The 230,686-nt window shown below is 37.5% G+C and carries 241 protein-coding genes, 1 tRNA gene, 3 pseudogenes and 1 other annotated feature; of the genes and pseudogenes, 57 read left to right on the top strand and 188 right to left on the bottom strand.

The features are described 5' to 3' along the window. Positions 1-170: 170 nt before the first annotated feature. Positions 171-359, top strand: a complete 189-nt coding sequence (rpmB, locus tag AC4E8C_RS08050; RefSeq protein WP_007087786.1) for a 50S ribosomal protein L28 — start codon at positions 171-173, stop codon at positions 357-359. A gap of 198 nt (positions 360-557) precedes the next feature. On the opposite strand, the gene spoVM is transcribed toward rpmB, so the two are convergent. The 17 genes from spoVM to AC4E8C_RS07965 form a co-directional block, all read right to left on the bottom strand. Then, positions 558-641 (bottom strand): stage V sporulation protein SpoVM, encoded by an 84-nt coding sequence (spoVM, locus tag AC4E8C_RS08045; protein WP_098528769.1) that lies wholly within the window; start codon positions 639-641, stop codon positions 558-560. Between the two features lie 105 nt (positions 642-746). Next, positions 747-1,394, bottom strand: a complete 648-nt coding sequence (locus AC4E8C_RS08040) for a thiamine diphosphokinase (RefSeq protein WP_490211593.1) — start codon at positions 1,392-1,394, stop codon at positions 747-749. Positions 1,395-1,440: 46 nt separating this feature from the next. After that, positions 1,441-2,085: a ribulose-phosphate 3-epimerase gene (gene rpe / locus AC4E8C_RS08035; RefSeq protein ID WP_490211592.1), complete on the bottom strand. Its 645-nt coding sequence runs from the start codon at positions 2,083-2,085 to the stop codon at positions 1,441-1,443. 1 nt (position 2,086) lies between these two features. Next, positions 2,087-2,968: a ribosome small subunit-dependent GTPase A gene (rsgA, locus tag AC4E8C_RS08030; RefSeq protein ID WP_490211591.1), complete on the bottom strand. Its 882-nt coding sequence runs from the start codon at positions 2,966-2,968 to the stop codon at positions 2,087-2,089. Between the two features lie 32 nt (positions 2,969-3,000). Continuing rightward, complete coding sequence (gene pknB / locus AC4E8C_RS08025) at positions 3,001-4,971, bottom strand: Stk1 family PASTA domain-containing Ser/Thr kinase (RefSeq protein ID WP_490211590.1); 1,971 nt, start codon at positions 4,969-4,971, stop codon at positions 3,001-3,003. Beyond that, entirely contained in the window at positions 4,971-5,726 is a 756-nt protein-coding gene (locus AC4E8C_RS08020) for a Stp1/IreP family PP2C-type Ser/Thr phosphatase (protein ID WP_490211589.1), read from the bottom strand. Before AC4E8C_RS08020 ends, pknB begins: the two co-directional genes overlap by 1 nt. A gap of 4 nt (positions 5,727-5,730) precedes the next feature. Beyond that, positions 5,731-6,822 carry a dual-specificity RNA methyltransferase RlmN gene (gene rlmN / locus AC4E8C_RS08015; RefSeq protein WP_490211588.1) on the bottom strand — a complete coding sequence of 364 codons (1,092 nt, stop codon included), beginning with the start codon at positions 6,820-6,822 and terminating at the stop codon, positions 5,731-5,733. 44 nt (positions 6,823-6,866) lie between these two features. After that, the gene (gene rsmB, locus AC4E8C_RS08010) at positions 6,867-8,213 is read right to left on the bottom strand and encodes a 16S rRNA (cytosine(967)-C(5))-methyltransferase RsmB (RefSeq protein WP_490211587.1); all 1,347 of its coding nucleotides are present in this window, start codon (positions 8,211-8,213) and stop codon (positions 6,867-6,869) included. Between the two features lies 1 nt (position 8,214). Next, entirely contained in the window at positions 8,215-9,159 is a 945-nt protein-coding gene (gene fmt, locus AC4E8C_RS08005) for a methionyl-tRNA formyltransferase (RefSeq protein WP_490211586.1), read from the bottom strand. Next, positions 9,156-9,641, bottom strand: coding sequence for a peptide deformylase (gene def, locus AC4E8C_RS08000; RefSeq protein ID WP_490211585.1), 486 nt, complete (start codon positions 9,639-9,641; stop codon positions 9,156-9,158). Before def (AC4E8C_RS08000) ends, fmt begins: the two co-directional genes overlap by 4 nt. A 168-nt stretch (positions 9,642-9,809) precedes the next feature. Next, on the bottom strand, positions 9,810-12,221 hold the full coding sequence (gene priA, locus AC4E8C_RS07995; protein WP_490211584.1) for a primosomal protein N': 2,412 nt from the start codon (positions 12,219-12,221) through the stop codon (positions 9,810-9,812). Next, entirely contained in the window at positions 12,208-13,431 is a 1,224-nt protein-coding gene (gene coaBC, locus AC4E8C_RS07990) for a bifunctional phosphopantothenoylcysteine decarboxylase/phosphopantothenate--cysteine ligase CoaBC (protein ID WP_490211583.1), read from the bottom strand. The genes priA and coaBC overlap by 14 nt, the downstream gene beginning before the upstream one ends. Before the next feature lie 183 nt (positions 13,432-13,614). Beyond that, the gene (gene rpoZ, locus AC4E8C_RS07985) at positions 13,615-13,824 is read right to left on the bottom strand and encodes a DNA-directed RNA polymerase subunit omega (protein WP_490211582.1); all 210 of its coding nucleotides are present in this window, start codon (positions 13,822-13,824) and stop codon (positions 13,615-13,617) included. Next, complete coding sequence (gene gmk, locus AC4E8C_RS07980) at positions 13,824-14,438, bottom strand: guanylate kinase (protein ID WP_490211581.1); 615 nt, start codon at positions 14,436-14,438, stop codon at positions 13,824-13,826. The genes rpoZ and gmk overlap by 1 nt, the downstream gene beginning before the upstream one ends. Positions 14,439-14,449: 11 nt before the next feature. Continuing rightward, positions 14,450-14,713, bottom strand: a complete 264-nt coding sequence (gene remA, locus AC4E8C_RS07975; RefSeq protein WP_490211580.1) for an extracellular matrix/biofilm regulator RemA — start codon at positions 14,711-14,713, stop codon at positions 14,450-14,452. A 62-nt stretch (positions 14,714-14,775) separates the two neighbouring features. Further along, entirely contained in the window at positions 14,776-15,651 is an 876-nt protein-coding gene (locus AC4E8C_RS07970; RefSeq protein ID WP_490211579.1) for a YicC/YloC family endoribonuclease, read from the bottom strand. Positions 15,652-15,798: 147 nt separating this feature from the next. Then, on the bottom strand, positions 15,799-18,477 hold the full coding sequence (locus tag AC4E8C_RS07965; protein ID WP_490211578.1) for a calcium-translocating P-type ATPase, SERCA-type: 2,679 nt from the start codon (positions 18,475-18,477) through the stop codon (positions 15,799-15,801). A 162-nt stretch (positions 18,478-18,639) separates the two neighbouring features. On the opposite strand from AC4E8C_RS07965, the gene AC4E8C_RS07960 reads away from it, so the two are divergent. Then, entirely contained in the window at positions 18,640-20,349 is a 1,710-nt protein-coding gene (locus AC4E8C_RS07960) for an Rqc2 family fibronectin-binding protein (protein WP_490211577.1), read from the top strand. Between the two features lie 90 nt (positions 20,350-20,439). Here the strand turns inward: AC4E8C_RS07960 and pyrE are convergent, their stop codons facing one another. The 48 genes from pyrE to AC4E8C_RS07720 form a co-directional block, all read right to left on the bottom strand. Beyond that, positions 20,440-21,105: an orotate phosphoribosyltransferase gene (pyrE, locus tag AC4E8C_RS07955; protein ID WP_490211576.1), complete on the bottom strand. Its 666-nt coding sequence runs from the start codon at positions 21,103-21,105 to the stop codon at positions 20,440-20,442. Then, a complete protein-coding gene (gene pyrF, locus AC4E8C_RS07950; RefSeq protein ID WP_490211575.1) occupies positions 21,102-21,818 on the bottom strand; it encodes an orotidine-5'-phosphate decarboxylase in 717 nt (238 codons plus the stop codon). The genes pyrE and pyrF overlap by 4 nt, the downstream gene beginning before the upstream one ends. Then, the gene (locus AC4E8C_RS07945) at positions 21,790-22,731 is read right to left on the bottom strand and encodes a dihydroorotate dehydrogenase (RefSeq protein WP_490211574.1); all 942 of its coding nucleotides are present in this window, start codon (positions 22,729-22,731) and stop codon (positions 21,790-21,792) included. The genes pyrF and AC4E8C_RS07945 overlap by 29 nt, the downstream gene beginning before the upstream one ends. Continuing rightward, the gene (locus AC4E8C_RS07940) at positions 22,728-23,492 is read right to left on the bottom strand and encodes a dihydroorotate dehydrogenase electron transfer subunit (protein ID WP_490211573.1); all 765 of its coding nucleotides are present in this window, start codon (positions 23,490-23,492) and stop codon (positions 22,728-22,730) included. The genes AC4E8C_RS07945 and AC4E8C_RS07940 overlap by 4 nt, the downstream gene beginning before the upstream one ends. Beyond that, entirely contained in the window at positions 23,489-26,695 is a 3,207-nt protein-coding gene (carB, locus tag AC4E8C_RS07935) for a carbamoyl-phosphate synthase large subunit (RefSeq protein WP_490211572.1), read from the bottom strand. The genes AC4E8C_RS07940 and carB overlap by 4 nt, the downstream gene beginning before the upstream one ends. Next, positions 26,688-27,779 carry a carbamoyl phosphate synthase small subunit gene (locus AC4E8C_RS07930; RefSeq protein WP_490212499.1) on the bottom strand — a complete coding sequence of 364 codons (1,092 nt, stop codon included), beginning with the start codon at positions 27,777-27,779 and terminating at the stop codon, positions 26,688-26,690. The genes carB and AC4E8C_RS07930 overlap by 8 nt, the downstream gene beginning before the upstream one ends. Beyond that, positions 27,776-29,062, bottom strand: coding sequence for a dihydroorotase (gene pyrC / locus AC4E8C_RS07925; RefSeq protein ID WP_490211571.1), 1,287 nt, complete (start codon positions 29,060-29,062; stop codon positions 27,776-27,778). The genes AC4E8C_RS07930 and pyrC overlap by 4 nt, the downstream gene beginning before the upstream one ends. Beyond that, the gene (locus tag AC4E8C_RS07920) at positions 29,022-29,966 is read right to left on the bottom strand and encodes an aspartate carbamoyltransferase catalytic subunit (RefSeq protein WP_490211570.1); all 945 of its coding nucleotides are present in this window, start codon (positions 29,964-29,966) and stop codon (positions 29,022-29,024) included. The genes pyrC and AC4E8C_RS07920 overlap by 41 nt, the downstream gene beginning before the upstream one ends. 202 nt (positions 29,967-30,168) lie before the next feature. After that, complete coding sequence (locus AC4E8C_RS07915; protein WP_490211569.1) at positions 30,169-31,476, bottom strand: solute carrier family 23 protein; 1,308 nt, start codon at positions 31,474-31,476, stop codon at positions 30,169-30,171. 174 nt (positions 31,477-31,650) lie between these two features. Next, complete coding sequence (gene pyrR, locus AC4E8C_RS07910) at positions 31,651-32,193, bottom strand: bifunctional pyr operon transcriptional regulator/uracil phosphoribosyltransferase PyrR (RefSeq protein WP_490211568.1); 543 nt, start codon at positions 32,191-32,193, stop codon at positions 31,651-31,653. Positions 32,194-32,379: 186 nt separating this feature from the next. Next, complete coding sequence (locus AC4E8C_RS07905) at positions 32,380-33,291, bottom strand: RluA family pseudouridine synthase (protein ID WP_490211567.1); 912 nt, start codon at positions 33,289-33,291, stop codon at positions 32,380-32,382. After that, the gene (lspA, locus tag AC4E8C_RS07900; RefSeq protein WP_490211566.1) at positions 33,263-33,754 is read right to left on the bottom strand and encodes a signal peptidase II; all 492 of its coding nucleotides are present in this window, start codon (positions 33,752-33,754) and stop codon (positions 33,263-33,265) included. The genes AC4E8C_RS07905 and lspA overlap by 29 nt, the downstream gene beginning before the upstream one ends. A gap of 109 nt (positions 33,755-33,863) precedes the next feature. Next, complete coding sequence (locus tag AC4E8C_RS07895; RefSeq protein WP_490211565.1) at positions 33,864-34,160, bottom strand: hypothetical protein; 297 nt, start codon at positions 34,158-34,160, stop codon at positions 33,864-33,866. 148 nt (positions 34,161-34,308) lie between these two features. Then, positions 34,309-37,080 carry an isoleucine--tRNA ligase gene (gene ileS, locus AC4E8C_RS07890; RefSeq protein WP_490211564.1) on the bottom strand — a complete coding sequence of 924 codons (2,772 nt, stop codon included), beginning with the start codon at positions 37,078-37,080 and terminating at the stop codon, positions 34,309-34,311. A gap of 73 nt (positions 37,081-37,153) precedes the next feature. After that, positions 37,154-37,394, bottom strand: a binding site (T-box leader). 49 nt (positions 37,395-37,443) lie between these two features. Then, on the bottom strand, positions 37,444-37,959 hold the full coding sequence (locus AC4E8C_RS07885; RefSeq protein WP_490211563.1) for a DivIVA domain-containing protein: 516 nt from the start codon (positions 37,957-37,959) through the stop codon (positions 37,444-37,446). Between the two features lie 84 nt (positions 37,960-38,043). Next, positions 38,044-38,817 (bottom strand): YlmH family RNA-binding protein, encoded by a 774-nt coding sequence (locus tag AC4E8C_RS07880; protein ID WP_490211562.1) that lies wholly within the window; start codon positions 38,815-38,817, stop codon positions 38,044-38,046. A 30-nt stretch (positions 38,818-38,847) separates the two neighbouring features. Further along, a complete protein-coding gene (locus AC4E8C_RS07875; RefSeq protein WP_490211561.1) occupies positions 38,848-39,111 on the bottom strand; it encodes a YggT family protein in 264 nt (87 codons plus the stop codon). 5 nt (positions 39,112-39,116) lie between these two features. Continuing rightward, positions 39,117-39,578 carry a cell division protein SepF gene (locus AC4E8C_RS07870; RefSeq protein ID WP_490212498.1) on the bottom strand — a complete coding sequence of 154 codons (462 nt, stop codon included), beginning with the start codon at positions 39,576-39,578 and terminating at the stop codon, positions 39,117-39,119. 11 nt (positions 39,579-39,589) lie between these two features. Continuing rightward, on the bottom strand, positions 39,590-40,267 hold the full coding sequence (locus tag AC4E8C_RS07865) for a YggS family pyridoxal phosphate-dependent enzyme (protein WP_490211560.1): 678 nt from the start codon (positions 40,265-40,267) through the stop codon (positions 39,590-39,592). Further along, positions 40,264-41,094: a peptidoglycan editing factor PgeF gene (pgeF, locus tag AC4E8C_RS07860; RefSeq protein WP_490211559.1), complete on the bottom strand. Its 831-nt coding sequence runs from the start codon at positions 41,092-41,094 to the stop codon at positions 40,264-40,266. Before pgeF ends, AC4E8C_RS07865 begins: the two co-directional genes overlap by 4 nt. 69 nt (positions 41,095-41,163) lie before the next feature. Next, positions 41,164-41,433 (bottom strand): YlmC/YmxH family sporulation protein, encoded by a 270-nt coding sequence (locus AC4E8C_RS07855; RefSeq protein ID WP_490211558.1) that lies wholly within the window; start codon positions 41,431-41,433, stop codon positions 41,164-41,166. A gap of 93 nt (positions 41,434-41,526) precedes the next feature. Further along, positions 41,527-42,306, bottom strand: coding sequence for an RNA polymerase sporulation sigma factor SigG (gene sigG / locus AC4E8C_RS07850; RefSeq protein WP_040204876.1), 780 nt, complete (start codon positions 42,304-42,306; stop codon positions 41,527-41,529). A 165-nt stretch (positions 42,307-42,471) separates the two neighbouring features. Continuing rightward, positions 42,472-43,191, bottom strand: coding sequence for an RNA polymerase sporulation sigma factor SigE (gene sigE, locus AC4E8C_RS07845; RefSeq protein WP_490211557.1), 720 nt, complete (start codon positions 43,189-43,191; stop codon positions 42,472-42,474). A 45-nt stretch (positions 43,192-43,236) separates the two neighbouring features. Beyond that, positions 43,237-44,178: a sigma-E processing peptidase SpoIIGA gene (gene spoIIGA, locus AC4E8C_RS07840; RefSeq protein WP_490211556.1), complete on the bottom strand. Its 942-nt coding sequence runs from the start codon at positions 44,176-44,178 to the stop codon at positions 43,237-43,239. Between the two features lie 222 nt (positions 44,179-44,400). Further along, positions 44,401-45,534: a cell division protein FtsZ gene (gene ftsZ, locus AC4E8C_RS07835; protein ID WP_490211555.1), complete on the bottom strand. Its 1,134-nt coding sequence runs from the start codon at positions 45,532-45,534 to the stop codon at positions 44,401-44,403. Positions 45,535-45,569: 35 nt separating this feature from the next. Further along, positions 45,570-46,865 carry a cell division protein FtsA gene (ftsA, locus tag AC4E8C_RS07830; protein WP_490211554.1) on the bottom strand — a complete coding sequence of 432 codons (1,296 nt, stop codon included), beginning with the start codon at positions 46,863-46,865 and terminating at the stop codon, positions 45,570-45,572. 118 nt (positions 46,866-46,983) lie between these two features. After that, on the bottom strand, positions 46,984-47,346 hold the full coding sequence (locus AC4E8C_RS07825; protein WP_488328736.1) for a small basic family protein: 363 nt from the start codon (positions 47,344-47,346) through the stop codon (positions 46,984-46,986). Continuing rightward, a complete protein-coding gene (locus AC4E8C_RS07820; protein WP_490211553.1) occupies positions 47,346-48,077 on the bottom strand; it encodes a DUF881 domain-containing protein in 732 nt (243 codons plus the stop codon). The genes AC4E8C_RS07825 and AC4E8C_RS07820 overlap by 1 nt, the downstream gene beginning before the upstream one ends. A 44-nt stretch (positions 48,078-48,121) precedes the next feature. Beyond that, the gene (locus tag AC4E8C_RS07815; RefSeq protein WP_490211552.1) at positions 48,122-48,832 is read right to left on the bottom strand and encodes a DUF881 domain-containing protein; all 711 of its coding nucleotides are present in this window, start codon (positions 48,830-48,832) and stop codon (positions 48,122-48,124) included. After that, positions 48,807-49,598: a cell division protein FtsQ/DivIB gene (locus AC4E8C_RS07810; protein ID WP_490211551.1), complete on the bottom strand. Its 792-nt coding sequence runs from the start codon at positions 49,596-49,598 to the stop codon at positions 48,807-48,809. The genes AC4E8C_RS07815 and AC4E8C_RS07810 overlap by 26 nt, the downstream gene beginning before the upstream one ends. Positions 49,599-49,892: 294 nt before the next feature. After that, positions 49,893-50,801 (bottom strand): UDP-N-acetylmuramate dehydrogenase, encoded by a 909-nt coding sequence (gene murB, locus AC4E8C_RS07805; protein ID WP_490211550.1) that lies wholly within the window; start codon positions 50,799-50,801, stop codon positions 49,893-49,895. A gap of 62 nt (positions 50,802-50,863) precedes the next feature. Further along, complete coding sequence (gene murG, locus AC4E8C_RS07800) at positions 50,864-51,967, bottom strand: undecaprenyldiphospho-muramoylpentapeptide beta-N-acetylglucosaminyltransferase (protein WP_490211549.1); 1,104 nt, start codon at positions 51,965-51,967, stop codon at positions 50,864-50,866. Positions 51,968-52,141: 174 nt separating this feature from the next. Further along, positions 52,142-53,206 carry a stage V sporulation protein E gene (gene spoVE, locus AC4E8C_RS07795; RefSeq protein ID WP_490212497.1) on the bottom strand — a complete coding sequence of 355 codons (1,065 nt, stop codon included), beginning with the start codon at positions 53,204-53,206 and terminating at the stop codon, positions 52,142-52,144. A 149-nt stretch (positions 53,207-53,355) separates the two neighbouring features. Then, complete coding sequence (murD, locus tag AC4E8C_RS07790; protein WP_490211548.1) at positions 53,356-54,708, bottom strand: UDP-N-acetylmuramoyl-L-alanine--D-glutamate ligase; 1,353 nt, start codon at positions 54,706-54,708, stop codon at positions 53,356-53,358. Next, a complete protein-coding gene (gene mraY / locus AC4E8C_RS07785) occupies positions 54,709-55,686 on the bottom strand; it encodes a phospho-N-acetylmuramoyl-pentapeptide-transferase (protein WP_490211547.1) in 978 nt (325 codons plus the stop codon). A gap of 1 nt (position 55,687) precedes the next feature. Beyond that, the gene (locus AC4E8C_RS07780; RefSeq protein ID WP_490211546.1) at positions 55,688-56,125 is read right to left on the bottom strand and encodes a hypothetical protein; all 438 of its coding nucleotides are present in this window, start codon (positions 56,123-56,125) and stop codon (positions 55,688-55,690) included. A 2-nt stretch (positions 56,126-56,127) separates the two neighbouring features. After that, a complete protein-coding gene (locus AC4E8C_RS07775) occupies positions 56,128-57,591 on the bottom strand; it encodes a UDP-N-acetylmuramoyl-L-alanyl-D-glutamate--2,6-diaminopimelate ligase (RefSeq protein ID WP_490211545.1) in 1,464 nt (487 codons plus the stop codon). Positions 57,592-57,772: 181 nt separating this feature from the next. Further along, entirely contained in the window at positions 57,773-59,692 is a 1,920-nt protein-coding gene (locus AC4E8C_RS07770; protein ID WP_490211544.1) for a stage V sporulation protein D, read from the bottom strand. Positions 59,693-59,817: 125 nt separating this feature from the next. Further along, positions 59,818-62,064 carry a penicillin-binding protein gene (locus AC4E8C_RS07765; RefSeq protein ID WP_490211543.1) on the bottom strand — a complete coding sequence of 749 codons (2,247 nt, stop codon included), beginning with the start codon at positions 62,062-62,064 and terminating at the stop codon, positions 59,818-59,820. Next, the gene (gene ftsL / locus AC4E8C_RS07760) at positions 62,061-62,420 is read right to left on the bottom strand and encodes a cell division protein FtsL (protein WP_490211542.1); all 360 of its coding nucleotides are present in this window, start codon (positions 62,418-62,420) and stop codon (positions 62,061-62,063) included. The genes AC4E8C_RS07765 and ftsL overlap by 4 nt, the downstream gene beginning before the upstream one ends. A gap of 79 nt (positions 62,421-62,499) precedes the next feature. Next, positions 62,500-63,432 (bottom strand): 16S rRNA (cytosine(1402)-N(4))-methyltransferase RsmH, encoded by a 933-nt coding sequence (gene rsmH, locus AC4E8C_RS07755; RefSeq protein ID WP_490211541.1) that lies wholly within the window; start codon positions 63,430-63,432, stop codon positions 62,500-62,502. Between the two features lie 63 nt (positions 63,433-63,495). Beyond that, positions 63,496-63,927, bottom strand: coding sequence for a division/cell wall cluster transcriptional repressor MraZ (gene mraZ, locus AC4E8C_RS07750; RefSeq protein WP_490211540.1), 432 nt, complete (start codon positions 63,925-63,927; stop codon positions 63,496-63,498). A 155-nt stretch (positions 63,928-64,082) separates the two neighbouring features. Then, positions 64,083-65,717 carry a bacillithiol biosynthesis cysteine-adding enzyme BshC gene (bshC, locus tag AC4E8C_RS07745; RefSeq protein ID WP_490211539.1) on the bottom strand — a complete coding sequence of 545 codons (1,635 nt, stop codon included), beginning with the start codon at positions 65,715-65,717 and terminating at the stop codon, positions 64,083-64,085. 87 nt (positions 65,718-65,804) lie between these two features. After that, positions 65,805-66,200 carry a DUF3397 domain-containing protein gene (locus tag AC4E8C_RS07740; protein ID WP_490211538.1) on the bottom strand — a complete coding sequence of 132 codons (396 nt, stop codon included), beginning with the start codon at positions 66,198-66,200 and terminating at the stop codon, positions 65,805-65,807. Continuing rightward, positions 66,197-67,093 (bottom strand): 2-dehydropantoate 2-reductase, encoded by an 897-nt coding sequence (locus AC4E8C_RS07735; protein WP_490211537.1) that lies wholly within the window; start codon positions 67,091-67,093, stop codon positions 66,197-66,199. The genes AC4E8C_RS07740 and AC4E8C_RS07735 overlap by 4 nt, the downstream gene beginning before the upstream one ends. A 173-nt stretch (positions 67,094-67,266) precedes the next feature. Further along, positions 67,267-68,808, bottom strand: a complete 1,542-nt coding sequence (locus AC4E8C_RS07730) for an acyl-CoA carboxylase subunit beta (protein WP_490211536.1) — start codon at positions 68,806-68,808, stop codon at positions 67,267-67,269. Between the two features lie 22 nt (positions 68,809-68,830). Beyond that, positions 68,831-69,043, bottom strand: a complete 213-nt coding sequence (locus tag AC4E8C_RS07725) for a biotin/lipoyl-containing protein (protein WP_490211535.1) — start codon at positions 69,041-69,043, stop codon at positions 68,831-68,833. 22 nt (positions 69,044-69,065) lie between these two features. Beyond that, complete coding sequence (locus AC4E8C_RS07720) at positions 69,066-70,406, bottom strand: acetyl-CoA carboxylase biotin carboxylase subunit (RefSeq protein WP_490211534.1); 1,341 nt, start codon at positions 70,404-70,406, stop codon at positions 69,066-69,068. Positions 70,407-70,633: 227 nt separating this feature from the next. Between AC4E8C_RS07720 and AC4E8C_RS07715 the strand changes: the two genes are divergently transcribed. Further along, a complete protein-coding gene (locus tag AC4E8C_RS07715) occupies positions 70,634-71,107 on the top strand; it encodes an N-acetyltransferase (RefSeq protein ID WP_490211533.1) in 474 nt (157 codons plus the stop codon). A 219-nt stretch (positions 71,108-71,326) separates the two neighbouring features. On the opposite strand, the gene AC4E8C_RS07710 is transcribed toward AC4E8C_RS07715, so the two are convergent. The 4 genes from AC4E8C_RS07710 to AC4E8C_RS07695 all read right to left on the bottom strand — a co-directional run bounded on the left by AC4E8C_RS07710 (position 71,327) and on the right by AC4E8C_RS07695 (position 73,745). Then, positions 71,327-71,956, bottom strand: coding sequence for an RsfA family transcriptional regulator (locus AC4E8C_RS07710; RefSeq protein WP_490211532.1), 630 nt, complete (start codon positions 71,954-71,956; stop codon positions 71,327-71,329). An 86-nt stretch (positions 71,957-72,042) separates the two neighbouring features. Beyond that, entirely contained in the window at positions 72,043-72,801 is a 759-nt protein-coding gene (locus AC4E8C_RS07705) for an enoyl-CoA hydratase/isomerase family protein (protein WP_490211531.1), read from the bottom strand. A gap of 155 nt (positions 72,802-72,956) precedes the next feature. Next, on the bottom strand, positions 72,957-73,130 hold the full coding sequence (rpmF, locus tag AC4E8C_RS07700) for a 50S ribosomal protein L32 (RefSeq protein WP_024029176.1): 174 nt from the start codon (positions 73,128-73,130) through the stop codon (positions 72,957-72,959). Between the two features lie 84 nt (positions 73,131-73,214). After that, positions 73,215-73,745 (bottom strand): YceD family protein, encoded by a 531-nt coding sequence (locus tag AC4E8C_RS07695; protein ID WP_490211530.1) that lies wholly within the window; start codon positions 73,743-73,745, stop codon positions 73,215-73,217. A 239-nt stretch (positions 73,746-73,984) separates the two neighbouring features. Here AC4E8C_RS07695 and AC4E8C_RS07690 point away from each other — a divergent pair, with 239 nt between their 5' ends. Next, positions 73,985-75,199, top strand: coding sequence for a nucleotidyltransferase (locus AC4E8C_RS07690; RefSeq protein ID WP_490211529.1), 1,215 nt, complete (start codon positions 73,985-73,987; stop codon positions 75,197-75,199). A 27-nt stretch (positions 75,200-75,226) separates the two neighbouring features. Here the strand turns inward: AC4E8C_RS07690 and AC4E8C_RS07685 are convergent, their stop codons facing one another. Together AC4E8C_RS07685 and AC4E8C_RS07680 are read right to left on the bottom strand one after the other, a co-directional pair. Continuing rightward, on the bottom strand, positions 75,227-76,246 hold the full coding sequence (locus AC4E8C_RS07685; RefSeq protein ID WP_490211528.1) for a SepM family pheromone-processing serine protease: 1,020 nt from the start codon (positions 76,244-76,246) through the stop codon (positions 75,227-75,229). A 7-nt stretch (positions 76,247-76,253) separates the two neighbouring features. Beyond that, positions 76,254-77,033, bottom strand: a complete 780-nt coding sequence (locus tag AC4E8C_RS07680) for a patatin-like phospholipase family protein (RefSeq protein WP_490211527.1) — start codon at positions 77,031-77,033, stop codon at positions 76,254-76,256. Positions 77,034-77,223: 190 nt separating this feature from the next. Here AC4E8C_RS07680 and ylbJ point away from each other — a divergent pair, with 190 nt between their 5' ends. After that, a complete protein-coding gene (ylbJ, locus tag AC4E8C_RS07675) occupies positions 77,224-78,438 on the top strand; it encodes a sporulation integral membrane protein YlbJ (protein ID WP_490211526.1) in 1,215 nt (404 codons plus the stop codon). A 28-nt stretch (positions 78,439-78,466) separates the two neighbouring features. Here ylbJ and coaD read toward each other — a convergent pair whose 3' ends face one another. After that, positions 78,467-78,952: a pantetheine-phosphate adenylyltransferase gene (gene coaD / locus AC4E8C_RS07670; RefSeq protein WP_490211525.1), complete on the bottom strand. Its 486-nt coding sequence runs from the start codon at positions 78,950-78,952 to the stop codon at positions 78,467-78,469. Next, positions 78,949-79,524, bottom strand: coding sequence for a 16S rRNA (guanine(966)-N(2))-methyltransferase RsmD (gene rsmD / locus AC4E8C_RS07665; RefSeq protein WP_490211524.1), 576 nt, complete (start codon positions 79,522-79,524; stop codon positions 78,949-78,951). The genes coaD and rsmD overlap by 4 nt, the downstream gene beginning before the upstream one ends. Before the next feature lie 400 nt (positions 79,525-79,924). Between rsmD and AC4E8C_RS07660 the strand changes: the two genes are divergently transcribed. Next, positions 79,925-80,314 (top strand): DUF7147 family protein, encoded by a 390-nt coding sequence (locus AC4E8C_RS07660; protein WP_490211523.1) that lies wholly within the window; start codon positions 79,925-79,927, stop codon positions 80,312-80,314. Between the two features lie 30 nt (positions 80,315-80,344). On the opposite strand, the gene AC4E8C_RS07655 is transcribed toward AC4E8C_RS07660, so the two are convergent. The 5 genes from AC4E8C_RS07655 to AC4E8C_RS07635 form a co-directional block, all read right to left on the bottom strand. Continuing rightward, on the bottom strand, positions 80,345-80,620 hold the full coding sequence (locus AC4E8C_RS07655) for a YlbG family protein (protein WP_490211522.1): 276 nt from the start codon (positions 80,618-80,620) through the stop codon (positions 80,345-80,347). Between the two features lie 148 nt (positions 80,621-80,768). Continuing rightward, complete coding sequence (locus tag AC4E8C_RS07650; RefSeq protein ID WP_490211521.1) at positions 80,769-81,206, bottom strand: YlbF/YmcA family competence regulator; 438 nt, start codon at positions 81,204-81,206, stop codon at positions 80,769-80,771. Positions 81,207-81,265: 59 nt separating this feature from the next. Then, positions 81,266-81,718 (bottom strand): hypothetical protein, encoded by a 453-nt coding sequence (locus tag AC4E8C_RS07645; protein WP_490211520.1) that lies wholly within the window; start codon positions 81,716-81,718, stop codon positions 81,266-81,268. A 103-nt stretch (positions 81,719-81,821) separates the two neighbouring features. Further along, positions 81,822-82,061 (bottom strand): YlbE-like family protein, encoded by a 240-nt coding sequence (locus AC4E8C_RS07640; protein WP_490211519.1) that lies wholly within the window; start codon positions 82,059-82,061, stop codon positions 81,822-81,824. A 21-nt stretch (positions 82,062-82,082) separates the two neighbouring features. Next, a complete protein-coding gene (locus AC4E8C_RS07635) occupies positions 82,083-82,493 on the bottom strand; it encodes a YlbD family protein (RefSeq protein WP_490211518.1) in 411 nt (136 codons plus the stop codon). Between the two features lie 156 nt (positions 82,494-82,649). Between AC4E8C_RS07635 and AC4E8C_RS07630 the strand changes: the two genes are divergently transcribed. After that, complete coding sequence (locus AC4E8C_RS07630) at positions 82,650-83,132, top strand: PaaI family thioesterase (RefSeq protein ID WP_490211517.1); 483 nt, start codon at positions 82,650-82,652, stop codon at positions 83,130-83,132. A gap of 20 nt (positions 83,133-83,152) precedes the next feature. Beyond that, positions 83,153-83,512 (top strand): hypothetical protein, encoded by a 360-nt coding sequence (locus tag AC4E8C_RS07625; protein ID WP_490211516.1) that lies wholly within the window; start codon positions 83,153-83,155, stop codon positions 83,510-83,512. Between the two features lie 46 nt (positions 83,513-83,558). On the opposite strand, the gene AC4E8C_RS07620 is transcribed toward AC4E8C_RS07625, so the two are convergent. Further along, the gene (locus AC4E8C_RS07620; protein WP_490211515.1) at positions 83,559-84,506 is read right to left on the bottom strand and encodes a CAP domain-containing protein; all 948 of its coding nucleotides are present in this window, start codon (positions 84,504-84,506) and stop codon (positions 83,559-83,561) included. Between the two features lie 303 nt (positions 84,507-84,809). Beyond that, on the bottom strand, positions 84,810-85,244 hold the full coding sequence (locus AC4E8C_RS07615) for a CBS domain-containing protein (protein WP_490211514.1): 435 nt from the start codon (positions 85,242-85,244) through the stop codon (positions 84,810-84,812). A gap of 194 nt (positions 85,245-85,438) precedes the next feature. Between AC4E8C_RS07615 and AC4E8C_RS07610 the strand changes: the two genes are divergently transcribed. Next, positions 85,439-85,801, top strand: a complete 363-nt coding sequence (locus tag AC4E8C_RS07610; protein WP_490211513.1) for a YugN family protein — start codon at positions 85,439-85,441, stop codon at positions 85,799-85,801. 312 nt (positions 85,802-86,113) lie between these two features. On the opposite strand, the gene AC4E8C_RS07605 is transcribed toward AC4E8C_RS07610, so the two are convergent. From AC4E8C_RS07605 to cyoE, 7 genes are all read right to left on the bottom strand, one after another. Further along, a complete protein-coding gene (locus AC4E8C_RS07605; protein WP_490211512.1) occupies positions 86,114-86,578 on the bottom strand; it encodes a DUF420 domain-containing protein in 465 nt (154 codons plus the stop codon). 106 nt (positions 86,579-86,684) lie between these two features. Then, positions 86,685-87,593 (bottom strand): cytochrome c oxidase assembly factor CtaG, encoded by a 909-nt coding sequence (gene ctaG / locus AC4E8C_RS07600; protein WP_490211511.1) that lies wholly within the window; start codon positions 87,591-87,593, stop codon positions 86,685-86,687. A 132-nt stretch (positions 87,594-87,725) separates the two neighbouring features. After that, complete coding sequence (gene ctaF / locus AC4E8C_RS07595; protein ID WP_490211510.1) at positions 87,726-88,061, bottom strand: cytochrome c oxidase subunit IVB; 336 nt, start codon at positions 88,059-88,061, stop codon at positions 87,726-87,728. A gap of 1 nt (position 88,062) precedes the next feature. Then, positions 88,063-88,689 (bottom strand): cytochrome (ubi)quinol oxidase subunit III, encoded by a 627-nt coding sequence (locus tag AC4E8C_RS07590; protein ID WP_490211509.1) that lies wholly within the window; start codon positions 88,687-88,689, stop codon positions 88,063-88,065. After that, a complete protein-coding gene (gene ctaD, locus AC4E8C_RS07585; protein ID WP_490211508.1) occupies positions 88,689-90,554 on the bottom strand; it encodes a cytochrome c oxidase subunit I in 1,866 nt (621 codons plus the stop codon). Before ctaD ends, AC4E8C_RS07590 begins: the two co-directional genes overlap by 1 nt. Before the next feature lie 31 nt (positions 90,555-90,585). Beyond that, on the bottom strand, positions 90,586-91,641 hold the full coding sequence (gene coxB / locus AC4E8C_RS07580) for a cytochrome c oxidase subunit II (RefSeq protein ID WP_490211507.1): 1,056 nt from the start codon (positions 91,639-91,641) through the stop codon (positions 90,586-90,588). Positions 91,642-91,831: 190 nt separating this feature from the next. Beyond that, positions 91,832-92,767: a heme o synthase gene (gene cyoE / locus AC4E8C_RS07575; protein ID WP_490211506.1), complete on the bottom strand. Its 936-nt coding sequence runs from the start codon at positions 92,765-92,767 to the stop codon at positions 91,832-91,834. 675 nt (positions 92,768-93,442) lie between these two features. On the opposite strand from cyoE, the gene AC4E8C_RS07570 reads away from it, so the two are divergent. Beyond that, complete coding sequence (locus AC4E8C_RS07570) at positions 93,443-94,351, top strand: COX15/CtaA family protein (protein WP_490211505.1); 909 nt, start codon at positions 93,443-93,445, stop codon at positions 94,349-94,351. Positions 94,352-94,384: 33 nt separating this feature from the next. On the opposite strand, the pseudogene AC4E8C_RS07565 reads toward AC4E8C_RS07570, so the two are convergent. After that, positions 94,385-94,915: pseudogene (locus tag AC4E8C_RS07565) on the bottom strand (biotin/lipoyl-containing protein); the annotation flags it as partial. Positions 94,916-94,928: 13 nt separating this feature from the next. Here AC4E8C_RS07565 and AC4E8C_RS07560 point away from each other — a divergent pair. Further along, the gene (locus AC4E8C_RS07560) at positions 94,929-95,192 is read left to right on the top strand and encodes a hypothetical protein (protein ID WP_490211504.1); all 264 of its coding nucleotides are present in this window, start codon (positions 94,929-94,931) and stop codon (positions 95,190-95,192) included. Here AC4E8C_RS07560 and pyc read toward each other — a convergent pair. The 3 genes and pseudogenes from pyc to AC4E8C_RS07545 form a co-directional block, all read right to left on the bottom strand. Next, positions 95,139-97,775 (bottom strand): annotated as a pseudogene (pyc, locus tag AC4E8C_RS07555) (pyruvate carboxylase); the annotation flags it as partial. The gene AC4E8C_RS07560 and the pseudogene pyc sit on opposite strands and share 54 nt — an antisense overlap. A gap of 61 nt (positions 97,776-97,836) precedes the next feature. After that, entirely contained in the window at positions 97,837-99,042 is a 1,206-nt protein-coding gene (locus tag AC4E8C_RS07550) for an FtsW/RodA/SpoVE family cell cycle protein (RefSeq protein WP_490211503.1), read from the bottom strand. A gap of 185 nt (positions 99,043-99,227) precedes the next feature. After that, entirely contained in the window at positions 99,228-99,509 is a 282-nt protein-coding gene (locus AC4E8C_RS07545) for an Fpa/YlaN family protein (RefSeq protein ID WP_490212496.1), read from the bottom strand. Between the two features lie 169 nt (positions 99,510-99,678). On the opposite strand from AC4E8C_RS07545, the gene AC4E8C_RS07540 reads away from it, so the two are divergent. Beyond that, positions 99,679-100,176: a peptidyl-prolyl cis-trans isomerase gene (locus AC4E8C_RS07540; RefSeq protein ID WP_490212495.1), complete on the top strand. Its 498-nt coding sequence runs from the start codon at positions 99,679-99,681 to the stop codon at positions 100,174-100,176. A 60-nt stretch (positions 100,177-100,236) separates the two neighbouring features. Here the strand turns inward: AC4E8C_RS07540 and AC4E8C_RS07535 are convergent, their stop codons facing one another. Then, positions 100,237-101,565 (bottom strand): PhoH family protein, encoded by a 1,329-nt coding sequence (locus AC4E8C_RS07535; RefSeq protein ID WP_490211502.1) that lies wholly within the window; start codon positions 101,563-101,565, stop codon positions 100,237-100,239. Between the two features lie 205 nt (positions 101,566-101,770). Here AC4E8C_RS07535 and AC4E8C_RS07530 point away from each other — a divergent pair, with 205 nt between their 5' ends. Then, positions 101,771-102,361: a YhcN/YlaJ family sporulation lipoprotein gene (locus AC4E8C_RS07530; protein WP_490211501.1), complete on the top strand. Its 591-nt coding sequence runs from the start codon at positions 101,771-101,773 to the stop codon at positions 102,359-102,361. Between the two features lie 28 nt (positions 102,362-102,389). Here the strand turns inward: AC4E8C_RS07530 and AC4E8C_RS07525 are convergent, their stop codons facing one another. Continuing rightward, the gene (locus tag AC4E8C_RS07525; protein WP_490212494.1) at positions 102,390-102,845 is read right to left on the bottom strand and encodes a pyridoxamine 5'-phosphate oxidase family protein; all 456 of its coding nucleotides are present in this window, start codon (positions 102,843-102,845) and stop codon (positions 102,390-102,392) included. Between the two features lie 176 nt (positions 102,846-103,021). On the opposite strand from AC4E8C_RS07525, the gene AC4E8C_RS07520 reads away from it, so the two are divergent. Then, the gene (locus tag AC4E8C_RS07520) at positions 103,022-103,222 is read left to right on the top strand and encodes a YlaI family protein (RefSeq protein WP_490211500.1); all 201 of its coding nucleotides are present in this window, start codon (positions 103,022-103,024) and stop codon (positions 103,220-103,222) included. A gap of 116 nt (positions 103,223-103,338) precedes the next feature. Here AC4E8C_RS07520 and AC4E8C_RS07515 read toward each other — a convergent pair whose 3' ends face one another. The 3 genes from AC4E8C_RS07515 to typA are packed head-to-tail and all read right to left on the bottom strand — an operon-like array spanning position 103,339 to position 105,819. After that, positions 103,339-103,635: a hypothetical protein gene (locus AC4E8C_RS07515; RefSeq protein WP_490211499.1), complete on the bottom strand. Its 297-nt coding sequence runs from the start codon at positions 103,633-103,635 to the stop codon at positions 103,339-103,341. A gap of 13 nt (positions 103,636-103,648) precedes the next feature. Further along, positions 103,649-103,963, bottom strand: a complete 315-nt coding sequence (locus AC4E8C_RS07510; RefSeq protein ID WP_490211498.1) for a YlaH-like family protein — start codon at positions 103,961-103,963, stop codon at positions 103,649-103,651. Positions 103,964-103,980: 17 nt separating this feature from the next. Beyond that, positions 103,981-105,819 carry a translational GTPase TypA gene (gene typA, locus AC4E8C_RS07505; RefSeq protein ID WP_490211497.1) on the bottom strand — a complete coding sequence of 613 codons (1,839 nt, stop codon included), beginning with the start codon at positions 105,817-105,819 and terminating at the stop codon, positions 103,981-103,983. A gap of 175 nt (positions 105,820-105,994) precedes the next feature. Between typA and AC4E8C_RS07500 the strand changes: the two genes are divergently transcribed. Beyond that, positions 105,995-106,180, top strand: a complete 186-nt coding sequence (locus AC4E8C_RS07500) for a YlaF family protein (protein ID WP_490211496.1) — start codon at positions 105,995-105,997, stop codon at positions 106,178-106,180. 53 nt (positions 106,181-106,233) lie between these two features. On the opposite strand, the gene AC4E8C_RS07495 is transcribed toward AC4E8C_RS07500, so the two are convergent. Continuing rightward, positions 106,234-107,031 carry an inositol monophosphatase family protein gene (locus tag AC4E8C_RS07495; RefSeq protein WP_490211495.1) on the bottom strand — a complete coding sequence of 266 codons (798 nt, stop codon included), beginning with the start codon at positions 107,029-107,031 and terminating at the stop codon, positions 106,234-106,236. A gap of 267 nt (positions 107,032-107,298) precedes the next feature. Next, positions 107,299-107,493, bottom strand: a complete 195-nt coding sequence (locus AC4E8C_RS07490; protein WP_490212493.1) for a hypothetical protein — start codon at positions 107,491-107,493, stop codon at positions 107,299-107,301. 249 nt (positions 107,494-107,742) lie between these two features. Between AC4E8C_RS07490 and AC4E8C_RS07485 the strand changes: the two genes are divergently transcribed. Then, complete coding sequence (locus AC4E8C_RS07485) at positions 107,743-108,360, top strand: YktB family protein (protein ID WP_490211494.1); 618 nt, start codon at positions 107,743-107,745, stop codon at positions 108,358-108,360. 241 nt (positions 108,361-108,601) lie between these two features. Here AC4E8C_RS07485 and AC4E8C_RS07480 read toward each other — a convergent pair whose 3' ends face one another. The 3 genes from AC4E8C_RS07480 to AC4E8C_RS07470 form a co-directional block, all read right to left on the bottom strand. Then, on the bottom strand, positions 108,602-108,802 hold the full coding sequence (locus AC4E8C_RS07480) for a cold-shock protein (RefSeq protein WP_098532719.1): 201 nt from the start codon (positions 108,800-108,802) through the stop codon (positions 108,602-108,604). Positions 108,803-108,980: 178 nt separating this feature from the next. Continuing rightward, positions 108,981-109,253, bottom strand: coding sequence for a UPF0223 family protein (locus AC4E8C_RS07475; RefSeq protein ID WP_490211493.1), 273 nt, complete (start codon positions 109,251-109,253; stop codon positions 108,981-108,983). A 40-nt stretch (positions 109,254-109,293) separates the two neighbouring features. Then, entirely contained in the window at positions 109,294-110,253 is a 960-nt protein-coding gene (locus AC4E8C_RS07470; RefSeq protein ID WP_490211492.1) for an NAD(P)H-dependent flavin oxidoreductase, read from the bottom strand. A gap of 214 nt (positions 110,254-110,467) precedes the next feature. On the opposite strand from AC4E8C_RS07470, the gene AC4E8C_RS07465 reads away from it, so the two are divergent. Next, on the top strand, positions 110,468-111,946 hold the full coding sequence (locus tag AC4E8C_RS07465) for an aminotransferase class I/II-fold pyridoxal phosphate-dependent enzyme (protein ID WP_490211491.1): 1,479 nt from the start codon (positions 110,468-110,470) through the stop codon (positions 111,944-111,946). A gap of 50 nt (positions 111,947-111,996) precedes the next feature. On the opposite strand, the gene AC4E8C_RS07460 is transcribed toward AC4E8C_RS07465, so the two are convergent. Continuing rightward, the gene (locus AC4E8C_RS07460; protein ID WP_490211490.1) at positions 111,997-112,119 is read right to left on the bottom strand and encodes a GapA-binding peptide SR1P; all 123 of its coding nucleotides are present in this window, start codon (positions 112,117-112,119) and stop codon (positions 111,997-111,999) included. Between the two features lie 161 nt (positions 112,120-112,280). Continuing rightward, the gene (locus AC4E8C_RS07455; protein WP_490211489.1) at positions 112,281-112,580 is read right to left on the bottom strand and encodes a DUF3055 domain-containing protein; all 300 of its coding nucleotides are present in this window, start codon (positions 112,578-112,580) and stop codon (positions 112,281-112,283) included. Positions 112,581-112,738: 158 nt separating this feature from the next. Here AC4E8C_RS07455 and AC4E8C_RS07450 point away from each other — a divergent pair, with 158 nt between their 5' ends. Further along, on the top strand, positions 112,739-113,173 hold the full coding sequence (locus tag AC4E8C_RS07450) for a DUF1885 family protein (protein ID WP_490211488.1): 435 nt from the start codon (positions 112,739-112,741) through the stop codon (positions 113,171-113,173). Between the two features lie 52 nt (positions 113,174-113,225). Here the strand turns inward: AC4E8C_RS07450 and AC4E8C_RS07445 are convergent, their stop codons facing one another. The 6 genes from AC4E8C_RS07445 to AC4E8C_RS07420 all read right to left on the bottom strand — a co-directional run bounded on the left by AC4E8C_RS07445 (position 113,226) and on the right by AC4E8C_RS07420 (position 119,770). Further along, complete coding sequence (locus tag AC4E8C_RS07445) at positions 113,226-113,468, bottom strand: hypothetical protein (protein ID WP_490211487.1); 243 nt, start codon at positions 113,466-113,468, stop codon at positions 113,226-113,228. Positions 113,469-113,670: 202 nt separating this feature from the next. After that, on the bottom strand, positions 113,671-115,086 hold the full coding sequence (gene lpdA / locus AC4E8C_RS07440; protein ID WP_490211486.1) for a dihydrolipoyl dehydrogenase: 1,416 nt from the start codon (positions 115,084-115,086) through the stop codon (positions 113,671-113,673). 4 nt (positions 115,087-115,090) lie between these two features. Beyond that, positions 115,091-116,389: a dihydrolipoamide acetyltransferase family protein gene (locus tag AC4E8C_RS07435; protein WP_490211485.1), complete on the bottom strand. Its 1,299-nt coding sequence runs from the start codon at positions 116,387-116,389 to the stop codon at positions 115,091-115,093. 123 nt (positions 116,390-116,512) lie between these two features. Beyond that, the gene (locus tag AC4E8C_RS07430) at positions 116,513-117,490 is read right to left on the bottom strand and encodes an alpha-ketoacid dehydrogenase subunit beta (protein WP_490211484.1); all 978 of its coding nucleotides are present in this window, start codon (positions 117,488-117,490) and stop codon (positions 116,513-116,515) included. Between the two features lies 1 nt (position 117,491). Continuing rightward, a complete protein-coding gene (gene pdhA, locus AC4E8C_RS07425; protein WP_490211483.1) occupies positions 117,492-118,607 on the bottom strand; it encodes a pyruvate dehydrogenase (acetyl-transferring) E1 component subunit alpha in 1,116 nt (371 codons plus the stop codon). Positions 118,608-119,107: 500 nt separating this feature from the next. Further along, positions 119,108-119,770, bottom strand: coding sequence for a YkyA family protein (locus tag AC4E8C_RS07420; RefSeq protein ID WP_490211482.1), 663 nt, complete (start codon positions 119,768-119,770; stop codon positions 119,108-119,110). 174 nt (positions 119,771-119,944) lie between these two features. Between AC4E8C_RS07420 and def (AC4E8C_RS07415) the strand changes: the two genes are divergently transcribed. From def (AC4E8C_RS07415) to rnjA, 3 genes are all read left to right on the top strand, one after another. Next, the gene (gene def, locus AC4E8C_RS07415) at positions 119,945-120,499 is read left to right on the top strand and encodes a peptide deformylase (protein WP_490211481.1); all 555 of its coding nucleotides are present in this window, start codon (positions 119,945-119,947) and stop codon (positions 120,497-120,499) included. Between the two features lie 454 nt (positions 120,500-120,953). Next, the gene (locus AC4E8C_RS07410) at positions 120,954-121,163 is read left to right on the top strand and encodes a DNA-dependent RNA polymerase subunit epsilon (RefSeq protein ID WP_490211480.1); all 210 of its coding nucleotides are present in this window, start codon (positions 120,954-120,956) and stop codon (positions 121,161-121,163) included. 6 nt (positions 121,164-121,169) lie between these two features. Beyond that, positions 121,170-122,837 carry a ribonuclease J1 gene (gene rnjA, locus AC4E8C_RS07405; RefSeq protein ID WP_490211479.1) on the top strand — a complete coding sequence of 556 codons (1,668 nt, stop codon included), beginning with the start codon at positions 121,170-121,172 and terminating at the stop codon, positions 122,835-122,837. 39 nt (positions 122,838-122,876) lie between these two features. On the opposite strand, the gene AC4E8C_RS07400 is transcribed toward rnjA, so the two are convergent. The 10 genes from AC4E8C_RS07400 to AC4E8C_RS07355 all read right to left on the bottom strand — a co-directional run bounded on the left by AC4E8C_RS07400 (position 122,877) and on the right by AC4E8C_RS07355 (position 131,994). Continuing rightward, positions 122,877-123,536, bottom strand: coding sequence for a potassium channel family protein (locus tag AC4E8C_RS07400; protein WP_490211477.1), 660 nt, complete (start codon positions 123,534-123,536; stop codon positions 122,877-122,879). Between the two features lie 90 nt (positions 123,537-123,626). Next, positions 123,627-124,541 (bottom strand): DUF4349 domain-containing protein, encoded by a 915-nt coding sequence (locus AC4E8C_RS07395; RefSeq protein WP_490211475.1) that lies wholly within the window; start codon positions 124,539-124,541, stop codon positions 123,627-123,629. 271 nt (positions 124,542-124,812) lie between these two features. Then, positions 124,813-125,943, bottom strand: coding sequence for an N-acetyldiaminopimelate deacetylase (locus tag AC4E8C_RS07390; protein WP_490211473.1), 1,131 nt, complete (start codon positions 125,941-125,943; stop codon positions 124,813-124,815). A 58-nt stretch (positions 125,944-126,001) separates the two neighbouring features. After that, entirely contained in the window at positions 126,002-126,706 is a 705-nt protein-coding gene (gene dapD, locus AC4E8C_RS07385; RefSeq protein ID WP_490211472.1) for a 2,3,4,5-tetrahydropyridine-2,6-dicarboxylate N-acetyltransferase, read from the bottom strand. A 129-nt stretch (positions 126,707-126,835) separates the two neighbouring features. Then, positions 126,836-127,723, bottom strand: coding sequence for a transcriptional regulator CcpC (gene ccpC / locus AC4E8C_RS07380; RefSeq protein WP_490211470.1), 888 nt, complete (start codon positions 127,721-127,723; stop codon positions 126,836-126,838). Positions 127,724-127,807: 84 nt separating this feature from the next. Then, on the bottom strand, positions 127,808-129,319 hold the full coding sequence (locus tag AC4E8C_RS07375; RefSeq protein ID WP_490211468.1) for an MDR family MFS transporter: 1,512 nt from the start codon (positions 129,317-129,319) through the stop codon (positions 127,808-127,810). A gap of 51 nt (positions 129,320-129,370) precedes the next feature. Further along, positions 129,371-129,814: a cyclic-di-AMP-binding protein CbpB gene (gene cbpB, locus AC4E8C_RS07370; protein WP_490211466.1), complete on the bottom strand. Its 444-nt coding sequence runs from the start codon at positions 129,812-129,814 to the stop codon at positions 129,371-129,373. Between the two features lie 203 nt (positions 129,815-130,017). Then, on the bottom strand, positions 130,018-130,254 hold the full coding sequence (locus AC4E8C_RS07365; protein WP_490211465.1) for a YkuJ family protein: 237 nt from the start codon (positions 130,252-130,254) through the stop codon (positions 130,018-130,020). A gap of 217 nt (positions 130,255-130,471) precedes the next feature. Beyond that, positions 130,472-130,708 carry a hypothetical protein gene (locus AC4E8C_RS07360; protein WP_490211464.1) on the bottom strand — a complete coding sequence of 79 codons (237 nt, stop codon included), beginning with the start codon at positions 130,706-130,708 and terminating at the stop codon, positions 130,472-130,474. Between the two features lie 74 nt (positions 130,709-130,782). Next, positions 130,783-131,994 carry an EAL-associated domain-containing protein gene (locus tag AC4E8C_RS07355; protein ID WP_490211462.1) on the bottom strand — a complete coding sequence of 404 codons (1,212 nt, stop codon included), beginning with the start codon at positions 131,992-131,994 and terminating at the stop codon, positions 130,783-130,785. 140 nt (positions 131,995-132,134) lie between these two features. Here AC4E8C_RS07355 and AC4E8C_RS07350 point away from each other — a divergent pair, with 140 nt between their 5' ends. Both AC4E8C_RS07350 and AC4E8C_RS07345 read left to right on the top strand, forming a co-directional pair. Beyond that, complete coding sequence (locus AC4E8C_RS07350) at positions 132,135-132,977, top strand: C39 family peptidase (RefSeq protein WP_490211461.1); 843 nt, start codon at positions 132,135-132,137, stop codon at positions 132,975-132,977. 151 nt (positions 132,978-133,128) lie between these two features. After that, on the top strand, positions 133,129-134,001 hold the full coding sequence (locus AC4E8C_RS07345; RefSeq protein WP_490211459.1) for a metallophosphoesterase: 873 nt from the start codon (positions 133,129-133,131) through the stop codon (positions 133,999-134,001). 7 nt (positions 134,002-134,008) lie between these two features. Here the strand turns inward: AC4E8C_RS07345 and AC4E8C_RS07340 are convergent, their stop codons facing one another. Continuing rightward, on the bottom strand, positions 134,009-135,760 hold the full coding sequence (locus tag AC4E8C_RS07340; RefSeq protein WP_490211458.1) for a putative bifunctional diguanylate cyclase/phosphodiesterase: 1,752 nt from the start codon (positions 135,758-135,760) through the stop codon (positions 134,009-134,011). A gap of 255 nt (positions 135,761-136,015) precedes the next feature. Here AC4E8C_RS07340 and AC4E8C_RS07335 point away from each other — a divergent pair, with 255 nt between their 5' ends. The 3 genes from AC4E8C_RS07335 (at position 136,016) to AC4E8C_RS07325 (ending at position 138,236) form a co-directional block, all read left to right on the top strand. Beyond that, a complete protein-coding gene (locus tag AC4E8C_RS07335) occupies positions 136,016-136,513 on the top strand; it encodes a YkyB family protein (RefSeq protein ID WP_490211456.1) in 498 nt (165 codons plus the stop codon). Positions 136,514-136,725: 212 nt separating this feature from the next. Then, complete coding sequence (locus AC4E8C_RS07330; protein ID WP_490211455.1) at positions 136,726-136,926, top strand: hypothetical protein; 201 nt, start codon at positions 136,726-136,728, stop codon at positions 136,924-136,926. Positions 136,927-137,081: 155 nt separating this feature from the next. Next, the gene (locus AC4E8C_RS07325) at positions 137,082-138,236 is read left to right on the top strand and encodes an aminotransferase A (protein WP_490211454.1); all 1,155 of its coding nucleotides are present in this window, start codon (positions 137,082-137,084) and stop codon (positions 138,234-138,236) included. Positions 138,237-138,285: 49 nt separating this feature from the next. Here AC4E8C_RS07325 and AC4E8C_RS07320 read toward each other — a convergent pair whose 3' ends face one another. The 14 genes from AC4E8C_RS07320 to AC4E8C_RS07255 form a co-directional block, all read right to left on the bottom strand. Then, positions 138,286-138,465, bottom strand: coding sequence for a hypothetical protein (locus AC4E8C_RS07320; RefSeq protein ID WP_215040604.1), 180 nt, complete (start codon positions 138,463-138,465; stop codon positions 138,286-138,288). A gap of 85 nt (positions 138,466-138,550) precedes the next feature. Next, positions 138,551-139,429 (bottom strand): NAD(P)-dependent oxidoreductase, encoded by an 879-nt coding sequence (locus AC4E8C_RS07315; RefSeq protein WP_490212492.1) that lies wholly within the window; start codon positions 139,427-139,429, stop codon positions 138,551-138,553. Between the two features lie 155 nt (positions 139,430-139,584). Then, a complete protein-coding gene (locus AC4E8C_RS07310) occupies positions 139,585-140,058 on the bottom strand; it encodes a hypothetical protein (RefSeq protein ID WP_490211452.1) in 474 nt (157 codons plus the stop codon). A gap of 85 nt (positions 140,059-140,143) precedes the next feature. Beyond that, a complete protein-coding gene (locus AC4E8C_RS07305; RefSeq protein WP_490211450.1) occupies positions 140,144-140,929 on the bottom strand; it encodes an SDR family oxidoreductase in 786 nt (261 codons plus the stop codon). Between the two features lie 112 nt (positions 140,930-141,041). Beyond that, complete coding sequence (locus tag AC4E8C_RS07300) at positions 141,042-141,677, bottom strand: FMN-dependent NADH-azoreductase (protein WP_490211449.1); 636 nt, start codon at positions 141,675-141,677, stop codon at positions 141,042-141,044. A gap of 111 nt (positions 141,678-141,788) precedes the next feature. Beyond that, positions 141,789-141,938, bottom strand: coding sequence for a hypothetical protein (locus tag AC4E8C_RS07295; RefSeq protein ID WP_490211447.1), 150 nt, complete (start codon positions 141,936-141,938; stop codon positions 141,789-141,791). 209 nt (positions 141,939-142,147) lie between these two features. Beyond that, a complete protein-coding gene (gene ptsP / locus AC4E8C_RS07290) occupies positions 142,148-143,860 on the bottom strand; it encodes a phosphoenolpyruvate--protein phosphotransferase (protein WP_490211446.1) in 1,713 nt (570 codons plus the stop codon). Continuing rightward, on the bottom strand, positions 143,860-144,126 hold the full coding sequence (locus tag AC4E8C_RS07285; RefSeq protein ID WP_490211444.1) for a phosphocarrier protein HPr: 267 nt from the start codon (positions 144,124-144,126) through the stop codon (positions 143,860-143,862). Before AC4E8C_RS07285 ends, ptsP begins: the two co-directional genes overlap by 1 nt. 414 nt (positions 144,127-144,540) lie before the next feature. After that, positions 144,541-146,028: a glycerol kinase GlpK gene (gene glpK / locus AC4E8C_RS07280; protein ID WP_490211442.1), complete on the bottom strand. Its 1,488-nt coding sequence runs from the start codon at positions 146,026-146,028 to the stop codon at positions 144,541-144,543. A gap of 62 nt (positions 146,029-146,090) precedes the next feature. Continuing rightward, on the bottom strand, positions 146,091-147,299 hold the full coding sequence (locus AC4E8C_RS07275) for a hypothetical protein (RefSeq protein ID WP_490211441.1): 1,209 nt from the start codon (positions 147,297-147,299) through the stop codon (positions 146,091-146,093). Next, positions 147,296-147,688: a hypothetical protein gene (locus AC4E8C_RS07270; RefSeq protein ID WP_490211439.1), complete on the bottom strand. Its 393-nt coding sequence runs from the start codon at positions 147,686-147,688 to the stop codon at positions 147,296-147,298. The genes AC4E8C_RS07275 and AC4E8C_RS07270 overlap by 4 nt, the downstream gene beginning before the upstream one ends. 41 nt (positions 147,689-147,729) lie before the next feature. After that, positions 147,730-148,491, bottom strand: a complete 762-nt coding sequence (locus AC4E8C_RS07265; protein WP_490211437.1) for a DUF58 domain-containing protein — start codon at positions 148,489-148,491, stop codon at positions 147,730-147,732. Next, positions 148,488-149,438: an AAA family ATPase gene (locus AC4E8C_RS07260; RefSeq protein WP_490211435.1), complete on the bottom strand. Its 951-nt coding sequence runs from the start codon at positions 149,436-149,438 to the stop codon at positions 148,488-148,490. Before AC4E8C_RS07260 ends, AC4E8C_RS07265 begins: the two co-directional genes overlap by 4 nt. A gap of 123 nt (positions 149,439-149,561) precedes the next feature. Next, entirely contained in the window at positions 149,562-149,756 is a 195-nt protein-coding gene (locus AC4E8C_RS07255) for a hypothetical protein (RefSeq protein ID WP_490212491.1), read from the bottom strand. A gap of 246 nt (positions 149,757-150,002) precedes the next feature. Here AC4E8C_RS07255 and AC4E8C_RS07250 point away from each other — a divergent pair, with 246 nt between their 5' ends. Then, on the top strand, positions 150,003-150,191 hold the full coding sequence (locus AC4E8C_RS07250) for a YkvS family protein (protein ID WP_490211433.1): 189 nt from the start codon (positions 150,003-150,005) through the stop codon (positions 150,189-150,191). Between the two features lie 57 nt (positions 150,192-150,248). Here AC4E8C_RS07250 and AC4E8C_RS07245 read toward each other — a convergent pair whose 3' ends face one another. Beyond that, the gene (locus tag AC4E8C_RS07245; protein ID WP_490211431.1) at positions 150,249-150,368 is read right to left on the bottom strand and encodes a DUF6254 family protein; all 120 of its coding nucleotides are present in this window, start codon (positions 150,366-150,368) and stop codon (positions 150,249-150,251) included. A gap of 147 nt (positions 150,369-150,515) precedes the next feature. On the opposite strand from AC4E8C_RS07245, the gene AC4E8C_RS07240 reads away from it, so the two are divergent. Beyond that, positions 150,516-151,127 (top strand): CPBP family intramembrane glutamic endopeptidase, encoded by a 612-nt coding sequence (locus AC4E8C_RS07240; RefSeq protein ID WP_490211430.1) that lies wholly within the window; start codon positions 150,516-150,518, stop codon positions 151,125-151,127. 34 nt (positions 151,128-151,161) lie between these two features. On the opposite strand, the gene AC4E8C_RS07235 is transcribed toward AC4E8C_RS07240, so the two are convergent. Next, positions 151,162-152,211: a YkvI family membrane protein gene (locus tag AC4E8C_RS07235; protein WP_490211428.1), complete on the bottom strand. Its 1,050-nt coding sequence runs from the start codon at positions 152,209-152,211 to the stop codon at positions 151,162-151,164. Positions 152,212-152,411: 200 nt separating this feature from the next. On the opposite strand from AC4E8C_RS07235, the gene AC4E8C_RS07230 reads away from it, so the two are divergent. Beyond that, a complete protein-coding gene (locus AC4E8C_RS07230; protein WP_490211426.1) occupies positions 152,412-154,568 on the top strand; it encodes an ATP-dependent Clp protease ATP-binding subunit in 2,157 nt (718 codons plus the stop codon). Between the two features lie 40 nt (positions 154,569-154,608). Here AC4E8C_RS07230 and AC4E8C_RS07225 read toward each other — a convergent pair whose 3' ends face one another. Both AC4E8C_RS07225 and AC4E8C_RS07220 read right to left on the bottom strand, forming a co-directional pair. Then, a complete protein-coding gene (locus tag AC4E8C_RS07225) occupies positions 154,609-156,303 on the bottom strand; it encodes a M3 family oligoendopeptidase (protein WP_490211425.1) in 1,695 nt (564 codons plus the stop codon). Positions 156,304-156,401: 98 nt separating this feature from the next. Continuing rightward, a complete protein-coding gene (locus tag AC4E8C_RS07220; RefSeq protein ID WP_490211423.1) occupies positions 156,402-156,842 on the bottom strand; it encodes a MarR family winged helix-turn-helix transcriptional regulator in 441 nt (146 codons plus the stop codon). A gap of 294 nt (positions 156,843-157,136) precedes the next feature. On the opposite strand from AC4E8C_RS07220, the gene AC4E8C_RS07215 reads away from it, so the two are divergent. Next, complete coding sequence (locus tag AC4E8C_RS07215) at positions 157,137-157,481, top strand: hypothetical protein (RefSeq protein ID WP_490211421.1); 345 nt, start codon at positions 157,137-157,139, stop codon at positions 157,479-157,481. A gap of 206 nt (positions 157,482-157,687) precedes the next feature. On the opposite strand, the gene AC4E8C_RS07210 is transcribed toward AC4E8C_RS07215, so the two are convergent. From AC4E8C_RS07210 to AC4E8C_RS07175, 8 genes are all read right to left on the bottom strand, one after another. Beyond that, positions 157,688-157,972, bottom strand: a complete 285-nt coding sequence (locus AC4E8C_RS07210) for a ferredoxin family protein (protein ID WP_040204690.1) — start codon at positions 157,970-157,972, stop codon at positions 157,688-157,690. Continuing rightward, positions 157,972-159,267: an FAD-dependent oxidoreductase gene (locus AC4E8C_RS07205; protein WP_490211420.1), complete on the bottom strand. Its 1,296-nt coding sequence runs from the start codon at positions 159,265-159,267 to the stop codon at positions 157,972-157,974. The genes AC4E8C_RS07210 and AC4E8C_RS07205 overlap by 1 nt, the downstream gene beginning before the upstream one ends. Further along, complete coding sequence (locus AC4E8C_RS07200) at positions 159,260-160,291, bottom strand: electron transfer flavoprotein subunit alpha/FixB family protein (protein WP_490211419.1); 1,032 nt, start codon at positions 160,289-160,291, stop codon at positions 159,260-159,262. Before AC4E8C_RS07200 ends, AC4E8C_RS07205 begins: the two co-directional genes overlap by 8 nt. A gap of 24 nt (positions 160,292-160,315) precedes the next feature. Beyond that, a complete protein-coding gene (locus AC4E8C_RS07195; protein ID WP_490211418.1) occupies positions 160,316-161,140 on the bottom strand; it encodes an electron transfer flavoprotein subunit beta/FixA family protein in 825 nt (274 codons plus the stop codon). 625 nt (positions 161,141-161,765) lie between these two features. Continuing rightward, positions 161,766-162,008: a Spo0E family sporulation regulatory protein-aspartic acid phosphatase gene (locus tag AC4E8C_RS07190; protein WP_490211416.1), complete on the bottom strand. Its 243-nt coding sequence runs from the start codon at positions 162,006-162,008 to the stop codon at positions 161,766-161,768. Between the two features lie 186 nt (positions 162,009-162,194). Beyond that, positions 162,195-162,782 carry a DUF2087 domain-containing protein gene (locus AC4E8C_RS07185; protein ID WP_490211415.1) on the bottom strand — a complete coding sequence of 196 codons (588 nt, stop codon included), beginning with the start codon at positions 162,780-162,782 and terminating at the stop codon, positions 162,195-162,197. A gap of 151 nt (positions 162,783-162,933) precedes the next feature. Beyond that, a complete protein-coding gene (locus tag AC4E8C_RS07180; RefSeq protein WP_490211413.1) occupies positions 162,934-165,228 on the bottom strand; it encodes a thiamine pyrophosphate-dependent enzyme in 2,295 nt (764 codons plus the stop codon). Beyond that, positions 165,228-166,241, bottom strand: a complete 1,014-nt coding sequence (locus AC4E8C_RS07175) for a 2-oxoacid:acceptor oxidoreductase family protein (RefSeq protein ID WP_490211412.1) — start codon at positions 166,239-166,241, stop codon at positions 165,228-165,230. Before AC4E8C_RS07175 ends, AC4E8C_RS07180 begins: the two co-directional genes overlap by 1 nt. A 350-nt stretch (positions 166,242-166,591) precedes the next feature. On the opposite strand from AC4E8C_RS07175, the gene AC4E8C_RS07170 reads away from it, so the two are divergent. After that, positions 166,592-168,331, top strand: a complete 1,740-nt coding sequence (locus tag AC4E8C_RS07170; RefSeq protein WP_490211410.1) for a B12-binding domain-containing radical SAM protein — start codon at positions 166,592-166,594, stop codon at positions 168,329-168,331. 157 nt (positions 168,332-168,488) lie between these two features. Here AC4E8C_RS07170 and AC4E8C_RS07165 read toward each other — a convergent pair whose 3' ends face one another. Further along, positions 168,489-168,650: a hypothetical protein gene (locus AC4E8C_RS07165; protein ID WP_490211408.1), complete on the bottom strand. Its 162-nt coding sequence runs from the start codon at positions 168,648-168,650 to the stop codon at positions 168,489-168,491. Positions 168,651-168,782: 132 nt separating this feature from the next. On the opposite strand from AC4E8C_RS07165, the gene AC4E8C_RS07160 reads away from it, so the two are divergent. From AC4E8C_RS07160 to AC4E8C_RS07145, 4 genes are all read left to right on the top strand, one after another. Continuing rightward, positions 168,783-169,136, top strand: coding sequence for a DUF3905 domain-containing protein (locus AC4E8C_RS07160; RefSeq protein ID WP_490211406.1), 354 nt, complete (start codon positions 168,783-168,785; stop codon positions 169,134-169,136). A gap of 105 nt (positions 169,137-169,241) precedes the next feature. Further along, a complete protein-coding gene (locus tag AC4E8C_RS07155) occupies positions 169,242-169,445 on the top strand; it encodes an alpha/beta-type small acid-soluble spore protein (RefSeq protein ID WP_490211405.1) in 204 nt (67 codons plus the stop codon). A gap of 114 nt (positions 169,446-169,559) precedes the next feature. Next, the gene (locus tag AC4E8C_RS07150; RefSeq protein WP_490207782.1) at positions 169,560-169,898 is read left to right on the top strand and encodes a transposase; all 339 of its coding nucleotides are present in this window, start codon (positions 169,560-169,562) and stop codon (positions 169,896-169,898) included. Further along, entirely contained in the window at positions 169,841-170,746 is a 906-nt protein-coding gene (locus tag AC4E8C_RS07145) for an IS3 family transposase (protein ID WP_490212454.1), read from the top strand. Before AC4E8C_RS07150 ends, AC4E8C_RS07145 begins: the two co-directional genes overlap by 58 nt. 52 nt (positions 170,747-170,798) lie before the next feature. Here AC4E8C_RS07145 and AC4E8C_RS07140 read toward each other — a convergent pair whose 3' ends face one another. The 4 genes from AC4E8C_RS07140 to AC4E8C_RS07125 form a co-directional block, all read right to left on the bottom strand. Next, positions 170,799-171,956, bottom strand: a complete 1,158-nt coding sequence (locus tag AC4E8C_RS07140) for an anti-sigma factor domain-containing protein (RefSeq protein ID WP_490211403.1) — start codon at positions 171,954-171,956, stop codon at positions 170,799-170,801. Beyond that, positions 171,953-172,699, bottom strand: a complete 747-nt coding sequence (gene sigI, locus AC4E8C_RS07135) for an RNA polymerase sigma factor SigI (RefSeq protein WP_490211402.1) — start codon at positions 172,697-172,699, stop codon at positions 171,953-171,955. The genes AC4E8C_RS07140 and sigI overlap by 4 nt, the downstream gene beginning before the upstream one ends. Positions 172,700-172,986: 287 nt before the next feature. Further along, positions 172,987-173,445: a hypothetical protein gene (locus AC4E8C_RS07130; RefSeq protein ID WP_490211400.1), complete on the bottom strand. Its 459-nt coding sequence runs from the start codon at positions 173,443-173,445 to the stop codon at positions 172,987-172,989. A gap of 214 nt (positions 173,446-173,659) precedes the next feature. Beyond that, the gene (locus tag AC4E8C_RS07125) at positions 173,660-175,240 is read right to left on the bottom strand and encodes a peptide chain release factor 3 (RefSeq protein WP_490211399.1); all 1,581 of its coding nucleotides are present in this window, start codon (positions 175,238-175,240) and stop codon (positions 173,660-173,662) included. A gap of 379 nt (positions 175,241-175,619) precedes the next feature. On the opposite strand from AC4E8C_RS07125, the gene AC4E8C_RS07120 reads away from it, so the two are divergent. Both AC4E8C_RS07120 and AC4E8C_RS07115 read left to right on the top strand, forming a co-directional pair. Next, a complete protein-coding gene (locus AC4E8C_RS07120; RefSeq protein ID WP_490211397.1) occupies positions 175,620-177,356 on the top strand; it encodes an AAA family ATPase in 1,737 nt (578 codons plus the stop codon). Between the two features lie 100 nt (positions 177,357-177,456). Beyond that, positions 177,457-177,861 carry a YkvA family protein gene (locus AC4E8C_RS07115; protein WP_490211395.1) on the top strand — a complete coding sequence of 135 codons (405 nt, stop codon included), beginning with the start codon at positions 177,457-177,459 and terminating at the stop codon, positions 177,859-177,861. 46 nt (positions 177,862-177,907) lie between these two features. Here the strand turns inward: AC4E8C_RS07115 and AC4E8C_RS07110 are convergent. Both AC4E8C_RS07110 and AC4E8C_RS07105 read right to left on the bottom strand, forming a co-directional pair. Further along, positions 177,908-177,991, bottom strand: a pseudogene (locus AC4E8C_RS07110) (YjcZ family sporulation protein); the annotation flags it as partial. Positions 177,992-178,072: 81 nt separating this feature from the next. Next, entirely contained in the window at positions 178,073-178,177 is a 105-nt protein-coding gene (locus AC4E8C_RS07105; protein ID WP_490211394.1) for a YjcZ family sporulation protein, read from the bottom strand. Between the two features lie 246 nt (positions 178,178-178,423). Here AC4E8C_RS07105 and AC4E8C_RS07100 point away from each other — a divergent pair, with 246 nt between their 5' ends. Then, the gene (locus AC4E8C_RS07100; protein ID WP_490211392.1) at positions 178,424-179,218 is read left to right on the top strand and encodes a glycerophosphodiester phosphodiesterase; all 795 of its coding nucleotides are present in this window, start codon (positions 178,424-178,426) and stop codon (positions 179,216-179,218) included. 124 nt (positions 179,219-179,342) lie between these two features. Here the strand turns inward: AC4E8C_RS07100 and AC4E8C_RS07095 are convergent, their stop codons facing one another. Beyond that, positions 179,343-180,524, bottom strand: coding sequence for a response regulator transcription factor (locus AC4E8C_RS07095; RefSeq protein ID WP_490211390.1), 1,182 nt, complete (start codon positions 180,522-180,524; stop codon positions 179,343-179,345). Between the two features lie 282 nt (positions 180,525-180,806). Here AC4E8C_RS07095 and AC4E8C_RS07090 point away from each other — a divergent pair, with 282 nt between their 5' ends. Genes AC4E8C_RS07090 through AC4E8C_RS07080 form a run of 3 tightly spaced genes read left to right on the top strand, consistent with a single transcriptional unit; the run spans position 180,807 to position 182,503 of the window. Next, positions 180,807-181,427 (top strand): DUF6230 family protein, encoded by a 621-nt coding sequence (locus AC4E8C_RS07090; RefSeq protein ID WP_490211388.1) that lies wholly within the window; start codon positions 180,807-180,809, stop codon positions 181,425-181,427. Positions 181,428-181,465: 38 nt separating this feature from the next. After that, positions 181,466-181,906, top strand: a complete 441-nt coding sequence (locus tag AC4E8C_RS07085; protein ID WP_490211387.1) for a DUF6114 domain-containing protein — start codon at positions 181,466-181,468, stop codon at positions 181,904-181,906. A 39-nt stretch (positions 181,907-181,945) separates the two neighbouring features. Continuing rightward, entirely contained in the window at positions 181,946-182,503 is a 558-nt protein-coding gene (locus AC4E8C_RS07080; protein ID WP_490211386.1) for a hypothetical protein, read from the top strand. A 59-nt stretch (positions 182,504-182,562) separates the two neighbouring features. On the opposite strand, the gene AC4E8C_RS07075 is transcribed toward AC4E8C_RS07080, so the two are convergent. From AC4E8C_RS07075 to AC4E8C_RS07065, 3 genes are all read right to left on the bottom strand, one after another. Next, positions 182,563-183,756, bottom strand: coding sequence for a coiled-coil domain-containing protein (locus AC4E8C_RS07075; protein ID WP_490211385.1), 1,194 nt, complete (start codon positions 183,754-183,756; stop codon positions 182,563-182,565). A 371-nt stretch (positions 183,757-184,127) separates the two neighbouring features. Beyond that, positions 184,128-184,703, bottom strand: a complete 576-nt coding sequence (locus AC4E8C_RS07070; protein WP_490211383.1) for a hypothetical protein — start codon at positions 184,701-184,703, stop codon at positions 184,128-184,130. Beyond that, positions 184,684-185,121: a helix-turn-helix transcriptional regulator gene (locus tag AC4E8C_RS07065; RefSeq protein ID WP_490211382.1), complete on the bottom strand. Its 438-nt coding sequence runs from the start codon at positions 185,119-185,121 to the stop codon at positions 184,684-184,686. Before AC4E8C_RS07065 ends, AC4E8C_RS07070 begins: the two co-directional genes overlap by 20 nt. Positions 185,122-185,269: 148 nt before the next feature. Here AC4E8C_RS07065 and AC4E8C_RS07060 point away from each other — a divergent pair, with 148 nt between their 5' ends. Beyond that, positions 185,270-186,052, top strand: coding sequence for an alpha/beta fold hydrolase (locus AC4E8C_RS07060; RefSeq protein ID WP_490211380.1), 783 nt, complete (start codon positions 185,270-185,272; stop codon positions 186,050-186,052). Positions 186,053-186,129: 77 nt separating this feature from the next. On the opposite strand, the gene AC4E8C_RS07055 is transcribed toward AC4E8C_RS07060, so the two are convergent. The 9 genes from AC4E8C_RS07055 to AC4E8C_RS07015 all read right to left on the bottom strand — a co-directional run bounded on the left by AC4E8C_RS07055 (position 186,130) and on the right by AC4E8C_RS07015 (position 198,799). Next, positions 186,130-187,194 (bottom strand): alpha/beta fold hydrolase, encoded by a 1,065-nt coding sequence (locus AC4E8C_RS07055; RefSeq protein WP_490211378.1) that lies wholly within the window; start codon positions 187,192-187,194, stop codon positions 186,130-186,132. 21 nt (positions 187,195-187,215) lie between these two features. Continuing rightward, entirely contained in the window at positions 187,216-187,947 is a 732-nt protein-coding gene (locus AC4E8C_RS07050) for a hypothetical protein (protein WP_490211377.1), read from the bottom strand. 18 nt (positions 187,948-187,965) lie between these two features. Further along, positions 187,966-188,688 carry a hypothetical protein gene (locus tag AC4E8C_RS07045; protein WP_490211376.1) on the bottom strand — a complete coding sequence of 241 codons (723 nt, stop codon included), beginning with the start codon at positions 188,686-188,688 and terminating at the stop codon, positions 187,966-187,968. A gap of 46 nt (positions 188,689-188,734) precedes the next feature. After that, a complete protein-coding gene (locus tag AC4E8C_RS07040; RefSeq protein ID WP_490211375.1) occupies positions 188,735-189,109 on the bottom strand; it encodes a hypothetical protein in 375 nt (124 codons plus the stop codon). Between the two features lie 165 nt (positions 189,110-189,274). After that, a complete protein-coding gene (locus tag AC4E8C_RS07035; RefSeq protein ID WP_490211373.1) occupies positions 189,275-190,906 on the bottom strand; it encodes a long-chain-fatty-acid--CoA ligase in 1,632 nt (543 codons plus the stop codon). A gap of 369 nt (positions 190,907-191,275) precedes the next feature. Continuing rightward, entirely contained in the window at positions 191,276-193,879 is a 2,604-nt protein-coding gene (adhE, locus tag AC4E8C_RS07030) for a bifunctional acetaldehyde-CoA/alcohol dehydrogenase (RefSeq protein ID WP_490211372.1), read from the bottom strand. A 264-nt stretch (positions 193,880-194,143) separates the two neighbouring features. Continuing rightward, positions 194,144-196,906: a phosphoenolpyruvate carboxylase gene (gene ppc / locus AC4E8C_RS07025; protein WP_490211370.1), complete on the bottom strand. Its 2,763-nt coding sequence runs from the start codon at positions 196,904-196,906 to the stop codon at positions 194,144-194,146. A 186-nt stretch (positions 196,907-197,092) separates the two neighbouring features. After that, positions 197,093-198,193: a cadherin-like beta sandwich domain-containing protein gene (locus AC4E8C_RS07020; protein ID WP_490211369.1), complete on the bottom strand. Its 1,101-nt coding sequence runs from the start codon at positions 198,191-198,193 to the stop codon at positions 197,093-197,095. Positions 198,194-198,349: 156 nt separating this feature from the next. Beyond that, a complete protein-coding gene (locus AC4E8C_RS07015; RefSeq protein ID WP_490211367.1) occupies positions 198,350-198,799 on the bottom strand; it encodes an SRPBCC family protein in 450 nt (149 codons plus the stop codon). 203 nt (positions 198,800-199,002) lie between these two features. On the opposite strand from AC4E8C_RS07015, the gene AC4E8C_RS07010 reads away from it, so the two are divergent. After that, complete coding sequence (locus AC4E8C_RS07010; protein ID WP_490211365.1) at positions 199,003-199,647, top strand: YczE/YyaS/YitT family protein; 645 nt, start codon at positions 199,003-199,005, stop codon at positions 199,645-199,647. Here AC4E8C_RS07010 and AC4E8C_RS07005 read toward each other — a convergent pair. Beyond that, entirely contained in the window at positions 199,644-200,210 is a 567-nt protein-coding gene (locus AC4E8C_RS07005; protein ID WP_490211364.1) for a hypothetical protein, read from the bottom strand. The genes AC4E8C_RS07010 and AC4E8C_RS07005 overlap by 4 nt on opposite strands. A 498-nt stretch (positions 200,211-200,708) precedes the next feature. Between AC4E8C_RS07005 and AC4E8C_RS07000 the strand changes: the two genes are divergently transcribed. The 4 genes from AC4E8C_RS07000 to AC4E8C_RS06985 all read left to right on the top strand — a co-directional run bounded on the left by AC4E8C_RS07000 (position 200,709) and on the right by AC4E8C_RS06985 (position 204,078). Then, on the top strand, positions 200,709-201,404 hold the full coding sequence (locus AC4E8C_RS07000) for a response regulator transcription factor (protein ID WP_490211362.1): 696 nt from the start codon (positions 200,709-200,711) through the stop codon (positions 201,402-201,404). Continuing rightward, the gene (locus tag AC4E8C_RS06995) at positions 201,401-202,747 is read left to right on the top strand and encodes a sensor histidine kinase (protein ID WP_490211361.1); all 1,347 of its coding nucleotides are present in this window, start codon (positions 201,401-201,403) and stop codon (positions 202,745-202,747) included. The genes AC4E8C_RS07000 and AC4E8C_RS06995 overlap by 4 nt, the downstream gene beginning before the upstream one ends. A gap of 67 nt (positions 202,748-202,814) precedes the next feature. After that, the gene (locus tag AC4E8C_RS06990) at positions 202,815-203,420 is read left to right on the top strand and encodes a PepSY domain-containing protein (protein WP_490211359.1); all 606 of its coding nucleotides are present in this window, start codon (positions 202,815-202,817) and stop codon (positions 203,418-203,420) included. Between the two features lie 124 nt (positions 203,421-203,544). Next, entirely contained in the window at positions 203,545-204,078 is a 534-nt protein-coding gene (locus AC4E8C_RS06985; RefSeq protein WP_490211357.1) for a PepSY domain-containing protein, read from the top strand. A gap of 118 nt (positions 204,079-204,196) precedes the next feature. Here the strand turns inward: AC4E8C_RS06985 and AC4E8C_RS06980 are convergent, their stop codons facing one another. Next, the gene (locus AC4E8C_RS06980; RefSeq protein ID WP_490211355.1) at positions 204,197-204,391 is read right to left on the bottom strand and encodes an IDEAL domain-containing protein; all 195 of its coding nucleotides are present in this window, start codon (positions 204,389-204,391) and stop codon (positions 204,197-204,199) included. Positions 204,392-204,617: 226 nt separating this feature from the next. Between AC4E8C_RS06980 and AC4E8C_RS06975 the strand changes: the two genes are divergently transcribed. Next, positions 204,618-205,466 carry an alpha/beta fold hydrolase gene (locus AC4E8C_RS06975; RefSeq protein WP_490211354.1) on the top strand — a complete coding sequence of 283 codons (849 nt, stop codon included), beginning with the start codon at positions 204,618-204,620 and terminating at the stop codon, positions 205,464-205,466. An 87-nt stretch (positions 205,467-205,553) separates the two neighbouring features. On the opposite strand, the gene AC4E8C_RS06970 is transcribed toward AC4E8C_RS06975, so the two are convergent. Both AC4E8C_RS06970 and AC4E8C_RS06965 read right to left on the bottom strand, forming a co-directional pair. After that, positions 205,554-206,153, bottom strand: a complete 600-nt coding sequence (locus AC4E8C_RS06970) for a response regulator (protein ID WP_490211352.1) — start codon at positions 206,151-206,153, stop codon at positions 205,554-205,556. Further along, on the bottom strand, positions 206,150-207,286 hold the full coding sequence (locus AC4E8C_RS06965) for a sensor histidine kinase (RefSeq protein WP_490211350.1): 1,137 nt from the start codon (positions 207,284-207,286) through the stop codon (positions 206,150-206,152). The genes AC4E8C_RS06970 and AC4E8C_RS06965 overlap by 4 nt, the downstream gene beginning before the upstream one ends. A 319-nt stretch (positions 207,287-207,605) precedes the next feature. On the opposite strand from AC4E8C_RS06965, the gene AC4E8C_RS06960 reads away from it, so the two are divergent. Continuing rightward, the gene (locus AC4E8C_RS06960; RefSeq protein WP_490211348.1) at positions 207,606-208,385 is read left to right on the top strand and encodes an alpha/beta fold hydrolase; all 780 of its coding nucleotides are present in this window, start codon (positions 207,606-207,608) and stop codon (positions 208,383-208,385) included. 84 nt (positions 208,386-208,469) lie between these two features. Here the strand turns inward: AC4E8C_RS06960 and AC4E8C_RS06955 are convergent, their stop codons facing one another. The 6 genes from AC4E8C_RS06955 to AC4E8C_RS06930 form a co-directional block, all read right to left on the bottom strand. Further along, complete coding sequence (locus AC4E8C_RS06955; RefSeq protein ID WP_490211346.1) at positions 208,470-209,537, bottom strand: alpha/beta fold hydrolase; 1,068 nt, start codon at positions 209,535-209,537, stop codon at positions 208,470-208,472. 18 nt (positions 209,538-209,555) lie between these two features. Then, positions 209,556-210,125: a polyhydroxyalkanoate biosynthesis repressor PhaR gene (locus AC4E8C_RS06950; protein ID WP_490211344.1), complete on the bottom strand. Its 570-nt coding sequence runs from the start codon at positions 210,123-210,125 to the stop codon at positions 209,556-209,558. A gap of 14 nt (positions 210,126-210,139) precedes the next feature. Continuing rightward, the gene (locus AC4E8C_RS06945; protein ID WP_490211343.1) at positions 210,140-210,751 is read right to left on the bottom strand and encodes a hypothetical protein; all 612 of its coding nucleotides are present in this window, start codon (positions 210,749-210,751) and stop codon (positions 210,140-210,142) included. Continuing rightward, positions 210,738-211,217, bottom strand: a complete 480-nt coding sequence (locus tag AC4E8C_RS06940; RefSeq protein WP_490211341.1) for a hypothetical protein — start codon at positions 211,215-211,217, stop codon at positions 210,738-210,740. The genes AC4E8C_RS06945 and AC4E8C_RS06940 overlap by 14 nt, the downstream gene beginning before the upstream one ends. A gap of 72 nt (positions 211,218-211,289) precedes the next feature. Beyond that, positions 211,290-212,069, bottom strand: a complete 780-nt coding sequence (locus AC4E8C_RS06935) for an SDR family oxidoreductase (RefSeq protein WP_490211340.1) — start codon at positions 212,067-212,069, stop codon at positions 211,290-211,292. A 19-nt stretch (positions 212,070-212,088) separates the two neighbouring features. Continuing rightward, positions 212,089-213,720, bottom strand: coding sequence for a long-chain-fatty-acid--CoA ligase (locus AC4E8C_RS06930; protein WP_490211338.1), 1,632 nt, complete (start codon positions 213,718-213,720; stop codon positions 212,089-212,091). Positions 213,721-214,216: 496 nt separating this feature from the next. On the opposite strand from AC4E8C_RS06930, the gene AC4E8C_RS06925 reads away from it, so the two are divergent. Further along, positions 214,217-215,020 carry an alpha/beta fold hydrolase gene (locus AC4E8C_RS06925; protein WP_490211337.1) on the top strand — a complete coding sequence of 268 codons (804 nt, stop codon included), beginning with the start codon at positions 214,217-214,219 and terminating at the stop codon, positions 215,018-215,020. A gap of 50 nt (positions 215,021-215,070) precedes the next feature. Here AC4E8C_RS06925 and AC4E8C_RS06920 read toward each other — a convergent pair whose 3' ends face one another. Together AC4E8C_RS06920 and AC4E8C_RS06915 are read right to left on the bottom strand one after the other, a co-directional pair. Continuing rightward, complete coding sequence (locus AC4E8C_RS06920) at positions 215,071-215,685, bottom strand: YitT family protein (RefSeq protein ID WP_490211336.1); 615 nt, start codon at positions 215,683-215,685, stop codon at positions 215,071-215,073. A 165-nt stretch (positions 215,686-215,850) separates the two neighbouring features. Further along, positions 215,851-217,533 (bottom strand): ABC1 kinase family protein, encoded by a 1,683-nt coding sequence (locus tag AC4E8C_RS06915; RefSeq protein ID WP_490211335.1) that lies wholly within the window; start codon positions 217,531-217,533, stop codon positions 215,851-215,853. Between the two features lie 410 nt (positions 217,534-217,943). Here AC4E8C_RS06915 and AC4E8C_RS06910 point away from each other — a divergent pair, with 410 nt between their 5' ends. After that, positions 217,944-219,278 carry a hemolysin family protein gene (locus AC4E8C_RS06910; protein ID WP_490211334.1) on the top strand — a complete coding sequence of 445 codons (1,335 nt, stop codon included), beginning with the start codon at positions 217,944-217,946 and terminating at the stop codon, positions 219,276-219,278. A 141-nt stretch (positions 219,279-219,419) separates the two neighbouring features. Here AC4E8C_RS06910 and AC4E8C_RS06905 read toward each other — a convergent pair whose 3' ends face one another. From AC4E8C_RS06905 to AC4E8C_RS06895, 3 genes are all read right to left on the bottom strand, one after another. Then, positions 219,420-220,340, bottom strand: a complete 921-nt coding sequence (locus AC4E8C_RS06905) for an aldo/keto reductase (protein WP_490211333.1) — start codon at positions 220,338-220,340, stop codon at positions 219,420-219,422. 173 nt (positions 220,341-220,513) lie between these two features. After that, the gene (locus AC4E8C_RS06900) at positions 220,514-220,990 is read right to left on the bottom strand and encodes an S-ribosylhomocysteine lyase (RefSeq protein WP_490211331.1); all 477 of its coding nucleotides are present in this window, start codon (positions 220,988-220,990) and stop codon (positions 220,514-220,516) included. A gap of 26 nt (positions 220,991-221,016) precedes the next feature. Then, positions 221,017-221,544: a methylated-DNA--[protein]-cysteine S-methyltransferase gene (locus AC4E8C_RS06895; protein WP_490211329.1), complete on the bottom strand. Its 528-nt coding sequence runs from the start codon at positions 221,542-221,544 to the stop codon at positions 221,017-221,019. A gap of 248 nt (positions 221,545-221,792) precedes the next feature. Here AC4E8C_RS06895 and AC4E8C_RS06890 point away from each other — a divergent pair, with 248 nt between their 5' ends. Continuing rightward, on the top strand, positions 221,793-222,713 hold the full coding sequence (locus AC4E8C_RS06890) for a DNA-3-methyladenine glycosylase 2 (RefSeq protein ID WP_490211328.1): 921 nt from the start codon (positions 221,793-221,795) through the stop codon (positions 222,711-222,713). Positions 222,714-222,796: 83 nt separating this feature from the next. On the opposite strand, the gene AC4E8C_RS06885 is transcribed toward AC4E8C_RS06890, so the two are convergent. Beyond that, positions 222,797-222,869: transfer RNA gene (locus tag AC4E8C_RS06885), tRNA-Val, on the bottom strand. A gap of 158 nt (positions 222,870-223,027) precedes the next feature. Between AC4E8C_RS06885 and AC4E8C_RS06880 the strand changes: the two genes are divergently transcribed. The 5 genes from AC4E8C_RS06880 (at position 223,028) to AC4E8C_RS06860 (ending at position 227,602) form a co-directional block, all read left to right on the top strand. Then, a complete protein-coding gene (locus tag AC4E8C_RS06880) occupies positions 223,028-223,252 on the top strand; it encodes a hypothetical protein (RefSeq protein WP_490211326.1) in 225 nt (74 codons plus the stop codon). Between the two features lie 98 nt (positions 223,253-223,350). Beyond that, positions 223,351-224,073 carry an alpha/beta hydrolase gene (locus AC4E8C_RS06875; protein WP_490211324.1) on the top strand — a complete coding sequence of 241 codons (723 nt, stop codon included), beginning with the start codon at positions 223,351-223,353 and terminating at the stop codon, positions 224,071-224,073. A 135-nt stretch (positions 224,074-224,208) separates the two neighbouring features. Beyond that, positions 224,209-224,724 (top strand): YjcG family protein, encoded by a 516-nt coding sequence (locus AC4E8C_RS06870; protein WP_490211322.1) that lies wholly within the window; start codon positions 224,209-224,211, stop codon positions 224,722-224,724. A 2-nt stretch (positions 224,725-224,726) separates the two neighbouring features. Beyond that, the gene (locus tag AC4E8C_RS06865; RefSeq protein ID WP_490211321.1) at positions 224,727-225,149 is read left to right on the top strand and encodes a GNAT family N-acetyltransferase; all 423 of its coding nucleotides are present in this window, start codon (positions 224,727-224,729) and stop codon (positions 225,147-225,149) included. Positions 225,150-225,277: 128 nt separating this feature from the next. Beyond that, positions 225,278-227,602 carry a UvrD-helicase domain-containing protein gene (locus AC4E8C_RS06860; RefSeq protein ID WP_490211319.1) on the top strand — a complete coding sequence of 775 codons (2,325 nt, stop codon included), beginning with the start codon at positions 225,278-225,280 and terminating at the stop codon, positions 227,600-227,602. 21 nt (positions 227,603-227,623) lie between these two features. On the opposite strand, the gene spoVIF is transcribed toward AC4E8C_RS06860, so the two are convergent. The 6 genes from spoVIF to AC4E8C_RS06830 all read right to left on the bottom strand — a co-directional run bounded on the left by spoVIF (position 227,624) and on the right by AC4E8C_RS06830 (position 230,659). After that, positions 227,624-227,878: a sporulation-specific transcription regulator SpoVIF gene (gene spoVIF / locus AC4E8C_RS06855; protein ID WP_490211317.1), complete on the bottom strand. Its 255-nt coding sequence runs from the start codon at positions 227,876-227,878 to the stop codon at positions 227,624-227,626. 211 nt (positions 227,879-228,089) lie between these two features. Continuing rightward, positions 228,090-228,206, bottom strand: a complete 117-nt coding sequence (locus tag AC4E8C_RS06850) for a YjcZ family sporulation protein (protein WP_098528384.1) — start codon at positions 228,204-228,206, stop codon at positions 228,090-228,092. Positions 228,207-228,312: 106 nt separating this feature from the next. After that, complete coding sequence (spoVAE, locus tag AC4E8C_RS06845) at positions 228,313-228,669, bottom strand: stage V sporulation protein AE (RefSeq protein WP_490211315.1); 357 nt, start codon at positions 228,667-228,669, stop codon at positions 228,313-228,315. Between the two features lie 4 nt (positions 228,670-228,673). Further along, entirely contained in the window at positions 228,674-229,699 is a 1,026-nt protein-coding gene (gene spoVAD / locus AC4E8C_RS06840) for a stage V sporulation protein AD (protein ID WP_490211313.1), read from the bottom strand. Continuing rightward, a complete protein-coding gene (gene spoVAC, locus AC4E8C_RS06835) occupies positions 229,700-230,176 on the bottom strand; it encodes a stage V sporulation protein AC (RefSeq protein ID WP_490211311.1) in 477 nt (158 codons plus the stop codon). A 15-nt stretch (positions 230,177-230,191) separates the two neighbouring features. Next, positions 230,192-230,659, bottom strand: coding sequence for a sporulation protein (locus tag AC4E8C_RS06830; protein ID WP_490211310.1), 468 nt, complete (start codon positions 230,657-230,659; stop codon positions 230,192-230,194). Positions 230,660-230,686: the final 27 nt, after the last annotated feature.

The raw sequence follows: 230,686 nt of genomic DNA, 5'->3' as shown, positions 1-230,686 counted from the left end.
AGGTTTTTTTCTTGAAAGGTTTGTACACAACTATTGCAAACCATTTCGTTGTATGATAAATTATTAAGGTATCTCATGACTAGAAAATTTGTTTATTAATTTTCTATTACCAGATGAAACATCTAAAAGATTGCTGTATAAAGCTTTTGGTCGTTAAGGAGGGAAAAGATATGCCACGTAAATGTGTAGTAACTGGAAAGAAAACAACAACTGGTAACGCACGTTCTCACGCTATGAACGCTAATAAGCGTACATGGGGTGCTAACCTACAAAAAGTACGTATTCTTGTTGATGGTAAGCCTAAGCGTGTTTGGGTTTCTGCAAGAGCGTTAAGATCCGGTAAAGTTGAACGGGTATAAAAGCTGTGAGCATCCTAAATTAGGGTGCTCTTTCTTTTTGAAAACACAAAATCAAGTTCTAAAAATGGGTTAGGATGAAATATGAACAAATAGGGACAATTTTTAAACTTATTCTTTTATTATTCCCTAAACATCAAAATAAAAAGCACCCAAATGATAATGGGTGCCATAAGAATATTATAAGGCTTTCTTTATCTTTTATTCACCTTTTTTAAATGCCCCAATCATCGCTCGGACAAGTCCGCCTAAAAATTTCGGCAGTTTAATTGTATAAAATTTCATACTGTCCCTCCTCACAAATCTCCCACAGCTTATTTCATGCAACCTTTTTCGCACGCCCTACATATTATTCACACGAACGAAATCAGTACCAATTTGAATCGCATATTAATCGTGACTTCTTATCACTATTAATATGCCTTCGGAAAATGAAAAAGTACCATAATCACTAATAAGTTCATTACTAATACATAGTGTGGAACCGATAGAAATATGACGGTTTTCTAGCGGGTACTTAAAGCCTGTAAGTGTAAGATCACGGACATCAAGGGTTAAGGGAACAAAAGAAATATATTTTTTAGCTGCCATTTTTTCAATCGTGTAACGGCCTGGTTTTTTTAAAAAGACGATATTTTTTTGATCGATTAAAGAGACATTGATATGATCAGCAGTTTTCAATGGATTCAGTAATTGATGGATATTGGCTAATAAATGATCCAGCCTTCCTCCAGTCGCACCAAATAATTGAATGGTACTTGTCTTTTGCTCTAGTGCCCAATTAAGGGCAAGCTCCATATCGGTTTCATTTTTTTCTGGCTTATATCGTTTGATTTCAGAGACACGCTCTTCAATAAACGATAATTCTCCCTTTGTAACAGAGTCAAAATCCCCGAAAGCAACTTGCGGGTAAATATTTCTTTTTAAAAGATGGAAGACACCCCGATCAACTCCGACCCATAAACAATCCTCCCTATCAAAGGAAGTCAAATCTGGGAGGAGTTCTTCAGGACCACCAGCGAGTATATTAATAATCATCGTTAATCTTCTCCTATGAAGAAAAAGCCAGCTTAGGCAGCCGGCTTTATCCTCTGATTAGCGAAATGGCTTTCGCATAATCATCCTGATTGTAAATAGCAGAACCTGCAACGAGGACATCAGCCCCTGCTTCCATGCAAAGCTTTGCGGTCTCAGAATTCACACCGCCGTCAATTTCGATATCAACCATTAATCCTTTTTGATCAACCATTTGTTTCACTTTTCTTATTTTTGGAAGGACTTCAGGAATAAAGGCTTGCCCGCCAAAACCCGGATTAACCGACATTAATAACACCATATCTATATCCCCAATAATGTGTTGAATGGTTTCCACTGGAGTGGCAGGGTTTAAGACCACACCAGCCTTGACCCCAAAAGATTTTATCATTTGGATGGTCCTGTGCAAGTGACGGCATGCTTCCACATGTACCGTAATATAGTCGGCGCCTGCCTTGGCGAATGCCTCAATATACTGATCCGGATCCTCAATCATTAAATGGACGTCCAAGGGCAGTGCAGTAATGGGTCTAATCGCTTCTACTATTAGTGGTCCAATTGTAATATTAGGTACAAAATGTCCATCCATTACATCAATATGAATGTAGTCAGCTCCCCCATGTTCAACTGCTAAGATCTCTTCTCCCAGTTTCGAAAAATCGGCTGAAAGAATGGAAGGTGCTATTTTTACCATATTAATACCTCGGCTTTCTATCTTTAATTTCCTGCAGGAAATCCACATAATGTTCGTAGCGGTACGATGGGATTTCATCTGCTTCAACAGCTGCCTTGACTGCGCATTTAGGTTCAGTAACATGCAAGCAGCCGCGGAATTTACAATTCTCACTTGCTCTTTGAATTTCCGGGAAACAGGCAGTTAAACTTTCTACCTCAATATCAGTAAACTCTAGGGAACTGAATCCTGGTGTATCCGCAATCAGCCCATTTCCTATTTTTATCAACTCAACATGTCTAGTCGTATGCTTCCCTCTCCCCAGATGGGAAGAGATATCATTCGTTTTTAGTTCAAGATCCGGCCTGAGTACATTAAGAAGTGACGATTTCCCGACGCCTGATTGACCTGCAAATACAGAGATCTTATTTTCAACATGTGGATTTAACTGTTCAATACCCGTTTCTGTTTCAGAAGAGGTGAGAATGACTTCATATCCCGCTGCTCTATACTCATCAGCATATTCGGCAATTTGGCGCTGTTGATCATTGTTGATTAAATCCATTTTCGTAATACATATAAGAGGTTCAATGTGATTAAATTCAACTAGCACAAGAAACCGGTCCAACAAGACTGTGCTAAAATCTGGTTCCACTGCTGAAAAAACAAGGATAGCTTGATCTACATTTGCAATGGGTGGACGGACCAATTCATTTTTACGTTCTTTTACCTCTAAAATATAGCCTTCTAATTCATTTTCAGCTTGAAAAACAACTTCGTCACCAACTAGCGGTGTTATTTTGTTTTTGCGGAATACTCCTCTTCCACGACATTGTATTAATTTGTCATTCTGAAGAACATAATAAAAACCGCTCAAAGCTTTAACAATTTTTCCTTCAGGCATAGCCACACTCCTTGCCTTTCGGTGATTTTCTTTTATTCAACATCATCATAATTAAAGGTTTCTTGAGCCACAACATTGGTGCCAACAAAAACTCTATACCCCGCTTTCTTTCCATAGGCGATCATCAGTTCAATCTTTTTGGTGGTATTTTGCGTAATCGTAAAGGTTTCAGCTGGCTCTGTCATACTATGATTCATATCTTCAATATAAATAATGACCTCTTGTTTCTCCACTGGTTCACCTGGTACCACTGGCTCAAAGGGAATGTTGATCTCCCTCGTTACCTTCTTAGGTGGTTCTTGGCCTTTTGAAATGACAACCGTTACTTTATCACCCTTATTTAACTCCGTTCCTGGAGCGGGTGATTGCGAGATAACCATTCCAGTAGGAATTTTTTCGTCATATCTCTCTTCTGTAATCTGAAAAGATAGTCCTACTAGAGAAGCATAATCTTGTGCACTTTTTAGGCTGTATTGACTTAAATCTTTTAAAATGATTTTTTCAGGCCCTTTACTAACTTCAAACTCAATAACAGTTTCGTCTGGAACAACTTTTTCTCCAGGCATAGGACTCTGACTAATAATCGTCCCCGGATCACTGTCATCCGTAACTTCGATTTTCTTTATGTCTTTAAAATCTTGGTTATCTAGTAATCGAATGACATCATCATACTGCCGGTTAACATAATTAGACAGTTCATATTTTTCTTTGCCTGAGCTTATATAAAGGGTTATTTTAGAGTCTTCTTTTACCAGCGTACCAATTTCCGGATTAGTCTTTATTACCTTTCCCTCTTCTACGTCTTCATCCGTAATCTCGATATTCTTTCCAACTGTTAAACCCTTAAGCTTGAGTTTGGAAACTGCATCATCTTCATTCATACCACTAACATCAGGTATTTTTACTTCTTTTGCCGACATTAATCCAGGTAAAAATGTAAAAGTTAGTAATCCAAGAATGAGAAGGACAAGAAAGATAGATATTAAAACCATCGGCCATTTTTTTCGCTTTTTAGGGTTTTTATTCCCTTTCTTAGACACCTTTTTGTTGTTTTCAGGTTTTTCATTTGAATGAACTAATGTTTCATCTAGATTCTTTAATGGATGGTGATCAGTTATTACTGGAATAGCCTTTGTGGCCTCATTATCGATTGGAATGACAAACTTCGGTTCATCCATTCTTTCAGGATCAAGGGCTGTCCGTAAATCCTCCTCCATTTCATCTACGCTGTTATAGCGATGAAACGGATCCTTTGCTGTTGCTTTTAAGACAATGTTTTCCACACTTTGGGGAATATCGGAATTCCACCTTCTCACAGACGGTGTTTCTGACTGCAAATGCTTTAAGGCGATTGATACGGCTGATTCCCCTGAAAACGGAAGTCTGCCCGTTAATAGCTCAAACATGACAATCCCTAATGAATAAATATCAGACTTTCTGTTTGCCATCCCGCCTCTAGCTTGTTCAGGCGATAAATAATGGACAGACCCTAACACAGAATTGGTTTGTGTAATGCTTGTTGCACTGAGTGCCATAGCAATCCCAAAATCCGTAATTTTCACATTACCATCGTGGTCCACTAAGATATTATGTGGTTTAATATCACGATGAATAATATTGTTTTGGTGGGCATGAGAAATAGCAGAAGTTAGTTGTCTCATGATCCCAAGAGCATCTTCCACTCTTAATGGAGAATTTTGTTGTATGTATTGCTTAAGTGTCTGACCATCAATAAATTCCATGACTATATAGTAAAGGTCATTTTCTTCACCAACATCATAAATATTAACGATATTAGGATGGGCTAGACTTGTCGCTGACTGCGCTTCGCGGCGAAATCTCCGAATAAATTCCTCATCATTAGCAAAATCAAGACGAAGCATTTTTACGGCTACATCGCGGTCAAGGATCATATCATGAGCTAAGTAGACATTTGCCATGCCCCCTCCGCCAATCATATCCAATATTTTATAGCGCCCGCTTAATCTCTTTCCAATCATCATCAAACATCACCCTCGCTGCTGACATCAGAAAACTCTACAATAGCCAGTGTAATGTTATCCTCTCCACCATTTTCATTCGCAAGAGCAATTAGTTTGCTTGCTTTTTGATTTAAATGGTCACTATTCTGCAGAACTTCACTCATTTCTTTTTCATTTACTTTATTAGAAAGACCATCTGAACAAAGAAGAATTAGATCTCCATCCTCAAAAATAATGGTTTTGATATCCATTTCTACTTTCTTTTCAGTACCTAATGCTCGAAGCAGGACATTTTTTCGCGGATGATGCTCAGCATCCTCTTTTGTAATTTGGCCTGACCTGACTAGCTCATTTACAAGAGAATGATCTTCCGTTATCTGTTTAAAACCAGTTTCGTTTAAGAGATAGCCCCGGCTGTCGCCAATGTTTGCAACTGTCGCAAAGCGGTCTGTCACGATAGCTGCAACGATGGTAGTTCCCATCCCGTCGCACTCTACATTTTTTTGGGCATGTTCTAATAATAAGCCGTTAACATTTGTGATTTGATCTTTAAGCCAATTCTCTGCTTCTTCAGCGGTTAGAATTCCTTTTGAAGCTTCCCATTCCGTTTTTAAAACTTGTAAGGTCATTTCACTTGCCACATCACCAGCACGGTGACCGCCCATCCCATCGGCTACAATGGCAAGGCGGCTCCCATCCTGATTGGTAAACACACCCCCGGCATCCTCATTATGGTGACGCACTTTTCCTCGGTCTGTTTGATATACTGCTTTCATCCCTTCACCTCGTCTCCTCTTTCCGCTCCTTTGCACGAAGTTGGCCACATGCTGCAGCAATATCTGAACCCTGCTCCCGGCGGATCGTTACATTAATTCCTAAGTTTTTCAGTGTTTTTTCAAAAGCAAAAATTTTATCTCTTGGCGTACGGACGTAATCCCTCTCAGGTACATAGTTAACTGGAATTAAATTCACATGACATTTAAGTCCTTTTAAGAGGGCTGCTAATTCTTCCGCATGCTCAATTGAATCATTCACTCCGCCAAATAGACCATATTCAAAGCTAATTCTGCGTCCTGTCTTATCGATATAATACCGTACTGCTTTCATTAAGTCATCAAGTTTATACGCTTTGTTAATGGGCATTAATCTTGATCGTAATTCAGTATTTGGGGCATGGAGCGAAATAGCAAAATTAATTTGTGTATTTTCATCAGCAAATTTATAAATCTTTGGCACAATTCCACTGGTCGAAACCGTAATGTGGCGTGCTCCAATATTCAAGGATTTTTCATGATTAATGATTTTTAAGAAAGCGAGCATATTATCATAGTTATCGAATGGTTCACCAATTCCCATAATGACTACGGAGTCTACTCTCTCATCTGTTTCATCCAATGCTTGTTGTACTTTAACCACTTGAGCAACAATCTCGCCTGCTTCTAAATGTCTTTTCAGTCCGCCAAGAGTCGAGGCACAAAAGGTACAACCAATTCGGCAGCCAACTTGAGTGGTGACACAAACGGAATTCCCATAATCATGGCGCATTAACACGGTCTCAATCGAATAACCATCTTGAAGTTCAAACAAAAACTTAATGGTTCCATCTTGGGAAGTTTGCTGGATGATTGTATTCAATGTTGTAATTTGAAACTGATCATCTAACTTATCTCGTAAACCCTTAGATAAATTACTCATGTCCTCAAACGAGGTAATTCTTTTTTTATAGAGCCAATCATAAATTTGCTCGGCACGGAATGGCTTTTCGTCATTCTCTGACAGCCAGTTTTTTAATTCTGGAAGCTGCAGTGAATAGATAGATTTTTTCTTTTCGTCCAATGTTGTTTTCGTCTCAGTTGTATTTGTTTGTTCCAACTAAGTACACCTTCTTTCTATTATCTAGCGGAGCGCATGAGTGCTTATAATTTCCTTAACGCTGCAATATAGAATCCATCTGATCCTATATCTTGTGGGAATATTTGCAGGTCATAACCCGTTATTAAAGGTTGGATGGCTTCAGGCATCCTGCTTTTAAACGTGGTATCACCGACGAAGTCTGGATTTTGATCTAAAAATGTTTTTACAGTATATTCATTTTCCCCTTTATCTACTGTACAAGTACTATAAACGAGGAGGCCGCCTTTTTTTAATAATGGTGTGACTGATTTTAATAGTTCCTGCTGTATTACACTTAAACGTTCTAAATCTTGTTCTGTTTTCGTATATTTCATGTCGGGCTTTCTTCTCATTACACCAAGGCCTGAACAAGGAGCGTCAAGAAGGATCCGATCAAATGATTCAAGCTTAAACTTTTCTTGTAAGTGACGCGAATCTGAGACACTTGTTTTTATATTGGACAGCCCTAATCGCTTGGCATTATCATTGATTAATCTCACTTTATGCTGATGAAGATCAACCGAGATTACCTCACCCGTATTATTCATTTTTTCTGCAATATGGGTGCTTTTTCCTCCCGGTGCGGCACACGCATCGAGAACATATTCGTCTTCCCTTGCACCCAAAGCATAGGCAGCCAGCATCGAACTCTCATCTTGAATGGTGAACATGCCATAATTAAAAGGGATGGTGGCAGCTAAATTCCCCTTTAACGACCTGATCGCTTCAGGGATAAACGGACTTTTTTCAATTTGAAATCCATCTTCTTCTAAAAGGGCGGCACATTCATCTCTAGAAATCTTCGTCAGATTCACCCGTGCTGTTTGCATGGGGGCAGTTAAGTTAATTTCACACATATCTTTGGTTTTTTCAAATCCAAATTGATTTACCCATCTAGTAACAAGCCATTCAGGGTGGCTGGTTTCAAGGGATAACCTTTGAATGGGATCAGTCACTTCATTCAATGATGGCAGTCCTTGACGCTGAATGGTTCTTAATACTCCATTTACCAAACTGGCAATCCCTTTATGGCCGCGTTCCTTCGCAATTTCTACCGCTTCGTAAATAGCAGCTCTGTCGGGAATTCGATCAAGATAAACCATTTGATAAAGTGTTACTCTCAGTAAATGGTGAATCCAATTTGCCAGCTTTTTATTGTCTTTGATGAACGGGTTTAGATAGAAGTCTAATGCCATACGCCGTTGCAAGGTGCCATAAGTTAATTCCGTAAGTAAGCCAACATCAACAGCAGATAAATTGTGCTTTTCAATTGTGGTATTTAACAACAAATTACTATAGGATTGGTTTTTTTCTATTGTTACAAGTAAATCCATTGCGATTGCACGTACATTATTTTTCGTTGAGGTCATCTTATTCTCCCAGCTTGCTGCCTAGTGAAATTTTTGATGCTGCACCTCTTAAAAATTGTTCACTTAACATTTTTGTTTTTCCTGAAGGCTGCAGTTCCAATATTTTTATTGCCGTGTCATTCCCAGTACTTATGGTGAATCCATCAGATTCAATTTTTACGATTGTTCCAGGCTCTTTAGTTTTAAGTCCCGCTATCTTTTCAGCACGCCAAATTTTTAAGACCTGTCCCTCAATGGTTGTAAAGGCAACCGGCCAAGGGTTTAATCCGCGAATGTGGTTATAAATTTCTTCTCCTGATCTCGTCCAATCAATCTTTTCCTGTTCACGCTTAATATTGGCGGCAAAAGTTGCTAAATCCTCATTTTGCGGTCTTGGGACTAGATTTCCTTCTAATAAGGGCGGCAATGTTTCTGATAATAGTTTAGCACCCGCTATGCTTAACTTTTCAAAGAGTGTACCAACATTATCATTTTCACTAATTGGCACTTCCACACTTGTTAGGATATCCCCAGCATCTAATTTCTCGACCATATACATGATGGTCACTCCTGTTTTCTTTTTCCCTTGCAATAAGGCATAATGAATGGGAGCACCGCCGCGTAGTTCAGGTAACAATGATGCATGAACATTTATACACCCAAATTTAGGTGCATCTAACAACTTCTTAGGTAATATTTGCCCAAAAGCAGCCGTGACTATTAAATCTGGTTGTAAGGAGAGGATTTTCTCCAGCTCTTCTTCTTGCCGAATTTTCTCTGGCTGAAAAACGGGGATGCCGTGTTTTACTGCCTCAACCTTTACAGGTGGGGGTGTTAAAACTTTTTTCCTTCCTACTGGTCGATCTGGTTGAGTTACCACCCCAATAATTTCATAACGATCATTGATCATTTGCCGTAAAACTGGTACGGAAAAATCAGGGGTTCCCATAAAAACAATTTTCGTCATTCCGTTTCTTCTCCTTTTAACTCTTCTTCCTCTAAGTATCTACTTACTTTAGAGGTAAATAGAATACCATTTAAATGATCGATTTCATGCTGGATAGCCCTAGCTAAGAAATCTTCTGCTTCAAGTGTATATTTTCTTCCTTTACGATCAAAGGCTTCAATTTTAACAAAATTAGGTCTAGTCACTTCGCCAAAAAGTCCTGGAAAGCTCAAGCACCCCTCTGGGCCAGTTTGCTCTCCAGAAGTTTCTAAAACAACAGGATTAATCATTTCAATCGTTCCATGTTCATCGTCAATATCCACTACGGCAATTCGCGCATCGAGATCAATTTGCGGTGCTGCAAGTCCAACCCCGTCATATTCAAGCATCGTATCGTACATATCATCTAGTAATTTTGCTAATTTCTTATCAAACTTCACCACTGGCTTACATGACTTTTCTAGAATATCCGCAGGGTGAAGAACAATTTTTCTAATTGCCAATTTTGTTCCTCCATTATGCCAATACAGTTTGCTGTATAGTTTTTAAAAAAGTATTTCAATTCGAGAGAAAGGCCAAGTGGCTTGGACTTAACCATTCGGGGTTTCTTCATCATTTTCACCCAAAAACGTAAATCATAACCTTTTTTACAGGCTGGATTTCATTTAAGCTTACATTAAGATGAAGGGATTTACATCTATGGATACTTGCAAACCACTTTTCGTATCTTTCTGGTACTGATCTAGGATTGTTTTAAGTGTTTTAATTAGGTTTGGTTCCCGTTTGTATTTTATCAGACATTGGTAACGATATCTATTATTTATCCTAGGAACCGGTGAGGCTGCTGGTCCTAAAACAACCGCTTTATTTGAAACTTGCGAACGCACATACTTTACAATCTTTTCCGTTTCCGATACTACTTTCATCAGTTGCTCATGGCTGACTGTAATAAGTGATAAGTAATAAAATGGGGGGTAATGATGTGTCTTTCTCATCATCATTTCATGCTGGTAAAAATGATCATAATCATGATGGCTAGCAAGTTCTATACTGTAGTGTTCCGGTGTATAGGTTTGGATAATCACTTCTCCTGGGAGTTGATGACGTCCAGCACGCCCACTCACTTGGGTTAATAGCTGAAAGGTTTTTTCAGACGCTCGAAAATCCGGTAAATGCAACATGGTATCGGCTGATAGCACCCCAACTAGGGTGATATTCGGAAAATCTAATCCTTTCGCAATCATCTGCGTTCCTAACAATATATCTGCTTTTCCATCTTTAAAATCAGTAAGAAGTCTCTCATGTGACCCTTTTTTACTTGTTGTGTCCACATCCATTCGAATCACTCTTGCCTCGGGTAAAATCTTTCCAAGTTCCTCTTGTACTTTTTGGGTACCTGTTCCAAAATAACGAATATATTCACTATTACACTCAGGGCAATGTTTGGGAACATAGCTTTCATAGCCACAATAGTGGCATTTCATATGCTCATTAACCCGATGATAGGTTAGCGAAATCTCACAATTGGGGCAATTCACTACATATCCGCAATCACGACACATGACAAATGAAGAGTGACCTCGTTTATTTAAAAATAAGACAGTTTGTTGTTTTTTCTCAATTCGGTCTTTTAGTAAGTCAAAAAGTTTTCGGGAAAACATGGACCGATTGCCTTCACGGAGTTCTTCACGCATATCAATAATCTCAACAGAAGGCATTTTTTGATTGTTCATTCGGCTTGGCAGTGATAAGAGATGATAAACGTTTTTTTGTGCTCTTGCGAAGGACTCTAGTGACGGGGTGGCACTTCCAAGTACAACAGGGCAGTTATATGTCTTGGCCCTTTCTATTGCCACTTCTCTAGCATGATAGCGCGGCATCTCTTCTTGTTTATAGCTAGTTTCATGTTCCTCATCAATAATAATAATACCGATATTTTCGAATGGGGCAAAAATCGCTGAACGAGCACCAACGACAACTTTTACTTCTTTACGCTGAATTTTTCGCCATTCATCATATTTTTCGCCTGCAGACAAGCCACTGTGTAAAACAGCCACTAAATCGCCAAATCTCCCCTTAAATCGATGAACCATTTGCGGTGTGAGAGCAATTTCTGGTACAAGAACGATGGCTTCCTTCCCTTTTTCAATCACTTCTTGGATGGATTGCAGGTAAACTTCGGTTTTGCCGCTGCCTGTCACACCGTATAGTAAGAACACCTTGTGTTCATTTTGTTCGATAGAGCTTAAAATTGGACTTATTGCCGTTTGTTGCGCATTTGTCAGTGGCAGGGGCTTTGTTCGTTCAAATGACCGATGTTCAAATGGATCACGATAAACCTCCATGTCATACTCAACTAAAAGCTTTTTTTCAATAAGTGCTTTAACCGTCGAAGCAGAAATATTTAGCTCTGAAACTAATTTTCTCAATTCAACTTCATGATTGTGCTCAGCAAAATAGCTTAATACTTGCCGTTGTTTTTCTGCATTAGCAGGGACCTTTTCTATTTCTTCTATTAATTGGGAAGGGGTTACGATTGAACGTACAAATTTCAGTCGTTTCTTCCTTACCCGTTCCTTAACTTTATAAATTACTTCTAAATGTCCTTTAGCAGCCTCTTTTTGCAATGAGTGGACAATGCCGTTTCTGAGAGCATCATCCCAATTAAGTAACTGGTTGTTTTCAAAAAAAGGCTGCAATTGCAATGGTAAAAGAGAAACCTCTGCCCCGGCTGCAAGTTTAACTATTTTTTCATATTTGGCTTTAAAGGCTGCAGGGAGCATGACCTGATAGGCAAAAATCTTAAAACAAAGCGTACTTTCGGTCAGCCAGTCACCAAGTGCTAATAATTCCTTATTTAAAACAGGTTCTAAATCCATTGGCTCGATTATTTCTCTTAATTTATTGAATTCGGATTCTGTTTTTAAAGAGATGACAAAACCTTGGATTTTGCGCGGACCAAATGGAACGATTACCCTCATTCCCGGCTGGATTACTCCACTCCAGTGTTCTGGGATTAAATAATCGAATGTTCTATCCGTCTGTTTTGTCGGAACATCGACAATCACACTAGCAATTTCCATCTTTACCCATATCCTTCATAAGTGCAGTAATTTCTTCTACTATCTTTTTAGCAACATCCTGTTTGGGCATAATCGGCAATTCTGTAACGTCACCGGATTGCTTAAACAGGGTCACAATATTCGTATCGGTGCCAAATCCAGCCCCAGTAGTTTTTACATTGTTAGCTACAATCAAATCAGCATTCTTGTTGATTAATTTTTTTCGAGCATATTCTTCGAGATTTTCTGTCTCTGCAGCAAAGCCAACTAGGACTTGTCCCTTTTTCCTTTTACCTAACTCATACAAAATATCTTTTGTTCTTTCAAGTTCAATGGTTGCATCACCCGCCTGTTTTTTCACCTTTTGCTCATAAGTGACTTTGGGACGGTAGTCAGCCACCGCTGCGGTTTTAATTACGACATCGGCAGCATCATAATGTTCCATTACGGCATTATACATTTCTTCTGCACTCTCGACCTTAATTAATTCAGCACCAGCAGGAGCTGAGATTTGGACAGGTCCGGAAACTAAAATGACATGAGCACCTTGTTTGATTGCCTCAGTCGCAAGGGCATACCCCATTTTCCCTGTTGAATGATTAGAAATAAATCGAACCGGATCAATTTTTTCTCTAGTAGGGCCTGCTGTAATGATGACCGTTTTTCTCGTTAAGGGTTTATCATCCTTTTTACTAAAGTATACTTTAAGTAATTCAACCACTTTTTCAGGTTCCTCGAGTCGTCCTTTTCCAACATAGCCACACGCTAGATATCCCTCGCTTGGTTCAATAAATTGGTAACCATATTCCGCTAAAGTTGTAATATTCTTTCTTACTGCAGGATGATCATACATATGCACATTCATTGCTGGTGCAATCCAAACTGGTGCGGTAGCAGCGAGCAACGTTGTAGTAATCATATTATCAGCCATACCTTGAGCCAATTTAGCAATTGTATTAGCAGTGGCTGGTGCTACTAGAATTAAATCTGCCCAGTCAGCTAAATCTATATGGGCTATTTTTTGCGGAATTTTTTCTTCAAAGGTATCGGTAAATACTTCATTGCGGGACAAAGCCTGAAAGGTTAGAGGAGTAACAAACTTTTGTGCAGATTCACTTAAAATGACCTTCACATGGGCTCCAGCTTGGGTCAGTTTGCTTGTAAGGGCTGCTGCTTTATAAACAGCAATACCACCTGTTACACATAATAAAATGTTTTTCTCATTGATCATCTTTGAATCCCTCACTTTTAATCCAATACGTATCTTCCTTCCTATTATGATAGAAAGAAGATCATTTTTCATCTATATTCTTACAAAAACCATCAATCACTTGTAGGAGGCAAATAAAAAAGGCTGACATAGAGGTAAATCTCTTTTGTCAGACCTTCTTTCTATCAAGTAATAGTTATGAAATTAATCTTCAACCTTTTTAGAAACTCGGTAAGTAAGTTCGCCACTATATATTTCCTCTAGTGCTTTACCCACATATTTGTAGGAAACATATTTGGGTAACCGTTCATCTTTAAGTTGTGACATAATACGGGCACGCTTTGCCGCAACGGAAACCAATGAGTATTTAGAATCAATTTTTTCTAATAATGAATCAATAGATGGATATAACATTATTCAACCTCCAACAATTTTTTATAACGATATTCTACACGTTCTCTTCGACAATGTTCAGCCGTTACGATCGCTTTAACTCGTTCACAGGCACGTTCAACTTGATCGTTTTCAACTACATAATCATATAATTCCATCATTTCAATTTCTTCACGGGCCGTTAGCATTCTATTATGAATGATATCCTCCGTTTCCGTCCCCCTCGTGACAATCCGATTCTTTAATTCAGTCAGACTAGGAGGCATAAGGAAGATAAATAAACCTTCCGGGAATTTTTCACGAACTTGCCTGGCACCCTTAACTTCTATTTCTAAAAAGACATCTTTACCTGCATCTAAGGTTTCCCTAACATAATCAACAGGAGTTCCATAATAGTTTCCAACAAACTCAGCATACTCTAACAATTTACCTTGCTCGATTAATTGTTCAAATTCCTCTCTTGATTTAAAAAAATAATCAACCCCATTGATTTCGCCTTCGCGGGGCAATCGGGTCGTCATTGAGATGGAATATTCAAAAGCTGTATCTGGATGTGAAAATATTTCTTTCCGGACTGTGCCTTTTCCAACCCCGGATGGCCCAGACAGTACAATCAGTAATCCTTTTTCCTGCATGTTAGAACATCCTACCCTTCTTCAATAATTTCGTCACGGTCCGTTAAGCGATTAGCAACGGTTTCTGGCTGAACTGCTGAAAGAATGACATGGTCACTATCCATGACAATTACAGCACGTGTTCGTCTTCCATATGTAGCATCTATTAATGAACCTCTGTCTCGGGCATCTTGAATGATTCGCTTTATAGGTGCAGATTCAGGGCTGACAATGGAAATAATACGATTGGCAGAAACAATATTTCCAAATCCAATATTAATTAATTTAATCGACATGATCTTACATCCAATCATTAATAATATATTTTGACCGTGTTAAACCATTTCTAAACAAGTTCCTATTCGATATTCTGAACCTGTTCTTTTAATTTCTCCAGTAAGCTTTTAATTTCAACCACTGTTTTGGCAATATTTGCGTCATTTGCTTTTGAGCCAATGGTATTGGCCTCTCTATTCATTTCTTGGACAAGAAAATCAAGCTTTCTTCCAATTGGTTCAAGATCATTTAAGGTATGAAGGAATTGCTGAATATGACTTCTTAAACGGGTAATTTCTTCATTAATATCTGCCTTATCCGCAAATACAGCAACCTCTGTTAAGATTCTTGTCTCATCCCATTGTCCATTTGAAAACTCTTGAATCCTTTTGGTTAAGCGCTCCTTAAAGGATTGAACAACCAATGGAGCATATTTCTGAAGGTCCATGACATTCGCTTCTAATTGAGAAGAAATAGAAAGCAAATCCTTTTTCAAGACTTCTCCTTCAGCATGACGCATTTGTTTAAGTAAAGCAGCTGCTTCTTCGGCAGCGGAAAGGACAAGGTTCTCAATCACCTCATTACCGGTTTCACTCTCATCAATATGTATTAGGTCCGTTCGATTCAGTAAATCTTGAAGTGTTATCGTCCCTTCAATCCCAAACTTCCCTTTTGCTTCACTAATAAATTGGTAATATTCTTCAAGTAGTTTCCAATCAACATGCATTTTTCGGGTGACAATTCCTTCGCCTTCTACACTTACATATACCTCTACCCTGCCGCGGCGAATATGCTGACTTAAGATTTTCTTTATTTTATCTTCTATTTTTAAAAGTTGTCTTGGCATACGGATATTAATTTCAGAAAATCGATGGTTGACTGTTTTTATTTCTACATTTACAGTGAATGATCCGGAATCGGTCTTACCTCTTCCAAAACCTGTCATGCTTATAACCATACTTGCACATCCAATCTTTTTAAATGATCGGCTTCCTTTTTAAAACCATCATGAATTACCAGAAAATATCTTGAGTCGACTCCAACCCAAACACAATGACAAAAGGTAATAGAATGAATTCTATTACCTTTTGGATTATAACACACTTTATTTTGTTTTTCTTAACAAAAATGACCCTGCTAGTAAAAAAGTTGGTATTGATGATAAACCTACTATTAGCAGCCAATCTTTCGCAATAATTGGAATGGTATGAAAAATAGGCTGCAGCGGCGGATAGTAAATGACCACAAGCATAAGTGCTAAGGAAGAAATAACAGCCCAAACTAGATATGGATTTCCGAACGGATTCCTTGAAAGAACAGATTTTTCACTTCGGCAATCAAATACATGAATTAACTGTGCCAGTACAAGCGTGGCAAAGGCAACCGTCTGGGCATATCCTAATTGACTTGGATCATTATGGTAGACAATCATAAAGGCTAATAACGTGACGAGACCGATGAGGAATCCCCTTGATACAACTTTCCAACCTAAACCACGGGAGAATACTCCTTCATTCGGACTCCGTGGTCCTCGTTTCATCACATTTTCCTCTGGCCGATCCAGACCTAATGCCATTGCAGGAAGGCCATCGGTTACTAAATTAACCCAAAGAATCTGAATTGGAACAAGCGGAAGAGGCAGTGCTAAAATCATCGCAAACAGCATGACTAAAATTTCCCCAACATTTGATGCGAGTAAATAGCGGACAAATTTACGAATATTTTCGTAGATGTTACGACCTTCTTTAATGGCCGCCTTAATAGTAGCAAAATTATCATCAAGCAGCACGAGTGCCGATGCTTCTTTGGCAACATCTGTCCCTGTTATCCCCATCGCCACGCCAATATCAGCAGCTTTAATGGCCGGGGCATCGTTTACTCCATCCCCTGTCATCGCAACAATATGCCCCCTATTTTGTAATGCCTTGACAATTTTCAACTTATGTTCTGGTGAAACTCGAGCAAATACTGACACGTCGTCGACAACTTCCTCCAATTCTTCAACAGACATTTCAGATAATGTTCTTCCCTCTAGCACTTTACTTTTCTTTGTTAAAATGCCTAATTGAGATGCAATGGCTCTGGCTGTGATAACATGGTCACCAGTAATCATCACGGTTTTAATCCCTGCTTCTTTGCATTCTTTCACCGCGTCCTTCACTTCAGGGCGAGGTGGATCAATCATGCCTTGGACACCAATAAAGGTCAACTGTTTTTCCGCTTCCTGCTCACTTAAAATAATTGTGTTCGCAGAAATTGGCTTAAAGGCGATGGCTATCGTTCTTAAGGCCTGTGCCGCTAATCCGTTAATGGATTCCTGGACCTTTCCTTGTGTTTCCTTCGTTAAATATTGTGTGCGATCCTCCCATAGAACCGATTCACAAATACCCAAAATGACATCAGGCGCTCCTTTCGTCACAATAAAATGCCGCCCTTGTTTATCTTTTACATGAACACTCATCATTTTTCTGGCGGAATCAAAGGGAAACTCATTAATGATGGAAAACTCTTCTAATAATTTTGGCCGATTAAATCCCGCCTTCATGGCACTTACTAGCAATGCCCCCTCAGTTGGATCACCATCAAGAGTAAACTCATCATCCCTTACAACTAAATCAGAATGATTGCATAACATTCCGAAAATCAACATTTGTTGTAGTGCCTTTTCATCTTTTGGGGAAACTTGCCTTTCATCTCGATAAAAACTACCTTGTGGTTTATATCCTACTCCATCAACTGTCCAGGTTTGCCCGCCGCTCCATAAATGGGTAACGGTCATTTTGTTTTGTGTCATCGTTCCTGTTTTATCGGAGCAAATGACAGAAGCACATCCAAGCGTTTCAACTGCCGGTAATTTTCTGACAATCGCATTTTTCTTGATCATTTTCTGGACACCTAAGGACAATGCAACAGTAACAATTGCAGGCAGCCCTTCAGGAATGGCGGCAACTGCAAGCGAAACACCAGCTAAAAACATCTCATAAAGCTCATGTCCACGTAATACACCAACCACAACGACTAGCACCGTTAACAATAAAGCCACGGTTATTAAAATCTTTCCTAGTTGTTCTAAACGGCGCTGCAATGGTGTATCTTGGGTTTCTGCATTTTGAAGTAAATTCGCAATTTGACCCATTGCTGTATTCATCCCAGTTGCGATTACAACCCCTAAACCGCTTCCCCTAGTAACCATGGTGCCCATAAAGGCAATGTTTTCCATATCTCCAATGCCGGGGTTAGGATTTGTTAACCCATCTATATGTTTTGAAACTGGAACAGACTCACCCGTTAGTGCTGATTCTTCAATCTCTAAACTTTTCGATTCAATCACTCGGACATCTGCACCAATTCGGTCACCCGAGGTAAACTTCAAAATATCCCCCATGACGATTTCTTTTGAAGGTAACTTCATCCATTGTCCATCACGTAAAACGGAAACCTGTGGAGCAGACAATTCCTTCAATGCTTGAAGGGACTTTTCAGCACGGCGTTCTTGATAAAATCCTAAACAGCCATTAATGATGACAATCGCAATTATTGCGATTGCATCAATATACTCGCCAAGCAGCCCAGAAATTAATGTGGCAGCAAGCAGAACCAATACCATAAAATCTTTAAATTGACTAAAAAATAAGAGTAAAGCAGATTGCTTTTCTCCTTCTTCTAATTCATTAAGGCCGTACTGTTTCACCCTCTGTTTTACTTCTTCCTGTGATAATCCTGAAGAAAAGTCGGTTTCTAAGGCCTTTTCTACTTGATCTATCTTCATTTCATGGAATTTCATCCGACCATCTCACTTCCCCCTTTAATAGACTTGCTCTATGGAAAGCTTATTCAGGGTCGTCCAAAAAAATGCTATTTTAAAGTGTCAATGTTGGGTAAATTAAGACAGATTTTAATGAAGTAGGATATAATGAGGATATGTTTTTAGAAAAGGATGTTTTCCATGTCATTTGATGGTTTATTTACAAAAGCAATGGTTGATGAACTTGTACGTTCTTTAAAAGGCGGACGGATCAACAAGGTGCACCAACCCTATAAAAATGAAGTGATTCTCACCATCCGTGCGAACGGAGTCAATCAAAAGCTGCTCTTATCAGCACACCCAAGCTATGCACGGGTTCAATTCACAAATGAAGCATATGATAATCCAAGTGAGCCGCCCATGTTCTGCATGCTGCTCAGAAAGCATATCGAAGGTCATATTTTAGAGGATGTTTATCAGGTCAATAATGACCGGATGATCATATTTGAAATCAAGGGCCGGAATGAAATAGGGGATATCAGCTTTAAACAACTCATTGTTGAAATTATGGGGAGACATAGCAATATTGTTTTGGTTGATAAAACCCGGCATGTCATTTTAGATAGCATTAAGCATGTTTCCTTTGCTGTAAACAGCTATCGAGCTATTTTGCCCGGGCAGCCGTACATATTTCCACCAGAACAACACAAGGCAAACCCATTTGAAGCAAGTGAAGAAGATGTTTTGCAAAAACTTGATTTTAATGCCGGGAAGCTTGATAAACAACTCGTAGAGCATTTCGCAGGTACCTCGCCGCTTTTTGCAAAGGAAGTGATTTATCAGAGCGGTCTTGCTAATCGTACCACCGTTCCCCCAACGTTTATTCGTTTGATTCACAAGATAGCCAGTGGAGAAATTGTTCCCTCCATCATGACTGCAGGCGGTAAAGATTCTTTTTATTTATTTCCGCTTGAACATGTAAAAGGTGAAGTCAAGACCTTCACCACACTCAGTGAAATGTTGGACCGTTATTACTTTGGAAAAGCAGAAAGGGATCGGGTAAAACAGCAGGGAACTGATATTGAACGCTTAATTAGTAATGAAAAAGAAAAGAATGAAAAGAAAATTGATAAACTTCAAGGCACGTTAAAAGAAGCTGAAAAGGCAGACCAATATCAACTTTATGGTGAGCTGTTAACGGCAAATTTATATGCTGCTAAAAAAGGTATGCAGGAAATTGAGGTTGTTAATTACTATGATGAAGATGGTGGATTGATCACCATTCCTCTAAATCCACGGAAGACACCATCTGAAAACGCTCAAAAGTATTTTTCTAAATACCAAAAAGCAAAAAATGCGGTGGCAGTGGTAATGGAACAAATTAATCTAGCAGTTGCTGAAGTTGCTTATTTTGACAATTTACTTCAGCAGGTGCAAGCAGCCTCTCCTAAGGATATTCAAGAAATCCGTGAAGAATTAGTAGAGGGCGGTTATATTCGCGAACGTCAAAAACGAAATAGCAAAAAAGCGCAAAATACCAAACCTGTTCTAGATCACTTTACTTCCTCAGATGGGACAGAAATTATTGTTGGAAAAAATAATAAACAAAATGATTATTTGACTAACAAGCTGGCTGCGCGGGATGAAATTTGGTTTCATACGAAAGATATTCCTGGGTCGCATGTGGTTATTCGCAGCAAAGAGCCATCCGATGAAACGATTCGGGAGGCTGCCATGTTGGCCGCATATTACAGTAAGGCACGGAATTCCAGTTCGGTTCCTGTAGACTATACAAAGGTCCGCTTTGTAAAAAAACCTAATGGTGCCAAGCCTGGATTTGTCATTTATGATAATCAGCAGACCGTTTATGTTACTCCTGATGAAGAATTAGTGTTGAAATTGAAGAAATAGAGGAAACTAGAGGATGTCCTGCTGTTTAGGACATCCTCGTTTTTATTTTTAGAGAGAATTTTAAAGTTTATCAGCGGATTTTAAAATTTATCAGCGAATTTCCGATTTTATCAGCGAATCGTTTTCCTCGAACTTTTTACTCCAAACGGCCGGGTCTTTGCTCCATAACAGCAGACTTTCTTGATTTTCAGCACTAACGTAACCTTTAGAGATGGCTACCTCTATTAAAGTTGCAAAATCCGTTAGTGAAAAACTAGTAATATTTTCTCCATGTAGTAACTGTTTACCCTTTTCAAGCCCATATGTAAAGATTGACACAACCCCCAGCACTTCACAGCCAGCTTCTCTTAATGCCTGAACGGCTGTAATCACACTACCCCCTGTTGAAATAAGATCCTCGATAACAACTACCTTTTGCCCCGGTTCCACTCTGCCTTCAATCTGATTTCCTTTTCCATGATCTTTTGCTTTTGAGCGAACATAGCACATTGGTAAATCCATTCGCTCACTAACCCATGCAGCATGCGGAATCCCTGCTGTTGCGGTTCCAGCAATTACATCCGTTTTTGGGAAGTTTTCGAGAATCAGTTTTTGTAATCCAGCAGCAATCTCTCTTCTAATGTTCGTGTACGATAAAGTGAGACGATTATCGCAATAAATGGGGGAACGAAGTCCTGATGCCCAAGTAAATGGTTCCTGTGGTCTTAAAGCCACCGCATTAATTTCCAGTAATTTCTCAGCTATTATATGTTTCATAATCTGACCCCTTTCCAAGCTTCCATCCATTTTTGATAGGTTTTTAACGGGTCTTGTGATCTTGTAATCGAACGGCCTACTACAATTGCACTTACCCCCGCATTTCTTGCGAATTCCGGTGTTGCCACACGTTTTTGATCCACTGCTTGTTCAGCCGACATCCTAATTCCAGGGCATACCGTTAAAAAAGATGAACTAACATTCCCACGAATGGACTCTGCTTCCCATGCAGAACACACTACACCATCTAAGCCGGCTTCCTTCGTTAACGCGGCATAATGTAGAACGGATTGTTGTAATGACACAGGAATTAGCTGTTCTTGGTTCATTTGTGCCTCCGATGTGCTGGTTAATTGGGTAACAGCGATACAATCAGGGCGTTTCCTTCCTGCTGTTGTTCCTGCCTCCAGCCCTTCAAGTGCCGCCTCCATCATTTCTTTTCCCCCAGCTGCATGCACATTAACCAAATCACATTCAAGGCGGGCAAGACCTTTCATTGCACTCTTTACCGTATTAGGGATATCATGAAGCTTTAAATCTAAAAAAATTCGATGCCCTTGTTCTTTTAACAAATGAATGATGGAAGGGCCTTCCTGATAAAATAACTCCATACCCACTTTTACAAAAAGGTTCTCGCCCTGAAAATATTCTAAAAAATGGGTTACTTCCTTGCCACTTGCGAAATCAAGCGCGATGATAAGAGAATTGTTCATGTTGGTTCCAGCTCCTTCCTATACACTCAGAGATATGATCAAATCCTAAGGATTCAACGAGTGATGGTAATTCCTCTATTATGGTTGGGCAAATGAATGGATCCACAAAATTGGCCGTTCCAACTGCTACGGCACTCGCTCCTGCATAGAAAAACTCCATTGCGTCTGCCGCCGACTCAATTCCCCCCATCCCAATAATCGGTATCTCTACTGCTTGGCTGACTTCATAGATCATTCGAATAGCGACCGGCTTTATCGCTGGTCCCGACAAACCGCCCGTCCGATTAGCAAGAATGGGTTTACCCGTTTTTAAATCAAGCCTCATGCCTACAAGGGTATTGATCATGGTCAGTCCATCCGCCCCACCTGCTTCAACTGCCTTTGCCATTTCTACAATATTTGTGACATTAGGGGACAGCTTAACATACACTGGCACTTGCGAAACTTCTTTTACCTTCCTGGTTAATTGCTCAGCCACTTCGGGGATTGTCCCAAATGCAATTCCGCCCGTTTTTACATTCGGACAAGATATATTAAGTTCCAAGGCATGAACATTGGGGGCTGTTGAAATACTGCGTGCAACTGCAATATAATCCTCTTCAAATGAACCTGCCACGTTTGCAATAATCGGGACGTCATATTGTGACAGCCAAGGCAATTCCTCACCGAGGACCTTTTCAAGTCCTGGATTTTGCAAGCCAATCGCATTTAACATTCCAGCCGACGTTTCGGCGACCCTTGGTGTTGGGTTGCCAAACCTAGGCTCTTGGGTGGTTGCTTTAATCATGATGGCGCCTAATACGTCCAAATCGTAAAATTGACTATACTCCCGGCCAAACCCAAAACAGCCCGAAGCAGGCATGATGGGATTTTTAAGTGATAAACCTGGTAACTCGATGTTCAAACGATTCAAATTAATACCTCCCCGGCGCGAAAAACAGGTCCATCGCTGCATACTTTTTTATAGGAAACTCCTGAAGGATTTTCATTACTTTTACAAACACAGGCGAAGCAAGCACCGACACCGCAGCCCATTCGTTCTTCCAGCGATAAAAATACTTTTCTATCAGAATAATTTGTTTCAATTGCCTTTAACATTGGGGTTGGTCCGCATGTATAGATACTATCAAACTGTAAGTCTCGGATTACATCTGTCACAAACCCTTTTGTTCCATATGAACCATCGACAGTTGTTACAAAGGTTTCTCCATACTGTAAGAATTCTTTTTCATAAAAGACAGCTGCTTTCGTTTGGAAACCAAGGACATGAATGACCTTTACACCTTTTTCAACTAATTGCTTAGATAGTTGGTAAAGGGGTGGAATACCAATGCCGCCGCCAACTAACAGTGCTGTTTCCCCGGGGTTCATCTCATCAACAGGAAAGCCATTCCCCAGCGGACCAAGCATGTCGATGACCATCCCTGGGACCATCTTTGCCAGCGCCTGAGTCCCTTTTCCTTCCTTGCGGTAAATCATTGTCACTTGCAGTTTATCTTGATCATAAGAAGATATACTAATAGGTCTTCTTAAAAGTGAATTGGGTATGCGCAGGTGCAGGAACTGACCTGGCGCACTAATTTGACCGAACAATTCACCGGTTATAGTAAGTTCATAAATGTTTGCTGCAATTTCTTCTTGACTGTGAATTTTGCACAACTCTTTACTTATCATGCAAAAACAGCCTCCTTTTGTCCTGCATTCATTGCTTCTGCAGAGAAGTTCATGGATTCGATTACTTTTAAAATGGCAGCTGCAGTGTCTAAGGAAGTTAAACATGGTACTCCATTTTCAACCGCTTCACGGCGAATTCTAAACCCATCACGTTCGGGTTGTTTTCCTTTAGTCAAAGTATTAATGATAAATTGTGCCTCGCCATGATGGATGACGTCCAAAAGTGTCTTCCCATCAGATCCAATTTTCCCGACCACTTTTACTTGCAGACCTGCGGACTCTAGAATCGCAGCCGTCCCACTCGTTGCCATTAACCGATATCCGTTCGCAGAAAATCGTTTCGCAAGCTTTAAAGCTTCCTGTTTATCTTTATCGGAAACCGTAAACAACACAGTGCCAAACTTGTGGATGTTCATACCTGATGCTACCAATCCTTTATAAAGTGCTTTTTCAAGTGTGACATCCTTACCCATGACTTCACCAGTAGACTTCATTTCCGGCCCAAGTGTAATATCCACACTTTTAAGCTTTGCAAAAGAGAAAACCGGAACCTTGACAAATACCCCTTCTTTTTCCGTGACAAGACCTGGAATATACCCTTGATTGAGAATGGATTCTCCTAATATGGCTTTCGTTGCTATTATTGCCATCGGTATATTCGTGATTTTACTTAAAAATGGCACTGTCCGGCTTGATCTTGGGTTTACCTCAATCACATAAACCTGATTATCTGCTATTACATACTGAATATTTAATAATCCAATAATGTTCAGCCCTTTTGCCAATTTTTCTGTATAGTCGACCAAAGTTTGTTTTACTGACTCTGATAAGGTTTGCGGTGGATATACAGCAATCGAGTCACCAGAGTGAACTCCAGCACGTTCTATGTGCTCCATGATTCCAGGAATCAAGACACTTTCACCATCACAGATGGCATCTACTTCAATTTCTTTACCTGTTAAGTAACGGTCAATTAAGACTGGGTGTTCAGGATTTATTTTAACTGCATTTTTCATGTAATGAAGCAGTTCTTCCTCATGATAGACGATTTCCATTGCCCTGCCGCCTAACACATACGATGGACGGACAAGAACGGGATAACCGATTTTCGTTGCAATGACTAGTGCTTCGTCTACTGACAATGCTGTTTTTCCTAACGGCTGCGGGATGTTTAAATAATCTAAAGCCTGTTCAAATTTATCTCTATTCTCGGCACGGTCTAAATCTTCAAGACTTGTTCCAAGTATTTTCACACCATTTTCAGCAAGATCTGCAGCAAGATTGATAGCCGTTTGACCGCCAAATTGAACCACCACACCAATTGGTTTCTCCAACTCAATAATGCTCATGACATCTTCTATTGTAAGTGGCTCAAAGTAAAGCTTATCGGATATGCTAAAATCAGTGGATACTGTTTCCGGATTATTGTTAATGATAATCGCTTCGTACCCTGCTTCCTTGATTGCTTTTACGGAATGGACTGTCGCATAGTCAAACTCAATCCCTTGACCGATACGGATTGGACCGGAACCAAGTACTATGACACTCTTTCTTGCTGATACAACCGATTCATTTTCCTCTTCATAGGTCCCATAGTAATAAGGGGTTGCCGATTCAAATTCAGCAGCACATGTATCAACCATTTTATACACAGGAATCATTCCGTGATTTTTTCTAAAGGACCTCACATCTTGTTCAATTCCATTCCACAGTTCCGCAATCTTTTTATCAGTAAAGCCTCTTTGTTTTGCCTCATACAATACTTCTTTGTCAAATGGATTAGCTGCTATGAGCCTCTCCAAGTTGATGATTCCTTCCATTTTCTTAAGGAAAAATAAATCAATTTTACTCCATTGATGAATGGTTTCTATCGTTAATCCACGTTTTAACCCTTCTGCGATATAAAAGAGTCGCTCATCCCCTGCTTTACGAATCCGCTTCTCAAGTAATTCATCATCGATCTCACCAGCGTCGTTTAATTCGAAATGGTAGACGCCTGCTTCAAGTGACCGGATTGCTTTCAATAAGGATTCTTCAAAAGTACGGCCAATCGCCATGATCTCGCCTGTTGCTTTCATTTGCGTTCCAAGGGAGCGGTTACCTGATTCAAACTTGTCAAACGGCCATCTTGGGATTTTGGTAACGATATAATCTAGTGCAGGCTCAAAACTCGCGTAGGTTTTTCCTGTTACCGGGTTCAACATTTCATCGAGTGTTAAACCGACCGCGATTTTGGCTGCAAGTTTAGCAATAGGATATCCTGTTGCTTTTGACGCTAGTGCCGAAGAACGGCTAACACGTGGATTTACCTCAATAATATAGTAATGGAAGCTGTCTGGATCCAAGGCAAGCTGAACATTGCAGCCTCCTTCAATTCCTAAGGCACGAATTATTTTTAACGAAACATTTCGCAGCAGCTGATATTCACGATCACTTAATGTTTGGCTTGGGGCTACGACAATGGAATCTCCTGTATGAACGCCGACTGGATCAATGTTTTCCATATTACAAACGACAATCGCATTATCATTTCCATCACGCATCACTTCATATTCGATTTCCTTAAAGCCAGCGATACTTTTTTCTAGCAGACATTGGTTCACCGGGCTGTGCTTGAGTCCACTTGTAATAATTTCTTCTAGTTCCTCGTCGTTATGACAAATACCGCCGCCAGTACCGCCTAAGGTGAAAGCAGGACGGACGATGACAGGGAAGCCGATTTTTTCAACAAATGCCTTTGCTTCCGCTAATTCATGGATAATTTCACTGTCTGGCACTGGTTCATTAAGTTCATTCATCAGATTTCGGAAAAGGTCACGGTCCTCGGCTTGATTAATTGCTGAAAGTTTTGTTCCAAGAATTTCAACCTCGCATTCAGCTAGAACTCCTGATTTTGTTAAATCTACAGCTAAATTAAGACCTGTCTGTCCTCCAAGTGTTGCAAGCAGCGCATCGGGACGTTCTTTACGAATGATTCTGCTGACAAATTCGACCGTCAAGGGCTCGATATAAACGGCATCTGCAATTTCTGTATCTGTCATGATTGTGGCTGGATTTGAGTTTACTAAAATAACACGGTATCCCTCTTCTTTTAAAGCGATACAGGCTTGGGTTCCCGCATAGTCAAATTCTGCTGCCTGCCCAATCACAATGGGTCCAGATCCAATTACTAATATGGAATGAATATCTCTACGTTTAGGCATGAGTTGTAACCTCCTGTTTGTTGTCTTCCATCAACGTTAAGAACTGATTAAATAAACTGTTCGCATCTTCAGGTCCTGGAGATGCTTCTGGATGATATTGAACGGTGAATGCTGGATAATCTAAATGTTTTAGTCCTTCAACCGTTCCGTCGTTTACCGCGATGTGTGTAACTTCTAATCTAGTATTCTTTATAGATCCTTCATCAACCGTATAGCCATGGTTTTGAGAGGTGATCGCTACTTTCCCAGTTGCTAAGTCTTTAACAGGGTGGTTCGAACCGCGATGGCCAAATTTCATTTTTTCTGTATTGGCTCCACACGCTAGTGCAAACAACTGATGACCTAGACAAATTCCAAACAATGGCACTCTGCCTAATACCCCTTTTAACATATCGATTGCTTCCGGAACATCTTTTGGATCCCCAGGTCCATTAGAGAGCATAATTCCATCTGGTCGTAATTGAAGAATTTCCTCTGCTGTTGTATGGTATGGGACCACAATGACATCACAATCCCGATGGTTTAGTTCTCGTAAGATTCCGTGCTTCATTCCAAAATCAACAAGGACAACCCGCTTGCCGCGACCTGGACTTGGATAGGCATTTTTAGTGGAAACTTGTTTAACCTGATTTATCGGCAATTCAACTTTCCGTAACTGATTCAAAATCTCAAAGGGATCCTTTTCCATATTGCAGATTGTCCCTTTTAATGTCCCGTGCTCACGGATGATCCGTGTCAATTTACGTGTATCAATTCCGGCAATCCCCGGAATCTTTTTCATGTCAAAGTATTCATCTAAGGTGTACTCGTTTCGCCAATTCGACGGGAAGTCCGCTGCTTCTTTCACAATTAAACCCTTGATGGCCGGGTTGATGGATTCGAAATCATCACGGTTAATTCCGTAATTTCCGATTAATGGATATGTAAGTGTGACAATCTGTCCGCAGTAGGATGGGTCTGAAATGATTTCTTGGTAGCCGGTCATCCCTGTATTAAAAACCACTTCGCCGATTGTTTCCGTATCACTGCCGAAGCCTTTGCCGATAAAAATAGTGCCGTCTTCTAAAATGAGCTGTTTTTTCATACCAACACACGTCCTTTTTCCCATGCAATTTCTCCTTTGGCAATTGTCAATTCAGGCCATCCCTTACATTTCCAACCACCAAATGGTGTATTTTTTCCTTTTGATAAAAATTCCTCTGTGTTAATCGCACGTTCTTCCTCTAAGTTCAACAATACTAAATCAGCAGGTGCACCCACCTCGATTTTTCCGTAGGGCAGTCCAAATGCTGCAGCTGGTTTGACTGTTAAATACTCAATTAACTGTTCGAGTGTGATGATATTCTTTAAGACAAAGTGGGTATAAAGAAGCGGGAACGCTGTTTCAAGTCCCACAATGCCAAAAGGTGCTAGAACCATTCCTTCACTTTTTTCTTCTGCTGTATGTGGTGCATGATCGGTTGCAATAAAATCGATTGTGCCGTCCAGGAGTCCTTCAATTAAGGCTTTGCGGTCTTCAGCATCGCGAAGCGGTGGATTCATTTTGAAGTTTGTATCAAGGCCAAGAATATCGTCTTGTGATAACAATAGGTGGTGCGGCGTTACCTCTGCTGTTACCTTAATACCTGCTCGCTTGGCATCTCTGACAACCCGAACAGATTCCTTTGTGCTGATATGGCAGATATGATAGTGGCAGTCCGCTGCTTCTGCTAACAGAACATCTCGTGCAATTTGAACCGATTCGCAGATGGATGGGATTCCATTCAATCCGTGCTGTTTGGCAAATGAGCCATCATGGACGGAGCCCTTATTGATTAATGTATTTTCTTCGCAGTGTGCGACAATTGCCATGTCAAGCGCTGCCGCTTTACGCATCGCCGCAAGCATCATACTGGCGGACTGTACACCAACCCCGTCATCCGTAAAGGCAAACGCTCCAAGATCTTTCAGCCCTGCAAAGTCCGTCAACTCCTGCCCCAGCTGCCGAATGGTAATCGACGCATACGGAAGGACCCTTACCTTTGCTGTTTCCTTTATCCGCTTTTGTAAGTCCTCCATATTATTAATGGTGTCAGGCACCGGTCTTGTGTTTGGCATGTTGGCAATGGTGGTAAATCCGCCTCTTGCTGCTGCTTGAGTTCCAGTGGCGATGGTTTCCTTTTTTTCGCCGCCTGGTTCACGCAGGTGTACATGTAGGTCGATAAATCCTGGTGAAACTAATTTTCCTTCTGCGTTCACTGTCCGATCCACAACCGCTTCGATTTTTCCTTCAATCTTTGTAATGATCCCATCTTCTATTAAAATGTCTGCGTGTTTTGCCTCTCCATTAAATGCTATGTAACATGCGTTCTGAATAAGTAGTTTCATATTGTTTTCCCCCTTCTAAACTTTCGATAGACCTTTTAATTGCTGCCATTCTAACGTAAACTCCGTTTTCCATTTGCTTGAATATTCTAGATCGTTTGCATTCTACGAGACTATCAGCAATTTCAACATTTCTGTTTACTGGAGCAGGATGCATGATGATACTCCTTGGCTTCATCATCTTTTCTCTCTCTAATGTAAGACCAAATTGTTTATGATATGCACTCGCCGTAAAGCTGCTTTTATGTTGATGCCGCTCATGCTGAACACGAAGGAGCATCACCACATCTGATTCTTGGATGGCTTGATCAATAGGTTTATATTTAGAAATATCTATACTTCGTAAATCAAACCATTCCGGTGGTCCTGAAAAAACCACTTCCGCTCCCAGTCTTGTCAGAACATCTGCATTAGACCGAGCCACGCGGCTATGCCGAATATCTCCGATGATGGCAATTTTCAAGCCTGAAAACCCACCGAATTCTTGTTGGATTGTCAGTAAATCAAGTAGTGATTGCGTTGGATGATGCCCGCAGCCATCTCCACCATTAATAATTGGGATATTGACTTTACCTGCTAATTCATCAAAGTAACGGTCCTTCTCATGCCGGATAACCACTGCATTAACACCAATTGATTCTAACGTTTTTACCGTATCGTACAGTGTTTCTCCTTTTTGAACGCTGGATGTTAATGCTTCAAATGGAATAACCTCTAGCCCTAGTCTCTTTTCAGCAATTTCGAAGCTGCTCTTCGTTCTAGTACTCGCTTCAAAGAATAAGTTAGCCGTAAACATTTGCGTATTAGGTTTCCATTTCAAACCCTTTTTAAAGCTTTCCGCATCTGTTAAAAGATGATGAATCTCCTCAACCTTTAACTCATTCGTAGTTAATAAGTGATTTAACATCCTATCCCCCGCCTTTCATTTTTAAACGAATGGTGTTCCTGTTAGATGTTGATTTTCAATAAAAAAGCACCCTGTCCTTATGGATCAGGGTGCAAAACATACTTAACTAAGTTGGTGAAGATCATCTCTTCATCATCTTATGTTTCAAGCATTACACCCTTATAAGCCTCTCTGGACTTCCTTTAAAAGGTTAATCTTGTTCTTATGCTGTTTTCTTATTATTAGTCGTTTCTTGTTCAAACATATTTTCATCTGCAAGTTGTCTTCCTGGCAGGATAAGGTTTAACACAACACCAATGATTGCTGCCAACGCCATCCCCTGAATCTCTATATTAAAAGGGAGTTTCACAATAGCTCCACCAATTCCAATTACAAGGATGACGGAGGAAATCACAAGGTTACGATTATTTCCGAAATCAATTTTACTGTCAACTAACATTCTTAAACCTGATGAAGCGATAATTCCAAAGAGAAGGATGGAAACTCCCCCCATTACCGGGGTCGGTATAGTTTGGATCAATGCCGTGACTTTTCCTATGAATCCAAAAATGATGGCAAGAACGGCTGCACCTGCAATCACATAAACACTGTAGACTTTTGTAATCGCTAAAACCCCAATGTTCTCACCATACGTTGTCTTTGGCGGACCGCCAATGAAAGCTGAAATCATTGTTGCTGTTCCATCGCCTAAAATTGAACGGTGAAGACCTGGGTTTTTTATATAATCGCGTCCTACCACCTTACTAAGAACCAGCTGGTGACCAATGTGTTCTGATAAAGTTACTATGGCTATTGGAACTACTAATGCGACAATGTCCCATGAAAACTTCAATTTATAAGAGATAAATGGGATCACGAAGTCTGGCATTTCAAACCAGTGTGCCTTTAGGACTGGAGTGAAATCGACAATACCTACTAGGAGTGCATAGACATAACCGATCACAATCCCAGCCAAGATCGGAATGACACTTAAAATCTTCTTAGCGTAGATCGAGAAAATGATGGTCGCAGCCAAGGTTACAAGGGCTACCGAGAAATGAATCATACTATATTTGCCTGCCGCGTTGTTCATCGCGTTTCCTACAGCATTTCCAGACATGGCCAGGCCGATAACCATAATGACAGGGCCTACAACAATTGGAGGCAATAAATTCATGATCCAGCGGTGACCTGACTTGCTAATGACTATAGCGACAATGCCATAAACTAGACCAGCAATGAAGGTACCAACCATTGCTGCACCAGCTCCACCTGTTTCATAAAGAATTTTAATTGGGGCGATATAAGCGAAAGATGAGCCCAGGTATGCGGGTACTGTTCCTTTAGTAATTAAGAGAAAGGCTAGCGTCCCTAATCCACTTGAAATTAAAGCAAGTGCTGGACTTAAGCCGATAAGATACGGCACAAGTATGGTTGCGCCAAACATGGAGAATAAATGCTGCAAGCTTAAGGTAAGCCACTGGGCCGGTTTTGGAATGTCATTTACGTCTAAAATTGGTTTTGTATTCATCTATATTCCCCTCTTTTTAATATCGTTTAATTTATTTTCTGCATCTCCCAATAAAAAAACCCTCATTATCCTAAAAGGGACAAAGAGGGTTAGATTATGCCGCCAAAAAAATCAAGAGAACGACACTTTCCCCTTTGTCAGCCTCACAGGACTGCCTTTTAAAAGGGCTGCTATTTATTTGTCAAAAATACTTACTTGATCTACCGTATCCACTTCTGCCAACTCTACGACAATTTTCTCATCACTTGAAGTCGGAACATTCTTGCCCACATAATCAGCTCTAATCGGTAACTCACGGTGACCCCGGTCCACTAAGACAGCAAGCTGAATCGCCGCCGGCCGGCCTAAGTCAATTAAAGCGTCCAGGCCTGCCCGAACGGTTCTGCCTGTATATAATACATCATCCACAAGAATAACTTTCTTATCGCTGATTTCCACCGGAATTTCCGACCCTTTCACAAGTGGTTCTTGGTTATCCGTCTTTTTTGTTAAATCATCGCGATAAAGGGTAATGTCGATTTCACCAACGGGAATGGACTTCCCCTCAATCTCTTCAATTTTTGCTGCTAGACGTTCTGCAAGAAAAATGCCTCTTGTGCGTATGCCGACGAGGATACAATCATCGATGCCCTTATTCTTCTCAATAATTTGGTGGGCAATCCTGGTTAATGCCCTTCCAATTGCTTGTTCATCTAGGACTAGTGCTTTTTGGCTCATATGACACCTTCTTTTTTTAAAAATAAAAAACCTCTCACCGCTGGCTGGATGAGAGGTATACGAGTTAATTTTATAGTATAAAGACATAGTAAGACTTTATACATAACCGTTTCCTTCTCAGCCTCACGGGACCGAATTAAAGGACTTATTAAACTATAGTCATCTTACCTTAATTCTGGGCTGGCGTCAACGATTATTTCGAAGTAGATCTAGCTGCCCCTCAAAATCCTCTGGCAATGGGGCTTCAAATTCTAAATATTCGTTTGTCCTTGGATGGACAAACCCCAGAATACCCGCGTGTAACGCTTGTCCGTCAATATCCAATGTTTTCTTCGGACCATATTTTGGATCACCAGCAAGTGGATAACCAATATACTTCATGTGAACCCGAATTTGATGGGTCCTGCCAGTCTCTAATTGGCACTCCACAAAGGTAAAGTCCTTAAATCGTTCCAACACTTGAAAATGGGTAACGGCATGTTTACCATTATCAACAACCGCCATACTTTGACGGTCCCTTGTATCCCTTCCAAGTGGTGCATCAATTGTTCCAAAGTCGTGGGGAATAACACCATGTACAATGGCTTTATACTTCCGCGTAACCGTTTTTTTAACCAATTGATTGACAAGGCTCTCGTGGGCCATATCATTCTTAGCCACCATTAACAATCCAGAGGTATCTTTATCAATCCGATGAACAATCCCTGGACGGAGCACTCCATTTATACCGGATAAATCCTTACAGTGTGCCATTAATCCATTTACAAGAGTACCTGTCAAGTGTCCAGGAGCTGGATGAACGACCATCCCTCTTGGCTTATTAACGACTAGAACGTCTTTATCTTCATAATATATTTCTAAATCGAGGTCTTCTGGTATGACATTTAAATCTTCTGGATCTGGAATAGTAATTTCAATTTCATCATTTAAACTGCATTTATAATTCGTTTTAACGGATTGGCCATTTACTAAAACATTTCCATCTTTAATCCATTGCTGGACCTGTGTTCTTGACCATTCTTCGTCTAAACCAGAGATCACTTTATCAATGCGATCACCTTTTTGTTCCTCAAGAATGGTGTGTTCCATTTTCTCCATAAGATTTCTCCTTTGATTCTCTCTCATCTAGCAGCATTTGAATCATTAACATAATGACCCCAATTACTAAAGCCGAATCGGCAATATTAAAGACAGGAAAATTATAACTAAAAATATACGTATGAATAAAATCTACGACTTCTTGCCGAAGGACACGATCAATAAAATTCCCAATTGCACCGCCGAGCATAAATGCTAATGAAACACCTAATAACCACTTACCCTTTGCAGCTTTGTAAAGATAGTACATAATCGCTACGATGACAACAATGGTAATAACATAAAAGAGCCACATTTGTCCCTGTAGGATCCCCCAGGCAGCTCCACGGTTACGATGAGAAGTTATATACAAAATATTATCAATAATCGGTATACTTTCCCCTAAATCCATGTTCTTTACAATCAACCATTTAGTAAATTGATCTAATAAAATAATAAAAATCGCGATTAAGTAGTAAAACACTAAGAATACCTCCACATATCCAACCTTCTGTTTCGCACAGAGATGGCACTTTACTTTTCGGACTTCCTTAGCATTTTAGCATACTTCCCCGCGATACGACAACGTAACATTATAAAAAAGAAGCGGCTATCGGTTTTTTATAAAAGGATTCTAAGTTATTTGAATCCTTCATGGACTTTATGGTTGGAATCATTTTTAACAATTCATCCGAAAAAAACTCACCTGATATTTCACATTGACCAAAATTTCCATTTTCAAACTTTTGAATTGCACTTTTTACATCCTTCAGTTCTTCCTCTAAAATAGTTTTTAACCAAATTTGCTTTTGTTTATACTTTAGTGAATTTTCGATTTCTTCCTTTGTTTGACGGAGTTCTAAAAACAGCTTTTCCTGCATGGCATTCATAGTTGTTACCTCCGTTGTTCTTATTTGTCTTATTATCTCCGCCGGTGATTACCTAACACGGTAAAACAATTGACAACCTCAACAACAATTAACGAAAAAGGAAAAATATGAATAAAGCCCCAAGCAAATAACTGCTTAGGGCTTTATTTTATGCTAAATGAGAGTAGTTTTCTTTTACCACTTCTGCACAACGTGGGCAAAGGGTTTCATGGTCTGGATCTTGACCGACTTCAGGTGTAACGATCCAACAACGTTCACATGTTTCACCTTCAGCTTTCGATACGACAATGGCCGCCGTCTCTAATTTAAGAGCACTTTCCGGAGCTTGATCATAAGACCCTGCAACCTCGAATCCTGATACGATAAACAATTGCTTCATGTTTTCTTTAATGGAATCAAGTAATGTTCTTGATTGATCATTAACATATAGAGTAACCTTGGCGTTTAATGATTTCCCGATAACCTTTTGATTACGAGCTTCCTCAAGTGCTTTTAACACATCATCACGAAGCGTCATGAAAGCATTCCACTTCTCTTCTAACTCCTTCGCACCTGGAAGTTCTTGATATTCAGGAAGATCGGTAAGCTGAACACTTTCCTCTTGAACAGCAGGGATAAACTTCCAAACTTCATCAGCCGTATGTGAGAGAATAGGGGAAACTAATTTTGTTAATGAAAGTAATGATTCATATAAAACAGTCTGAATAGCACGGCGTTCATGGTTATCTGCTGCTTCAATATAAAGAACGTCTTTAGCAAAATCTAGATAAAATGCACTTAAATCTAGGGTGCAGAAATTATTGACAGCGTGATAAATACCAGCAAATTCATAATTCTCGTAAGCATTTCGAACATATTTGATTAATTTGTTTAATTTAACAAGCATAAATTGATCAACTTCACGAAGGTTTTCGTAAGCAACTTTATTTACCTCCGGATCAAAATCCGCTAAGTTTCCGAGTAGGAAACGGAAGGTATTACGGATTTTCCGGTAAACTTCAGCCACCTGTTTTAAAATAGGATCTGAAACACGCACATCTGCTTGATAATCAACAGATGCAACCCAAAGGCGTAAAATATCTGCACCCAGCTGATTCATTACTTTTGCTGGAACTACCGTATTACCTAAAGATTTACTCATCTTTCTTCCTTCACCATCAAGGGCAAACCCATGACTTAAGACCCCTTTGTATGGTGCTTTCCCAGTTACCGCTACAGCAGTAGATAAAGAAGAGTTAAACCAGCCGCGATATTGGTCAGAACCTTCCAAATAAAGGTCAGCTGGACGGACTAAGTCTTCTCTCTCAAGAAGGACAGCCTGATGGGAAGAACCAGAATCAAACCAAACATCCATAATGTCCGTTTCTTTCGTAAAGGTACCGTTTGGACTTCCCGGATGTGTAAAGCCTTCTGGAAGTAGATCCTTCGCTTCACGTTCAAACCAAATATTTGAGCCATGATCACGGAAAAGGTTAGAAATATGATTGATGGTTTCATCTGTAATAATTTCTTCACCATTTTCAGCATAGAATACTGGGATTGGCACACCCCATACACGTTGACGTGAAATACACCAATCACCACGGTCACGGACCATATTAAATAATCGAGTTTCACCCCAAGCAGGTACCCATTTTGTTTCTTTTACAGCTTCTAATAGATCATCACGGAAATCTTTAATGGATGCAAACCATTGGGCTGTCGCACGGAAAATAACTGGTTTCTTTGTTCTCCAATCGTGTGGATAAGAGTGAGTAATGAACGATAACTTTAATAAAGCACCCGCATTTTCTAATGCTTCAGCAATCGGCTTGTTGGCTTTATCATAAAATAATCCTTCAAAACCTTCTGCCTCGCTCGTCATTACCCCTTTATCATCAACCGGACAAAGGACATCCAAACCATATTTTTGACCTACATAGAAATCATCTTCACCATGACCTGGAGCGGTATGCACACAACCAGTACCCGCATCAGTGGTAACATGTTCGCCCAACATGACTAATGAATCACGGCCATATAATGGATGGGCAGCAACAATATATTCTAATTCCGATCCTTTTACTTTTTGTACGACTGTTGGACTCTCCCAGCCAATTTCTTTCGTTACGGCTTCTAGCAGTGCTTCAGCCACAAGGTACTTATGGCCATTCTCTGAAACAACTACATAGGTTAAATCAGGATGTACAGAAATTCCAAGGTTGGCAGGAATCGTCCATGGAGTTGTTGTCCAGATGACAATTTCAGTTTCTGTATCCAGTACACCCTTGCCATCTTTTACTTTAAAAGCTACATAGATCGATGCAGACTTTTTATCTTGATATTCAATTTCAGCTTCAGCCAAGGCAGACTCACTTGATGGAGACCAATAAACAGGCTTTTTACCCTTGTAAATATATCCTTTTTTCGCCATCTCACCAAATACTTTAATTTGTTGCGCCTCGTACTCAGGCTTAAGTGTAATATACGGATTTTCCCAATCGCCCCGAACGCCTAGACGTTTAAACTGTGTGCGCTGATTATCAATTTGTTCCAGTGCATATTTAGTACAGAGTTCACGGAATTCCGCTACCGACATTTCTTTCCTTTTCACACCTTTATTTGTTAAAGCCTGTTCAATCGGCAATCCGTGAGTATCCCAACCAGGAACATAGGGTGCATGGTAGCCGCTCATCGACTTATAACGAACAATCATATCCTTTAAAATCTTGTTAAGAGCATGACCCATATGAATATCCCCGTTTGCATATGGAGGACCATCATGTAATATAAACATCGGACGACCTTTTGTTCGTTCTTGTACCTTTTGATAAATATTCATTTCTTCCCATTTTGCCTGAATTTCAGGTTCTCTCTGGGGAAGGTTGCCTCGCATTGGAAATTCCGTTTTTGGCATTAATAATGTTTCTTTAAATTCCATGTCTTCTTCCTCCAACTCATTTATATTGAACAGAATGGTCATTTTTCCAAATAAAAAAACCCTCTCATCCCAAAAAAGGGACGAGAAGGTTTTATTCCCGCGGTACCACCCTGATAGATAATACCGAAAAGTACTATCCTCTTTAAACATTCGTAACGTGAATAACACGCCTGAGCCTACTACTCTTATCACAGAGTTTCGGTCTGGAACTCGAGGGTGATTTTCCAATTTTTCCACTTTACCGGGCTTTCACCATCCCCGGCTCGCTATTAAAGGAAAAAGAAAAATTGTACTGTCCCTGTCATCGTCAATTTCCATTCTATACAACTATCTAAGAATTATATGCTAATAAAACGTACTTCGTCAAGCTAGTGAGTCTTCTTCTTGATGAATTTTTAACTCAGTTGCATCGACTTCATACTCTAATAAATGATCCCAATCGTCAGTGTTCAACATATCGAGTTGGGCTTCAATCAACATTTTGAACCGTGTACGGAATACTTTTGACTGTTTCTTTAAATCTTCAATTTCAAGGGCAATTTTTCTTGCCTTAGAAAGAGACTCATTGACAATTCGGTCCGCATTTTTCTCTGCTTCTTTAATAATAAGTTTAGCTTCCTTTTGGGCATTCCGTTTTACATCCTCACCCGCTTCTTGAGCAATGATGATGGATTTGTTTAAAGTTTCTTCAATATTTACAAAATGACCTAGACGTTCATTCATATCGTTCAGGCGCTCTTCTAAATCTTTCTTTTCTCTAAGTACGAGTTCATAATCCTTAATCACCTGATCAAGAAATTCATTTACTTCATCCTCATCATACCCACGAAAACCCTTATTAAACTCTTTATTATGAATATCTAACGGCGTTAACGGCATTCATGCCACCTCCATACAATCTGTAAATCCATATGTATAAGCAAATATTCGACAAGTTTTTCGAAAATCCTGCTTTGTTAGCAATTATTTTTGTTTTCCGACACTTATCCGCCATTTGTCTTTTTTTGTTTTTCCATCAATTCCTGTAATCTTGGCTCTTCCTTGCCCTCTTACCGATATCATGTCGCCAAGGTCGCAGAGAAAAGCTGGATTTTCAATTATCGCCCAGTTGACCTTAACCAGCCCATGCTGAATTAAGGTTAGAGATTTTTGTCGAGAAATATGATAGATCCCTGAAATAATTGTATCAAGTCGTAAAGAGGAAATGGTTAAATCACTTTCATCCCATAATTCACTAGTCACCATTGCCTTTTCAATAGTACTTTCAACTAACTTTACTCCTGCCCGGCCAATAGATTCAATATTTGTTTTTATATAGTTACTAATTTCCTTTGCAGCAAAAAATTGAATTTGATCATCCTTTATGAGAATGTCACCAAATTTACCACGTTTTAACCCTAAGGACATAAGAGTCCCTAAGACCTGCCGGTGTTCAATTGTGACAAATTTCCGCGGATAATCAATCTCAAATAAACTAATTTGGAAGTCTTCACTATTGGCAGTCAAATAATCAGGATATATAAATGCCCGTTGTCGTTCTGCACCTAAACTTCCTCCAAAAAGTTTAAAGGCAATATCGCCACTTTCACCAATTAACATTTTTAAAATATGTTGTTCTCTTGGATCAAGAAAGTCAGTTAATTTTGCGGTATATTGGGACTCAACTTGGTCCTTCCAATGTAAGACCTGATCAATAAATTCCCGTTCTTCCGGCCTAAAATGCTGATAGATGTTCATAGAGAAATACACAACCTAATAGATAATTTCTTATAGAAGCCAAAGATAAACACTACGTAAACCTTTGCTTGCGAAGTTCAGAACTAAAAAGGCAACAATTGGTGAGATATCCATCATCCCAATTGGTGGAATAATTTTTCTAAATGGCTCTAAATAAGGTTCACAAATTCTAGCCAAAAATTGCCCTATAGAAGTCCCTCTTGCATTGGGAAACCATGACATTAATATATAAATAATCAATGCCCAAGAATAGATCTCAATAAGCCGTTGTAAAAGATTAAAAACAAAAGCCATTTACATTACCACCTTGTATTTTGATTTTCATGGTCTGGAATGAGATCTGATATATTTCCAGACACCTCCACATTATCCGGGGTACATAAAAAGATGCTTAAGCCAATTTTTTGAATGTCACCGCCAAGTGCATAAACTACTCCACTTAAAAAATCGACAATTTGTCTGCCTTGTTCATACTCAATTCGCTGCAAGTTTACGACAACAGCACGGCGATTTTTTAATTGATCAGCAATCTCTGTTGCCTCACCATAGGACCGGGGCTCTACTAATATGACCTTTGACGATTTAGACGAATTTGTCGTGTTTGAACTTTTTTGGATCGTCTGCAGACTGACAACATTTTGACTTTTTTGGTGCTGCTGTTTCTGTTTCACTGGTTCAACTGCCTCACGTACCTCATCATTACTATCATCATATTCATCGTCTAAAAAGAAAAATGTTTTTAATTTTGATTTTATCGTCATCATTTTCTCTCCTAACCATCTTCACCAACAAGTGCTGTGCCTATTCTAATCATGGTTGCTCCTTCCTCAATTGCAATGGCGAAATCGTTTGACATTCCCATTGACAACTCAGTACACGGAGCAAACTCTAAATTTAGTGCTTGAACTTGATTGCGAAGCTTTCTTAGTTTTTGAAAACAGTTCCGAATAATTTCTTCATTATTCGTAAGTGGTGCCATTGTCATTAAACCTTCAACGCTTATATTTTCCAATGGACGAAGAGATTCAATAAAGGTCTTTGCTTCTTCAGGAGTAAGACCGTGCTTGGATTCTTCACCAGAGACATTGACCTGAACAAGACATTTTATCTTATGATCTGCTCGCTTATTGATTTCTTCAGCAAGTGACAAGCGATCTAATGAATGTATATATTCTACAATATTTACGATATTTTTCACCTTACGGGTTTGAAGTGTTCCAATATAGTGCCATGTAGGCTTGTCCCTTAAAACTTCCCACTTTTTCAAAAGTGCGTCATCCCGATTTTCACCTAAATCGTTTATACCCGCCTCAAGTGCTTCCATAGCCCGTTCAGTGCTTACATATTTTGTAACGGCAATCAATTTCACTTCTTCGACATTACGATGTACTTTACGACATGCCTCACTAATTTGTTGATTAATCTTTGCAAGTTTTTCTGCTACTCTCATAATAGATCCGCAGTCTCCTTCCAGCCAATAAAGCTAAGCATTCTTCCTGTTTTTCCATGATCACGCCGATGCGAGAAAAATTCCTCATGATTACAGCTAGAACAAAGACCCGTTTGAAGGATATGGTTATCAGGTACCCCAGAGGTAAGAAGAATATGCCTATTTAGTTCCTGTAAATTTAACGAGTATTGCCCTTCTGTTACTAAATTATATGGCTTTTTATCGACATCTACTAGTGATTTTTCTACTAAGTTTATAACATGATCATCTACAATATAACATTTTTCACAAATGGACGGTCCAATTGCGACAAAAATTTGTTCAGGTTTAATTCCTTCCCTGCCCCAAGCTGAAATCATCTGCTGAGCAATTTGTCCAACCGTTCCCTTCCAGCCTGCGTGAGCGATACCGATCATTTTTTTCTCTGGTGCAATAAAAAAAAGAGGGACACAGTCAGCAAAGCAAAGTGTTAATAGGACTCCCTCTTCATTCGTATAAAATCCATCTGTGCCCTTAAAAGAATCCTCATAAGAATTAGACCCTTTTCCGCCATCTGCTTTATTAATTTTTTTCAGTACCGTATCATGTATTTGTTCTGCTCCGACCCAATTACTAAGTGGAAATTTAAGCTTTTCAGCTAGTTTTTCTCTGTTGGCACAAACACATGCCAACTCATCCCCTACATGATACCCAAGGTTGAGCGAAGCGTAGTCATTTTTACTTACACCGCCATTTTTTGTAGTAAACCCGGCAATTAACTGTGGAAATTGCTTGACCCATTTCTCAATTTGTAGAAAGGACTCATTTTTTACAACAAAAGGTTCCATATCATTACCTCTTATGTTTTTCTATAGTTTACCATGAAATGAATTATTGGTCACTGCAATTAGCATTTGTCAAACTTCTGTATGTTCCGCTATGTGTTCTGTACTGCCTTTGTATCTTACCAAAATGACATCTTGGCCAATTTTTAATATATTCTTCCAAGGTATAACGATTTCCTCATCTTTCCCAAAAAAACCCAGGACCCTGCCATTGCCTGAAATGACAACCGCTTCGATTTTCCCTGTTGTTAAATTAATTTCAATATCCCCAATATTACCAAGCCGTTTACCATCTGATACATTGACAACATCTTTTATCTGAAACTCAGAAATCTTCATCACATCCACCACTCCCAATTACGTTACTATTACCACTATATGATGGTATCCCCTATTTTATCTTTAAAAAAAATAAAGCTGCCCTATAGGACAGCTTTAACTTTGGATGTTTTTATTCATTTGTCTTATGGCTGCTTTTTCAAGTCGTGAAACCTGGGCTTGGGAGATGCCAATTTCATCTGCCACTTCCATTTGTGTTTTTCCTTGAAAAAATCGCTTTCGCAAAATTAGTTTTTCACGTTCATTTAATCTTCGCATACCTTCCTTTAGAGCAATTTCCTCGATCCAGTGAATATCCTTATTCTTTTCATCACTTAATTGATCCATTACATAAATTGGATCGCCGCCATCATTATAGATAGGTTCAAAAAGCGAGACTGGATCTTGAATCGCATCAAGTGCAAAGACAATTTCCTCATGTGGTACTTCTAAGACCTTAGCGATTTCTTCCGCAGTCGGTTCCCTGGAGGTTTCACTCATTAAGCGCTCCCTTACCTGCAGGGCCTTATAAGCGATATCTCTTAAGGAGCGAGATACGCGAATTGGATTATTATCACGTAAGTACCTTCGTATTTCGCCAATTATCATTGGTACTGCATAGGTGGAAAACTTTACATTTTGACCTAAATCGAAGTTATCAATTGATTTCATTAGTCCAATACAGCCAACCTGAAACAGGTCGTCAACAAATTCGCCACGGTTATTAAAACGCTGAATGACACTTAAGACGAGGCGCAGATTACCGTTGACGAGCTTTTCCCGGGCAGATATATCGCCCTCTTGCATTTGCTTGAAGAGTATTCTCATTTCTTCGTTCTTTAAAACAGGAAGTTTTGATGTATCAACACCGCAAATTTCAACTTTATTTCGAGTCAATCCTTTTCCCTCCTCACAGGAGTTGCTGTACAAAAAACAGTATCTCCCCGAGAAGGAAAAATATGCACCTGTCCCCAACCAGGGAGAGGTGCATAAATATAAAAAAGTGCATTAAAATCTTGAAAAACATGGTTTTTTGGTAGAAAAAATTTTCTAATTTCTGGTCTAAACCATTTTATTAAATTCTTTTCTTAATCTTTTAATGATTCTCTTTTCTAATCTTGAAATATAGGATTGGGAAATTCCAAGCATATCAGCGACATCCTTTTGTGTCTTTTCCTCGCCATTTGTAAGACCGAACCGAAGCTCCATAATTTGCTTTTCCCGATCTGTAAGCTGATGCAACGCTTTCGTTAGTAATTTTTTATCCACACTAGCCTCTAAATCCTTGGTAATAATGTCATCATCTGTCCCTAGTACATCGGATAATAACAATTCATTACCATCCCAATCAATGTTTAACGGTTCATCAAACGAGACTTCCGATCTTATTTTATTATTGCGTCTTAAGTACATAAGGATCTCATTTTCAATGCATCTAGATGCATATGTAGCAAGTTTTATCTTCTTTTCTGGATTGAAAGTATTTACTGCTTTAATCAAGCCTATTGTGCCAATACTTATTAAATCTTCAATGTTAATTCCTGTATTTTCAAATTTTCTTGCAATATATACAACAAGCCGAAGATTTCGTTCGATTAAAATGGAACGCGCCGCCTTGTCACCGCCAGGAAGTTTTTTTAATAACAATTCTTCCTCATCTTTATTTAATGGAGGCGGCAGCGCTTCGCTTCCGCCAATATAAAAAACTTCATCTGTTTTAAGTCCTAATTTCATTAACAATTTATACCAATAGTAAGATAAGCGAAGTTTCCATTTTTTCATGTATGTTCCTCCTTCTAAAATATCTTTTTCCCGAGTATAGTAATATTAACTTACCTGCACTATGTCTCCTTCTAGCTTAAACCCTGTCAGCATTTTCGGATGAACAATACATTGGAAAACATCATCAGCAGAAAGGGGCTGCATGGTGAAGGATACAAGGCCCTTTTCACAGGTATAATGACTACCCTTGTGTTCAATTAAAATGGAATCAGGTTTTATGGCAATAATGAGCTGATGCTCCTGACCAACTACCTTATAAGGTACCAACCGCATCTTGTGTTTCCAATCATCAGACATGTCCTGGCTACCCGTAATAAGCAAATCAGGATTGATAAGTGCCAGCTGTCTAACCGCTTCTGAGATCCCCTCTAATCGATTATGCAGAGAGACAAACATGACAGGCAGCTTTGATAATGGATCATATAGTTGGTTACCACTATCGACTAATCCTTTAAATTTCATCATTTCTCCATCCAATTTAATCGTAACGTTAACTATTTGATCAAATTGGATTTTAGTCATTTCCATACTTTCTACATTTTTTCTTGAGAATTGCCATGCAATCGGAAAACCTATTAGTATAAAAAGCCAGCTAATTGGATCGCCAAACCCTTTTGCACTAGACATAAGAACTTTTGTTGACAATAATAAATCAGATTGAATGAAATAATGGGTTCCCATTAATGCCCCGCCAATTAAAAAAGTAGAAACATAGAGTGTCATTAATGCTTTGAAAAAGAAAGTTAACCGCTTGTAGCCAAAAGCTACAACTACCATAAAGATGGAACAAATAAGTTTTGAAATGGGATGTGCTGAATAGACATTTAATGGCGTAAACGATAATAAAATAATCAACGAGCCAATAAATCCCCCTGCAAGTAACCTCCATAAACGGATACCTTTTTTTAGAAAAATAGCGGTTAAATAAAGGAGAAGGCTATCAAATAACAGATTAAGAGCCCAGATTACATCTACATATACAGTCAAGTGAGCTTCCTCCTTATTTCACAATGAAACGACCCTCATCATTCTATTCTTCTGTTTACGAAAAAGTATAACCTACTTTACTAGCGGAAGTGTGTCACTTTCTGTAATCAAAAAAACAGAAATTTCCACTATAAAGTACGGATTTTGTCATACTTATTACTATATCCATAATAAAAAGGCCTAGTTCCTTTGGAACTAGGCCTTCTTTATAGCAAATTGTTGTTATCTTCTCCGATTCCGATTACGAAGGAAGGTAGGAATATCTAATGCATCCTCTTGTGAAGTATTCGTATTGCGTACTGGTTCCTGCTGAACTTCCTCACGCTTATGTTCTCTTTTTACAGGGGTAGCAGGTGATTTCGCTTGTCCGAAAGACGGACGAGTTACTTTTGGCTGTACTACCTCTTCATTAAAGCCAGTTGCAATTACTGTTACAATGATTTCATCTTTCAATGTTTCATTGATGACGGAACCAAAGATCATATTGACTTCTTGGTCGGTTGCTGTTGCTACGATGTCAGCAGCTTCTTGAACTTCATAAAGACTTAAGTTAGCTCCACCTGTAATGTTCATTAACACACCTTGAGCCCCATCAATAGATGTCTCAAGCAATGGAGAATTAATAGCTTTTTTAGCAGCTTCCGTTGCGCGATTTTCACCAGCTGCAACCCCAATACCCATTAAAGCAGACCCTTTATTAGACATAATAGTTTTTACGTCAGCAAAGTCTAAGTTAATTAATCCAGGTGTTGCGATTAAATCAGAAATACCTTGAACACCTTGACGAAGGACATTATCAGCTTCACGGAAAGCTTCTAGCATTGGTGTACTTTTATCAACAATTTCTAATAAGCGGTCATTTGGAATAACAATCAGTGTATCGACAGCTTCTTTCATTGATCCGATTCCACCAGAAGCTTGATTGGAACGTTTTTTTCCTTCAAAAGTAAACGGACGTGTGACAACACCCACGGTTAAAGCACCAAGGTCACGAGCAATTTGCGCGATTACTGGTGCAGCACCAGTACCTGTACCGCCGCCCATACCCGCAGTAACAAAAACCATGTCAGCCCCACGTAAAGCTTCTTCAATTTGTTCCTTACTTTCTTCTGCAGCCTTTTTTCCAACTTCGGGATTAGCCCCTGCACCAAGTCCGCGAGTCAGCTTTGCTCCAATTTGCATTTTTACTTCTGCTTTAGAAAGATTTAATGCTTGGGCATCAGTATTTACAGCAATAAATTCGACACCTTGAACGCCATGTTCAATCATGCGGTTGACTGCGTTATTACCACCGCCGCCAACTCCAATTACTTTTATTGTTGCAAGAGAATCTAAATTTGTATCAAATTCTAACATGACAAATCCTCCTAATTCATCGATAACATTTTCGATTATTCGAAAAAGTAACCAAGGAATTTCTTTACTTTTGTTGACATCTTTTCTTCCGGATGTTTTTCTGTTTTTGTTTTAGATTGTTGTTGTTTAGGCATTCTTTTTTCGACTGGCTCTGAAACTGCTTGAGTTGACCCGATCGTACCGCCAGGTAACCTAGCATTCTTGTAAGCATATTTTATTAAGCCAACCGCAGTTGTATATTGAGGTTCTCTTACACCAATATAGTCTGGTGAGGCGATACGAACTGGATTTTGAAACATATCCTGTGCTAACTCCAGAACACCTTGCATTTTGGCTGTTCCGCCAGTTAGAACAAAACCACCAGGTAAATCATTGACACCTAAGCGTTTCAATTCCATTGCAACCAATTCAAGTACTTCTTCCATTCTAGCCTCGATAATTTCAGATACATAGAGTTGATTAAATTGTTGATGCTGGTCACTGCCAATTATTGGCACACTGAAAAATTCATCCTCTGAAGCATTATCATAGAATGCATGTCCATATTTCAACTTAATATTTTCAGCGTCCTCTGTAGAGGTGTGCAGGACTTTAGAAAGATCATTTGTTAGAAGATCTCCGCCAACTGGTATAACACTTGTAGCCTTTAAAAATCCTTCTTCAAATACAGCAATAGTAGTCGATCCACCACCAATATCAATAAGGGCAACTCCAAGATTCTTCTCGTCTTTTGACAAGGCGTAATCCCCCGCTGCCAATGGCTGTAAAATGATATCTAATATTTCAAGACCCGCCCGTTCTACACATCGCAGTGTATTAATGATAGTCGATTTAGATCCCGTTATGAGTGTTCCTTCCATTTCTAATCGAACACCAATCATCCCTCGAGGATCATTAATTTCATCTTTACCATCTAATATAAATTGCTTACGAATTACTCCGATATTTTCTCTTTCTGGTGGAATAGATCCCACATGCGCTGCTTCAATGACACGAATGACATCCTCATTCGTAATTTCGCGGTTTTGGCTGGAAACAGCAACAATGCCGTGACAGTTCTGGAGCATAATGTTGTTTCCGGATATTCCAACAACCACTTCACGGATCTCCATCCCAATCATTCGTTCTGCCTGTTCAATTGCCCGCTTAATAGAATGAACGGTGTCATCCATATCTACTATCGATCCTTTACGTAAGCCTTCAGATTTCACATTGCCAACGCCAATGATATTTAACGAGTCTTTACCCGATTCATTGACCATTTCACCAATGATTACTTTTACACTGGATGTACCGATGTCAAGACTAACATATATTTCATTGCTGTTCATTCTTTGGCACCTCCTTTTAATCTCCTTAGGTCGAACAACAATTCATTTGTTCAATAAGTTTCATAAGTAATATCTAATAAAATTATTCGTCACAACTACATATTTCCCTTTAAAAAAATCAACTTTTTTCTATTTTTTCTTTGTTTGTTGACCATTTTGTTAATAATATTCGTCTAATAACGGCAATATTTTGAAACAACCTGACTCCAAACGCGAAAACTGCTGCTAAATACAAGTCTACACCAAGATGAACACCGAGAAAAGCTAAACTTGCTGCAAGCATTATATTAAAAAAGAATCCTGAGACAAACACTTTTTCATCATAAATGTTTTGCAGATAGGCCCTGATTCCCCCAAAAAGTGTGTCGAAGGCTGCAAGTACAGCAATCGACAAATAATTGGAATATTCTTCTGGAATGCGGATTTCGGTTAATAATCCCAAAATGATTCCAATAACTAACCCCATAAACGGAAGCCACATTAGGAAGCGCCCCCTTCTTTGATTGGCTCCATATACTTGATACGGATGGGATTATCATAAGCAGGAATCGTTATATTAGCATTAGGGGCTGAAACATTCAGTCTTAAGCTTTCAGCAAAAAATTCATCTCTTGCTTTTGAGACCTTCATCCTATTCGATAGTTTATCAGCTGTACTCATATCATCGACGCCCACTTTAATTTCAATGGGCAAACTTTTAAGGGTGTGCCCGTCAACTTTTGTTTCCCCATTGATATCCCTTATGACAGTAGTATTAATTGTTCTTTGACCATCAATTGATACATATTTGGCTTCATACATATTCAGTTCATTCAGGAGCCTTTTTAGAAGTTCTGGTGATACCACCCTAGTAATTGAAACGCCCATTTGAACATCCTCAATCACCGGTTCAATCTCTAAGATGATCCCTGGGCCAGAAACCTCAGTTAACCCAGCCTCCATTTTCAATTCTTGCAGTGTATCTTTTAATGTCTGTTCTTTACTTTGTTTCCGCTTAGATTCATAAACTGCTAGTTTTTCTTCATTTGAACGAATTTCACTTAATAGGTTAGATTGCAATTCTTTTTCATTCAGCAGGGCTTCCCGAAGCTGCCAAACATCACGTGTGTCTCTTTCGACTGGCTTTTTTACTGTTTGGAATTGAATGGCGATCATAAATCCAACCAATGTTGCGATTAAGGTAAAACTTAGATTTAATTTGGGCTTGTCCACTTTTTTCACCTAACCTTTTAATGTCGTCATCCTGTGGACATAGATTAGCTACCTAAAATTGGATTTAAGATAATTTCATTATCCTTTTCAAGTGTAAAAACAATATTATCATTGACTAGTTGGTCTTTTACTCCCCCTGACAGATTTAAAGAAGAAATTAGAACGTCAGGTTCGCCAATTGCCGTAATAATAAAGGGCGCAGGATGGGGAACCCCGTCAACGGTAATAACTGGTCCATTACAAACAATATACGATTGACTTGTCAATCTTTGACCATTGATGGCAACTGCTGCTGCACCCGATATGTAAAGTTCATTTACCACTTTAAATACATGCTGTTCATGTACTAGGTAGTTGTTAACATTCTCTTCCTTAGGGTCATACGCACCATCGGATAGTGTTACCTTTATACCTTTTCCTTTAACCTTTACCTTTCCTAAAAACATACGATATTTTTCGGCATCTTCAGCAAGATTATGGAAAACTTGAGCTTCTTTAGCAAGATTTTTTTCATTTTTAAGCACCTTATCTTGCTTTTGATTTAATTCCCTTTGAAGTTTTCGATTAGTCTCCTCCTGAGCTATTAGTTGATTCCTTAGACCAAGAGTCTTCTCATATTGGTTGCCAGATAACCCAGGAGGTTCATTTTGTCGTTGCTTTTGGGTTAGGTGATAGGAAATAGCGATCATAAACCCTAACACAAGAAGAACTAGGGACAAGATGAAATGCTTACCTTTCACCTTTATCGGTTTCACCTTCTTTTTCCTCCACTTCTGGTTCAAATGCCTTAAAATACGAACCTACTTCGAGGTCAATAATTCCCTTTTTATTGGGATCCAGTTGACTAATGATGGAGGGATAATGAGCCATCTTATCTGAAAAACTTCTTAGCGTAGCACTTACCTCAAAGCCATCATTCATAAATAAGGAAATATGATACTGGTCAGTTTTTTTAGGAGAATAATGAATTTCAGAAATGGAGTTTAAAATTTCACTTGGAAGAATTTCTAACTCTTTTACCATTAAATTAAGGACTTTGCCTTCTTTGAAATCGAAAAGAATCGGAGAATTAACTGGGATTATTTCCGTCTTACTGTCTTTTATTACTTTTCCGGTTTCGACAATTGGGTAATAAATCGTTTGATTTTTTAGATAGGCAACTCTATTAAATTCTTTTACACGAATTTGAATGGTATTTGGCCAATAAATCTTTACCTCTGCTTTTTTAATTTCCGGTAAATCTTTTAGATTTGACGTAATCTGACTTTTTCTTATTTTCCAGATATTTGTCTTTTTAGTAATACCGCTTGCTTTAACTACATCAGTTTCGGAATATACTTCATTCCCTTTTACTGTAATGGTTCTCACATGGCTTAATGGGGATTGGGAATAAGCCACAATCATGATCATTGTAAAAAACAAAATTAGCAGGAGTACAAGCCGTCTGTTTGCTTTTCGCCTTCTTTGCTCCTTCAGCTTAGGAATACGATCCTCCAGAGCAACGATTTTACCTTTTTCCATTCATATATTCCTCCAAAAAAGAAAAGCGTTAAAGCTTTTGGGCTGGAACTAGACAGTGTGTTAATGGACAATGGTTCTTAAACTACCTAAAATAACAACCATAAGCTTGTCCACTATATTCTGAATGGGAACCGTAAAAGAGAAATAACGGCACGAAAATTCATGCCGTCTCTAATTTTCTTCCTAGCTTCCACCTATAATATTATCAGTAATTATAACACAATATTTGTCATTCGTAAGAGGTTTCTTACAAGAAAAGTAAGTTTTAAAGCAGGGGAACTACCCAGTTAATTTTTACTTTCGCCCGATAATTTCTACCTCTGTTTCCAGATTGATCTCATATTGATTGTAGATTGTATCCTTCACATACTGAATTAACGAAAGAACATTTTCAGCAGTAGCATTTCCGGCATTAACAATAAAATTTCCATGCATATCTGAAATTTTCGCGCCGCCAATACTGTATCCTTTTAGTCCAGCCTCTTCAATTAATTTACCAGCATAATTGGGAAGAGGATTTCGAAAAATGCTGCCCGCGCAAGGAAAATTCCATGGTTGAGTGACTTTTCGATAATCTTTATTTTTTTGCATTTGAGAGACAATAACAGCGCGGTCACCTTGGGAAAGCTCAAAAATTGCTTCAACAACAATTCCTGGACGTGTTTTCTGTAAAATCGATGTTCGATACGAAAACTCCATCTCTTCATTAGAAAGCCATTCTAACTTCCCATCATCAAATAATATATGTGCCTTTGTTAATATTTTGCTAATATCTGAGCCATGTGCGCCGGCATTCATATAAACAGCTCCACCGACTGACCCAGGTATCCCACTAGCAAATTCAAGACCTGCCAGCCCTTTTTTACTTATTAATGTCGAAAGACTAACAAGTGAGTGGCCGCCTCCAACTGTTACTAAAGTTTCATTAATCTCGAGATGGTCTAATCCAGAACCGAGTTTAATCACCGCCCCTTCAATCCCTTTATCGGAGACTAAAAGATTAGAACCTCTGCCGATTGCCCGCCACTTTATATGGTGCTTTTCTAACACACCCATAACCGTTTTCAAATTTTCTACAGAGGAAGGTTCAATAAAGAGATCCGCTGGCCCGCCTATTTTTATTGTAGTGTGATGAAGAAGAGGTTCATTTCTTTTCACTTTGCCAATATTTAAGTTTTGTAACTCCGCAACAATTGCGTCCAAATTTACCACCCTAACTTTTCAAGATGCGTTTTCTATTAGTTTATGCTAAAGATTTAATTGGGCTACCGCTGATTTGTGTTAACAAGCTGTTTCATAACTGAATATAATCTGCTTGCTGAATCAGGAACACCCATCTTTTTAGCTTTTAATTTCATTTCTTTTAAATTTTCTTTATTTAAAAGGATTCGATCAATATGTTCCACGAGACTTTTATTATTTAAATCCTTTTCAAGTAAAATTTTTGCTGCACCATGATCACTCAAAGATCGAGCATTTTTCTCTTGGTGATTATTGGTCACATAAGGGCTTGGCACTAGGATACTTGGAATTCCAAGTGAAGTAATTTCTGCCAGAGTTGTCGCTCCAGCTCTTGAAACTACTAAATCAATTCCGGCAAGAACTTCTGGCATATTATGAATAAATGGCTTTATTATAACATTTTTGGGATTCCCCACAAGTTCAACTTCTTTATGAACGGCCTCAAAATGGACATCCCCAGTAATATAAAGAATCTGATATGGTTTTTCAGCCAGTTCTGAAAGTGCTTTTACTACTGCTTCATTGATTGGTCGTGCACCACGGCTGCCACCAAAAATAAGGACTGCCGGCTTAGACGTACTAAGTCCCGCGGAGAGCCTTCCCTTAATCCCATCCTTCCCCATCACTTCAGAAGCACGAGGATTTCCCGTGAAAACAATCTTTTCCTTAGGGAAGTAGTCCTTTGCTTCGTCAAAACAGAGCGCAATTTTATTTACATACCTGCTTAAAAATTTATTTGTTAACCCGGGCACACTATTCTGTTCATGAATAATAGTCGGAATTTTAAGGCTTGCAGCTGCATATACAACAGGACCACAAACATATCCGCCTGTACCAATCACAACATCAGGCTTAAATTCTTTTATAATTTTTTTACTATCCCTCACACCTTTTATAAATCGATAAATCGTTTTAACATTTTCAAAGGATAGCTTTCTTTTAAAACCAGTAATATGGATGGATTTAAAAGCGATATTCTCCCTAGGGACTAATTTACTTTCTAAACCATTTATTGTACCGATATATAAAAACTCTGCACTTGTGTCTTCTTTCTGTATCTCCCTGATTAATGCGAGTGCCGGATAAATGTGTCCGCCAGTCCCGCCCCCACTTACTACTATTTTCATTTTCTCACCTCTAAAAAGTTGCTAAACACATTCTACTATAAAACCATAGGAAAAAAAGCGAAAGAAAAAAGATTGTTACGGAAATGTAATCTAATCCTGTAGATTTGACTAAGTCATTATTCTATTCGCGGTCCAATAAATAAAAAAACCCTGTTAGTGGACAGGGCATCATTTTTAAATTCTGGAATAACGGCTAATATTTAAGAGAACACCGATTGCCATTAGCATCAGAGTTAACGAGGACCCTCCATAGCTTAAAAAAGGTAACGTGATCCCTGTTACCGGCATTAGTCCTGTTACAACACCAATATTAATCATTACCTGAATGGCGACCATGGCAATAATTCCAACAGCGAGAAAGCTCCCGTAAAGGTCTGGCGCCCCCAAGGCGATCCGTATTCCTCTCCATAATAATAGAGCAAATAAAAGCAAGATGAATGAGCCGCCAATAAAGCCTAGTTCCTCGGAAAGAATGGCAAAAATAAAGTCGGTTTGCGGTTCAGGCAAGTAAAAAAACTTTTGCCGGCTTTCGCCAAGCCCAAGTCCAAATAATCCTCCTGGTCCAATAGCATAAAGGGACTGGATAATTTGAAACCCGCTCCCTAGTGGATCCGACCATGGGTCTAAAAACGAAGTGATCCGTTTAATCCTGTAGGGTGCTGAAGCGATTAGCCCAATAAAACCTGCTACACCGATAAGCCCAAGGAAGGCAAAATGGCTAATTCGTGCTCCAGCGATGAAAATCATCACTACACATGTACCCATCATGACAGTTCCAGTACCTAAGTCTGGCTGCAACATAATCATTGCAAAGGCAATAAATGCAAGACCTAAAGAAGGGATGAGCCCTTTCTTAAATGAGGTAATTAACTTTTGCCGCTCAGAAAGATATTTGGCTAAAAAAGCAATCATTGCCAATTTCATAAATTCTGAGGGCTGAATAGAAAAAGCACCTACTCCGATCCAGCTCCTAGACCCGTTCCGCACATTCCCAATCCCTGGAATTAAAACGAGGACCAATAGGACAAAACAGACAATTAAAATGGTCTTAGCCCAAGTTCTCCATGTCCAGTAATTGATATTCATAATAAAAAACATGGCTGCAATTCCAACTCCTGCAAAAAGGGTTTGCCTTTTTGCAAAGAAAAAGGAATCTTGGAATTTATATTCAGCCCAGACTGCACTTGCGCTGTATACCATAATGAGCCCGATTGCCAGCAGTGTAAATGTTACAATCATTAAAATAAAATCAGGAGTTGTTCTCTTTGTCGGCACCTCTATCCACCTCAACTACGAGTTTTAGGGCTCCGCACTATCAAAAGTTAACCTTAGATAATTGTCTAGCTTCAGCGCCCAAAGGGCGATGAAGCTTTTCGAAGGACAAGCCCTTACTTAAGCTTATGCACCGCTTCGATAAAAATGTCTCCTCGAACTTCAAAACTTTTATATTGGTCCCAACTCGCACAAGCGGGAGATAATAGAATGACGTCACCTGGTTCGGAGTATCGATATGCTTCTGGCACGGCCTTTTCAACATTATCGACACGACTAATAGATTTTATTCCGGCAAGATTAGCAACACGTTCAATCTTTGCAGCCGTTTGGCCAAATGTAACCAACGCTTTTACATGCTGCAGATATGGCAGCAGATTGTCAAACTCATTGCCTCGATCCAACCCGCCAGCAAGTAAAATGACCGGTCCCTTAAATGCTGACAACGCTTTGATGGTTGCTAACATATTAGTTGCTTTTGAATCGTTGTACACCTTTCTGCCGTTAACATTATCAACAAATTGCAAACGGTGCCTGACACCAGTAAAGGTTTGGAGTACTTGTTGAATGGCCGCATTTTCTACGCCTGATAATTTAGCAGCAGCCATTGAGGACAAGATATTTTCTAAATTGTGTTCACCTGGTAAGGCAATCTCACTGATTTCCATTACCTTTTCCTGATTAAACATAATCCAGCCGTTGCGGATAAACGCACCTTCTGTCAATTCCTTCTTTGTAGAAAAAGGAATGATACTGGCTTTCGAGTTTCGAGCGATTTCCATGGTTTCTTCTTGATCGGCATTAATAATTAAATACTCCAGTTCAGTCTGATTTTTCGTAATGTTTGCCTTTGCAGCGATGTATTCTTTTCTTGATCCATGATAGTCCAAATGGGCATCATAAATATTAGTAATGATAGCTATTTTAGGATTGAAATTGGTGATCCCCATTAATTGAAACGAAGATAATTCGATTACAATAGTATGATCTTCCGTTGCTTCTTGAGCAACACCAGAAGCAACCGTACCGATATTTCCAGCAATTAATGGCTGCTTCTTCCCTGCATTCAGCATTTCAAATACTAGTGTTGTTGTGGTTGTCTTCCCATTTGTACCCGTAATCCCTATAAATGGGGCTTCAGATATTTCGTAGGCAAGTTCCACTTCCGTAATAACGGGAATACCTTTTTCCAAGGCTCCCTCAATCATTGGATTAGAGTAAGGAATGCCTGGATTTTTTACAATTAGTTCAAACCCTTCATCAAGAAGTTCGATCGGATGTTCACCACAGATTACTTTTATTCCTTGCTCTAATAATCCTTGAGCCTCTGGGTTTTCTGATAATGGCTTCATATCATTAACTGTAACAAATGCTCCAAGCTTATGTAACAGGGCGGCTGCCGTAACACCGCTTTTAGCTAAACCAAGGACAAGAATTTTTTTATGACGATATGTTTTAATCTGTTTCACTTATAACCACACCTCAATATAGATACCTAGTATCGCGAATATTAGACCTACACTCCAAAATGTAACAACAACCCGCCACTCAGACCATCCAACTAATTCATAATGATGGTGTAATGGACTCATGCGGAAAATCCGTTTCCCCGTCGTCTTAAAGGATGCCACCTGTAAAATTACAGATAATGTCTCGATCACAAAAACACCGCCAATAATAATCAGCAAAAGCTCAAGTTTAGTTAGAATGGCAATAGCAGCAATAGCACCACCGAGTGCCAGCGACCCTGTATCACCCATAAAAACTTTAGCTGGATGGGCGTTAAATACTAAAAACCCTAACACAGCCCCCACTACAGCCACAGAAAAAACAGCAATTTCAAATTGATTTTGATTCCATGCTAAAACGGCAAATGCCCCAAATGCAATGGCTGCGGTGCCTGACACCAATCCGTCGAGTCCATCTGTTAAATTAACGGCATTAGAGAATCCAACCAGCCAAAAAATGACTAACAACACGAATGACCACCCTAAATCAAAGGAGTAGTCACCAAAAGGAAGCTTTATTTCTGTTGATTGCCCCGTATGTTTATAAATTAAATAAAAAATAACAGAAATGATAATTTGACCTAGGAGCTTTTGTTTTGATGTTAATCCTAAGTTCCTTTTTAAAACAACCTTAATGAAATCATCCAAAAATCCAAGCAGACCAAACCCAAAGGTCACAAATAACAGTAAAAATGCTGTAACCGGTATTTCCTCTGAGTATTTACCAATCATAACCAATGTGGAAATGATGATGGAAAATAAAATCATGACGCCACCCATTGTTGGTGTTCCTGATTTTTTTTGGTGTGATTTAGGACCTTCTTCCCGGATGCTTTGTCCAAATTTCAATCTTCTCAAGAAAGGAATAAAAATCGGAGACAGTAAAACCGATATAAGAAAGCCCATGAGTATTGTGAAAAAAATAACTTGCTCTTTCATTTTATTCCCCCCCCTCTTTTTTAGTGTTGAGCTGATCTACTAGACCAGCTATATCATATGATTGATTTTTTTTATTAAGAAGTTTCTTATTTGTCAATTTAAAGTTTGTTATCTTCATGTGTCTATTCGTTTCTCCATCTAATTTTTCTTTATATTTTGTTGTTATGTCTTTGAGTGCTTCCGCTAAATCATCTGTAAAGAAAATAGGGAAATGACTGGGTTTATAATGCGGAATCATCTTTTCCTTATCCCAAATGGCTGCAATCGCTCCATTCGCGATTGCTTCAAGCAGTTCCCCAGATTCCTCCTGTATAGGAATAAATAGCCCCTTTGGCTGAACGGCATCGGCACGATCTGCGACCGTATAAAACACCATCTCATCCTGAATTCCTTGCTTATCTTGAAACATTCTTGATAGATCCTTTAAAGCTAAAAACATATCTATCTCCCCTTAATTGCGTCCCTAGCCACAAGCCGGTCATCAAAATCATAAACAACATTTCCAATGATTTGATACGTTTCATGACCTTTTCCGGCAATTAAAATGACATCCCCAGCTGAAGCCTGTTGGACTGCATCATAAATAGCCTCTTTTCGATCTGCAATAACCTGATAAGTTTTCCCTTGGACACCCGATTCCATTTCCCTTAATATTTCTAAAGGATCTTCACTTCTTGGGTTATCCGAGGTAAGAATCGGATCCGATGCATATTTGCAGGCAATCTGAGCCATCAGCGGGCGTTTCGTTCTATCCCTGTCTCCACCGCAGCCCACTATAACAAACACTCTTTTTTCCGCAAAGTGTTTAATAGTTTTTAGAACATTTTCTAAACTATCTGGCGTGTGGGCGTAATCAACAATGACAGTAAAATCTTGGCCCTCATTAACAAGTTCAAATCTTCCTGCAACCCCTTCAATACTCTCAATGGACCGGATAATATCGTTTATTTCCATCCCTGAGACGAATGCAGCCGTGATACTTGCCAACACATTATAAACACTGAATTTACCTATTAACTGCATATTTATTGGATAATTAACACCATCATCGATTACCAGATTAAAAGTTGTACCCTTGGGGGTCATTTGAATATTTTCGGCCATGATATCAGCCTTTTGGTCAATACCGTATGTAACGACATGGGCCGCGGTAGAACGGCTATACATCTCAGAGGCAGGATCATCTGCATTTAATACTGCAAATTTAGGTTTTTCTTTATCAAAGGTATTACCTAACTGAGAAAATAATAAGCCTTTCGCTCGTTTATATTCTTCCATCGTTTTATGGTAATCCAGATGGTCTTGTGTTAGATTCGTGAAAACAGCAACATCATAATCACAACCATGCACCCTTCCTAAGTCTAGGGCATGTGAAGAGACCTCCATGACAGCCAAATCGACACCCGCATCGACCATTTGTTTAAAGGTTTTTTGAAGGGTCAGACTTTCTGGGGTTGTGTTTTTGGTTTCAATTGTTTTGTCAGCTATTTTTGTATACATTGTGCCAATCAGGCCCGTTCTTTTTCCTGCATCAGCAAAAATTTTTTCTATTAGATGACTAGTGGTTGTTTTTCCGTTCGTACCTGTAATCCCAATCAGTTTAAGATTTTTCGTTGGCTGCTCATAAAAGGCATCCGCGAGCACTGCCATTGCTCTTGTTGTATCATTTACAATAATCACAGGCACATTTATATTTAACGGACGTTCAGCCAATATGGCTGCTGCACCATTTTTAACCGCCGATTCTGCATAGTCGTGACCATCCACAGTGTAGCCTTTAATACAAATAAATAAGCTCCCGTTTTGCACCTTCCGGTTATCATTCTCAATTGAAGTAATCTCCGGATTTTCTACCTTATAAGGATGGAGCGGTTGCAAATACTCAAGTAGCTCGTGTAGCTTCATTTCTCTCAAATCCTCTCATTACCGTTCATGTCTGATTTACTATTATTCACTTTATATGATCTTCTTACGAAAGTTCCATCTTATTTTACATTAAAACATTTCATTTTACCATTTAGTTATGCGGCTTAATAAAAATTTAGGCGGCGGAATACATTCCGGCCGCCCATCCATACTTTTAATCTTATTCACCCTTACCAAAGTAAAGTCTTATTTTCGATCCTTCTTTAACCTTTGTACCTGGTTCAGGAGATTGTCTTACCACAACATCCCCTTCGCCACTTGGATCAATCGTTAAATTAATAAGCTGCTCCTGTAATTCTGATTTTGTCATTCCAACAAAATCCGGTAATTTTAGCAGTGGTGTATCAGGCCACTTGATTTTTTTCTCGATTTGATCTTTTCGTGGTTCTATCCCCATTGCACTTAGCCCATCCTTCATTATATTACCAACGATTGGTGCACTAACGGTACCCCCAAACGCTGTCACTCCCTTAGGGTTATCAACCGCTACATAAACAACAATTTGCGGATCATCAGCCGGAGCAAATCCCATAAAGGATACTATAAAGTTATTTTCTAGATATCTCCCATTTTGCGCTTTTTGGGCAGTACCTGTTTTACCGCCGACACGGTATCCTTCCACAAAAGCCTTACCGCCAGTCCCTTGTGCCACAACACTTTCCAGTGCATGCCGGATTTCTTTTGAGGTTTCCTCTGTAATCACTCGGCGTTTTTCTACAGGGGAATTTCTCATTACCACTTCTTTCGTAACAGGGTCAATTAATTCTTTTGCAATGAATGGCTTATACAGGATCCCGCCATTGATAGCTGCGGAAACTGCTGTCACCTGTTGAATGGGGGTAACAGATACCCCCTGGCCAAAGGCGGTTGTTGCTTGTTCAACAGGGCCAACCCTTGCTAAATTAAACAATATACCTGTCCCTTCACCTTGTAAATCTATTCCAGTCTTTTGACCAAAACCAAAATCCTTAATATATTTAAAAAGTTTCTCTTTCCCTAATCGTTCTCCTAACTCGACAAATCCTGGGTTACACGAGTTTTGCACAACCTCTAAAAATGATTGATCCCCATGACCGCCCCGCTTCCAGCATTTTAACCTTGCTCCTGCTACCTGGACAGACCCTGAATCATGGAAATGTTCCTTTTCAAGATTCACTTTTCCTTCATTCAACGCAGCCGCTAATGTAATAATTTTAAAGGTTGATCCAGGTTCATAGGTAGACCAAACTGGAAGGTTTCGATTATATACTTCTTGGGGGACATTTTGGAAATTGGATGGATCAAAAGTTGGTCGGCTTGACATGGCTAAAATTTCCCCGTTATTTGGGTTCATGGCGACCGCGACAATTCCGTCGGGATTATATTTCGCTTCCGCTATATCAAGCTCCCGTTCTACAATTTTCTGTATTTTCGAGTCAATAGTCAGTTTTAAATCAAGACCGTTTACGGGATGCTCATAATCATCCGCCATATCGTTCATTCTTTCTCCCTTGGCATTAGCATAGAATTTAACCGCTCCCCGCTCGCCACTTAGCTCCTTATCATAATATTGCTCTAGTCCCATTAACCCTTGATTATCGACACCCGTAAAGCCTAATACATGGGAGAGATAACTGCCATTTGGATAATGCCGCTTTGAATCCTCACCAATATAGACTCCTTCAAGACCAAGGGCTCTGATTTCTTTTGCCTTTTCATGTGATATTTTTCTGCCTTCTTTTATTCTTACAGACGATGCACTTTTAGTAATTTCGCGATAAGCCTTATCTTTAGGCATGTCCAACACAGTTGCTAATTTTTCAGCCGTGGTGGCAGGGTCTTTTATCTGTCTTGGAATGACATAAACTGTGGGGGCACTAATATTGGTTGCTAACGGTATGCCATTACGGTCTACAATTTGACCACGTTCCGGTTCAAACGGAATGTTCCTGCTCCAAGACCCTTTTGCACGATCGGTCAGCATATCCCCAAGGACAAATTGGACATAACCCAGACGAACATCAATAATTAAGAAGGTCAGGATTCCAACGAATAGTGCAATCATTAGCCGTTTTCGGACAGTTACATTAGAAACACGCATACAATGAACGAACCTCCTTTTTCCACTTTTGATTATCGTTCATTTATATGCTTGTACTTTTTCAAATAGAACGTTCGAATAAGGTAGTATATACTGAAAAAATCCCGCTTCATAGCGGGATTTTTTTAATCTTGCACTAGTACTTCTGTATCGTCTTTCGTTCCTGCAGCCTCTTCCTCTTTTGCCTTTTTTTCATTATCCCACTGTTCCTCAGGGGTTTTAAGTTCAACAATTAAGAAATCCCCCTTTTTTAGCAGGGTACCCGATTTAAGATTTTGATTAGTGACAAAGCCTTTACCTTTAGAACTAAGTTTTAACTCAGCAATATTGGCAACTTTCAATACATCTCTGAGTGACCAGCCCGTTAAATCAGGTGCAGTTAAATCACCCTCTGTTTTTAAGATAACTTTTTCTCCCTCTAGAATAGTCGTCCCAGGTTTTGGCAGCATATCTACCACTTTTGCCCCTTGGCCAAGCACAACTGTTTCAAAGCCTTTTTCTTTCAACTCGGCCTTAGTTGCTTCAACTGAATGACCCTTATAATTTTTCAATTTATTTACTTCAGCCGTTTCTAGTTTAGCCGGTTGAATATTTAAATAATGTAAGCTATTTTTCATAACAGGATTAAAAACAGCCGATACCGGAATTGCTCCTTGACCCGCTTCCATCCCTTCTAATTCGGGCTGCTGAACGGCTACATAAACAATTAGTCTTGGATCATCCTTTGGAGCCATCCCTAAAAATGAAAACATATAATTGTTAACTCCTGATAAATATCTTCCATTTGGCCCTGGGATATTAGCTGTACCTGTTTTTCCCGCTACATTGTAACCTTCTATGGCATAACGGCCCCCAGTCCCTTTGGGTGAGGTAACAACCGTTTCCAGGATATCACGAACCTTTTTAGCCGTTTCTGTAGATACAGGGGTGGAAACAACCTCCGGTGATACCTTCTCAATCGTTTCTTTCGTATCATGATTGACAATTTTTTCAATGACATGAGGCTTCATCATTTTCCCATCATTCGCAATAGCAGTAGCCGCCTGTATTTGTTGAATCGGTGTAATAGCAGTCCCTTGACCATAGGCAGTCGTAAGTTTTTCGATTGGATAAGTAAATTGAATTTTACCAGATGTTTCATCTGGCAGTTCAATCCCTGTGGGTTTGTCGAAGCCAAATTTGGTTAGATATTCTCTAAATTTATCAAAACCTAACTTTTCATTGGCAATTCTAGCAAAAGCTGTATTTGAAGACCGTTGAACCCCTTCAAGATAGGTGATTGGCCCCCATCCAGACCCATTATGATCGTGAATAACTTGTGATTTGTCAGTCACTCTGTAGGAACCAGACTGATAGACTTCGTTTGGATTAAATACTTTTTCTTGTACAGCAGCTGCCAGGGTAAAGATCTTCATCGTTGATCCTGGTTCAAATGATGTTTCAATTGCTTCATTATGCCAGCTGTTATCAATTCCTTCTTTGGTCTTCGGATGGAATGATGGGCGCTGACCCATCGCTAAAATTTCCCCCGTTTTCGGATCTGCGACAATAGCAATAATTTTTTTCGGTTTGTATTCCTTCACTACATTGTCCATCGCGTCCTCTAAAAAGGTTTGGATTTTTTGATCGATAGTTAAATAGATGTCATTTCCATTCTTTGCCGGGGTGATTTTTTGCTTTTCATCTGGCAGAATATATCCCCATAAATCGCTATCATAATTGATCGTGCCGTTACTTCCTGTTAATTCCTTGTTAAATGTTTTTTCAATCCCCATTTTCCCCACAGACTTATAGGTTCCGTGATTTTGTTCTATTCGATCTGCATAACCTACTAAATGGGAGGCGAATACCCCATTTGGATAGAATCGTTTAGAATCCCGAGAAAATGTAATTCCAGGGAGCTTGAGGCCTTCTATCTTTTTCTTGGTAGCATAGGTTATATCTTTCCCGTCCTTACCAAACTCCACTTGGAATTTATCATTTTTAATCCCATTCGCTAAAATTCTATAAATCTCTGATTCATCCATATTAATATACTTAGCGAGTTCCGTTGCTGTTTTATGGGGATCCTTCACATGATTTGGTTTTTTCGGGTCTGTTGTCATCTTTTTATCCAAAATCGCTACTAAAGTATAGGCTGCTGTATCCTCCGCCACCACTTCACCATTTCGATCATAGATGACTCCTCGGGAAGCTTGTAAAATTCCCTCCTTGTTATATTTCTGCTGAGCTTTCGCAGCAAGAGGCTGTCCACTGACTTCTCCAGTAATTTGAATGGAAAAATACCTAAATAGCAAAACAAAAAAGAGCAAGCCAAATCCAACAAATAATAAGGCTGCTCCTGCATTCATATATGGCTGTTTCTTATTCATCTTTCCTGCACAACCTTGACGTTATTTTCATCTTTTATTAAACCTAACTTCTTTGCCTTTTCAAAAATCCGATCGTACGAACTTAATTCACTCACTTCAACTTGCAAGTCACCATTAACTTTTTGCTGTTCATCAATCTTTTCTTGCACCGTTTGAATATCCTTATTTACTTCGTAAATTTTCGATTGGTTTGAAATGAGATGGATTGCCCCAAAACATACCACTCCTGCAAATACCACACCAATGATTTTTTCCCCCGGAGTAAGCCAGGATTTTTTTATTTTTAATTGACTCTTGTTTTTTACTGACTGCTCTGCTTGCTGCTGTTCTAAATACTTCCTGGCAAGATTACCCAAACGTTTCCCCTCCAGATTTTAATAATTATAGTTGCTATTCCAACACCGATATAGATATGTTGAAACCGTTGATGAATATTTATATTTTTTCTGCAATACGAAGTTTGGCAGACCGTGCCCGGTTGTTTTGCTCGAGTTCTTCTTCAGAAGGCAGAATGGGTTTACGAGAGACAAGCCTTAAAATCGGTTTATACTCATCAGGAATAATGGGTAAACCCGGAGGCAGCTGTGGAATCTCACTAGCCTTTTTAAAAGTCGCCTTACAAATCCTGTCCTCTAGGGAGTGAAAGGTAATGACACTTATTCTCCCCTGTGAATTTAATAAATTAATCGCTTGGTTTAGAGATTTTTCAAACACCGCTAATTCATCGTTAACAGCAATTCTAACAGCTTGAAAAATCCGCTTCGCCGGATGACCGCCCTTTCTTCTAGCAGGTGCAGGGATTCCTTCCTTAATCAATTCAACCAATTCAAATGTGGTTTCAATCGGTTTAATCGCTCTCGCGGCCTCAATCTTTCTAGCAATTTGTTTAGAAAATTTCTCTTCACCATAACGGAAAAAGATGCGAACTAAATCTTCATAGGCCCAATGATTAATGACATCATAGGCAGATATGTCAGCTTCATTGTCCATCCTCATATCCAGCGGGGCATCATGATGGTAACTAAAGCCTCTTTCTGGTGTATCCAATTGCGGGGAAGAAACGCCAAGGTCATAAAGAATTCCGTCAACCTTATCAATCCCTCGATTTTCAAGTTCTTCTTGCAAATATAGAAAATTACTCTTTATTATTTCTAAGCGATCTCCATATTGGGCTAGCTTCTCTCTAGCATTAGCAATTGCTGTTTCATCTTGGTCAAATGCAAATAGTTTCCCACTCATTCCTAATTTTGAAAGGATGAGCGAACTATGACCAGCACCTCCCAAGGTACAATCCACATAAATGCCATCCGGTTTAATATTTAATCCCTCAACAGCTTCATTTAATAACACAGTTGTATGTTCAAACATTTACGTAACCTTCCTTTTCCAATCGAACCTATAATAAGAAAATATATTAATATAACTTTCCCATTATATATCAAAGCCAATCATATTTTCCGCAATTTCCGTAAAAGATTCTTCGGACTGTGTAAAATAGTCTTCCCAAATCTGTTTACTCCAAATTTCAATTCGATTGGAAACCCCTAAAATGACACATTCTTTTTCTAATTTTGCATATTGCAATAATGGTGTGGGAATATTTATTCTTCCTTGTTTATCAAGTTCACTCTCTGTCGCTCCTGAAAAGAAGAATCGTGTAAAAGCTCGGGCATCCTTTTTTGTCAGAGGTAAGCCTTTTAATTTTTCTTCAATTAGCCCCCACTCTGAAACAGGGTAACCAAACAAACATTGATCCAATCCGCGCGTAATGATAAACATATCACCAAGTTCATCACGGAATTTGGAGGGCACAATTAAACGGCCTTTACTATCAATGCTGTGATGGTATTCACCCATGAACATACCCATTACCCCCACTTTCTATTAAAAATGTACCACATTCCCCCACTTTCCTCCACTTATTTTTTAACTATTCTCCTTATTTTCTTAAAAATCCTTTTTTCCTTATGAATATTTTTGAAAAATAAAAAAACTCCACAACGGAGGTGGAGTTTTTTCTAAAGCTTTATTACCTTATGATAGCCATCAAATTCAAACGTCAGGGTCATAATGTCAGTAATAAAATTTAACCCAAATTGGTTTAAATAGTAAAATATATTCCAGACTCGTTCTTGCGGTGAGCCATCTGGCCGTAAAGCAAGATCAATTCGGGCATATCTATTCAGTTGAACATCATGTTTCAACTTTACTGAATCTTCTAGTTTTGCTTGCATAAAGTTTATCTCTTTTACGATATAACTTTCATTTTTCTTTAGCATTGGCAGTAGACCTTTATTAAGTTGTTCCGTTTTAGCTTCAATTAATTCGTATTGTTTTACCAGTTGCTCAATCGTCCTTGAAAACAATTGCTCTATTTCTTTATCTTTAATTTCTGATAAGAATTTTTCTTTCTGTTTCTCGGTACCATGGCTTAAAACATCGGCTAACATTAATTTTAAATCAACTATGTCTGTTTCCACTGATCGATCTAAGAATGTTATGTTTAAGCGTGGTACAATGGGCGGCATTTTAATATCAAAATGCTCAAAAACAAGTTTTAGTTCTGCCCAATAGGCTATTTCACCAGGACCCGCAATGAAAGCAATTGTTGGAAAGAGCCATTCCTGCATGAGTGGCCGAGTTACCACATTATTGCTTAAATAGGCAGGATAACGATCAGCTAACTCCACTAATTCTTCTTTTGTGAATGTTTTAGTACCACTTTTCCCCACGAAGTGATCCATTTCATGGTCAAATTCAAGTAAGATTCGCTCATTATGTCTTTGATCATAATAAAATAGGTTTGCTGCCTTCTCACTTGCCTCTATTGTGGCGGGGAAGCCTTTTTTCTCAATTTGCTTTTGTTGCGCTAATAATGAAAAGGTAATCGCTTTATAATGTTCAATTTGTTTTTTTAAAAATTCCTTTTGGATTTGACGAAACTCACGGTTTCCTGAATCAACAATTAAAAGCCCATAATCCTTGAAGAGTTCCATTATAATGTTAGCAAAGAAATCAACAAAGGTTATTGACTTTGATAGCTGAATCTTCGCAAATTCTAAAAGATTGTTTGTATGTTCGGTCTCCCCAAAATTCTCAATAATATTTTCAACCCAAGTTAGACATGTGTCCTTGTTAAGTGTTATGTCGGACACCATTTTCTTTTGATGGACCTTTTCCGGATAAGTCCATTTATCCACCTTTTCCTTTACTGGTACAAATACATGATTGACTTCTTGGAAATCATGATCTTCCCCCGCTATCCAAAAAACAGGAACGACCGGAACCCCAAGCTGTCTTTCTTTTTGTTCTGCCAATTTTATTATGGAAATGACTTTATGTATGGAATAAAGTGGTCCTGTCAAAATACCTGCCTGTTGGCCGCCAATGACAACAACGCTATTATTTGCTTTTAATTTAGCTAACGACTTCTCTACGGCCTCTGAGGATGGAAAGCGCTCCATAAAGCCCTCAATATGTGCAGCAACCTCCATACGGGGAAACGTTCTGTTGTTTAGTTCAACGATTCTCTTCTTATCCTCGTTTAAATTATTGAAACGATAATGAAAAAAAGGTTGAATTTCCGCAGATTGTTCCAAATAATTCGATGCAAACCGATTGGTTGCTGGTAAAGAGAGATTTAAAATCTCCATTGATGTACTTCCTTTCTGATCACCCAGATTCATTCTTTTACGAGTATACCATTCCTCACCCCAATTACAGAAAACTTTTGCTTCAAATTAGGATGAAAAAGTAAAGGTTATCGCACGTGACACGAAACCATAGATGGTTAAAGTTATATAAGCAAGAAAAAATAAAAGAAAATTAAACCGCCAAAATCCCTTCAACACCTTTTTCACGATGATTTCTTCTTTTACTTTCCAATGTACAATGACAAACACCATTGCACTAAATATCATTACAAGTATTATTAACCAAAAAAAAGATTTTCCCCATATAGTTATAATTAAAAAATGCACAGAAATGATAAATAAGATGGTCGTATAATCCAATGATTTCCGGACGGATTTCTGTGTATTTCTTGTAATAAAATGAAGGATTAAGAATAGGAAGATAGATCCCAAAAACGGCATGGTAAAGAAAAAGGTTAAAATATTGGAAAGAATCATACTCATATAGTCTCTGCCCCCTCTAGTTCCTTTCCCTTTACTAAATGATAAAGAATCTCTATTTGAGGCGCGTGTATTTCCTGTTTATTTGCTTCTGTCAATAGATACCCTAAAATTCCATCTATTTCTGTCAGCCTGTTTGATTCAAGATCTTTTAGCATGGATGAACGATTATTTGCCGTTTTTTTACAAATGTCGATCACTATTTGCAAATTTTTCTGCGATGATTCTATATGTAATATAGTCAAAATTTCAGTAAAGAGATTTTGGATCACATGATAATAGAATGGATTATCAATCAACGCACCATTTTTCACTTGAAGAATGGCCGTTAATGGATTTATAACCGCATTGACAATTAATTTATTAACCAGCATATCAGAGTAGTCCTGTTGATAGACAATGGGGAACATCTCAGATCCCGCTTGCGTAAATGTTTGTAACATAAGTGGGTCGCCTTGGAAAACAGCCACATTCATGACTCCTACGCCATTATGCCGTACCGTAACAGCATTCTCCTTAAGGGCACCATGTTCTACAGAACCAACATATAGATTATCTGCCATTCTCCCATTTAGCAAGGGTAGATGACCCATTCCATTTTGAATAAATAAGAGGTTGTTAGAAGCATATTCATTTAGTATCTCAATAATAGAAGGGAGCTGGTATTGTTTAACAGCAATTATAGTTAATTCTTCCATTCCTTTGTATGAAGTAATCGGCAAAGCTTTCACCTTTGATATGTCCTTATCTGAGCCCTTTTTCAGCACGATACCATGTTTAGTAATTAATGCCGCCTGTTCCTTTGTTCTAGTATAAAGGACTACCTCAAAAGCCTTGCTAATATAACTAGCAAACAATAAACCAATCGAACCAGCACCGATGATTCCTACCCTCATAATAAACCCCTCTTTTTATCATTTATCTGAAAAGTTACATCCATTACTATCACCACATAAAACGGGCACATATACCTTCTAATATTTTATCAGATGATGTTACTGGTTTGTATGTATGTTCATAAAAAAACCTTTTCGGAGTTCTCTCGAAAAGGTTTGAATCGTAATAGATTTTAAACTGGATAAACGGGATGCTTTCTATCACTGAATACTAATTGTTTTGTCTCATAGTAGGCAAATCGTTGAATAAGGACGTTTCTTAACTCCGAAGGCGCAACAACTTCATCCACAATCAGTTCTGAGGCGAGTCTGTAAATGTCGATATGCTCTTTATACTCCTTTTGCTTGGCTTGGACAAAGGCGATTCTCTCTTTTGGATCTGAAATTTCGTTAATTTTATTTGAATACACAGCATTTACTGCTGCCTCCGGACCCATGACTGCAATTTGGGCAGTCGGTAAAGCAATGCAGCAATCTGGTTCAAATGCCGGACCTGCCATCGCATAAAGACCAGCACCGTAAGCCTTTCTAACGATGACGGAAATTTTCGGTACAGTAGCAGAGCTCATAGCCGCGATTAATTTAGCTCCATGGCGGATGATTCCAGCTCGCTCTACTTTGGTACCAATCATAAACCCTGGAACATCCGCTAGGAATAATAAGGGAATATGAAAGGCGTCGCAGAGTTGAATGAATTTTGCGGCTTTATCTGCAGAATCAACAAATAATACCCCGCCTTTTACCTTAGGCTGATTGGCAATAATTCCAACCGCTCTTCCATCCATTCTAGCTAATCCCGTTATAACTTCAGATGCAAATAGCTTCTTTATTTCATAAAAACTACCATTGTCCACAAGTCGTTCAATACATTCAAGCATATCAAACGGTGCATTTTGATTAGCCGGAATAATCGCCTCAAGGTCCCGACCTTCTTTTGCAGCCACCCCTGCAGTCATCTTTGTTTTTTCTTTAAAACTGGCCGGAAAGTAACTAATATAGGTTTTTGCTGATTCAATTGCTTCTTCTTCGCTATAAACCAGGACATCCCCGCAGCCGCTTACTGTACAATGCATATGAGCTCCGCCCATTTCTTCAAGCGAAACCTTCTCGCCGATTACCTTTTCCGCCATCCTCGGTGAACCAAGGTACATGGAGGCATTTTGATCGACCATAATGACTAAATCACAAAAGGCTGGAATGTAGGCCCCGCCAGCTGCAGATGGCCCAAATAGTATACAAACCTGTGGAATCATTCCCGACAGTTTTACTTGATTATGAAAGATTTTCCCCGCACCACGACGATTGGGAAACATGTCCAGCTGATCAGTGATTCTCGCACCAGCAGAGTCAACAAGATAGAACAATGGTACTTTTAACTTTTCCGCTACCTCTTGGATTCGAATTATTTTTTCAACAGTCCGTGCTCCCCAAGAACCAGCCTTTACGGTCGAATCATTTGCCATGACACAAACTGTCTGCCCATTAATTTTTCCAATTGCTGTTATGACACCATCCGCCGGGAGGTCACCAGCATGAAAATTAGCAAATTTTCCATCCTCTTCATATTCCCCTTCATCAAATAATAATGACAAACGCTCACGAACAAATAACTTGTTTTGTTCTTTTGCTTTATCATGATATTTATGAAGACCACCAGCTTCAATCTGTTTTCTATTTTCATTTAATTGGTCATTTAACGTATGAATAGTTGCCATTTTATTCCCCCATCTAATCTTGTTATTCGAGAATAATCATTACGTCGTCTTCGTTGACGAAATCCCCAGCCCTTACCTTTACTTCCCGTACAACTCCTTCTACTCCACTTTCGATTGGAATTTCCATTTTCATTGATTCTAACATGACAACTTCCTGTCCTGGGTTCACCTGGTCTCCTGTTGATACGAAAACATTTAAAACTGTACCTGCCATGGATGCTGTGATTTCTTTCATTTCCATGCAACTCCTTATTTCTTTATTTTTTATTCAAGTCATTGATAAAGCTTGTTGTATATGTTCCATTTAGAAAGTTTTCATGATCTAGGATGGTTAAGAATAGTGGTACATTCGTTTTAATCCCGACAATTTTCATATCCCGAAAAAGTTTTTTCGCCTTGATTAGGGCTTCTTGTCGAGATTCTCCATACGTGATACATTTTGCAATCATCGGATCGTAATATGGTGTCACAGTCCCGCCTTCCACATATCCAGAATCTATTCTTAGGCCTTCTTCTTTCAAATTCCAATTCAGGGTAGTAATTTTTCCTGGTGATGGTAAGAAACGGATGGGATCTTCTGCATAAAGCCGGAATTCAATAGAGTTGCCTGTTGCTTTTATTTCTGGTTGTTTTAAGGGCAGTCTTTCTCCTCGGGCAACAAGAATTTGCCATTTGACTAAATCAAGACCTGTAATGTATTCGGTCACTGGATGCTCTACTTGTAAGCGTGTATTCATTTCAAGAAAATAAAAATTTTCATTTTCATCTACAATAAATTCTATCGTTCCTGCATTTGTATAATGAACGGCACGGGCCGCTTTAATAGCTGTTTCGAACATCTTCTTACGTGTTGTGTCTGAAAGATAGGGGGATGGGGTTTCCTCAATGACCTTTTGATGCCTTCTTTGAATCGAACAATCCCGCTCAAACATGTGTACGATGTTACCAAACTCATCCCCAAACACCTGCACCTCAATGTGCCTGCTTTCTGGAATATATTTTTCAATAAAAACAATATTGGACCCGAAATAAGCCATCGCTCTTGTTCTAGTTGAATCAAACGATTTAATGAGCGATTGTTCATTTTCACACAGAACCATGCCAATCCCGCCGCCGCCGCCACTAGCTTTTAACATGACAGGGTACCCAAGAGTATCTGCCAGATTACAGGCCTCTTCAATGCTATCTATACCAAGGCTGCTTCCAGGCACTACTGGGACACCGGCCTTTTCCATTGTTTGGCGTGAAACAACTTTATCCCCCATTAATTCAATTGTTTCAGGCTTGGGTCCGATAAAATGAATCCCTTCTTTAATGGCCTGTTTAGCAAAATCTGCATTTTCAGATAGAAATCCGTATCCTGGATGAATACCATCTACTTTTTCGGATTTTGCTATTTCTAAAATTCTATCAATCTGCAAATAGGATTGATTAACAGGCGGTTCTCCCACACGAACTGCCTTGGTTGCCGCTTTTACAAACGGCATTTCTTTGTCGGCATCAGAATAAATGGCAATGGTCTCGATACCCATTTCCTGACAGGTCTTTATTATTCGAAGGGCGATTTCTCCACGATTGGCAATTAAAATTTTTTGCACACATTTCCCCCTTTCTGCTTTACCTTTATAGTTTTTCTCCATTATCATCCAAATTTCCTGCAAAATTTGAAAACGCTTTCTACAGTTAGATTAAGAACTTTTTGTATTTTTGTTATATAATGAAATTAGTCCATTTTGAATAATGTGAAAATTAATTCATACTATATTATTCAAGACTAATTAAATATATACAAGATTGTTATTTTATCATTTCTAGGAGGTAAACTATGGTGGCAACAGTGGAAAAACTCAAGATAAATTTTAAAACACTAGAAGAGTTTAAAAAATTTAAAGAATACGGAATTCAAGAGTTATCGATGCTCGAAGACCTTGAAGCAAACATTGTTGAAGATGATAGTGAGTCGCCGTTTTACGGGATCTATTTTGGAGACAAACTAGTAGCACGGATGAGCTTATATCAAATTGATGCTAAATTTGACCGCTATTTCTATCCACTACAAAACTATTTAGAATTATGGAAGCTTGAAGTATTACCAGATTATCAAGGAAAAGGATTTGGTAATGCTCTTGTGGAATTTGCAAAGAGCTTCGGTCTTCCAATTAAGACAAACCCTAGAGTACAATCAAGTGGTTTTTGGGCAAAGATGGGATTTATCAATGTAGAATACGATATGGAACGTGATCGCGGAGAAAACCCATTGGTCTGGTACCCAGAGGGTGTAGAAGCACAACATCAATAAAGTGAAAAAAGCGGACAAAGTAAAGTCCGCTTTTTTCATTTTAAGAATTTATTAGTTTTTCCCGTGAGAATTGTCTAGCTCCAGCGCCCTAGCGGCTAGTGTCCTTCGCTCTCCGCCCTACGATAAGTCAACATCGAATCGCTAGCGCTCTTCGTGTTTCCTTTATCTCAGTTGGAGCGCTCCAGGCCATACGCCGCTGACCAGGGCGCTTCCGCTTTTCTATTTTTCTACTCTTTCTAGATTTCCGTTTTTATCCATCTGAAATTTCACTTTTTGTTGTCTATCCTCATCTTGAAGAACGACCATTTTTCTTGCCCGCTCCATTATTTCAATTAATGAGCGGTAATCTTCCTCTATCGCCTTTAAATTTTTTGATAATCTTTCATTTTCCGCAGCCAAGTAGAAAGTCTTCTTTTCCAATTCCTTAATCTTTTCTAGGGATTTTTTTCTTTCCTCTTCAAAATTGGTTGAATTTTTCGCTTGATTATGGAGTCCTTCTAAAAATTGTATAACAGCTGGGAATGTAAGGATAGCAGCTTGTTCACTACCAAGCGGGGTCTCGACTGTATCCATGGTCGCCCGTTTTTCATCTGGTTCAACATCAACGGGAACTTCCTGTTTTTTTACCTCTTTGCGCTGTTTCTTTGCTAGTTCTATTCCAGATTTATATTGCTTTCTAACATATGAATTCCAGCGAAATCCGCATGCAGCAGAAGTTCGCGATAATTGTTTTCCAACTTCCTCAAAGGCCTGGAGCTGTGTTCCGCCTTCACGGATATGCCTTAAGACAACTTCTGCTAGCAATAAATCCTCATCCCCAGACCATGCGTCCTGTCGAGTTGGTGACATCAGTTCATCCCTCCTAGTGTTTTTATAATACATATGCATCTACTAGAAAAGATAGACTTCTACACAAGTTGTCTTTTAATCTTTATTTATTGCTGTTTACTTAAAAACCCTTGAACATAGTTTTGATGTTGTTCGCTTTCCCATAATAGCGAACACGTTTTGATTTCTTCCTCTATTCTTTTGCGGAGATTTGACTCCTCCCACTTTCTAATCCACACCCGTTTATAGGCATGCAGCACGTCCACATCAATTTTTATCATTTTTTCAATGAATTCATCACATGATTCAAGAGGATTCCCTTCAAAGAGCTCATTGAAAAAGCCAGCCTCTTTTAACTGTTCAGCTGTTTGAAGGTCAGCTTCCATTAATAGCTTCATTGCATTGGCAGGCAAAAGTTTTTCTGCTAGGATTGAAGCTCCTCCCCAGCCGGTTGTAATAGCCTGCTTCCCCTGGACAAAGCCTGCTTGTATATTCTTACGGGCCAAACGAAAATCACAAGCCGCTGCAAGCTCGCAACCGCCTCCAACCGCTGCTCCATTTATAAGAGCAATGGTTGGAATGGGTAAAGTTAGCAATGCATATAGAATGTTTGCCATTTTAGACAGCATCGGATAAACCTCTTCACTCGTATGCAGAGAGTGAAAAACAGACAAATCTCCGCCGGAACAAAAGGCACGTTTGCCCGCACCTGTGATAATGAGTGCCTTTATATCCGATTCTGCAGCCCTTTTAATAGCTTTGGATAGCCCATCCATTACCGCATAATTGATTGCATTCCTTTTTTCATTCCTCGTGATGGTAAATAGCAAATAACCCTTATGTAGTGTTTCAATTGTATAAGACATTTTTACTTCGTCTCCTTTCCCAACTGTGTACCTTCTACTAATAATGGAGCAGTTATCATATGTAAGCAAGATAATATTAACACGTCCATCTTTTTTATAGAAACGACAAAAGCACAAGGGCAATTTGCTCCTTGTGCTTTTTATCCTAACAGAAATTAGTCGTTAACAACGTCTTTTCCTTTGTATGTTCCGCAAGCTTTACATACGCGGTGTGCAAGTTTCATTTCACCACAGTTTGGGCAACTTACCATACCAGGTACGTTTAATTTAAAATGAGTACGACGCTTTCTTTTTGCAGTTTTAGAAGTTCTTCTAAAAGGTACAGCCATTCTTCCCACCTCCTTAAAGAGTATTAAGAAAGTAATGAAGGCCAGGAAATGCTGGTTCTTCACTTTGCTTCTTAGATTTGCCGATTATGAATCGGAAGAATTGTTTTCGTCAAAAAACTTTGCAAGTCCTGCTAGTCTTGGATCAATCTTTTTAGATTGATCTTCTCCATGAATAACTTCCCAATCCTTACCAGATTGCGGGGCAGCATCTTCATTGTCAGACTCGACATCATCACAAAATACTTGCATTGGAACCTCAAGTAAAAGAATTTCACGAATGACCGGCATAACATCAATCACATCGCCCTTTACTTGATATGTTTCCTCTTCAGTTTCATAAACTGAACCTTGCAAGAGGAAAGTTTCAGTTGTTTCGACATTAATTGGAAGTTTTACATCCACTAAAGTACGAGAACAAGGAAGTATTAAATGACCTTCGATTTTTAAATGGAAAGTCACTTTGGTTGAATCGATATCACCCCGACCTGTTATATGCATCGGAGAAACTTCGCGAATGGTAGGATCAACTTGTTTAATCTCGTCCACACGAATCGTCTCATCAATCAGAAAAACCTTGTTTCGATATTTTTGTAATTGACTTAATGTCCATTTCAATTGAATCACCCCAAGGCAACAAAGGTAATTATAGCCTTCGATAATATTTTTGTCAATGTTTTTTCTTTACACCTCGTCAGGTGCAAAACACTAATTTGCAAACACTAAAAAAGAAATTTTCTTTTATAGTGTATCCAGTTAAGTCGTTTACAAACATCTACATTATCTTATCATAATATTTGAATGGTTTCCTTAAATATTTGCTATAATGTTAGTAAATTTCTAAAAGGAGATTATTAATGAAAGCTGTTGGTGTAATTGTCGAGTATAACCCTTTCCATAATGGACATGCTTACCATTTAAAAGCAGCGAAGGAAGCTGCTAACGCTGATGTTGTGATTGCTGTGATGAGCGGGAATTTTTTGCAGCGAGGAGAACCAGCACTAGTTTCTAAATGGTACCGGACGAAGATGGCGCTTGTAAATGGGGTGGACCTTGTCTTTGAACTTCCGTACCGCTTCGCTGTACAAAAGGCTGAAACGTTCGCAAATGGGGCAATCTCCATCCTGGATGGTGTGGGCTGCGAGTCCATCTGCTTTGGAAGCGAGAGCGGAAGTCTACTCGATTTCTTCCAGACAATTGAATTTGTAGAAAAGCAGCAACTATCCTTTCAAAAAAATATTAATCGATTTATCGATACTGGTGTTAGTTATCCAAAAGCAATGTCACTTGCCTTTCACGAGTTGCCTGACGCTAACAAATTTTTAGATCTAACTAAACCAAATAATATTCTTGGAATAGAATACATAAAAGCTATTTATAAACAAGGTAGTATGGTTAAGCCGTTAACGGTTGCGAGAAAAAATGCTGATTATCATGATGAGCATTTTGCCTCTGAAACCATTGCGAGTGCAACTAGTATTCGAAAAGCTATATTTACAAAAGAGAACGGTAAAACTCAAATTTCCCAGTATGTACCTAATCAAACAAAACAATTACTAACTGCGTACCATAACCATTTTCATGGATTTCATCAATGGGAAAATTATTGGAACTATTTACAATATCGCCTCCTCCAATCCAGTCCAGAGGAGCTCAGAGAAATCTATGAAATGGAAGAAGGACTTGAAAACAGATTACTAACTACCGCTTTAATATCCAGCAGCTTTCAAGATTTTATGCAAAAAATCAAAACAAAACGATATACATGGACAAGGCTGCAAAGATTATGTGTCCATATCTTAACCAATACAAAAAAAAGGGATTTGGAGAACCTACCGGAAAAAGCATCTTATTTAAGGCTTTTAGGAATGACCAGCAAAGGAAAAGACTATTTGAATAAACGGAAAAAGGATTTTACTCTCCCCCTTGTCTCAAAACTTTCGTCTTATAAGGAAAAAGAAATTCTACTAGATGTAAAAGCTGCACGGGTGTACTCTCTTGGTATTCAAAATGATCGGAATCATGACTTGTTGAATCAAGAGTATAAGCAGCCGCCCCTATTTATCGAATAAAAAAAGATGGCTGCACGCCATCTTTTTTTACTTTTCTGGTAACTTTTCTAAATATTCCACAGCTTCATCAAAAGTATCAACGGGGATAATTTTCATTTTCGTATGAATATCCTTAGCAGTTTTTACTGCATCGCGATAATTAGAATCCTTTTTCCCTTTTTCATTAGGTGCTAAAAAAATTTCTGCCCCCGCCTTATCTGCGGCAACAATTTTTTGCTCAATTCCCCCGATTGGTCCAATATTTCCTTTTTCGTCAATCGTACCTGTTCCAGCTATTTGGTAACCTTTCGTTAGATCTTCTTTTATTAATTGGTTATATATTTCCAAAGAAAACATAAATCCCGCCGATGGGCCGCCAATTTCATCGGTTTTCACCTTCACCTTAGGGTTAACCGTGATCTCTTTATCATCTACGAGCGAAATCCCAATTCCAACTTTAGTGGGATCTTCTTTAAAAGTCTGAAGACTAATTCTATCTTCGCTAATTTTTTTATTTCTTGCGTATGTTAATGTGACGGTATCTCCTGCCTTCTTTTTACCAACATATTCAATAAATTTTTCTGATGAAGAAAACTCCTGCCCATCCACCTTAAAGATTCGATCACCCGCATGAATTTTCCCTTCTGCGGGCATACCTGGAACAACTTGGACAACATAAATACCTTTGTATTTATAGTGAATTGGCAATCCTGCTTTTCGGTAGGCCACTTCAATTGCATTTAATTTCGATCCGGCCATCATATGCAGCTGTCTTGCATTATACTCTTCCTCAGTTTCCTTATCGTATAAAATCATATCCAATGGATAAAGTTCTTCATATTTACGCAACTTAGCTTCCAGGTATGAATAGATATTGGCTCTTCCCATTCTTACCGTGGTCAGCATAAAGTTTCCTTCATCCTTATCGCCGCCTTCAACGGTAATGATTGGTCCTAATTCCTTAGCCATTCCTGGTTTTGATACATAGTATGGCAATGTAAAATACATTCCACCAATGAGAATCACAGCCAAAAATATGGTTGCCCACGTATAAACCTTTTTATTCATGCTCCTGTTACCCCTTCCACTGTGCAATAACTGTTTCTATTTGTTTTAATTGCCCTTGTGCTTCTTCTCGGCCAATATTAATGATATCTTCAATATTAGTGAAAGCTCTGGAACTATACATTTCAACAGGTGGTCTAATCATAATATCAGCAGAGATTTCCCTGTTGCTGATAATTTCAATTTGCATAATATCAATGCTCTGCATAATAACATCATATATAGTCGTTATTTCAGCGTTCCTTTTCACCCTTGAAACATCAACTGCAATGACAATATCGGCTCCCATATCTTTGACAACTGATATTGGCACTCGGTCCGATACACCACCATCCACTAAAATCCTTCCATTAACCTTTTCCGGAACAAATATACCCGGGATGGAGATGCTTGCCCTTACCGCTTCCGCAACAGGACCTTTATGAAAAATAACTTTTTCACCTGTTAATAAATCTGTTGCTACAATTCCAATTGGTAAAGAGAGGTCCTCAATATTTTTCCCATGTGTAAATACCCTGATAAATTCTTTGATTTTTTTTCCCGAGATAAAGCCCATCTTCGGAACTGTAAAGTCCAAAAAGTACTTTCTTTTAAATGCAGTAGATAATTTATATAGCCGATCTAAATCTATACCCGCCCCATAAAAGCTAGCTACAAGTGCTCCCATGCTGCTGCCAGCAATCAAATGAATCGGAATTCCAGCTTCTTTTAATGCCATAATTACGCCTAAATGAGCAAACCCTCGTGCACCACCAGAACCAAGTGCTAAACCTATTTTTGGGTGCTCCATACTATTGACCTCCTAATCCTAATTCAAAAGAAATCTCGTTCAATCTTATGGTCTAAATTGCTGTTCTATGAGTATATTTGATTTATATGAGGACAAGTCATATTGACATTTCATGCGAATAATTTCTATTTTAGCATTGAAATAATCGATTTGCACAATTTGAACAATTGCTTGGAAGGAGGTCCCTTCATTGTTTCGTTCTAAACTAAAGACTATTTTTTTATCTGTTTCTGTCACAGTTTTTGCTGCCTCGCTCATTTCCTTTCCACAGGAATCATTTGAAGCATCAATTCGCGGCCTTAATATGTGGTGGGAAATCGTTTTTCCTTCCCTGCTCCCCTTTTTTATTGTCTCTGAAATGTTAATTGGCTTTGGGGTGGTCAAGTTTATCGGTTTTCTATTAGAACCCCTAATGAGACCGCTTTTTAAGGTACCTGGGGTAGGAGGGTTTGTTTGGGCAATGGGCATGGCCTCAGGATTTCCTGCAGGAGCGAAATTTACAGCACGCTTACGGCAAGAAAACCAACTAACCCGAATTGAAGCAGAAAGGCTTGTTTCTTTCACTAATTCCTCCAATCCACTTTTTATCTTTGGAGCTGTATCAGTAGGTTTCTTTTATAATGCACATTTAGGAATGATCCTTGCACTTGCTCATTATTTAGGGAATATTTGTGTAGGGATTATAATGCGGTTTTATGGAAGCGATTCTTCCGAAGAATCGCACGAAGAAAGAAAAAGGTTTAATCTTCGAACTGCCTTTTCTACACTACACCAAACAAGGTTAAAAGATAAACGGCCAATTGGTAAACTGTTAGGTGATGCTGTTAATTCATCCATCCAAACCCTCTTAATGGTTGGCGGCTTTATTATCATATTCTCTGTAATTAGCAAATTACTCTATCATTTACATATAACTGCGACCTTGGCAAAATCAGTTGAATTCCTGCTTTCCTCCCTGTCATTCCCAGAAATGTTAAGCATCCCTTTTATCTCAGGCTTATTTGAAATTACTTTAGGGAGCCAGCTAACGAGTCAAATACAGGATGCAACCCTGTTACAAAAAGCAGTAATTACAAGTTTTATCCTTGCTTTTAGCGGCTTTAGTGTCCAAGCACAAGTAGCCAGTATTCTAGCTCAAACCGATATTAGATTTAAACCCTTTTTCTTTGCAAGGATTATCCAAGGATTTTTCGCAAGTGTGTTTACTATTGTATTATGGAAACCCATTTATGTTCGCTTCAATAGTAATGAACAGCCTTCCAATACCTTACCGGTCGCCTTTTTTGGTGAAGGCTCCTGGGCAAATCACCTTTACCATAGGATGATTGAACTTGGCCCACTTATCACGATCTTCTCACTGCTATTATATGTGTGTATTTTATTTACTCGGATGAAAAAGAGCTAGGGCGACTAAAATCCCTAGCTCCTTTTTCTTATATTCGCTTAAACTTTTTGTGAAGTTCTCTTTCGACTATAGGTGGGACCAAAGTGGAGATATCCCCGTTATACTTGGCTACTTCTTTCACAATACTTGAGCTTAAGAAGGAATATTGACTGTTAGTCATAATAAAAAAGGTTTCGATGTCTTCATTTAATACTCTATTCATTGAAGTAATTTGCATTTCGTACTCAAAGTCTGAAACGGCACGCAATCCACGGATGATCGCATTTGCATTTACGGCCTTAGCATAATCAACAAGTAACCCAGAATGGACATCTACCTTAACATTTGGTAGATCCTTTGTTACAGCTTTGATTAAATTCATTCGCTCTTCAACACTAAACAACGGATTTTTAGATGAGTTATTTAAAACACTCACATAAACCGTATCAAATACTTTGGCACCTCTTTTGATAATATCTAAATGACCATATGTAATTGGATCAAAACTGCCTGGACAAACGGCTATCCTTGTCAAATTGGCTCCCCCTTACCCAATGAGTTATTGGAATAGATTGTTACAGCAATGATTCCATACTTTTCATGTTTTATTTGTGTAAACTTTCCCACCGTTTGAGGTAATTCCACGTCAAAACTATGTTCACACACAACAATTCCATCAGGTTGGACTACTTCCTGTTGATCCATCTTTTCCATTAAATTAACAAGTTGTTGTTTTTTGTATGGTGGATCTAAAAATATGTAATCAAAACATATCTCTCTTTTTATTAGTGCTTTTAATGCTCTTTCCGCATCATTTCGGAAAACCTCTGTCTTCTCTTCAAATTTACACGCTCTAATATTTTCTTGAATAACATGAATAGCCTTTGCCTCACGGTCAATAAAGATCACTTTATCCAATCCTCTGCTAAGTCCCTCTATACCTAAACCACCGCTGCCAGCAAATAAATCCAACCCAATTCCGCCATCAAAATAAGGACCAATCATATTAAATAAAGCTTCCTTCACCTTGTCCGTTGTCGGGCGTGTCGTATTTCCTGGAACAGCTTTAAGCGGTCTCCCCTTACATATACCTGAAACGACTCTCATGGACATATCACCACATTTTGTTGGAAATTAATTTTTTTCTTAATCCATCCTATCATAAACTATAAAAAAGAGACAATCTGTTCTTCCTATATTTCATGTGTTTTGCTAAATTATTAAGCAATTGAGGCTCAAATTAAAATTTATAAAAAAGACGTATAAGCTTTCTGGTTGTGGAAATAATGTAATTAACAACATCAATTCGAGGATGTTGTTGCCAACCGCGGAGAAGACTTACGTTTCCCCATAAGTTCTTCCTCCGGTTTCTCCTCTCCCTTTGCCTTCTATCCTTTAAGAGGATGTAGAAGGACCCTGCAGAATGTTCTGCAGGGTTTTTTTTATTTATAAGTTGTTTTATTATTAATAAAGTAAGAATGAATCAATACATAAAGGGGAGTTTCATTTGATACAGCGCTTCATTGAACTAGGAGAAGGATATTCAGATGTGTATGAGCTGTTTGAACTTGCAAGGGCAAATCAACACCGTTTGCACCACATGATTGCTCTACATTCAACAATTAACAATAAAGATGTGACCTCCTTAGTTGTAATCCTTGAACCCACCAATCCAGGAAAGTTTCAAGCACTTTATATTTGTCGGGAAGGGATCCCTAATCCAAGCAAGGTTTCAAATAAAAGGTATGATCTTTTTGAGCAAACAGCACAAACCCTTGGTAAACAAATTCACGAATTATCTGTAAAGCCATCCATTATTTTTAATGAAAAAGAACTATACTATCAGTATTTAATCGGAATATTAAGATTAAACCATTTTATTTCGCCACTACAATAAAGAAAGGTGAGGGTCACTGCCCTCACCTTTTTAAATTCCCATTTTATAATCATATTCCTTCGCTTTATCGGGAGCTGAGTTCTCATATTCCATTCTTAAGAATGGCTTATATGAAGGTTCTACTTTCTTAACAAACGAAAAAGCATTTAATTTCTCCATTATTGTCTCAACGTCTTCTTGATTACAATACAATACAACATATTTCAACTTTTTTGAAACATAATGAACGTTTCCGAAACGCCTAAGCATTTTTGCCTGTTTTAAAGAATACAACCAAACAACTAATCCCTGTCTTTGAACAAACATACTTTTTACCCCTTCAGCAAAACCATCATTTTACATAAGTCTAGCACATTAAATCCTTCTATTTCAATTCAAACTTTTCACACTTCTAACATAAACTGGACGTTAAAAAAAGATTATACAAAAAAATCAGCTGCCGAAAGCTGATTTTTTAACTGCATCCACAACTGCCGCCACCGCCGCAGCCACTGCCATGCCCACTATCAAAAAAGGGATTTCCAGTAGGGACTTTGATATATTCCGAAACAGCACCGCCAATTAAAATACTTATTTCATCCAAGAGGCTTTGTAAATCATTTTCAGCGATTTTGAATTCAGCAACAAAGGGATCTAAATCCATTTCCCGTTTATATTCACGAATTTGCATCATAACTGTTTTATAGTCAGGATGGTATTTTCCGAACCGCTGAACCTCTTCATATTGTTCCTTTAGTTTCGTAAACCTATTAATTTTTTGCTGTGTTTCTATGCTATTTTGCATTTTATATAAACATATTTGATATTGTTCCACTATTTCGGATTCCAATACCATTTTTGCTAATCCCTCAGCATGATCTAGGAGCTCAATTCTTTCTAATGTAGCAAGCACATTCGCCCACCTCCATAGCTATTTTACCATGAAAATAGGACGAAAGCGAAAGTTTCAAATTACTTAGGGATATTTACCATAAATTCTTTGGATAAACCATAGGGCTCATTTGTGTTTAAGTTTACTACCACAAGTTTTACCTTATGCCTTCCAGGTGTAAGACCTTTAATAATAAAGGCAGCTGAAGAAACTTCCGTTTTCTTAATTCCATCAATCCAAATTATTATTTTTCCAACCCTTTGTTTGGAATGATCAGATGTACGAAAACTTACGCCTTTAATAATACATTCAACTAGTACTTGGTTCCCTTTTATTTGATGATGAACAAATATAGAGGGGATATCTTGTCCATTTTGACTAGAGACAGGTAGTATATCTGCATAAACATTACTTGCCTGATTAATAGGCACGATTTTCGGTTTTGTTTCTGGCTTTGGTAGATCCCTCTGACACCCAGTCAGTATTCCGGTTAATAGAAATACAAGGATAGAAAACAGGATGAATTTCCTCAACACCATCACTCCTTTATCATGTATTGTTCGCCTCCTTTACTATTTTTAGTCTTGTTCCTTTCTACACAAAAAAGGCCACATATTATCCCAATGTGGTCTATTGTTAATTTTGTGTTTTCATTGCTTGAAACATGTTGTACATCATGGACGCCATTTGAACACTATTGGAAAATTTCTCTACCTGATCTGGAATGGTTTTACGATAATAATGTAAGGAAGCTATTTCCAATGCTTGTAAATCATTGGGGTTCCGGGAAAGTTTCCGGTACCACTGGGGTTGTTCACGAACAAATTGCTTTAATTCTTTTTGTCGTTCTAAATAATTTAATACATCTTTTCTCATTGTTCCATTGTCCCTTCCTGTTTAGTCTTTTCGAAAAGAAAAGGGATGTCTAGGACCTTCTTGACTCTTTAGTGGACCAGCAGCCCCGTTTGGATTATTAGCTTGAAATTGGGAAATAACACCTTGAATCGCACCTATTGCCTGACTCAAGTTATTAATATGATTTTGTAGTTGATTGGGGTCCATTTTTTTCACCATCCCCAAAATATTGGACATCCAATCCGCTTTTGGCTCATTAGTTGAATCGGTTGTTGCACTAGTATCATTACCAATGGTTTCCCAGCGTTTATCGTCTTCCCCTAATAAGTACCAATCTTCATATAATTCTTGCCATGTCGCCTTTCCATTCCGTACCTCTTTAATAATGCTCGGATTGTTTTTAACAAATTCTTTAAATTGGAGTACGGTTGGGTGCAATTGTTTTTGCGTCATTTTACTCACCTCTGCCCATATTCATCGCCAATAATACGATATGTTGAAAAAATTGAAAGGTGATACATCAAATCATTGTAAAATGATTTATAATTTTGTGTCTAAGTGGTAAGATGTCAAAAAGAAATGAAAAAGAGATGAAAGAGGTTACAGTATATGAAAGACCAATTACAGCAACTATTAGAATCATGTCTTGAAAACGGATCGGAAACAGACTTACTGGCAATTAAAAGTTTATTAGAAGGTGTTCAAAAAAAGATTAACAGAAACAGGAGTACATATATTGATGGCATTCTTCATATGGAACCTTCCTTTGACCAAAATTCCTGTGAAATTACCATACCTATTAATTCAGTCATAAAAAATAACCTCAATATTGTTCATGGGGGAATTACAGCAACGGTCCTTGACACGACTATGGGTGTCTTGGCCAATAGACAGCTTCCTGAGGGCTTTGGAGCAGTGACAAACCAGCTCAATATTCATTATATAGCGCCTGGAGTGGGCGAAACACTTCGTTGTAAATCTACACTTATCCATAAGGGCAGCTCAACGATGGTTATAGCTGGTGAAGCTTTTCGAAGCGACGGAAAAAAAATCGCCTATGCAACAGGAACATTTTTTATCATAAGTAAATAATCATTGGGGGCGTTTAAATAATGGTTACTGCCATTGTCATCCCAATCATTTGTCTGTATTTTTTTTTGAAAACAAGAAAAGAAATGAAAGAACAAGACAAGAAGTGGCTAGAAGCTGGGAACGTAAAGCAAGAAGCAGTTTTAACTGGTACAATAAAAGAGGTTGGTTATGAGAAACAACGATTTTACTACAACCGATATCTATATATACAAACGGTTACAATACAAACCGCCACAAAAGTAATAAGCGCCAAAAAAATAACTCCTGTAACAAAATCCATGAAAGTAGATGCCTTTACTGTAGGAGATACTATTACAATTTATGGCTATTGGGAAGGCAAAAAGTTCCTGTTCAGCCATTATGAACGAAAAAAAAGGTGATTCCCGTCACCTTTTTCTTTTACATTATTTCAAGCTGGCATTTTTCCTATTGCTCCAGTTTCTCAATAAAGTTTTGCGTATAGTATTTTTGGTAAACTCCAACACCAATATGGGAAAACTCTTTATTTAATAAAGATTCCCTGTGCCCTTTACTATTAAGCCAGCCTTCTACGACAGCAGGACCATCTGTATAGTTTGCTGCAATATTTTCTCCGGCCGCTTTATACACTACTTTTGCCGCCTGTAACCGTTTAGCAAGGTCACCAAATTTTTTGGATGTATGGGAAAAATCATTGTTTACAGCCATATCTCTACTATGTTCAAAAGCAGCTTGTGCGGTTATTTCATCCCAAACTAGCGGTTTTAATTTATGCCTAGTTCGCAGCACATTGGTGAGATCAAAAATCTGCTGTTCTGTACTTTGTTCAATTAACTGTATAATATCATCACTTAGAACTGGAGGCTGAATTAATTCCCCACTATATACAAGTTCATATGGGCGCTGCTTCACTAATGTTTCAGCATCTAAAAACCGCACACTTGAAAGATTACCAGTAAACTTATCAATATATAACTGAACAAAAATATTTCCGAGTTGAACCATCGGCCGAAGGTTTAAATCAGTATCATTTAATTCAAACTGATAGGTATTTCCATTTAGTTCAAGTTTAATATTTGTATCAAAAAATATTGAATTGAAAATTTCCTCAACAGGTTGCCCAATTTCAAATGGAGAGACATCCAGGGTTTCCCCGATCGCAAAGATTGTCACTACTCGATTATTTTCAACACCAACCTGCAAATAACGGTTATTACTTTGATTATAGATATACCATTGATAGCCATACAAAGACTCATCGATTCTTTGAGGTAACCCAAATTCCTTTTCTATACTAGTAACGTCTTGTCCAATCCATAATGCCAATCCTTCATTAGGTTTTTCTAAGGATATTTTATTACCGGTTTTATTATCTTGTGGTAATGGTTGTTTCATTTCTAAAGTATGATCTTCCTTGATTAAAACATCACTATCATTTTTTTCATTTATACTTACATAAAAACCAATTGTTAAAAAAACAACGGAAAGTATCAGTATTCTACTAAGCGTTCGCAGAGGCACTCACCCTCTCTCTATTACTTTTCTATCATTATATGTATTGATAAAATAATTATATCATTTATATGTTGATTAGTAATAAACATAATCAAAAATGTCAGATAAATTAACACTTAATAAATAAAACAGGTACATATTGTACCTGTTTTTTGTAGAAATTTTAATATTTGTATAATAATTTTAATGTTGCAGGCCATTATAATCTTGCTCAGAAATTTCAGTTAGTGCTTCTTTTGCTTGATCATCTGTCAATTCCCGTATAGCAAAATCACCTAGAGATACAATACCGATTAACTTTCCATTCTCAACCACAGGCAGCCTGCGAATTTGATGATCTGCCATTAACTTTGCGCCTTCCTTACTTGAAGCTTCAGGACTAACAGTTACCATTGCCGTACTCATGATGTCTTCTACCTTGGTTGATCCTGGATGTTTGTCAGCAACCCCTCTGATGGCGATATCACGATCGGTTATCATGCCCACAAGTTGCTCCCCATCTACAATAGGAATGGCGCCAACATTTTGTTCCTTCATTTTTACAGCTACTTCATACATGTTATCTAACAATGTACAACATTCAACATTATCTGTCATAATATCACGAATTTTTTTCATACTTTTTGCCTCCAAAGTATTTTTGTTCGCCTTTCTAATAGTTTAGGTTCTGCCAATCATGAATGTTTTATTCGTTTGTATCTATTCATTGCAAGTTGATTCAATTTCAACTATTATTAAAATGAATTATATTTGCTGTAAATCCAATATCGAAACACTGGGGTTCGGTAATTGTTTTTTAGGAGGGTATGTCGATGAAATTTGAGAATACTGGCATTGAAAATTTGAAGGCAGATTTAAACCGTTTAGATGACGTTATGCATGTGAATGGGCTAGTTCGAGCTGGACAGTGGGATTATGATCGTGTTACATATGACCGTAAATTCGAATTAAAAGAAGGGGTATTTTATTTGCGTATCCAAGGTTTTGCAACTGAGGGCGATGTAGATACCTTTAAGGCAACCATTCAATTGTTACAGCCGCTTTTAGGGAAGCATTATTACCCACATGGCGTGGAATATGGCGAAGGTGAGAACTTTCCAACTTCACTTGTAAATCAATGCAAAAAGATTCTAGAAAAAATAAGCGAAGAAGTAAGTACGTTTGCAGTAAAATAAGAACAAAAGCACAAGCGCCCGGTTAGCGGCGTATGGCCTGGAGCACATCGACTGAGATAAAGGAAACACGAAGAGCGTTAGCGATTCGATGTTGACTTATCGTAGGGAGATGGGCGAAGGACACTAGCCGCAGGGTGCTGGAGCTGGACTAGTCTCAACCAGTAAAAAGATATCACAAATCTTCAAATTTATAATTTCCTAAACCAAAAAAAAAGGGCGCTGGATTTTTTCCATCGCTCTTCCTTTTTTGTATAGATCATGACCAAGAAATAAATTAATTAAAAATTAAATGCCCTATTCCGCACCTGTTGGTCAAAATCCAAGAATTGCTTTTATCATCGAGGTAGTCTCCCCACCATGATAAACAACATACAATAATAAATAAACTGCTACACCAGTGATAGCCGTAAAGAACCAAATGATACTTGTAATGGGTCCGAGCTTGCGGTGAATGGATAATTTATTTTTATAACCTGTTGTTAAAGAAGCAATACCGAATACCGCTCCAATCGTTGCTAAAGTAATATGGAAAACCAAAAAGATTGTGTAGTAAATTTTAATTTCTTCTGGTCCGCCAAATGATGTGTTCCCTATAAAAATAGTACGAGTTGCATAAATGATAAAAAAGATTAGTGCAAAAATACCAGCAACAAACATTGTTTTTTTGTGGGTTTCAATTTTCCTCTGTTTTATTTGCCACCAGCCAATGGCAACCGTTATCGCACTTAAAACGATAAAAGAAGTACTAATGGTAGGTAAAATCGGTATGGAGTTCATTTCCTGTCCTCACTTTTTAAATAGTCTAACCTCATTTTAGATTAGTTCCCTATTATTTTCAAATAATACTGGACCTTCATAAAAAAACTCCCATTGATCATGGGAGTTATTCAACGAGTGTAGGGTTTAAACGCTGATTGTTAAGTTCTCGTTCGGAATCTTCTTGGTCTTTTCGGTACCATTCAAAAAATACTTGACCTAAAACAACAGAGTAAATGATTTCTTGAATAATCTTCATTACCACTCCACCAAGCCGTTGATCTTCAACTACTGTCATCGAGCTAAATAACTCTGGGCCGCTTATATTCAAGTTTGCAAATGTTGAGCTTCCTACACATAAACTCATCACCCGCCCCCAAACTTCTGGATCATGATAAGTGGCATATAGTGAAGTATCAGAAAAAATGATTAAAGCGCAAGCGGGAGTGATTAATATACCGTTCCCAAAAATATAGGCTACCTTTTTTATACCACTTAATGTTTGAAATTCAGGCAATGGATTTACTAAAGACCACCATAAACCGACAGCTAAAATAAATAAGAGTATTGAATAACCAGCATGTAAATAGCGGTTCTGCATCACGTGATCGAAAATAAGTGGGATATGATAAAAGGAAAAGAATCCATTAAATAAAATTACAGCGAATACTGGTTTTGTAAAAAACTTAAATACTGGGCCAATAAGATTACTATTGAGTATTGTTCTCCATAACCAGGCAGGAATAGATAAAATAAACAAAGGCGGAATTAAAAAGACTAAAATAACCATCGTAATCCCATGGATATAAAACAGTAAATGTCCCATTAAATCTAACGGTGAACCCTTGATAGCGTACAACAAAATCATTGCCGTTAAAAAAAATGAAGCTTGCTTAACGGATAATGGTTCACTGCCTTTGAACTTTGTTCTATATTTAATGGTCAACAGAAAATAAGAAGCAGTTAAAACAATTAAAATGAACAAAAAATACGGGCTCCAAAGGGCTTTAAATCCAAATATATCTATTGTCAGCACCTTAATCTCACCTCAATATATAGTAAAAGACTTGTCTTTATTATATCTAAAGAATGTTTAGGCAGCAAATATTGAATCATGATACCTTATGAAAAAAAGAAAATCGGCCTAAAGCCGATTTTCTTTTTTCATTTACCACCAAATAATCGTAACAAATGTCAATATTGTAATTAATCCAACCATTAATCCTGAAAAAAGAAATAATGTTGGAGCCTCATGACCTTTATGACTCATATGCATAAAATAAAACAATTGAAAAACAACTTGTACCGCTGCTAAAAGAAGGATAAAAGGAACGGTAAACCAAGCCGTAAATCCTTTCATCGCAACAGCTGCAAATGCCACAAATGTTAAGAAAAGCATCAAGGTAAAGGAAACCACTTGATAGCGCATCTCTTCAGCACTCTTTTTGCGGCGATATTCAAGGTCAACTCTTGGGTTACCTGAGCTTAATGGCTGATTTGACATCTTACCCCACCATCCCCATCAAATAGACTACAGTAAAGATAAACACCCATACTACATCGATAAAGTGCCAGTATAGGCTGGCAACATAAAATTTAGGAGCGTTATAAAGGCTCAAGCCTCGTTTAGAGTTACGAATCATCAATGACAGAATCCAACACAAACCAAAGGCTACGTGTCCTCCATGAAATCCAACTAATGCATAAAAGGCAGATCCAAACGCACTGCTAGAAAATGTATGTCCTTCGTGGACATAAAGTGAAAATTCATGAACTTCCAGTCCAAGGAATCCTGCACCTAATAAGACTGTAATGCCAAGCCAAAGCATCATTTTCTTAAAAGCATAATTCTTCATGTGATACATAGCGTAGACACTTGTAATTGAACTGGTTAATAACAGCATAGTCGCTACAAATGTTAGTGGTAATTCAAATAAATCATGTGCCAACGGTAATTTTGTATTCGGAACCTTATCTTTTAACGCAAGATAGGTAGCAAAGAGAGAAGCGAATAAAACTGTCTCTCCCCCTAAGAATAACCAAAAACCTAAAAATTTATTTTTTGCTTCAAGGGTTGATTTCTCCGGCTCTGCAGGCCATGTTTCATACGTCATTTTTTCTTCAGCGTGCATTATGCCTTAGCCCCCTTTTCATCCTGTAATTCTTCTTTATGAATATGGAATCCATGGTCATCTTTAATTGAACGAATAAGCATTGATCCAAATGTTACCAGTAAACCAACAATCATAACCGGTAATGCCCATGCTAATTTATCCACATGGTACATTGCACCAAATGCGGCTATGAACAAACCAAGAGCAATCATAAACGGAATGAATGATGCATTTGGCATATGGATATCTCCAAGTGGTTCAGCAGGTGTCATTCCTTTTTTACCTTCCATTTTTTCAATCCAGTAAGCGTCTAAACCACGAACAAGCGGCAATTGCTTAAAGTTATAGAATGGCGGTGGTGATGGAATAGACCATTCGAGCGTTCTTCCGTCACCCCATGGATCATTTCCAACCTTCACATTTTTAACCGAAGTCATAATAATGTTAATAAGCATAACGATGACACCGACGGACATGAAAGCTGCACCAATGGAGCTTACCAGGTTAGCTGTTTCAAAACCTTGCCCTGGAAGGTAGGTGAATACACGACGCGGCATACCCCAAAGACCTAAGAAATGCTGAATAAAGAAAGTTAAATGGAAACCAATCAAGAAAGTCCAGAAAGTAATTTTACCCAATGTTTCATTTAACATGGTGCCAAATATTTTAGGCCACCATAAGTGTGTTCCAGCAAGTATTGCCAATACAACACCACCAACAATTACATAGTGGAAGTGGGCTACAACAAAGTACGTATCATGATATTGATAGTCTGCCGCTGCTGCTGCTAGCATAACCCCTGTAACCCCACCCATAACGAAGGATGGAATAAACGCAAAAGCATAAAGCATTGGAGTAGTAAACTTAACACTTCCGCCCCACATCGTAAACAGCCAGTTAAAAATCTTAATACCTGTAGGTACACCGATTGCCATTGTAGCAACAGCAAAGATTGCATTAGCAACAGGTCCTAAACCAGTTGTAAACATATGGTGCGCCCATACCATGAACCCTAGGAATCCAATTAATACGGTCGCAAATACCATTGAGGAATAACCAAAAAGACGTTTTCTTGAGAAAATCGAAAAGATTTCCGAGAAAATACCGAATGCTGGCAGTATTAAAATGTAAACTTCCGGGTGACCAAAAATCCAGAAAAGATGTTCCCAAATTACCGTGTTACCACCCATTGTTACATCAAAGAAATTACCTCCAAATAAACGGTCAAACATCATCAACGTTAATCCGACAGTTAATGGAGGGAACGCAAACAAAATTAACGCAGATGCTACAAATGTTGTCCAAGTAAACAATGGCATCCTCATATACGTCATTCCAGGTGCACGCATATTAATAATGGTTACAAGAAAGTTAATTCCACCAATTAAGGTACCGATACCTGAAATTTGTAATCCAAGTACATAAAAGTCAATGCCATGTCCTTTGGAATGTAAAGCAAGAGAAGCATATGACGTCCAACCAGAGTCAGGCGCTCCGCCTAAAAACCAAGATAGATTAAGAAATATTCCACCGAAAAAGAATAGCCAAAATCCTAATGCATTTACAAATGGAAACGCAACGTCGCGTGCACCAATTTGCAAGGGCATAACCGCATTCATAAAACCAAAGAGAAGCGGCATTGCTGCTAAGAAAATCATGGTGGTTCCGTGCATGGTTATTATTTCATTGAATGCACCAGCACTAACAAAATCATTATTAGGTACTGCAAGCTGGATGCGGATGAATACAGCCTCAAGTCCGCCTACTAAGAAGAAAAATCCACCTGCAATCATATATAGGATAGCGATTTTTTTATGGTCGACTGTTGTCAAGAAGTCCCATAGAGTTGCGCCAAATCCCTTTTTTTGAGCCATGGTACTCACAATTTTACCTCCCTTTCAAACAAATCCCCTTTTAGTCCTGAACTTTTAATCCCATTAAATATTCTGCAACAGCATCAATTTGATCATCATTTATATCATATTTACCAGTCATCATATTACCTGGTTTATAAGTTTCAGGATTTTTAATCCACTTTTTCAAGTCTTCTTTATTGTGATCTAGAACACCTGCCACACGAGATCTTTCACCAAAGTTAGTTAGGTTTGGTGCAAGGCGAGCAGTATCAGGCATATTGTTAGAAGGTGTTACAGCATGGCAGCCAATACAGCTTTTATTAAAAATCTCTTGGCCTTGTGCAGCTAAATCTGTATCCGCTTTGATTGGTTTCTTTACATTCTGCATATCAGATACCCAATCATCAAACTGATCACGAGTCATTGCTTTTACCTTAAAGTCCATTAAAGCATGTGATGGTCCACAAAGCTCAGCACATTTCCCGTAAAAAAGATTTCCAGCCTCATTTGCCCGCTTATCATCAAATTCCAACCAAAACTTGTTAATGTTATCAGTATTGGTATCCATTTTCCCACCAACAGCAGGAATCCAGAATGAGTGCTTTACATCCATAGATTTCAAGTTAAAATACACTTTCTCATTCGTTGGAACAACTAATTCCTGACTTGTAACAATTTTTTGGCCAGGATATTCAAAATCCCACCAGTATAAATGTGATCTTACATTAACAACAAGTGCTTTTGAGTCCTTTTTATCCATTGGGTCAACATTAGCAAGTTTAAATGTTGCTGCAACAGTAGGGACAGCCAATATCAATAGTAAAAGAATAGGAATAGTCGTCCAAATAATCTCTAATTTATGACTTCCTTCTACTTGTTTTGGAATCTTATCATCTTTTCTTCTAAAACGGAGAAATACCAAAACAAATATGATCACTACTACTAGGATCACTCCTACCATGACATAGGTGCTTATCTTCATTAAATCATATTGCATGTCTGCAACTTCACCGGCTGGTCTTAATGCTGACAAATACGGTTTACCACAACCGGAAAGTACAAGCGCTAAAATCGCGAATAACGAAGCCAAGCGCCACTTAGCAAGCCTTTTCATCGCTTAATCAAACCCCTCTTTCACTAATGAATTCTAATAATATTGTTTGGTCAAAGAAGTATGTAGGTGATCCTCTCCGATATGAAGAGAAATAATAATGGCTTACTATTTAAGCTGTAAAGCCGTATCATTACTCTTCTTAGGAAAAGGGATATATCCCCCTTTTCCAAAGGAAAGAATCGAAGCAAAACTAAATTAGTGTAACGATAACCATTGCTACAAAAATAATAGTTAAATATTGCAAAGAATAAACAAACATTAGTTTTGCCCACTTTATGTCATCTTTGATCCTATATCCATAAATCCCTAATACTAGCCATCCGATATTTAAAACGCATGCTAGAATCAGAAATGGGATTCCTAATTTGGTAAGAAAAAATGGAATTGGAAGAAGTGCTGCTACCCAAACCAAAATATGAATTTTGGTAGTCTTAAATCCTTTTACTACTGGAAGCATCGGAACATTAGCAGCTCTGTATTCATTCACTCTTCTCATGGCAAGCGCATAAAAATGCGGCGGCTGCCATACGAACATTAGAACAAACAGTGCCCATGCCATAATATCTAAATTTGCATCTACTGCTGCCCAGCCAATTAGCGGGGGCACAGCTCCTGAAATGCTGCCAATAATGGTATTAGAAACTAATTGGCGTTTGGACCACAATGTATAGAGGAAAACATAACTAAAAACTCCAAGCAGTCCAATTACTGTTGCAGTCATCGTTGTAAAGAATAAACAAAGTGTTCCCAGTCCAATTAAGAAAATACCTAAAGCTAATACTTTTGCAGGGATGATTTTCCCTGTTACAGTTGGTCTCGCTTTTGTTCTTTCCATCAAATGGTCAATGTCCCGATCAACATAATTGTTGATTGCGCATGAACCTGCAATGATTAAAGATGAACCAGCTACAGTAAAAAATATAATATCTAAATTACTTAAAAAGCTTTGGCCGGAGAAATGAAGTGCCAGCCAGAGACCTGTAAACGTAGTAATTAAATTAGAATTAACAATTCCAATTTTGATAAGTGCCATAAAGTCTTTCCAAACGGTTGTCTTTTCAAGTGTATGGAGGCCTGTTGAGCCATTTTCAATGGCCGTTTCACCATAAGCCTTTGTGTTAGACATATTTATTCCTCCTAATCCTTACTACAAATATTCACCAATTACGGGACATAAATACTTATACATTATTAGCCATGTATTATTAAAGTAATAATTATATGGGTAAGAACATATATCTTTCTATTTATTCAAAAGCAGTCGATTGAATGATTAGCAAAAAAAGTAGTGATTCATTAAATCTATCTCTGTATATTAAATCACACTTTTAGTTATTTTTGTGAACTTTTTTTGAATAATTTTTATCTAAATTGTGACTTTGTTCGAATATAGTTTGATTCCCCGACATCTTTTACTATTTTCATCCTTTGATTACTATACCTTTATAAAAAGATAAATGATAAATACTAGAAATTACAGGTTTCCTACACAAGAACATTTATAATTTTCCCTAAAAATTACAGGTGAGCCATTTGATTGGATATATATTTCTAAAAGACTAAAAATTAAGAACCCGGTTATTTCAACTATTTCCACTATAATAATAGTGGAATGTAGAAATTATTCATCTCATGGACTTTAAATAGAAAAGTTCTCTAAAAAACTATGATGAAATTCTGTTCTTTTTTGACTTTATTCGTTATGATTAGTAAGTACTTTTACTACTAGTGACTTTTCATTTATTATACTGTCAGGTTTATCCAATGACAAATTATTGAACTTTTTTAAGAGGTGAATTTTTTGCGACGTTCTTTGAAGTGGTTGGCAGTTGCCACTACAATCGGAATGATATTTATTTTAATTGGCGGTGCATTGGTAACAAAAACAGGATCTGGTATGGGTTGCGGGAGATCCTGGCCACTTTGTAACGGGAAGTTTGTTCCATCAGAGATAACTCCCGAGTTGGTTATTGAGTTGGCACATCGTCTTGTCTCTGGAGCAGGCGGCGTTATGGTGCTGGTCCTTTCTATTTGGTCATGGAAGGCTATCGGCCACATAAGAGAAACGAAATTTTTATCTTTACTATCGATTTGCTTTTTACTTTTACAAGGCTTAATCGGTGCAGCCGCTGTCTTATGGGGGCAATCAAGTTTTGTCCTTGCCTTGCATTTTGGTATTTCTCTTATATCTTTTGCATCGGTACTATTACTAACCCTATTAATATTTGAGATTGATAAGAAATTTGATGCAGAAAAACTCTACATAGATAAACGAATGGGTTTTCATATTGTGGGTGTCTCTATTTATAGTTATCTTGTCATTTACACAGGAGCATTAGTTCGTCATATGAAAGCAAGCCTTATTTGCCGAGACTGGCCTTTATGCTTAAATGATGCACCCGCGCTGCCAGCGAATATGTATGAATGGGTGCAAATGGGTCACCGAGCTGCAGCAGGTCTTATTTTCATCTGGATTGCGTATATTTTTTATTTGGCTGTTCGGTACTATAAAGATCAAAAGGTTCTATATTGGGGTTGGATGATTTCCTTTGTACTTGTTTCTTTACAAGTAATCGCTGGTGCTTTCATTATTTTTTCTAGATTAAACCTCTATATCGCACTGTTACATGCGTTTTTTATTACTTGCCTGTTTGGTGTATTAAGTTATTTTCTCTTGTTATACTCAAGATCCAGAAAAAATCATCATTAAAAAAGTTGCCGGGTTAACCCCCGGCAACTTTTTTTAGGCCTTACTTAACTCTATTAATAAATCTCCGGTGAGAATCGCATCACCGCTAGCAACATAGACGTCTTTTACTACTCCCGTATATGGCGCTTGAACGGTAGTTTCCATCTTCATAGCCTCAGTAATCATTAAGTGATCCCCCCGTTCAACTTGCTCACCTTTTTCAACAAGGACTTTAATGACCGTTCCTGGCATGGAAGCTGAAATATGTTCTTCATTTTTCACGTCTGCCTTTAATCTGGAGATGACAGTAGATTTAATACTTTCATCTTTTATAAATACCTCTCGAGGCTGTCCATTTAATTCAAAATAAACAACCCTGGTACCATCAGCCTGTGGCTGACCAATAGAAACAAGTTTTACAATCAGCGTTTTGCCTGTTTCAATTTCAACTTCAACTTCTTCACCCATTCTCAAACCATAAAGGAAGGTTGGTGTATCAAGCATTGAAATGTTTCCATATAGCTCAACTGTCTTCATATATTCTATCAACATTTTAGGGTATAGTGCATAAGAAATTTCTTCAAAGGTAGTGGGGGACATGGCATTATTCATGGTTCAGAATGAGTTATCCGAAGAAGATGTGATGTTAAAGGGACAGTCCCTAGATTTTCCGGATTCTGTAGTTGAATTATTTGAAGGTTATTTAGGTCAGCCATATGAAGGTTTTCCAGGAGAACTTCAAAAAGTAATATTAAAGGGGAAGAGGCCACTAGAGGTGCGTCCAGGCGAACTGCTTGACCAAGTTGATTTTACTAAGCGGAGTTACCTTTACAATGTCGCCGAACATTTTATTGACTCTTGAATACATTTCCTTAATCACATCCCATTGTTCTCCGAGCCCAACCGCTTTAGCCTGTTGCTGTAAATTACTATATTGCCCACCAGGCATTTCATGCTGATACACTTCAGAATGCGGCGAAATCATTCCACTCTCAAAATCATGATAATACCGGCGAATATCCTCCCAATAGTATGATAATTTCTCCAATGCCTCAATATTCACTTTTGGTCTTCGAGCTGTTCCCTCAAGAGCATAAAATAGGGAATTTGCACTCGGTTGCGAGGTTAACCCGGCCATTGTACTTAGGGCCGTATCAACAATATCCACTCCGCCTTCTATTGCACGTGCATAAGTAAAAATACCATTCCCACTTGTATCATGTGTATGAAGATGGATTGGAATGTCGATTGACTCTTTTAATTCAGACACTAAACGATAAGCGGCTTCAGGCTTTAATAAACCTGCCATATCCTTGATTGCTAGGATATGTGCCCCTTGTTTTTCTAATTCTTGAGCGAGGTTTTTATAATAAGTCAGGTTATATTTTGTTCTTGTTGGGTCTAGAATATCTCCTGTATAACAGATCGATGCCTCCGCAACTTTTCCTGACTGCCGCACTGCATCAATCGCTACTTCCATCCCCTTAATCCAGTTTAAACTATCAAAGATCCGAAAAACATCTATTCCTGCAGCTGCAGACTGCTTAACAAACTCGCGGATGACGTTGTCAGGATAGTTTTTATATCCAACCGCATTTGCGCCGCGAAACAGCATTTGAAACAATACATTTGGTATTTTTTCACGAAGTGCTAGTAATCGGTCCCAAGGATCTTCTTTCAAGAATCTATAGGCGACATCAAACGTAGCACCACCCCACATCTCAAAAGAAAATAAGTCAGGCAGTAATTTGGCAGTGGGTTCTGCTACATGAACCATATCAGTTGTTCTCATCCTAGTCGCTAGCAATGATTGATGAGCATCTCTAAAGGTTGTATCTGTCAATAATACTTGTTTTTGATTTTTCACCCACTGTACGAGGCCCTCAGCTCCATATTTATCTAAAATTTGCTTCGTTCCTTCTTGATAGGGAAGATCAAACCTTAATGCAGGGAATCTGGGTTTTGAGAAAACTGGTCTTTTCTTTTTCTCAATGCCCGGAAAACCATTTACAGTGACCGTTCCAATGTAACTTAGCATTTTGGTTCCCCTGTCTTTACTTACGGGAAATATAAATAACTCAGGTGTGGTATCAATAAAAGAAGTATCATATTCTCCATTTCTAAATTTTTCATGTTTCACTACATTTTCTAAAAATGGAATATTCGTTTTGATACCCCTGATTCTAAATTCTTGTAAGTTTCGAACCATTTTTGATGCAGCTTGCTCAAATGTTAATGCCCAGGTAGATAGCTTAACGAGCAAAGAATCATAATAAGGTGTGATGACAGCCCCTTGAAAACCGTTTCCAGCATCCAGACGAACCCCAAAACCACCACCTGAACGGTATACATTAATTTTTCCTGTATCAGGCATAAAATTATTTAGCGGATCTTCTGTAGTTACTCGAGACTGGATGGCAAAGCCATTTAATTGGATATTTTCTTGGCTTGGTATGCCTATAATTGGCCCGTGTAATTCATGTCCTTCCGCAACTAAAATTTGTGTTTGAACTATGTCGATCCCCGTTACCAATTCTGTAACCGTGTGTTCCACCTGAACCCGTGGATTAACTTCAATAAAATAAAAATCATTTCCCGAAACAAGGAATTCAACGGTACCAGCATTTATATATCCGACATTTTTCATCAATTTCACAGCTGCATCACAAATGCGCTTACGTAATTCCTGGGAAATAGACACACTAGGCGCAACTTCGACAACTTTTTGGTGGCGTCGTTGAACAGAACAATCCCGATCATAAAGATGAACGAGATGATCAAATTGATCACCAATGATTTGGACTTCAATATGTTTGGGCTTCTCAATTAATTTCTCTAGATAGACCTCGTCATTTCCAAAGGCTGCCTTCGCCTCGGATTTTGCCCGTTCAAAAGATTCTTTTACTTCTTCTTTGGTTTGGACAATTCTCATTCCCCGGCCGCCCCCTCCAAGAGAGGCTTTGATGATGATGGGAAACCCATGAATATCTGCAAAATGAAATACATCATTAACTGACTTAACAGGTCCATCACTACCTGGAATAACAGGGATATTGGCGAGCTCAGCCTGTTTTCTAGCTTTCACCTTATCTCCAAACATATCCAAATGTTTAGACGATGGACCAATAAAAATGATTCCTTCCTCTTCACATCGCTTTGCAAAATGAATATTTTCTGACATAAAACCATAACCAGGGTGAATAGCATTTACACCACTTTTTTTGGCAATATTGATAATTCCATCAATATCCAAATATGCATCAATCGGCTTCTTCCCTTCCCCTACTATATAAGCTTCATCTGCTTTATATCGATGGTAGGCTCCAGAATCTTCTTTTGAATAAATGGCAACAGTGCGAATATTCAGTTCAGTACAAGCGCGAAAAACCCTTATGGCAATCTCTCCTCGATTGGCCACTAAAACTTTATTAATTTGTCTAGTCACGTAAAGCACCTCGTATTCTATGTATTTTTAAAAACGCAAGGGAATATTCCCTCGCGTTTCTTTATAGATAAAAAACCTTTCCATCATTTGTTTTTCTTTTATGATCCACGGGTTCCTGCTTATGTTTATATTTCTTTTCATATCGTACAAACATCGATACATTCACAAGAATTCCTGTTGCAACTCCAAGCATTAATAATGATGATCCTCCATAACTAATATAGGGCAGTGGTACACCAGTTAGAGGGATTAATCCAGATACGCCTGCGAGATTGATAAAGGTTTGAATGCCAATCATACTTGAAATACCAATTGCGAGGAGACTCCCAAAAGGATCCTTACATTGCAAGCCAATATAAATTCCTCGCAAGACGATATACGCAAGCAAGAGAATGACGAAACCCACACCCCATATTCCTAATTCCTCGGCAATTACTGCCATAATAAAGTCAGTATGCGATTCTGGCAAATAACCAAGCTTTTGAATACTCCTGCCTAAGCCTAACCCATTGACACCGCCCGATCCAATCGCAATATACGAATTAGCAAGGTGAAAGCCAGCATCCTTCACATATTTATCGGCAAATGGATTTTGCAATACTTCAAAACGGCTTAGTTGCTCTGCAGAAAAAAACTTGCCCCACGAAACTAAAATAACTGGCAGGAGGATAATAACCGCCATTAAACCTAATTTTCCGATACTTTTAAAATTCATCCCTGAGCACAAGATCATCATACTGGCAATTACTATAATAATAAAGGCAGTACCAAAGTCAGGTTGAAATATGATTAAGGCACATACAATAAACAAATACACCAATGGCGGCAGTACACCTTTATTAAATTGATTGATATACGATTGCTTTTTTGCATAAACAGCCGCCAAATAAATAATCACTCCAAGCTTTACAAATTCAGAAGGTTGAAGTAAGAAAGACCCAATTGCGTACCAGCTCTGTGCATTGTTTTTTTCTACTCCAAAAGGATATAAACCAATTAGGGAAAGAATAGAACCTAACACAATAAATACTAGTATTTTCTTGAAGTTCATAAGTTTATAGGGAATAATCGCTGAACAAAGAAAAATGATCGTAAAAAACAGCAGCCACACCTTTTGTTTTTGATAAAAATAATCACTTTGTACTTCATACCTTTGAACCGCGGTTGCCATACTGGAACTGTATATCATCACTAGCCCAAAAGCACACAATAGGATGATTGCCATAATTAAAGTATAGTCATATGATTTTAATATTTTTTTTAACATTTAGGACGTCCTCATTTATAAAAATTAATATATACTAATCTATTATAATAGAAAATCAGAGGAATAAGTGGAGGAAAAACTCATTTGTTACAATATTTTAATATAGAAAATTCAAAAAACTATATAAGAAAAAGAATAATAAAAAACTCAAACAATTCTCTGGTATTGTCTGAGTTCTTAATCCATTATTTTTTTAAGGATGCATCGTGAAGAGCAGATAGTTCTCTTTCTAATTGATCGATAATTGCCCTTCCATCCTTACCATCTATTAAGCCTAATCGAACAGCAAAGTCTATTTCTCTTGAAAGGCCAAACATTTGTGTATCCAACACCTCTTCATAAAGAGGGCATTGAGGCATCGTGAGATTGTCCATTTGCACTTTGATAAGCTTTAATATTTTTTCAGCGTCAGCCTGCAATAATGCATAAGCCTTTTCCTGGTGATTCACGATCATTTCAGACGCCAACATTGATCCCCCCATTTCAGAGCGATAATTCAACTTATCTATAAATTTTACCGTTTACAATAAAAAATTGCAAGAACAATAATGGATAATGCCAAAAGGAGTTGTATTTATGACAATCCACCGAAAAAAAGTTATACTAAATGAGGTTAGATTTTAGGGGGTATGTATGATGGAAAATATTATGACTATAACAGGTAATGTAAAATACAAGATTACGCTGGACCCTGGGGTTTGGATATTTGATGATCGGCGTATTGATTTAACCACTTATTTTACGAAGGAAAAAGAGATTATAGATTCAAAAGAAGCTTACACAAAAGCAGTTTCAAAACATTGGGATCGTGAAATTATGGAAGGAGCCATTCACCCTCCAACATTAAAAACTGAGAAGAAATTTGAAAAAGAAAAGGTATTGAATGGAACATTTGGAATAGCTTTAAAGCCATTCTTGTTAAATGCTGAGCCAGGCGATGGCGCAAATACCCTTGTTGTTCAAACTACAGAGGGTGAACATGAATATACTCTTGAAAAAGCTTATGAAATCATTTTAGGATATTCAAAAAATGGACAACCTTTATCAGCTGATGGACCTGTCCACCTCTACTTTGGTGATGGTTCAAATCAGGATAACCCTATTAGGAATGTAAGAGCATTTATCGTTAAATAATTCCGGTTATCTTATTGGATTAACCCGGCTAGTAACGGGTGCCTATTGGCACCCGTTTTTTTACAGAAGGTCAGCGGCCAGTCTTGCTAGACCCGAGCGTTCTCCTTTTAATAGTTTGACATGACCGGAAATATTTTGATCCTTAAATCTTTCCACAACATAGGTTAATCCATTGTTATAGGCATCAAGATAAGGGTGGTCTATTTGTTCAGGGTCCCCCATTAATACAATCTTACTTCCCTCTCCAACTCGAGTTAAAATGGTTTTTACTTCATGTTTCGTTAAATTTTGTGCCTCATCAATAATAATAAACTGCTTAGGCAAACTCCTTCCCCGAATATAGGTAAGTGCCTCTACCTCAATTGATCCCATCCCTGCCAATATGGCATCTAATTCACCTGGCTTTTTAGTATTAAAAAGATATTCTAAATTATCATAAATTGGCTGCATCCATGGTCTTAACTTTTCCTGCTTTTCACCAGGCAGAAATCCCAAATCCTTTCCTACTGGTACGATAGGCCTTGCTACTAATAGTTTTTTATATTCTCTAAAATCCTCCGTTTGCATTAATCCCGAAGCAAGAGCAAGCAGAGTTTTGCCAGTTCCCGCTTTCCCAATTAATGTAACCAGTGGGATATCCTTACGTAACAATAATTCAATTGCCATTGTTTGTTGTACATTTCTAGAATGAATTCCCCAAACATGTTCTTGGTTTAAGGTTAATTTTTTTACCTTCTTACTTGATTTATCGACCATTCCTATCGCTGATGCAGAACCTCCTAGTACATCTTTCATAATAAGAAATTGGTGTGGATAAAATGGATGGTTAGCAACTTCAGATAGCGATAATTCTCCCTTTTCATAAAAGCGGCCTAATAATTCAAGCGGAAGTAGGAGCTCATAAAACCCCGTATATATATGTTCGACTTCAACAACCCGATCATTTAAAAAATCTTCAGCTGTCAGTCCAATTGCATCTGCTTTTACCCTGACTAACGCATCTTTGCTTACAATGATAACCGGCTTGCCGTCTTCCTTTGCTTGCTCCTCTAGGTATAAGTTTTTTGCAACCGCTAAAATACGATTATCATTGGTTTTTTCAATAAAAATATCTTGAAGTTCATGAAAGGAGCGATGGTTTAATTCAATTCTGATTGAGCCCCCGCTATCAAGCGGGATTTTTTCATGAAGTTTCCCTGAAGCCCTAAGACCATCAATTAATCTGGATACATGTCTTGCATTCCTTCCTACTTCATCCATATATCTTTTCTTTGAGTCCACTTCTTCAAGGACCACTGCCGGAATAACAACTTCATTATCTTCAAAAGAAAAAATGGAATACGGGTCTTGTAACAAGACATTCGTATCTAACACGTATATTTTACTCAAAGCGACGCCTCCTGATCACCTGGTGTATGGCTATAAAATAAGTTTCAACAACCATTTGCTAGATTGGACTTTGGTAAAATATATGTTTATTGGAATAAAGATAGAAGACGTTCCGCACAATAAATGTTAATGAGACCTTACATCTTATCGTGAACATGACTTAATTAATTATAATCTTTGTAAATCTTCTTGGAGGTGTTTAGTAATGAAAAACATAGTAATGACAACAGCGTTTTGCCTTCTGCTAGCAGGATGCAGTACAAATAATAATAATGAAACAGCAAAAAATAATAATCAGTCATTAGTAAATGTTAAAAACAGTTATATAGAAAGTGTTGACCGTAAATCCGGCCAGGATATTTCGAAACGCTTAGTAAGTCTCGCAACAAGTATTCCTAATGTAAATGATGCAACAGCCGTAGTTTTAGGGAACTATGCCATTGTAGGAATTGATGTTAATGCCAAAATTGACCGATCACAGGTAGGCTCCATAAAATACTCCGTTGCTGAAAGTTTGAGAAAAGATCCTTATGGTGCCAAGGCGGTTGTGGTAGCTGATGCTGATACAAACCAGCGTTTAAAAGAGATACAAGCAGATATAAAAAATGGCAGGCCAATTCGAGGAATTATGGAAGAACTTGCAGATATTGCAGGGCGATTAATGCCTGAAGTACCCGGGGATTTAATCACACCAAACCCTAAAAATGCTACGGAAAAGCCTGATAACAAACTTCCAGCTAACGAAGGAAAAAAATTAAAGAATGAGCAAGAAGACCAATCCAATCACCAAAAATAAAAAGGTATAAAAAAAGCTTAGTTTCCTACTAAGCTTTTTTCATTGCTTCCATTACTTGAGAATCTAATTTTTGGGCTGCTTTCTTATCATAGGTTTTATCATACCTTACCTCTGCAACAATTTTTGAACCATAAAACATGACATCTCTGACTTCATTAATTGTTACTTCCACTAATGCCAGCTTTAAAGGGACATCTGGTAATCTTTCCTCTCTAACATGTGCATTCCCTTGGATTGAATATGTAGATTCATTTGCTATCAAATTAATGACTACTTTATTATTTTTAATAATATTTTTGAGAATTCTGGAACGATTATCAATCGCAAAATAGAGGGTACGATCGTCTTTAGCTAATATCCAGGAGATAGCACTAACATTCGGACCCCCAGTTTCATAATCTACTGTAGCCAAAGTTACAAAACGTTCTCTTTGCATTTCCTCATATAATGATTGAATTAACCTTGGTTCAACTTGATTTGCCAACATAAACACCCCCATTAAACTTCCTAAGCCACATCCAAAACAGATATTTTCATATTACTACTATCCCTATTATTCAGCAACCTTAACCAATTGATTTACCTCTTACTGTTTAGTCATGGTATACTTACTATAAACCATTCTGTAATCAAGATAGAATTTTTTGAAGAGGTGCTTGAATGAGAGTAAAGTGTGTAATCTGTGACAAAATTGAAACTATTGAGGATGAATCATTTGTAGCCAAGCGTCTTCGTAATCGTCCCATCCATACATATATGTGCAAAGATTGCAATGCCAGAATATCTGAAAAAACAAATGCACGAATTGACACAGGCAATTTCCGTCTATACCGCCCTAAGTCCGCAAAGGATGAATGGTAAAATGCTGCCAACTGCCCTAAATCACGGGTACACTAATATGTGCATAGGCATCAGAAATTATTATTCACACAAAAAAAACCGCTTGTATATTTTAATTTAATATACAAGCGGTTTTTTTAATCTTCTTCCATTGGGTAGTTCTCATACCTTTCAGGTTCTTGATTTATTTGGTTCAGCATAACCTCAATTAATTCACGTGGAAAACGTGTCTTTTTTGTTTCTTCCCCTTGCAAATAGGTTAGATAATACATCACATCATCTGTAGTTATTTGAATGTTTGAAACATGATGCTGGGATGTTATTATATCTTCAAAAAAGTCACGGGTCTCTATTGCAGCTGAATCATCAGGACGCGCATCACACACAATTTTGATCGTAAGCCAGTTATAAAGTGCATCCTGTAAGGATTGCATAAACTTCCCCCCATTATTTAACTTCTACCTGTTGCTTTTTTGACTGGTGAAGGCGAATTTTATATATGATTAATATTAACGCTGCAACACCTAAGCCTTCAGCAATTGGTAATGCATAGGAAAAAAACAACATTAGCAAGCATCCAGCAAAAAGGCACAAATATATTATCACATTTTTCAAAAGAGGTAATTTTTTGGCAAATCCTAACCGATAGACAATCACTGTCAAAATTACAATAAAGAAATATTGTAGTAATACACCCGTCTCTATATTTGTAAGCTCAATAAAGAATCTTAAACTAGGGGACAAGCCTTTTAGTTCTTCCACAGAATGCACCTCTTTACTTAACTCAATTCAGCAACTTTTTTCCTTTTTGCTGCTTTTTCACGTTCATTTTTATCAAGAATTTTCTTACGAAGACGAATCGACTCAGGAGTTACTTCACAATATTCGTCATCATTTAAATACTCTAATGACTCTTCCAATGTCATAATCCGTGGTTTTTTTATAACCGATGTTTGATCTTTGTTAGCAGAACGAACATTTGTCGCTTGCTTCGTTTTAGTTATGTTTACGGTAATATCATTTTCACGAGTGTTTTCGCCTACAATCATACCTTCATAAATCTCCGTACCCGGTTCAACAAAAATCGTACCACGATCCTCAACTTGCATGATACCATATGTGGAAGCTTTACCAGTTTCCATTGAAACAAGGACGCCTTGATGTCTGCCACCAACTTGACCTTGAAGCATTGGCTGGTAGCTGTCGAAAGTATGATTGATGATTCCATAACCACGTGTCATCGTTAGGAACTCTGTTGTATACCCAATTAAACCACGTGCAGGAACATTGAAAATTAATCGAACTTGACCAGATCCGTTGTTGATCATATCCAGCATTTCACCTTTGCGGGCACCGATTGATTCCATTACTGAACCTGTATGCTCTTCAGGTACATCAATTTGTACCCTTTCAACTGGTTCACAACGAACACCGTCAATAACTTTCACAATAACCTCAGGTTTTGATACTTGGAGTTCGTAGCCTTCACGACGCATGTTTTCAATTAAAATGGATAAATGAAGTTCACCGCGTCCTGAAACAATCCAAGCATCCGGTGAATCCGTGTTTTCTACACGTAAACTTACATCCGTATGCAATTGAGCAAGAAGTCTTTCTTCAATTTTTCTTGAAGTTAAATACTTACCTTCTCGACCAGCAAATGGACTATTGTTTACGGCAAAGGTCATTTGTAGAGTAGGTTCGTCAATTCGTAATACCGGTAATGCTTCTTGGTGTTCAATCGGAGTAACAGTTTCACCAACATTTATATCTTCCATTCCGGAAACAGCGATTAAGTCGCCTGCAACAGCTTCTTGAATTTCTTGACGTTTCAGGCCAAAGAAACCAAAAATCTTTGTAACACGGAATTGTTTTACGGAACCATCTAATTTCATAAGGGCAACTTGCTGGCCTACATGAATGGTTCCACGGAAAACACGTCCAATTCCAATTCTGCCAACAAAATCATTGTAATCAAGAAGCGCCACTTGGAATTGCAACGGTTCATCACGATTATCAATTGGTGCAGGAATATATTCAACAATGGCATCATATAAACATTGCATATTCTCATCTTGCTTTTCAGGATTTTTACTTGCCGTACCATTAATGGCTGAAGCGTAGAGCACCGGAAACTCAAGTTGGTCTTCGTTTGCACCAAGTTCAATAAATAAATCAAGGACTTCATCAATAACTTCTGCTGGACGAGCAAAATCCCGGTCGATTTTGTTTACGACTACAATTGGCGTTAAGTTTTGTTCAAGTGCTTTCTTAAGAACGAAGCGAGTTTGCGGCATGCAACCTTCATATGCATCGACTACAAGCAAAACGCCATCAACCATTTTCATAATCCGTTCTACTTCTCCGCCAAAGTCAGCGTGTCCTGGAGTATCTAAAATATTGATGCGGGTATCTTTATATTGAATAGCTGTATTCTTAGCGAGAATCGTAATTCCACGTTCTCTTTCTAAATCATTTGAATCCATTGCACGTTCTTCTACATGCTCGTTAGAACGAAATGTTCCAGATTGTCTTAATAGTTGGTCAACCAACGTTGTTTTACCATGGTCAACGTGGGCAATGATCGCAATATTACGTATATCATTTCTTATATTCAAAAATTTCCACTCCTACCTATATCCATAAAATAAAATCTATTTATAGTTTTTCATATACAACTAAAACATTATACCACAATTAAAGTGGAAACTAAAATTGATTTTATGTAAAATAAAAAATAAACACGTAAGCAAGTCGAAATTTACTTGTTTTTATGACAAAGGGGAATGGAAAATGAATAATGTGAAATGGCCTTTACTTATTTATGCAGTGCTTGCTGCGACCAGTATTATGGGCATTGGAATTGCTATTAGCGAAAAGAGTTTGATCGGTGCAATCGGCTGTATACTAGCTGTTATTGTCATTATGGGGATGGGCTTTAAAACCAAAAGAAAAATGCGCGAAAATGGAGAACTTTAAAGAAAACATGCCAATTGCGTATAAAAAAGAAGCCGAACCCGGCTTCTTTTTTGTTACCATTGACCATTTTTCAAATAATCTTTAAGTATTGATTGATGCAAACCAGGCTTAGCTGCGAACAATGAATCTTTCGTGAGAAAATCCAGCTTTTCTCCTCGTAAATTAGTCACAATACCTCCAAGTTCCTCGATAATTACTACCCCAGCAGCAAAATCCCAAGGGGATAATCGCATTGATATATAAGCGTCTACCCTGCCCGTTGCGACAAATACCATTTCAAGGGCTGCCGTACCATATGATCTAGTCCCTCTTGCGTCTCTTGCTAAGGGAATCATTAAGTTATGATCAATACGGTGGTTTTCCATCACCCAAGTCGCATTTAATGCTATGATGGATTTTTTTACTGTTGTTTCCTCAAGCCTTGGTATCGGTTTTCCATTAAGAAAAGCACCTTGACCACGTATGGCATGATACAACTCATTGTGAGCAACATCATAAATGAGTCCAATCTTACCAATTCCATTCTCATAAACGCCAATGGAAATGGCAAAATTCCTTTGTTGGTGGATAAAATTCATCGTCCCATCAATAGGGTCGATTAACCAAACAATTCCGTCCAGATTGTTAAGTTCATCACCAAAACCTTCTTCACCCATTATTTTATGTTCTGGATATACTTCCCTAATTTTATTGATGAAAAATTGTTCAATTTCTTTATCAATATTTGTGACAAGATCGTTGGGATTTGATTTTGTTTCAATGTTTAACGTTTTATCAAAGGATAAGCGGATTTTTTCGCCTGCCTCCTTTACCCATTGTTTGGCATGTCTATCAATATTTTCCCAAAGCATAAATTCCCTCCGATTTCAGAATGATCGTACTTCCAATGTATGTAGTATAATGCATGACAAATCATTTAATGTACCTCTAGCTTAATCAAATTGACAGGACCCATCAACTTTTAACTCCATCATTCGTTAAAATAATCACAATATGCACAATAATAAACGAACTCCTCTCAACCTTACTTGGAGTTCGTTTTAAATTAAAAGATAAGTTATTATTATTTGACCCATTCTTTTTTTTTACTCCTTTGATTTATTAAAATCTCTAACCAATCAAAGAGCTTTTAATCGTAATAATTCCTGACGGATTTTTTCTAGCTTTAGTTTACATTCCTTCATTTTTTTCTCATTTTTATCCTCAATTGCTTCAAATAATGTTGCTAATTCATAATCCATTTCCATTCTTAATACTGCTGTCCTTTCTTTTTCTCCCGCTTTTTTTAGAGATGTATTCATTAATTGCTTCACCTTTCTCATCTCCTCCTAATTATTTAACTAATTTTTCAGATTATTTTTTTACTTTATAATATGAGTCAGCTAGATATGTTGCAACAAATATGTGCATTAACCTAGAAGAGCAATAAACTTCTTGAATATCACTACTTATGCTAAAATAATGGACATAATGATTGTTATGGTAAGGAAGTGGAAGCCCGCCGTTGCTATCTTTTACCCTTTCAACTAACGAATAAACACGACGAAGGAGAATTTTAAAAAATGGTATTCGAAGGTTTCACAAAGAACGATTTTGATACGTTTCATATTGAAGGTCTAGATGCAAGAATGGAAGCAATCGAAGAACGCATTCGACCAAAGTTCCGAATCATTGGTCAAGATTTAAAGGACGATCTTTCTGCAAATTTAGGACAAGAAATGTTTTTACATATAGCTAAACACGCCCGTAGAACTGTAAATCCCCCGAAAGATACTTGGTTGGCAATAGCGTCCAACAAACGGGGATATAAGCAGCATCCCCATTTTCAAGTTGGCTTGTTTGACGACCATGTATTTGTATGGCTGGCATTTATTTACGAATTGCCGAACAAAACGGAAATTGCCAAGACATTTCTGAAAAACTTGAAAACGATCAAGACTACCGTTCCAAATGATTTCGTTGTCTCCCAAGACCATATGAAAAAGGAAGCAATCTCATTGAAGGAAATAGACCTAAAAAATGCCCTTGAACGGTTCCGTGACGTCAAAAAATCCGAATTTCTGATTGGGCGGCATTTTGCAGCAAGTGACCCGATCTTGACGGACGGAAATGGGTTCTTGGACGCAGTTAGAAGCGCCTTTGAAACACTTACCCCATTATTCAAGTTAGCCTATAAATAAAAAAAGCTTCCCCTGATATGTGGAAACGGTGATAGTGAACTCTTTTCTTTATTCAAAGTTAGAAATCTGTAAACTTAATTAGGAAAATTCGAGATTATATGATACACTTTGTTTACCATTTTAATTACTTGTTAACATGTGCCCTACTCCTTCGTGAGTAGGGCTCCTTTTTTTTACATAAAAAAATAAAATAAAAAAAACAGACTCTGTAAAGAGTCTGTTTTTCATTTAATGTTTATAATTAAGCTTTACGAACGTTAGCTGCTTGAGCTCCACGTTGACCTTGCTCAACATCAAAAGTAACTGCTTGACCTTCGTCTAAAGATTTGAAACCTTCGCCTTGGATTGCTGAGAAATGAACGAATACATCTTCTCCACCTTCACGCTCGATGAATCCGAAACCTTTTTCTGCATTAAACCATTTTACTTTACCGTTTTCCATTTTGTTTCCTCCTGCTGTGTGCTTTGCACACAATTTGTTACTATCCTTGCACTCAGTGATCATCAAGACGAAAAGTTAATCTTATATTATCCTTTACACCGAACAAAAATAATTCTTCTAAAGCTTAACATGTCTTTAATATAATTGCAAGAAGACAAAACATTAAGGCGCACATTTGTTATTTCATATTGATTTTTTCCCCTGAAGAGGCTGCTTTTGCTTTTTGAATGGTCCGATAGGACGAGTACCCACTCAATTCTTCAAACTCACCGCAAATTGTTTTTTCTTCGGCCTTACTTGGAACAATTTCTTTGAATCGTCGATAGGCCTTCATGACCTCATCCCGATCTATTCCCTTTTCATACGCTTTTTCAATCGCTTCAAAGAATTTTATTACATCAACAATTTCATTAATAGACCAGTGGTAGTCTATTGGGTATTGATAATCCATACTTTCACCTACTTAATAGTTACTATAGTGAATGATATCGTTATTTTCCCCATTTTGCACGGATTTGTTCCGCATCTTTTATCATCCGTTCAATTAGATCTGCTACAGTCGGTATATCCTTTATTAAACCCATTACTTGTCCGGCCCATGCAAAGCCTTCGCTGATATCTCCATTGTAAATATAGCGTTTATTAGCAATACCACTAATAAAATCTTTTAATTGTTCATAATCACCTTTGTTCCGTTCAATTTCAAGAATTTTATCTGTCCATGGATTAACAATTGCCCTTGCAGGTGCCCCGATTGTTCTTTTGATGACTACTGTGTCCGATTCAGATCCCTCAACTAACTTCTGTTTATATATTTCATTGGCATGAACACATTCCCTTGTCGCAATAAATCTTGTTCCCATTTCAATTCCTTCAGCCCCTAAACTTAGTGCAGCCATGAGTCCTCTGCCATCACCGATTCCCCCTGAGGCGATGACTGGAATGGATACAGCATCCACTACTTGTGGGATTAAAACCATTGTACCTACATCATCTCTTCCCAAATGGCCGCCCCCTTCCTGACCAACCACCATTACAGCATCAGCACCCAATTCTTCTGCCTTCACGGCCTGTCTCCTGGCCGCTACAAGCACGAGTGTTTTTATACCGGTCCCCTTTAACTGGTCAAAAATAGGGGCCGGATTTCCTCCTGTCATGGATACAACTGGTACATTTTCTTCAATGGCTACTTGCAAGAAATCAGCAAAGGGTCTCCCGTGTTGACCAATTGCAAAATTTACTCCAAAAGGGCTATTTGTTAGTTTCTTTACTTTTTGTATTTCTTCTCTAAGTTGATTGGGATGATCTAATGACATGGCCGTAATTTGACCTAATCCCCCTGCATTGGAAACTGCTGCTGCTAATTCAGAATAGGCTAAGTATGCTAAGCCACCTTGGATGATAGGATATTTAATATTTAAAACTTCTGAAACTCTTGTCTTCCAATTCACAAAGATTCCCTCCTAATTGTTATAAATTATAATTCGTCTTAAAAGGTTATTTTTCCTGTCCTTATCAAAAACTAACTTGAATCAAAAAATGTTGTTAGCGAGATATAAAACCTATGCAACACTAAAGATTAGTGCTATAATTCCTTTGTTTTATGTTTTCAAAAGAAAAAACGACATATTTAGAGCATTTTTTTATAAAGAGGTGTATTTTCCATTGTCACAAAACCAAAATCAAACACCGCTATTTAGCGGGTTATTAGAACATGCAAAAAAGAATCCAACTCAATTCCATATTCCTGGTCATAAAAAAGGAGCTGGAATGGATACAGAATTCCGCCAATTTATCGGTGATAATGCTTTGTCAATTGATTTAATAAATATCGGGCCTTTAGATGACCTTCACTCACCTAAAGGAATTATTAAACAAGCGCAAGATTTAGCAGCAGAAGCTTTTGGCGCAGACCATACCTTCTTTTCTGTACAGGGGACGAGTGGTGCGATTATCGCAATGGTCATGGCTGTTTGCGGACCAGGTGAAAAAATAATTGTCCCAAGAAATGTCCATAAATCTGTCATGTCAGCCATTGTCTTTTCTGGATCCATCCCTGTCTTTATTCATCCAGAGATTGACAAAGACTTAGGGATTTCTCATGGAATTACAACTGAATCAGTTGAAAAAGCTCTACAGCAGCATCCTGATGCCAAAGGAGTATTAGTTATTAACCCAACCTATTTTGGTATTTCAGCTGACTTAAAGAAAATCGTCGAAATTGCTCACTCTTATCATGTACCGGTTCTTGTAGATGAGGCACATGGTGTTCACATCCATTTTCATGATGACCTGCCGATGTCAGCGATGCAGGCTGGGGCAGATATTGCAGCAACAAGTGTCCATAAACTAGGAGGATCGATGACGCAAAGTTCGGTCCTTAATGTAAAGGAAGGACTAGTGTCTGCCAAACATGTTCAATCTATTTTAAGCATGTTAACAACCACATCTACTTCCTATTTATTATTAGCCTCTCTAGATGTTGCCCGGAAACAATTAGCAACCAAGGGTAAAGAGCTAATAAGCAAAACAATCGACTTAGCTCAATCTATTCGAAGTAGAATTAATGAAATAGATCATCTACGTTGCGTTGGAAAAGAAATTTTAGGTTCAAAAGCCACTTTTGATTATGACCCGACCAAATTAATTATCTCAGTAAAAGAGCTAGGTCTAACTGGGTATGAAGTAGAAAAATGGTTACGTGCCAATCATAATATTGAAGTGGAATTATCGGACTTATATAATATCCTTTGCATCATATCATTAGGTGACACAGAGGCAGAGGGTGACCTTTTAGTTAGTGCCCTAACAGAGCTGGCAAAGGAATGTGAACTTCGTCCAGGAAAGATTGAACCTGTAGAAGTTCTTCTCCCAGAAATCCCCTTGCTTGCGTTAACTCCTAGAGATGCATTTTATGCTGAAACTGAAGTAATCCCATTGGAAGAATCAGAAGGCCGAATCATTGCCGAATTTGTAATGGTTTATCCTCCAGGTATTCCAATCTTTATTCCTGGTGAAATCATCACAGAGGAAAATCTCCATTATATTCGAAAAAACCTCGAAGTTGGTCTGCCAGTTCAAGGGCCTGAAGATGATGAATTGAAAACAATTCATGTTATTAAAGAATATAAAGCCATACAATAAAAGAACAGGATTCCGATTTTCGGAATCCTGTTTTCAATTTAATTTTATTTTTATACTTCTTCCTCAATATGGTGGTCATTACAACAGTTACATTTCGAGTAAAGAACTGTTACCTTTTCATCTTCAAAATGATCAATAGTAGAGTTACAAGTTTGGCATACAAGAGTACCCATCTGTTCAATCCCCTTTTCTTAAGTAATGATCATGATTTTGAAAGCCTTTTCCTATCTTTAATTTAATAATAATATAACACATTTACTTTTTCAAGCCTAAATTGTATGTCACATTAAAAAATAACACACACAAAAAGACCCCTGAGGGCCCTTTCTTAAAATTATTCGTATTGTGTGACAAATGGGATAGACGGAATGGTTCCCCGGAAAAACTCAGCTAAATCTGCAGCTTGTTGTTTATCTGGAATACGGAATACAGTTTGAAGATAATCAATATCTTCAATGTCTTTAGGGTCGAGGAGGGTTGAACGGCCAGTTTGCATGCAGACAACAAGGGGTTTTCCGAAAAACAAATTAGTATAAATAATTCCAAAGTCATATCTAGTATCTTCAGTTGTAAATCCTATAAATCTTACAGTGGCATTTTCATGCTCATCGTAGAGCTTATCAAATAGTTCCATAGGCTCCTCCTTTTTGTATATTTAGAATATTATTATAATTCATTTTCAGAGAAATAACAAGAAACTGTCTTTTTTATTTGTGTATCCCTTGGCAGTACTTTTTAATCAATGCTAGAATAGAATTAGTTCATACATAGACGAGTAAGGGGGAATTGGTGATGGCTGAAAGCGCATTTATTAAACTTGTGCCCTCATCTGCTAAACAAACGGTAACGGTTGACGAGGTTAAGGAATTATTTTATTACTATAAGAACATAACCATAAAAACGGGTGATCAATTAAATTGGCAATACGGGGATGCTGCCTTTCCATACGAAATAAAAGAAACGGATACAGGCAAAGGAACATGGTTTTATCTTCATTCTGATCATGAGCGCTACCATGCTATTTTAATTGGAATAGATACGGAAACAGTTCAAAGTGAGGATGGAGTGGAACGTGAGCAAACTTACATTCAAATAACACTCCCTGAACAATCTACCTATGGAGATAAAGGCAAGGCAAATGAATTTTGTAAATTTCTTGCTAAAAAGCTCCAAGGTGAACTGCATCTCTTTAATGAAAGAATTATGTACTATTATCCACGGAAATAAGCAGAAAAAAGCTCCTACGCGGGGCTTTTTTTGCGGAAAGAGAAGTGAAAGTTTATTGTAAAAAAAGTGCCAATGAATAATGAATGGAGGTATAAATAACCAAACTTAAGGTAGTAATAAAGAGTGTTTTTCGTGGAGATTTGGTCATATGGTTTCCAATCAGGTAGGCCAAATAAAAAAATACAAAGAACATCATCACCTTATAAACAAGTTGATCATGCTTTGAAAGCCATTCAATAAAGGTATAGCCACTCCAAATGATAAACTGTAATAGCAGGACAATATACGCCTTCATTTTTATCACCACGCAACATGCATTGAACTTTATTTAAGTCAAAGTAATTAGCTAGTGATATAAGTATATGTCTAACAACTTTTAGATAGATATTTATTTTCAAAATCACTAAAAACCAACATAATTACCTTATTGAAATTGTTTATATTATTAATGAAAAAAAGTCCTTTTCGATTTTCTCGAAAAGGACTTTTTTTAAAAATTATTTCAAGACATGAATTGGAGATCCCATCGCAACTTCCGCTGCTTCCATTGTGATTTCTCCAAGTGTTGGGTGAGCATGAATGGTCATGGCTAAATCTTCAGCCGTCATACCTGTTTCAATTGCTAAACCTAACTCGGCAATCATATCTGATGCACTTGTACCAGCTATTTGCGCCCCAATAATAAGACCGTCTTCTTTACGTGTAACAAGTTTTAAGAAGCCGTCTCCGCTATCAAGCGATAAGGCACGACCATTTGCAGCAAATGGGAACTTAGCACCGCTTGCTTCGATTCCTTCTGCTTTAGCTTGTTCCTCTGTATAACCTACTGAAGCTAATTCAGGTTCAGAGAAGACAACGGCTGGAATACCTAAATAATCAATTTCTGATGGGTGACCGGCAATAGCTTCTGCAGCAATTTTCGCTTCATAGGAAGCTTTGTGTGCTAATTGAGGACCTGCGACAACATCACCGATAGCATAAATATTGCTTACGTTTGTACGACATTGCTTGTCGATTTCAATTAAACCGCGTTCGCTTAGTTTAATACCTGCTTGTTCTAAGCCCATTTCATCTGTGTTAGGACGGCGTCCAACCATGACAAATACATAGTCAGCTTCAATTTTCTTTTCTTCGCCTTTAGTTTCAAATGTAACAATTACACCGTTCTCTGTTTCCTCTACACCTTTAGCCAATGCTTTTGTATAGAATTCCGCACCTTTTTTCTTCATGGTACGTTTGACTAATCCAGCCATTTGCTTATCAAAAACACCAAGGCCTAAAATTTCTTCAGCACCTTCTAAAATTGTTACTTGAGTGCCAAAGTTAGCATAAGCTCCGCCAAGTTCAATTCCGATTACACCGCCGCCAATAACAACGACTTTTTCAGGAACTTCTTGTAAATTAAGAGCACCAGTTGAGTTAAGAACACGTTTTGAATACTTGAAAGTTGGTAATTCAATTGGACGTGATCCAGTTGCAATAATGGCATTTTTAAAGGTATAGGTTTGAGCAGAATGTTCATCCATAACACGAAGTGTATTAGCATCAACGAAAAATGCTTCACCACGAACAATATTCACCTTATTCCCTTTTAACAATCCTTCAACGCCGCCAGTTAATTTCTTTACTACACCAGCTTTAAACGCTTGAACCTTTGAGAAATCAAGCTTCACATTATCAGCTGTAATCCCAAATGATTCTGAGTGTAGAGCTGTTTCATAGCGGTGTCCTGCTGAAATCAAAGCTTTAGAAGGAATACATCCTACATTTAAACACACGCCGCCCACATATTCTTTTTCAACAATGGTAACTTTTTGTCCTAGCTGGGCTGCACGAATAGCAGCAACATATCCCCCAGGGCCTGCACCGATGACTATAGTATCTGTTTCAATTGGGAAATCTCCAACGACCATTATATTACGCCTCCATTAACAATAGTTCAGGATCGTTCAATAAACGTTTAATATGATTTAACGCATTTTGTGCTGTCGCACCGTCGATCATGCGGTGGTCAAAGCTTAAAGAAAGTGCTAAAACAGGTGCAGCAACAATTTCACCATTTCTAACGATTGGTTTTTCAGCAATTCTACCTACACCTAAAATCGCCACTTCAGGATGGTTAATAACAGGTGTAAACCACTGACCGCCTGCTGAACCAATATTGGAAATTGTGCATGAAGCACCTTTCATTTCATTTGGAGCAAGTTTACCGTCACGTGCTTTACCAGCTAATTCATTAATTTCATTAGAAATATTGAAAACAGATTTACGATCTGCATCTTTTACAACTGGAACTAAAAGACCTTTTTCTGTGTCTGCCGCAATTCCAATATTATAATAATGCTTATGAATAATTTCACTTGTTGCGTCATCTAATGAAGTATTTAATGCAGGGAATTCACGTAAAGCGCTAGTTAATGCTTTAACGATATATGGCAAGAAAGTTAACTTAATACCTTTTGCGGCTGCAACTTCCTTAAATTTCTTCCGGTGTGTAACAAGTTTTGTTACATCTATTTCATCCATTAAGGTAACGTGTGGAGCTGTATGCTTAGAATTAACCATTGCCTTAGCAATAGCCTTACGAATTCCACTCATTTTCTCACGTGTTTCAGGATATTCACCTTGAGGAATTGGAGTTGCTGCAGTAGTAGTTGTTTCTACCTTAGCCGCAGCTTCCGTAGCAGTTGCTTGTGGTGCAGGTGCTGCCCCGCCACTTACAAAAGTATCTACATCACTCTTAAGGACTCTTCCATTATTACCAGTTCCAGCTACTAAGTGAATATCAATACCCTTTTCACGGGCATATTTACGAACTGATGGCATAGCAATGATCCGTCTATTTGGGTCAACTTCCACTTGTGGTTGTGCAGCAGGTTGTGCAACAGCCGCAGGAGCTGCCTCTTGTTTTGCTTCTGGTGCAGGGGCTTCCTGTTTAGTTTCTTCTTCATCGCCTTTAAATTTCAAATCTTCATATCCAGGCGCATCAAACGTAACTAGGACCTGCCCAACTGTTGCAACTGTTCCTTCTCCCACTAAAACTTCAATTACTGTTCCATCAACTGGAGAAGGAATTTCAACTACAGCTTTATCATTTTGGATCTCACATAGGACATCATCTTCTTGGACTTTATCACCTGGTTTAATAAACCACTTGACTATTTCACCCTCGTGAATACCTTCACCGATGTCAGGCATTTTAAATTGAAATGACACAGAGATTCATCTCCTATTTTTTCATATATTTTGGTTTGTTTTTAATATAGGGGAAAGGATTATCTCTTCCCCAAATATTATGATTTACATGCAAAGTTTTAATTCTGTAAACAGAATGATCTTTTAGAAGGTTAATACCTTTTTAGCTGTTTCCATTACATCTTTGTAGTTAGGAAGCCATACAGACTCAGCTTGTGGGAATGGGAATACAGTATCCGGTGCTGCCACTCGCAATACTGGTGCTTCCAAGCTTAAAATAGCACGGTCGTTTATTTCTGCCACGACATGTGCGGCAACACCTGCTTGTTTTTGTGCTTCTTGAACAACAATTGCCCGTCCTGTTTTTTCAACTGACGCAATAATGGTTTCGATGTCAATTGGACTTACTGTACGTAAGTCAATAACTTCCGCAGAAAAACCTTCTTTTTCAAGTTCTTCTGCAGCTTTTAATGACTCGTGCACCATTGCTCCATAAGTAATAATGGATACATCTGTACCTTCACGTTTCACTTCTGCTTTACCTAGAGGAATGGTATATTCTTCTTCAGGAACTTCTTGTCGGAAAGAGCGGTATAATTTCATATGCTCAAGGAAAATTACCGGGTCATTATCACGGATTGCTGAGATCAGCAGCCCTTTTGCATCATATGGAGTTGATGGAATAACTACCTTAACCCCAGGTGTTTGAGCCATAAGTCCCTCTAAACTATCTGCGTGCATATCCGGAGTATGTACGCCTCCGCCAAATGGCGAGCGAATGGTAACCGGAGCACTATATCTTCCACCGGAACGGTAACGTTGGCGGGCTAATTGGCCAGCAATGGAATCCATTACTTCAAATACAAACCCAAAGAATTGGATTTCAGGAACTGGACGGAAGCCTTGTAAACTTAGGCCAACCGTTAAACCGCCGATTCCAGATTCTGCGAGCGGTGTGTCAAATACGCGGTCTTCACCAAACTCTTTGTGCAGTCCTTCAGTTGCACGGAATACACCACCGTTAACGCCAACGTCTTCACCGAAAACTAATACATTCGGATCATTACGTAATTCAGTACGTAAAGCATCTGTTATTGCCTGGATCATAGTCATTTGAGCCATTTTACTTCGACTCCTTTTCTTTATATATTTCATATTGTTCTTTTAGGTTTTGAGGCATTTCTTCATACATAATAGACATTAAATCTGTGACTTTTTGTTTTGGTGCGGCATCCGCCTTTTTAATTGCTTCTTTAATGTCTTCTTTTGCTTGTTCAATTACTTCGGTTTCTTTTTCCTCGCTCCAGATACCTTTGTTTTCAAGGAATTTACGGAAACGAACAAGTGGATCTTTCTTTTCCCATTCATTATCAAGATCTGCTGTCCGATAACGAGTTGGATCGTCCCCTGCCATTGTATGTGGACCATAACGGTAAGTTAATGTTTCGATTAATGTTGGTCCCTCACCATTAATTGCACGTTCACGTGCATCGTGTGTTGCCTTATAAACAGCTAATGGATCCATACCATCTACTTGGATACCAGGAATACCTGCTGCAATTGCTTTTTGAGCAAGTGTTTTTGCTGCTGTTTGTTTTTCACGTGGTGTAGAGATTGCGAACTGATTGTTTTGAACGATAAAAATTGCTGGAGCTTTATATGCACCTGCAAAGTTGATTCCCTCATAGAAATCCCCTTGAGATGTACCACCGTCACCTGTATAAGTAATAGCAACAGATTTTGTACCACGCTTTTTCATTCCAAGTGCAACGCCAGCAGTTTGAACATACTGTGCACCAATGATAATTTGCGGATGAAGAACGTTTACTCCTTCTGGAATATTCATTCCCTCAAAATGACCTCTTGACCATAAAAACGCTTGAGACAATGGTAAGCCATGCCAAACAATTTGCGGAACATCACGGTAACCTGGTAAAATAAAATCTTCTTTTTCAAGGGCAAATTGGGAAGCTAATTGAGACGCTTCTTGTCCTGCAGTTGGTGCATAAAAACCAAGTCTTCCTTGGCGGTTTAAAGAAATAGAACGTTGATCAAGAATTCTTGTGTATACCATGCGTCGCATTAATTCCTGAAGTTGTTCATCCGTAAGGTCAGGCATTGCTGCTTCATTTACAACCTCGCCTTGTTCATTAAGAATTTGAAGCGTTTCGAATTGTTCTTCTACAACTTCGAGCGCTTTCTTTGCATCAAGCTGGGCGTTCTTCACTTTAGAAGCCATATTATTCATCTCTTCCTTTCTATTCCAAGCTTAATTTTAAAATGATTCCACTTTGTTAGATTACCCAAAAAACGTCTAATAAAAGCACATATGAAATTAAGTATGACTTTTATGCTGTAGTTTTTTTGATAATAAACGGTGACATTACAAAAGAAAAATACCACCTAGGTTTTGAAAATACTATTAAATACTTTCTCACTAAAAAAGATACGATATAACCATAAATCTTTGTCAGGAGTATTTTATTCTGTATTAGTCTTATATGTAATATCATTGATACAATTATCTTTCACATATATGAGTGTACATCATTCATTACCACTCGTCAAATACTAAGTTTTAATATTTTTTAACATGAACTTAGTAGTAAACAAAATGATTTTATCACTATCTGTATTACCTAATTTGCCGAAACTGTTATATAAGATTTCACAATTTAGACACTTGTTATAATATAGAAAAAAACCGGCTAATTCAGCCAGTTTTAAATGTCGTCATTTTTATTCTTTTGTTTTAAGTCCCGCTTTTTGGTAAAAAGACTGTTTTTTTTCATTATACTGTTCAGTATACATATTAAACTTTTCGTTTGCAGCGAGCACTTTCTTATAGGTTTCATTTAATTTGTTTACTTGTTCTTCCAGTTGATCATATGGAAGGTCTTTATTTTTTAACAAACCATACAATTCCTTATCGTATCTTATGGCATCTGTGTATTCCTTATAAAGCTCTTCATGTGCTTGGTACCTATTCATCATAATATCAATTAATTTTCCTGCAGCCTTTTTAAGGGCAGGATCTTCTAATTCATTCTTCAGTTTGGCGGTTTTCTTAAATTCTTGTTCAGACTCTTTTAAGCTTTTTGTTTCCTTTTCAAATAGTTTCGCCCGTTTATCAGCTAATGCTATAGCTTCATCAGAAAGCTTGGCAATCTGATCATATTCCTTCATACCAAGCTTGATGATTTGATCATATAATGCTCTTTCTTGTTTTTCCAACGTTACGAGGGGGTCCTGCTGTTCTTCGAAAACCTTTTCCTTCGAAACAACTTCCTCCAAAACATCAACCATTTTTTCAGTGGGGGTCTTTTTTTCAACACAGCCTGATAAAATAAAAATAAGAACAATAACTGTAATAAACAAAGGATTTCTATCTTTATATAACAAATTGCAGCCTCCTAACTCGTACCTTCTCTTACTATATCGATACTTAGTTTGTTTGACAATATCCAACAAAAAAAACGCCTCATTTTACGTTTACTTTCAATCAATCATTAACATTTCATCTATTGTTTGATAGACTAATGATGCTACAAACATATTGAACGGGAGTGAAAGTTCATGTTAACCATGGAGGATATCATTCGAGATGGCCATCCTACCCTAAGGAAAGTGGCAGAAGAAGTCGTTATGCCGCCTACCAAAGAGGAAAAACAGGTCTTATCAAGCCTTTTAGAATTTGTCATCAATAGCCAAAATGCTGAAATTGCTGCGAAATATAGCTTACGGCCAGGAATTGGTTTAGCGGCACCGCAAATTAATGTATCGAAAAGAATGATTGCGGTTCACCTTACAGATGATAAAGGGACACTTTATAGTTATGCTTTATTTAATCCAAAGATTATTAGTCATTCTGTAGAAAAAGCCTATCTACAATCTGGTGAAGGCTGCCTATCAGTTGACGAGGCCATTCCCGGTTTTGTACCACGGCATGCAAGGATTACCGTTAAGGGAACCACGCTTGAAGGGGATGAAGTAAAGCTGCGTTTAAAAGGAATGCCCGCTATTTGCTTTCAACATGAAATAGACCATTTAAACGGGATTATGTTTTATGACCATATTAACAAACAAGATCCGTATAAACCAATTGAAGGTGCCATTGTTATTGATAGGTAAACACCGGCCTCTATAGGGCAGGTGTTTTTTATTATGACACTAGTTCATTTAATTCCATGTTTAACCATGAAAGAATCAGCGTTTTCATCATATAATAATAGTATAAAAATATTTATTTTAAAAAAATTACAATTATCTGCCATTGCTGGCTTTACATTGGACAAGGTTCGTATAAAATAAGAGGTAAGGAGATGATCCACTATGTTAAAGAAGCTAAGGAAGAAGCTTTTAAAACAGTGGAAAGATTTACTTAGAAAAAAATCTATTGCCTAAATTTTTTAAAGGGCCCTTCTACTTGCGAAGGGCTCCTTCGTTATTGTACAGTGTAAAAATAGATTCTTATTTACATACTTTTCATATATAGGTTGCTAACCATAAAAGAAAATAAATGAAAAAGATGAAAATATTATATATAATAGAAAAAGTTATGATTTAATAAGGAGCGAAAATTTTTATGATATTTAAAGTTTATTACCAAGAAAGCATTCGAGAAGTACCTGTAAGGGAGAACACAAAAATCTTATTTATAAAAGGCGAATCGGTAAGAGACGTACGAGCTAAAATTGCCGACCGTGGTTATAATGTGGAATACGTTCAAGAAGTAAAAGGAGCCCATTTAGAATATGAACAACAAAATGAAGACTTTAAAGTATTGGAGATTTGATAATTTATGAAATTTGTAAAGAATGATCAAACTGCTGTTTTTGCATTAGGCGGTTTGGGAGAAATCGGAAAAAACACGTATGCAGTTCAGTTCCAAGATGAAATTATTTTAATTGATGCCGGGATCAAATTCCCTGAGGATGAATTATTAGGCATCGATTATGTCATCCCCGATTACACCTATTTAGTAAAAAACGAAGACAAAATAAAAGGTTTATTTGTAACACATGGACATGAAGATCACATTGGCGGTATACCGTACTTACTACGTGAAATCAATGTTCCAATTTATGGTGGAAAGCTGGCGTTAGGGTTAATTAGAAATAAACTTGAAGAACATGGTTTATTGAGGAATGCAAAATTAATTGAAATCAAAGAAGATGATATTATTAAATTCCGCAAAACCTCAGTTACGTTTTTCCGTACTACCCACAGCATTCCTGATTCCTATGGTATTGTCGTAAAAACTCCTCCAGGACAAATCGTTCATACAGGTGATTTTAAATTTGATTTTACTCCTGTTGGTGAACCTGCTAACTTAACAAAAATGGCAGAGATCGGAAAAGAAGGAGTATTATGTTTGCTTTCAGATAGTACCAATAGTGAAATTCCTGAATTCACTATGTCAGAACGACGTGTTGGCGAAAGCATCGATGATATCTTCCGTAAAGTAGATGGCCGGATTATTTTTGCTACATTTGCTTCTAATATCCACCGCTTGCAGCAGGTTGTCGAAGCAGCTGTTGTTTATGGAAGAAAAGTTGCTGTTTTTGGACGGAGCATGGAAGCGGCTATTAATATTGGCCTTGAGTTAGGTTATATTAATGCCCCAAAAGAAACCTTTATTGAAGCAAATCAAATTAACCGCTTACCTGCTGAAAAGGTCACAATTCTATGTACAGGAAGTCAAGGGGAACCTATGGCTGCCCTTTCTCGGATAGCGAATGGCACTCACAGACAAATTCAAATTATCCCTGGTGATACGGTTGTCTTCTCTTCTTCACCTATTCCTGGAAACACAATAAGTGTAAGCAGGACAATTAATATGCTTTATCGTGCGGGTGCTGAAGTCATCCACGGAAAGTTAAGCAATATTCATACTTCCGGACACGGCGGACAAGAAGAACAAAAATTGATGCTTCGGTTAATTAAACCAAAATTCTTTATGCCAATCCATGGTGAATATCGGATGCAAATTATGCACGCCAAACTTGCCGTTGATTGTGGAGTAGAAAAGGATAATTGTTTTATTATGGACAATGGTGAAGTATTGGCTTTATCTGACCATTCTGCCCAAGTGGCTGGAAAAATCCCTTCTGGATCCGTCTATATCGATGGCAGTGGGGTTGGTGATATTGGGAACATTGTATTAAGAGACCGTCGAATTCTTTCTGAAGAAGGTCTTGTAGTAGTGGTTGTAAGTATTAATATGAAGGAATTTAAGATTGCTTCAGGTCCTGACATCATTTCTCGAGGATTTGTTTATATGAGGGAATCCGGTGATTTAATCAATGATGCCCAAAGTCTTATTACCAAGCATTTGAATAAGGTTATGGAGCGCAAGACAAGCCAGTGGTCAGAAATTAAAAATGAAATTACTGACACGCTTGCACCATTCCTTTATGAAAAGACAAAACGTCGTCCTATGATTTTACCAATCATTATGGAAGTGTAAAAAAGAGCGGAAGCAGCCAATCTGGCGCTTCCGCTTTTCCTATTCCAATACTTTTTTTTCAAATCTGTCAATGTCATGATCTGTTCCAATTACTATTAATACATCATTGAGTTGAATTGTTTCTTTGGCCTGAGGTGACACAATGATTTCCTCACCTCTTTTAATTGCAACAATGTTCAATCCATATCTCTTGCGAATATCCAAGTCCATAATTGTATTGCCGCTAAGCTTTTTATTAGCTGCAATCTCAACAATACTATGCTCTGCAGAAAGCTCTAGATAATCTAAAACGCTACTAGAAGCCATATTGTGGGCAATTCGTTTACCCATATCCCTTTCAGGATGAACAACATGGTCTGCACCGATCTTACGAAGAACTTTCTCATGATAATCATTTTGAGCCTTGGCTGTTACACGCCCAACCCCTAATTCCTTTAATATAAGGGTGGTTAAAATACTAGCTTGAATATCGTCACCAATCGCTACAATCACATGGTCAAAATTACGAATTCCTAAACTCTTCAACACATTCTCATCTGTTGTATCACCTACTACAGCATGTGATGCAATCATTGCATATTCATTTACACGTTCTTCATTAACATCAATCCCTAATACTTCCATACCTTCATCTGTTAATGTCCGACAAATACTCCCGCCAAACCGGCCAAGTCCGATTACTGCAAAGCTCTGTTTCATTTATTAATCCCCCGATATAACCGATGATTTGTAATGGTACCATTTTAGCATTCTTTACTAAAGATTAATAGTTATGCTTCCTGCCCAGTCCTATTCATTACTGCTTTTCCGTTTTTTGAAAAAGAGGAATACTATAAAGCCCAAAACAGCAAGTATAATAATGATTGGCATGTTTCCAACAATAAAAACAAATAATCCAGAAAGAGCCGCTAACAATAGATTGGTACTACCCATAAATTGTTTTTTTGTTTTTTCCCATGTATTAAGTTTGTCCTGATCAATAGCGGGTACAATTACCTTATTTTCGTAAAGATTAATATGAACAGTGGAAAGAGCTGTCTGATTCTCAAGAAATTTCATTTTTCCTTCAATCATCTCTATCTCTTCTTGTACCGCCGCAAGATCGGTTGAAATTTTAAGTAAATCCTCTGTTTTCGATGCACTTTTCATAAAGGCTAATAAGCGTTCTTCCACAACCCTTTTTGATTTTAATCTTGATTCTAGGTCTACATACTCCTCTGTTACATCTTGCCCCGTTATATTCCTCTGCAGCACTTCAACAGCCTGGCCCTCTGCATCGTGTAAAAAGTCTTGAAAGTGTTTTTGCGGAATTCTAATTGTCAGATTGCCACTCACTTGATCTTTTCCCTCTTTTGTGACATTTGATTCCGCAATATAACCACCATATCGCTCAGCATTTTTTTCTAAACTCTGAATCATTTCTTCGAATTTTTTAACACGCAGCTGGAGATCTGCCTGATAAATAACCATTTGATTTGGGACTTCTATATTAGACGAATCCAATGGTTTCTCACTTTTAGCCTTATCGATAGAATATAAAGTCTCCTGCTTCCCTTCGCTAACTTGAGAAGATGAATCTATGTTCGCTTTACCTTGATCAGCCATTTTGGCGCTTTCATCTTTACTGCTGCTACTGCATCCCGCTAAACTAATTAAAACCAAGAAAGTAATAACAATAGAAAGAAACCTGTTCAGCATTTTCATTTTCATGACACCCCATCCGAATATATTTAAGGCAGGTGAAAATAAATCATTTATTACTAATAAGGACGAATGCAGGTTTGTAAGGTTACAAGAACAAAGATAATTTCTATTTAAAAAAATTAAATAATACACAAAGAAAGCTGCTCGTTACTCGAAACAAGCAGCTTTCTAGTGTTATTCAGTTTCTTCCATTTCAGCCAGCACACGATTTACACGTTTTCAAGCATTTGTATGCCACTTCCACCTATTAGAAAATGACGGAGCTTGTTACCTACGCCTTTGACTGATTCCCTTTATAAGAAATATAGTTGGTCATGACCTTAATTGCCACATCGATTGCCCCTTCATTGGGAGTTAATTTAGCATGGTGCAAGCCAAATGGCGAATCAACACCCAGCCAAAACATAAGGCCCGGAATTTCTTTAAGCATATAGCCAAAATCCTCACCAGTCATCGCTTCCTGACACTCGATGACAGTTACATCTGTTTGGTCCTTAATGTAATTAATAAATTCTCTCGTGGCTTCCTCGGTATTGTACACTTGGTGGTACATTGAACCATAATCAATAACCGCTTCACATTCAAAACCAATCTCAATGCCTTTTACTAGTGCTTCAATCCGATGCTTAACCTTATTCATCGCTTCTGGTGACAAGGCACGAATGGTCCCTTCCAGTCTGGCCTTTTCAGCGATTATATTTTGAACAGTTCCCCCAGTAATTTTCCCTATTGTTATGACAGCACTATCTAATGGATTGACATTCCTTGAAATAATCGTCTGCAGTTGATTAACGAGCGCACAGGCGGCGATTACCATATCATTTGTTTGATGTGGATAGGCTGCATGGCCGCCCTTTCCCTTTAAATCAATAAACAATTCAGATGTATTAGCAAATAATAATCCTTCCTTCAGAGCAATTGTTCCAACTGGATATTCAGGAGCTATATGAAGAGCAAAAATTAAATCTGGCATCCATTCTTTCATTTCTTCTGAATTTAACATAGGCTCTGCTCCGCCAGGACCTTCCTCTGCAGGCTGGAAGATAAATAAAAGATCATCATTGATTGGGTTATTGATAAAAAACTGCAACACACCTAAAGCAATGGTCATATGAAAATCATGACCACAAGCATGCATTCTACCTTCGTGCGAAGAAGAAAATGTCAGTCCAGTTTCCTCGATTATTGGCAAACCATCGATATCCGTTCTATACCCAATAGTTTGACTAGGATGTAATCCATGTAATTTTACAAGTAAACCGGTCCGCCATTTTTTAATCTTGATTCGTTCCTGAGGCAGTGATTGTATGTACGATAATAAATAGGCTTGCGTTTTAAACTCTTGGAAACCGAGTTCAGGAATCTGATGAAGTTCACGACGGATTTGAATTAATGAGCTCATGTTCAATACCTCTTTTCTATAAAAGAAGCGTGGAACTGCTTCCACGCCTTCCTCATTTTTATAACTGTCTAAGTTCCTGCATGATCTCCGTTTTTGATTTGGTCTTTTCATCAATATCTTTAATTTTCTTTGCCGGAGTTCCTGCTACTACCGTATAGGGTGGTACATCTTTTGTGACTACAGCCCCCGCTGCAACTACAGAACCTGTACCTACGGTTACACCCTCAAGTACAACGGCATTTGCACCAATCAAAACATCATCTTCTATTACAACTGGTTTTGCGGAAGGTGGTTCAATCACACCAGCTAAAACGGTCCCTGCACCAATGTGGCAATTTTTTCCTACAGTTGCTCTGCCACCAAGGACTACCCCCATATCAATCATGGTTTTTTCACCAATAACAGCGCCGATATTAATAACAGCACCCATCATAATGACAGCATTATCGCCAATTTCCACTTGATCACGGATAATCACACCTGGTTCAATCCGTGCATTGATCGGTTTTGTATCCAATAAGGGAATCGCAGAATTACGGCGGTCATTTTCAACCACATAATCTTCAATCTTTGCCTGATTCGCCTCTAAAACTGCATAAATCTCAGACCATTCTCCAAAAACAACCCCCGTATTTTCATTAATGAAAGCTTTTGCCTCAGCACCGAAATCAATGCCTGCTAAGTCACCTTTCAAATATACCTTTACGGGTGTAGATTTTTTACTATTCGCAATAAAAGAAATAATTTCATTAGCATCCATCATTTTACAAACTGCCCCCTATTTGTTGTACTAGATTATTCATGGCCAACCCAGTTCACTCCTTGGACTTAGACCCTTATCCATACAAAATACTTTAACAAACAAAAGAACTGAAAACAAGGAAAAACACCCTTATACTTCAGAAGATTCCGCGATATATTCCTTAATTAATTCGACAAAGGCATCCACTTGTTTTAATTGGAAGGCTGATTCATATCCTAAAAGCCATGTATCTCGTTTTAACGGCTCATTATTCTCATTAACAAGAGGAATTTTAAAAATCTCTCTCTCAGCCTTACTTAAAGTTATAGCCGGTAATATGGCGTAACCAATGCCGTTAAATGCCATCTGCTTACATGTCTCAATCTGATCGACCAACACTGTTCTTTTTGGAGGCGTTTTATAATTCCGCATCCACCAATCTTGTATTTCTTGATAATAATTTGAGTCACTTTTAAACTGAATAAAGGGCCTATCCGTATATAATACTTGTTCAGGTTTTGTAAGTTCCCGATCCACTAAATAAAGCGGATCATCAAAAAGATGGACTTTTACACCTTTCCAATCTGGTGTCCCCCGAATAATACCTATATGTACCTGATCATCGTATAAACATTTTAGTATTTCACTGCTCCATCCCGTAACCAATGATATTTTCACTTGCGGATATTTATCAATAAACTTTTTTAAAACTTGTGGAAGCCAATTTTGACCTACAATGGAAGCAACAGCAATTTTTAATGTACCTGAGACACCTGATTGCAGGGAATCAATCGTTTCTCGAACCTTTTCCTGTTGGATTAGAACATCATTGACAAATTCAATCACATGTTCGCCTGCAGGGGTAAGTGCTAACCCCTTTTGCGAGCGAAGAAATAATTTGGTTCCCCATTCTTTTTCAATCGTTTGTAAACGTTGGGAAAGAGCTGGCTGAGAAACAAACAACCGCTCCGATGCTTTTCGCATATTCATTTCTTGAGCTAAAACAGATAATAATTGAAACTCAGATATGGAGGACAAAGGCAAAACCTCCCCTTATAATTTTTTTATTATAAAATGTTCTATTCAGTCTTGCCTCACTTCCGGTGGAAAAGCTCTGTGCATTTACACAGAGCTTTTCCGTTTATTTGGAATGAACAAGATTAATAGCAAACTGATAACGGCAAAGGTCAAGACGACATAATAAACAGAATGTAAGGAAAATGTTAAACCATCCTGTAATATACCTTTGACAAATTCCGAAAGTTTATCGCGGTCACTTGCTTTTAAAAGTTTATTGGCATCATCCACGGTTAAGGACTTGTCATTTTCATGTAGATAGTGTACCAGACGGGTATTAAGAATTCCTCCCAATAACGCGGCTCCAATGGTATTGCCTAAATTTCTCATAAACATATTAGCAGCTGTAGCAATTCCTCTTTGCTGCCAATCCACCGTACTTTGAATTGAGACAATAAAAGCGGTTGATGTTAGTCCCATCCCTACACCTATTAGAAAAGAACCAAAGGCAGCCCAAACTGGTCCTGAAGAAGAAGACATAGTGATAAAGACCATACTCCCAATGACGAGGAATCCTCCTCCAATAATAGAGGTATTCCGGTAACCAATTTTGTTCAACATCTGCCCTGAAATTGTAGAAGCAATCGGCCATCCTATTGACATTGCCGTTAGGGTAAATCCAGCGATAATCGGGGTCTGTTCCATTACCCCTTGGACAAATGTCGGTAGAAAACTTGAAATTCCAATTAAAATAATGCCGGATGTTAGTGAGGCAGTATTAGCGATAAAGATGGACCTGTCCTTCCAGATTGAAAACGGCATGACCGGTTCAGATGCATATCCTTCTTGAACGACAAATGCTAATAAGGCCATTCCAGAAACGATGAAAAGACTTATAATTTGCCAATCTCCCCAAGACCAGCGTCCCCCGCCTTCAACCAGTACAAACATTAGTGTTGATATGGCAATTGTTAAGAGGATTGCACCCAGATAATCAATTTGATGCTTTTTCTTGCTTATATTTTCATGTAAGTATAACCAGAGCCCCACTAAGGAAAGAATCCCAAGAGGGATATTAATCCAGAAAACATAATGCCAGCTAACATATTGGACAAGCAAGCCGCCCACTGCAGGTCCGGTGATTGCAGAAATCCCCCATACACTTGAAAGGTAACCTTGAATTTTTGCCCTTTCTTCTGCCGTGTAGATATCCCCCACGATGGTTGTCGCTATTGGTGTAACCGCACCCGCCCCAAAACCTTGAATGAGACGATAGAAAATTAGTGTTTTCATGGATGTAGCAAACCCGCAAAGAAGAGATCCAATTAAAAAAATAATGATACCAACTGTAAGTATAGGCTTTCTTCCAAACAAATCTGATAATTTCCCATAAATAAGGACGGTAACTGAATTCATTAAAAGGTACGCAGAAAATACCCAGCTATAAAGTGTAAACCCTCCCAAATCTCCAACAATGGCTGGCATAGCTGTTGATACAATCGTCGCTTCAATGGCCCCCATAAACATTGCTAACATGACGGAAGCTAATACTAGAGGTCTTTTTGTTGTCTTTCTTTGTGGACTTTCTGGAGAGGAAGTTTGGTTGCCAATACTCATTCACACACCTCAATTCACTATATAAATACAGCTCCCAATTGGGAGCTAACATTATTTTTTATTTTCTTTTACGATTCTGTTTAACTGATTCAACACTGTACTTCTTGGTAAAATCCCTTCAAAGTATCCATCATCATTTTCAATACATAAAAATGGGTGATTAACTAGTATTTCTAAGCAATCACTAATGGACGCCGAAATTCTTACGCGTGGAATGGAACTTTTCATAACTTCCTCGACCCGTTTGTTTTCCAGCTGTTCAAATTCAATGCGTTCTAGTCCAAGAATAGAATCCATGATAATGGGAGTACTAATTAATCCATGTAATTTATAATGTGGATCTAGTACGGGTATGGCTGTATAGCCGCTTTTTGTTAATACCAATAATGCATGTTCCAGATTGTTTCCAATTTGCACATGGGCAACCCGTTCCGAAGAAATCATTAATTGTGATATGGTTAATTCTAAAAATTCCCCACTGGGAAGACTGATCATCACCGAAAACTCCTCAATGTTTGTTTTTCTACATCCCTATTCTACCATAGTTACAGGACTATGGGTTATTATAAACTGTCTATGGATAAAGAAAACTTGCCGAGTGGCGAGATGTTAGATGGCATGAGGCTTAGTTGCAATTAAGCATGTTGTGATAGCTTATGCTTCCCTTTTCGCAAAAAAAAGAACCCCCATGGGAGGTTCTATTGAATCAAATCAAAAATTTCAATTGTAATCATATCAATATTATCAAATTGATATCTTTTTGGCTTTTCTTTCTCATTATATACTTCTAATTCAAACGTTTCCGTTTTTGGATGAAATGTTACTTGACACTTTCTATCACCATTTACCTCAAAATAGCGTTGTGCTGGTTCCCCACTATTAGATTGCTCCTGAAGGTTTTTTAATCTTGTTAAGATTCCTTGTAGCTGTGACATGCACTTATCCTCCTTTCAAACACAAAACAAACTGTCTACAGTTATGTTTCTCATTTGGCACTTTAATATCCAAATCGATTTTTTCAAAATTTTACAGTCGAATTTTTTATGCCAATATTAAAAGAATAAAATACTATAGGGGATTTGTCCAAATAAATATCGAATAAATAGTAATTTTTTTAAAAAAATATCAAAAAGGCCTCAAAAGTGAGACCTTTTAAAAAAAGGCAATCTTTACAAACAGTATAATAAACAGTAATAACGCAAAAAAGATTCCATAAGCTAAGAAAATGGGATTACGTGTATAAACATTTCCTTTTACAGCCTTAGCAATTTTATGGTCCATATCGCCTTCAACTGTTTTTTGATTCTTTGCCGCGGATAATGTGTAGATAAACGAAACTGCAAGGATACCGGCGATTGCTACAGCAAGAATGTTAACAAATAAATTCATGATTTGTTTGGTCTCCTTCTATCGAATGTTACCATTAAATTGCCACGTCATGCCTCATTCTATACCGTTCTTATTTACAGTAATTGATCATGTTCAAACAAATATTGATAGGAAATATCAATAAATAAGTATTCGTTTCCGTTCATTGGAAAGGAAAACGTCCGTATGGTCTCACCTGTTTCAATATCACAATACAAATCAGAAAGTCTTCCCCTTTGTTCATGACGCATTTTAATAATATTTTCCAAGAAGTATGGCCGCCAGCTCCAATTTTTGTTTAAATAAATGGACTGAACTGTCCAGCCGTTTTTCCCTTTAAAGATATTGGCCGATTTTTGAAAGCCATCTTCATCACATACATACATACGGAAGGCAATATCTTCCATTTCTTTAATTAATGACTGAAATAATGTTTCATAACCGGACTTTTTATTTTTGGTGACTATTTCCTGCACTGTCGCCTGAAAATACTCAGCAGTTGTTAAAACAGCTTCTAATTTTCGCTTTTCATAAGTAATAAAATCATGAAATTTTTCCTTTAAGCGATCCTTTAAAAAATCACAGTTTACAAATTCTCCTGCAGGTGGAGCTAAATAAAACCCTTGATAGAAATGGCCGCCATTTTTCCATGCAAATTGCAGCTGATGACTCATTTCAATATTTTCAAACAACAAGGTCGCGCCAATTTTCCGGGCGAAAAGAGATAATGAAAACAAAACATCATTAAAATTCACACCGGTTGACGTGGATTTCAAAGCCTCAAGATTTATTTTTATGATATCCGGTTCTAACTGGCCAATTCGTTCAAGATAATGACTTTCACTGCCAATACTCGCAATAGCAATCCTTAACCCATAGGTACGATAATATTGCAATAAATGGTCAAATTGGTCTATATCTCCCTCGTAGTTACGATCCGATATCTCAAGTACAATACGTTTTAAACACAGCCCCCTTTTTTCAAATCCTAATAATTCTTGTAAAAATGGTTCTCCATGACCGTACATTAATAATTCGGCATTCCGATTTAAAAAAATAAGGATGCTGTTGTCGAGTTCCAAAACCTTTTCAAGAGCCTTTTTTACAATTATTATATCTACTTCATACTTATATTCATCTGGAATTTGGTCATCTTGAAAAAAAGGTCCTAAGCTGATGACTTCCTCTGCGGTTTGATAACGCCCTAATATTTCATAGGCTATTACACGCTGCTCATCTGCGCTAAAGATCGGTTGAAAATACGGAAAAACATTTTCAAGATCTGAGATTATTTCCAATGCATCCATCCAAGTTCCTCCAAAACTTTTTTCGCTCACTATACGATACGCTTTTCTCTTCTTATCGTTCTTTTCCAAAAGGATACCATTATAGCATCATTGATACAATCATATCCTATACCTAAGCTTTCATAAAGGAGAGTGCATTATTGAAAACAGTATTCATAATGGCTTCACTGCTTCTAATGTTTGGATGCAGCCATTTCCAGGCAGATTCAATAAATACGGGAAACAATAGGATACCTCATTCTATTACTAGTGAGGACATTAAACAGAGAAGAGTTTCATCTCTTTATATTGATAAATCTTCCGCAATTCAAGGCCTAAAAAAACAAATGATGAATGTAGAAAATAACGCCAGTAAAGACCAATCAGTTAGTACAGTACAAAAAAAAGAATCGGCTATGGTGAATGTAGTACTGATTAAACAAAACCCTGAGCTAAGATATGGATGTGAAGTGACTAGCCTTGCGATGGTTCTAAATTATGCAGGGGTTAAAACTAATAAAATGGATCTATATCGTTTAATACAAAAGGATCCTGACCCACTAGTTAGGTCGCCAAGAGGGGATATATTAAAATGGGGAAATCCTGCAGACGGATTTGTAGGCGATATGACCGGTAAACGTGCTGGCTATGCGGTATTTGATAAACCCATGGTCGCCTTAATCAATCAAAAGCTTCCGGGACGAGCTGTCAATTTAACCAACCTCCCCTTTGAGAAGGTATTAGAGCATGTTTCTAAAGGGTATCCAGTGGTCGTTTGGACTACTGGAGATTATCGCCTTCCGGACCGATGGGAAGGGTGGTATCACGGAACGCAATTTATTAAAACACCGCTCGATTTACATGCAGTTGTCTTAGTCGGATATGATGCCAATTTTGTTTATTTAAACGACCCGCTGTCAGGCAGGAAGCAGGTAAAAGTAGGGAAAGAACAATTTATTTCGTCATGGAAAGCTTTACAAAGCCGTGCCGTAAGTTATAAGTAAAAAGCAGTCAATATAGTTTGACTGCTTTTTTTAGAATATTTCTTACTATTTGGAATAAACACATATAAAACCCTTTTTTCTTGCTTTCTATACAGTTTTTAAAGAAAATACAAATTATAGATAAAGATAAACAGATAGGTTGGTAAAAAGAATGACTAAAAAACAAACGAGGAGAACATTTCTAAAACAAATATTTGGTTCAGCCCTTACTCTTGTTGGAATAAGCTCCGGCGGCTATGTATATGCTCATCGAATAGAGCCGTCCTTACTAGATATCCAACAACAGTCCATCAAACATCGATTAATCCCAAAAAGTTTTGAAGGAGTTAAAATTATTCAATTTAGTGATACTCACCTTGGGTTTCAATATACTCTTAACCAATTTCAAAAGTTGGTCTCGAAAATCAATGAACTCCAACCTGATATGATAATATTTACGGGAGATTTAATGGATGAGCCAAATGAATTTACTGAATTGAATAAATTGGTACCCCTATTAAAAAGACTACACGCCCCGCTTGGGAAGTATTGCATTTTTGGCAACCATGACCATGGTGGTTATGGCTCTGAAATTTACCGGAATGTAATGGAAACCACCAATTTTAATGTCCTTATGAATAAATCCATGCGGGTTCATTTAAAGGATGGCAGCAGCATATACCTGCTTGGCATTGATGATGCCATGTTAGGGAACCCTGATTTACCGTTAGCCATAAAAAATGTCCCACCAAACAGTTTCACATTATTATTATCCCATGCACCAGATCTTGCAGAATCAGCCGTACAATACCCAATCCATTGGCAGTTAAGCGGACATAGTCATGGTGGGCAAATTAAAATTCCTTTTATTGGTGCGCTTGTCACGCCCCCGTTTGGACAAAAGTATCCTGAAGGGTTGTATACAATTGGAGAAGAGAAATTAACCCTTTATGTAAATCGCGGCATAGGAACCACAAGGCTTCCTTTCCGGTTTATGGCCAAACCAGAATTAACCGTTTTCACCTTAAAAGCAGTGGAAAGTTAAAAGAAATCTATCTTAAAAATTGCTTTTCAAGTTCTTTACTAGAAAGTGGTTGAGAGTAGTAAAAACCTTGAATTTTATGGCAGCCCGCATTAGATAAAAATTCCACCTGATTATTATGTTCAACCCCTTCCGCTATTACTTCTAGACCTAAACTTCTTCCTAAGTGTATGATGGTCGAAGTAATCGCGGCATCTTTTTTATCAACAAGAATATCCCTGATGAAAGACTGATCTATTTTTAAAACATCAATAGGAAATTGTTTTATATAATTTAGCGATGAATACCCAGTTCCAAAATCATCTACCGATATAGATATGCCAAGATCTCTTAATTTTTCTAGTTTCGGAATGGTCTCTTTAGTATCAGTCATAGCCCCTTCTGTTATTTCAATTCCTAATTTAGAGGCACGTATTTTATATTTTTGAATCATTGCCTGAATAAATGGTACAAGTTTTGAATGCTGAAACTGCTTTGGTGATATATTAACAGCAATCAATATATCGGAATATCCCATTTTATCCCATTCATGAAGTTGTTGACAAGCTTGTTCAATCACCCAATAACCAATCGAGATAATTAATCCTGTGTCCTCTGCCAAAGGAATAAACACTGAAGGGGAAATGGGGCCAAATTCATTATCATTCCAGCGCAGTAATGCCTCAAAACTTTTTGCTTGGCCAGCCGCCAAGTCAATTTGGGGTTGATAAAATAATGTTAATTCATTCTTGTCAATTGCTTTTCTTAAGTGTGTCTCAAGTGTAACAATATTTGTTATGACGGAATTCATATCTGTCCGATAAAATTGAAAATGGGCTTTTCCTTTTTCTTTTACCCGGTAGAGAGCCTCATCTGCATTTCTTATTAACATTTCAGCATCTTTTCCATCATTGGGATACATGCTAATACCGATACTTGGTGTAATAAAGTATTCTTGTGAATTAAAATAAAAAGACTTTGAGAAAATAGAAAATACTTTTTTTATAAAGGTACTAACGGCTTTTCTGTCAGCCATTAACAGCAGAATGGTAAACTCATCTCCACCTAACCGATAAATAAAACATGTTTCATTTTGAAATTGGATAAGACGTTGGGCAACTCTTTTTAATATTTCGTCCCCTGCCAAATGACCAAGTGTATCATTCAAAAATCTAAACCTATCTAAATCTATTGAAATTAAGGCAAATTCTTTATCCCTTTTTGAAAAAGAATAAATATTTTGGTTTAAATGTTCCAGCAATGCTCTTCTGTTAAATAAACCTGTTAATTGGTCGTGAAACGCCAAAAATTTAATCATTTCAACATTTTTTGACTGCTCAGATAAATCCTTAAAGATAACATATAACCCGGTTATTTTCCCATGTACAGAGATAGGAACGGTCTTTATTTGGACAATCAATAAATGCCCTTCTGAATGAATCATTTTACAATCAAAAGATTCAAGAGCGTAGCCAGAACAAGTTTTCTCAAGTAATAATTTGAATTTTTCTAAATCCTGATCATTAATGACGTCATAAACGGACCGATTTAGCATCTTCCTTTCAGCATATCCCGTCATTATTACTGCAGCAGGATTTACTTCCAGTATTTTTCCTTCAGGACTTATCATAATAATGGCATCCATGTTATGTTCAATAATTGACCGGTATCTTTGTACACTTTCAATGATTTTATTCTTTTCAGCAGACCATTTCGTAACTTCTCTAGTAACATTTTTATCTGATTCGAATTCATTAGTTAAAAAACAATTTAAATGCTTCATTAAATCATCCTTCAATTGAAAAATTCTATTTTTTTACAATAATGTAATTCTATTTTACAATTTAATTGACTAAATGAAAGCGTTTTAAAGGAAATAATGATTATTTTATAGAAATCTTTAAAATCCCTTAAAATAATGGAGTATTTTGTATTTCCCAAACAGTCTTGATTGAATGATTCTGCCAGAATAAAATGAAATACATTTCCATTATTTCTATTTTCTAAAAAAAAGGGTATAATGTAGATGTTTTAAAGAATGAAAGGAGAGCCTAATTTGAATCACGATCAGAAATATCCCCTAGCAAAGCTAAGTCTAACCATTGAAAACCTCGCACAAGCAGTCTTTATCGTGAATCGTCATGCTAAAACAGCCACAAATCCTAAATTTCTGTACAAATTAAAGCAAGAATCCCTAAAGAAATTAATTGCAGAAGGCAAAGCAAAAAAGGTAGGTCTCCATTTTTCCGATCACCCGCGAAATAGTCAACAACAATCCGATGTCCTTGTTGAATGTGGAAGATACACCTTCCATATCCCTCCAACCAAATCAGATTTACATGACCTCCCCCATCTTGGAAAGTTAGATGGCAGTGTTCGGAATCCAAAAGTTTCACTCTCACTTCACATAGCTAAATCATTACTTCAATCTTATACAGGAATTACTGAAATAGATGATACACTGCCTAATCATCGTCTTAATAAACGAACCTATCAAAAACCAGTCTTTAAAAAATTAGGCGAACGTTATAATTAAAACAAGTCAAAGTCAAAGTAGTCAGGAGAAGCTGTCCTGACTTTTTTATTTCCACACTTATTCGTTATTAAATTCTAATTTTCGCAACATCTTCTTGACCATTTAGTGAATTTTTTCACATAACAATAGATTCTCTACTTAATTGGATTTACAATACAGTCATACGAATAACTAAATTAGTTGCCATATACTATAAAAAGAGGTGCTTTATCATGAAAGGAACAGCTATTCTTTTTCAAGAGCAAAGAATTACGTTTATTGAAGATGTTGAACATTCCTTTTTCGAGGAAATTAAAGAGCAGTGTGGTTGTGAAACGTGCAGCTGCAAGCTTGGAGAGCAAATGGTTGAATTTGAAGCTGTATCGCCTGTTTTCTGGCACGAGAATGAAATCGACTGGGATTATGGCTATTAATAATAAAATAATTTTACTATCTAAAACGGTCTCGAGTACTCGGGACCGTTTTTTATTTTAAGCCATATTCGTAAAATGTATCAGTAGTAGAACTTTAAGACCAAAATAGTCTATAATCTATATATTCTAACTTCATCGGGGAAGGTTGTGCAATATTGGAACATTTAATTAATCAACGAGTAAAAGAGATTGAAATCTCCGGAATAAGGAAGTTTTCTAATATGGTTGCCGGCATGGATAACCTTATTTCGTTCACCATTGGTCAGCCAGATTTTCCTACACCAGAGCATGTGAAAAAAGCCGGCATTGAAGCAATTGAAATGGATTTTACCTCCTATACGCATAATGCAGGTACAATTGAATTAAGAAAAGCAGCTTGTGACTTTGTTGAAAAAAAATATGGTTTACACTATAATCCTGAAGCAGAAGTGATTGTAACAATGGGGGCAAGCGAAGCAATTGATATTGCTCTTCGAACTATTTTAACAGAAGGTTCAGAAGTGATTTTGCCTGGGCCTATTTATCCAGGATATGAACCCATTATTCGGATGATGGGGGCAGTACCAGTTCATGTGGATACAAGAAGCAATCAATTTCGTTTTACGATAGAATTGATCAAGCCGTTTATTACAGACAAAACACGTTGTATTGTTCTTCCCTATCCATCCAACCCTACAGGGGTGAGCCTGTCAGAAGATGAACTGAGGGAAATAGCAAACTTCTTAAAGGATAAGGATATTTTTATACTGGCTGATGAGATCTATAGTGAACTCACGTTTGACCAAAAGCATCAATCCATATCCAGTTTTTTAAGAGAGAAGACCATCGTGATTAACGGGTTATCGAAATCCCACTCCATGACAGGCTGGAGAATTGGTTTTTTATTTGCCCCTGAAACTATTTCAAAACATATTTTAAAGGTACATCAATATAATGTTTCATGTGCGAATTCTATTGCTCAAAAGGCGGCTTTGGAGGCTTTAACAGTTGGAATCGATGATGCACTGATAATGAAAACAGAATATCTGAAGAGGAGAGAGTATGTTTTTGACCGGTTAACTTCAATGGGACTTGAGACAGTTAAACCAGATGGAGCATTCTATTTCTTTGTAAAGGTTCCTGATAAATTCGCTCTGAATAGTTTTGAGTTTGCGTTAAACCTGGTTGAGCAAACAAGGGTAGCAGTTGTGCCTGGGAGTGCATTTTCCGAATATGGGGAAGGGTACTTTAGATTGTCCTTTGCATGTTCTATCGAGAAGTTGGAGCTAGGTCTAAATCGAATAGAGGAATATTTAAATAAATCAATTTAATTTCAAATGGAACTCCTCAATCATTCACGAGAGGAGTTCCATTTTTTTATTATTGACCTTTATACTTACCGTTATTTTTAGAGGCTTTTTCTTTTTTAGCTTTGTCTTTATGGATTTTATTTGTTGCTGCAGAACCCATTTCATGGGCAAATTCCTCGTTTAAGACAGCTGAATCAAACCCTTTTTTATTTTTTTGCTGCGGGTCATTCTTTTTTGTACGTTTAGCCATTCAACATTCCTCCAATCAAGTTTTTCTATTCTAGTTTCTTGATGTCAGAAGGAATTTATTCTATCCGTTACTGCAAAATTAAAAGCTAATTTTCCCAATATTTATAAAGGGCTTGAGTACCACTATTTTGTTCGCCTTTCTCAAGCAATTGATCGTAAAGGGATTTGGCTAAAGAAAGACCTGGTACCTCCATATCCATTCTCTTTGCTTCGTCTAAAGCAATTTTCATATCCTTAATAAAGTGCTTTATGTAAAATCCTGGTTCAAAATCCCCCTTTAACATTCTGGGAACTAAATTAGATAATGACCAGCTGCCTGCGGCTCCAGTCGAGATACTTTTTAAAACATTTTCAGGATTTAATCCCGCTTTTTCAGCATAAATGATGGCTTCACAGACACCTACCATATTTGATGCAATCGCAATTTGATTGGACATTTTGGTATGCTGTCCTGCACCAGCCATTCCTTGATAAACGATGTTGGTTCCTAGATACTTTAACAGCGGAAGAACTTCATCAAAAGCTTCCTGGTCACCACCGACCATAATAGAAAGCTTTCCTTCCTTTGCACCAACATCCCCGCCGGATACCGGTGCATCCAACACTTGGATCCCATTCTTTTTAGCCTCATTATAAATTTTCTCTGCGAGAGACGGTGCAGAAGTCGTCATATCAATAAAATAACTACCTGTTTTACCATGTTTCACTAATCCATTTTCCCCAAGAAACACTTCCTCAACATCCGATGGATAGCCGACCATGGTAAAGACAACATTAGCGTGTATTGCCACTTCTTCCGGCGTTTCTGCCCATTGAGCCCCTTTTTCCAATAAATCATTTGCCTTTTGTTTTGTCCTCGAAAAGACAACTAATCTGTATCCTGCCTCTAACAAGTGGCTTGCCATGCTTTTCCCCATCACACCTGTACCGATAAAACCAATTACTGTATTTTCTGGTGTTAGCAAATCAATCATCCCTCTCATTTATTTTCACTTTATTTTAACATTTCATCTTTAGATGTACATAAATAAAGACCGGAACGTCCAGCCGTCCCGGTCCTAGTGCTCCATCTCCAAATTTATGCACATACTAATGATGTCCCATAAATTATGAAAATAAACTATAACTCTGATGAAAAATTTGTTAAATAAGCACGTCCAAAAACTTCTTTATCATTAAATACTTCAATAGATACTGCCTGATCTCTCTCAATCAGATTCTTAAGATCTTGAATATGTAAATCTTCTTTTAATGGCAATGGATCCATAAAAATATATTTCTCACTATTTCCTTTTACTTCAATATAATCGCCATTTAATACTTGATCCTCACCATAGACGATTTCCCTCTTACCAATCGCTGCGGCTAATGAATCATCGTGGATTGTAACTTTCACCTTGTACAGTTGATGGTTCTCCAGTATTTCATTGTTAATACGAAAACGAAATTGGAGTTCATTATTTTTAGTCAGTAAGGCATCTGCATATCGATTAACAATCAACTCATTTGAAAATAGGTATCCACATCCACTTAAAATGGATGAACACACTATCCCTAGTAATAAGACTATCACGGCCCGATTTTTCCTATACATTTATAACACTCCCTTATATTTTTACCATTGCCAAAAAACATTGGTAATAAACGTAAAGAAAGGTTAATTAGAGGGAAATAGTCATTTAAATTGTCTTCACCATGCCCCCGTCAACAAGGAAGGAACTGCCTGTCATATAGGAATTAGCATCTGAAAGCAAAAACACTGCGACGTTGGCGAATTCCTCTGGAGTACCATATCTTTTAAGCGGAATCCCCTCTTTTGCATGTCTTTCAATTGTTTCTCGCTCTACACCAAACTTTTCGGCATTAACTTCATCTAAATGCTTGACTCGGTCTGTAGCGATTCGTCCTGGTGCAATTGTATTAATGAGGATATTAAATGGTGCTAATTCTGAAGCAAGTGTTTTAGAGAGACCTACAATTCCTGTCCTAAATGTATTGGAGAGAATCAATCCAGGAATAGGTTCTTTAATTGAGGAAGAAGCAATATTAAGAACTTTCCCGCCTTGTTGCTTTAAATATGGTAATGCCTCCCTTATAAGCCGCACATAAGATAATAAATTTAGTTCAAATGATGCTTGCCATTCTTCATCTGTTAACTCTTCAAACACACCTGCAGGCGGACCACCAGCATTATTAACAAGTAACTGAATTCCTCCAAATTTTTCAACTGTTGCTAATACTAGCTGCTTAATATCTTCGGGATTCGTAATATCCGCTTTTTGATAGGCTGCTTTCCCACCCCCATTTTGATTGAGTTTCTTTAGTTTCAGTTTCAGTTTTTCTTCGTCACGCCCGGAGATCATCACGTTAGCGCCTTCCTTGATAAGACGCTCAGCGATTGCAAATCCCAAACCCTGACTAGATGCGGCAATGAGAGCTGTCTTTCCCTCTAAGTTTAACTCCATGTTAATTTTTCCTCCTTTTATGTATTTACTTTCATTATAAAGAAACATTAGAGGAAATACTTGTAAAAACACTGAAAATGAGACAGTTTCCCGTCTCATGATCATTATTTATTTAGAATGTATGGGCTAAATCTTTTGCCCTTGCAATTGCATTTTCTTTTATTTCTTGAGCTTTTTCCGGCATGGCGTTATGTCCTTCAATAAAGAGACCTTCTAAGGCTGGTATACCGAAGAAACTCATCATAATACTGATATAGCGGTGTCCCATTTCCATCTGGGCTGCAGGTCCTTCAGAGTAAACGCCGCCCCGGGCTTGAATATGCAAGGCTTTTTTATCAGTTAATAGACCTATAGGGCCCTCTTCGGTATATTTAAAAGTTTTACCCGCGACTGCCACTGCGTCAAGATAGGCTTTCATAACAGGCGGAAAGGAGAAATTCCATAATGGTGTAACAAAAACGTATTTATCAGCGCCAATAAACTGTTCACTTAGCTCATTTAATCGCTCCACCTTCTTTGTTTCATCAGATGACAATTTATCAGGACCCTCCCCTGAGCGGAGCTTTCCCCACCCGCTAAAAACATCTGCGTCAATGTGAGGAATGTATTCTCGATACAAGTCTAGATGGACTACTTCGTCACTTGGATGTAATTGCTTATATTGATCAATAAATGCCTTACCAACTGCCATACTATACGATTGTGTTTCATTGTGTGGATGTGCTGTAATATACAACACTTTTGCCATGTTCGTTCACCTTCCTATTATAATTTATGACATTTTAGTATTAGTCAAAATCAATATTACTATCAAAAAAGGATTTGTCTTTTTAGACAAATCCTTTAAAAACTTTCCATTTTATTCGTTTGTATCAAGTGAGTAAGGGTTTCGACCAATATTTATTCTAATTTCATCGGTTAATTGGAAGGGTTCAGTAACCAATGCCTCATTTGTTGCTTGGCCTAGCTGAGTACTACCATCATAATGAAAAGGTTTTTGTTCCATCATCCTTTCACCTCCACCACTACTTTTATCATGTAAAAAAGAATTATTCACCACTATCTAATAACCCATAAATTTTCCTATAACTGGGTAATAAATAGTGTTTATGTAATACTAATTACTATTATACGCAATTATCTGAAATATAAAAGAGATAAAATAAAAAAAGAGATCAACTTAATTGTTAGTTGATCTCTATAGTAAGAGTAATCTATTTACTTTGTTGATGCTTTTACTGCTTCGATAACTTGTGAAGTGGTTTGCATATTAAGCACTTCTTTTGCCAACATTTCCATATCAGACTTTTTCAAGTTCTTTATTAGCGAACGCGCTTTTAAAATGGAAGTAGCACTCATCGAGAATTCATCCAAACCAAGTCCAAGAAGAATCGGAATAGCTACTTCATCTCCAGCCATTTCCCCACACATGCCAGTCCACTTTCCTTCAGCATGGGAAGCATCAATGACCATTTTAACTAGTCTTAAAATAGATGGGCTATAAGGTTGATACAAATAAGAAACACGTTGGTTCATTCGGTCTGCAGCCATCGTGTATTGAATTAAATCATTGGTACCAATACTGAAGAAATCCACTTCTTTGGCAAACTGGTCTGCTAAAACAGCAGTAGAAGGAATTTCCACCATGATACCAAGTTCTATTTTATCTGCTACCTTTTGACCTTCTGAAAGAAGTTTAGCTTTTTCTTCTTCAAGAATGGCTTTTGCAGAGCGAAATTCATCCAAAGTAGCAATCATTGGGAACATAATTTTTAAGTTTCCATAAATGCTGGCACGCAATAACGCTCGTAATTGCGTCCGGAAAATCCCTTGTTCTTCTAAGCATAAACGAATGGCTCGGAAACCTAAAAATGGATTCATCTCTTTCGGTAAATCCAAATAAGGAAGCTCTTTATCTCCGCCAATATCTAAAGTACGCACCACAACAGGCTTTCCTGCCATTCCTTCCAAAACAGCTTTATAGGATTCAAACTGTTCTTCCTCCGTAGGAAGCTGATCTCTTCCCATGTAAAGGAATTCAGTACGATAAAGACCTACACCTTCGCCGCCATTTTCTATTACTCCTTTTAAATCTTTAGGAGTTCCAATATTGGCTACTAATTCTACGTGATGGTTATCATTAGTAATGGTTGGCTCATTCACAAGCTTTGCCCACTCTGCCTTTTGAGCTTCATAGTCTGCTTGGACCTTCCGATACTCTTCAACAAGTTCAGGTGTTGGGTTAATATGTACTTCACCTTTTAATCCATCAACAATGACAAGATCTCCATTTGTAACTTCTTCTGTTGCTGTCTTTGTTCCAACTACTGCCGGAATTTCCATGGAACGAGCCATAATGGCCGAATGCGACGTTCTACCACCAATATTTGTCGTAAATCCCTTAACAAATTTACGGTTTAATTGTGCCGTATCAGATGGTGTTAAGTCTTCAGCAACTATGATGACTTCCTCAGCAATCATACTTGGATTCACCACTTGAACACCTAATAAATGAGCTAATACGCGCTTTGTTACATCGCGGATATCTGCCGCACGTTCTTTCATATATTCATTATCCATTTGTTCAAACATCATAACAAACATGTCGGCAGTTTCCTTTAACGCAAACTCCGCATTTACATTGTCAGACTTAATTTTATCTTCAATCGGTGCATTTAATTCTGGGTCGCTCAGAACAAGAAGATGTGCTTCAAAAATGGCTGCCTTATCCGCTCCAAGGTCAACCTTGGCCTTTTCACGAATGGCTTCGAGTTCAGCTTTTGATTTCTCCATTGCCACTCGGAAACGCTCAATTTCAGCCCCCGCATCTTCGACTGCTGTCTTTTCAAAAGTTAGATCTGGTTCAACAAGACGGTATGCTTTTGCAATCGCAATACCGTTTGAGGCTGCTATCCCTTGTAAAAAAGCCATTATTCTGCCAATCCTTCTTTTTTCAATGTATCTTCTAATGCTTGAACTGCATCATCAGCATCGCTGCCTTGTGCAGCAATTTTAATGTCTGCGCCCTGACCTACACCTAATGACATAACACCCATAATTGATTTTAAATTAACTGTTTTACCTTTATATTCTAAAGTAATTTCAGAATCAAATCTGCTAGCTGTTTGAACTAATAAAGTTGCTGGTCTTGCATGAATCCCTGTTTCTGCTATTACTTTAAATTGCTTTTCTGCCATGCTTAATCAAACTCCTTTAATATATAATAAAAATTTAACTTGCTTTATTAAAAATAAACATTTCTCGACATTTAGTCAACTAAATCAATCATTGAATAAAGAAATCCACTATTTGTGCTCCGCTTATTTTACCAAAAATAGAGACCAAACATGCACAGATTTTTACTGTCTCAATAATGTTTACTTTTCTTACAAATGCTAGAATAGCATGTTCCCCTTTTTCAAACAACTATAAATAACAAATTCACAAAACTGTCAAAAACAAATAAAAACTACCATAAACAAGTTTAGCAAATAATAACCTCCACCAAGTAAATCATGTTATTCCCAAAGGTCATATATTAATGAAAATAAAAGACCACAAAACAATACTCAAACTAGTACCTGTCCTGTGGTCTTACTAATAATCAAAAGCTATTTATATGCCATTGCGGCTTTGACCGCCTTTTTCCAACCATTATATAGGTTTTTTCTATGCTCTTCCGACATTTTCGGACTAAACTGTTGGTCAACTGCCCATTGTGTTGATATTTCCGCCTGACTTCCCCAAAAACCAACCGCAAGCCCTGCTAAATAGGCGGCTCCAAGAGCGGTTGTTTCATTAACAATGGGCCGCTCCACCGGGACATTTAAGATGTCACTTTGGAAAGCCATTAAGAAATTATTTTTGACGGCACCCCCATCCACACGAAGCGTTTTTAGTTCGATGTTCGAATCCGCCTCCATGGCTGATAAAACATCCTTTGTTTGGTAAGCCAGTGATTCAAGGGTTGCACGGACAAAATGTTCTTTAGATGTCCCCCGAGTTAGACCAAACACGGCTCCACGGACATCACTATCCCAATACGGTGTTCCTAATCCTACAAAGGCTGGAACAACATAAACTCCATCTGTTGAATCAACCATTGCTGCATATTTTTCACTGTCTTTTGCATCCTTTAACATTCTTAAGCCATCACGAAGCCATTGTATGGCCGAACCTGCTACGAAAATGCTGCCTTCTAGAGCGTACTCAACCTTTCCATTTATCCCCCATGCAATCGTGGTTAATAAACCATGCTCGGATCGGACTGCTTTTTCACCTGTATTCATTAACATAAAACAGCCAGTTCCATACGTATTTTTGGCCATTCCTTTATGGAAACAAGCCTGACCAAATAATGCCGCTTGTTGATCACCAGCAATCCCTGCAATGGGAACCTCTTTCCCAAAGAAATGACTTTCAACAGTCTTGGCATAAATCTCAGAGGACTGACGCACATCGGGCAGCATTGATTTGGGTACACCTAAAATTTCTAATAATTCATCATCCCACTTCAGCTCGTAAATATTGAACATAAGTGTCCGTGAGGCATTAGAATAATCTGTCACATGTGCTCCACCTGACAGTTTCCAAATCAGCCATGTATCAATGGTTCCAAACAATAGTTTTCCAGCGCTTGCCTTTTCACGGGCTCCAGCGACATTGTCTAGGATCCATTTTACTTTTGTTCCTGAGAAATAGGCATCGATCATTAACCCTGTTTTTAAGCGAAAAAGTTCTTCATAGCCTTTCTCCTTTAATTCCTCACATATTTCTGTTGTTTGTCTCGACTGCCACACAATGGCATTGTAGACAGGCTCCCCTGTTTCTTTATCCCAAACAACAGTTGTTTCCCGTTGGTTGGTAATGCCTATCCCCGCAATTTGTTCAGGCTTTACACCTGATTCGGTTAAAACCCCAGCAATTACAGCCAAAATCGATCCCCAAATTTCATTAGCATTGTGCTCGACCCAGCCTGGTTTTGGGAAAAATTGCGAAAATTCCTTTTGAGACACATGAACGATTTCACCTCTTTTATTAAACAATATTGCTCGGGAGCTGGTTGTACCTTGGTCTAAAGATAAAATATAGTTTTCCATGGGTATAATCCCCTTCATGAAATTATCGAATCTAGACAATGATTTTTAATTAATCCTCTTAATTATTCCTTTTTCCTTAACGTCCTACGGATCTCTTTTAATTGTTGTTTTAACAGGTGAATTTCCATTTTTACATAGGAGTATTCTTCAGCAGTTGCAAATATATTGCCATAACGAACTTTATCATAAATTTCAATTAATTGATCGGAACCTTTTAATCCGATTCTTTGCCACCATTCCTCGAGAGTTTCCTTCGGTAATCTTCCTAGTTTCAATTTATAGGCATATCTTTCTAAATTAAAAATCTCTCTTCTTATACTATCTAAAGGGGGTACAACCCTCTTACCAAAAATTGAACCAGGTTGATAAACATATTCTCCCGCTTTAATTTCCACCATTTGGAACCGCTCACCACTGCCTAATTTCTGATTAATAATTTTCTTCCTAATTAAGTAAAGAATAAATGCCGCGGCACTTACGAAAAGAAGTATATAAACGATATCAACTGTAAAATAATTATTTTCTTGGTATTCAATTCCATCATATTCACCAGTACCTGCTTTTAGATTTGGCACCCGGTCCTCTCCACCAATTAAGCTAAGAATATAGAGAAGGCTGTGGGAAATAGGGTTAACCAATTGTGAGAAAAGCAGGGCGAGTAGTTGCAACACACCCAAAAATAATGCCTGGATAGAATGAAGGAATACTGTAAGCAACATCCCAATAGCCATGATCACTATGATGATAGTTAAAAAGTACCCAGCAAACTTTGATTGATCTGTTTGGATGGAAAACCACTTTTTTAAGAATGCTCCAAATTGAACGACAAGAATTTGGGCAATTAGCAAATAAATAATAGGCCGTTGGTAAGGATAATGGCTCATGGCAGCATAGATGATGACCACTAATCCAATTAATAATGAATACAAAAGCAAGGAAGTCTCCAAGTGATCTGAAATGCCCTCATGTAAAGAAACACCACGCCAAAAGATAAATAAACCTATTCCCAAGCTAGTTAACAGAGAAAAATCAGCCCAAAATCCCATCATCAGCAGGATGGGAAACACAGTCCCGAAATAAAGCCATTTCCCCTTATTAGAATATTTTACAAGCAAATTAGAAAAAAGGACAAAACTTCCGATACACAGAACTGATAACAAAAAAATTGGAGGCAGTTCTTTTTTATGTATATAAAGTAAAAATATTGCAAGATTGACCATAATCATTTCAATAAGAAAGTGATAGGAGACTCGTGCCACACGTCTAATCATGGCTGTACCCTTCTTTCTTGATGAATAACTAAATCATTTAGCAGGGCATTATCTTCATCTATTATAAAATGATACAGCTTTGTTCCTTTCATAGATAAGTTAAGGAGCTGCTGATTCGTTTCGGTTGTCCTGATACCTGCGTGGATGAAAAATGGCTGATTTCCTAAATGTCTAGTATAGAAAGAAATCATGTAATCATAGGGTAAACTCGTATTTTGGACACTTATGGACGCAAGGGTTTCCAATACTTTTTGGAGATGTTCTTTCCCTTCTCCTTTTGGAAGGTAAATAAATGGAGTATCGCCGACGGCTCTCACGTTGATGCACAGAGAATACGGAATTTGCTTGTAAAAGGCAAAATAAGCAAGCTCCGTCATACTGCTAATCAATTTTTCTAGATCGCTTGTAATGGAATGGCCATTGGAAACGTTTAAGGAAACATTCCAGCCCGTTTCAGAAATTTTTCATAAATTTTTGTTTGCAAGCCTTGTTTTCTCGCACTTGCTTTCCAGTGGATTTGGTTGAAACTATCAGAAGGAACATAGTCTCTTGTTCCTAATGGTCCTAGTCGATCTTCATAAACTGAATAGGGAACAACACTTACTCCTTGTTGGTTGGACATTAATTCTGCTAACCCTTTTACTGAGCACCTCATAGGATAAACTACTGCCAGTTGTTTTAAAAAAGCTTTTGATTCTAAAATTGTCACCCCAAAACCCAACAGACTAGGAATATAAAATTCTAATTTTCGAATTTTAGCGATTCCTCTCCTATCTGCCATGAAAGGAATTACAACCTTCTTTGTTTGGTTCGTTAAGAGTGACAATGGAATAGAAATATCATAAATAGATTGGCTAGAATCAAACTTTTCACCTATCGGAACAACAAAGTGATCAAAATAAACCCGAAGTTCCCCTTTTAAAATAGGATAGCCATTGTTTTGGAATGTCAGGGTCCAATGGCCTTGATTACCGCTAAAATAACAGTTTTTGTCATATATGTTTTCAAACGAGAGCGCATCTCCTGCTTTTTTTAAATAATAATGATTACAGACAATGATAATTAAAAAAATGACAGCTAGGAAAAACACTAATTTGGATTGGATGTATAGACTAACCACAATAAGGACAATTGCAAACCCACTAATACCCGGGATCTGGTGATCTTCTACCGAATATTTATTCCAAATCATCCATTTGTACCTGCTTCGACTGGTACAGGGATTGAATCAAGGATCTCATCAATCATGGCTTCTGGTGTTTTGGTTAGTGAACCTTCAATTGATAGAAAAATCCTGTGTCCTAGTACGTAGGGAGCAACAGTTTTCACGTCATTAGGTGTCACATAGGTACGACCATTTAAAAACGCCTTTCCTTGGGAGGCTTTCATGAGGGCTAATGTTCCCCTAGGACTAACCCCTAATTCAATGCTGCTGTGTTCTCGCGTTTTCCTTACGATTGTTAACATGTAATCTTCAATGTCCTCTGAGATATGCGTGTTATTGATCGCTGACTTCATACTTAAAATCTCGGGAATCGAAAATACAGGTTCAATGGTATTCATGTTCTTTTCGCCACGGTGTATTTTCATGATCGTCTTTTCATCTTCAAAGACCGGATAACCTACTTTTATTTTTATAAAGAATCTGTCCATTTGCGCAACAGGCAAAGAAAACGTTCCCTGTTGTGATTCAACCGGGTTCTGTGTTGCAATCACCATAAAGGGTTCCTCTAGCGGGACGGTCACGCCATCTATTGTTACTTGTCGTTCTTCCATTACCTCCAATAAGCTGGACTGAGTTCGAGGGGTAGCCCGATTAATTTCATCAGCTAAGACAATATTTGCGATAATGGGTCCAGGCCGTAATTCGAAATCTTGAACTTTTGGATTAAAAAACTGAATCCCCGTTACATCGCTCGGCAGGACATCAGGGGTAAACTGAATGCGGGAAAATTCTCCGCCGATGGCAGTGGCAAAGCTTTTAGCAAGCATTGTTTTACCTGTTCCTGGTACACTTTCAAGCAAAATATGACCATTAAATAATAAGGAAATTGCCATCAATTCAATTTCCATATCTTTACCAACCATTATATTTCCGATTTCTTGTTTTAGTTGCATAATTTTTTCAGTTAATTCCATGTACTCATCTCCATTAAGCATTTATCATCTATCTTATTTTATCAAAGTTTAAATTTTCTCAAAACAATATATTTTAAAATAAAAGAGAACCAACAACTATGTCGATTCTCTTTACAAAAACGATTAACTTCTTGGTTCTTTAAGGTATTGATATAAAACATCTCCGCCTCGCTGACCAATCCCACGGAAGTGCTTAAAATCCTTCCTTTTCACAAGTACCTGACGAAATTCCAAAAAATCCTCATTTTTTACAAAGTACTCTGATAACTCCCCTGTACTCAGCTTATCTAATATTTCTGTGACCATTTCTTCTATCACATTCATGCACCACCCTTATAAAGTGTATTTTAACTTATTGTCTCATGATTAGTAAAAATTCCTTCTCTTATTCTATTAATGTAAGCGTTTTCCTTCTTTTATTGGTTTCTGTTTCATATTAATATATAAATTCTTTAAGAATTAACCAAATTGTCAAACAAAAGCCTTTACGAATTGCTAAAAGTAGTGCAAACTGTTATTTAATTGGATTTTAATATAGTTTTTGAGGTAAAGGAGAGAGACTAATTGAGAAAAGCAGAAGTAGGAAATATCATAGAATTTCGTGGCGGCCTGCAAGGGATTGTTGAAAAGGTAAATGAAAATTCTGTAATAGTCGACCTAACATATATGGATAATTATCGTGATTTAGAATTAGACCAACGAACGGTTGTCAATCATAAAAATTATAGAGTGATAAAAGAAAGCGCTTATTAAAAGAATATTCTGAAAAGACGAGGCACTCATCACTGCCTCGTCTTTTCTCTTTTTTGATTATTGACCTTTTCCTGCTTCTTTAGAAAGTTCCTTTAACGATTTAACTTGACCATGAGGATTTTGATCTTGTTTTCTAACCGTCCACTCACGCTCTTGCTGGCTTTTAGATTTGCTCATTCCAATCACTCCTTTCCCAATTTATTTTTCCAACTAGATAAGTTCTTATTAAAGGAAATGGATAAAATGTTTAAAGAAAATAATTTCCTTTTGAAAAATTTATTTGTTAAAATAAATTTTATTGATTCATAAAGGAGTTTGTTATATATGAAAAAAGGCTTTCTAGATATGCGCCTAATCATAGGATACATTCTTGCGCATGCTCTTATATACTTTTCATTTCAAGATAAAACAATATTTTGGTATATCTTTACTGGATCAGTGATAGTGTTAATAATATTTGCTATGTTCCAGGGCGAAGTAGATGATCAAGCATCCTTTATACAATATATTTTCCTCGGTGCAATCACTGGATTCTTGATTTACTTTATTTTTTGGTTAGGATTTCAAGCTATTCAAATCCTGCATCTTCCTTTTGAGCAATCCATCAGAACGTTGTACCGCTGGTATGCACCACACGCTTTTTGGCATTATATTGCCCTGGTTTTGATTGCAGCGCCTGGAGAGGAGCTATTCTGGCGGGGTTTTATCCAAAAAAGGCTAATGACGTACTTCCAACCGATTTGGAGTATTTCACTTGCAGCATTACTTTACGCCTCGGTTCATCTCTACTCTGGTTCTTTTTTATTGGTTTTTGCAGCCCTTGTTTCCGGTTTGGTGTGGGGGCTCCTGTATTATTGGAAAAAAAGTATGCCACTAGTGATTGTATCCCATATTGTTTTTGATTTGATGATTTTTATCATTTTACCTTTTAAATAAAAATGGCAGCTGTTTTTGTTAACAGCTGCCATTTTTATTTTTTTTTCATTGGTGTAAATGGTTTCATCCATAATAGTATAAAAAAGGTCATACAGATATAGCCAAACAAGGGATATAAATAGGATAAAAGTGTGCCATAGTTTACAAGGCTGATCAGGTAGGAGACCGCAAAAATGGCCGTAACCGAAGCAATCGTAGGCACAGGCATGAATTGTTTTAGCTGTCTGTCAAGTCCAAAGATATTTCCTATCACGGATGTGAAAATTTCCCCATAAATCACGAGAACAAAGATCCAATATAAAAAGGGTGCCAAATTTTTCATAACAATTGCCATAGGGATTTCATATAGTTCTAAATTTGGCAGCATGATTAAGGTAAAATGGCTAGAAATCAATATTAAGGTTAGAGCCGCCCCTCCCAGGATCCCCCCCCATTTAATCGTCCAATCATCCTTTACCTCTGTTGCAATCGGTACTAATACGGCTTGTGCAAGACCAAGATTCAAGGCTGCATAGGAGAAGGGCGCTATTACAGTTTTCCAGCCATCGTCTGCATGAGGAATAAATAATAATTGATCTAAAAAGTGCGGCAGCTGAATGGAAAAAAGCATAAGAATAACACTGAAACTAATCATTAAGGGAACAACAAAGGTATTAACGGCAAAAAGCCCTTTCGTACCGATTAACATAACGATAAACGATAGAAAAATCGTTAAAAATACTCCAATATCCCTAGGTATTCCCAACTGTTCATCGAACACTGCCCCAGCACCTGAAAGCATGACGGCACTCACTCCAAGCAGCATAAAAAGCATAAAGATGTTAATGATACGACTTGGCCATTTACCAAATAAGTACTCATTAAACTCTTGGTAAGATTTAGCATCTATATGTGCGGCCATTCTCATAAGCTTGGAACCTAGTGCAATAAAGAGATAACCGCTCATTAATATACTTAGAAAGCCGAAGAAACCAAACCGTGAAAAAAATTCAACGATTTCTCTTCCTGTGGCAAAGCCAGCCCCCACCACGGTTCCTACATAGACTGCCGCAATTTGAAATGCTTGAGTCCAATTCTTCGTCACATCATCTCCCCCTTATCAACAATATATGATTTAAAGGACAAACAAAGACGAGCTTTTTTTCTTATTTGGTAACCATTTCTATAAACAAAATACTTGAAAGTCAAAAAAGGTCAGAGTATACTATAGCCATAAGGTCAAATATAGTCAAAGTCAAAGTATTTGTTACTCAAACAAAAAATATATTAGGAGGTAATTTGCTTATGCTTTGTCAAATATGCAACCAAAACACTGCCAATATACAATTAAGCTTTAATATTAATGGACAACGTAAGGAAATGAAACTCTGCCAAGAATGTTATACAAAAGAAAAACAAACCCTGAAGGCTGGGTTTGGTCCTAATTTACATTCATTTCCGAACTTCCCATTTGAAAATTTATTTATGGCTAAAGGCTTTCCAGAAGGTCAAGATATAAATGGACAACAAGCACCAATAAATGGAAATGAAGCAAGTCATAACGCTTTTATTGACCAATTTGGACGAAACTTAACCAACTTAACAAAAGCAGGATTAATCGATCCAGTGATTGGTCGAGATGAAGAAATAAAACGAGTAATAGAAATTCTTAATAGAAGAAACAAAAATAATCCCGTATTAATTGGAGAACCAGGTGTCGGTAAAACAGCCATTGCAGAAGGTCTGGCAATAAAAATTGCTAGTGGCGATGTCCCAGTGAAATTACGTAATAAAGAAGTCTTTTTATTAGATGTAGCATCTCTAGTAGCTAATACGGGCATCCGTGGGCAATTTGAAGAAAGAATGAAACAAGTCATATCAGAAGTACAAGAGCGTAAAAATATTATTCTTTTTATTGATGAAATCCATCTTTTAGTGGGTGCCGGTTCTGCTGAAGGTTCTATGGATGCAGGAAATATATTAAAACCAGCATTAGCACGTGGAGAATTGCAGGTAGTCGGTGCAACCACATTAAAAGAATATCGGCAAATTGAAAAAGATTCTGCCTTAGAACGCCGCTTCCAGCCAGTCCACGTTCTTGAACCAACATCAGAAGCAGCGGTTGCTATTTTAAAAGGTATTCAACAGAAATACGAAGATTACCATGAAGTCACCTATTCAGAAGAAGCGATACATGCATGTGTACAATTATCTCAGCGCTACATTCAAGACCGCTTCTTACCGGACAAAGCGATTGATTTGCTTGATGAAGCTGGTTCTAAGTTAAATCTAACATCGGATTATAAAAGTAATGAGCAAGTTGAAGTTCGCTTAAAGGAAATTGCCGGAGAGAAGGACGAAGCACTTAAAAATGAGCAATATGAGAAAGCTGCTATACTGCGGGATGAAGAAGCAGAACTTGAGAAGCAATTAAACAATAATTCCAACACTAATCGACCTATAGTTACAGTATCTCATATTCAAGAAATTATTGAACAAAAGACAGGTATACCTGTTGGCAAGCTTCAACAAGATGAACAGTTTAAGATGAAACACTTAGAAGAAAATCTTAATAAGAAGGTAATTGGACAGGAAAAAGCAGTAAACAAGGTGGCAAAGGCGATAAGACGTAGTCGTGCTGGCTTAAAATCAAAGCATCGTCCAATTGGTACTTTCTTATTTGTTGGACCAACAGGGGTCGGAAAAACAGAACTTTCCAAAACACTTGCTGAAGAGTTATTTGGGTCAAAAGAAGCTATGATCCGTTTAGACATGAGCGAATACATGGAAAAACATAGTGTCTCTAAATTAATTGGTTCACCTCCAGGCTATATTGGTCATGATGAGGCAGGCCAGTTGACTGAAAAAGTTCGCCGAAATCCCTATAGCATTATTTTATTAGATGAAATTGAAAAGGCACATCCAGATGTACAACACATGTTTTTACAAATACTTGAAGACGGCCGTCTAACTGACAGCCAAGGAAGAGTGGTTAGCTTTAAGGACACGGTCATTATTATGACAAGTAATGCTGGTGTCAGCCACAAAACTATCCATGTCGGCTTTGGTGCTAATGAAGCCATTGAAGAAGCAAGCATTTTAGATTCACTAGGCAGTTTCTTTAAACCAGAATTCTTAAACCGATTTGATAGTATTATTGAATTTAACGCACTTGATAAAGAACACATTTTGTATATCGTTGATTTAATGCTGAGCGAACTACAAGCTACATTAAACGAACAAAATATTGAATTCGCGATTACTGTGGAAGCAAAAGAAAAATTAGCTGAACTTGGCTATCATCCTGCATTTGGCGCTCGCCCACTTCGCCGTGTCATTCAAGAACAACTCGAAGATAAAATTGCCGACTATATTTTAGAACAACCTGAAGCAAAAAATTTATCAACTGTTGTGGAGGATGGAGAATTTAAAATTGTTTCAGAAGCGGTACCTATGAAATAATCAAAAAGCGAAGCCTTTTTTTAACAGGCTTCGCTTTTTTTTATAAATTTTTATCTTCTACTGTATTTAACCAACTATCAATTACGCCTACGACAGATTCAACACAACCATCTTCAAAGGGTGAAATTAAGTTAGCCGTCTCCACGAGTTTAGTAAATGACATACTGCCACCAAGATTGCAAAGCTTTACATAATCTGCCCATGCTGCTTGTTGGTCTTCTCTTGAACGCTTCCAGAATTGAAAGGCACATATTTGTGCGAGCGTGTAATCAATATAATAAAACGGGGAATTATAGATATGACCTTGACGCTGCCAAAAACCACCGTTTTCTAAATATTCATTTCCATCATAATCTTTATGTGGTAAATACTTTTTCTCGATCTCCCGCCATTTTAGTTTCCGTTCTGTTGGGGACGCAGTTGGATTTTCATAAACCCAGTGCTGAAATTCATCTACGGAAACTCCATAAGGCAGGAATAATAAGGCACTACTTAGATGTGAAAATTTATATTTATCGGTATCTTCCTTAAAAAATAATTCCATCCATGGCCATGTAAAAAACTCCATGCTCATTGAATGAATCTCGCAAGCTTCATAGGTTGGCCAATAATATTCTGGGATTTCAAAATGACGGCTGGAATATACTTGGAAGGCATGACCTGCCTCATGTGTCAACACATCAATGTCACCCGATGTACCGTTGAAATTAGAAAAAATAAATGGCGCCTTATAATTTTCTATAAAGGTGCAATAGCCCCCGCCTGCTTTTCCTTTCTTTGCCACCAGATCCATAAGATTGTTTTCTTGCATAAATTTAAAAAATTCCCCTGTTTCCTTTGAAAGATCTTCATACATTTTTTGACCATTTTCAATAATCCATTCTGGACTGCCTTTCGGAGCAGCATTTCCTGATAGAAAATTAAAAGGTTCGTCATAATACTTTAGTTGGTCCAGACCGATTCTTTCTTGTTGCCGAGCTTTTAATTTTGTAGCAATGGGAACAATATATTCCTTCACCTGTTTACGGAAATTTGCCACCATTTCTGCATTGTAGTCTGTTCTCATCATCCGATAATAGCCTAGCTCCACAAAGTTTTTAAAACCAAGGGTTTGGGCAATCTGCGTCCTTACAGATACTAACTCATCATAAATACGATCCAGCTCCGCTTCATGTGCAGCTAAAAATCCAAACTTTGCCTCGTTGGCCCGTTTTCGTATTTCTCGATCTCTTGATTCCGTAAATGGCTCTAACTGAGCAAGTGTTCTTTCTTCTCCTTCAAATTCTATCTTAGCTGAAGCAAGCAACTTGGTGTATTCTGTTGATAACCGATTTTCCCTTTGAAGATGCGGTACAATTTCTGGTTTAAACGTCTTAAGCTGCCCTTCCGCAAGTGCAAAAAGCTGTGTTCCCCATTTTTCTTCTAATTGAAGACGGAATTTTGAGTCAACTAACGCTTGGTAATATTTTGTTACCAATCCCTCAACCTCAGGCTGAACCTCATCCATATAGTCCTGTTCTTCCTTATAAAACTCATCATTCGTATCAATAGAATGACGAATATAACAAAGGTTGAACATGGTGCCTAAATCGTTTCTTTGCCTATTAATCTCATTCATAACTTCACTTTGTTCTTCCACTGTAGCGGCGTTTTTAAAACGTTCAAGGACCACCTCAAATTGTGCTTTTACTTCATCCAAGTCAGGTCTAACGTATGTATAGTTTTCAAAGCTCATGAAAATAACCCCCTTATTTCTAATTGCCAAGTATATTATTTCGACACTGTTCATTCTTATTCCTTTTAATAAAAAAAATACGGCCAAAATGGCCGTATTTAAAATTTACCTGCTGGCAATCCTAACTTTTTTAACAAGTCAATCGCTTCCGTCTTCTCGGAATCAGTTAAGCTCGACATTAGTGTATCAATTTGCTTAGCATGTTCAGGAAAAATATTTTGAATAAACGTTTTTCCTTCCTCTGTTATTTGCGCATATGTTACCCGTCGGTCTGTTGGGCAAGCAATTCTTTTCAACAGCCCTTTTTGTTCAAGCTTGTCTACTACATAAGTAATACTTCCACTAGCCAGCAAGATTTTCCCACCGATTTGCTGCATGGGCTGGTCACCTTTATGATAAAGCAGTTCCAAAACGGCAAATTCTGTTGGATTTAGCCCATTTGCTTGTATTACTTTATTTACATGTTCATTAATCGCTTTATATGCTCTTGAAAGGACAATAAATAGCTTTAATGATTTAGCTACTGAATCATTTTCCATAATAACCTCATCCTTTAGGTTTTTGTTTTAATATTTCCATCCTTAAATAATATCTCGATTTCAAGGTTATTATAAAAAACTTTTTAATTAATGTCAATTTCCTGTTATATTTTTGAAAATTGAGTTTAACAGGCTGGCTGATTTTTCACTCTAAGTATTCCGTTTCTAAAACTCGCTTATTTTTGACAATTTTATGAATACGTTTTAATTTTTTAATAATTTTTAACATTTATCACACAAAAATAGTTTCAAACTTTCATATAATATAGATAAACCTTTAAGGGAGGGGAAAAAATGAGAACTCCAAATTATCATGACTTTTATGAAAAGGCCTTTATTTCAATTGGACTAAATGATCTGGATTCCCTAAAGAAATCCACTACTGATTGTCATTTAGAATTTACCCATTGGCTCATTGCGGTAGAAGGTGTCCAACTCCCCCAGTCTAAAATTTATTATCACTGGAAAGTGAGTATTTATCCAGCAACTAAGGAAGGAGATTTTAATTGGAAGACTCCCTATTATTGTTCAGCTAATATGGAATTAATAGATAGTGCCATCACACTTGCCTCTTCATTAACTGAGTCCAGTAAAAAGGATGACCTTTCCTCTGCATTACAACTAGAGAAAATAAGCTAGACCTCGAAAACCTAACCCACTGCTTCACTCTCTTTTTACCCTTTCTTGTGAAAAAACCTACATATAGGAATAAATCGTAAATATCCATAAAAAAAGTCCCAAAACATCCTTCTCCACAATAAAATGCTAAGTTAATTTACTTAACAGCATTAATACTGTGTTATGTGCGAGAAGTCAGGTAGTTTTGGGACATTAATTGTACTAAGTTAAGCTAAGCGGAACACAATTCCATGACCGCCCTTTGGGTATTCCCATTTAATATTTTGATAGGGGCATCCAATTCGGCAGCTGCCACATTCATGACAGCCCTCATAGCCGACTTGCATTCGCGTACCTTCCCATTTATATACCTCTGCCGGGCAGAATACTGTACATATTTTATCGGGACATTGGGTCATACACACATCATGATCGAGTACGGTTAAGTGGGATTTAGTGTCACATTTGAAACGGAGAAGATATTGTTTTTCTTCAATATTCTTGGTTGACATTATTTCACCGCCTTCCATGCGCGATAAAGATCTTGCAATACTCGTATAGTTCCTCTTTCTGAAGTCACACTCTTCATGATCTGTTTTTGCTTTTCTCGTTTTGGTGTTCCATCAACAGTAAAGAATTTACTCATTGCCTTATTCATCATAGGAACATATTCATTAAAATATTGTGGATACTTTTCAAACGTATGTGCAGCATCTTTATACTTTTCTAAATCCTTAATAATAAAGCTATCATATAGTTTTTCTCTGTAGAGATTTAAACTTGCTTGCGTAAAGTCACCACGATGTTTAGCTTCTATAATGGTTTCGGCAGCTAATAAACCGGAATGCATCGCCATGTTCGATCCTTCACGATGGATCGCATTCACCAGCTGGGCAGCATCACCTACAACAATAACACCATTACCGGCCACCTTCGGAACTGAACGATATCCGCCTTCTGGAATTAAATGGGCGAGATACTCAGCTGATTCCCCGCCTGCAATTAACGGTTTGACCATAGGATGATTTTTTAAGTAATCTAACAGCTCATATGGTTTTAGTTTTGCTTTTATCATACTAGAAAGGGTCGTTCCTACTCCGATATTTAAGCTGTCTTTATTGGTATATATGAATGCAGTCCCAAGGTTTCCTTTTGTCGAGTCACCGAAGATTTCAATAGTAGTACCTTGGTTGTCTTCAAGATTAAAGCGGTCATTGATTTTATCTTTAGGCAAGTTAATTACTTCCATGACAGTAAGGGCGACTTCATCCGGGCGAAACTCCTTATGAAAACCTAACTGTTTAGAAAGAAGTGAATTCACTCCGTCAGCTAAGACAACTACATCGGCATAAACTTCGCCGTCCGGCCGGTCAGTACGAACCCCGATTACCTTTCCATTTTCAACAATACATTCCGTCACAACTGTTTCATTAATCAGCAATGCACCTGCTTCGACTGCCTTCCTTGCAAACCATTGGTCAAACTGTGCACGCAGTACTGTAAAGTTATTATATGGCTCAATGCCCCATTCAAGACCTTTATAACCAAAAGAAACGACCGATTCTTTATCCATCATCCAAAAGCGTTGTTCAATAACTGGTCTTTCAAGCGGTGCTTCCTTCCAAAACTCAGGAATTAATTCTTCCATTTGTTTGCGGTACAATACCCCGCCCATTACATTTTTAGCACCGGGATATTCTCCTCTTTCAATAAGCAAAACCTTCAGCCCATTTTTTGCACATGTTAGGGCGCAAGAGGTACCTGCGGGTCCTGCCCCAACGATAATGACGTCAAATTTCTCAGGCATAACTTATTTCACCGCCTTTTTCAGTTCTGAGCTGCTTAAAGTGCTCGATTAGTTTTGGAACAATCTCGAGGGCGTCCCCAACAATTCCATATGTGGCAACATCAAAAATTGGCGCATTAGGATCTTTGTTTATAGCAATAATAAACTCGGAATTTTTCATGCCGACTACATGTTGAATGGCTCCGGAGATACCAATCGCAAAGTAGATTTTAGGCGTAACCGTTTCCCCCGTTTGACCCACTTGCTGCTCATGTGGCAGCCAGCCTGCTTCCACTACGTCACGAGTACCGCCGACACTAGCCCCAATTGTTTCTGCTAACTCATGGATTAGTTGGAAATTTTGTAAATCTCCCATTCCCTTGCCGCCGCATACAATAACATGTGCATCGGCCAAATTTGCCTTTTTTGTTACTTCATTCACAATTTGCAGCACTTTAGTACGCATATCCTCTTCTTTTAGGTCAATTTTCTCCTCAATAATTTTTCCAAGCTTTCCTGAATCCGGCTCTAATGCCTTCATGACCTTGGGTCTAACCGTTGCCATTTGAGGACGATGTTTTTTACATAAAATTGTCGCCATTATATTACCGCCAAAGGCAGGACGACTAGCCTCTAGTAATCTATTTGATACATCGACATCTAGCATTGTTGTATCTGCAGTTAAACCTGTACTTAAATCAGTTGCCACTGCACTCGCTAAATCTTTACCATTCGGCGTAGCACCATAAAGGATAATTTCTGGTTTATATTTCCGAGCTAGCAGCATTACACCCTGCATATAGGATTCTGTACGGTAATCTTTTAATACGGGATGGTCAACAACGTACACTTCATCAGCACCATAGGAAATAACTTGATTTGCTAAGGATTTTATCTCATTTCCTAATAAAAATCCCGCTAAAGGAACTTCTAATTTATCAGCAAGCTTTCTGCCTGCACCCAGTAATTCAAGTGATACCCCTTCGACTTTTCCCTTATTTTGTTCAATGAATACCCATACTCCACGGTAATCGTCAAGATTCATGAAAACCCCTCCTTACGGCAAAAGTTATTTAGTTGACTGGATCGTGAACAGATCCTTTTTTTCCAATAATACATTGATGAGTTTTTCGACTTGCTCATCAGCTGTACCTTCTAATCTCTTACCACCTTCAGGTCTAGGAGGTGTAAACATTTTTCCAACAATGGTTGGAGAGCCCTTTAAACCGAGCTGGATTCGGTCTACATTTTCAAGGTCACTGACAGCCCAGATAATCGGTTCATATCTCGCTGCTTTAATCATATTTGGCATCGGTGAATATTCAATATCATTAATTTCCTTTTCAACCGTTAACAAACACGGAAGTTCTGACTGAATTAATTCATAACCATTTGTTAGTTTTCGTTTTATTAAGACCGTTTTTTCCTGTTGATTCACTTCCACTACCTCAATTACATTTGTTACAGGCGGGATATCCATCCTTCTCGCAATCCCTGGTCCAACTTGTCCTGTATCCCCATCAATGGCATGTTTGCCACAAATTACTATATCAATTGGGTTTTCCTTGTTTATCCTTTCTAACGCCTTCGATAATGCATAACTAGTCGCTAGTGTATCAGCACCAGCAAAGGCACGGTCAGTAATTAAATATCCCCTATCTGCCCCAATTTCGATACTCTTCTTAATAACCGCTGTCGCTTGGGGGGGACCCATTGATAAAACTGAGATCGTTCCACCGTTTTTTTCCTTAATACATACAGCCTCTTGTACAGCATGTGCATCGTAAGGATTTAAAATAGCTGGTGCACTACGGCGGTCGAGTGTGTTGGTTTTCGGATTAATCTTAATAATTTTTGTATCAGGTACTTGTTTGACACATACGACAATGTGCATGTAGGACTTTCCCTCCTCATATGTCTGTGATAAATTGAAAGCGTTTGCTTCCTTTGGTTATAAAAAATGCCTTTATTAACGATATATGAATCGCAACACAAGCATAGTACCAAACAATGATTGTTTTCTCTTTTTTCTTTCTAGATTTTAATGAAGTGAAATGAATTAATTGATGATAGACAGTTTCTATGATGCCGTCATACGAAGGTAGTAATAACAGGATGCGTGGTGATCTATAGATCCAAGATGTGAAATTTCAGTTTAAATTACTACTACTATTACTATATGAAATATTGAGATATAAACAATGATAAAAATCACAGGTAGTAGATTTTACTTAGTGGAAGATTCTAAATAGAAGAGGCCGCTGAAGCTTGTATTAGAAGTGTTAATTCTGTCTATCAATGGGTGTTAACAGGCTTAAAAATTCTCTTGATTAACAAATTAAAAGGGGATCGGAGAGGCGGTGCTTTTGCTTTACAAAATTCGCAATTTTATTTCAAAATGTGCGGGAAGGCCTTATGATCACTTTATGTAGTCGATTTGTGAATGAATAAATTAAAGGCCTTCAATCTGAAAACTTACTTACTTTAATGGACTGGGGTTATTTTAATATACAAAACTATTAATACAAAACCTTGGGCCAAATCATAATCATTTGTTTAAAGGCAAATTTTACTTCTTCATTTGTTCTTGAGTTTCCCTCAATTGACCGTTGATATTGGTTTATTAATTCATCTAATTCTTGGCTGTATTTTATTGTTTCTTCACTTGTAAAACCCAAATTATTTGCACTATTAATCATTAATTCCCTTTTTGCTTTTATCTCTTCAATCATTTCAGATTGAGAATTACTATACTTGTACAATTTAATCCTCCTACTCTTACACTGTTACTGTAAACCACTAAAAAAGTAGACTACTTGAAGAATTATGACAAGAAACTTTATAAAAGTAAATACATTCGCAAAAGTAGACAAAACATTCTTTTTCCTTCGTTTTTCGACAGATTTCATTTTATTTTTCTTTCAATTACGACAAAATTCCACGTACTTTTATTCAGGTTTAGCCCACATTTCTTCTGGATTAAGTTCATATATCCCTTTTTCCCTATACATATAATGATTAATGATAAACTCCCTGCGTATGGTGGCATAATCATCATGAAATTGTTTAATGTAATCATTTATGTCTTTTTCATCATACTTTATTCCGCGTTTTAATCCTTGTACGATGTGTTCAAACACAATTAACTTTTTCTTCCTTTGGGCAGGGATTGTTTTTAATTTTCCTTCCTTTGAAAAAAAATTAGTGATGACTCTTTGCCTTTCTAAACTAGCTTCTACCATATTTTCAAGCTCCTCCCCTTTTTTTTCTAGCATTTCAGTTAGCACTTGTGCCTGTTGTTTAATCATGGATTCATTTAAATAAAAATGAATAGTATTTTTGTCTCTTCTTTCAAAAACCACATGTATGTCTCTTAACTTTTTTAGATGATGGGTAATGGTAGGAGCTGTTAAGCCGAGCTTTCCGGCAATTGCTTGCCCATGTAAAGGTCCTTTTGCTAAAAGAGCAACTATTCTAACCCTGGTTGGATCACCCATTACCTTATAAAATGCGATAATACGATTAAGCTGTAACATATATTCACCCTCAATTTCGATATATATCTAATTAGATATATATCAATTTTTCAATCCTCTGTCAATAGTTGGAACGGGTAAACAAAAAGAACGCAAAACCAGTCAAGGGTTTGCGTTCTTTTTATTATTTTCTGTTAATGTATTGTTAAACTTAAAGCATAGGATTTTCGTGCTTTGCTTTTAGACGTTGCCATCTTTTTTCAACTTCTAACTCAAATTCTTCTAAAATTGGTTTATTTTCATCTTTTAGAAGATGTTTCGTTTTGCCCATATATTTTAACCAATCAGAGAGAGGAATACGTTTGTTCTTTTCTTCAGGATTATACGTAATATTCGTGATGCCTTGTTCCACTTCATAAAGTGGGAAAAAGCAAGAATTTACTGCCGCTTCAATTATTTTGCTGCCAAAGCGGTCGTCGGACTTCCAGTTAAGCGGGCACGTGATAAGAAGCTTACCATAAACTGTTCCCACATTCTGAGCATACCATTGTGCTTTAGCCCCTTTTTTAACTAAGTCCTGCGGGAAAGCTTCTGAACCTGTAAAAACATATGAAATATTAGTGGAAGCCATAATTTGTGCAGTATCTTTATGATGGAATGCTTTTCCACGTTGAACTTTCCCAACGCCAGATGTACTAGTCATATGCCCAATTGGAGTTGAATAAGACATTTGTGAGCCTGTATTCATATATCCTTCATTATCATATTCAAGCATAATTAGTTTATGTCCCCGAAGCGCTGTACCAATCGCAGAACCCATGCCGATATCCATTCCGCCATCGCCCGTAATCATTACAAATGTGGCATCGTCTGAAACCTCAATTTCGCCGCGTCGTTTTAGTTCCATAAACGCCTCTACAGTTCCTGACAAGGTAGCAGGACCATTTTGGAACAGATTATGGATCATTGTTTGTTTGTGTGAAGTACTCGGATATCCTGTAGTGGTCACATAAGCACAACCTGTTTGGAATAATGTAACAATGTCTCCCTCAATACCCTTGAAGAATAACTCAAGGCCGGCAAAGATTCCGCAGCCTGGACATGCTCCATGGCCTGATGCAATCCGTTTAGGCTTTCCTGTTAGAGCTCGGAGTGGCGGGATTTTCACCTTTAATTTATTTGTTTCTTCGTCCATTTTCACATCAATTAAACCTGTTTTATAGACATCGCCATGCTGCGGCAGGATGACCGGCTTAAGAATATTTTCAGGATTACCTGGAACGTGGCCATAGTAATCAAATGGTTTTTCAGCATAACCCTTTTCCATTGCGTCAAGCGCCATTTCAAAAAATGCAGTAGCATCATCTGCATAGAAATCTTTACCGCCTAGACCAAATACACGGCTTAAAACAATCGTTTTATTGCTTTTATCGTCTTGCAAGGCTGATTTTACTTCATGTGTTAAGTTTGGACCATTAGCACCGTAAGAATCAGCACGCTCACCAACTAATAATGCTTTAACATTCTTTAGAGCTTCACGGATTTCCTTCGCAGGGAATGGACGAATGATATTCGGACTGATTACTCCTGCCTTAATGCCTTTTTGACGAAGTTGATCGACAACATCTTTTGCAGATTCTGCAGCTGAATTTAATAAGAATACGGCTACATCTGCATCCTCCATTTTATATAAATCGAGAACTGGATAGCTTCTGCCTGAAAGCTTCGCATATTCAGCAGCAACTTCTTTAAATACCTCACCTGCGTTGTACATGGCTTCTGATACCTGGAAGTGATTATTAAGGAAATCATCCCCGCTCATATGGGCACCAACCGTTACTGGCTTCGTTAAGTCCCTTACAAAGTTATAATCTGTTGGACATTCACCAACAAATTGTTGGACAACTTTGCGATCCTTAAAGTATTCTACTCTTCGCTTTTGATGGGATGTAAAGAAGCCATCATAGGCCACAATCACTGGTAAGCGAACTTTAGAGTGCTCCGCAATTTTTAGAGCCATAATATTCATGTCATATACAGCTTGAGGTGTTTTTGCTGTTAAAATAACCCAGCCAGTATTCAAAGCATAGTAAAGATCTGAGTGGTCTCCACGGATATCAAGTGGTCCACTAACAGCACGGGTAACAAGGTTAAGTACCATTGGAAAGCGAGTTCCCGATTGTACAGGCATCTGTTCAAGCATATATAAGAATCCATTTGCACTAGTTGCATTGATAACACGTGCTCCTGTAATGGCTGCACCATAGCAAATACCTGCTGAACCATGCTCCCCATCCGCCGGTATCAACTTAATATCATGCTCTCCACGAGTTTTCATTTGATCTAAAAATTGTGCAACCTCTGTTGAAGGAGTAATTGGGAAATAACCCATAATATGATAATTGATTTGAGCTGCTGCTGTCGCTGCCATTTCATTTCCAGACTCAAATGTGGAAATCTGTTCAGCCATACTAGGTATTGTTAATTGATCCTCTAACATTGCCATTATTGAATCCCTCCTGCTATATAAGGAAAGTTTTGCTTCACACGGTGTTCATCAGCATAACCGATCATTTCACGAAGTTCCCCCAGTGCATCCGTTGGGCATGCTTCAACACATTTTAAGCAGCCTTTACAATATTGATAGTCAATACCTTTAAGGAACATTTGCTTTCTGCCTCGTTTATCTTCTCCCTCTTCCCAAACAAAACAAAAATCGGGACAAACATTGTCACAAGCCGCACAGTGAATACATTTATCTTGATAGAATTCGGGCAGGAATCCCTGACGTGAACCGCTTAAGTCTTTAAAAATACTATTAGCTTGTGAAACCATAACACCACCAATTTCTTGGGTCATATAACCTAGCTTTGGAAGTGAGCGTGTAAAGGCTTTACCTTTGGCACCAGCTGGCACTTCATATGTTTTAAATTGAACTTCATTATATCCACGATCAAACGTACGAATATTTGGTTCAACAAGATGAGGATATTTCTTAGTGAAGGTTTTGCGAATCACATCTCTCATTGATTCTGGATCTAAAAAATCACAAATACGATATAGCGCACCAAGCATGGCTGTATTTACTTTCGTTTTTTCCTCAACCGCAATGGTTAGGGCGTCAACAATAGCAAGTGTCCCATACTCTAAATGTAAGTCATTTTTAACATCATCAAAGTCTCTAGCTGTATTTACCAAAACAATTCCTTCAGCATTCAAACCACTGACAACATTAACAGTTCTATATAGGGCTTCGTGAAATACCCCCACAATATGTGGTTGTTCGATTGGACTATGATCTCTGATTTCTACATCTGGGTCACAAAAACGAATAAAACTCTTTACTGGAGAACCCTTCTTTTCTGATCCATATGATGAAAAATTGGAACCCCTCAAGCCAAGACTTAAAACTCCAGCTTCTGCCAGCATTTTTCCAGCTAAGTTTGCTCCTAGACCACCGATTGATTCCAGTCGAATTTCAAAAAATCCCAATTCATTTTTCTTTGGTAAAATTGACATAATGTCCCTCCCCATTTCCGTTAAAAAATAAAACAAAAAAATGAAAAAAATACTTCCCCACAGGTATTGTAGGACATTTCATATTATTACGCTGTGACAAAAGTCAAACATCCTTAAAAATCTTTTATAACACATCAAAAACACATGAAAAATTTATGATTATAACTGAGTTTATGAAAGATTTTAATTATATAACAGAAGTTTTATTGTAATATAACAGATATAGCTTTCTAAGCTTATTGTCTAGTAATTTATCATTCATCCCCTGTTAAAATGGTTTATCACCTAGTCTTTTAGTCAAAAATAAGTTATAATTATCTATTGTTTTATTATTGAGAAGGAGCAATCATATGAATGTTATCTGTTCTACATTAAATGCAAAGTTTATACATACAAACCTTGCTATTCGTTATTTAAAGGCTTATGCCGCACCAGAATTTACAATAAAATTAAAAGAATACACCATTAAAGACCCAGTCTTGAATATTGTCTCAGACCTCTATCAAGCAAAACCAACCGTTATTGGTTTTAGCTGCTATATTTGGAACATTGAAGAAACACTCAAAGTGGTCAATATGTTAAAAAAAGTTGCCCCATCGATCATGATTGTTCTAGGTGGACCTGAAGTCACTTATGATACTGCTGAATGGATGGAAAATTATCCGGACATTGATTTTATTGTCATAGGCGAGGGAGAAGAATCTTTTAAGCAGCTGCTTACTGAAATCAACACGACAAAAGATTATCGCCAGGTACACGGATTAGCCTATCGTGAAAACGGCAAAGTCCTGATGACCCCACAAATGAATAAGCTAGACCTAAAATCACTTCCAACCCCGTATCGCTTTCCCGAGGATATGGATGACTTAGGAAAACGTGTTACCTATATTGAAACCAGCCGAGGCTGTCCATTTAGCTGCCAGTTTTGCCTCTCATCAATTGAAGTCGGCGTAAGGTACTTTGACAGAGAAAAAATCAAGTCAGATATTCGCTATTTAATGAAACATGGTGCTAAAACGATTAAGTTTGTTGACCGTACTTTTAATATCAGCAGAAGCTATGCGTTGGAAATGTTCCGTTTTCTTATTGATGAACATCGACCGGGTACCGTTTTTCAATTTGAGATCACGGCTGATATCATGCGTCCTGAAGTGATTGAATTTTTGAACCAAGAAGCACCTAAGGGATTGTTCCGTTTTGAAATTGGCGTGCAATCCACCAATGACTATACAAATGAACTTGTACAAAGAAAGCAGAACTTTTCCAAGTTAACGAGAACGGTTACGATGGTAAAGGATGGGGGGAAAATTGACCAACATCTTGATTTAATAGCTGGTCTGCCTGAAGAGGATTATTCATCTTTCCGTAAAACATTCAACGATGTTTTTGAAATGAGACCGGAAGAATTACAATTAGGTTTCTTAAAAATGCTGCGTGGAACGGGCGTACGACTGCGTGCCGATCAACATCAATATTTATTTATGGATCATTCCCCTTATGAAATCTTAAGCAATAATGTTCTTTCTTTCGATGATATCGTACGAATTAAACAAGTTGAGGATGTATTAGAAAAATATTGGAATGACCACCGGATGGATTATACCGTGGAATTTTTAGTTACAAATGTTTTTCCTTCTCCCTTTGATTTCTTCCAAGACTTTGGCTCTTATTGGGACGAACGGGGATGGTCAAGAATCGGGCATCAACTCGAAGACTTATTCCGCCGCTTGTACTCATTTCTTGAGGAAAATTCAGTGGAAAATTTAGATGTAATTGTTGGACTTATGAAGTACGATTATTTAAAAAATCATAAATACAAGCCAAGAAAACCATGGTGGGATCAATCTTTTGATAAAGGGGAGCGGACTCAACTTTATCGGCAAATAATTAAGGAACCAAGCCGGTTAGGACAAGAGTTTGTAAACCTAAACCTTGATGAAAAAGAATTGTTTAAACATACCATGCTTGAAGAGCTTACCTTTGATTTAGAATTGTACCTTGCCGATGGACAACTTCATAAAGAACCTAGAAATTTATTGACCTACTTTGGACCAAATAATGAACGAACTTTACTCTTTACATTTAGATAAAGATTAAGCCAGGGATATCCCCCGGCTTATTTTTTTGTCTTTGATTTCTGATTCTCTTTTACTTTTTGATCAAAAAGCTTAACCCCGTTCACATTACCAATTTCAATACTCATTTCCTCAACTGGTATCCGAGGAGGTGTTTTTCGCCGGCTGCCCACTAGCTTCTACCTTTTTTCCCTAATTTGGAGTTGCGGTTTTGGAACCTAATTGCATTATTATTATCAGTAAATTCTGCAGAAAATTCACTCTCTTGAACATTTTTATGTGGTGTCTTCGAATATTTTTCCACAGCATTAAATTCTGCTTTTCTTTTAGCCAAAACAATTCCTCCTTTTGTTAATGGTACATTTATTATTTTAAACAAAGTTAACAGGTTCATTCCTTTCCTAAATTTCCCAAAATAAAATTTTCATTCTGAAAGAAAATAACAGTAAAAAGGAAGTGAGCACCCATGAAGAAGTCAAAAACTAAAGAGTCCTCCGAACTGGGAACGATTAACGAAACGATGCCGCATCAAATAAATGCACCTAGTTTTGAAGGGACCGGCATTAAAATGCAGCAGCCCTTTATTAACAAATATGGTGTCACCATTGGAGACAGTTTATATGCCTCTGAAAATTCCCCTTTGGAAAACTGGACAAAAGATACAGATCCTGCCATTATGGCTGGAGACGAATGGGTACATCCCACAAACGATATAGGTTGGAACACTGCCGAAAACCGAGATCTTCTGGAAAGCAAAAAAAGGCCGCAGGCCTCTCCATTTATGCATCCAACAAAGGATGTAAGTCATGGTGCAGACTAATAAATATCCAAAACCGAAAAACATTTCCACTTATGAAAAGGGAATAGTAATTAAATAATATAGATACAGAGGTATTATCCTCTGCATGAAAAAGGAGTGATAATCATGGCAAATAGCAGTAACAAATTATTAGTCCCAGGAATTGAACAATACCTAGATCAGGTTAAATACGAAATCGCTCAAGAATTTGGCGTGCAACTAGGTTCAGATACTGTTTCAAGAGCAAATGGTTCTGTAGGTGGGGAAATTACAAAAAGGCTCGTTCAGCAAGCACAAGCACACATGTCTGGAGAATTTACCAACAAATAATTAAATAAACATGGAAAAAAGTCCGGTATGTGATATTATCCCCTTTAAGTAGACAGTGTAAAAAGCCCGCTAATAACGTGGGAATGATACACTACTACTTGGAGGGGATTTTTTATGGCAAAAAAGGGGACGAAATTTCAATCCTATACAGAAGAATTTAAACGTTTAGCAATTGAAAGATATATTAATGGTGATGGTAGTTACCAAACTCTTTCTGAGGAGTTGGGATTACGTAGCCCAACCCAATTAAAAACTTGGGTAAGAAAGTTTGAGGAAGGCAATCAACTTACCGATCAAAGGGGAAAAACTTCTACTGATAACCCCCTTAAAGGGCGACAAAAAACAAAGTTCAAAAATGTAGAAGAAGAACGTGATTACTATAAGGCTCAGGTTGAATACTTAAAAAAGCAGTATCCAAATCTTCACGGGGAGGTGAAATCAGAAAATCAATAAGGTTTGAGATTATACATGAGCTAAAAGGTATATACCCCATTACCTGGTTAACTGAAATTGCTGAAGTGCAGAGATCTGGCTATTACAAATGGGTAAAAACCATTGAGATTCGTGAAAAGAAAAAGGAAAAGGATCAGGGGTTAATGGATCTAATGCTTTCCATCCACCTCAAACATAAGGAATATGGCTATCCTAGAATGGTAGTAGCCCTGAAGGAGGAAGGATTTGAGGTAAACCATAAGAAGGTTTACCGTTTAATGAAGGAGATGGAAATTCAGTCGGTAATAAGAAAGAAATGGAGATACTTTGGTAAAAAAGGTTCCAAAGTGTTCCCTAACTTGGTTAACAGGGAATTTAAAGAGAGAAAAGAAAATGAAGTCCTAGTAACAGACATAACTTACATACCTTTCCAAAACCGTTTTTATTACCTATCAGTTATTCAGGATCTATATAATAATGAAATTGTTTCTTGGAAGTTATCAGACAGGAATAACATGAAACTGGTATTGGATACTGTGGAGGACCTAAATAAAAAAAGAATCGTGCACGGAACCATTCTCCATTCGGATCAAGGATTCCAGTACACGTCTAAGAAATACAACAAACGATTAAATAAATATGGCATTAAGGGCAGCCACTCTCGCAAAGGAAACTGCCTAGATAACGCCTGTGTTGAATCGTTCTTTTCCCACTTTAAAACAGAAATGTTGTATCAAACCGATTGTAAAACAGAGGAAGAATTAATACAAGCAATAGAGACATTTATGTATGAGTACAATTATAAGAGATTCCAAAAACGACTAAACCACCGTGCTCCAGTTGAATATCGGATCACGATGGCTGCATAGTCTTTTTTAGAGCTGTCTACTTGACGGGTGTAAGTCCATATGCACCGGACTTTTACTTGTTTTTATGTTCCCATTTGTTGTTTCCAGGTAAATTTTGCTTACCCTTTTGTTCAGTCTGATTCCATTTTTGATTCCAATTATTTTGTTGACTAGGATGGTTTTGTTGTGAATTTTGCTTCCACTTATTTTGTTGGTTAGAGTTATTTTGTTGTGAATTTTGCTGCCATGACTGATTGAGAGTCTTCTCTTTTTGTTTTTGAATTCCATTTGTTAAATTGTTTGATTTTTCTAGTTGTTGGTCTTGTATCTTTATTTGTCCTTGGTTCTGCTTTACTCTTTTTTCTTCCATTTCTTTTTTTAATTGACCTGGAGGAGTAGAATTTTCTTTCCATTGATCAACATTTGCCTGTTCATCCTTTATTAATCCTTGGTTCTTACTAGGACTGGATTCTGATTTCTTAAGTTGTCCGGGTGGAATGATCTGCTTAGCATCTGAAGATAGGGAATTATGGTCTGAATTCTTTTGTTCTTTTCTTGCTTGAGATGATTGATTTTCTTTGTATTTACCGGCTGTAATTCCTAATTCATGTGCTTTTTCTTGTTCTTTTTGGGTTGCTTTTAAAACAGTCAGTTCTATCTTTTTATTAGTAATATTAGCTTTGATCTCATCGAGATTCTTTTGAAGCTCCCGCTCTACCTTTTTCTCTGACTGTTTTGTCCGCACGGTGGAAATAATAACCTGCTCCGTATTATTTATCAATCCCGCACTTTTTATTTCTGTTAAGATGGATTGGGCTACCTCCGAAACATCGGTTTTCTCCCAGTCTTTAAGTTTTGTGATGATCTTCTTTCCTTCTTTATTAAATCCTTTTACCTCAATTACCTGCATTTTTTTATTAACTGCCAGCTCAATACTCGGATTAGCATCGATTGACATATAGGCATAGGCTTTATTGTTTTGATACATTGGAATAATAGAACCAATAAATATCAACAAAGCTGCTACTGCCGTCAAAAGTATTTTAGGTTTATAGATCTTTCTTAACAAATGAAATGAATGGGCAGGCTGACCACTAACAAATGGAAAGAAATTAATTTCCTCACCGATACTATAGGGTTGATTCTGCCTTTTCGAGCGTAAAAACTCACCTTCGGGGGTTAATAGCGTTAAAAACGCATCATCCATTTCCATAATTATACCTTTTCTCATGTTTCAAGCACCCCCTTTAAATAATCCTTCATATACACATAATCACTCGATAATATAAGTGCTACTGCTATAATATATTTCCGATTTCGTTCTATCGTTTTTCGGCTGACCTTCACCATTTTTTCTAATTGTTTAATAGGAAGCCGTTTTTTCTCGAATAATAACCCTTTTAATTCATCATCAGCAACAAGCATTTTCGCAGTCAATATCGCACTTTTCCGTGCATCTGCATGCTTCGGTGAATTCTCAACAAGGTCATAGAGGTTTAAGTTAAATGATTCTAGTAAGGCTTGGAAGTTGAGAATTTCCTCTTTTCTTAATTGCTCATCATTCTTTTTATGGAAATCATCTAAGGAAAGTTCATTAACAATAACTGCGCCTGCTGACTCTTCCTCTTGCGATGAATTGGTTATGTCAATACTAATTTGTGGGTACTTTGTTTGCTTACGAATATAGTCGATTACTCTTCTTTTGATAATAACTTCGGAAAAACTTAACAGAGAACTGCCCCGCTCAGTTGAATATTTTTCAATCGCTTCATTAAATGCGATAAGACCAATGCTAAATTCATCATCGGTTTCATATATATATCGTCTGCATACGGATGATACTGTCTTAGCAATAAATGGCTTATAGGATTCAATTAATTCATTTAGTAAGGAGCGGTCACCTTGTTGAATCAAAAGAACCGTCTCTTCAAGACTTAATTTTTTCTTTTTGGTCATAAACAATAAACTTAGCATTTGCTCACCTCTATTCGACCAATTATAACATACATGTGTTATTTTGGACTTTATGGAGTGTAAGCATCTTTAAAAAAATAGAACCACCATTAACTATCTTTTCCTGTTTATTGTTTATACAGATAGACTATTAATCACCTCGATTTTTCGGCTGCTTTTTCATTACATTTTACGTTATCATTGAAACCGTTTGTGGGGGTTAGAATAAATTTTTTTCCCAATAGAAATAAGCTTTAAACCAAGTACTTGATTTAAAGCTTTTCGTTTGAATATCAACTTTTGGACTGTTATTTTTTTAAAATTAATAGTGATCGTATAAGGCCGCCAATTATCAAGCCTGGAATTAAAAACAACATAGGAAGAAAAACAGGACCAGGATGAATTTGAAAGTAGGTCACTTTTGGCGAAATCATTAACCCCACCGTAACAAAATAAGCACCGAAAACAAAGGGCAGATAAGCATATTTCTCTTCGGCTGGCATAGCTGAGCGATAGCCATCCCATAGTGAAAACATATATACACATGGATAAAACATAAGCCATTGGTAGTTTACGATCATCTCAGCCTTTTTGATTTCTCCTAAGAAGCTATACATAATTGTTTGATTAAAGTGACTATTAACATTCATAACAAATTCTAAAGCAACAAACAATATTCCTTTGATATAATGGCCCGTTAACAATTGTGTAAAACCAGGAAATGCAATATTCCACAAAACGGCTTCTAATTTACTCATTTTTTTCATTGTTCTATCCCGCTTTTTAGGAAATTTTAGAAACGTCTCAAATTAGTTTATCCATTCCTATGCAAAATATTTAGAGAAGGATAAGAACTTTTCCCAACCTTTATAGTTCAAAAGTAATAGCGTTTTACATTCATTGCAAATAACCATTGGATTATTATAAATAGAAAAGCAGCAGGTGGCCCCCCTGCTGCTTTTCAAAACTAAATTCATTTTTCTAATCTTGTTGGTCCATCGGATTATAAAGTTTAACGGTAGGATTTTTTTCTTGGAACCATCTTAATGCAAAGTCATTCTCGAATAAGAAAACATAATGGTCATAACGATCCCTTACCAATAAGCTTCTCGAACTTGAAAGGTTTTCATCCACCACTTCATTCTCAACCCAACGTGCAATTTTTGATCCCATTCGCTCCATTAATACCTCAGCATTGTACTCATTTCTCATTCGATGCTCAAATACTTCAAACTGGAGCTGTCCAACAGCACCCAATAAATACTCATCCATCCGAACAGTTTTAAAAAGCTGGATTGCACCTTCTTGGACAAGCTGCTCTATTCCTTTATAAAAGGACTTTTGTTTCATAACATTTTTCGCAGAAACTTTTACATATAATTCCGGCGTAAACTGCGGTAATCTTTCATATTGGAAATCATCTTTGCCAGTGGTGAGTGTATCTCCAATCTGATAAGTGCCAGTATCATATAAACCGATAATGTCACCGCTGACCGCCTCTTCAACCGTATTTCTTTCTTCTGCCATAAAAGAGGTGGACTGCGAAAGCTTTAACTGCTTCCCTAAGCGCGGTATATTGACAGTCATTCCCCGTTCAAATTTACCTGAACAAATCCGTATAAAGGCAATCCGATCACGGTGAGCTGGATTCATGTTTGCTTGTATTTTAAAAACAAATCCTGAAAAACCCTCTGCTAATGGATCAATCTCACCAATCGATGAATTCCTTGCTTTTGGTGGTGGGGCAAATTGTAAATATGACTCTAGAAATGTCTGGACACCAAAGTTGGTTAACGCGCTGCCAAAAAACACTGGTGTAAGAGTTCCATCAGCCACTTTTTGAGCTGAAAATTCATTTCCTGCTTCATTAAGAAGCATAATTTCATCAAGGGTCTGATCATAAAGTCCCGAGATTTTCAATGGGTGTTCTCCCTCAATTTCCCCATCCTCATTTAATGGAATAAACCGCTCTTCCTCACTTACACGGAATTGCTCTACCCGGTTGTGATATCGATCATAAATTCCAAGAAATTCTTTCCCCATACCAATTGGCCAATTCATTGGATAGGATTCAATTCCCAAAACCTCTTCTAACTCTGCAAGAAGCTCAAGTGGTGCTTTACCTTGCCGATCCAGCTTATTCATAAAAGTAAAAATTGGAATCCCACGCATCCGGCATACTTTAAAGAGCTTAAGTGTTTGTTCCTCAATCCCTTTTGCGGAATCCACAATCATTACCGCACTATCAACAGCCATCAAGGTTCTATAGGTGTCTTCACTGAAATCCTGGTGTCCCGGTGTATCCAAAATATTCACTCGGAATCCGTCATAATCAAATTGCATCACACTAGAGGTAACGGATATTCCACGTTGCTTCTCAATTTCCATCCAGTCGCTTGTAGCAAACTTCCCTGTTTTTTTCGCTTTAACTGTTCCAGCATCACGAATTGCTCCGCCGAACAATAATAATTTTTCAGTTAATGTCGTTTTACCAGCATCCGGGTGAGAAATAATCGCAAATGTCCGGCGTGACAAAACTTCTTCTTTAAAGTTCTTACCCATCTTGTCTTCCTCTCTTTTGACAATGAAGTGAAACATCCCCATACAGGACCAAATTCCCTAGCCAAGGATTGGCTGAACGTTTAGGTTTTGAGCATTTTACTACTCTCACCCTTTATTCTTCAACTTCATTCGTTTATTGACCGCTTTTAAACGGAAAAGTTTTTTCCATAACTTCAATCTTATCTCGCAAACGTTAACTTTGCAATATTTCTATTATATACAAGATATTTTTTCTTTTTCATCCCACCATAATGAAAATAAAGGTTGACTGTTTTTTTATTGTTGTTTAAAATATTCAATTGTTCCAATGATTTCCACCTCGTTTTTTCTAAAATTACCTTTATAATAGAATATATGACTGTAAGAGGAGATGAAATGGTTGAATCAAAGTAAAAAAATAGTTTCAAAGTTTATTCCCTTAATTATAGCAATGATCATTATCATTACAGGTATTGTTTGGTTTGTTCAAACATCCACTAATGAAATTACGATTCCCTTCTCATCCATTGAGAAAACCATTCAAAGTCAAAATGGCAAAGTTGTAAAACTCACTGAACAAGCCGATGGCAGCCTTTATTTAAATACAGGAAAAACCAAATATGTTTCCCATGTTCCTCCTAACAGTCAAATGGTTGAAAAACTCATAGAAACATATAATATTGACTATTCATATACCACTAGCAGCCGTTACGGAAAATGGATTATGGGCGGTTTTATTATACTCATAGCTGGAATTGCTTTTTCCATACAAAAAACAAAAGGGCTGGGTCTTCATAATTCCATGAAAAATAGTGTAGCTAAACCTCGCCCATTGCCTTCCATAACTTTAAAAGATGTTGGTGGACTTGGAGACGAAATGAAAGAAGAAATAATGCAAACACTTTCTACCCTGAAAGAACCTGAGCGCTCACTGAAATTAGGAGTTAAACCCCCTAAAGGGATCTTATTATACGGACCCCCTGGAACGGGAAAAACTTTATTAGCCCAAGCCATTGCACGTGAGTTAAATGCCTCTTTCTTTTCGACAAGCGGATCTGCATTTAATGAATTGTTTGTTGGCGTCGGCGCAAGCCGCGTCCGTTCCTTATTCCAAACTGCTAGAAAGCAAAGTCCTGCCGTTATATTTATCGATGAGGTGGATGCTTTAGCCGCCAAACGAAAAGCGCAAGGCAGCGAAGAGGCAGAAAAGACGTTAACCGAATTGCTCGTTCAGCTGGATGGTGGTCATTCAAATGATGGAATATTGTTTATTGCTGCTACAAATAGAAAAGACTTGCTTGACGATGCTTTCCTCAGACCGGGAAGAATTGACTTCTCTTTCCATGTACCACTGCCGGATACAAAAGGTAGAAGAGAAATTATTGATATCCATACAAAGGGAAAAAACCTTGCAATAGATGTATTATCGTGTTTGGATGATTTGGCTGAAAGTACATCCGGTTTTTCTGGAGCAGAACTTCAGTCATTATTTGAAACAGCAAGCCGGCGTGCCGTAAGAAATGGTCAAGATAGGATTAACAAGTCAGACATTGATTATGCTTTAGACCGGATCATTTTAGGAAGTACGTCTCGAGCTTTACAGGACCTTGATACAAAACGGAGGGTAGCAATCCATGAAGCAGGACATGCAATTGTGGCATCCTTAACGAAGCCTGGATCAGTAAGAAAGGCCACGATTATCCCACGTGGTGAAGCACTAGGCTATGTAGCACCCATTCCAAAAGAACTTGATTTATCCACCACGTCTGATCTTCTTGATCGGGTAGCCATGGTATTAGCAGGTGGAGTTGCCGAAAGATTGTTTCTTGGTGAACACAGTATCGGTGTCAGCGGAGACGTTCAGCAAGCTAAGCACCTAATTGAACAAATGGTAGATACAGGTATGCTTCAAGATGGTTTTACCTTAACATTTAATAAACCTGATAAGGAAGCTAAAATGCAGGAATTGTTCGCAAAAGGATTAGAAAAAGCAGAAACCCTTATTCAAACTCATCAACCACAGTATTTGCAATTGGTTGATGCCTTAATAAAAAAAGAAACACTTGAGGGTACAGAAGTGGAAACAATCGTTAACTTAGTTCAAACATACGGAAAAAATACCATCGTAATTGCTTAACATGTGACCAGGTGCATTCTAATGCGTCTGGTTTTTTTGTTTAGTCTATTATTTTAGTGGTAAACTATTGTATATTCCGGTTTAAAAGGAAGTGAATAACTTGTTCGGTAAAGACAAAATCATTGAAAAAGAGCATGCTAAATATAACAACGAAGCAATAGAATTGCTGGACAATCCAAACAAGATAAAAAATTTACTTAATAAGGCCATAAAAAAGGCAACTGAAAAAAAAGGTCATTTAGGAGAAGCGTGGGATAAGCTGTACCTTTTTATTGATTTAGTTAAAGCTTACTCAAAAGGAGAATATAGAAATATATCCACCAGTACTATTATTACCGTTATAGGTGCCATTCTCTACTTCGTTTCGCCGCTTGATTTAGTCCCTGATTTTATAATTGGCCTCGGCATTTTTGATGATGCAGCTGTAATTGGTTATACAATCAAAAAGATCTCATCTGAACTAGATGAATTTACTAAATGGAAACAGTCTTCAGATGCACTATAAAGAAAACCCGCTTGATTAAACAAGCGGGTCTTGACCTTATTTCAAATTACCATCTAAAGCAAGCTGCACCCACAATAATCAACAAAATAAACAATACAACGATTAATGCGAAGCCGCCGCCAAAGCCACCTCCGCCCCAGCCACAACCGCCATAGCCGTATCCTCCGCCAAATCCACCATATCCAAACATGTAACTTCCTCCTTTTTTATATTAATAGAATCCGTAACCCCAAGAAGCTCCGATAATGATTAACAAAATAAATAAAACGACTAGTAGGGCAAATCCGCCTCCATAGCCACCTGCTACACCAGACATTTACATTACCTCCTTTTTCAATTTCCATATATCCTATTCACCTAGATAAAAATGTGCGATAGACACATATCCATATTCGATCATTTTCAATATAGGGATAAGCCCATTCTTTAATAAATAAGCCTATTTCCCTTTCATTTATCTTTCCTAAGACATCTCACTATGTGTGACGAACGTTTGGAAATTGACAATTAGCATTGTTTTTTTTACCATGGTCACAAGTCATTGAGAAAAGGAGCCAACTTCTTGAGAGCCTTTGCGACCATTTTTTACCTGATCACGATGTTTTTTCGATCAAAACGTAAATTGCCAGATCACTCCCCCAAAAAGATTGGGCATCGCGGTGCTGCTGGACATTGTCCAGAAAATACTTTTTCTTCCTTTCGAAAAGCCTTACATATTGGCGTGGACTATATAGAAATCGATATACAAATAACAAAAGACGGTGAATTAGTGATCATTCATGATCCGACTGTAAACAGAACCACCAATGGGAAGGGAAAAGTAAAGGATCTAACCTTACAAGAAATTAAAAAACTGGATGCCGGCAGCTGGTATCATCCTCAATTTAAACATGAAAGAATCCCTACGTTTGGCGAGTTTTTAGATGAGTTTTCAGGAAAGGTGGGATTATTATTGGAGCTAAAAAATCCGATATTATATCCAGGTATAGAAGAAAAAGTAATCCAGGAACTTTTAAAGAGGGGACTTGCCACTGGTGAAAATGATGATGTGATTGTCCAATCGTTTGATCAAAACTCCCTGAAACGATTTCATCAACATTTACCGTCCATTCCCATTGGGGTTTTAGTTAAAAAGAGGGTTATGAAAAGGCTAACCAACAAAGAACTACAGTCTTTTTCTACCTATGCTACTTACGTAAATCCGAAAATCACGATGGCGAACATGCGGCTTATGAACAGAATTCATCAGTATGGTTTTAAAACGTTTATATGGACTATAAAGAAGAAAAAGGAGGTAAGTTTATTAAAGCACTATCAGGTTGAAGGAATGATTAGCGATTATCCAGATATACTTTAAAAAATTGGACAGTTCTCAATTCGAAAACTGCCCAAAAAGTTAAAGAAAGACAATATAGTCTTATTAAAAACCGGTGGATAGCAGGTATATCATAAAAATACAATAAAGACATCAACTTAGCGATCTAATCGATAAGCCCCATTCGGATAGCCTTGACAGCTACTTCAGTCCTATTTTGTGCGTTTAGTCTTTTCATTATGTTTGATATATAATCTCTAACTGTAAATTCGCTTAAATACAGTTTTACTGCTGCCTCTGCAGTTGAAGCTCCCTCCGCTAAAAGCTTGATAATCTCTGTTTCTCTAGGTGACAAGGAAATGGACTTTCCTTCAGGCAGCTCCTGCGATTTTATATCAGCCATAATAAACTTTGACAGTAATTCTCCCGAGCTTTGTCCAAATTTCATTAAAGCCGGAAATAAACTGGTATCAACGGTAAAATACTCCCCTGGACCTTGGTCCAGTACTACGCCTCCAATAATTTTCCCCTCCTCAGGAACATAAATTGGAACGATGATTAACGAGGCAAGTTCAAATTTATTTACATACTTTTCTGGCATCTCATTCTCCGCATGTGGAATAAAGATGGGCTGAAAGTTTTTCATTTCGTGTCCTTGAGATTTTAATTTTACTAGGCTTTCATTTAGCAATGGTATATTCGTAATCTTTTCGGCAATGGCTTGAATATCTTCTGTATTCAAATGATGACCATACAAGCCCACCCCGATACTTTCCTTATTGGTAAACTTAAAAAGAGCACATCGTTCAAAGGGAAGAAAGTAACCGAAACCAAAGGAAATATTTTCAATTGACTCTTGAAAATTTTGTGAGCGAATGATCCACTCATTAAATAAAATTACTGCATCTTTCCAAATACCATAATTCTCTTTTTCAGCTTGAAATAACATAACCTCACTAATTTTTGAAAAAAGGTAATGTACTGATGGGTGTAATTTAGAAGAGTAGGCAATTCTAGATTTTAAGACTTTATGGGCGGCATTTTCCAATAGATTTAGATGAAAGATAAGAGGCTCTGCCTCTGGACGCCGTTGGAAATAAGCAACCCACTCCATCTGCAATTGATTCAACATCCCATATATATCAACGGTATCATCATTCTCTTTTTGTAAAAAACTTTCTAAAAACTTACTGATAAATTCAAAAACCTCAATCGATTTCTTTTTTGTATTTTTAAGGGATTGGAGCATTTGTCTCCATTCATCTAGAAGATCGTCTTGATAAATAGCAAGTAACTTAATAGCATCATTAAGAAGGTTATCCAAATGATGGTTTAATGACTTAGACATTTTCAGCATACACCCTTCCTTGAGGATCTAGGTTGTTATTTTTAGAATTAAACCAGATGGTTATCTCTTACATAATTCCGCTAAACTCCCAAAAATTCCTGCCCTTATTGTCTGTTTTTAAATATTTTGTCGCCACTTGTCTCGAACTTTATAAATAGGAAAAATATCCTACAAATGTAGGGATATCTAAATTTATTAATTTATCATAAAATTGTGACGAATAGTGTAAGCCTTTACATTTCGATAAATGCTTTCACTTTTATAAAAAAGGGAGGAATGAGAATGAATTTTGCAACAGACTCCGTCATTATCGGCGGGCAAACCATCAAGAAAAGGCTAGTAATAGCATTATTGGGTGGGTTTGTTTTCTTAGGGTCACTGCTTGGACTATTCGGAGTTACAGGTGTAGCAGCCGCAGTTCCATTAAGCGGTGTCGGTGAATTTACGGTTAGCTTTGATAAAATGGAAGGAAAAGGGTTTCAATTATTGGGCGGATTGGCAGACAGTATTTCTAAACAAAATAATCCTGTTGCTGTTAATAAAATTGAACATGCCACCATTTATGGATTAGAAATTTCAAAAGAAATATCAATTCCAGGACTGCCAACCATTCGAGTTGTCATCGAGTCAAAAAATGATAAACAACCTGTAGAAATTGATGGTCTTTTACAAAAAGCCACAGTCGTTCAAGGTAATGCTGAATTTGTTAACATGGAAATGAAAGAAACCTATATGGGTGAAAAGCCAGACCCATTAAAGGTAGCTTCTGAAGGATTTACTCAAAGTGCCAGCACGATTACCATTAACAATGGTGTCTTAAAAACACTATATCTTTGGCAAGATAAGGTAACTTTATCGAATATGAAAGTATACTTTGAAATACCTGATTCTGTTAATAAATAAAAAAATTCACCATAGAAAATTGAGTAAGGATGATAAAAATGAATTCTACTTATTCAAAACGTGAGCAGTTCAAAAATTGGAGAGCAAGGCGCCCTTTTTGGGGGGCGACCTTGTGTTTCCTTTCAGGACTATTCATTTTATACGTTCCAGCACAGCTTTATGAACTTGCTGCTGCTCCAGGGAATTTGTTATTTGCGGGGTTCTTTCTTGGAGGCATTACCTTGTTAATGGGGGTTCTGGCCATTTTTATGCCTAGACTCTCAACTTTGCTTGGTGTTTTAGCAATTTTCACATCAGTATTATCTATTTTAGGTGCATTAGGTGGCTTTCTTATTGGAACTATACTTGGGATTATCGGTGGATCCATGCTAATTGCATGGAAACCTGAGATTGCAGATAAGCCATCTCAAACACAATCTAAGCAGGATTATATAACTGAAAGTGAAGTTGCTACGGGCAAGGAAGTATTTCCGGATTAAAACAATTGATTTATAGTATTCGTAGAAACGGTGATGGCATTGAAACAACGAAATAATCCTTATAAGTTATCTATTATTTTATTTCTAACTTTTTGTGTTTTAATGATCCCAACTAAGGATAGTTTTGCAAGTAACCCTCCTATAATGGGATTCATTATTGAAGCTAAACAAATGGAAGGTACGTTGCAAGAACCAGAATTAGTAGTTGGAGATACCACAGGTGAAAAAGACCGGGCAATGCTGGAGTTAGTTTTTGATCAAATTAATTCAGATGACCTTGTAATAAAGAAATTAGTAGCAACTCCAAAAGGGATTATTACACTTCAAATGACAGCAAAGAATGACATTCAGTTTAAAAACTTAAAATTAAAGGTGACTAACGCTATATTTCAAGAACATTATGTTCCAGCAAACGGTAATATTGGACTTAAAGATGTTAAACTTTTAGTTCACAGTGTTACTACAGATAACAGCAGCCTCCCTCAATTTAATCTAAGTTATCATGAGATGGGCCAGGTTGAAATAGAACCAAAAAGTAAGGAAGAATTACTATATATGAAAACCGTATTAGATAACTTAATGAGTGTTAAACCATAATAAAAAGGCGATGCCAATCAAGCATCGCTTTTTCGTTGTTTTTCCTGGTATATGGTATTTTAATTTGTAATAATTCTCATAACCCGACCATTAAATTTCTTCTGGTAGTAACCACTTGTCATATCTGCAATCGCTATTCCCGTAGAACTTTGGGAACCAATGAATTTCCCACCACCTAGATAAATCCCCACATGTCCGTCTATTTTATATGTATCAAAAAAAATTAGATCGCCTGGTTGTGCCTCACTAATTGTTACTCTTGTACCTGTATTCTTCAAAATATCAGTATGTGCCCCCACCTTAATACCCGCCTGTGCAAAAGCCCATGCTACAAATCCAGAACAATCAAATCTTCCATTGGCAACATCATAGGCATTTCGACCGCCTCCAAATACATAAACAGAGTTCCCTATATATTTTTCCCCAGAATGAAGGACCACGTTAATGGCCTCATTTGATGTGATTGGAATCAGTTCATCTAAATTCTCTGTTCTTGAAAAAGAATTAAATAAAAAAGTCTGTGTAAGTTTTTCCTCCTTCGAGGACAGTTCATCTTCTTTTTCTTGTAAATCCGCCTTATCAGAAAGCTTCTCTAGCTCCCTCAGTTTTAATTCCTCTTTTAATGCATCATTTTGCTCTTTTTGTTCTATGATTTGAGCTTGCATGCCTTCAAGCTCAGTTTTAATCCTTTTTAAGCCAGTTAGCTTTTCTTCTAGCGCCATCTGTTTCTGTTCAATTTCTTTTTGGTCTTCTTTATATTGCTTTACAAGGTCTTGGTCTGCTTCAACCATTGTGGCAACTGCACCAATGCGTCCAACAAAATCACTAAAGCTTGAAGAGCCTAGTATAACATCGATATACTTAGCCTTCCCACCACTTGCCTGTAAGGACATGGCTCGATTCTTTAAAATACCATTCCGTTTATCAATTCTTTCCTTCGTGACCGTAATTTCTTGTTGCAGCCCTTCTATTTCTTTCTCAAAAGATTGCACTTTTTCTTCTGTTCGGATAATCATATTTTTATTATCCATTATTGCTTGTTCGACTCGCTTAACTTGTTCAGATAATTTGGCTAGTTCATTTTGAACTTGAAAAAGTTCCTCACTCGTTTTGGAAATTTCCGATTGAATCCCCAAACGCTGTTCCTGGATACTTGGAAGCTCGTCGGCTTGTGCATTAATTGACGAAAGTGACAAAACACTTCCAAAACCCAATATTAGGGTCATACTTAATATGGTTAACCTATTTTCCATAAGAATTCCCTGCCTTCTTCTATATAAAAATTAACTTAAATAAATTCCAGTGTTGAAGACTAGCAAAATATAACTATATTTTTTTGCTCAAAAAGGAAAAATTCTATGTATGATAGCTAAATCTCTATTTTGCTTCTAATCTTATGTAAGAAAAATCTCACAAGTAAATTCCAATATAATCCTTTTCCTAATTAAAAGTATAACATTTCAACCCGCCATTCAAGTTATCAAATGATTACATTTTTATTTCACAAGTAAAGCTTTACAAAATATAAAAAAGCCATATTTCTTAAAGTCTCAAGAAATAATGGCTTTAGCTTTTATCATCCATACTTATGCTAATCAATGATGTTAATTCCCCTTATTAATGGTTATTTCGTTTTTACTAATTCTTTAAAACTATTCTGACTGCGTTCTAAGAGATTTAAATGCGTGTTTCTGGCCTTCTTTACATATTCCTTACGAACTTGCCTCCATGCGCTTCTGCGCTCACGTGAATAGGCCACATTCGATTCAACATTTTTTTCGAAGTTATCTTCTAACTGATCAACAATATGGAAAATTGAACGAATTGGAGTTAATGCCAACTTTTCCATTTGTCCCGATACTTCCTTTAGCTGTTTTTTAAGTTCTTCTCGATCGCTTGAAGTAACAGCCTCATCCCTTAGTTCTTCTTTTCCTGAATTAAATTGGTGAATCACTTCAGAAACAATATCCTTATTTGTTTTCTTCGTTTGTCCATATAATTTTGCAATAGCTTCTCTGTATTGTTTGTTAAATTTAATGACCTCTCTTACTGCATTGATGTACGCATCTTCACGGTTTTCACGCAGCTGTTGTGCTCGTTCGCTTGATTGCTCATATTGATCCCAAAAAGTGGTAACAAATGAACCTACCGGTATTTTTTCATCAGCAACAGTAACTGTATCATTTTTCTTCTGTACCATCGTTCTTCCTCCTCCTACTATTATTTACTTTCTCTATTGGATCCTTCTTCTGAAACGAAGGAATATAGAGCTCAAGAAAACTTGAATACATCTTGAAAAATTGATCTAGAATGGACTGATAACTTTCAAGTTGGTTAGCATAACCCTTTAAGTATGTAACACCAGCTTTCGTAATAGAATATCTTCTTTTAGCTGGACCGCTTCCTGTTGTGTCCCATTCCGAGGAGACAAGTTCTTCTTTTTCCAATTGTCTAAGCATCCTGTACAAATTTCCTTGATCCAATGTCTTAAACCCGAACGCCTCCAGCTTGTGGCTTAACTCATAACCATGAAGGGAAACCTTGCTTAGAAGCAATAAAATAAATGGCAGGACAAAATTTTTGGATGGATTAACTGATTGACTATCCTTGTTTACCATATCTTTATCACCTCACCTATATGTATTTTACATCTATAGGTAATATTTTGCAATATGTAAAATAAATATAAATTAAATTAAAACTTATATGTTTACAACTTATATTACTTGGTTATAAACTTAATAAAAAATGATTAGGTGGTGTAAAATGGAAAAAGCTAAAATCAGCAACTCAGGGGTGCCTTACTTACATTTTGGTAATGGGGAACCACTGGTGCTAATCCATGGTTTAGGTGAAGTAAAAGAAGGATGGGAAAATCAATTTGAATTAGCAGATCAATTCGAGTTAATCATTCCAGATTTACGCGGTCATGGCGATTGTACAAGAATGGACAAAATATCCATTCCAGTTTTTGCTACAGATTTAATTGGATTATTACAGGAATTGCAAATTGAAAACGCTCACATTCTTGGCCTGTCAATGGGCGGAGCCGTTGCACAGGAAATCTACCGTCAAGCTCCTCACCTCTGCCGCTCACTTATGTTAGTCAGTACCTTTCATTTTTTTCCCAAAAAACTAAAACGCTTATTATTTGAGAATAGAAAAACAAAATTTGAGGCCGTAACTTCAGCAGGAAAACAAACAGAGTTCATCTCCCGTATGGCACTTTACTCATGGAATAAAGAAACAATTGATCTATTCAGTCATTTTTTTCGACCCAAACACGATATTTTCCTTGAATCACTAAAAATGTGTCTCGAAGTCAATAACCGAGCCTTATTACCAAAAATTAAAGTTCCTACCCTTATAATTGGCGGACAATATGACTCCGTTTTACCGGTATGGATTCAAGCGTGCATGCACAAACTGATCCCCCATTCAGAATTTATTATTATGCGAAATACCGGTCATCTAGCTAAACTAGAAGCCAAAGACCGATTTAACCAGCTGTTAAGAAGATTCCTGAACCAGCAAAAAACGGCTGTATAAGCTTAATAATAACGGGAAGAAACCTCATCTTCCCGTTATTATTTTATTCATGCTCTCTTTTTTTATACAAGCAAAACTTAAAGTTTCATAGAACGTGACGAAAGCCACTTATCCGCAAAGATGGCAAATTTCCCGGTTAGTGCTAATGATACATGTCCGCCTTCAAATACCTCATAAGTTTTATCTTCACTTGAAATCATATCCATCACTGGAAGGCTTTGCTTTTCTAAAACAAGTGTATCTCTAGAGGTTGAGAATACAAAAACCGAACATTTAATATTCTTTAAATCTACTTTTTTACCACCTATGGTTAACTCCCCTTTTAAAAGCTTGTTCTCACTATAAAAATCATTAAAGAGCTGCTTAAAGGAAGCCCCTGCAAAAGAAGCAGAGTCTTTTGTCCATTTGTCCATTCTCCGCCATTTTTGCACATAATCTTCATCATGTGCACGAGTAATCAGATTGACCCATGGACTAATATAAACCGGTGAAAGACCTCTAAACATCAGGTATAGGTATTCAGAAGGAATGACGCCATAGACATCGGCAAAACGATCAAAGTTAATTACTCCTTTTTGCAGCCCTTTTAACCATTTGTGTGGAACAATTCCCACACTAAAGTCAATTGGAACTGTGGCCAGGACTAAATTTTTTATTGGAAGTTCAGTAATGGAGGCAAAGATGGCTGAAATGGTCCCTCCTAAACAATAACCTATCATTGAAATTTCCTGTGCTCCCGAATGACGCAAAGCTCGTTTAACTGCATTCTCTAAATAATCTAAGATATAATTATCTAATGTAATATCACTATCTTCATAACCCGGAGAGCCCCAATCCAAGAAGTAAACATCATAGCCTCGTTCTGTCAGCCCCCCAACAACACTACTTCCCTCCCCAATGTCCAAAATATAAGGTTTATTCAGCAATGAGTAGACCAAAAATAATGGAACTTGATACTTTTTTACCTTTGCAGGGTGATAATATAAAGTAGATTTGTTTTTCTTCCAAATAATCTCCCTTGGTGTTGGTATTATGTCTGGCTTAGGTTCTGTTAACACTTTATTAAGTTGATTCCACCTTGCTGTTTCCTTTTCTATATCCAGCTGGGGGATAAAATTCGTAAACGATGCCGTTGCACCCATCTTTTTATGCTCCTTTCATTATCATTTTGAAGTGTCAGAACCAGTGAGTACTAATTCAGATTCCTTTTCTTTATCCTTGTCTTTTACTTTCCCTCTTTGACTAGGATTTTTCAGTTTTAATATTTCAGTTTTATTTTCATTTAACTGGGTAAGTTCCTGCTTTAATTCTAGTAAATTAGTTTGGATATCTGTGTAATCTTTTGCATTTCTTATTTCTTGTAAATCGGCCTTTATTCCTTTAATATCTTCCATTTCTTTTCGCAGCTCTTGTATATTGATTTGAACAATTTTTAGATCTACAAGGCCTTGATGAAGTTCATGCAGTTCAGCTTGAGCCTTTTTGCTTTCAGCTAACTCTTCCGATATCTTCTGAAACTCAGTTGTCATCTCTTTAATAACTTGCACCATTCCTTGAATCATTTCTAGATTTTCCTTATTCATTAAACCAATACTGTCCTGTAAATTCCAAATTTGCTCTTCTAAAATATCAATTTTCTCTTCTGCTTGGATGGATAGCTTTGCCACATTTGCAACATCTTTTTTCGTTGGTATATTCATTATATTAGCCATAAGCTCCTGGTTTTTTCTAAGGAGTTCAAGATAGCGAGCATGACTTTCAGTACCTACCTTTAACAGACGAACAAACTCATTATTATCCGTCATCATATATAACAGCCCATTGATTTGGTTTTCCCACATTTCACTCATGCGCTTAAAACCTTCAAATGGGTCATATGTTTTATCTTTAGTCATTCTGCATCGCCCCTCATGTTAAGCTTTAGTAAGTTCTTCGTTTTTTTCTAAGTATTTATTTAATGGAAACATTAATGTTTTAATTTGTCTGGCAAACAGATTAACAAATCCTTTTTGATTCTCATAGATTAAGTTCCCTGCTTGTTTAATCGTTTTAATATACTGCTGCCTCCCCTTCTTCCGCAGGGTAATATATTGGTCAATCATTTCAAGATATTTATCCATCGAAAGATTACCTGCTACCTTCTGATAGGGAGCAGCAAGGATCGACAGGGTTTTTTCCTGAATTTGTTCGATTTGCGCATTTATGTCTTCATACGATTTCATTGGGAAGAAATGCTGCAGGCTGGTAGTAGACATTAAAAATTCTTCTCTAGCTGTTTTTTCCCATGCTGAAAATTCTTGGTAAAATTGTGCCGCGACTTCAATCAAGTTACTTTGATTACGCTGAACACTATCAGCAAATAGTTTCGCCTCTTTTAGGAGAATCTCATCACGATGGTCTGCCCTTTTTGCCCACTCATCTAACTCACCAAACGCATGGTGCCAAAGTAAATCTAAGCTTGAAAGTTGATCGATACTTTCTTCCTTTTCTGCAGTCTTGGATTCTACTGACTCTGCCACTTCTCCTTCTCCCTTGTTTTCCACTGTCTCAACCCTTGTTTTTTCTTCTATCACTGCTTGGTTTTCAACTTCTTTATTTTCTAACAATTCCTTTTCATTATCTTTTTTGTTAGTCATCTTACTCGCATCCTTCATAGAGATTTTATTATTTTAAAATATGAATTCACCTAATTGTTAGTTTTATATCTTCTTTAATTTTTGCCACTTCAGCAGAAAGCATTTCCACCCGTCTGTGATATTGTTTACTAGATATCAAAATCTGATGAAGGGTATCATCCAACCGGTCTAGACGGTCCTCATACTTTATTACCTTTTTCGCTAAAACACTTATTTCCTTCTTCGTAGGGCGATCTACATAATGGAGCCATTGTTCTGTTTGGTCTCTAACCGCTACTAAATCGGTTAGATGATCATCAATAGCTCTTTGCACCCTCTTAATAAATACAAACGAATTAGCTTGAGAAAAAAGGTAAGAATTTATCTCATCTTCCACTTTTTTGCAATACTGTTTTAGATCAAGGCCGGATGATGATTGCATATGCCCCTCCATAAAACTTAAGCTTAACGTTATCTGGTAGTTGTTAAATTATTTGAAATGATAGGAGAAATACTTTTTATAAAAATAGTATTAATAATGCTGTTGATTTCTATGAGGTAGATTTGTAGTTAAGTTAAACATGTACACATGCTTTTTCTTGAGGTTTTATACTTGAGCCTTTTCTTGCTCTTTACGCAGCATTCTTCTTAATAGTTTCCCAACGGACGATTTGGGAAGTTCATCAAGTATTTCAATTTCTTTTGGTACCTTATAAGGAGCTAGATTCAGCTTAGCAAAGGAAATTAACTGATCTGGTGTTGCAATTTCGCCTGGCTTTAATTTAACAAATGCTTTCACTGTTTCCCCTCGGTACGTGTCGGGAACTCCAATCACGATGGCTTCCTCAACAAAAGGATGCTGATAAAGTACTTCTTCAATCTCACGAGGGTATACATTATAGCCGCTTGCAATAATAATATCTTTTTTACGGTCTAGAATATAAAAGTATCCATCTTCGTCCATTTTGGCTATATCGCCAGTAAAGAGCCAGCAATCTTTCAATACCTGCTCTGTATCTGCTGGACGTCTCCAATACCCTTTCATCACTTGTGGCCCGCGGAGGATCAACTCTCCTGCTTCCCCTACCGGTACATCCACCAATCCTTCTGCCGTTTCCTCAACAATTCTTGCCTCTGTTCCTGGAAGGGGAATACCGACACTTCCTAATTTCCGTGGTAAGAATGGAGGGGTGGAAATTGCCGATGGAGCAGTTTCCGATAGGCCATAACCATCTGATAATCTTATCCCTACCCTTTTTTCAAATGACTTCACTTGTTCAACTGGAAGGGGAGCACCGCCGCTGCATAAATAATAAATATCCCCAATACTGCTTTCTTCTAAATTAGGATGACTATTCAAAGCAAATATCATAGTAGGAACCGCCGTCATTTGAAATGGTTTTTCTCTTTTAACAACCTCTAACACCTCATTTACATCAAAACGCGGCAAAATTAACTGGTTGCATCCTATTCTTATCGCAGAGAGAGCATTACAAGAGAGTCCATACACATGAAACATTGGCAGGACACTTATAATTTTGAAATTTTCGGGTTTTTCATCGACTGCGTTGTACGTAAAATCACATACCTGAATAATATTTGCTAAAAGATTATAATGGGTCAGCATAACGCCCTTCGCTACTCCCGTTGTTCCACCTGTATATTGCAGCAGTGCAACATCTTCATGGATATCAATTGGAATGTCCGGTATAACATTATCATGTGTTAGGAAGTCTTCAAAATAAAGATCCCCATCAACTAGAGGAATTTTGTTTCCACCAAAACCAACGACTATAACCTTTTTCAGTGATGTCCTCGATTGTACGTGCTTTACTCTTGGGTAAAGCCCTTCAAAAACAATCATGTATTCTGCATCTGAATCATTTAAGGCGTATTCAATTTCTCTTTCCACATACATAGGATTGACTTGAACGGCAATACCACCTAATCGGAAGGAAGCAAATAAGCTGAAAATATACTGCGGGCAATTGGGCAGCATGATGGCCAGTCTATCTCCCTTTTTAAATCCTACCCGATATAATGATGCTGCCAGCCATTCTGAAATAGTCTTAGACTCCTTATATGTCCACGATCTTCCAAAAAATGAAAGTGCAGGTTTTTCATTATGGATATTTGCTGCTTGCTCCAATAAGTCAAAAAGTGATTTGTACTCGATTGACACATCCTCACTGATTCTTGGATCATAAAATTTTAACCAAGGCTTTTTCTGATAAGTCATCTCTTTCCCTCCTTAAATTTTCCTCCAGACTCGCTATACTTTTGGCTGTTGTCTGTTTCGAATCTGAAAGGTGTTGTAACCACTTAAATTATTGTTTTTAAATAGATTTTTGTAAACGCACCTTTTTCGACACATTTCAACGTTTTTCATTCATTTAAGTTTGAGAAGGGATGCTCTTTGTCAAATTATAACAAGTTGCAACAAACCGGAGAGTATATTAGTCAGAATTCGACATCTTTCATTACCTTGTTCACAAAAAATTCGATTATCTAAGTTTATCATTATAGGAAGTTTTTCATATTTATAACTTGTTAAACTACCATAAACAATACTTAAATAAACTGGATATTAATTAATCGTTACACCAATTTATACACCTAAAAATGCCTGTTGATAGAGCTCAGCAAGTTCGCTGATAAATGGCTGTTTGGGATTGGCAATCGTATCTTGGTCGTCAAAAGCATGCTCTGCAAGTACAGCAACCTTGCTTGAAAATTCTAATTGATCCACCCCGAATGCTTGTATACTCATTGGAATTTCAAGCTCTTTTGCCAGTGCTATTATGGCACTTATTAAACTTTCAATTCCTTCATCAGTTGTACTAGCAGCCAAACCAAGCATTTTAGCGATTTCTGCATAACGCTGATCAGCAATGAAATGTTCGTATTTCGGATAGGTCATAAACTTATTTGGTTTAGCTGCATTATAACGAATGACATGTGGTAACAGGATTGCATTAGCACGCCCGTGTGGAATATTAAATTCTGCACCAAGTACATGGGCTAGACTATGATTTATCCCTAAAAACGAGTTGGCAAAAGCCATTCCTGCTATCGTCGAAGCATTATGCATTTTTTCACGAGCCACTTCATCACTGCCGTCCTTATATGCCCTTGGTAAATAGTCAAAAACAAGCTGAATCGCCTTAAGAGCTAATCCATCTGTATAATCATTAGCAAGAACTGATACATAAGCCTCAATAGCATGAGTCAGTACGTCCATTCCTGTGTCAGCCGTTACATGCTTGGGAACCGTTATAACAAACTGCGGATCGACAATGGCCACATCTGGTGTCAATTGGAAATCCACAAGAGGGTATTTAATATTTGCCTTTTTATCAGTAATTACAGAAACAGACGTTACCTCTGAACCCGTACCCGATGTTGTTGGGATGGCAATAAATTTAGCTTTTGCCCTTAAATTCGGAAACCTAACTACACGCTTTGTCGGATCAAAGAATTTTTGTGTTAATTCATGAAAATCAGTTTCAGGGTGTTCATAGAATAACCACATCGCTTTTGCTGCATCCATCACTGACCCTCCGCCAAGGGCAATGATACAATCAGGCGAAAACCTTTTCATTCTCTCTGCACCACTCATAACAGATTCCATACTTGGTTCCGGTTTAACATTTGAGAAAGTTTCAAATTGAATATTAGTTGGATTTTTTTTAAGGTAATAGAGTACTTTGTCAACATAGCCGTTTTTAAGCGGACTACCGCTTGTCACTATAAAGGCTCTAGAGATTCCAGGTATCGCAGCAAGCATTTGGATAGAATTTTTCTCAAAAAATATTTGTGAAGGCACTTTAAACCATTGGGTAAAAGTTCTTCTTTTAGCCACTTTTTTGATATTCATCAGATTTTGTGCTCCCACATTCTGTGACACAGAATTCCCTCCATATGTTCCACATCCAATTGTTAAGGATGGTAAGGATGTATTGTAAATATCCCCAATCGCTCCATGGGTCGAAGGCGTATTCACCATAATTCGCCCAGCCTTCATTCTTAATGCAAAAATATCAACTAGATTCTGCTCAGAGGTATGGATCGCTGCGGAATGTCCTAAACCGCCATATTCCAATGTTTCTTCGGCAATAAGTAAACCAGCAGCGAAACTATCTACTTTATAACATGCTAAAATAGGGCTTAATTTTTCACAAGAAAGCGGATATTTTGGACCTACTCCTTCCAGTTCTGCAATCAGAATTTTGGTGTTCAATGGCACATTTATTCCAGCCATTTTTGCAATCATATAGGCCGGTAATCCAACAATTAAATGATTAATAGAGCCCGTTTTTTCAAAGATAACAACCTTTTCAACCATTTTTTGCTCTTCTTCATTGAGGAAATAACAATTATTTTCAATCATTTCATGTTTTACTTCTTCATAAATGTCTTGATCGATAATGATAGCTTGCTCTGAAGCACAAATCATCCCATTATCAAATGTTTTCGATAGAATGATATCGTTGACTGCTCGTTTAATATTGGCCGTTTTTTCAATATAACATGGTACATTACCAGCTCCTACTCCAAGAGCAGGTTTACCAGAGCTATAAGCTGCTTTTACTAGATTTGGACCGCCTGTGGCTAATATAAGAGAAATTTTTGGATGTTTCATTAAAATTTGAAACGCTTCATGGGAGGGTGTTTCAATCCATTGAATACAATCTTCAGGTGCTCCTGCCCTTATGGCAGCCGCCTTAAGAATTTTTGCCGTTTCAGTACAGCATTGCTGACCAAACTGTGGAAAGGCAAAAATAATTGGATTTCTTGTTTTTAATGAAATCAGCGATTTAAAAATAACGGTAGAAGTTGGATTCGTAATCGGAATAACCCCTGCAATAACACCGACTGGCTCGGCTATTTCTACCATTCCTTCATTCTCATTTTCGCTTATAACGCCAACCGTTTTCATTTCTCTAATATTGTTATAAATAAATTCCGTTGCAAACATATTTTTAAAGACCTTATCCTCATAAACCCCTCTTCGAGTTTCAGTTACGGCAAGTTTAGCCAAATTTTTATGATTTTCAAGGCCAGCAACAGCCATTTGTTTAACAATTTCGTCGACCATTTTCTGGTCATAGCAACCAAAATCACCTAGTGCTCTAATCGCGTTATTTGCTAATGTATCAATTTGTGCTGCTACAATCTGATTGTCCTGAATCAATTTTTCTTTTACAGCCATAGTAATCTCCCTCCAGTTTATAGATCGTTCAAATAAATACTTAAGCAAACATGGACTGTTTGTTAAAACCTCACTCCTTTATTTTTCTATTGGCTAAAATATATCACGTGTACTAATCGATCATTGTCGAATCCTGCGTAAAAATGAATGAATAACCATTCATTTTTAAAAAGTTCACATAATGTTCGAAAATGTTACTAACACTTGTTTCCTATAAAAAAAAGCCCTAACTCTTATGGAAAGAGTTAGGGCTTTTTTAATCCATCAACCAGTATTCCGTAATCCAGCAGAAATTCCACTTATGGTAATTAGGACTTCTGTTAATAGTTCTTCATTAGGCTCTTCCTGATTGCGTAACTCTTTGATGAGTTCCACTTGTAGAAAGTTTAATGGGTCCACATATGGATTCCGTCGGTAAACAGATTCTTTTATGTTAGGAGTATGATCGAGTAATTCTTTATCACCCGTTATTCTGAGCAATATAGCTTTTGTCTTTTCATATTCCTCCAAAAGATTGCTAAATATTCTGTTTGCAATGGTTTGATCATGTACAAGTAATAAATATTCTTTTGCAGTTGTAATATCTGCTTTCATCAATGCCATGTTCAGGTTATCAATCGTGGATTGGAAAAATGGCCATTTTAGATACATTTGCTGTAAAAGCTGAAGATTTTCTTCACTTTTTGAAGCAAAACTTTCCAGACCTGAACCTGCAGCATACCAAGCAGGGAGAAGCTGACGGCTTTGCGTCCAGGCAAATACCCATGGGATCGCCCGCAAGTCCTCAAATCTGCCCCTATTTTTACGGCTCATTGGCCTTGAACCAATGTTCAAGTCACCAATTTCTTTTAGAGGCGTAGCTTCGTTAAAATAGGTAAGGAAATCTGGGTCTTCAAATACGAGTGATTGATACTTTGCTAAAGCAAAACTAGATATTTCCTCAATGGCTTTTTCCCAATTTGGTTGACGCAATGGACCTTGTTCCTCTTCTTGCGTGACATGTGTTGCGGTTAATAGCAAGGTGGACGTTGCCTGTTCCAAACTTCGATAGGCGATATCCTCTAGCAAGTACCGAGAAGATAATACCTCACCTTGTTCGGTAATTTTGACACCATCACCAATTGTTTCAGCTGGCTGAGAAAGTATACTCTTATTCAAAGGACCGCCGCCACGTCCTAACGACCCGCCACGTCCATGGAAAAACTTAAGACCAATATGATATCTTTTCGCCATTTCATGTATTTCAATTTGTGCTTTATACAGTTTCCAGTTGGCAGTTAATGTTCCTCCGTCTTTACTTCCATCTGAATATCCAAGCATTATTTCCTGTTGGTTTCCTAGAATCTGTAAGTGATTTCGGTACACTGGCATTTGGAATAATTTTTCCATAATAGCTGGTCCTGCTGTTAAATCATCGATTGTCTCCAAAAGTGGTGCAACATGTAAATGACTTTCCAAAGTGCCATCCGCATGAAGTCGATAAAGGCCAGCTTCTTTGGCTAATACAAGAACCTCCAACAAATCACTTGATGATTTCGTCATGCTGACTAGGTATACAGAGATTGCCCGCTTGCCAAATTCACCATGAGCATCTTTTATCATTTTAAAAACTTTAATAATTTCCTGTGTTTCGGGAGAATAATCCTCATTTAACAATAAAAGTGGACGTGGATCCGTCAGGATATTTTGTAATACCCGTATTTTTTCATCTTCTGTCAGGGTAGCATAATTTTCAGATATACTGACTTTACGCAATATTTCCGTTATGGCTGCCTCATGCTCACCACTATGATTTCTGATATCAAGTGTGGCTAGATGAAAGCCAAACAATTGTACCTGACGGATAAGCTTTTGAATGATTTTTAATTCATGGGCTGCCGGATGGTGTTGTTTTAAGCTATTGTTGATCACGAATAAGTCAGCTAATAACTCATCCGCTGATTTGTAACCAACCTCTGACTTGCCAACCTGTCTTACTCGTTCAATAATCACCGCAAAGACACGGCGATATACTTCTGTTTTATTCGGCCACTTTTTATCTTCAGGTAAAAATTTATTCTCATTTTCTTTTAGAAATGTAAAAATTTCTTCACTAACTTCGACTCTAGTCGTGGAGTGACTATATCGCTTCATTAAGTCAACTAATACTGCTTTATATTTTTTTAATACAAGTCTACGCTGTCTTTGTAAGGTCTCCCATGTAACATCATGGGTTACATTTGGGTTTCCATCACGGTCACCGCCAATCCATGAACCAAACCGAAGAAAATTAGGAACTTTCCAGGTGGACGCAGGATAAAATTTTTCCAAACACTCAAGCACCTCTTGATGAATTTCTGGAAGCACTTCAAACAGAGTTTGATCAAAATAATATAGTCCGTTGCGCACCTCATCTAAAACCGTGGGCTTATGATCCCGCAGCTCATCCGTTTGCCATAGAATGGCCACTTCATTGAACAGGCTCTCCTCCAGCTTTTTATGCTCCCTAGTTGTTAGTAAAGGATGATCAAGATTTTTTAAGATCGCAGCAATCCTCTGCTGAATTTCAAGAATAGAACGTTTTGTTGCTTCAGTAGGATGGGCAGTGATAACAAGTTCCAGCGATAATGTATGTAATACATTTTGAATCGTCTCTTCATCAATATCATGCTTTTTTAGTTTAAGAATCGCACTCTCAATGGAGTTAGGCTGAACAATCATATCGTCTTGTAGTTGATATTGTCTACGCCTGCGAATTCGGTGATTTTGCTCCGCGGCATTGATTAAATGAAAGTACATTGAAAATGCACGTATCACTTGTTTCCTTAATGGCGACTTTAAGCAGGCAATTTCCTCTTTTAAAGCGGAATAGATATCTTGATCAAAGTGATCACGCAGGGTTTTACACATCAGTCGAATCTTTTCTACAGTGTCCAATAATTCTGGACCACCATGATTGACAAGGATTTCTCCGAGGATATTCCCCAGTAATTTTACATCGCGACGCAATGGAAGACTGCTGTCATTCACCTTTAATTCTGTTGCCATATTGATCACCTTCCTTTTATTCAAAAGATTCACTAAATTTTATATATAAATATAACATATCTTTAGGAATCTTGTGAAATATTTAATAATACTTTATCATTAAAAACTGAAAAAAATAAAGAAAAAACCTACATAAAAAGTAGGCCTTTCCTGGAAATCATAAGATTTTACCTTATAAAAGACTGTTTATTTCTCTTGTTCAAATACCAATACATACGTTTTTCGATCATCATAACCATTTGTGATGACTATGGATATAATCGTTTTACCATCCTCCTCTAACTGAATAGTTTTGCTTGTATTCCCTTCAATTTTTACCTCTGAATCACTATAGCTGATTGTTGGGTTAATTGTTATCGTCTTTACGTCGGTTGCTACAACAATATGGTAAGTATACTCACTAGAAGAAAAAGTACTATCCCAGCTCCCATTAGAAACCTTTAGTGCAGATAATGTAGCCTTGCTTGTTTTTTCTGTTATTCCGTTGGGTACCTGGGTCGTCGATTGGAATGCACTGTTTTTTTGATTATTAAGTTGTACCGGACTTACAGTTTGTGTTTGTTTAATAGATGGTGAGCTCACTGCTGAATCCCGCGTTATCGAAAGTGTATAGGTCTTTTTTTGGCCATTTTCTGCTGTCACACCAATCAATATTTCAGACCTTCCAACTGGAATACTTACTGATATACCCTTATTTTTGGCATCCAACCCATTCACCTCAACTTTTGAAATACTTTCTATAGCTGTCGGGGTGATGGTAATCGCTGAAATATCATTGGTTACTTTGACATTATAATTAGTAATCTCGGAGGAAAATTTAGGTGAGAGTTCTCCTGCTGATAAATCAATCGTTTGAAGGGAATTATTTGCGTTTAGTTTTCTTGTAATGGTCACCGTATATGTGCTAGCGGTTTTGCCTTCTCCCTTAACTGTGATTAAAAATATGTTTTCTCCCGTTTGAAGAGGAAAGTTTTCAGCAAGATTACTTGTGATAGATTGTCCATTTACGGTGATATTCACATCCGAATTACTCGTTATTAAAAGCAGATTAATGTCTTTAATTTCATTTGCTACAGTTGCAGAATAGTCATAAACATCACCTGAAAAATTCTGGTCGAGTTCGACCCCTTCAATTTCCAATTTAGAAAGTGTAGTGTTCATTGTGTTTTCTTGGGTGGATACAACAGTTTCAGCAAATGCCGCAGGTGTGTAAGACTCCGTCCCTATTCCAACCATAGAGGCAATAAGAATAACATTTATTCCTTTTTTTGATACATTAGCAAACATTGATAGCTCCTCCTGTCACTATTCAATTAAAATAAGATAGTTTCATTTGGACTAACTCTACCAATAAATGCTTAAGTTAAGCTTAAGTTTTTAATGAAAAATAAAACCGCGAATCCTTAAATTAAGGTTGCGGTTTGCAGTTTGCGGTTTAACTTATTATTTGCCTGTAAATTCTTCAAGCTTTGTATAAATTGCTGCAGCTACCTCTTGTTCTGGTTTTTGAATGGCTTTTGAAAATAATGAATTCGCTAATGTTCCCATAGGTCCTGTTGCATTAATTTCTAAAAATCCTGTTACCCGGGTCTTATTTTTATTTACAGCTTTTGCTTCTAAATATCCTTCTCCAATATACTTTTCATTTTTCCTTTTTATTTCAAAACTTACTTTGCTTGGTTCATTCCACTCTTTTATATAAATTAAGAGGGTAACTTTTTTCTTCATGACGCCAAAATCGCCCTTAAATTCCCAAGTAATCTGTTCTTCGTTGATCCTTTCATGTTGAATATACCCTGGTACAAGTGGAGCCCAATTATTTTCATCTCTAATAAAATCCCAAATTACCTCAATAGGGATATCCAATTCTAGTTGTTGTGTATCGCTTGGCATCTTTATCCCTCTTTCATTTAAAGTAAAAAACCTTCAAATAACAGAAGGTCTTTTGAAAAATATATGTTTAGAAGAGTACTTATAGAAGATAAACAACTTATTAAATTGTTTAACTGACATTTAAAATACCATTTGATAAATTTTCTTACACATCTTAAGATAGTTAAATAGATTGAAAATCGGAAATTTTTGGGGTGACGTTGTTGAAATTCTTTCAGTTTTTTTTATTCTTTTTAGGACTTACCTTTTTTGGTTTAGGAAATGCGATTGCAGTAAACGTACAATATGTTGGTTTACATCCATGGGAGGTATTAAATGTGGCGCTATATGAACGTTTTGGCCTTACCATTGGGACATGGGGAGTAATCTGTGGATTGATCCTCATCACTATTTCCTTGTTTGTCGCCAGAAGTTATATAAGCATCGGCACGATCTTAAACGCCTTATCAATAGGACCAATTATGGACTTTTTTCTCTGGTTGGACATTCTTCCAAAAGCAACTAATACGTGGCTTGATTATCTTATTCTGCTGGTTGGAATAATTTCTACTGGCCTTGGTGGAGGTATGTATGTGGCTGCGGGACTTGGGGCTGGACCACGTGATGGGTTTATGCTCTCCATTTCTGATAAGACAAGATTATCTGTTAGTCATGCTCGAATTGTCACTGAAAGTCTTGTATTAATTTTGGGACTTTTATTAGGAGGTCCTGTTTTTATCGCCACTTTCTTTTATACACTAATTCAAAGTCCTATTTTTCAACGCTCACTAAAACTTTTTACATCGTTGATAGTTTTTATGAAAGGGAAATACAGTCAGACACAGGAAGGCAGCGTTGTAAAATATTAAATAACTTCCATCCCTTCATTATGCAATTCTTTAAAATCATTTTGAAGATAGAAAGATAACTTTCCTTCATACATTATTTCTAATGATAAATATTCCGTTATATCGTAAGGGGTTACTAAGGAAAGCGGCTTTTGTTTGCTTAATGGAATTCCTGACTCATCCAGGATGGAGGCAACAAAGTGGGAGCAAAAAAAGGCATTTTTTCGATCCATCTGTTTATTTAGCAGGACGGCAATTAAACCAATAAGATTGTATTTATACTCATCCTTATGCTCTTCCATTTCACTTATTTTTCCAACAATTTTTTGGAATTGCTTCTCATTGATTGTAACGCAGTATATGGCACAATCAGCCTTCTTAAATAAACCTCCACGAATGTTTTCTTTCACAAATCCTGCCATAAAAGGATTTCGCGGATACCTTCTGCCAAAACTATAAACCTTGTTAAAATGTTCATCAATTACTATAGATGCATGGTTAAATGGTTTCTTTGTGTAAAGTTTAATTATTTTTGTGAAAATTGTACCTGTGTCAGTTAAAAGTATATAGATTTTCCTATTCACATAAAAAACCTCCTGCAAAGCTTAATTTCAGTTGGGAGGGGAAGCAAAGCAGCTACTAACCTATGGTAGATATCCCATAACGTTAAGTTTAGCGGAAACCCATAAAAAGAGAACAATCCTAGGTTTTATTTTCAACTAAGACCGAAGTCTTAGATATCCTATTGAATAAAGATTCTAAAGTCATAGTTTTCTTAAAATAACTATTTATCTTATTATAATGGAGAAAGTAAAAGACGGAGAACATATCTATGAATAAATTTAGAATTTTTCCTAAATTTGCAAAAAAAAAACCATCTAAAGAAGGATTCAAGTTAAGATAATTCAGGCACATTTTACATTTTTTAACCTCTAAATCCGTTTATTGATAAGAAAAATTAGAAAAAGTTTATTACTACTCATAAAAAAAATTTATTAACTCCCAATGAAGGATTTAGCAGTTCCATTGTTGAAATTTTCTAATAAATTAATAAAAATCCATTTTCCCCAAGGGGGAGTACGATGAAAAGAAATTCCATACTCGTGGTTGAGGATGAAGAAAAGATTGCCCGGCTCATTGAATTAGAACTCGAATACGAAGGGTATCTCGTAACAAAGGTAAGTAATGGGCATGAGGCATTAGAAGCGTACAGGCGGAACAATTGGGACCTCATTTTACTTGATGTTATGCTGCCAGGGTTAAGCGGGATAGAAATGCTGCGACGTATACGCTTAAATGACAAGCAAACACCCGTTATATTATTAACTGCTAAGGGATCAATTGAGGATAAAGTATCGGGTCTGGATTATGGGGCAAATGATTATATCACCAAGCCATTTCAAATTGAGGAAGTACTGGCACGAATTCGCGTTGCTTTAAGATCAAAAGAAATTGTACAGAAATTAGAAGATAAATCCATGCTAACATTTTTAGATTTAAGAATGAATCTAAAAACCAGAGAGGTATTTAGAGAAGATATAGAAATTGAGCTAACTCCCAGAGAGTTTGATCTTCTTGTTTATTTAATGATGAATAAACGCCAAGTGCTGCATAGAGACCAAATATTAGAAACAGTTTGGGGTTATGACTTTATGGGCGACACCAATGTTGTTGATGTATATATTCGCTACGTACGAAAAAAATTAGACCTACCCTCTAAACCTGCTTTAATCCATACTGTTCGCGGTGTTGGTTATGTGTTGAAGGAAGCCAAATGAAACTGCGCAATAAAATTAATTTATATACAGCCGTTTTATTTGCCGCCCTTTTACTGATCATGAATGTTTCCGTTTATTTCACCTTTAGTAGGTTAATTCTTGATAGTGAGATTAATACAGCCACAAAGGAAATGGAGAAAATCGCTAAAGATATTGGAAAGTCACTTGGAACTATTCCAGATGATGATCTTTTGCGTTCCTATGTACCCATCAATGGAATGATTCAATTCGTTTCTGCAGATCACAAGAGATTAACTACTGTAACTAGCCCTACTGAGCAAAAGTTAATTGAGCTTAAAACAACCTATTTTTCCGGTGAAATTAGTCAATTCATAGACTATCAGAAAAGATCTTATACATTTGAGTCAATGCCAATAATTTTACAAGATGGCAGTGTCTCCAATCTTCAAGTAATAAAGAGCATTGAAGCTGCCACTACCAATTTAAAAATCCTACGTTATGTCCTAATTGTGATCACGATCCTTGCCCTCATTCCTGTCATTATTTCCAGCAGGCTGTTGAGCAACCTTATTACACGACCAGTCATCTCAATGATTACAACCATGATGGATATTAAGGAAAGTGGTCATTTTAAACGGTTACCGCTCGAAGAACAATCTAAAGATGAATTGTTTCAAATGGGAGAAACTTTTAATCATATGATGGATTTGCTCGAAGCTAATTACGAAAAACAAAGATTATTTGTTTCAAATGCATCACATGAATTTAAAACTCCATTAACCATTATTGAGAGTTATGCCAGCCTATTAAAAAGAAGAGGGACAAAAGAACCTGAACTTTTTGCTGAATCTATTGAGGCTATTCATTCAGAAGCAATTAGAATGAAAGAAATGACAGAGCAATTATTATTATTGGCTAGGCATAATGAACAATGGAAAATCCAAAAAACAAAGATTTCCCTTCATGACTTTTTAAAGCAAACTGTTCATGCATTTGAAAAAGCCTATAATAGAAGAATTATCTTTAATCAAAAAGACACGTTGCTATATAACGCTTATACGGACGAACAAAAACTTCGGCAACTGTTGTTTATTTTACTTGATAATGCCATGAAATATAGTGATGAAGTTATTACAGTCGAAACAGGAATGGAGTATGGGCTAATATTTATTAAAGTAATTGATAAGGGAATTGGTATTAATCAGGAGGAACTCCCTAAGGTATTCGATCGTTTCTATCGGGTTGATAAAGCAAGAAATAGAAAAACAGGTGGATCAGGTCTCGGCTTATCATTAGCGAAGGAAATCGCAGCAGCTATTGGCATCAGAATACAACTTGACAGTAAGGAAGGAATCGGAACAACAGCGACCCTTTATTTATGAAATTCTCAGCGTTTTCTAATATTTATATAAGAAAATAAACGCAAGTTGATATGATGAGGTGAAAAACATGAAGAAAGGGTTATGGCTGGGGAGCTTACTAAGCATTTTATTAGCTTTAGCACTCTATTTTAGTTGGCAAAAACTAGGGAATAACAACCCTTCTGCAGAGTTTATGAACGAAAAAGAGGCACAAACTCTCGTTCAGGATCGGTTTCAAGGAAAAGTCATACAAATCAAGTTAGCTAGACAACAATATCAGATTGAATTAGAAAAACAGGGTAATATTTATGTAATAAAACTTGATGCAAAAAGTGAAAAAATTATTTCATTTAAGAAAGCTAGTTCGAGTAGGGAATTATCAACGGTAGAACCGCCCCCCACATCTCCCCCTGTACCTGAGCAACCAAAAAGACTCACGGAAGCTGATGCAGGAAAAATAGCGCAAGAACAGGTTAATGGGCGGATTGATCATATTTTACTGGAGACAAAAGCTGATATTTCCTATTATCTAGTTGAATTGAAAACGGAAGATAACCGGGAAGCTGTTGTGCAAATTCATGCCATTACCGGTAATGTTATGTCCGTTTCCTGGGATAATCATAACAAAGGTGATGACTACGATGATAGTGCTAGTGATCGTGGAAAGGATTCTTCAAAAAAGGATGATGACTAATAATCAGACTAAAAACACTTTAATTAAACCTTCTCATTAATTTCTAATGATTCTTCACCCCTAATTCTAATCTTATTAGGATATTCTGAACATGTAGAAGAAAACAAATCAAGGAGGAAATTATATGAAGAACAAAGTGTTAGCCGGTGGATTATCTGTATTATTATTATTGGGCGGTGCCATTGCTGTAGGTGCGTCAAAAAATGATACACGTGTGGACGATTCCATTCATCTTGATGACAAAGGATCTAATCCAGTCACCTCTATTAATAATAAAACTATTACAAACCATCTAAGCCAAAAAATTGAGGTCGAAACGGAACATGGGCAAACTAAGGTAAAAGTTGATACGGATGATGACCTTGCCCCTTCAACAAATATTAAAATTATTTCTGCTAATCAAGCGGCTGACATCGCAGCAAGTTCTGTAAATGGGACCGTGGAGGAAATTGAAAAAGAAGTAGAACACGGACAGGTGCAATACAAGGTAGAACTTGAAACAAGTGATGGCGAAGCTTTGGTACGTATTAATGCCGAAACCGGAAAAATTATTAGTGTTGACCAAGATAATGCCAAAAGGAATGACAGCAGTGGTAATGATTCTAAATCAGCTGATGGTGCGCACCATAATAGACATAGCGGCGATGATGACAAGTAATTTACATTTAATTTAATTACTTCCTCCTACACTTTTTAAATGATATAACGGCCAAGAATCCCCAATCTAATTGATTGGGGATTCTTTTTAGGAATAATACATTCGTAAAGTAATTGAATTATGAAATCTTCTTTAGTTCCTCTGTTAATTTGAGGAATAGCTCCTTGTTCCCATCTTGTAGTGTTTGGTCGATTTCCTTACGGATCTTTTCCCTCTTGAATTCAATCAGGGAATTGTTTAAAAACATCTCTGCAACTACTGAATCTGAGTTCTCATTATGTTGTTGTGGTGAATTTAATAATTTCTTTTCCATGGAAATCAACTCCTTAAGCTTTTTTTTATTATACATTGAGTTTTCTAAAAATTCAAACACTTTATTTTGGAAATGGTTATAAATTTTGTCAATTAATTTAGTCTTGGTTTATAAATAACAAACTTCCTGTATTTACCTTTACTCATTTTTATTTTTTTGTTAGCAAGAGGTTCGATTAGGGAACATTAATGGCATCTATTATTGTCTGAAATAGGAGGAAGAATGAATGGAACAAACTGTATTTACGGGCTATCAGAATGTTAATAATATAAATGTTTATTATGAATTTTATCCTAATCAAACATCGAAAAAAACGTTTGTTTTATTGCACGGTTTTCTTTCTTCCACTTTCACATTTCGCCATTTAATTTCCCTTTTAAAAGAAGAGTATCAAGTACTGTCACTGGATTTACCGCCTTTTGGGAAAAGTGCGAAATGTAATCAATATGTGTATTCTTATAAAAACCTAGCACAAACAGTCATCCAACTAACAGAAAATTTAGGATTAACAAATGTAACCTTTATCGGCCATTCTATGGGCGGGCAAATTGTCCTAAATATCCTTCATATGATGCCGAAACTTGCCGATAAAGCCATTCTTCTATGCAGTTCTGCCTATTTAAAGCGCTCAAAATTGCCACTCATTATCACGAGCTATATTCCTTATTTCCATCTGTTTGTGAAATATTACTTTGCACGAACGGGAGTAAAGAAAAATCTCCAAGATGCCCTTTACAATCACTCGATCATTAATGAGGAAATGATTAATGGCTACCTCCAGCCCTTCTTACAAGATGAAATTTTCGTAGCCCTTACTAGAATGATCCGTGATCGTGAAGGAGATCTTCCGGTTGATGCACTTAGACAAATCAAAACTCCTTGTTTACTAATTTGGGGCGAACATGACAAATCGATTCCGTTAAAGTATGGCGAACAATTAAACAATGACCTAGAGAACTCTGAGCTGATTGTATTAAAGGAAACTGGCCATGCCCTTCCAGAAGAACGCCCAATTGAGGTGTTTGACTATATAAAAAATTTCCTTAAGCAAAACCAAACGGCAGCCCACCAGTAATGGATGGGGCTGCCGTTTTAAATTTATTTCCGTTCCTAAGAATAAGAATTTAAGTAAGGACCATTAATCATTTTTAGAACATCCTCTTTACTTAAACCATCCCTTTTCTTTGGATTGAGTGATGGCCTCAATGCGATTTTTAACTTCAAGTTTATCCAAAATAATTGAGATATAGTTGCGGACAGTACCTGTTTTAATGCTGAGTTCCTCTGCAATTTCTTTCGTGTTTTTTCCATCTGCAACTAGCTCTAATACTTCTTTTTCTCGGTCTGTTAATGGATTTTCTTCACCATACACATCATCCATTAATTCAGGAGCATAAATTCGTCTGCCAGCCATTACGCTTCTGATTGAACTGGCTAGTTCTTCACTAGGGCTATCCTTTAATAAATAACCACTAACACCTGCCTTTAATGCACGTTGAAAATAACCAGTACGGGCGAAGGTCGTTAAAATGATTACCTTACAGCCTAGACCTTTAAGCTCTTCCGCTGCCTCCAGTCCACTTTTCCCAGGCATTTCAATATCCATTATGCAGACATCCGGTTGAAATTTCTTCACTAAGGCAACAGCTTCTTCCCCATTTGAAGCCTTTCCGACTACTTCCATATCATCTTCCAGACTAAGTAGTGAACCAAAGGCCCCTAACAACATTTGCTGGTCTTCAGCAATAACAATTTTAATCATTTTCGATCCTCCTTATCCAATGGCTTGGCATCATTCGGCACCCTGATAATTAAGGTTGTTCCATTCTTTGTCAAGAGCTCCAAATTGCCATTAATAAATTCCAGCCGTTCTTTCATTCCAATTAGTCCATGTCCCTTGGTTAAAGTATCAGGCTCACCCTTAAAAACGCCATCATCCCGAATGGTCAGGACAGTTTCTTTCCATGATTGTATGACAGAAATGAAACAATTTTTGGCCTCACTGTGCTTTACTACATTATTTACTGCCTCTTTTAGGCACATGCTAAGTATATTCTCGGTTAATAAAGAAACATTCGAAAGGATGACTTCACCCTCAATAGTAATGTTGATCTGTGCTGCTTTAATGATCTCTTTAACCCGAATAATTTCATCTTTCAAGCGAATACCCCGCATGGAGGAAACCATTTTTCTTACTTCACTTAACGCTGTCCTCGCAGTCTGCTGGACATCCTTTAATTCATTCCGGGCCTGGTCAGGATCTTTGGAAATTAATTTTCGGGCCAAATCTGACTTTAACCCAATCAAGGAGAGCTTTTGTCCAAGCGTATCATGGAGGTCTCGGGCAATTCGATTTCTTTCCTCCAATTTTACTAGTTCGGAGATTCTTTTATTAGCATCCTCCAGCTTTTCTTCGAGCTGTCCCCTCTCCTTCCGATTATGTATGCTAAACGGCAGTAGAATCACGCTAATCCAAATGATGATCACAAAAGGAAGCTGAGTAAGAAATAATTTTTCATGCATAACAATGTTATAGTTTATTGAGGCAGAAGTACTAATTAAATGAATAAAGTACAAAGTAAGAAAAGCAATTCTGTCTTTAATATTGCCTATAAAATAAGCAAGAAAAAAAGCAAAATAAACATAGCTGAAAAGACTTGCCGCCGTAATAGAAATTCCAATTAAAATTAAAGTCCAAAGATAAACAGGCCATCCTTTTGAAATAAAGGCAATTCTATAGAGGATAAAGAAAACGAGGGTAAGTAAAACACCCACTACAATTTCAATTGTAGAAGGGGATTGAAAGATAAAGTAAAAAGGCAGTATGCACAGAATTGTCCAAATGTACGGTGCAATCCCATTATTTTTTTGAAAGGTCATATACCTTTTTATCATAAACAAAACCCCATTTTCCAAAAATTACTTTATACTCTTATTTTAGCTGAAATCCTTCCATCTTTAAACCTTCCAAACTTCTCTAATCGTTTATCCTCATAGTATAGAGAAAAATACAAAACCTTAAAAGTAATAAATATCATCGACAAGACATGATATTTGTCATTGTTATCAGTCAGTCTCATATATGTATTTTACATATAAATGGTAATAAATAAATCCAAAGCCTTATATAATAAATTAGTCGGAATATTAAAAATGTTTACACCTTACAAATCTTGGCAACATATGTTTATAAAAACAATAGGAGGAATCCATATTGGGAGAAGTATTTAACGTTTGCTCCAAAATTCCTTATTTGCGATTTGGTGTAGGTGAACCTTTAGTGTTTATTCATGGGCTGGGAGAAGTAAAAGAGGGCTGGTCTAATCAATTTGAATTTGCCGACCAATATGACTTAATTATTCCTGATTTAAGAGGACATGGTGAATATACAGAGCCTGGTGAGATATCCATTAAAAATTTTGCCGAAGATGTCATCCTATTATTAAAAGGGCTTGGAATTGAAAGCGCACACATATGTGGCTTATCCATGGGGGGAATGGTGGCCCAAGAGATTTATCGTCAGGCACCTGAAATTTGCCGATCTTTAATGCTTGTAAGTACGTTCCATTATGCACCAAAACATTTTGGGAAATTGTTCTTAAAATTCCGAAAGGCTCGTGCTGAAAATAAATCCCCAGAAGTTTTAAGGGAAACGGCTGCAAAGATTTGCCTCTATTCATGGTCGAAAGAAAATTTTGAGAACTTTTATGAATTTTATCAACCAAATAGTGAATTCTATTTTAAGGCAATGGAAGCCTGCCTTAAAGTAAATAATCTATGTTTACTTCCTAAGATTAAAGTGCCAACCTTAATTATTGGTGGCCAGTATGATTCTGTGATTCCCGTTTGGGTTCAATTATTGATGCATAAACAAATACCTCATTCAGATTTTGTTATCTTCAGAAATTCTGGACACATTGCCAAGTTAGAAGCGAAGGATGAGTTTAATACAGTACTTCGCACATTTTTAAATAAACATAAAATAGCAAGCTAAGGGGGAAGATCCGTCTTCCCTCTCCCCCATTGCCCACACTTATTATATATTTACTTGTACCCAACTTTATTACACATTAATTAACTAAAGTAGATAAGAGCGACTTGAAGCCCATTTATCGACAATACCTGCGAATATACCAGACAGGGCTAAACCAACATGCCCTGATTCAACTGAGATATAGGTTTTATCCTCACTAGAAACCAAATCCATAATTGGCTTACTTTGTTCTTCTATAATTAGATTATCCCTAGACCCAGAAACTACAAAAAGATTTGCCTTAATATTGCTAAGATCTACCTTTTTATTTCCAACTATAAATTCCCCTTTTACTAGCTTGTTATCCCTAATCAAATCAGAGGCTAATTGTCTATACGCCTCTCCAGCAAAAGGAACCTGATCAATGGTCCATTTATTCATGCGACGCCATTTATCTACATAGCGCTGGTCATGAGCCCGATGTAAAAGCATCGTATAGTTTGTAAAATAAATAGGGGCTCCAACTGCTCTAAACATCATTTCAACATATTTAGGAGGGACGACCCCATAAACATCGAGAAAATGATCGATATTAAATTCTCCTTGTTTGAGTCCCTCCACCCACTTATCTGGTCCGATAAAAGTAGTAAAATCTATTGGAACGGTAGCTACAATTAAATTTTTGATTGGTTCTTCGGCAATTGAAGCATAAATTGAAGCAATTGTTCCGCCTAAACAGTAACCAACAAGCGTGATTTCCTCAGCCCCAGAGTGACGGATTGCCCTCTTTACTGCTGTTTTCAAATATTTCTCGATGTAGGTGTCGAGCCCAACTTTCTTATCTTCATAACCAGGTGAACCCCAGTCCAATAAATACACTTCATATCCCATATCGGTGAGTTTCTTAATTACACTTGTTCTTGGCTCAATATCTAGAATATATGGCTTATTAAAGAGCGAATAGACGAAGAAAAGAGGGATTTGATATCTCCTTTCTTCAGCAGGATAATGCCATAGAACTGATTTGTTCTTTCTCCATACTTCATTTCGTGGTGTCTGCCCCATAGTTGGCTCAGGTTCACTTAGTACCTTAAAAAGATGTGACCATCGCTTCATTTCTTTCTCATAATCTACTTCTGGTAATAACCCCATCAATGGTAAATCTGTCGCCAACTTATTTTTCTCCCCTTCCTATTCTATTCCAGCACCGACACCAGTTAAGACCTTTTCTGTTCCCTTATCCGCCTTGATAAGATCTTTAATTGTCTCAAATTCATGTTTAAAATCATTTAATTTTAATAGTTCAAATTTCATTTCCTGCAGTTCAGCCTGTAAATTCTTTGTATCACCAAGTTCCTTTTTTGTTTTTACTAATTCTGTTTTTAATTGCTTTGTTAACTTAATCATTTCATGTGATACTTCAACAATACTTTCAATCTCTTTACTTTGTGACTTAACCGAATCTTGTAAATCCCATAATTGCTCCTCTAGTGCTTCTATCTTTTCCTCAGCTTGAATGGTTAAGTTTGCAACATTGGTTACATCATTTTTAGTTGGTAAGTTAAGTACGCTTGCGAATGCTTCTTGATTCTTTTTAAAGCCTTCCAAATAACGGGACTGTATTTCAGTCCCTACTTGAGACATTTTTAGAAATTCCTTGTTATTAGTCCAAAGATAGATAAAGTCATTAATCTGCTTTTCCCACAGCAAACTAAACTTATGCAGGGACTCATAAGGATCATACGTTTTTTTATCAGTCATTTACATTCACCCCATTAAGCTTTTGTTAACTCAGATACACTTTTTAAATATTTTTGAAATGGAAACAAACTTGTTTTTACTTGCTTAGCAAATAAGTTCACAAATAACTTTTGATTCTCATATAAAACATTGCTTGTTTTCTTAACACTTTCAATATATTTCTCCCGGCTATTCTTTCTAAAAGAGATGTATTGTTCCACTGTTTCGATGTACTTTTCAAGTGTCTGAAAGTGCCCAGTTGTTAATGCCTGGGCTGGTGTTAACAACAATTGTGTCGTTTTATTTTGAATATCTTCAACAACTCGATTGATTTCTTCATATGACCTTACAGGGAAAAAGTTCTGTAATGATGTAGTGGTCACTAGCAATTCTTCACGAACGGCTTTTTCCCAATCTTTAAGCTCCACACTAAACTGTGCTGCTACAGTAATTACATTTTCTTGATTTTGTTTAATCTGTTCAACGTAGTCCTTGACAGCCTGCAAAAATCTTGCATCACGTTTGTTATAGCGCTCTGCCCATGCATCTAATTCATCAAATCCAAGTTTCCATAAAAGGTCCAAACTTGTTAATTCCTTATCTAGTTCAGCAGATTCTTGATACTCTTTTTGATTATTCTCTGTCATTGTCTTTTTCCTCCATATCCAATTCAAGTTCAAATAATTGCTTTAATTCCAGCAGATCTTTTTTTAATGTATTTCTTTTGTAGATACGTATTTCCCTTACTTCCCTTTTTAAAAAAGTGAACCACTCATCCCACAACTTCCTCACCGTTTTCAGTTGTTCTCGGTTTCCTTTTAGTATGTGAGCAGCCAAATAGGAGGTTTCATCCATTGAATCTACTTTCTCTTGGCATTCTATTATTCTATTAGCAAGCGATGCTAGTTCATCTTTAGTGGCAAGGTTTAATTGATGTAACCACCTTGTGGTAATCCTTCTCTTAACCCGCATCTGTTTAAGATGACACTCCATTGCCCTGCTATATGCCGTTAAAAAGGCCCGTGTATTTGTGTGGGTATGAATGATATTATTCATTTCTGCTTCCATTATTTTATAGAAGGAAATTACGTCTTCATCGCTCTTAAATTCCATTAAAATCCTCTTAACTAACCAGTTGGTATATTAAAGTAACAATTTCATAAACTTTCGTCATGCTAACAACATTTATTGAACGGAAGCCGAGGTTCCTCCATCAACTACCAATACATGGCCAAATACATAATTAGAAGCATCTGAAGCTAAAAACAATGCAGGTCCCTTTAAGTCATCATCGGATCCAAATCGACCTGCAGGTGTTCGCTCGAGTATTTTTTCACCCGAATAATCCAAGATTGCCTTTGCCATTTTCGTAGGGAAGAATCCTGGTGCAATAGCATTGACATGGACATTATACGGTGCTAATTTTACAGCTAGGTCTTTGGTTAGGGTTATAACCGCCCCCTTACTAGCCGAATAACCAATTGCATCCATTACCGATGGATCTTGGCCCCCTAAGCCGGCAATTGAAGCAATGTTGATGATTTTACCGCTCTTTTGTTCGACCATTATTTTCCCAACAGCTTGAGAAAATAAGAAAACACCCTTTAAGTTAATATCCATTACTTTATCCCATTTATCCTCTGGCATTTCCAAGGCCGGTGCTCCCCAGCTTGTCCCACTGTTATTAACCAAAATATCGATACGGCCAAATTCCTTCATGGTTTCTTCAACGACATGTTGAATATCATCGGAATTAGAAACATCACATTTTATGCCAAGGGCACGGACCCCTTTTTCTTGAAGGGCTTCGGTGAATTGTTTACATGCATCTAAATTTCTTGAACAGACAACAACATTAGCACCTGCCTCTGCATAGGCGGTTGCAATCTGTTGTCCTAATCCCCTTCCACCGCCCGTTATAATCGCTGTTTTTCCTGTTAAACTAAAAAGCTCTTGAATTTTCATTTATTTCTCCTTCTTTCAATTAAGCTTTTACTTTTGCTATCTCTTGATCTCGTAACACTCTTCGAAGCAACTTTCCGACAGATGACTTTGGAAGCTCAGGGAGAATTTCTACTTCCTTTGGTGCCTTATATGGGGCCAGGTTTTCCTTACCAAATTGTTTAATTTGCTCTGTTGTAATCGTATAGCCCACTTTTAATTTGACGTATGCTTTGACAGTTTCTCCACGGTATGGATCTGGTACACCGACAACAAGTGCCTCTTCCACCGCTTCTAGTTGATAAAGGACCTCTTCAATTTCACCCGGATAAACATTGTAGCCGCTCGCAATAATCATATCCTTTTTGCGATCTACAATATAAAAATAGCCATCTTCATCCATTTTGGCGATATCACCTGTAAACAACCAGCCATCTATTATGGTTGAAGCTGTTTCCTCTGGACGATTCCAATATCCCTTCATGACCTGAGGACCTTGAATAACCAATTCTCCTGGTTCTCCTACAGGCGCATCTATATATCCATTATCTGTTTCAAGTACAATTCTCGCCGTTGTACTTTGAACGGGTATTCCAACACTTCCATATTTTCTCGGTACAAATGGAGGGCTAAAAATGGCGGTTGGAGCTGATTCAGATAGGCCGTAGCCATCCAGCAATTTTGCACCAGTTCTTTTTTCGAACAATTTTGCTGCTTCAACTGGCAATGGTGCACCGCCACAGCTTATGTAATAAAGTTGATCGAAACCGCACTCTTCTAAACCTGGCTGACTGTTTAAAGCAAAGAACATGGTTGGAACACCAGACATTTGGAATGGTTTCTCCCGCTTAACGGTCTCCATTACTTCCTTTGGATCAAACCGTGGTAAAATGATTTGGTTTGCGCCTTCCCGAATCCCGCAAAGGGCAGTACTGGAAAGTCCATAAACATGGAACATTGGCAGAACCGTTATCATTTTGAAGTCATCTGGCTTTTCACAGGTTTTATAGGCGAAGTCACATACCTGATTGAAATTTGCTAATAAATTCGTATGTGTGAGCATAACACCTTTGGAAGGACCAGTCGTTCCCCCGGTGTATTGAAGCAAGGCTACATCTTCATGAGGGTCAATTTCCACTTTTGGAAGGTTTACATTTTCCTGAAGGAATTCTTCAAAATATTGATCACCTTCATCGAGGACTGACCGCTCACCCCCAAAACTAACTACAATGACTTTTTTCAATAAAGTTTTTGGTTTAACGTTTTTAATTTTTGGGTAAAGACTATCAAGAACAATCAAATATTCTGAACCAGAATCATTCAAAACGTGTTCAATTTCTCTTTCCACATACATAGGATTAACCTGAACAGCAATCCCACCAAGCTGGAAAACCCCAAATAAAGTAAAAATATAGTGAGGAGAATTAGGAAGCATGACGGCAAATCGATCATTTTTTTGAAAATCTTCCTTAAAAAGTCCGGCTGCAAATCGATCCGTAATTACCTTGGTTTCATTGAAACTCCAAACCCTTCCATAAAAGGTGAGTGCAGGTCTGTTTTTATAACGGTTTACTGCTCCTTGCAAAAAATCATAAAGGGATTCATGTTCAATACTTACATGCTCATCAATTCTTGGATCATAAACTTTCAACCACGGTTTTTGCTGATAAACCATTTAGCTGCCTCCTCAAATTTGAATGTTTGCTTGCAAATATCCTCTTTAATCATCGCTGCAATTCTAAGAAGTAGTCTTTAATTAATTAGAATATTAATATAATTATGATTATTGTAGAAAAACAAGTATTTGTAAACCCTATCATTTTCGACAAATTTCCACAATAAGCCAGTTTAATAGAATATTATCGTGTTTTTATTAACCAAAAATCAATATTGACAGTCCTTTAATTCTGCTATTTTCCACCTTTTGTCGAAGAACGTCATTGAAAATGTCGAAATATTTTTTATTCCCTTAAAATACTAGAATTATTAATTCCATTTTTCTTCGTTGTAATGCATTCGGCTTCCTTCAAATGAGGAATCAATTAATATATTTGTATAAAGCTAAATTAAAACATCAGTCACGTTCTTTGTATTGTCTCTTTTTGTTCTTTGTAAATAAAATTTTTCATATAATTTACCGTTATCATACTTTTATAAAAGGAGAGGATATTTTGCCTATTACAAATGCTAATGGAATTGACTTATATTATGAAGTTCATGGTGAGGGAGAACCATTATTGCTAATCATGGGGTTGTCCCTAAACTCGAAATCTTGGTTTAGAACTTTACCAGCTTTAAGTAAGGAATTTAAGGTCATTATTTTTGATAATCGCGGGGTTGGTCATAGTGGGAAACCTAATACCCCTTATTCCATTGAACTTATGGCAGAAGATGCAAGAAGCGTCCTAGATGCAGCTGGTGTTGAAACTGCACATGTTTATGGTATTTCCATGGGAGGGATGATTGCCCAAAGGTTAGCCCTTAAATATCCTAATAGAATTAGGTCCTTAATCTTGGGTTGTACAACCTCTGGTGGTGAAAATCATGTACAGCCTGGGACTGAAGTCTCAATGCTTATGCTCTCTAGGGGCTCTTCCACTGCAACTCCTGAAGAAGTGGCATGGGCTACTGCTCCTATACTGTATAGTTCTTCTTTTATAGAGAACCAACGGGTATTAGTGGCAGAGGATATTGAAAAAAGGACCGAAATTCCCATCCAGCCCTATGCTTATATTTTGCAGCTCCAAGCCTGTCTTGCCCATGATACCTACAACGAAATTAACACGATTACAGCTCCTACATTAGTTATCCATGGTGATGCTGACCGGCTTGTTCCTTATGAAAATGGGGTCACCTTAGCGGAGAAGATACCAAACGCAGAATTTTTAACCATTAAAGGTGCAGGTCACATTTATGTTACAGAAGCCAATGACCTCGTGAACAATAGAGTCCTTGACTTTTTAAAAAGACAGTAAAAATAAAAAATGCCCAAATACACGAACGTAGTTGGGCCTTTTTTACAATGTCAATGATTAATAGAAAAATCAATTGTCTTATATGCTACCAAAAAGGTAAGTAATGAATAGATGGCCTTTATTAGACCATAAATAAATATTGAACTCCCAAAAATGAAGAAATTAAATAATAGAATATACTGTCCAATTGAAAAAGGGGACCGATTACTAAACAAGATAGCTAAAACCTCCGTCCCATCTAAACAACCACCAAACCTAATCGTTATCCCCACTCCTAAACCTAAAATAATCCCTCCAAAGAGGATGACCAAAATAGGGTTCTCCGTTAAAACGGGAAATGGTTCTAATAGATAGGTCCCTAGTGAAAGGACGAGGATAGCGCAAAGGCTCAACAAGAGGAACCTTCTGCCAATGAATGAATACGCAATGAGGAAAAATGGTGTATTCAAAAGCAACAGAAACAGACCCACTTCTTCACGAGTGATTTGAGATAAAATGATGCTAATTCCAATAATTCCACCATCGATTACATAATTTTTCACTAAAAATAATTGCAATGAAATAGCCACTAGCATAGCACCACAAATAATAAAACAAACTCGCTTACAAAGTGATATCTCATCTCTTCTGCTTTCAATATAAGATCCTATTCTCGCTCTATACATTTAAGTCCCCTTTTACCCCAAACTAACTTCCTATGTATTTATAATTATATTCTTCTAATCAGAAAGTATCACACTATTAATGCCATAAAAAAACACCATAAACAAATAAGTTTAATTGTTACATGGTGTTCTTCAGATTCTATTAGATTAATACGGAAATGTACATTAAAATCTTCCTGATTTAAATATTGAATATAACAGCCAGAAAAACATTGCAGTACCAATGCCAAACCCAATATCAATTATAGGAACTTTAGTTAGGAGGAATGATGTTTGTCCTGCTAATGATGCTCCAATGATGACTCCCACCATGATAATGCTAAAGGAAAGCAATACAATACTGAACGATAAACGATTACTGATCCGATTTAATCTTTTTAAAAATAAATCTAACTCCGGTGTCGTAATTTCAATTTTCATCTTACCTTTTTTCATCACGGAGGTAAAATCTTTAATAGAATTGGGCAGGTCATTTACTAATTCGCTGTATTCAAATAAGTAATTGCGAACTTTATCGGCCAGACTTTTTGGATTTAATCGCTCCTTTATCAATTGCTTTCCAAAAGGTTCAGCCACTTTAATAATGCTTAAGGAAGGGTCTAGCTTTTCAACAATCCCCTCCAGAGTAAGCAGCGTTTTTCCTAATAAAGTTAAATCTGTTGGAATCTGAATCCTATGTCGAAATGCAACTGAAAACAGCTCATTAACTGCCAGACCAAGGCTCATTTCACTAAAGGGAATACTGCTATATTTTTCCCGAAGCAAATCTATATCCGCTCTTAATCTATTTCGGTCGACATCCTCCGGCACCAGCCCCATACTAGTGAAGGTTCTGACTACATCTTCGGTATTTTGATTCTTCAACGCAATTACAAAGGAAGCAACATGTGTTTTCATATCGGGAGTTAACCTGCCAATAATTCCAAAATCTAAAAATGCAACCGCGTCACCCGGTAAAGCTAGAATATTACCTGGATGGGGATCGCCATGAAAGAAGCCATCTATTAAAATTTGCTGAAAAATGGCATGGACAACGGTTTCGGCCAGGATCTTACTATCATACCCCCCTGACTCTAACTTTTCTGTTTCATTTAATTTAATTCCTTCCATATACTCCATTGTCAATACTTTTGTCGTGGTGTATTCCCAGAAAATTTTCGGAATTATTACCTTTGGGTTATTTTTAAACTGTCTGGCTATCCTTTCCGTGTTGCGTCCTTCATTTTCATAGTCTAATTCTAAACGGATAGAATGGACTAATTCTGCAACGATTTCACGGATTTGATATCTTTCTGCCCATTCCAACCTAGATTCAGCCAGCCTTGCTAAATCCTGTAATATCTCTAAGTCTGTTTCAACCAACTGATGAATATTAGGGCGTTGAACTTTTACTGCTACCCTCTCACCTGTTAATAGAACAGCTGAATGAACCTGACCAATCGATGCTGCGGCTAAAGGAACTTCATTAAATTCGGTAAAAAGATTTTCCATTGGTTCTGAAAACTCTTGATTAATAATATGTTTCACTTCTTCACAAGAGAATGGCGGAACTTGGTCCTGCAGTTTCACTAGTTCTTCGATAATGTCAGCAGGAATGACGTCGGGTCTAGTGCTGGCAATTTGACCCACTTTAATAAACGTGGGACCTAGTTCCTCCAAAAATAATCTAATTCTCTCGCCTGTTGTTTTGTTATGAATGGTTTTATTACTTTCCGCAAATACCTTTTTTGGGATTGATAATAGATCGAGGAGCCCTAATTCATTCATGACATATCCGAAACCATATCGGGTAATGGAATAAACAATATCCCGGTAGCGTTGAATATGACGGATCCGTTTCTTAAGCATATTCACCACTCCATAATTTAATAGAATAATTATCTCATTTTCTAAACCTTCTCACGTTTTTCCAACATTTTCAATTATATTTAGGTGAATTCTTATTTTGTTCATTCTTTTATTGCAGCTTATGAAAAAGTCTTCAAAAATAAACAATTTCTTTCAGATTTTCCCCAACTATCAATTATTAAAACTTATTTCTTTAACAAAAATTATCTTCAACGGCAAACAAAAACATGAACTAAGGTTCATGTTTTTGTTTGCTTTCCTACAGATTTTATGTAATAATTGAACTATTGTTCAATTTTATTCATTACCTAATTTACTGAAAGATTACTAGAATAGTACGTTCTACACGTATTTAGTAAATTTTATTATATGAACTGGAGGTGTAGGCCTTACATTAGTAAGGCTATACATTGGAAATTGTTAACCTGATCATCATTGCCATCTTAATTGCACTAACTGCTTTTTTTGTTGCGGTTGAGTTTGCAATTGTAAAAGTAAGAGGGACTCGTATCGATCAACTTATTAAAGAGGAAAAAAAGGGAGCAATGGCTGCTAAACAAGTAGTTACACATTTGGATGAATATTTATCTGCCTGTCAGCTCGGGATCACCATTACAGCGCTGGGCTTAGGCTGGATGGGACAGCCCACTGTTGCAAAACTGCTTGAGCCAGTATTTCACTTTTTTCAATTAAATCAATCTATCACAGATATCTTGTCCATTGTGTTTGCCTTTGCAATCGTGACCTTTATTAATGTGGTAGTTGGTGAATTAGCACCTAAATCCTTTGCCATTCAAAAAGCAGAGTCCATTACACTCATATTTGCAAAACCGATCATTTGGTTTTATAAAATATTTTATCCCTTTATCTGGATTCTAAATCATTCATCTAGAATGTTAGTAGGTTTTTTCGGACTAAAACCAGCTTCTGAAAACGACTTAGCCCATTCAGAAGAAGAATTACGTATTATCCTATCCGAAAGCTATCAAAGCGGAGAAATAAATGAATCAGAATTAACTTATGTGAATAACGTGTTTGATTTTAATAATCGTATAGCTAAAGAAATTATGGTACCTAGGACGGAAATTGTCAGTATCTCAGTGGACGATAAACCTGAAGAAATCCTTTCATTAATGAAGGAACAAAAGTACACGCGTTATCCCGTTATTAATGGAGACAAAGATAACATAATTGGCGTTGTGAACGTAAAGGATATCCTAACCACACAAATTATTCATAAAGATTTGACTCCAATTCATTCACTCACACCTTTTATCAAACCAGTTATCAGCGTGATTGAAAACGTACCTATTCATAACTTATTGCTAAAACTGCAAAAAGAAAGAATTCACATGGCAATTTTGTTAGATGAGTTTGGGGGGACGTCCGGTCTGGTGACAATTGAAGATATCATCGAGGAAATTGTCGGTGAAATACGGGATGAATTTGATGCGGATGAAATACCTGAGGTCCGCAAAGTAGCAGAGCAGCACTATATTGTGAGCGGTAAGGTTTTGATTGAAACCATCAACGACCATTTAGGAACAACAATTTCAAGTAAGGATTTGGACACTATTGGCGGCTGGTTTCTTTCCAATAAATTTGAAGCTAAAATTGGGGATTATCTGGATTTTGAGGGCTATTCCTTTAAGATAACGGAAATGGAAGAACATCATATTTTATATATAGAAATTAAAAAGATAGCAGAAATAGACTATCCTCTTCTACAAACGTCTATCTCCTAACGATTAAAACACGGACTGAATGATCGAATTCAGTCCGTGTTTTTATTAGAATCATAATGGTTTAATTTTAAATAAATTATGTCCCTTTATGGGAATATAAAAAGCGAGATACTTCTGGAAGAAGAAGTATCTCGCTCCTCTTTATGGGATGATATTCCCGGCTGCTTTATAAATTTGGTACCATTCTTCCCTTGTTAACACGATTTCGGCACCTTTACATGCGTCTTTCATCCGTTCAATTTTTGTGGTACCAAGGACTACTTGAATATTTGCCGGATGGCGGGTAATCCACGCAGTCGCTATTGCCGTATTCGTCACACCATATTTTTCAGCAATGTTGTTGATCACCTCGTTTAACTCAGGATACTTTTCTACATCCCCTAAAAATGACCCTTCAAAGAATCCATGTTGATATGGTGACCATGCTTGGATTGTAATATCTTGTAAACGGCAATATTCCAAAATACTGCTATCCCGGTTAATCGCTTGATCGATTTTCATATTAAGGGCAATTCCCGCATCAATCATTGGAGTATGGGCAATGCTAAATTGAAGCTGATTGACTACCAATTTATATGGAATATATTTTTGTAATAATTCAATTTGAGCTGGATTATGGTTTGAAACACCAAAATACTTTACCTTTCCACTCTTGTATAGTTCCTCAAACGCATCTGCTACTTCAGCTGGTTCCATTAACGTGTCTGGACGATGCAAAAGCAAAATATCAAGATATTCCGTTTTTAATCGTTTTAAAATTCCATCTACAGAGTTTACAATATGCTCCTTCGAAAAATCAAAATAGCCCGATCGGATTCCACATTTACTTTGAAGAATCATTTTTTCCCTTATGGCTGGTTTCAACTCAATCGCATCTGAAAAAAGGACCTCACATTGCCCCTTCCCATAGATATCGGCATGGTCAAAAAAATTAATCCCCTCATCCATTGCTGTCCGGATTAATTTCTCTGCATCTGTCAAAGAGAGCTCCTTAAGACGCATATTTCCCATAATGATGTTAGATGCCTGCAAATCAGTATTTGCAATGCTTATGTATTTCACAGTGAATCACTCCTAACAAATTATTTATACTCCATTATACTTCAATCGTTGTTGTTTTCCTAAGTTTAACCTTTATACTTACAATTTCTCTCAAAGGATATGTCTTAAAATACTATTTTTAGACAATAAAAAAAGGCTGCCCCTTTTGGACAGCACTTTAAAAATATTATATATTAATTTTCTCCAAAAATATCTTTCCATTCATTGCGCTTAGACAGCATTTCCTTTGCTAGCTCTTGTGCCCCTTCTAAGCTATGGCTTGCCGCCCAGCCGCATTGCACTTCGTTACAAGCTGGAACTTCTGTAGCTGCTGCAACATCTAGTAACGTTTTTTCTAGGACATCCAAGATTTCATTATAATCTTCATGATTAATAACCGTTAAATAAAAGCCTGTTTGACAGCCCATTGGACTAAGATCGACAACCTTGTCAAAATGATTTCGAACATTTTCCGCCATTAGGTGTTCAAGTGAATGCAATGCAGGCATCTCCATATGTTCTTTATTAGGCTGTTTAAAGCGAATGTCATATTTGTGGATGACGTCCCCATTTTGTCCCTTCTTTACCCCTGCTAATCGAACAAAAGGAGCTTTAACCTTCGTATGATCAAGATTAAAACTTTCAACATTCATTTTCTTTTCGTTTGCCATTAGATAACACTCCTAAACTTTTTAAATTAAAATTTATTATTACTTTTTTCTAAATCCAAAAGTTTGATTTTCATTTCCAGCCCGCCTCGATAACCAGTAAGTGAACCGTTTTTTCCAACAACACGATGACACGGTACCGTCATTAATACTGGATTTGCACCAATGGCCGCACCCACTGCCCGGATTGCCTGCGGTTTATTTATATAGTTGGCAATCTCAGAATATGATTTCTTTTCACCATAAGGAATCTCATTGAGTGCATTCCATACAGCAACTTGAAATGCTGTTCCCTTGTAATCAGATTGAACAGAAAATTGTTTTCGTTCACCAGCTAAATATTCTTTCAGTTCTTTTTCATACGGGCTTAACTTCCCCCTATCCTCCACAAGGAAACAGCCAGGGAATCGTTTTTGAGCCCAATTCGAGACTTCCTCAAACGATTTATTTTGCGACCCAACATAACAAAGCCCCTTTTCTGTGGCAGCAAGATAGAGATTCCATTCATTATATTTTAGCAGAGACCAGTAGATAGGAGTCCTACTATGGATATTCATTCATCTTTTCCTCCAATAAATAATTTTAGCTTTGTTAAACGGTTATAAAGAGTATTATTATAATATTGAGTGTTCTCCATAATCATTCCATCGTTAGCGTTCATCGGCATATCTTGAAATCTATAACATTGACCTACACATCTCTATTATACTTTTTAAAAATAATAATGGCTATGAATTGAGTAGAAAAGCAAGAAAATGAAAGATATTTTTGTAATAATAAAAGAAAAGGCCAAGGGGAATCTAGCATGATAAATTTCACAAAAAAAGTTAATGAGACGTTTGTTATGGACTTGCCAGACGATTTTAATATGTTCGCAAATCTTGGCTATTTAGAACGGAATAAAAATGAGTGTATGTTTGAAGTTGAAAACGGCGTGATTACGAGGGTGATACCGGTTGGCAGCTCACATAGTTTAGTCCAAATCTATGTGAATGACCGTAACCAAATGATTGTTCAGTTCTTGAAAAACTCAAGACCGGTTCCTTCGGAAGATTATTTAATGGCAGCCAGTTACATTCGGGAATGGTTTGACCTTGATCAGGATTTAGCACCCTTTTACGAAATGGCAAGTGCTGACTCACTTCTTAAAAGACCGGTCAAAGACTTCTATGGATTAAGGGTCATTGGTGTTCCCGATTTATTTGAAGCCCTCTGCTGGGGTGTCTTAGGACAGCAGATTAATCTTGGATTTGCTTACACCTTAAAGCGGCGATTTGTTGAGAAATTTGGAGAATCAATCGAATGGAAAGGGAAAAAGTACTGGATTTTCCCTGATTATAGTAAAATTGCTCAATTAACACCCGAGGATCTTGCTGATATTAAAATGACTGTGAAGAAAAGTGAATATATTATTGGCATCGCCCAATTAATGAACAGCGGGGAATTATCAAAAGAAAAATTATTGGGCATGGATAACCTTAAAGAAGCCGAAAAAAGTTTAATTAAAATTCGCGGAATTGGACCCTGGACGGCAAACTATGTGCTAATGCGCTGCTTGCGCTTTACATCAGCTTTTCCAATAGATGATGTGGGATTACAAAATGCTATTAAACATTTATTAGGTTTAGAGAAAAAACCTAGCAAGGAAGATTTGTTAAAATTATCCTCAGCCTGGGCAGATTGGCAAGCCTATGCAACATTTTATTTATGGAGGGTTCTCTATTAATAAAAAAGGAAATTTTTTATTAACTAATAGGAAATCATCTAAAATAAAAAACCTAACACCATAATGATGTTAGGTTTTTGTGATGACCTGTGAGGGGTTCGAACCCCCGACCTCAACCCTGTCAAGGTTGCGCTCTCCCAGCTGAGCTAACAGATCGAATATTTAAGTACAAATATAATTATATTTAAATATATAAGAATGTCAATATCTTTTTCTCTTCTAAACCATCTTTAGAACGCTTGTTCCTTAATTACTTGTATAAAGAACGAATGTTCGGTTATAATAATACTATACTGTAGAAAGGAGTGATTTACATGGATGGACTACTAATCCGGTCAATTGAAGAAAACATGCCGATAGAAATGATTTATCTTGCGGAAAATCAAGAGCTCTCCCAGAGAAAACTTATTGTTAAAGAAGTGAATGATGATTACATTCGTGCCTATTGTTTGCTGCGAAAACAAATCCGTACCTTTAAACGTGAAAACATCCTATCCATTATGCCTAATACCCATTCCACTCATAAATATCTTCATTAATCCTACTCCTACTCATATCCATTATACTTCTAAGAGCAATTCCTCTTCCATTATGTTAAAATGCGGTTGTATCAATCGAATCTTGGGGGAATTGTCGTATGGAATATCCAAAAGGCATAATTAAAGAACATACCTTGCAAAGTACCGCACTAGGAGAGGAGATACAGCTGCTCATTTATTTGCCTGCAAATTTCTCTCCGCTTTATAAATACTCTCTGTTAATTGCCCAAGATGGCCAGGATTACTTTCAGCTTGGCAAAATTGGCCGATTAGCAGATGAGTTTCTTTTTAAAAATCAGATTGAGAACATCATTATCATAGGGATCCCTTATAAAAATGTCGAAGACCGCCGGCGAAAATATCATCCTAAGGGTGACCAAAACCAGCAATATATTCGTTTTCTTGCCCATGAATTAGTGCCTTTTCTCGATCAAGAATTTCCCACCTATCAGATGGGCTCGACAAGAGCACTTATTGGGGATTCGCTTGGAGCCACTGTTTCCTTATTGACTGCCTTGCAATATCCCCATACCTTTGGCAAAGTATTACTTCAGTCACCACTTGTAGAAGACCAGGTGTTGAATTTAGTCGAAGAATTCAGTGAAGCACCGCTGGTAGAAATCTATCATGTTATTGGCCATCAAGAAACGGCTGTAAATACGACAAACGGGAAAGTGATGGACTTCCTTACTCCTAACCGTTTCCTTGCCCAAGTCTTATCAAAAAAGGGTTTTCAATATTTTTATGAAGAATTTAATGGCAATCACACGTGGACCTATTGGCAGCCTGATCTTAGACGGGCACTTAAAATGTTATTTTAGTCACTGTTTCATTTCATATCATTTATACCTGGTACCTTCTTTATTTTCTATAGTTTGAAAATTTGCTATAATATCAAGAAGACTATATCGTCATTTATTTTGCTGAAAAAATAATGAATTAATGGAGGTAACCCTATGAAATTTGGTGTTGTCATTTTCCCATCAAAGAAGCTCCAAGACTTAGTTAATTCGTATCGCAAACGTTATGATCCGCATTATGCGTTAATTCCTCCACATTTAACATTAAAAAATGGTTTTGAGGCAACGGAAGATGAAGCAAAAGGTTTTGCCACTAAATTACGACAAATCGCCATTAAGACGAAACCGTTCACATTAACAACGACTAAAATTGGCTCTTTTCAGCCTGCTAATAATGTCATTTATTTTAAAGTAGATCCAACCGATGAACTGAACAGCTTGCACACTATCATCAATCAAGAGTTTAGTGAGCAAAATATTGAATATTCTTTTGTACCACATATTACCATTGGTCAAAAACTTTCCAATGATGAGCACTCCGATGTTTATGGTTCACTCCGAATGACGAAAGTCCATCATGAAGAAACAATTGACCGCTTCCACTTGCTTTACCAATTAGACAATGGTTCTTGGACCGTATATGAAACATTTCGCCTTGGAAAGGATAGTTAAACATGACCGTTAAAATAGTTGAAAATCAAAAAGAACTTGATGATGCTTTTACAATAAGAAAGATTGTTTTCGTTGAAGAACAGAATGTGCCGCTAGAAGAGGAAATCGATCAATTTGAGGATGAAGCTACTCATTTTGTTATGTACAATGAGGGAACTCCTGTCGCAGCTGGACGTTTCCGAGTCGTCGATGGCTATGGAAAAGTAGAACGTATTTGTGTTTTAAAAGAAGCCCGAAAAACTGGCGCGGGGAAAGCTGTTATGAATGCAATCGAAACCCATGCCTATAATCAAGGATTACATAAATTAAAACTCAATGCCCAAACCCATGCGATTCCCTTCTATGCAGGCCTTGGTTATGAAGTGGCTTCAGATGTATTTATGGATGCCGGAATCCCTCATAAGACAATGATCAAAGTAGTGTAAGATGATAAGCACTTGCCATCCTATCGGCAGGTGCTTATTTAATTGATATTTTATCAAACACTTTCCGTACCTAATTGGTTTTGTTATGATAGAACATGTGTTATTTACGGAAATAGAGGTTTTAATAAATGAAAACAGCCATCCACAAAAATCAACTTATTACACTCCAGCAATTAGCCAGGGATGAGTATCAAAAAATCTTCCTTGCAGGAAAAAATGGGGAACTTACCTGTCCCATCTGCAACCGTACTGTCCGATTGTTTCTTGGCATTCAGGAAGAACCCTATTTTTTTCACTCACATCCACCTGAACGCCAATGTTTGGAACCAGAACTAAAAACTGAATTTAGCCCTTCTCATGTTATTCAAGACGAAGGTCAAAACTATACAGAGCATAGTGGGTTTAAACTACCTCAGGGAAGAACTATTACCGCATCCGCACCTAAAAGTGTTGAACTCTTTAAACCTGCTAAGCCAATAGATGGTATACTCCCCTTTAAACAGAAATTGGAAAGGATCCAGCAACCACTGCCACCCTATTTAGAGCTGCTAGCAGATCATGACGTACTGCTGGATGACAGCCAGGCGGCCGCTGTTATGAAAACCGAGGGTTCTTTATTAGTACTTGCAGGTGCCGGAAGTGGCAAAACACGAGTACTAACGGCACGAACGGCCTATATGATAGAAGTAAAGCAAATAAACCCTCGTGAGATTATGCTTGTTACGTTCACTTCCAAAGCTGCAACTGAAATGAAAAACCGGTTACTCTCTTACCCACATATGAAACCGGGTAACATTAATCAGCTTGTAACTGGCACCTTTCATAGTATTTTTTATCGTATTTTGATGTTTCATGATCGTGCGAATTGGTCTTCAACAAAATTATTAAAAAAAGAGTGGCAACGCGATAAGATCCTAAAGGAAGCCGGAAAGTTACTGGACTTGTCTGAAAAAGAGTTCGCCTATGACTTAGCACTGCAGCAAATTGGCTTCTGGAAGAACTCACTGCTGTTTCCAAATGAAATTAAGCCCACATCGGAGTGGGAAGAAAAGACTTTGTTCCTTTATCAAAAATATGAAGAATATAAACAGCGACAGGGATTATTTGATTTTGATGACATGCTAATTGGCTGTTATCAGCTTTTGAAGTCCTCATCTGCCATACTTGAACAATATCAGGACAATTTCCGTTATTTTTTGATCGACGAGTTTCAAGATATTAATAAGGTACAATTTGAGCTGATTAAACTTTTATCTGCAAAGCATAAGAATGTTTGTGCTGTTGGGGATGATGATCAATCCATCTACGCCTTTCGAGGAAGTGACCCTACTTACATTCTTGATTTTGAGAAGGACTTTCCAAATGCTAAATTAGTTACTCTCAACCAAAACTATCGTTCGTCACATGAAATTGTTGGGACCGCAAATCAAATGATCGCTGCTAATAAAATGAGAAGAACAAAGAAGATGCAGGCACAATTTTCAACAGGGGAACCACCGATATTATTTTTCCCTTATGATGAAGAAGAAGAAGCAACCATGGTTGTCACAGACATCCAAGAACAGATTTCAATGGGGGCAAAGCCTGGGGATTTTGCCATCCTCTATCGTACCAACGCTGCCTCCCGGTCTGTGTTTGAGCGATTAGCTGGCTCAAGCCTTCCATTCAAAATTGATCAAGATGTGGAAGCCTTTTACGATCGCTACATTGTTAGAAGTGTGCTTGCCTTCTTACGGGTGAGCTTAAATGAAGAGGATGCAGCCGCCTTAGCTGATATTTTACCGTTGTTATTTTTAAAACAGACTGTTTTGAAAGAATTAAAGGCCCAAAGCATTCTAAAAGATTGTAGTATACTTGAAGCACTTAACCACTTAAAAACGGCCCACGCTTTTCAAGAGAAAAAACTAAAAAAGGCCGTAACTCTTATCCGCAGCTTAAAGCATATGCTTCCCTCGATGGCCATTGAAAGGATAGAAAAAGACATTGGTTTTCTTGATTTTCTTAAGAAACGCGGCAACGAAGCTAGTAAGCTTGAAAAAGGTTCTGACGACCTAAAAGATCTAAAGGTAGCAGCAAAAAGCTTTGACACCATTGAAGCCTTGTTAGCACATGCCGAGCATATGTCCGCGATGAACAAAGAAATAAAGAATTTGAGTAAGCATTTTACGGATGCCATTACCCTTAGCACGATTCATCGGTCCAAAGGGTTAGAATATCAAACAGTGTATATCATCGGTGCTGTTGATGGAAGCCTGCCGCATGATTTTGCGCTTGAGTCTAATCGGAATGGTGATTTTGCTGCAATTGAAGAAGAGAGAAGATTATTCTATGTAGCGATGACAAGAGCAAAAAAGAAATTATTTATTTCTGTACCGAGTAACAGGAGAGGGAAAAAAGTTAATCGTTCTAGATTCCTGACTCCACTTAGCAAAAAAAGGAAGCCTCATTTTTAAGATAAATGGGCTTCCTTTTTTTTATTTTTTATTCATCATGTTGGCAATCGTATTGAAATCAAGCTGCTTACCATCGTTTACGATCGATTTAACAATTTGTTCTTCCATATCTTTACTTACCGGTTTATTGGCAATTTGAGAAACTCTTCGGATTACATTACGAACAGTTTTTTCATCTTTAAAATTAGCATTTTGCAAGGAATTCGCTAAATCAAAAATATCCTTCATGTTTACGCCTGTTTTCTTTTCAATGTTTTTAAAGAATCCATTATCCATGTTCAGAATTCACACTCCTTCATAAACTACTTTATTCTATGAAGGATGGGGAAATATGTGATGAATATGTAAAGAAAACTCGCCAACTGGCAAGATCCGAAAGGAACATGGCAGAAGCGAGTTGCTAATAAAGACTGGAAAAGTAATTTGTAAAAAAGGGCTGGCCACTTTTTTGGGCCAACCCCTTCCATCGAAACAAGCTTATTATTTATTAATAAAAGCTTGCACCGACGATGATTAAAAGGATGAATAATACGACGATTAAAACAAAAGTTGAACCGTAGCCATATCCACCGCCGTAGCCGTAGCCGCCATATCCAAAGCACATAGACTGTCACCTCACTTAAGTATTCTCATTAATAACATATGAAATTACTTAAATATGTGTACTAGGCATGACAGCTAAACACTAATTGAATATTAAAAATGTGTTTTTATCCTTTCGGTTTGAAGATAAGTGCTCCAATAAACCCAAATACAATGGCAGCAGAAATCCCGGAGCTTGTTACTTGAAACATCCCTGTTAGGACACCAATAATTCCGTGGGCATTAGCATCTTGGAGTGCCCCGTGGACTAAAGAATTGCCAAAACTTGTGATTGGAATGGTTGCTCCTGCCCCGGCAAAATCAACCAGTGGTTCATACAAACCGAATCCATCTAATACAGCACCGACGACAACAAGCAAGCTCATCGTATGTCCCGGTGTTAATTTTGCTACATCAAATAATAACTGCCCTATTACACAGATCAATCCGCCAATAACAAATGCCCAAAAAAACATTGCAAACATACCCTCACCCCTTTTCTCCATTCATTTCAATTGCCACTGCATGTGCAATACATGGAATTGATTCATTTTGCTGAAAGCTGAGCGGGGATAATAACGCACCAGTTGCTACTACTAACATTCGTTTATATGTACCTTTTTTCAATTCGTTCAGGAGATGTCCATATAAAACAGTTGCCGAGCACCCTGCCCCACTTCCTCCGGCTTGCACCTGTTGATCATCCTTATACATTAATAAGCCGCAATCTTGAAATTGTTTTCGTTCCAACTTCAGGCCGCTTTTATTTAGCAATTCAAAAGCAGTATCATGGCCGACACGTCCTAAGTCACCTGTTACAATTAAGTCATAATAGGAAGGGTCCAACTGAAGATCACGGAAATGAGCAATAATGGTATCAGCTGCTGCCGGAGCCATCGCCCCCCCCATATTAAATGGATCAGATAGTCCCATATCAATCACTTTCCCAATAGTGGCAGATGTAGTAACAGGATGCACCTTTCCTTTCTCATTGGGTTCAAGAAGCGCGACTCCAGCACCCGTTATCGTCCATTGTGCAGTAGGTGGCTTTTGACCTCCATATTCGGTTGGATACCGGAATTGCTTTTCAACGGCAGCATTATGGCTGGATGCACCAGTTAATACGTGTTTTGCTCCTTGATAATTCACCACAAACGATGAAAGTGCCAACCCCTCCATGGATGTTGAGCATGCCCCAAAAAGACCAAAATACGGAATCTGCATGGTTCTTGCTGCGAAGCTAGTTGGGGTAATTTGATTAATTAAATCACCGGCAAATAAAAATTGCACCTGTTCCTTTTGGACATTTCCCTTTTCTAGGGCTACTTTCATGGCCTCTTCGAGTAATAAACGATGGGCTTTCTCATATGATTCTTTTCCCATCCACAGATCTTCATATAATAAATCAAAATCATTCGCCAAGTTCCCATTCGCTTCAAATGGTCCCCCCGTTACACCTGTTGCTGTAATCATTGGCCGATTTTCAAATACCCATGATTGATGTCCCTTTAACAATTACAAAACCCCCCACATCACGAGCAGTGTTTTAATTAATGCAACAACGAAGGCTGAGAATACGCCAAACAGAATGACGGTACCTGCCAATTTAAACATGTTTCCGCCTACCCCTAAAACAAACCCTTCCGTACGATGTTCAATAGCCGCCGAAATAACTGAATTTCCAAAACCAGTAACTGGAACAGCACTACCAGCACCTGCAAATTGTCCAATATGATCGTATATTCCAAAACCCGTTAATAGCATTGAAAAAAAGACCATGGTGGCTACCGTAGGATTTCCGACATTTTGCTCGGTAAAATCAAAATAATATATGTAAAAATAACTGACGGCTTGACCAATCGCACAGATAAGCCCGCCAACTAAAAATGCCTTTATACAATTCTTCACCACAGGTCTTTTAATTTCATGTTTTTGCTGCAGTGTTTGATAATTCTGCTGCTGAGGGGTCATATTTTTTTGTTTGCTTGCCATTGTTATCGCCCTTTCTTACTTCAGATCTTCTGTCATTTTTACAATTTCCTCTAAGCGTTTTTCTGCATCTGATTGGGATATTTTTTCTGATTTTATTCGTTGTTTCAATCTTACTGCTTCTAGGAATATCTTATAGTCACTTGAAACAGTGAAATTTTCTTTCGGATGTTTTTTCTCCAATAATTGGTTAACCTGCTTTTCGATTCTTTTCATCTTAAACCTATACATATGTTTGACTTTATAAGCTACCAATGTATCCTTTTTCCCTTTCACCACCGCTACATCATATAATTCAGGAAATGAACTGATGTCTTTTTTTATTTCTTCTACCTGGTCCGTACTCTTGTTTTCATCGGTTCTTATGGGTGTGGGATTTGTTGCTTTCATCAACGCCATTTGGCTTTCCTTAACCGGCTGATTTTGATTACAGGCTGTTACTAAAATAAAACATGAACAAAGTGCCAATCGATATATAGTGTTCATTTGCTTCCCTTTCCTTATACCAGTTTT

The sequence above is a fragment of the Neobacillus sp. SRL179 genome (assembly GCF_984799095.1).
The sequence above is the reverse complement of the archived record's forward strand: the minus strand, read 5'-3'. Positions and strand labels throughout refer to the sequence as shown.

What these genes read in the sequence shown, in the direction of transcription:
- AC4E8C_RS07210 (WP_040204690.1), bottom strand. Translation starts at nt 157,972, where the DNA reads ATGTCAACCAAGAATATTGAAGAAAAACAATATCTTCTCCGTTTCAAA.
- AC4E8C_RS07770 (WP_490211544.1), bottom strand. Translation starts at nt 59,692, where the DNA reads ATGCGTGTTTCTAATGTAACTGTCCGAAAACGGCTAATGATTGCACTA.
- ftsZ (WP_490211555.1), bottom strand. Translation starts at nt 45,534, where the DNA reads ATGTTAGAATTTGATACAAATTTAGATTCTCTTGCAACAATAAAAGTA.
- ptsP (WP_490211446.1), bottom strand. Translation starts at nt 143,860, where the DNA reads ATGGCTTTTTTACAAGGGATAGCAGCCTCAAACGGTATTGCGATTGCA.
- AC4E8C_RS07735 (WP_490211537.1), bottom strand. Translation starts at nt 67,093, where the DNA reads ATGAGGGTAGGAATCATCGGTGCTGGTTCGATTGGTTTATTGTTTGCT.
- AC4E8C_RS07335 (WP_490211456.1), top strand. Translation starts at nt 136,016, where the DNA reads ATGAAAGGAGAGCCTAATTTGAATCACGATCAGAAATATCCCCTAGCA.
- AC4E8C_RS07640 (WP_490211519.1), bottom strand. Translation starts at nt 82,061, where the DNA reads ATGAGAAAAGATGTATTAAATTATTTAGAACGACAAAAAGAATTAAAG.
- AC4E8C_RS06880 (WP_490211326.1), top strand. Translation starts at nt 223,028, where the DNA reads ATGGATGGACTACTAATCCGGTCAATTGAAGAAAACATGCCGATAGAA.
- AC4E8C_RS07095 (WP_490211390.1), bottom strand. Translation starts at nt 180,524, where the DNA reads ATGTCTAAGTCATTAAACCATCATTTGGATAACCTTCTTAATGATGCT.
- coxB (WP_490211507.1), bottom strand. Translation starts at nt 91,641, where the DNA reads ATGAAAAGGCTTGCTAAGTGGCGCTTGGCTTCGTTATTCGCGATTTTA.
- AC4E8C_RS07775 (WP_490211545.1), bottom strand. Translation starts at nt 57,591, where the DNA reads ATGAAGCTACACGAGCTACTTGAGTATTTGCAACCGCTCCATCCTTAT.
- ftsA (WP_490211554.1), bottom strand. Translation starts at nt 46,865, where the DNA reads ATGAACAGCAATGAAATATATGTTAGTCTTGACATCGGTACATCCAGT.
- AC4E8C_RS07200 (WP_490211419.1), bottom strand. Translation starts at nt 160,291, where the DNA reads ATGAATCTTGACGATTACCGTGGAGTATGGGTATTCATTGAACAAAAT.
- cbpB (WP_490211466.1), bottom strand. Translation starts at nt 129,814, where the DNA reads ATGATCAGTCTTCCCAGTGGGGAATTTTTAGAATTAACCATATCACAA.
- AC4E8C_RS06945 (WP_490211343.1), bottom strand. Translation starts at nt 210,751, where the DNA reads ATGACAGAGAATAATCAAAAAGAGTATCAAGAATCTGCTGAACTAGAT.
- AC4E8C_RS07085 (WP_490211387.1), top strand. Translation starts at nt 181,466, where the DNA reads ATGAATTCTACTTATTCAAAACGTGAGCAGTTCAAAAATTGGAGAGCA.
- AC4E8C_RS06990 (WP_490211359.1), top strand. Translation starts at nt 202,815, where the DNA reads ATGAAGAAAGGGTTATGGCTGGGGAGCTTACTAAGCATTTTATTAGCT.
- AC4E8C_RS07185 (WP_490211415.1), bottom strand. Translation starts at nt 162,782, where the DNA reads ATGTTACAGCTTAATCGTATTATCGCATTTTATAAGGTAATGGGTGAT.
- AC4E8C_RS07915 (WP_490211569.1), bottom strand. Translation starts at nt 31,476, where the DNA reads ATGAATACAAAACCAATTTTAGACGTAAATGACATTCCAAAACCGGCC.
- spoVAC (WP_490211311.1), bottom strand. Translation starts at nt 230,176, where the DNA reads ATGGCAAGCAAACAAAAAAATATGACCCCTCAGCAGCAGAATTATCAA.
- AC4E8C_RS07960 (WP_490211577.1), top strand. Translation starts at nt 18,640, where the DNA reads ATGTCATTTGATGGTTTATTTACAAAAGCAATGGTTGATGAACTTGTA.
- spoVAE (WP_490211315.1), bottom strand. Translation starts at nt 228,669, where the DNA reads ATGTTTGCAATGTTTTTTTGGGCATTTGTTATTGGCGGATTGATCTGT.
- AC4E8C_RS07710 (WP_490211532.1), bottom strand. Translation starts at nt 71,956, where the DNA reads ATGTCACCAACTCGACAGGACGCATGGTCTGGGGATGAGGATTTATTG.
- AC4E8C_RS07550 (WP_490211503.1), bottom strand. Translation starts at nt 99,042, where the DNA reads ATGTTAAAAAAAATATTAAAATCATATGACTATACTTTAATTATGGCA.
- AC4E8C_RS06970 (WP_490211352.1), bottom strand. Translation starts at nt 206,153, where the DNA reads ATGATTAAAATTGTTATTGCTGAAGACCAGCAAATGTTGTTAGGGGCC.
- AC4E8C_RS07655 (WP_490211522.1), bottom strand. Translation starts at nt 80,620, where the DNA reads ATGTTTGTTCAAAGACAGGGATTAGTTGTTTGGTTGTATTCTTTAAAA.
- AC4E8C_RS08040 (WP_490211593.1), bottom strand. Translation starts at nt 1,394, where the DNA reads ATGATTATTAATATACTCGCTGGTGGTCCTGAAGAACTCCTCCCAGAT.
- AC4E8C_RS07330 (WP_490211455.1), top strand. Translation starts at nt 136,726, where the DNA reads ATGAAAGGAACAGCTATTCTTTTTCAAGAGCAAAGAATTACGTTTATT.
- AC4E8C_RS07560 (WP_490211504.1), top strand. Translation starts at nt 94,929, where the DNA reads ATGGCATTATTCATGGTTCAGAATGAGTTATCCGAAGAAGATGTGATG.
- AC4E8C_RS07970 (WP_490211579.1), bottom strand. Translation starts at nt 15,651, where the DNA reads ATGGTTATAAGCATGACAGGTTTTGGAAGAGGTAAGACCGATTCCGGA.
- AC4E8C_RS07780 (WP_490211546.1), bottom strand. Translation starts at nt 56,125, where the DNA reads ATGTTTTTAGCTTTAAAGGATCTATCAAGAATGTTTCAAGATAAGCAA.
- AC4E8C_RS07160 (WP_490211406.1), top strand. Translation starts at nt 168,783, where the DNA reads ATGAAGAAGTCAAAAACTAAAGAGTCCTCCGAACTGGGAACGATTAAC.
- glpK (WP_490211442.1), bottom strand. Translation starts at nt 146,028, where the DNA reads ATGGAAAACTATATTTTATCTTTAGACCAAGGTACAACCAGCTCCCGA.
- sigI (WP_490211402.1), bottom strand. Translation starts at nt 172,699, where the DNA reads ATGCTAAGTTTATTGTTTATGACCAAAAAGAAAAAATTAAGTCTTGAA.
- AC4E8C_RS06935 (WP_490211340.1), bottom strand. Translation starts at nt 212,069, where the DNA reads ATGAAAATTCAAGAGCTTTTTAGTTTAACAGGAAAAACAGCGATTATA.
- murG (WP_490211549.1), bottom strand. Translation starts at nt 51,967, where the DNA reads ATGAAAATAGTAGTAAGTGGGGGCGGGACTGGCGGACACATTTATCCG.
- AC4E8C_RS07875 (WP_490211561.1), bottom strand. Translation starts at nt 39,111, where the DNA reads ATGGCTTTTGTTTTTAATCTTTTACAACGGCTTATTGAGATCTATTCT.
- ileS (WP_490211564.1), bottom strand. Translation starts at nt 37,080, where the DNA reads ATGGAATTTAAAGAAACATTATTAATGCCAAAAACGGAATTTCCAATG.
- AC4E8C_RS07965 (WP_490211578.1), bottom strand. Translation starts at nt 18,477, where the DNA reads ATGAAATTCCATGAAATGAAGATAGATCAAGTAGAAAAGGCCTTAGAA.
- AC4E8C_RS07390 (WP_490211473.1), bottom strand. Translation starts at nt 125,943, where the DNA reads ATGAGCTCATTAATTCAAATCCGTCGTGAACTTCATCAGATTCCTGAA.
- AC4E8C_RS07150 (WP_490207782.1), top strand. Translation starts at nt 169,560, where the DNA reads ATGGCAAAAAAGGGGACGAAATTTCAATCCTATACAGAAGAATTTAAA.
- cyoE (WP_490211506.1), bottom strand. Translation starts at nt 92,767, where the DNA reads ATGTCTAACACAAAGGCTTATGGTGAAACGGCCATTGAAAATGGCTCA.
- AC4E8C_RS07605 (WP_490211512.1), bottom strand. Translation starts at nt 86,578, where the DNA reads ATGAACTCCATACCGATTTTACCTACCATTAGTACTTCTTTTATCGTT.
- AC4E8C_RS06985 (WP_490211357.1), top strand. Translation starts at nt 203,545, where the DNA reads ATGAAGAACAAAGTGTTAGCCGGTGGATTATCTGTATTATTATTATTG.
- AC4E8C_RS07040 (WP_490211375.1), bottom strand. Translation starts at nt 189,109, where the DNA reads ATGCAATCATCATCCGGCCTTGATCTAAAACAGTATTGCAAAAAAGTG.
- AC4E8C_RS07105 (WP_490211394.1), bottom strand. Translation starts at nt 178,177, where the DNA reads ATGTCTGGTGTAGCAGGTGGCTATGGAGGCGGATTTGCCCTACTAGTC.
- remA (WP_490211580.1), bottom strand. Translation starts at nt 14,713, where the DNA reads ATGTCGATTAAATTAATTAATATTGGATTTGGAAATATTGTTTCTGCC.
- AC4E8C_RS06860 (WP_490211319.1), top strand. Translation starts at nt 225,278, where the DNA reads ATGAAAACAGCCATCCACAAAAATCAACTTATTACACTCCAGCAATTA.
- pyrC (WP_490211571.1), bottom strand. Translation starts at nt 29,062, where the DNA reads ATGAAACTACTTATTCAGAACGCATGTTACATAGCATTTAATGGAGAG.
- AC4E8C_RS07825 (WP_488328736.1), bottom strand. Translation starts at nt 47,346, where the DNA reads ATGTGGCTTCCGTTTATGGGGTTAGTTATTGGAATCATTTTGGGATTA.
- AC4E8C_RS07880 (WP_490211562.1), bottom strand. Translation starts at nt 38,817, where the DNA reads ATGAACATCTATCAGCATTTTAGGCCGGAAGAACGGGAATTTATTGAT.
- spoVM (WP_098528769.1), bottom strand. Translation starts at nt 641, where the DNA reads ATGAAATTTTATACAATTAAACTGCCGAAATTTTTAGGCGGACTTGTC.
- AC4E8C_RS07230 (WP_490211426.1), top strand. Translation starts at nt 152,412, where the DNA reads ATGCTTTGTCAAATATGCAACCAAAACACTGCCAATATACAATTAAGC.
- AC4E8C_RS07930 (WP_490212499.1), bottom strand. Translation starts at nt 27,779, where the DNA reads ATGAAAAAACAGCTCATTTTAGAAGACGGCACTATTTTTATCGGCAAA.
- AC4E8C_RS06940 (WP_490211341.1), bottom strand. Translation starts at nt 211,217, where the DNA reads ATGGAATTTAAGAGCGATGAAGACGTAATTTCCTTCTATAAAATAATG.
- AC4E8C_RS06890 (WP_490211328.1), top strand. Translation starts at nt 221,793, where the DNA reads ATGATAAATTTCACAAAAAAAGTTAATGAGACGTTTGTTATGGACTTG.
- AC4E8C_RS07630 (WP_490211517.1), top strand. Translation starts at nt 82,650, where the DNA reads ATGAAAGACCAATTACAGCAACTATTAGAATCATGTCTTGAAAACGGA.
- AC4E8C_RS07125 (WP_490211399.1), bottom strand. Translation starts at nt 175,240, where the DNA reads ATGGGTAAGAACTTTAAAGAAGAAGTTTTGTCACGCCGGACATTTGCG.
- bshC (WP_490211539.1), bottom strand. Translation starts at nt 65,717, where the DNA reads ATGGAGATTTTAAATCTCTCTTTACCAGCAACCAATCGGTTTGCATCG.
- AC4E8C_RS06850 (WP_098528384.1), bottom strand. Translation starts at nt 228,206, where the DNA reads ATGTGCTTTGGATATGGCGGCTACGGCTACGGCGGTGGATATGGCTAC.
- AC4E8C_RS07725 (WP_490211535.1), bottom strand. Translation starts at nt 69,043, where the DNA reads ATGAAAGAAATCACAGCATCCATGGCAGGTACAGTTTTAAATGTTTTC.
- AC4E8C_RS07265 (WP_490211437.1), bottom strand. Translation starts at nt 148,491, where the DNA reads ATGATTTGGAATAAATATTCGGTAGAAGATCACCAGATCCCGGGTATT.
- AC4E8C_RS07865 (WP_490211560.1), bottom strand. Translation starts at nt 40,267, where the DNA reads ATGAGAGTAGCAGAAAAACTTGCAAAGATTAATCAACAAATTAGTGAG.
- AC4E8C_RS07530 (WP_490211501.1), top strand. Translation starts at nt 101,771, where the DNA reads ATGAAAAACATAGTAATGACAACAGCGTTTTGCCTTCTGCTAGCAGGA.
- AC4E8C_RS07070 (WP_490211383.1), bottom strand. Translation starts at nt 184,703, where the DNA reads ATGGTACAGAAGAAAAATGATACAGTTACTGTTGCTGATGAAAAAATA.
- AC4E8C_RS07540 (WP_490212495.1), top strand. Translation starts at nt 99,679, where the DNA reads ATGGAAAATATTATGACTATAACAGGTAATGTAAAATACAAGATTACG.
- AC4E8C_RS07015 (WP_490211367.1), bottom strand. Translation starts at nt 198,799, where the DNA reads ATGCCAAGCGATACACAACAACTAGAATTGGATATCCCTATTGAGGTA.
- pknB (WP_490211590.1), bottom strand. Translation starts at nt 4,971, where the DNA reads ATGATGATTGGAAAGAGATTAAGCGGGCGCTATAAAATATTGGATATG.
- AC4E8C_RS07275 (WP_490211441.1), bottom strand. Translation starts at nt 147,299, where the DNA reads ATGATTAGACGTGTGGCACGAGTCTCCTATCACTTTCTTATTGAAATG.
- AC4E8C_RS07355 (WP_490211462.1), bottom strand. Translation starts at nt 131,994, where the DNA reads ATGGATGCATTGGAAATAATCTCAGATCTTGAAAATGTTTTTCCGTAT.
- AC4E8C_RS06830 (WP_490211310.1), bottom strand. Translation starts at nt 230,659, where the DNA reads ATGAACACTATATATCGATTGGCACTTTGTTCATGTTTTATTTTAGTA.
- AC4E8C_RS07245 (WP_490211431.1), bottom strand. Translation starts at nt 150,368, where the DNA reads ATGAGCAAATCTAAAAGCCAGCAAGAGCGTGAGTGGACGGTTAGAAAA.
- rsgA (WP_490211591.1), bottom strand. Translation starts at nt 2,968, where the DNA reads ATGCCTGAAGGAAAAATTGTTAAAGCTTTGAGCGGTTTTTATTATGTT.
- AC4E8C_RS07705 (WP_490211531.1), bottom strand. Translation starts at nt 72,801, where the DNA reads ATGTCTTATACAATTGAAACACTACATAAGGGTTATTTGCTATTTACC.
- AC4E8C_RS06920 (WP_490211336.1), bottom strand. Translation starts at nt 215,685, where the DNA reads ATGTATAGAGCGAGAATAGGATCTTATATTGAAAGCAGAAGAGATGAG.
- AC4E8C_RS07500 (WP_490211496.1), top strand. Translation starts at nt 105,995, where the DNA reads ATGAATAATGTGAAATGGCCTTTACTTATTTATGCAGTGCTTGCTGCG.
- AC4E8C_RS07035 (WP_490211373.1), bottom strand. Translation starts at nt 190,906, where the DNA reads ATGACTTATCAGAAAAAGCCTTGGTTAAAATTTTATGATCCAAGAATC.
- AC4E8C_RS07920 (WP_490211570.1), bottom strand. Translation starts at nt 29,966, where the DNA reads ATGTTAAATCACTTATTAACTACGAATGAGTTAAAGGTTGAGGAGATT.
- carB (WP_490211572.1), bottom strand. Translation starts at nt 26,695, where the DNA reads ATGCCTAAACGTAGAGATATTCATTCCATATTAGTAATTGGATCTGGA.
- AC4E8C_RS07285 (WP_490211444.1), bottom strand. Translation starts at nt 144,126, where the DNA reads ATGGCAGAAAAGCAATTTAAAGTAATAGCAGAAACAGGGATTCATGCA.
- AC4E8C_RS07295 (WP_490211447.1), bottom strand. Translation starts at nt 141,938, where the DNA reads ATGATGGAACAAAAACCTTTTCATTATGATGGTAGTACTCAGCTAGGC.
- ppc (WP_490211370.1), bottom strand. Translation starts at nt 196,906, where the DNA reads ATGGCAACAGAATTAAAGGTGAATGACAGCAGTCTTCCATTGCGTCGC.
- AC4E8C_RS08020 (WP_490211589.1), bottom strand. Translation starts at nt 5,726, where the DNA reads ATGAAAGCAGTATATCAAACAGACCGAGGAAAAGTGCGTCACCATAAT.
- AC4E8C_RS07455 (WP_490211489.1), bottom strand. Translation starts at nt 112,580, where the DNA reads ATGGAACTATTTGATAAGCTCTACGATGAGCATGAAAATGCCACTGTA.
- AC4E8C_RS06915 (WP_490211335.1), bottom strand. Translation starts at nt 217,533, where the DNA reads ATGCTTAAGAAACGGATCCGTCATATTCAACGCTACCGGGATATTGTT.
- AC4E8C_RS07065 (WP_490211382.1), bottom strand. Translation starts at nt 185,121, where the DNA reads ATGGTAAACAAGGATAGTCAATCAGTTAATCCATCCAAAAATTTTGTC.
- AC4E8C_RS07055 (WP_490211378.1), bottom strand. Translation starts at nt 187,194, where the DNA reads ATGGGTGCAACGGCATCGTTTACGAATTTTATCCCCCAGCTGGATATA.
- AC4E8C_RS06930 (WP_490211338.1), bottom strand. Translation starts at nt 213,720, where the DNA reads ATGGTTTATCAGCAAAAACCGTGGTTGAAAGTTTATGATCCAAGAATT.
- AC4E8C_RS07400 (WP_490211477.1), bottom strand. Translation starts at nt 123,536, where the DNA reads ATGAAACAGAGCTTTGCAGTAATCGGACTTGGCCGGTTTGGCGGGAGT.
- rnjA (WP_490211479.1), top strand. Translation starts at nt 121,170, where the DNA reads ATGAAATTTGTAAAGAATGATCAAACTGCTGTTTTTGCATTAGGCGGT.
- AC4E8C_RS07215 (WP_490211421.1), top strand. Translation starts at nt 157,137, where the DNA reads ATGAGAACTCCAAATTATCATGACTTTTATGAAAAGGCCTTTATTTCA.
- spoVIF (WP_490211317.1), bottom strand. Translation starts at nt 227,878, where the DNA reads ATGGATAATGGATTCTTTAAAAACATTGAAAAGAAAACAGGCGTAAAC.
- dapD (WP_490211472.1), bottom strand. Translation starts at nt 126,706, where the DNA reads ATGATGGATGCTAATGAAATTATTTCTTTTATTGCGAATAGTAAAAAA.
- AC4E8C_RS07895 (WP_490211565.1), bottom strand. Translation starts at nt 34,160, where the DNA reads ATGAATGCCATGCAGGAAAAGCTGTTTTTAGAACTCCGTCAAACAAAG.
- AC4E8C_RS07765 (WP_490211543.1), bottom strand. Translation starts at nt 62,064, where the DNA reads ATGAATAAGAAACAGCCATATATGAATGCAGGAGCAGCCTTATTATTT.
- AC4E8C_RS07045 (WP_490211376.1), bottom strand. Translation starts at nt 188,688, where the DNA reads ATGACTAACAAAAAAGATAATGAAAAGGAATTGTTAGAAAATAAAGAA.
- AC4E8C_RS07475 (WP_490211493.1), bottom strand. Translation starts at nt 109,253, where the DNA reads ATGGATTATCAATACCCAATAGACTACCACTGGTCTATTAATGAAATT.
- AC4E8C_RS07480 (WP_098532719.1), bottom strand. Translation starts at nt 108,802, where the DNA reads ATGGAAAACGGTAAAGTAAAATGGTTTAATGCAGAAAAAGGTTTCGGA.
- mraZ (WP_490211540.1), bottom strand. Translation starts at nt 63,927, where the DNA reads ATGTTCATGGGTGAATACCATCACAGCATTGATAGTAAAGGCCGTTTA.
- AC4E8C_RS07090 (WP_490211388.1), top strand. Translation starts at nt 180,807, where the DNA reads ATGAATTTTGCAACAGACTCCGTCATTATCGGCGGGCAAACCATCAAG.
- AC4E8C_RS07020 (WP_490211369.1), bottom strand. Translation starts at nt 198,193, where the DNA reads ATGTTTGCTAATGTATCAAAAAAAGGAATAAATGTTATTCTTATTGCC.
- AC4E8C_RS07175 (WP_490211412.1), bottom strand. Translation starts at nt 166,241, where the DNA reads ATGTCAATTTTACCAAAGAAAAATGAATTGGGATTTTTTGAAATTCGA.
- priA (WP_490211584.1), bottom strand. Translation starts at nt 12,221, where the DNA reads ATGGAAATTGCTAGTGTGATTGTCGATGTTCCGACAAAACAGACGGAT.
- fmt (WP_490211586.1), bottom strand. Translation starts at nt 9,159, where the DNA reads ATGACGAAAATTGTTTTTATGGGAACCCCTGATTTTTCCGTACCAGTT.
- AC4E8C_RS07310 (WP_490211452.1), bottom strand. Translation starts at nt 140,058, where the DNA reads ATGTATAGGAAAAATCGGGCCGTGATAGTCTTATTACTAGGGATAGTG.
- AC4E8C_RS06950 (WP_490211344.1), bottom strand. Translation starts at nt 210,125, where the DNA reads ATGACTGATAAAAAAACGTATGATCCTTATGAGTCCCTGCATAAGTTT.
- AC4E8C_RS07680 (WP_490211527.1), bottom strand. Translation starts at nt 77,033, where the DNA reads ATGGAGCACCCAAAAATAGGTTTAGCACTTGGTTCTGGTGGTGCACGA.
- AC4E8C_RS07365 (WP_490211465.1), bottom strand. Translation starts at nt 130,254, where the DNA reads ATGTCACAGCTACAAGGAATCTTAACAAGATTAAAAAACCTTCAGGAG.
- AC4E8C_RS06895 (WP_490211329.1), bottom strand. Translation starts at nt 221,544, where the DNA reads ATGAATATCCATAGTAGGACTCCTATCTACTGGTCTCTGCTAAAATAT.
- AC4E8C_RS07450 (WP_490211488.1), top strand. Translation starts at nt 112,739, where the DNA reads ATGGCTGAAAGCGCATTTATTAAACTTGTGCCCTCATCTGCTAAACAA.
- AC4E8C_RS07260 (WP_490211435.1), bottom strand. Translation starts at nt 149,438, where the DNA reads ATGGAATTAACTGAAAAAATTATGCAACTAAAACAAGAAATCGGAAAT.
- AC4E8C_RS07395 (WP_490211475.1), bottom strand. Translation starts at nt 124,541, where the DNA reads ATGAAAATGCTGAACAGGTTTCTTTCTATTGTTATTACTTTCTTGGTT.
- AC4E8C_RS07460 (WP_490211490.1), bottom strand. Translation starts at nt 112,119, where the DNA reads ATGGGTACTCTTGTATGCCAAACTTGTAACTCTACTATTGATCATTTT.
- pgeF (WP_490211559.1), bottom strand. Translation starts at nt 41,094, where the DNA reads ATGGAACCTTTTGTTGTAAAAAATGAGTCCTTTCTACAAATTGAGAAA.
- AC4E8C_RS07305 (WP_490211450.1), bottom strand. Translation starts at nt 140,929, where the DNA reads ATGGAGTTAAACTTAGAGGGAAAGACAGCTCTCATTGCCGCATCTAGT.
- AC4E8C_RS07340 (WP_490211458.1), bottom strand. Translation starts at nt 135,760, where the DNA reads ATGAAGCATTTAAATTGTTTTTTAACTAATGAATTCGAATCAGATAAA.
- AC4E8C_RS06875 (WP_490211324.1), top strand. Translation starts at nt 223,351, where the DNA reads ATGGAATATCCAAAAGGCATAATTAAAGAACATACCTTGCAAAGTACC.
- AC4E8C_RS07520 (WP_490211500.1), top strand. Translation starts at nt 103,022, where the DNA reads ATGAGAGTAAAGTGTGTAATCTGTGACAAAATTGAAACTATTGAGGAT.
- pyrR (WP_490211568.1), bottom strand. Translation starts at nt 32,193, where the DNA reads ATGAGCCAAAAAGCACTAGTCCTAGATGAACAAGCAATTGGAAGGGCA.
- AC4E8C_RS07225 (WP_490211425.1), bottom strand. Translation starts at nt 156,303, where the DNA reads ATGAGCTTTGAAAACTATACATACGTTAGACCTGACTTGGATGAAGTA.
- def (WP_490211481.1), top strand. Translation starts at nt 119,945, where the DNA reads ATGTTAACCATGGAGGATATCATTCGAGATGGCCATCCTACCCTAAGG.
- AC4E8C_RS07205 (WP_490211420.1), bottom strand. Translation starts at nt 159,267, where the DNA reads ATGCCTGAGAAATTTGACGTCATTATCGTTGGGGCAGGACCCGCAGGT.
- AC4E8C_RS07940 (WP_490211573.1), bottom strand. Translation starts at nt 23,492, where the DNA reads ATGATAAGTAAAGAGTTGTGCAAAATTCACAGTCAAGAAGAAATTGCA.
- AC4E8C_RS07810 (WP_490211551.1), bottom strand. Translation starts at nt 49,598, where the DNA reads ATGGAAAAAGGTAAAATCGTTGCTCTGGAGGATCGTATTCCTAAGCTG.
- AC4E8C_RS07240 (WP_490211430.1), top strand. Translation starts at nt 150,516, where the DNA reads ATGAAAAAAGGCTTTCTAGATATGCGCCTAATCATAGGATACATTCTT.
- AC4E8C_RS07730 (WP_490211536.1), bottom strand. Translation starts at nt 68,808, where the DNA reads ATGGCAACTATTCATACGTTAAATGACCAATTAAATGAAAATAGAAAA.
- AC4E8C_RS06975 (WP_490211354.1), top strand. Translation starts at nt 204,618, where the DNA reads ATGGAACAAACTGTATTTACGGGCTATCAGAATGTTAATAATATAAAT.
- AC4E8C_RS07375 (WP_490211468.1), bottom strand. Translation starts at nt 129,319, where the DNA reads ATGAGTATTGGCAACCAAACTTCCTCTCCAGAAAGTCCACAAAGAAAG.
- AC4E8C_RS07430 (WP_490211484.1), bottom strand. Translation starts at nt 117,490, where the DNA reads ATGGCTCAAATGACTATGATCCAGGCAATAACAGATGCTTTACGTACT.
- AC4E8C_RS07050 (WP_490211377.1), bottom strand. Translation starts at nt 187,947, where the DNA reads ATGACTAAAGATAAAACATATGACCCATTTGAAGGTTTTAAGCGCATG.
- mraY (WP_490211547.1), bottom strand. Translation starts at nt 55,686, where the DNA reads ATGAAAGAGCAAGTTATTTTTTTCACAATACTCATGGGCTTTCTTATA.
- pdhA (WP_490211483.1), bottom strand. Translation starts at nt 118,607, where the DNA reads ATGGCTTCTAAAGTGAAGAACGCCCAGCTTGATGCAAAGAAAGCGCTC.
- AC4E8C_RS06870 (WP_490211322.1), top strand. Translation starts at nt 224,209, where the DNA reads ATGAAATTTGGTGTTGTCATTTTCCCATCAAAGAAGCTCCAAGACTTA.
- AC4E8C_RS07130 (WP_490211400.1), bottom strand. Translation starts at nt 173,445, where the DNA reads ATGAAAAAAATGAGTAAATTAGAAGCCGTTTTGTGGAATATTGCATTT.
- AC4E8C_RS07610 (WP_490211513.1), top strand. Translation starts at nt 85,439, where the DNA reads ATGAAATTTGAGAATACTGGCATTGAAAATTTGAAGGCAGATTTAAAC.
- rpe (WP_490211592.1), bottom strand. Translation starts at nt 2,085, where the DNA reads ATGGTAAAAATAGCACCTTCCATTCTTTCAGCCGATTTTTCGAAACTG.
- adhE (WP_490211372.1), bottom strand. Translation starts at nt 193,879, where the DNA reads ATGGCTGTAAAAGAAAAATTGATTCAGGACAATCAGATTGTAGCAGCA.
- AC4E8C_RS07485 (WP_490211494.1), top strand. Translation starts at nt 107,743, where the DNA reads ATGGTATTCGAAGGTTTCACAAAGAACGATTTTGATACGTTTCATATT.
- AC4E8C_RS07300 (WP_490211449.1), bottom strand. Translation starts at nt 141,677, where the DNA reads ATGGCAAAAGTGTTGTATATTACAGCACATCCACACAATGAAACACAA.
- AC4E8C_RS07155 (WP_490211405.1), top strand. Translation starts at nt 169,242, where the DNA reads ATGGCAAATAGCAGTAACAAATTATTAGTCCCAGGAATTGAACAATAC.
- AC4E8C_RS07410 (WP_490211480.1), top strand. Translation starts at nt 120,954, where the DNA reads ATGATATTTAAAGTTTATTACCAAGAAAGCATTCGAGAAGTACCTGTA.
- rpmF (WP_024029176.1), bottom strand. Translation starts at nt 73,130, where the DNA reads ATGGCTGTACCTTTTAGAAGAACTTCTAAAACTGCAAAAAGAAAGCGT.
- rsmB (WP_490211587.1), bottom strand. Translation starts at nt 8,213, where the DNA reads ATGACCTCAACGAAAAATAATGTACGTGCAATCGCAATGGATTTACTT.
- AC4E8C_RS07345 (WP_490211459.1), top strand. Translation starts at nt 133,129, where the DNA reads ATGACTAAAAAACAAACGAGGAGAACATTTCTAAAACAAATATTTGGT.
- pyrE (WP_490211576.1), bottom strand. Translation starts at nt 21,105, where the DNA reads ATGAAACATATAATAGCTGAGAAATTACTGGAAATTAATGCGGTGGCT.
- AC4E8C_RS07685 (WP_490211528.1), bottom strand. Translation starts at nt 76,246, where the DNA reads ATGAATAAAAAGGTTTATACGTGGGCAACCATATTTTTGGCTGTGATT.
- AC4E8C_RS07615 (WP_490211514.1), bottom strand. Translation starts at nt 85,244, where the DNA reads ATGAAAAAAATTCGTGATATTATGACAGATAATGTTGAATGTTGTACA.
- ctaF (WP_490211510.1), bottom strand. Translation starts at nt 88,061, where the DNA reads ATGTCAAATCAGCCATTAAGCTCAGGTAACCCAAGAGTTGACCTTGAA.
- AC4E8C_RS07000 (WP_490211362.1), top strand. Translation starts at nt 200,709, where the DNA reads ATGAAAAGAAATTCCATACTCGTGGTTGAGGATGAAGAAAAGATTGCC.
- rpoZ (WP_490211582.1), bottom strand. Translation starts at nt 13,824, where the DNA reads ATGTTATATCCATCTATTGATTCATTATTAGAAAAAATTGATTCTAAA.
- AC4E8C_RS06995 (WP_490211361.1), top strand. Translation starts at nt 201,401, where the DNA reads ATGAAACTGCGCAATAAAATTAATTTATATACAGCCGTTTTATTTGCC.
- AC4E8C_RS07060 (WP_490211380.1), top strand. Translation starts at nt 185,270, where the DNA reads ATGGAAAAAGCTAAAATCAGCAACTCAGGGGTGCCTTACTTACATTTT.
- rpmB (WP_007087786.1), top strand. Translation starts at nt 171, where the DNA reads ATGCCACGTAAATGTGTAGTAACTGGAAAGAAAACAACAACTGGTAAC.
- AC4E8C_RS07360 (WP_490211464.1), bottom strand. Translation starts at nt 130,708, where the DNA reads ATGAATTTATTTGTTAACATTCTTGCTGTAGCAATCGCCGGTATCCTT.
- AC4E8C_RS07170 (WP_490211410.1), top strand. Translation starts at nt 166,592, where the DNA reads ATGAATGTTATCTGTTCTACATTAAATGCAAAGTTTATACATACAAAC.
- AC4E8C_RS07905 (WP_490211567.1), bottom strand. Translation starts at nt 33,291, where the DNA reads ATGGAGAAAATGGAACACACCATTCTTGAGGAACAAAAAGGTGATCGC.
- AC4E8C_RS07870 (WP_490212498.1), bottom strand. Translation starts at nt 39,578, where the DNA reads ATGACGATAAAATCAAAATTAAAAACATTTTTCTTTTTAGACGATGAA.
- AC4E8C_RS07075 (WP_490211385.1), bottom strand. Translation starts at nt 183,756, where the DNA reads ATGGAAAATAGGTTAACCATATTAAGTATGACCCTAATATTGGGTTTT.
- AC4E8C_RS07590 (WP_490211509.1), bottom strand. Translation starts at nt 88,689, where the DNA reads ATGCACGCTGAAGAAAAAATGACGTATGAAACATGGCCTGCAGAGCCG.
- AC4E8C_RS07220 (WP_490211423.1), bottom strand. Translation starts at nt 156,842, where the DNA reads ATGGAAAATGATTCAGTAGCTAAATCATTAAAGCTATTTATTGTCCTT.
- AC4E8C_RS06900 (WP_490211331.1), bottom strand. Translation starts at nt 220,990, where the DNA reads ATGGCAAACGAAAAGAAAATGAATGTTGAAAGTTTTAATCTTGATCAT.
- rsmH (WP_490211541.1), bottom strand. Translation starts at nt 63,432, where the DNA reads ATGTTTGAACATACAACTGTGTTATTAAATGAAGCTGTTGAGGGATTA.
- AC4E8C_RS06965 (WP_490211350.1), bottom strand. Translation starts at nt 207,286, where the DNA reads ATGATAAAAAGGTATATGACCTTTCAAAAAAATAATGGGATTGCACCG.
- sigE (WP_490211557.1), bottom strand. Translation starts at nt 43,191, where the DNA reads ATGAAAAAATGGAAACTTCGCTTATCTTACTATTGGTATAAATTGTTA.
- AC4E8C_RS07495 (WP_490211495.1), bottom strand. Translation starts at nt 107,031, where the DNA reads ATGCTTTGGGAAAATATTGATAGACATGCCAAACAATGGGTAAAGGAG.
- AC4E8C_RS07690 (WP_490211529.1), top strand. Translation starts at nt 73,985, where the DNA reads ATGAAAGCTGTTGGTGTAATTGTCGAGTATAACCCTTTCCATAATGGA.
- coaBC (WP_490211583.1), bottom strand. Translation starts at nt 13,431, where the DNA reads ATGATCAATGAGAAAAACATTTTATTATGTGTAACAGGTGGTATTGCT.
- AC4E8C_RS07195 (WP_490211418.1), bottom strand. Translation starts at nt 161,140, where the DNA reads ATGCACATTGTCGTATGTGTCAAACAAGTACCTGATACAAAAATTATT.
- AC4E8C_RS07515 (WP_490211499.1), bottom strand. Translation starts at nt 103,635, where the DNA reads ATGCAATCCTTACAGGATGCACTTTATAACTGGCTTACGATCAAAATT.
- spoVE (WP_490212497.1), bottom strand. Translation starts at nt 53,206, where the DNA reads ATGATTGTAACATTTACACTGCTGGCAATCGGGCTCATTATGGTATAC.
- AC4E8C_RS07625 (WP_490211516.1), top strand. Translation starts at nt 83,153, where the DNA reads ATGGTTACTGCCATTGTCATCCCAATCATTTGTCTGTATTTTTTTTTG.
- AC4E8C_RS06865 (WP_490211321.1), top strand. Translation starts at nt 224,727, where the DNA reads ATGACCGTTAAAATAGTTGAAAATCAAAAAGAACTTGATGATGCTTTT.
- AC4E8C_RS07885 (WP_490211563.1), bottom strand. Translation starts at nt 37,959, where the DNA reads ATGCCGTTAACGCCGTTAGATATTCATAATAAAGAGTTTAATAAGGGT.
- AC4E8C_RS06980 (WP_490211355.1), bottom strand. Translation starts at nt 204,391, where the DNA reads ATGGAAAAGAAATTATTAAATTCACCACAACAACATAATGAGAACTCA.
- pyrF (WP_490211575.1), bottom strand. Translation starts at nt 21,818, where the DNA reads ATGAACAATTCTCTTATCATCGCGCTTGATTTCGCAAGTGGCAAGGAA.
- AC4E8C_RS07180 (WP_490211413.1), bottom strand. Translation starts at nt 165,228, where the DNA reads ATGGCAATGTTAGAGGATCAATTAACAATACCTAGTATGGCTGAACAG.
- AC4E8C_RS07445 (WP_490211487.1), bottom strand. Translation starts at nt 113,468, where the DNA reads ATGAAGGCGTATATTGTCCTGCTATTACAGTTTATCATTTGGAGTGGC.
- AC4E8C_RS07320 (WP_215040604.1), bottom strand. Translation starts at nt 138,465, where the DNA reads ATGGCTAAACGTACAAAAAAGAATGACCCGCAGCAAAAAAATAAAAAA.
- AC4E8C_RS07740 (WP_490211538.1), bottom strand. Translation starts at nt 66,200, where the DNA reads ATGAGTATGATTCTTTCCAATATTTTAACCTTTTTCTTTACCATGCCG.
- lpdA (WP_490211486.1), bottom strand. Translation starts at nt 115,086, where the DNA reads ATGGTCGTTGGAGATTTCCCAATTGAAACAGATACTATAGTCATCGGT.
- gmk (WP_490211581.1), bottom strand. Translation starts at nt 14,438, where the DNA reads ATGCAGGAAAAAGGATTACTGATTGTACTGTCTGGGCCATCCGGGGTT.
- AC4E8C_RS07140 (WP_490211403.1), bottom strand. Translation starts at nt 171,956, where the DNA reads ATGAGAAAAGGTATAATTATGGAAATGGATGATGCGTTTTTAACGCTA.
- AC4E8C_RS07635 (WP_490211518.1), bottom strand. Translation starts at nt 82,493, where the DNA reads ATGACGCAAAAACAATTGCACCCAACCGTACTCCAATTTAAAGAATTT.
- AC4E8C_RS07620 (WP_490211515.1), bottom strand. Translation starts at nt 84,506, where the DNA reads ATGAAACAACCATTACCACAAGATAATAAAACCGGTAATAAAATATCC.
- AC4E8C_RS07715 (WP_490211533.1), top strand. Translation starts at nt 70,634, where the DNA reads ATGGTGGCAACAGTGGAAAAACTCAAGATAAATTTTAAAACACTAGAA.
- rsmD (WP_490211524.1), bottom strand. Translation starts at nt 79,524, where the DNA reads ATGAGAGTCGTTTCAGGTATATGTAAGGGGAGACCGCTTAAAGCTGTT.